Below are 186328 nucleotides of genomic sequence, written 5' to 3' on the forward strand. Positions count from 1 at the left end.
CACCGGCTTTTGTGCGCGAACACGGCCCCTTTGAGGCGGCTGAAGATCTCGAAGGCGAAAGCCTGTTGCGCTCGCCGCTGGAGCCATGGCGCACGTGGTTTGCCGCCCACAAACTTGATTGGCCCGAACCCACCGACGGCTCCCAGTTCAACGACATCGGCCTGATGTGCGATGCCGCCGCAGCCGGCATGGGCATCGCGTTGATACGTCTCAAGCTGGGCGCGCCCTGGCTGGAAAACGGCTCGCTGGTGCGGCTGGGCAGCAACGAAGTGTTCGCCGGTAATATTCCCAGCCCGCACGCACATTACCTGTGCTGGCGCACCGGCACCATGGACCGCTGGGAATGCGCGGCTTTTGCCGACTGGCTGCGCAAAAGCCTGGGTTAGGGCCCCAAGGCCTGTTAATGAGAAGGCCGCCGCTCGGCGTTGCAAAGCCTTGACGGGGCCCCTGAGTTTTGTGCCTTGCTCAAGGCCTTTGACATGCAGCGCATCCTGCGTAAACAAATAGCACTAACAGGTCCTGACGCCGTCCGATAAGTGGTTTTGCGTCCGTACCGGCTCATGCTTATGATGGGCTGGCCGTGACACCGGGGGAGGGCCCGGCCGGCTGCACATAGCCAAAAAAACCAACCCGTTCAACGAGGGAAAATCTTATGAGGAAAAATCAATTGGCCGTCGGCGTGGCCGGCGTCCTGCTCTCCATGCTCGCCCTGTCGCCTGCGGTTCATGCCGAGGGTAAGGCGGCCGCGGCCAAGGCCGTCAAGCCCGGCACCTTCTGTCCCATCCAGGACGCCAAGGAGTGCCAGGCCGCTGTGACGCCCGTGCAAATCCTGTCGCGCTTCAAGGCCGGCAATACGCGTTTCGTTTCCGGCAAGCCGCGCCACCAAAACTACCTCAAGGAAGTGAAGGCCACCGCGGACGGCCAGTTCCCACTGGCCAGCATAGTGTCGTGCATTGATTCGCGCGCACCGGCCGAGATTGTGTTTGACCAGGGCATAGGTGACCTTTTCAACGCACGCGTGGCAGGCAACATCGTCAACGAAGACATCCTGGGTAGCCTGGAATTCGCACACAAAGTCATGGGCGCCAAACTGCTGGTGGTGATGGGTCACACCAGCTGCGGTGCCATCAAGGGTGCTTGCGACGACGCCCAATTGGGCAACCTGACGGGACTCATCGGCAAGATCAAGCCAGCCGCGAACCTGGTGTCCGCCGACATCAAGGATCGCACGTCCAAGAACTATGCCTTTGTCGAGATGGTGGCGGAGAGCAATGTGCATCTCACAGTGGAAACGATTCGCGAGAAGAGCCCCATCCTGCGCGAGATGGAGCAAAAGGGAGAAATCCTGATCGTGGGGGCCATGTACGACGTGAAGACCGGCAAGGTCAAGTTTTACGACACGCCCGGCGCCGGCAAGGCTCCGGGAACGAAGTCTTGAAGCTCTTCCCGTTTTGAGCGGATTCTGGCGGCCGGCATTTCACACCCGGCATTAAATTTCTTCAACCCGGCCGCCGCCGCTTGCCCTACAGTCTGGTTTCAACCCCGGAGCCAGACAGACCATGAACGCCCCCGCCTCGCTCAAACAGCAAAGCCAGCTTGAACGCTCGGAACGGCAGTCGCAGGTCGTGCGAGCGCTGCGGGCGGTGTTGCCGGCTCATGCCCTGCTGTGGAACAACGAAGACACCACACCTTACGAGTGCGACGGCCTGACCGCCTACCGCCAGCGGCCGCTGGTTGTGGCTTTGCCCGAGACCTATGACCAGGTGCAGGCCGTGCTCAAGAGCTGCCATGCGCTGGAAGTGCCGGTGGTCGCGCGCGGCGCCGGCACCGGGCTTTCCGGCGGCGCCATGCCGCACAAGCTGGGCGTCACGCTATCGCTGGCCAAGTTCAACAAGATTCTCAAACTCGACGCCATCAGCCGCACGGCCGTGGTGCAGGGCGGCGTGCGCAACCTCGCCATTTCCGAAGCGGCCGCGCCGCTGGGCCTTTATTACGCGCCCGACCCTTCCAGCCAAATAGCCTGCACCATAGGCGGCAACGTGGCCGAGAACTCGGGTGGCGTGCATTGCCTCAAGTACGGGCTGACGGTACACAACGTGCTCAAGGTCAGAGGCTTCACCATTGAAGGAGAGGAAGTTGAATTCGGCAGTGATGCACTCGATGGAGCAGGCTATGACCTGCTGAGCGTCATCATCGGAAGCGAAGGCATGCTGGCCGTGACCACAGAGGTGACGGTGAAACTGATACCCAGGCCTCAGCTGGCGCGTTGCATCATGGCCAGCTTTGACGACCTGCGCAAAGCCGGCGATGCCGTAGCCGCCGTAATTGCGGCGGGCATCATTCCCGCCGGCCTTGAGATGATGGACAAGCCGATGACGGCCGCAGTGGAAGACTTTGTGCACGCCGGCTACGACCTCACCGCCGAAGCCATCTTGCTGTGCGAAAGCGACGGCACGCCGGAGGAAGTTGAAGAAGAAATCGGCCGCATGACCGACGTGCTGCGCCGCTGTGGCGCCACGGCCATTGCGGTGAGCCAGGACGAGGCTGAACGCCTGCGCTTCTGGAGTGGCCGCAAAAACGCCTTCCCCGCATCGGGACGCATCAGCCCCGACTACATGTGCATGGACTCCACCATCCCGCGTAAGCGCCTGGCCGACATCCTGCTGGCTATCGCCGAGATGGAAAAGAAATACCAGCTGCGCTGCGCCAATGTGTTCCACGCGGGCGACGGGAATCTGCACCCGCTGATTTTGTTTGATGCCAATGATCCCGACCAATTGCACCGCTGTGAACTCTTCGGCGCAGACATCCTGGAAACCAGTGTCGCGATGGGCGGTACCGTGACGGGCGAACACGGCGTGGGCGTGGAAAAGCTCAACTCCATGTGCGTGCAGTTCTCCGCCGAGGAAAACGAGCAGATGTTCGGTGTCAAACGCGCGTTCGACAGCAAAGGCCTGCTCAACCCGGGCAAGGTGATCCCGACGCTGAACCGCTGCGCCGAATACGGAAAAATGCTGGTACGGGGCGGGCAGATCAAGCACCCCGATTTACCGCACTTTTAGGCGAAAGACGCAGCCGCATGAAAACCTCATAGACTGCGCGGGCAACCCACGGCCCAAAAAATGCATACGACGCTGTCCATCGGTTTTTCCACCATGCGCCGCCAGGTCTCCCGTGGCCTGGCAGGCGCCTTGCTGGCGTTCGTTTCGCCGTGGGGCTGGTGCCTCGAGGTGGGGCAGTCACTGCCCCACCTCGAGCCCTTCGACAAGGCCATGCTGGAAGTCATGAAGAAATACGATGTCCCGGGCGCCAGCCTGGTCGTGGCCAAGGACGGCAAGCTGCTCCTTGCCAAAGGTTACGGCTATGCCGACAGGGACAAGCAGGACGCCATGACGCCGCAAACCCTGTTCCGCATGGGAAGCATCAACAAGACCTTGACAGCAGTCATGGTGCTCAAGCTGGCGGAGGACGGAAAGCTGAAGCTGGACGACCCGGTGCGGCCCCTTTTCGAAAAAGCCGGAATAGCACCCTCCTCCCCCGCCGACCCGCGCGTCAAGGACATCAGCATCCGGCACCTGCTTCAGCATTCAGGCGGATTCGATCGGGAGCGCTCTGGTGATCCGTTTTTTCAGCCCCGGCTCGGAGCCGTTGCCCGCCGGCAAGGCGTGGCACCCGTCAGCTGCGATGCGATCATCCGGGATTCCCTTCAGGACAAGCTGGATTTCGCGCCCGGCGAGCGCTTCGCCTATTCCAATACCGGCTACTGCATGCTCGGAAGGGTTGTGGAAGTCGTCACCGGCGAGTCCTACCGTACCTTCAGCAGCCGGGAGTTTCTGATGCCGTCCACCGGCAAAGGCTTTCAGGCCGCAAGCAGCACCGAGAGCCGGCAGGGCGAGACGAAGTACTACGCGTATCCCGGAGAGCCGCTGCAGCGCGGCGCACCGGGTGTTACGAACGCGAATGTGCCCAGCCCTTACGGCTCCTACTCCGTCGAAAACATGGACGCGCTGGGCGCCTGGATTGCAACGCCAACAGATGTGCTGAAGTTTTTCCTGGCGATCGACGGCGCACGGGGGAAACGGCTTCTGAATGAGGAATCGTTGCAAACCATGCGCAGCGAGCCGATGCTGGAAAAAGATGGCAATCCGCGCAGCTTTTATGCGGCAGGCATCCACGTCGTCAGGAGTGACAAAGGTGATAACTGGTGGCACACGGGCAGCCAGCCGGGCCTGCAGACCCTGGCACTTCGGACCCGGCAAGGCTATGCATGGGTGGTAGCCTTCAATTCCAGGCCGGACCCATCCGGGCGCCGCGCATTCTTCAAAGACATCGACCAGGCACTGTGGGGCGCGGCGAATGCGGTGCGGGAGTGGCCGCAAGGAGATCTTTTTTCCAGCCCTTAAACTTTCCAGATGGGTATTGCCATGACCATCCCAGCAATTCCCGGCGATGCCCTCGCATCGAGAGTGCACCCACCTGCCGTGGAAATCATGTCATGACAGCATCGCGGAATTTGGCCTGGTTACTCGTTTTTCAGTCCGCAGGGGAACTTCTTTCCCGCGGTTTTCCCTGCCGTTTTCGGGCCCTGCGATTGGCGTGGTTTTGCTTCTGCCGGGCCTCCAGTCAGACACGGTGCGCAGCCCTGTGGCAGTGTGCGCAGACTTCTTGCTCTCGCACCTTTCGTTACTCTTTGTACCCGTCGACGTCGGGATGATGACCCGTCCGTCACTGGTCAGCCAGTACGGCGCACGCATGCTGCTGGTCGTGGTGGCGTCCACTTCGGCGGGTTTGCTCGTGACCGTGCTGATGCTGCACCTGGACGGTCGTCTGCCTGGCCGGTGCCCTGCTGGCCACCGGCGTGCCTTACCCCACCTATTTTGCGGGCGCCCAGTTCATCCATTTCCTGCTCGGCCCTGCGGTGGTGGCACTGGCATGGCCACTATGGTTGCGGCGCGAAGAACTGCGCCGGGGTCGGCTGCTGCTTGCGGCCGTAGCCGGTGGTGCTGCGGCCAGCGGATCGGCATTGTTGCAGGGATGGGCCGCAGGCTTGCTCGTCGAAGTTACCCTGTCGCTTGCGCCCAAATCTGTCATCGCACCGGTCGCCATGGGTATTGCGGAAAAGATCGGCGGAATCCCTGCGCTGGCGGCTGTGTTTGCCGTGGTTACTGGCCTCGTGGGTGCGCTCAGCGGCAAATACCTGTTTGACGCCTTGCGAATTCCCGTTGACGCTGCAGGCTGGGCCGCGTGGTTTTGCGCTGGGCACGGCATCTCACGGGCTGGGCGCCGCGCGGGCCTTGCAGGTCAATGCCGACGCGGGCGCTCCGCCGGGTTGGCGCTGGGCCTGCAGGTGGTTCTGGCGTCCGCGCTGGTACCGCTGGCGTTCCGGTGGCAGTAGCCAGAACGGCGAACACGAAAACCCCGCATCACTTTCCTGCCGCGAGCAGCAGGAAAGTGATGTGGAGGTTTCGGTGGCGCGTTAGAAACGCGCCCTGTTGTTGCTTTAAGTCTCCTACACCGCCTGTAAACCTGGTTTGACCGCACTCGCCGGCTTGGCCGCAGCCAGCGCACCGAACAGGATCTCGCCTGAGAGCTGGCCGCCTTCTTCAATCACCAGCTTGCCGTAGCGGATGATGCCCGTGACTTTCCCGGTCGAGTAAATCACCAGTTTCTGCCGCACTGTAAGGTTGCCGTTGAATTCCCCACGGATTTCCGCCACGTCGATTTCTGCGGAGCCCTTGAACGCACCCTGCTCGGCAATCTGGATCACTCGCGAATCCATGGTGGCTTCCACCAGGCCTTCGACCACCAGCGTATCGCAGTCCGTGATCTCCACGCCCTTCAGTTTGATGTTGGGGCCGACCGTCAACTTGCTGCCGCCTTCTTTTCCCGTGCTCGCAGGCGCTTCATTGACCGCCTTGGCGGTGTTTTGCTGGTTCACATTTGAGGACGATGCACCCGACTGCAGCGCGCCGGAAGCACTGGACGTGCCCGTGGTCCCATAACCATTTCCCGGGCCATGACGCAAGCCCGTTGGTGTCTCGTTTTCTCGCTTGCCAAAGAACGGTGTTGCCATTGTGAGTTCCTTCAAAAAGAACGCATGGTACGTCTGCAGAAAATTAAAAGCTTCAGTGGTGTGCAAGATAGGTAACGAAATTAATTCTTACATTCACCAGTTTGCATTGACGATGCGGCAAGAACAACAGACCTTACGTGCGCCTACGTCCGGCCAGCAACACATGAGGAAAACTCCATCCAATTGGTGCTGGAGATTCGCTCACTTCGTTTCGGTACATGCGATGGATTTTTTTGACGCAGTGGCAGCGCCGATCTTCCAATGTCGAAATGCCTCAAACCTCAGATACCGGTCGCGTGTAGCATGTCGGGCACCATGGCCGCTGACAATGAACTCCACACATTCGCGCTTTTTGACACTGCTGTTGGGCAGTGCGCGCTGGTATGGAACGCACACGGCATTGCAGCCGTGCGCTTGCCCGAAACATCGGAGCGCCGCATGTTGTCCCGTCTGCGGGGAGAGTTTGCGCCGCTCGCGCCCGCCACGCCACCACAGGACATGCAGCTGGCCATAGACGCCATGACAGCCCTGCTGGCAGGTGACGCCCGCGATTTGCGGTTCTGCATACTGGATCTGCGCCGCATTCCCCCGTTTCACCGCCGGGTTTATGCGATTGCACAGGAAGTCCTTCCGGGCAAAACATGCACATACGGCGATATCGCCACCGAGCTTGGCGAACCCGGCTCGGCGCGTGCCGTGGGTCAGGCGTTGGGGCATAACCCGTTTCCCATCATCGTGCCTTGCCACCGCGTGCTGGCCGCAGGCGCGCAGTCGGGCGGCTTCTCAGCGCCGGGTGGCGTCTCGACCAAGTTGCGCATGCTGCTGATTGAAGGCGCGGAAATCGGCGGCGCGCCCGGCTTGTTTGACCGTGAGCCGCCGCCCTCCACGTCATAGTCATTGAACAAACGCCCATCACCACGAAACTCACCCACCCATGCCGCACACCTTTACAGACAAAACGCCCGCAATTCGTCTCTATTCAGCCCGCCTCAGCATGTTCGGCGCCAAGGTGCAGATCGCCGCGTTTGAAAAAGGCATACCGCTCAATATCGTCATGGTGCCCTTCTCGCAGACCGAGGGCTACTCACCCAAGCATCCGGAGGTCGTGCGAATCAACCCGAAAAAACAGGTGCCCGTACTGATCAACGGCGACCTGGAGCTGTTTGACTCGACGCAGATCCTGGAATACCTTGAAGACCTGCAGCCCCAGCCCGCGCTGTGGCCGGCCGGCATCGCCGCCCGCGCCCGCGCCCGCCAGATGGAGCACATGTCGGACGAGGTTTACTTTCCTCACATCATCCGGCTCATGGGCCTGCAGCACAGCCTGGACGATCCGCAAGCGGTAGCCGCAATTGATGGTGCGCGGGCCTTCTACACGCGGCTTGAAAATCTCCTGCAAGGGCGGGAGTTCGTGATGGAGAGCTTCTCGTTTGCCGATATCGCGCTGTACATGGCGATGCTGTTTGGCGAACGCCTGGGCGCGCCCCTTACACCGGCTACGCCGTTGCTGCTGGCATGGCGCGACAGGATGAGTGCGCGGCCTTCGGTGCAGAGCGCGGTGATCCCCATGGCGAAATACCTGTTGTCGGACGGCAGGCCTCTGCCTGCCTTCATGGCCGAAATGCTGCAAGCGGCCTGACGCCAGGGCCCACACCCGACGTGGGTGCTCGGGGAAAACCGAGCAAAGACCGGCGCTTTGGCGCAAACTGGTGAACTGGCCGTGCAAACAAATCCAACAAGCGCGGACCGGCAAAAAAGGAGTTCGCCATGCCCCGCCACACCCCTATCGAGCGTTATCGCAACATTGGCATCAGCGCGCACATCGATGCCGGCAAGACCACCACGACCGAACGCATCCTGTTCTACACAGGTGTGAACTACAAGATCGGCGAAGTCCATGAAGGTACGGCCACCATGGACTGGATGGAGCAGGAGCAGGAGCGCGGCATCACCATCACCTCGGCAGCGACCACCGCCTTCTGGAAAGGCATGGCCGGCAACTACCCCGAGCACCGCATCAACATCATCGACACGCCCGGCCACGTGGACTTCACCATCGAGGTGGAGCGCTCCATGCGTGTGCTCGACGGCGCGGTGATGGTATATGACGCCGTGGGCGGCGTGCAGCCGCAGTCAGAAACCGTCTGGCGCCAGGCCAACAAATACAAGGTGCCGCGCCTGGCATTCGTCAACAAGATGGACCGGGTCGGTGCCGATTTTTTTCGCGTGCAACGCCAGATCAGCGAGCGTCTCAAAGGCGTGGCTGTGCCGGTGCAGATTCCGGTGGGCGCGGAAGACCATTTTCAAGGCGTGGTAGACCTCGTCAAGATGAAGGCCATCATCTGGGACGACACCAGCCAGGGCCTGCATTTCGAGTATGGCGACATTCCGGCAGACCTGGTGGAGACCGCCAACGAGTGGCGCACCAAGATGATTGAGGCGGCCGCTGAAGCCAATGACGAGTTGCTCAACAAGTACCTCGCGGGCGAGCCGTTGAGCGAAGACGAGATCAAACAGGGGCTGCGCCAGCGCACAGTGGCCAACGAGATCGTGCCCATGCTCTGCGGTAGCGCCTTCAAGAACAAGGGCGTGCAGGCGATGCTGGACGCGGTGATCGACTACCTGCCTTCGCCGGTGGACGTGCCCGCCATCCTGGGTCACACCGAAGACGACGGGGAAGCGGAACGCCACCCGAAAGACGATGAACCCTTCTCGGCGCTGGCTTTCAAAATCATGACCGACCCCTATGTCGGGCAGCTGATTTTCTTTCGTGTGTACTCCGGTGTGGTCAAAGCCGGAGACACGGTCTACAACCCCGTCAAGGGCAAGCGCGAGCGCCTGGGCCGCATTTTGCAGATGCATGCCAATGAGCGCAACGAGGTCAAGGAGGTGTACGCCGGCGACATCGCCGCCGCCGTGGGCCTGAAAGAAGCAACCACCGGCGACACGCTGTGCGACCCGGCCCACGTCATCATCCTGGAAAAGATGGTCTTCCCCGAGCCTGTGATTTCACAGGCCGTTGAACCCAAGACCCAGGCGGACCAGGAAAAAATGGGTATTGCGCTGCACCGCTTGGCGCAGGAGGACCCTTCGTTTCGTGTACACACCGACGAAGAGTCGGGCCAGACCATCATCTCGGGCATGGGGGAATTGCACCTGGAGATATTGGTCGACCGCATGAAGCGCGAGTTCAGCGTAGAGGCCAATGTGGGCAAACCGCAGGTGGCCTACCGTGAAACGATCCGGCAGGCGGTGAACGATGTTGAAGGCAAGTTCATCAAGCAGTCGGGCGGTCGCGGGCAGTACGGACACGCGGTACTCAACCTGGAGCCGCAGCCTTCTGGCAAGGGCTTTGAGTTCGTCGATGCCATCAAGGGCGGCGTAATTCCACGTGAATACATTCCGGCGGTCAACAAGGGCATTGTGGAAACACTCAAGGCCGGCGTGCTTGCGGGCTACCCGGTGGTCGATGTGAAGGCCACGCTGGTGTTTGGCTCCTACCATGATGTCGATTCGAACGAGAACGCGTTTCGCATGGCCGGTTCGCTCGCCTTCAAGGAAGCCATGCGCCGTGCCAAGCCGGTGCTGCTGGAGCCCGTGATGGCGGTCGAGGTTGAAATGCCCGAAGACTTCATGGGCAATGTGATGGGCGACCTCTCATCGCGGCGCGGCATGGTGCAGGGCATGGAAGACATTGCGGGCGGCGGCGGCAAGCTGGTGCGCGCCGAGGTGCCGCTGTCGGAAATGTTCGGCTACTCGACCACCTTGCGCTCACTCACGCAGGGCCGGGCTACCTACACCATGGAGTTCAGGCGCTATGCCGAAACAACCCCGGATGTATCCGCTGCCATCATGCGCGGCAAGGGCACGTAGCTCCGCGCATGAAGCTCTAACAATTTCACCAGCATGCTTTATGCGGCTTGCCCATACGGCCAGGCGCGAGCAGCTATGGATTGGCATCAACAATTCAACGCAGGCAGGAATACGCGTGCCAGATATTTAAAACGAGTCCTCTGGCAAAGCCGGAGCGGCCAGAAACCCTCAGATCTCGATCTTGCTGCCCAGTTCCACCACCGAGTTGTTTGGCAGGTTCAGGAAGTCTGCCGCACCGCTGGCGTTGTGGTGCATCTGAGCAAACAGTTTCTCGCGCCAGGGTGCCATGCCGCTGCCGATGGTCGGGATCACCGTGTCGCGCGAGAGGAAATAGCTGGTCGTCATCGACTCCAGCTCGCAGCCCCGGCCCTTGATCTGCTGCAGGGCCTTGGGCAGGTCCAGGTCGTTCTTGAAGCCGTAGTGCACGTTGACCTGCCAGCAGTCGTGACCCAGTGATTCGATCTCCAGGCGCTTGTTCATGCCGATCCAGGGGATCTCATGGTTGCGCACCGTCACGAACAGATTCTGCTCATGCAGCACCTTGTTGTGCTTGAGGTTGTGCAGCAGCGCGTTGGGCACACTGCCAGGCTCGGCTGTCAGGAATACGGCGGTGCCTTCGACACGGGCCGGCGGGCTGACGAAGACGGCGTCCAGGAAGCTCGGTAAATCGATCGCATCGGCTCGCAGCTTTTCATTGAGCAGGTGGCGGCCTTCCTTCCAGGTAATCATCAGCGTGAAGACCGCACCCCCAATCACCAGCGGGAACCAGCCGCCGGCGAACAGTTTCATGAGGTTGGAGGCGAAGAACGCGAAGTCGACGACAAAGAAGACACCGGTCGCCGCAATGCACAAACTCAGTGGGTACTTCCAGCCGTAGCGGATCACGTAAAAAGTCAGGATGGTGGTGATCAGCATGTCGGTGCATACCGCAATGCCGTACGCGGCCGCCAGGTTGCTGGACGAGCGAAACATCACCACCGCGAGCACGATGGTGATGAAGAGGCCCCAGTTGACGAAGGGCATGTAGATCTGGCCGGTGTCGCGCACGCTGGTGTGCTGGATATTGAGGCGCGGCAGGTAGCCCATCTGGATGGCCTGCTTGGTCACGCTGAAGGCGCCGGTGATCAGCGCCTGCGAGGCAATGACGGTGGCCATGGTGGCCAGGCCCACCAGCGGCAGCAGCGCCCACTCGGGCGCCATCAGGAAAAACGGGTTCTTCACTGCGGCAGGGTTGCCGATGAGCAGCGCGCCCTGGCCGAAGTAATTGAGCACCAGCGAAGGCATGACCACGGAAAACCACGCCAGGCGAATCGGTTTTTTGCCGAAGTGGCCAAGGTCGGCGTAAAGCGCCTCGGCGCCGGTTACGCACAGCACGACGGCGCCCAGAATGATGAAGGTGGTACCGGGGTTGGCCCACATGAACATCACCGCGTAGTGCGGGCTGACTGCCACCAGGATTTCGGGATGGGTCACGATCTGCGAAATGCCCAGCAACGCCAGCACGGCAAACCAGATCAGCGTGATGGGGCCGAAAAATTTGCCTATGCCCGCCGTGCCGTGCTTTTGCACCGCAAAAAGGGCAAACAAAATGACCAGGGTGATAGGGATCACGCCCTGCTTGAAGGCAGGCGAGACGACTTCCAGGCCTTCGACGGCCGACAGCACCGAAATCGCCGGCGTGATGACGCCATCGCCATAAAACAGGGAAGTGCCGAAGATGCCAACGATCAGCAAGGTCTTGCGCAGCTGGGGCTTGTCTTTCACCGCGGTGGAGGCCAGCGCCAGCATGGCGATCAGGCCGCCTTCGCCGTTGTTGTCGGCGCGCAGCACCAGCGCCACATACTTGATCGAGACAATGACGGTCAGCGTCCAGAAGAAGATGGACAGGATGCCGTAGACGTTGTCTGGGGTAAAGGGAACATGCCCGGAACCGAAAACTTCCTTGACGGCATACAGGACGCTGGTTCCGATGTCGCCGTAGACGACACCAATGGCGCCCAGGGTGAGCGCCGCGAGTGATGATTTTTTACTGGACACAAAAACTTCCCGTCTTTGCACTCGGCCCGTTCAAGCGGGTCCAAAGCGGCGGGAATGGTTACCTTTGGGAACGCTATTTTGCGCCCGGGTGCCCTGCTTGCAAGTCGGCGAACACCCCTAAATCCAACTAATCCCGATTTTGTTGCACCGCAACAACTTGTAACAAACCGGCCCCGCCGATGCCGGGGAAGCCAGCGCAGGCAGGTGAATTCTGGGCGCTACTTTTTTAATAGCTGCTTGCGCACGGCCTGCTTGGGCCAGACGCCTAAAAGACTCCTAATTCGAGCCGCCGCGGACACATAAGCTCCCTGACTTTCGAAAGCGGCCGCGGGCAGGCCGGCTTTGCCGGATGCCTTGCGGCGTCCCCTGCAAGGGGAAACGGCACTACACAAAGCGTAGCGAAGTGAGAACGATAGGGGTGTTAGTCGTAAACCTCGGCGTCCGGGTCGGTGGCTTCGAGTTCATAACTCGCAGCAAGCATCGCCAGTCGGGCGATCACGCCATACATATAGAAGCGGTTGGGGCTGCTGGAGCCGGGCTTCTCGCCGGGCTGCGGCAGGCGGCCGCTGTCGGCAAAGGCCAGCGGCACAAAGCTGGCGCCGGGCGCATTGAGGTTTTCGTCCACACCGCGCTCCGCATGCACGCGGTAAAAGCCGCCCACCACGTAGCGGTCCATCATGTAGACCACGGGCTCGGCCACGGCGTCGTTGACGCGCTCGTTGGTCAGCACGCCTTCCTGGATGATCACTTCGGACAGCGGCTGGCCGTCTTTTGTCGTGCTCATCTTGTTTTTCGTCTTGCGGTTCAGCGCGTCCAGGTCTTTCACGTCGCGCACCGTCATGATGCCCATGCCGTAGGTGCCGTTGTCCGCCTTGACGACGACAAAAGGCTTTTCGTTGATGCCGTATTCCTTGTACTTGCGCTTGATTTTGGTGAGCAGCGCATCGACGTTGGTGGTCAGGCAGTCCATGCCGGTTTCTTCGGCAAAGTTGACTTCACCGCACTGGGCGTACATGGGGTTGATAAGCCAGGGGTCTATGCCCAGCAGCTTGCCGAAACGCTTGGAAACTTCTTCGTAGGCCTTGAAGTGCCGCGACTTGCGGCGCACCGACCAGCCGGCATGCAGCGGCGGCAACAGGTACTGCTCGTTGAGGTCTTCCAGGATGCCGGGGATGCCGGCCGACAGGTCATTGTTCAGCAAAATGGTGCAGGGGTCGAAGTCTTTCAGGCCCAAGCGGCGGTCGGTCCGGATCAGCGGCTCGATCGTGATGGTCTCTCCGGTCGGCAGGTTCAGCGTGGTGGGCTCCTTGATGTCGGAGCTCAGCGAGCCGAAACGCACATTGAGGCCGGCCTGGTGAAAAATGCGCTTGAGCTGCAGCACGTTGGACAGGTAAAAGCTGTTGCGCGTGTGGTTCTCGGGCACGACCAGCAGGTTGCGCGCCTCGGGGCAGATTTTTTCGATCGCGGCCATGGCGGCCTGCACCGCCAGCGGCAGCATTTCGGGCGTCAGGTTGTTCCAGCCGCCGGGGTAGAGGTTGGTGTCAACCGGGGCGAGCTTGAAGCCGGCGTTGCGGATGTCGACCGAGCTGTAAAACGGCGGCGTGTGCTCCATCCACTCCAGCCGGAACCAGCGCTCAATCGCCGGCGTGGAGTCCAGGACCCGTTGTTCGAGTTCGTTGATAGGGCCGTTCAGGGCGGTGATGAGGTGCGGAACCATGCGGCCACTTTCTGCTGCGGGATGTTGTTGTCAATAGTCTGCCGGGGCTCAAAAGTCGTCGTCTGCAAATCAGCTGCAGCGGTATTTTTTTCGCCGCTTTCTTGACCCATGTGCAGAGATGGGCCTGCAAAATCGTCAAAAATTGTCCTCGCCAAGGGTCGATTTTCGCTTTTAAGACCTGAACCCGGCAGGCCCGTGTTCGGTTATATCTGACCGGATTCTAGGGATATTGGGACGGGCCGGCGGGTTACAAGGCGTGACTGGAACCTTCAAAACAGAAAAATCCACCCAGGTCAGGAGGTCGAATCCAGACGGGCCAAGGCGGGATCTGTCAAATGGAGCGCGATGATGTTGACGCCCATAGGGCGGGTCGTGTAGCCATAACGCTCCAGAAGTTGCGTCAAGTCCGAGCGATTGGTCTTGATGACTTCGATCACCATCATGGGTTTGTGCTTTTGCAAGGCCTGCAGTGCCCCCGTCAACGCTTCGATCTCCATGCCTTCAATGTCAAGCTTGATGAAGTCAAGGCGTGGCAAATCAAGGCCGTCAATAGTCATCATCCGTACTTTTTTGCCAGCAGCTTCGGAATAATCTATGTCCTGGCCGATGAACTCGTTCTGGCTCTTCTTGCGAAGTTCAAGTGACCCAAAACTGGAAGGCTGGCTGTAATCCAGCATAGGCACAGTGATGCTGCCTTCCTGCGATCCTAAAGCCGCGTAATGGGCGTTGGCGTTAAAGCAGTTGTTCAGGGCGATATTTCCGGCGAGTGCATAAAACACCCGCTCCTGCGCTTCGAATGCAACTACTTTGCCCCATCCCTGCATGTGCCGGGCCCATTCGAGGGTGTGCACGCCAATATTGGCTCCCCCATCGATCGCTACGAGACCATCCCCGAAGAATTCGTGTCGCATGTCCAGCAACTGAAGCACGTCATCAACTTCAGCAGGATCAAAGGAGGCATATTCAAGCACCTGGTGGCCGACACCGTACCTGCCTTCAGGGGTATCCTGGTAATCATTGCGATTGACGATCATCATCCCGTGGTGAGACGCTGCCAGTACAAACGGCAATGGGCGGCGCGTAAGTATCATGAATACAGATTCCTATTTGTCAGGTTAACGAATCAGATCCTGACTTCGCCCTGCCCCAGTACCACGTACTTAAGGGAAGTGAGCCCCTCAATCCCGACCGGCCCGCGCGCATGGAATTTGTCGGTGCTGATGCCAATTTCGGCACCCAGCCCAAACTCGAATCCATCGGCGAAGCGGGTGCTCGCATTCACCATGACGCTGGCCGAATCCACCTCGCGCAAAAAGCGCTGGGCATTGATGTGGTCGCGCGTGAGAATAGCGTCGGTGTGGTGGCTGGAGTACTGGTTGATGTGGGCGATTGCTTCATCAATGCCCGCCACCACCTTGATGCTGATGATGGGCGCGAGGTACTCCTCGTACCAGTCCTGCTCAGTGGCAGCTTTGAGGTTGGCGCCTTTAATGCTAGCCAGAATGGCCTGCGATTCGGCATCGCAGCGCATTTCAACGCCCTTGGCGGCGTAGATGGCGCCGATTTTGGGCAGAAACTGCGCCGCCACGCCGCGCGCGACCAGCAAACCTTCGCTGGCATTGCAGGGGCTGTATTTTTGGGTTTTGGCGTTGTCGGCCACTTTCACCGCCATCTCGATGTCGCAAGGGTCGTCGACATACACATGGCAGTTGCCGTCCAGATGCTTGATGACCGGCACCTTGGCATCGCGGCTGATGCGCTCGATCAAACCTTTGCCGCCGCGCGGGATGATCACGTCCACATACTGCGGCATGGCGATCAAATGGCCCACGGCTTCGCGGTCAGTGGTGGGCACCAGCTGCACGGCATCGGCGGGCAGGCCGGCGGCCACCAGCGCCTGCTGCACCAGCGCAGCCAGCGCCTTGTTCGATTCAATCGCTTCGGAGCCGCCGCGCAAAATACAGGCGTTGCCGCTCTTGATCGCCAGTGACGCGGCTTCAATCGTCACATTGGGACGGCTCTCGTAAATCATGCCGAACACGCCAATCGGTACGCGCATCTGCCCCACGCGAATCCCGCTGGGCTGCTCCTTCATGCCGACGATGTCGCCAATCACGTCGGGCATCACAGCCAATTGCTCGCAGCCAACCGCCACGGTCTCGATGATTTTGGGGGTGAGCTTGAGGCGGTCCAGCATGGGCCCGGCCAGGCCAGAGGCCGTGGCGCGCTCGATATCGCGCTGGTTGGCGGCTTCCAGCGCCGCCAGGTTCTGACGCAGCAGGGCGGCCAGATTCAGGAGTGCTCTGTTTTTTATAGCTGCTTGCGCGCGTGCTACCTGGGCTGAAGCCACTTTTGCCTTGGATCCGAGCGCTTCCATCAGACCAGGGACATCGCCGGCGAGGTCGCTGGAAGAAGAAAGGGCTTTGTGGGAGTCAGGCGCGTTCATCGCACCATTTTAGGCTTCTCAACGCGCGCCTGGGTGCGCGGGGACTATGCCTGCCTGGGGCGGCCCTGCCCCTGCATGGCGCATTGCTCACACACCATACCGGCCAGCCGGTGCAGCGCCTGCCAGCCATCGGCTGGCCAGTCGGGCTGCTTCAGACCTTTGACAATGCCGTCAACCTTGTGTGCAGCGTGCAGCAGATTTGACAACGTGGTGTCGCCGATCTGCGGCAGCACGCGTTCAAACAACTTTTCCTTGACGCCCCAGACGCGGTTTTCGCGCAGCGCCATCGGCATGGGGCGCCCTGCTTGAATAGCGTCTTTCACGCGCTTCATGCTGCGAATGTCTTCGCTGAGCGCCCAGTGCACCAGCACTTCGGACTCCCCCTCGGACTGCAGGCCGTCGAGCATGCGCGCCACACGTACGGACTGGCCGCCCAGCACGGCCTCGGAGAGCTTGAACACGTCGTAGCGCGCCACATTGAGCACGGCGTTTTCCACCTGCTCAAAGCTCAGGGCGCTGTCGGGTTGGGCCGGGTACAGCAGTCCCAGCTTCTGGATTTCCTGGTGCGCGGCCAGCAGGTTGCCTTCCACCCGATCGGCAAAGAACTGCAGCGTGCGCTGGCCTTCTTCGCCGGCGGCCACGCGCTGGCCCTGCTGTTGCAGGCGCTGGGCAATCCACTGCGGCAGGCTGCGCCGGTCTATCGGGTCGAATTTGACGGTGACGCCGAAGCTTTCGAGCGCGCCGAACCACGCGCCCTTGGCCGTCATGCTGTCCAGCCGCGGCAGCATGACGAGGGTGAGGGTGGAGTCGTCGCCCTGTGCGCGTTCGGCGATTTGCTGCAACGCGACGGAGCCGTCTTTTCCAGGCTTGCCGCTGGGGATGCGGATCTCGACGACCTGCTTGTCGGCGAAAAGGCTGAGCGAACCGCCGCTGGCCAGCACCTCGCTCCAGTCGAAATGCGCGCCGGCCACGGTGTGCACCGTGCGCTCGGTGTAGCCCTGTTCGCGCGCCGCACCGCGCAGCGCGTCGGCAAACTCCTGCACCAGCAGCGGCTCGTCGCCGTGCAGGGTATACAGGCTTTTCAAACCGCGCTTGAGGTGTTCCTGGAGTTGGGCGGGGGCCAGATTCATGAGGGGAGTTTAAAGCTTGGTGGTCGACAGTAGCAGGCTGGTCTCGGTGTTGGCAATGCCTTCGAGCAGGCGGATACGGCTCAGCACTCGGTCAAAGGCCTCCAGGGTGTCGGCCTGCAACTCGGCCACCATGTCCCAGCGGCCGTTGGTGGTGTGCAGGGCGCTCACGGCCGGATCGCCGCGCAGGGCGGCCAGCACCGCGTCCGTGCGGTTGCCTTCGACGGCCACGGTCATGAAGGCGCGGATGCGGTGGCCCTCGGCCTGGGGTTTGAGGCGGACGGTGTAGCCGGTGATGGTGCCGTCGGCCTCCAATTTGGCCAGCCGGTTTTGCACCGTGCCGCGCGAGACGCGCAAAACCTTGGCGATGGAGGCGACCGAGGCTCGGGCGTCGTCCCGCAACAGGGAAAGGAGTTGGCGGTCGGTGTCGTCCATGGCGTCATTTTATTGTCGAATCGCCAATTTAGTCTGTTGATTTGCTCAACTAAGCCATTAATTTGATCAACTTACTGACTTTTATTTGGCACAGCCCCTGCGGACAATGGAAAACAACACAAGACCGGGAGCCCCATGATGGTTGACTACATTGGCATTGAAAGCATTCAGAAAATCGTGCGCCAGCGCGGCGCCGCCGCCTTTATTGAAGGCCTGGCCGGCGAAATAGAGCACGACTACCGGCGCTGGAACGACTTTGACAAGTCGGCGCGCCACGCCATCCACTCCCCCGACGGTGTGATTGAGCTCATGCCCACCAGCGACGGGCACCAGTACTCCTTCAAATACGTCAACGGCCATCCCAAAAACACCGAACTGGGTTTGCTGACTGTGACCGCCTTCGGCGTACTGGCTGATGTGGACACCGGCTACCCCTTGCTGCTGTCAGAGCTCACCATCACCACCGCATTGCGCACGGCAGCCATGTCGGCACTGGCCGCCAAGTGGATGGCCCGGCCCGGGAGCCGCGTGATGGCGATCATCGGCAACGGCGCGCAAAGCGACTTCCAGGCGATCGCCTTTCACCACATGCTGGGTATACGCGAGATGCGCCTGTTTGACATTGACGCGGCCGCCAGCGATAAACTGGCCCGTAACCTGCATGCGATGGGGCTGCAGGGCCTGAGCGTGACGATTTGCCAGTCCGCCGACCAAGCCGTGCAAGGAGCCGACATCGTGACCACCATCACTGCCGACAAACGCAACGCCGTCATCCTGACGCCGGAGATGATCCGGCCCGGCATGCACCTGAACGCCGTGGGCGGTGACTGCCCGGGCAAGACCGAGCTGCACGCCGACATCCTGCTGCGCAAAGATGCGCGTGTGGTGGTCGAGTTTGAACCTCAGTCGCGCATTGAGGGTGAGATCCAGCAAATGCCGGAAGACTTCAAGGTGGCGGAATTTGCCGATGTGCTCAAGGGCACTGCCCAAGGCCGCGCGTCGCCGGAAGAAGTCACCATTTTTGATTCGGTCGGTTTTGCGCTGGAGGACTATTCCGCCCTGCGCTATCTGCACAAGCTGCAACTGGCCGACGCCGCCAACCGCCGCCAGATCGACCTGGTGCCTCATCTTGACGACCCCAAAAACCTGTTCGGCCTGCTGGCATCTGCCACAGCGCCGACCGTCAAGGCGCCCCGCATTTCCCCCATCCCTGAAATGGCACGTTGATGACCAAGTCTGTTGACCTGATTGGCGCTCCCACCGACATCGGCGCGGGCAGCCGCGGCGCCTCCATGGGCCCCGAAGCCTTGCGCGTGGCGGGCATCCGCGAAGCGCTGCACGGGCGCGGGCTCGAAGTGTTCGACACCGGCAACCTGGCCGGCCCCACCAACCCATGGCTGCCGCCCGAGGAGGGCTACCGGCACCTGGACGAGGTGGTCGCCTGGAACAAGGCGGTGCACGAAGCGATGTACCAAAGCCTGGCGGACGGCCACCTGCCCATCCTGCTGGGCGGCGACCACTGCCTGGGGATTGGCTCGATCAGCGCGGTGGCGCGCCACTGCCGCGATACCGGCAAGACCTTGCGCGTGCTCTGGCTGGACGCACACACCGACTTCAACACCAACGCGCTCACGCCCACCGGCAATGTGCACGGCATGCCGGTGGCGGTGCTGTGCGGCCACGGCCCGGCAGCGCTCACCAGCATCGGCGGCTCGGTGCCTGCCATGAGCGCCAAGGCGATACGGCAAATCGGCATCCGCAGTGTGGACGAGGGCGAAAAGCGCTTTGTGCGGCAAGAGGGCCTGGAGGTGTTCGACATGCGCTACATCGACGAGATGGGCATGCGCCACACCATGGAAAAAGCGCTCTCGGGCATGGACGCCCATACCCACCTGCATGTGAGCTTTGACGTGGACTTCCTCGACCCGTCGATCGCACCAGGTGTGGACACCGCCATCAAAGGCGGCCCCACCTACCGGGAGGCGCAGCTCTGCATGGAAATGATTGCCGACACAGGCCTGCTCGGCTCACTCGACGTGATGGAGCTCAACCCGGCGCTGGATGTGCGCAACGGCACGGCCGAAGTGGCTGTGGATCTCATCGAGAGTTTATTTGGCAAAAGTACGCTGATGCGGGCCTGATGGGTTAGGGGCTTTAGAGTTCCGTCACCGCCGCCAGGCGGCGCATGATCTGCTGGACGACATCGCTTTGCATATCGCGGTACAGCAGGGCTTCTTCGGCCTCCTTTGCCAATACCGCGGACTCATTGAAGCTGATGTCGCGCTGCTGCATGATTTCAGTGTCGGGGATGAGTTCCTTGCCGGCCAGGGTACGCAGCTTGAAGCGAAAACGCAGGCGCAGCTGAAACTCGCGTACCTGGCCCGAAGCATTGCGGCTCAGGATAACTTTTTCGCGCTGATCGCCCAGTGCATCGAGGACGACTTGTGCCTCATTGATCCTGCGGCCATCCGTGATCACCTCCACTTTGCGGGTCGCCTGCAGCGAACGCCTGAGTTCCACGCCCAGCGGTGAGGTTTCAGCCAGGCCCGAATAGAGTGTGGTGAAGGCAAAGGTGGGGGCCTTGCGCAGCGCGAAGCCGCATCCGCTCAGGCTCAGGGCGGCAACAGAAGCCGACAGGAAAAAGAATGTGCGACGCTGCATGGGCTGCCTTCTTTGGGTTGATGCGGTCTCAAATGACTCAGATGACGATGTTGACCAGCCGGCCTGGCACCACGATCACCTTCTTGGCGGGCGCACCTGCGGCCTGTTTGACGAATGCCTCGGATGCCAGCGCAGCCGCTTCAATCGCAGCCTTGTCGGCACCGGCGGGAACGGTGACGGAACCGCGCAGCTTGCCGTTGATCTGCAACACCAGCTCGATCTCGTCCTGCTGAAGAGCGGCTGCGTCAACTTCGGGCCAGGGGGCGTCGAGCAGTTCACCGTGCCGCGCCGCGTAGCCGAGCTGTGACCAGAGCGCATGCGCCAGATGCGGCGTGGCCGGGTAGAGGCAGCGCAGCAGGATGCTGAAGCCTTCGCGCAGCGCAGCGTTTGCACCTGCAGACGAGGCACCTTTAAAGTCCTCCATCGCGTTCAGCAACTTCATGTTGCCCGACACCACCGTGTTGTACTGCATGCGCTGGTAGTCGTAGTCAATCTGTTTGAGCACTGTGTGAATTTCCAGGCGCAGCGCTTTGGTTTCCTTGTCAAAAGAGGCTGTAGCACCCGATGGCTCTGCGCCCTCAGCTCCTGAATTCATAGCATGGAGCTTGACGCCGAAGTTCCAGACACGGCGCAGGAAGCGGTAGGAGCCTTCGAGCGCCGCATCGTTCCACTCCAGCGTGGTGTCGGGCGGCGCGGTGAACATGGTGTAGAGCCGGGCGGTGTCCGCGCCGTACTTTTCGATCAGGTCCTGCGGGTCGACGCCGTTGTTCTTGGACTTGGACATCGTGGTCCAGCCCTCGTAAGGCACCGGCAAGCCGTCGGCCCTGGAAGTGGCGGAGATCACCTTGGCGTGCTCGTCGCGCACGATATCGAGCTCGTGCGCCCAGAAATACTGCTTGCCGGTGGTCACGCGCGAGAAGGCCTCGTTGAGCACCATGCCCTGCGTGAGCAGCTTGGTGAAAGGCTCGTCGACCTTCACCAGGCCCAGGTCACGCATCACCTTGGTCCAGAAACGGGCGTAAAGCAAATGCAGGATGGCGTGCTCGATACCGCCGATGTACTGGTCCATCGGCATCCAGTAGTTGGCGCCTTCGGCCACCATCTTGTCGCCGTTCTTCGGGTCGCAGTAGCGCATGAAGTACCAGGACGAGTCGACAAAGGTGTCCATGGTGTCGGTCTCGCGGCGGCCGGGCTTGCCGCAGACGGGGCAGACCACGCCGGCATGAAAGCCCGCGTGCTTGTGCAGTGGGTTGCCCGAGCCGTCGGGCACGCAGTCTTGCGGCAAGACCACGGGCAGGTCTTTTTCAGGCACCGGCACGGCGCCGTGCTCTTCGCAGTGGATGATGGGAATGGGCGTGCCCCAATAGCGCTGGCGGCTCACGCCCCAGTCGCGCAGGCGCCAGGTGGTTTTCTTCTCGCCCAGGCCTTTGGCCGCCAGGTCGGCGGCCACGGCGTCTACCGCAGCTTTGAAATGGAGTCCGTCGTATTTGCCGGAATTGATGGTCACGCCCAGCTGCTTGTCGCCATACCAGTCGGCCCAGGCGTCCAGGCTGTAGGCCTGGCCCTTGACGTCGACCACCTGCTTGATCGGCAGTTTGTATTTTTTGGCGAACTCGAAATCGCGCTCGTCATGTGCGGGCACGCCCATCACGGCGCCGTCGCCGTAGCTCATGAGCACGTAGTTGCCGACCCAGACTTCCACCTTGTCGCCAGTGAGCGGATGCGTGACGAAGAGGCCGGTGGGCGCGCCTTTTTTCTCTTGCGTGGCCAGCTCGGCTTCGGTCGTGCCGCCGGCCTTGCATTCTTCAATGAAGGCGGCGATTTTTGGATTGGACACGGCGGCGTGCTGCGCCAGCGGGTGCTCCGGCGCCACGGCGCAGAAGGTCACGCCCATGATGGTGTCGGCGCGCGTGGTGAAGACATACATCTTCCCCTCGCCGATCAGCTTGCCGAAGGCGTCCTGGATGTCGTGCGTGAACGCAAAGCGCACGCCTTCGCTCTTGCCGATCCAGTTTTCCTGCATCAGCTTGACGCGCTCGGGCCAGCCGGGCAATTTGTTGCTGACGCTGTCGAGCAGTTCGTCGGCGTACTGGGTGATCTTGAGGTAGTAGCCCGGGATCTCGCGCTTTTCCACCACGGCGCCGGTGCGCCAGCCCTTGCCGTCGATCACCTGCTCATTGGCCAGCACAGTCTGGTCGACCGGGTCCCAGTTCACGACCTGGGTCTTGCGGTAGGCAATGCCTTTTTCGAGCATCTTCAGAAAGAGCCACTGGTTCCACTTGTAGTAGCTCGCGTCGCAGGTGGCAACTTCGCGGCTCCAGTCGATGGCCAGCCCCATCGCCTGCATCTGCTTTTTCATGTAGGCGATGTTGTCGTAGGTCCACTGCGCCGGCGGCACGCCGTTCTTCATGGCGGCGTTTTCGGCCGGCAGGCCGAAGGCGTCCCAGCCCATGGGCATCAAGACGTTGTAGCCCTTCATGCGCAGGTGGCGCGTGAGCATGTCGTTGATGGTGTAGTTGCGCACGTGGCCCATGTGCAGCTTGCCGCTGGGGTAGGGCAGCATGGAGCAGGCGTAGTACTTCTTGCGGCTGGCGTCTTCCGTCACGCGGTAGGCGTCGGCTGCGGTCCAGTGGGCTTGAGCGTCGCGCTCAACGTCGAGGTGGTTGTATTTGTCTTGCATGGAGAACCGGAAAGGCGAAAACGGGATAACAAAATGGAGGCCGTGAAAGGCTCCGGCCCCGCCATACGGGGCCACGCGGCCAAAGGGCGATCCCCGATTTTAGATGCTGGGCGGCTCTGCGCAGGTTACCGGGCCGCCGCAGGGCCGGCAGCCGCGGACGGAACAGGATCTGCCACAAAGCCGATGCGGTTGAGCCCGGCTTTTTGCGCCACGCCCATGACTTCCACGACTTTCCCGTAAGGCACGGCTTCGTCCGCGCGCAACTGCACTTCGGTGTCGGGATTCTGGCCGGCAGTTTCCGCCAACCGGCGGGCAAGTTCATCCAGGCCCAAGGGCTTGTCATTCAGGAAAGCCTGGCCGGCCCTGTCGACCACCAGCGTGACGAATTTCGGCGCATCTGCCGGCTTGGCCGCCTCGGTTTTTGGCAGGTCGAGCCGGATGGTGCTGGCCAGCAGCGGAGCTGTAATGATGAAAATGACCACCAGCACCAGCATCACGTCGACCAGCGGCGTGACGTTGATGTCACTCATGGGCTGCGGGCCCTGGGTACGTTCGAGGCGGCCGAAACTCATGAGCCCCCACGCTTTTCACTTCGTGGGCCTGCGGCGGTACGCTGCCCCTTTCCCCAAATTTTGGGGCCATTTTTTCCAGGGGCGGCCCGTCGAAAAAATGTGCTTTTCATTTTGATGACGCTGTTGATAAAAACAGTTCGCGCAAATCGCGTGCAAAGCCTTCGAGGTCGGCCTCGATACGGCCGACGCGACGGCCGAAAATGTTGTACGCCAGCACGGCTGGAATCGCTACCGCCAGGCCTGCCGCCGTCATGATGAGCGCTTCGCCGACGGGGCCGGAGACTTTGTCGATGGTGATCTGGCCGGCTGAAGCGATGCCGACAAGTGCGTGGTAGATGCCCCAGACCGTACCCAGCAGCCCCACAAAGGGAGCCGTAGAACCGACGGTAGCCAGCAGCACCTGACCGAACTGCAGCTTGTCCAGGATGTCATGAAGGGCGTCGCGCAACACGCGGGTGAGTTGCTGGGACTTGTCGCCCGCCGACGCCAGCGTACCGCCGGCCTGGATGTCCGTGGCAACAATGAGAGGCAACACCAGCGCCTCGCGGTCGAAGGCGGCAACTTTCTCCCGGGCTTGTTCTACAGAGGTCGACTGCCAGAAAGCAGCGGTACTGCGTGCCACGTCTTTGGCGGCACGCTGAAGCAGCCAGGCCTTCCACAGGATCACGACCCAACTCGCGACCGACATGGCCAGCAACAAGGCCGCCACCAGCTGGCTGACGATGCCGCCCTGGGTCATCAGGCTGAAGAAGTCCATCAGGTTAAAACCTCCGAAACTGCCGTGGCCGGCACCGCATTCATTTTTTCAGGCCCAGTACGTCAAACATGTCAAAAAGGCCGGTGGCGTGCGAATCGAGGAAGCGCGCGGCACGCAAGCTGCCCTGGGCATAGTTGGCCCTGCTGGATGACTTGTGGGAAATTTCGATACGCTCGCCGGTGCCCAAAAACATCACGGTGTGGTCACCCACCACGTCGCCGCCGCGCACGGCCGCAAAACCGATGGTCGACGGGTCGCGCTCGCCCGTCACGCCTTCGCGGGCATAGACGGCGCAATCCTTGAGGTCGCGACCCAGCGCACCGGCAATCACTTCACCCATCTTGAGTGCGGTGCCGGATGGGGCATCCACCTTGTGGCGGTGGTGCGCCTCGACGATTTCGATGTCATAGCCGGTAGACAGGGCCTGAGCCGCCATCTCGAGCAGCTTGAGCGTGACGTTGACGCCTACGCTCATGTTCGGAGCCATGACGATGGCGATGTCTTTGGCCGCCGCGGCTATTTCGGTTTTCTGCGCATCGGAAAAACCGGTGGTGCCGATCACCAGCTTGACACCCAGCTCGCGGCAAGCCGCCAGATGGGCCAGCGTGCCTTCGGGACGCGTGAAATCAATCAGCACGCCGGAATCTTTCAGGCCCTGCCGAAAATCGGCATTGATCAGGACGCCGCTCATGCGTCCCGAAAAGGCGGCGGCATCGCTGCCGATGGCGGGACTGGAAGCCACATCAAGCGCACCGGTCAGCTGGCAGTCGGCACTGGCGCCGACGGCCTCAATCAGCATCTGGCCCATGCGGCCGCTGGCGCCCGCCACCGCGACCCGGTGCCGTCTGGCCTGGGTCGCCTGGATTGAGCCGGCCCCGCTCACTGTTTCGGGCTTTCGAGCGGCGGATAGGAGGCAGACGGAGAGCCCGCCGGCGTACTGGTGGGCGCCGAAGTGGCTGCCGCCGGATTGGCTTTGACCTTTGTGGAAGCCTTGGTGAGCTGCTCTTCGGTGGCTTCCAGCACGGGCACATCGCCCAGTTTGCGTCGGTTGCCCAGTTTGGCAATGAATTCAGTTTCGCTCGGCATGGCGTCGCCTTCAAAGCGCTCCAGCTGGTCACCCTTGAAAAACACGGTGTATTTGTACGACTGGGGCTCCACGCCCTGGCGCTTCAGCGTAAAGACGTAGTCCCAGCGGTCGCCATGAAACAGGCTGGCCATCAAGGGCGTTCCCATGATGGCCTTGACCTGTTCACGCGTCATGCCGGGGCGAAGCAGCTCAACCTGCTCCCTGGAGACAAAATTGCCCTGAATGACGTCCACCTTGTAGGGCGTGACCCAGTTGACCGGGTTGATCGAACTGCTGCTCATGTTGCTCAGGCTGCTGCAGGACGCCAGCACCGTGCAGGCCAGGAGCAGGAAAGCGGTTTTGGCGCTGTAACGATGATTTGCAGGCATGGCTGACATAGTGAGGGGGTGTAGCGATATGATCGTTCATTGTAGCGGCTGGGGGCCCCCGGCCGGCACCTGCCCAGAAGGGTCGCACCACCGCTTTACACAGCGGTTTCACCCAGAGAGTTTTCCCATGAGCAACATCGACGAACTGAAAAACACCGGCCTCAAGGCAACCCTGCCACGCCTGAAAATCCTGGAGATCTTCCAGGCGGGCAAACAGCGCCACATGACAGCCGAAGATGTGTTCCGGGTGCTGCTGGAAGACCGCTCGGACATCGGCCTGGCCACGGTCTACCGGGTACTGACCCAGTTCGAGCAGGCCGGACTGCTGAACCGCAGCAATTTCGAATCAGGCAAAGCGGTCTATGAGATCAACGAAGGCCAGCACCATGACCACCTGGTCTGCCTCGATTGCGGCAAAGTCGAGGAGTTTTACGACGCCGAGATTGAAAAACGCCAGAATGCCGTCGCCAAAGCCAAGGGCTTCACCATTGCCGATCATTCACTGTCGATCTATGCCAACTGCACCAAGGACAAGTGCCCCAACCGCAACGGCGCACCGGTACGGCATCATCACGCCTGAGTTTTGAGAAAAAAGGGCCTGAAACCCATTGCTCACTTGCGCAAGCAGCTACTAATTTGATAGCAATCTAGAAATCCACCGCGTAGAAGGTGTGAAGAAACCGTAGCGAGCGGTCCGAGGTCGCGAGGATTCTGTTCCAGCAGGGGCCGCGGAACCGGCTTTGCCGGGCCGCAGGCGCAGCGGCCCCCTCGGGGGCAGGGAGCTACACGCAGTGAGCGACCGTGGGGGCCCTAGTCATCCTGTTCCATGGCGCGGCGGTGCCGCTCCACGAAATCCTGGTAGGTATTGATGCCGCGCAGCTGCAGGATCGCATTGCGCACGGCGGCCTCGACCAGCACGGCGATATTACGGCCGGCTTCCACCTGGATGATGACCTTGCGCACCGGGATGCCCAGCACGTCCTGCGTCAGCGGCTCATACGGAATGCGTTCGTAATCGCGCTCCAGCGTCTCGCGGCGCACCAGGTGCACGATCATTTTCAGGCGCATCTTGCGGCGCACCGCCGTCTCGCCAAAAATGGCCTTGATGTCGAGCAGGCCGATGCCGCGTACTTCCAGCAGGTTTTGCAGCAGTTCCGGGCAGCGTCCTTCAATCGTGGTCTGGTTGATCCGGTACAGGTCTACCGCATCGTCGGCCACCAGGCCGTGTCCGCGCGAAATCAGTTCCAGCCCCAGTTCGCTTTTACCCAGTCCGGATTCACCGGTGATCATGACGCCCAGGCCCAGGATGTCCATGAACACGCCATGCATGGAAGTGCGGTCGGCAAAATGCTTGGACAGGTAGGCCCTGAGCACGTCAATCACGAAAGCAGCCGACTCGGGCGTAGCGAACATCGGCAACTGGGCGCGTTCGCACATGGACAGCAGCGTGTCCGGCGCAGTCTGGCCGTCGGCGACGATCAGCACCGGCGGCTCCAGCGTGATAATGCGGGAAATGCGCCGGGCGCAGTCTTCGGGGCTGGCATTCGTGAGGTAAGCAACCTCGCGTTCGCCCAGGATCTGCACGCGGTAGGGATGAATGTAGTTGAGGTAACCGACCAGGTCAGCACCGGAGCGTGCAGCCCGCACGGCAACTTCGTCAAAACGCCGCTCGGAGGCCCCGAGGCCGGCAACCCATTCCCATTTCAGGGCGGCGCGGTGGTCTTCAAATAAAACGTCAGCGCTGACAACGGTGGGCTTCATGCGGCCTTGTACTTTTCCTGTTCAAGACCCTGCCGGGCCGGACAGCGTGCAACCGTGCAACACCACATCTAAGAACTGACTTCGTGGACGGAGTGCCAGGAAGCAATCAGGTTGTGCAGCGCAGCGGCATCGGTGCTGGTCTTGAGTTGCTCGCGCAAGGAGCTGTCGCTGAGCAATTCGGCAATTTCCGAAAGAATTTCGAGGTGCTTTTGAGTGGCTGCCTCGGGAACCAGCAGAAAAATCAGCAGTGCCACGGCCTGTTCGTCCGGCGCATCGAAGCCAATAGGCGCCTGCAACAGGAAAACGGCCGCCATGGGGGCCTTGAGGCCCTTGATCCGGCCGTGCGGAATCGCCACGCCATGGCCGAGCCCGGTGGAGCCCAGGCGTTCGCGGGCGAACAGGCTGTCCGTGATCAATGCGCGGTTCAGGCCATGTTGGTTTTCAAACAGCAGACCGGCTTCCTCGAAAGCGCGTTTCTTGCTGGTTGCTTCAACGCTGACCAGAACCTGGGAGGGGGGCAAAATTTGCGAAAGACGGTTCATAACAATCTTTTAGTCGCCGAATTATGCACTTTGCAGCGGGTTGACCGCAAAAAAGGCATTAAAAAGCCGCTTGGCGCCACAAGCGGCTTCGGCGTCTGGTTTGGCGCGCCTGCAGATGCCCTGCAGATTCGCCGCGACAGAAAACGTGCGATGCAGGTTTTCCGCCTGCACGCCATCGGTGACATGCGGCCCTTCGGGAGAAGCCGCACACCCTGAAAAAGGGACAGCCCGAAAAGACCTTCAGGCCTGGCGCTTGGCAGCAACGTGGTGGTGATCCTGGGTTCTGGTTTTGTAACGCCCAACCTGACGGTCCAGCTTGTCTGTCAATTCATCAACTGCGGCGTAAAGATCAGCGTGGGAGCTCTCGGCAAACAGGTCGCGGCCCTTGACATGCACATTGCATTCGGCCCGCTGGCGTCTTTCCTTTTCTTTCATGTTGTCCACTGTCAACAGGACTTTTACGTCTACTACCTGGTCGAAATGCCGGGTAATCCGATCCAGCTTGCTTGTCACATAACCGCGTAGCGCGGGGGTAACTTCAAGATGGTGGCCGCTGATCGTCAAGTTCATAAAGAGACTCCTTTTTCCAAGGTTGGAGCTGGGTTGAAAACACTGCCGGGCCCATGAAGGCGAGGCAGCGGACGGGGACACTCTCTTGGATTCACTATGCGCCCGATGCCCCGCAATTGCAACCTTGCGCCGCAATAAATAATGAAACCTTATGAAAAACTCCTTGACCCCATTTCACTGCATGCGCTGCGTGCTGGCGTGCCGCCCTGACAGCGCCTGAAGGCCTTTGATTCTTCTGGATTTTTACCAAGTCAAACCGTGTAGCGGTCAAGCCAGCGGACTTGCAGGAAGTCTTTCGCGGCGGCATCATGCTGACACAATTGCCCGCAGCCGGCCCGGCCCCATCAATGAGGCAATGGCAAAGACTGAAACAGCGCCCCATGGCGAAAAAACCATAACACCAGCCGATCAAGCTCATGCCCCGCCTGCTTTCACCACGTCCGCCGCATACCCGGCCCGGCCATGTCGCTTGAGACCATCATTTCTTCTGCGTTAACCCGCCCTGACGAGGCGCAAAATGCCCTTGTCCTCATGGGCGGCGGCGCACGCACGGCCTACCAGGCGGGAGTGCTTCACGCCCTGTCAACCATGCTCAGCGTGCAGGGCGGTGCGGCTGACCCGAAATTCCCGTTCAAAATCCTGGTGGGCACGTCAGCCGGTGCGTTGAACGCGGCCTTCCTGGCAAGCCATGCGGGTGAAGGCTTGCAGGCGTTCGGCCGATTGGCCAATTTCTGGACCACATTGCGCTCATCGCAGGTTTACCAGCTCAAGGTTCCCGCGTGGATCCGCTCAAGCCGCATTGCGGCGGCGCTGTTTTTGTCGCAGCAGGTGCGGGCGCAACAATCCCTGCTGGACAACACGCCGCTGGTCGACACCTTGCACCATGCCATTTCGCTGGGCCATATCGAGCAGGCGCTGCAGGATAAAACCCTTCACGCGCTGGCCATCACGGCCTCCAGCTACAGCAGCGGCGTGCACTGGACGTTCTGCCAGATGGCTGCCGGCCGCCACGCCGATCTCTGGAGCCGGCCAGGGCGGCGCGCAGAGTTCCAGCCCGTCACCATCGAACATCTGATGGCTTCCAGCGCCATTCCCTTCCTGTTCCCCTCCACACCGCTCTGGGTGGACGGCCACCGCGAGTTCTTTGGCGATGGTTCCATGCGCCAGAGCTCCCCGCTCTCACCCGCCTTGCACCTTGGGGCCAGCAAGGTGCTGGTGATCGGCGTGGGGCAACCCGAGCGCGCCGGTTTCGTCGGCAGCAACGGGCCGAACGTGAGCGGCCGGCCCACGCTGGGCGCCATTGCCGGCCATGCCATGGCCAGTGTGTTTCAGGACACGCTGCAGGCCGACGTGGAGCAGGCTCAGCGCGTGAGCAAAACCGTGCGGCAGATGCCGCGCGAAATCGCGGCTGTCATGCCCTACCGGCCCGTCGACGTGTTGGCGATTGCACCGTCACAGTCGCTCGACGCACTGGCACAAGCCCACGCCGGCGAATTACCGCGGGGAACCTACAACGCGCTGGCTGGCCTGGGTGCGCTGGGCGCCAAAGGCAGTCCGGGAGGCGCCGCACTGGCCAGCTACCTGCTTTTCGAACCGGGGTTTGTCAAGGCGCTGATGGCGCTGGGCGAACAGGACGCTTACGCGCGAAAGAGCGAGCTCATCGAGTTTTTTATGTAGCGCAAGCGGTGGATAAACCAGGTGTGAAATGCCATAATCGCCGCTTATTCATTACGGAGAAATCCTTGGAAAGCAGTCCTAGTTGCTAGCTTTCAACACCGCAGACTGACGCCAGGCTTGCAAAGGCTCACGTTGAAAAGGGGGGTTGAAAGCGATGCCATATCCCACCGCCCTTTTACCGCGCTTTCGCGCAAGGCCTGAGCGTTCGCCTTGTGCCGGCCCCTGAACCGATAGGCAGTCAGTCATGCTCAATATTTTCACGCTGGCCAACGGCCGGCTTTTCCAGGAAGAAATCGAATCCCTGGAAGAACTCTCCAAATTCCAGCCCATCTGGGTGGATCTGGAGTCTCCCACCCTCGAAGAAAAACGCTGGATCAAGCAGTACTACGGGTTGTCCATTCCGGAAGACGCGATGGACGAGGACATTGAAGAGTCCGCGCGCTTCTACGAGGAAGACAACGGCGAGCTGCACATCCGCTCCGACTTCCTGATTGCCGACGACGAAGAACCGCGCACCGTGCGGGTGGCTTTCATCCTGAACCTGGTCAACGACGACCTCAAGAGCAAGGGTGTGCTGTTTTCCATCCACGACGAAGACGTGCCGGTGTTTCGCCTGCTGCGGATGCGCGCGCGCCGCGCCCCGGGGCTGATCGAGGATGCCAAGGAGGTGCTGCTCAAGCTGTTTGACGCCGACGCCGAGTATTCCGCCGACACGCTGGAAGGCGTTTATGTCGAGCTCGAAAAAGTTAGCGCGCAGGTGTTGTCGGGCGACGTGACCGACGCCCTGGCCGGCGAAGTGCTGGGCGCCATTGCCCGCCACGAAGACCTGAACGGCCGCATTCGCCGCAACATGATGGACACGCGCCGCGCTGTCAGTTTCATGATGCGCAGCAAGATGCTCAACGCCGAGCAGTTCGAGGAAGCGCGGCAGATTTTGCGCGACATCGACTCGCTCGATTCACACACCGCTTTCCTCTTCGACAAGATCAACTTCCTGATGGATGCCACGGTCGGCTTCATCAACATCAACCAGAACAAGATCATCAAGATCTTCTCGGTGGCCAGCGTCGCCCTGCTGCCGCCCACGCTGATCGCCAGCGTGTACGGCATGAACTTCAAGGGCTACTTCCCCGAACTGGAATGGGCATATGGCTACCCATATGCACTGGGACTGATGATTGCCAGCGCGGTGGTGCCCATGTGGTACTTCAGGAAGCGTGGTTGGCTGCAATAAGGTCGTCTGCCGCGTTCTGGATCGTTTTGGGCGCTGAATTTTGCATCAAATCGGCCTGTAACCCAATAAATACGAGCGCGAGCAGCTATTAAATAGATAGCAATCGCTCAGGCAGAAATCGTCGGCAGCAACTTTTCAACAATGGCGCGCGCGTAGACGCTGGCCACTTCCGCCACAAATGCCGGAAAGTCCACGTGCGCGGTGTCGTCGGCGCGGTCGGAAATCGTTCTCACCGACGCAAACGCCACGCCGTAGTCATGGCAGACCTGTGCCACGGCCGCACCCTCCATCTCGACCGCCAGCGGCGTGTGGCCTGCTGCAATCAGCGCCGCACGGATACCGGCAGCTTCCTGCGCGCTGCAGACAAAACGGTCGCCGCTGATCATCAGCCCGCGGTGGACGCGCGCAGACGGATACGCCGGCACCGTACCGGCAGCCAGCGCCGCCGCGTGCAATAACGACGTCAAAGCCGCGTTGCTTTCAAAAACCGTCTTGCCGTACAGCGGCACCTCATAGCGGGGAAACAGCGGTGAGGCGTCCATGTCATGCTGCACAAAACTGTCGGCCACCACCACATCGCCCACATTCACGCTTTCGCCCAGCCCACCGGCTACACCGGTGAAAACAATGCGGCCGGCCTTGAAGTGCTCGATCAGCGCCACCGCCGTGGTGGTAGCCGCCACTTTGCCGATACGCGCGAGCACCAGCACGACCGGGTGGCCGTGCAGGGCACCAAGCCAGAACTCACGGCCAGCGCGCTTCACCTGCCGCGCGTTTTCCAGCAGGTCAATCAGGCCGGACTGCTCTTCAGCAAGGGCGCTGAGGATGGCGGTGGGTGCGCGGGGGAAGGTGTCAGCGGAAGTCATGGCCTGATTTTGCCCGCGCTTTCAACACCGGGGACGCAGAAAAAAGGGCAGCTTGCGCCGCCCTCTAGAAAACCTGCCGCGCAAGCGCGGCGAGCTCTGAAACTTGCCGTTTATTTCTTGTCGCGCAGTTCGCGGCGCAGTATCTTGCCGACCGGCGTCTTGGGCAGGTCGGTGCGGAACTCCACCACCTTGGGCTGTTTATAGCCGGTCAGGTTGGTTTTGCAATATTCGCGCACTTGCGCTTCTGTCAGGTCGGGGTTCTTTTTGACAATGACCAGCTTCACAGCTTCGCCGGATTTTTCGTCGGCAACGCCCACACAGGCGCATTCCATCACACCGTCGAGCTTGGAGACCACGTCTTCAATCTCGTTCGGGTAGACGTTGAAGCCGCTCACCAGAATCATGTCTTTCTTGCGGTCGACAATCTTGAAGAAGCCGTTTTCATCAAGGACTCCAATGTCGCCGGACTTGAAGTAGCCGTCGGGCGTCATGACCTTGGCGGTTTCATCGGGGCGTTGCCAGTAGCCGGCCATGACCTGCGGCCCCTTGATAGCGATTTCACCGGGCTGGCCGGGTGGCACTTCGTTGCCGTCGTCATCAAGGAGTTTGAAATAAGTACCGGGAATCGGCACGCCGATGGTGCCGGTGAAGGCTTTGCTGTTGGTCGGATTGCAGCTAGCCGAGGGTGATGTCTCGGACAGGCCGTAACCTTCGCAGACCGGGCAGCCGGTTTTTTCAAGCCACAGTTTGGCGACCGCACCCGTGACCGCCATGCCGCCGCCCAGCGAAATCTTCAGGTGCGACCAGTCAACCGTGTTGAAGTCCGGGTGGTTGGCCAGGCCGTTGAAGAGCGTGTTGACCGCTGGGAAGCTGTTGATCTTGTGCCTGGAGAGCTCTTTAAGCACAGCCGTCAGGTCACGCGGATTGGGGATCAGGATGTTTTTGCTTCCGGTACGCATGCCCAGCATCATGTTCACGGTGAATGCGAAGATGTGGTACAGCGGTAGCGCGCAGACATACGTGAGCTGCTCGCCGGCCGGCAGGGCCGCCATGGCCGGGCTGTTCCAGGCTTCGGACTGCAGCACATTGGCGATCACGTTGCGGTGCAGCAGCACGGCGCCTTTGGAAACACCGGTGGTGCCGCCGGTGTATTGCAGTACGGCCACGTCGTCGGGTTTGATGTCGGGCCGCTTGAGCGTCAGGCGCGTGCCCCGCGCCACAGCGTCGTTAAAACGCACGGCGCCGGGCAGGTTGAAGGCCGGCACCATCTTCTTGACGTTGCGCACCACATAGTTGACGAGTGCGCCCTTGAGCATGCCCAGCTGGTCGCCCATGGCGCACAACACCACGTGCTTGACGGGCGTGGCGGCAATGCACTGCTCGAGCGTGTTGGCGAAGTTTTCGATGATGACAATCGCCTTCGAACCGGAGTCCTTGAGCTGATGCTCCAGTTCGCGCGGCGTGTACAGCGGGTTCACATTGACCACCACATAGCCGGCGCGCAGGATGGCCGCCACGGCTACCGGATACTGCGGCACGTTGGGCATCATGATGGCAATGCGGTCGCCTTTGGCCAGGCCCAGGCTTTGCAGGTAGGCACCGAAGGCGAGCGACAGGCTGTCGGTCTGGCCGAAGGTCACGTCCTTGCCCATGAAGCTGTAGGCGACGCGGCTGCCGTGTTTCTTGAAGCTTTCCTCCATCAATGCGACCAGCGACGGGTACTGGGACGCGTCGATATCGGTAGGAACGCCCGGCGGATAGGCTTTGAGCCATGGGCGGTCAAGGGTCGCTGCATTCATGTTTGTCTTCTCCATTACGTATTGCTTACTGCCATGGATTCTCATGGCGTGCCCTCTTCGTGGCTATTGCGTTTTCCCTAGGAAGCCCGGGAAATAAGGAGGGAAGCCTCTCTAAATCGGGGTGCGCCCGCGGCTCGCCGCCGCGGGAAAACCCGGCAGCCCGCGATCACTCGATGGCCTTGCCCATATCTTCGATCACCTTTTTGGCGTCTCCGAACACCATCATGGTCTTGTCCATGTAGAAGAGTTCGTTGTCCAGGCCCGCGTAGCCAGCCGCCATGGAGCGCTTGTTGACAATGACCGTCTTGGCCTTGTAGGCCTCCAGGATGGGCATGCCGTAGATGGCGCTGCCCTTGACGTGCGCTGCAGGGTTCACCACGTCGTTGGCGCCCAGGATGATGGCGACGTCGGCCTGGCCGAACTCGGCGTTGATGTCTTCCATTTCATGTACCTGGTCATAAGGCACTTCGGCCTCGGCCAGCAAGACGTTCATGTGGCCGGGCATGCGGCCCGCCACGGGGTGAATCGCGTACTTGACGTTGACGCCCCTGTCGATGAGCTTTTGCGCCAGCTCTTTGACCGAGTGCTGAGCGCGCGCCACGGCCAGGCCGTAGCCCGGCACGATGATCACGGTCTCTGCATTGCCCAGGATGAAGGCAGCGTCGTCGGCAGAGCCCGACTTGACGGGGCGCTGCTCTTTGGCGCCGGTGGCGGCCGTGCCGGCCTCACCGCCGAAGCCGCCCAAAATCACGTTGAAGAAGGAGCGGTTCATCGCCTTGCACATGATGTACGAAAGGATGGCGCCCGACGAGCCGACCAGCGAGCCGGCAATGATCAGCATGGAGTTGTTGAGCGAAAAACCGATACCGGCCGCCGCCCAGCCCGAGTAGCTATTGAGCATGGACACCACGACCGGCATGTCGGCGCCGCCGATAGGGATGATGATCAGCACGCCCATAACGAAGCTCAGCGCCAGCATCGCGAAAAACGCTGGCCAGCTGCCCGTGAACATGAATACCAGCCCCAGGCCGATGGTAATGAGGCCCAGCAGCAGGTTCAGCTTGTGCTGGCCGGCAAACTGCACCGGTGCGCCCTGGAACAGGCGGAACTTGTAGGTGCCCGACAACTTGCCGAAGGCGATCACCGAGCCGCTGAAGGTGATGGCGCCAATGGCCGCACCGAGGAACAGCTCCAGCCGGTTGCCGGTGGGGATGGGGCTGCCTTTGGGCGCGATGCCGAAAGCGTAGGGCTCGGCCACGGCGGCCACGGCGATAAAGACCGCAGCCAAACCGATCATGCTGTGGAAGAAGGCCACCAGCTCGGGCATCTTGGTCATTTCGACCGTCTTGGCGCGCCAGGCACCATAGCCCCCGCCGACCACCAGACCCAACAGAACGTAACCCATGCCCAGGGCTTTGCCGCCTGAAATTTCAACGATGAGCGCAGCTGTCGTCAGCATGGCAATGGCCATGCCGACCATGCCGAACAGATTGCCGCGGATCGAGCTGGTGGGGTGTGACAGGCCCTTGAGCGCCTGAATAAAGCAGACGGAGGCCACCAGGTACAGCAGCGTGACGAGATTCATGCTCATTTGGCGGCTCCTTCAGCGGGCGCGGCTACTTTCTTTTCTTTCTTGCGGAACATCTCCAGCATCCGGCGCGTCACCAGAAAGCCGCCGAAGATGTTGACGGCCGCCAGCGCCACGGCCAGCACGCCCATGGTTTTGCCCAGCGGCGTTTCGGTCAGCGCGGCCGCGAGCATGGCGCCCACGATCACGATGGCCGAAATCGCATTGGTCACCGCCATCAGCGGCGTGTGCAGGGCCGGCGTGACAGTCCACACCACGTGGTAACCCACGTAGATGGCCAGTACAAAAATAATCAGGTTGATGATGGTGGGTGACACTGCATCCATGGTCTTCTCCGTGAGGGCCGCGCCGGCTTGAACCCGGCTGGCCGATTAAATCCAATTGATCCGATGGGTCCCGAATGGGTTACTTCTTCTTGACCTCGCCGCCCTGCGTCATCAGGCAGGCGGCGACGATGTCATCTTCCAGGTCGACATTGAGCGTGCCTTCCTTGGTGATGATGAGCTTGAGGAAGTCGAGCAGGTTGCGTGCGTAGAGTGCGCTGGCGTCGGCGGCGACGAGGGCCGGCACATTGGTCTGGCCGATCAGCGTCACGCCGTGCTTGACGACCGTTTTGCCGGGCTCGGTCAGCGGGCAGTTGCCGCCTTGTGGTGCAGCCAGGTCGACGATCACGCTGCCGGGTTTCATGGCCTTGACCATGTCTTCGGTGACCAGCACGGGCGCAGGGCGGCCCGGGATCAAGGCTGTGGTGATGACCACGTCGGCCTGCGCCACGCGCTTGGCGACTTCGGCTTTTTGCCGCTCGAGCCAGCTCGGCGGCATGGGCTTGGCATAGCCGCCCACACCGACTGCGGCTTCGCGCTCTTCGTCAGTCTCGTAGGGCACATCGATGAATTTACCGCCCAACGATTCGACCTGCTCTTTGACACTCGGGCGCACGTCGCTGGCTTCGATCACCGCGCCCAGGCGCTTGGCGGTGGCAATGGCCTGAAGGCCGGCTACGCCGACACCCAGAATCACCACGCGGGCGGCCTTGACCGTGCCGGCCGCCGTCATCAGCATGGGAAAGAAGCGCTGGTATTCGGCAGCGGCCATCATCACGGCCTTGTAGCCGGCGATGTTGGCTTGCGACGAGAGCACGTCCATGCTTTGCGCGCGGCTGGTGCGCGGCGCGGCCTCCAGCGCGAAGGACGTCAGCTTGGCCGCAGCCAGGCGCTGCAGCCCAGTGGCATCAAAAGGATTGAGCATGCCGACCAGCACACCGCCGGCTTTGGCCAGCGGCATTTCGCTGTCCAGCGGGCAGCGGACCTTGAGCACGATATCAGCGCCGTAAGCGCCCGCCGCGTCGGTGATCTCCGCGCCGACCGCCGTGTAGGCCTCATCGGGAACGCTGGCGGCCACCCCGGCGCCGGACTGCACACGGACGGTGTGCCCTTGTGCCTTGAGCTTTTTGGCCGTTTCGGGCGTGATGGCGACGCGTGTTTCTCCGGCCGTGATTTCGGCGGGTACCCCAATGAGCATGGGTCTCTCCTCAGTACGTTGGTGTTGGTTTGATTGACGTCAGCCCGCAGGCGAGCTTGCGCGCGATCTGTCTCGGTGTCTTTGTCTGCGTATCCGCTTTTGTACCTGTCATGAAGCTTACATGAGATTTCTGCAATTTTTTGTCAGGGCAGTCTACAGTTTTTGACCCGAGTCAAGCCACGCAATAAAAAAAGCCCCGCCTGCCAATACATGGCGGTTGGGGCCGGTTTGCCTTGATGGCTGGCGTGCTATTTCTATTTGGCTGTCGGCATCACGAATTCGGCGCCCTTGCCGATGCTCTCTGGCCAGCGCTGCATGATGGACTTTTGTTTGGTATAGAAACGTACGCCCTCTTCGCCATAGGCGTGCATGTCGCCGAAGAGGCTTTTTTTCCAGCCGCCAAAGCCATGCCAGGCCATGGGCACCGGGATCGGCACGTTGATGCCGACCATGCCGACCTGGATGCGGCGGCTGAATTCGCGGGCCACGTGGCCGTCCCGGGTGAAGCAGCTCACGCCGTTGCCGAATTCATGGGCATTGATCAGGTTCACCGCTTCGGCGAAGTCCTTCACGCGCACGCAGCCCAGCACGGGGCCGAAAATCTCTTCTTTATAGATGCGCATGTCGGGCGTGACATGGTCAAACAGCGTGCCACCCATCCAGAAGCCCTTGCCGCAGCCCGGGCCGGCCTTGGCGCCCGTGAAGGTGCGGCCGTCCACCAGCAGCTTGGCGCCTTCTTTCACGCCCGTCTCGATGTAGCCGGTAATGCGCTGGTGCGCGGCCGATGTGACGATGGGGCCCATTTCAGCGTCAAGCTCCACACCGTTTTTGATCACCAGTGTTTTGGCGCGCGCTTCCAGCATGGGAATGAGTTTTTCGGCCACATTGCCCACCAGCACAGCCACAGAGATCGCCATGCAGCGTTCGCCGGCCGAGCCGTAGCCCGCGCCGATCAATGCGTCCACCGCCTGCTCCAGGTCGGCGTCGGGCATGACCACCATGTGGTTCTTCGCGCCGCCCAGTGCCTGCACGCGCTTGCCGTGGCGTGCGCCGGTTTCGTAGATGTAGTTCGCGATCGGTGTGGAGCCAACAAAGGACACGGCCTTCACGTCCGGGTGCACCAGCAGGGCGTCGACCGCCTCTTTATCGCCCTGCACCACGTTGAAGACGCCGTCGGGCAAGCCGGCTTGCTTGAGCAGGTCGGCCATGAAAAGGCTGGGGCTGGGGTCGATGGGACTGGGCTTGAGCACAAAGCAGTTGCCGGCGGCAATCGCCACCGGGAACATCCACATCGGCACCATCACCGGAAAATTGAAGGGCGTGATGCCGGCCACCACACCCAGCGGCTGGCGCAGCGTCCAGTTGTCGATGCCGGTGGAAACCTGGTCGGTGAAGTCGCCCTTGAGCAGCTGCGGAATGCCGCAGGCGAATTCAACAATGTCGATGCCGCGCGAGACCTCGCCTTGGGCGTCGGTGAACACCTTGCCGTGCTCGGCGGTGATCATGTGGGCCAGCTTGTCCTTGTTCAGGTTGAGCAGTTCCAGGAACTTGAACAGCACGCGCGCGCGGCGCAGTGGCGGCGTGTCGGCCCAGGCGGGAAAGGCGGCCTGGGCTGACGCCACGGCCGCATCGACCTCCGTTCCGCTGGCAAGCGCGACATAACCCGACACCGCGCCCGTTGCAGGGTTGAAGACTTCCTGGCTACGCCCGGAAGACGGCGCGGCCACACGGCCATTCAGGTAGTGGCCGATAGTGGCTTGTGAAGCGGAGGCAGCAGGGGATAAAGACATTTTGCAATCCTTGAAAGGTGGCGGCACCGGACTGGCCGTTGGGGGTTCACCGCAGTCTAGGGCTGCGCAGCCGAATTGATAATGCCCCGTTTTGTGATTACATTGTTCATATTTTTGAACAATAGGCCTCTCGACCTCCATGTCTTCCGACCAGCTATCGCCCCTTGTCGCCGATCTTCACCTGCTGACCATCCTGGCGGCTACACGCAGCTTTACCGAAGCGGCGCGCCGCCTCGGGATGTCCAAGGCCTCGGCCAGCATGCGCATCAGTGAGCTGGAGCGCGCCGCCGGCGTGACGCTGGTGCGGCGCACCACGCGCTCCGTAGGCCTGACGGAGGCCGGCCAGCAATTGGTGAACGACATGCAGCCGGCGTTTAACCGCATCAGCGAAAGCTATTCCGCCGTCAAGGACCTGGTCGAAACCCCGCGCGGGCTGATCCGTGTGACAGCACCGGTCGCTCTGGGGCGTCAGCACCTGGCGCCCTGCGTTGCGGCCTTCCTCAAGCGCTATCCCGAGATCCATATCGAACTGGAACTCACCGACCGCTTTGTCAACCTTGCCAATGAAGGCTTCGACCTGGCGATACGACACACGAATGCGCCGCCCGACACCCATGTGGCCTGGGTGTTGTGCGAAACGCGCTCCATCCTGCTGGCCAGCCCCGACTACCTGGCGCGCCGCGGCGTGCCTGCGCAGCCGTCAGACCTGGCCGCGCACGATTGCCTGCTTTACCTGGGCAACCACAACACCGCCAGCTGGACCTTCGTGCGCAGCGGCAAGCGCAAATCCCGCGAGCAGGTTGGCGTGAACATCACGGGCACACTGAAGGCCAACAACAGCGAAGTGCTGCGCGAAGCGCTGGTGGCGGGCCTGGGCATCGGCCTGCTGCCGGATTTCAGCGCACCTGCGGGTGGCAGCGCGGTGCCATCGCCGTCGCCGCTTGTGCAGGTGCTGCCCGAGTGGCAGGTGCAGGGATTTTTCGGCGAGCGCATTTACGCCCTCAGGCCCTGGTCGCAGCAAGTGCCCAAGGCGGTGCAATGCCTTGTGGCACATTTGCGCGAGAGTTTCGCTGCCGGATTTTCGGCTAGCAAACACACCTGGCCGGCCGGTCAGGACCCCGGTCATCAAGGCCACGGATAATCCGGCGCATGATTAAACGATGGAAACCCAGCGTCACGGTCGCTGCGGTGATTGAAAAAAAGATCGACGGTGTCTCCAGGTTCCTGCTGGTCGAAGAGGAAACGCGGGACGGCCTGAAGCTCAACAACCCCGCCGGCCACCTGGATCCCGGTGAAAGTCCCTTTGAGGGTTGTGTGCGCGAAACACTGGAAGAAACCGCCTTCCATTTCACGCCCACCGCCATTGTGGGGGTCTATCTCTCCCGCTTTGAGCGGGCCCTCATCGGGCAGGAAGAATCCGAAGACATCACCTACCTGCGCTTTGCGTTCTGCGGCGAACTGGGCGAGCACGTGGCAGGCCAGGCGCTGGATGAAGGCATTGTGCGCACGGTCTGGCTGACGGCCGACGAAATAAGAGCAAGCGCTCACATGCACCGAAGCCCCCTCTTGTTGACCTGCATGGAAGATTACCTGGCAGGCAGGCGCTTCCCGCTTGATCTGGTGACCACGGATGCCAGCGTGCATGCACCGCTGAGCCAGAAGTAGGAAGCGCCGCTGAGCCATGCACGATTTGGCGGCGCCAACGGGAACGCTTCCCCGCTGACGGCCAGAGCAGGCCTCAATAAAGAATTCGTTGCGCCACCGGCGGCGGCGTCCACTGGTACAACCAGGTCTCCGTCAATGACTGACCATCGACCTGCAAATGCATGCGCAGGTTGATGGGTGCCGTGCTGTCGCCATCGGGGCGCAGGTCGAACATGGCACGCCACCCCTTGATGGCGTCCAGCGGCCGGGCCGACGTCAATTCAATCGTGCCGCGCGAAGCGGTGATCACGGCTTTGACCTGGGCCCCGCGGTTCAGCAAGGCAAAGTCACCGCCCGCAAAATCGACGGCAAAACGCCGCGTGTAGGCCGTGCGCTTTTGCCCGACCACGCCGCCGAGGCCGGTACGTGTGGCCACACAGCGCGCCAGCGGCCCTTGCGCGGCGGGCGGTTCGCCCCCCCAGTGCAGCCGGTAGGAAAACAGCAACTCCTGCCCTGCCTGCGGCTTGTCCCTGGGGTTCCAGAAGGCCACGATGTTGTCAAAGGTTTCGTCCGCGGTCGGAATTTCCACCAGCTGTATCGCGCCCGCACCCCAGCCCGCCTTGGGCTCAACCCACAGGCTCGGGCGTTTTTCATAGAACACGCCGTCGTCCTGGTAGTGGTCAAAGTTGCGATCGCGCTGCATCAGGCCAAAACCGCGCGGGTTGTCGTCCTGAAAGGCGTTGAACTGCAATTGCGCCGGATTGGTCAGTGGACGCCACAGCCATTCGCCCGTGCCGCTGTGCATGGCCAGGCCGTCGGTGTCGTGGATTTCGCCGCGCCAGTCCCAGCCCATGCGTTTGTCGTTTTCGCCGGTCTGGAACATGCTGGTGCACGGCGCGATGCCCATGCGGTCAATGGTTTTGCGCGGATACAGCGCCACGTCCAGGTCCATGACCTGCGTGTCGCCCGGCGTGATCACAAAGCGGTAGGCGCCGCTGACGCTCGGCGAGTCCAGCAGGGCGTAGACGGTCAGCGAGGCCGCTTTCGGGTCCGGCTTTTCGAGCCAGTAACCGATGAAATCCGGAAACTCTTCCGGGAAAGTTTGCGCCGTGTCGATGGCCAGGCCCCGCGCCGACTGGCCGTACTGCCATTCGCCGCCCACCGCGCGAAAGTAGCTTGCGCCAAGGAAGGCCGCCACGTCACGCACCGGATCGGTGTGGAAATTCAGCCGGAAGCCGGCAAAACCGAGATCGGCGGGAAGCTTGTCGCCCCGCACGCCGCTTTTCCCATAATCAAACATGGCCGGGTCATAGGCCAGCTCCTGCGCCTGGCCATTGCTCACTTCGTGCATGCGCACCGGCGTCTTGAAGTACAGGCCGAGGTGGAAAAACTTCGCCACGAAGCGCAGCTTGTCATCGCCCCACAAGGCATGGTCGTCCCGAAAGCGTATGGCCTGGTGCTGGTCCCAGGTCAAGTCCGAAATACCGGCCGGCAAGGCCACAGGCCGGGGCCGGTAGGGTTTTGCCGACAAGTCGCGCGCCTGGCCCTTGAGCATCGCGTAGTCGAAGGCTTGGGCCTTGCCCACGGGTTTGAGGCCCGCGGCCTGGGCCAGTGACGAAAGCCATGGCAGCCCGGTGGCGATGCCGGCGGCCGTGACGGCCTGCCCGGTGCGGGAAAGAAATTGACGTCGTTGCAAAGTGGCAGCTCCTGCAAGAAAGGGCATTCCATTGTGCCGCCGGCCGCACGGCCAACAGGGCCGAAAAGCCCAGACAGGCGCAAACGCTTTCATCTTTTTACAATAGAGCCATGGGCAACCCGCAAATCAACACATACAGCCACGACGGCAAGCGGAAACGGATCGTCGTCGGCCTGAGCGGAGGCGTGGACTCCGCGGTGACGGCGCACCTGCTCAAACAGCAGGGCCACGAGGTTATCGGCATCTTCATGAAGAACTGGGAAGATGACGACGACAGCGAGTTCTGCTCGTCCAACATTGATTTTGTCGACGCCGCCGCCGTGGCCGACGTGATCGGCATCGAGATCGAGCACGTCAACTTCGCAGCCGACTACAAGGACCGCGTCTTCGCCGAGTTCCTGCGCGAATACCAGGCTGGCCGTACGCCCAACCCCGACATCCTGTGCAACGCCGAAATCAAGTTCAAGGCATTTCTGGACCATGCCATGCGCCTGGGCGCCGAAAAAATCGCGACCGGGCATTACGCCAGGGTTCGCCACAACGAAGCCACCGGCCTGCACGAACTGCTCAAGGGCCTTGATCCAGCCAAAGACCAAAGCTATTTTTTGCACCGGCTCAACCAGGCACAGCTCTCCAAAACGCTGTTCCCGGTGGGTGAGTTGCGCAAGACCGAAGTCCGGCGCATTGCCGACGAGATCGGCCTGCCCAACGCGAAGAAAAAAGACTCCACTGGCATCTGTTTTATCGGCGAGAGGCCTTTCCGCGAATTCTTGAATCGCTACATCGCCAAAGAGCCAGGCCCCATCAAGAACGACAAGGGCCGCGTGCTCGGCGAGCATGTGGGCCTGTCCTTCTATACATTGGGACAGCGCCAGGGCCTGGGCATAGGCGGCGTGAAGGCCAAAGGGGCCGAGCTCAAGGCCGTGCAGGCGCGGGGGTTGCGCGGCGTGGGCGAGCACGAACCCTGGTTTGTGGCACGCAAGGACCTTGAAACGAACACGCTGTGGGTGGTTCAGGGCCATGATCACCACTGGCTGCAATCCACGGTGATCCAGGCACAGGACTGCAGCTGGGTGGCGGGACATGCACCGACGCCCGGTGTCATGGCGGCCAAGACACGCTACCGGCAGGCCGACGCACCCTGCGAACTGCGCAGCGCTACCGGCGCGGCCTGCGAACTGGTGTTTGCCGATGCCCAGTGGGCGGTGACGCCGGGCCAGTCGGCTGTGCTCTACCAGGGCGATGTCTGCCTGGGTGGCGGCGTGATTGCTGCCAGCAATGTGCAGAACCAGCCGGCTGTGCCGGTCCGGGCAGCCTACGCCTGATTTTCATTCAAATCAGGCCGCAAGCCTTTATGGACTTGCGCAAGCAGCTATTAAATCAATAGCAAATACGACTCAAAGCGCGGTTTCAACGTAGGTGTAGATGTAGTTGGAGCCGCCGTTGACATTGCCCAGCAGGCGCGACGAGCCAAAAATGCCGGAGCGGTGCGACACACCAAAGCCTATAAAGGTGTCCTTGAGCGGCCGGTAGCCGATCAGGTCGCCCAGGCTCACGTCGATGGTCGGATCCAGATAATTGAGCATGCGGGAAGCCGACTTGCCGTTGGCCGCCAGGCTGGAGGACTCAATGTAGGGAGCCCGCTGTGCCATGGACACGCCCACGCCCAGACCGAGCCGCGTCTTGACCCGGTCGCTCCACGGGAAGCCCGAGTAGACGGCCTTCATGAACAGGTCCAGTTGCACGCCATTGGCCTGCAGGCCCCGCTCGTTGTGGTGCGTGAGGCCCACATAGCCGATGAAGTCGAGCGGCCAGCCGTTCACGTTGTTCAGGAAGGGCTTGCCGACCTGGATGCCGGTAATGCTGGTCGAATTGACCTTCGCCGTCGACAGGCACTGCGCCGTGATGATCTTGGCCAGATGGCAGCCATCTTCGGTTGACTTGCCGTACAGCAGCTTGAAGTAGGTGGGCGAGCCGTCTTCTGCCCACTCACGCTTGTGGCCGCCAAAGTCATAGGCCGCGCCGATATACACGGCGGGCAGCACGCTCTTTTGCACAATGGGGCTGTTCTTTGTCTTGTTGTCCAGCAAGGTGGCCGACACACCGGCCAGCAGGCGCCAGCGCTCGGTGAGGTCATAAGAGCCGTAAAGGCCAATCGAGGTCTGCACGCCCGAGCCCGGCACATAAGCAGGCCGCCCGGCCGTTGCCTCACTGGCCTGCACGCCGTAGTAATAGTTGTTGAGCCTGGCGTCGCGCACCCCCACGGTCACACTGGGGCGCAACATCCAGGGGCCCGAGCGCCAGTCGTAGGTGTAGCCCAGACGGAACTCGTTGCCCTTGTAGGTGTTGCTGATGTCATGCACCAGCTCCGCCTGCAACGTGCCCCAGGGCTGGCGCCAGCGGTAGGCCAGGCCCAGGTCCAGGCCCGAGTCGCGCGGCGACATGCCGGCCAGGCTGGCGGGCAGGCGCTCGGTCGGAAAGCCCTCCAGGCGCTGCTCCACAAAAAGGTCCAGCCGCCGCTCGGTGCCGTTGAGCAGCTTGATGCCGCCCCGGTTGGCATGCAGGAAAAGCCGCTCGCCCTCATACAGGTAAAGCGGCAGCAGGTCGTAACGTGTGCCTGCATCCTTGTAGGGCGAACGTTCAATGCGCGTCACCAGGCCCAGGCCCGCGCTGCCGGGCGAAGAAAGAATGTCGGTCAGTGGTTCGGTGTTGCCACCGGCAAAGGCCGGCGACATGGCGCAGAGGCCGCTGAAGAGAAGGGTGGAGCCCAAAAGCAGGCGGCGCGATGAGAATGACAGGTTCATCATTGGTTTTTTATGTGAAAGCTACTTGAGCGGGCGACCGCGACCGGACAAGGGCTAAAGGCGCGGCGGACACTCCGATGCTATCCACGAATGGCACCGCCTGAGCCGCCCAACTTGTAAGCAAACAGGCACATATGGACTAGGCCGACATCCTTTCCCGGCGATTTCCTCACACGCTGGCTCACACGTACACTGCCTATCTTCGGGTCTCCACCAACTTAACGGAGCCTGTTATGCCCAAATTCGTGATCGAACGTGTCATCCCCGGACTCGGGGCCCTGAAGCCCGCCGAGCTGCAATCCATCTCCCAGAAATCCTGCGGTGTGCTGCAGGAACTGGGGCCTGATGTGCAGTGGGTGCAAAGCTATGTGACAGGCGGCAAGATGTACTGCATCTACCGCGCCGCCAATGAGGAGCTCGTGAGGGAACATGCGCGCCGCGGCGGTTTCCCGGCGAACTCCGTCGCGCAGATCACCACGGTCATCGACCCCACCACCGCTGAAGCCTGAGGTCTGCCGGTGAATCCGCAAGCCCCCGACAATCCGCCGTCTCCGGGGCTTGCCATCTACCTGCTTGGTCCGCCGCGCATAGAGCGAGGCGGCAGCCCTGTGCCGGCGCCGCGCGGGCACAAGGTCTGGGGCCTGCTTGCCTACCTGGTCCGCAGTGATGCACCGGTCAGCCGCAAACATCTGGCGGGCTTGCTGTTCGAAGACGCAGAAGACCCGCTGGCCGCCCTGCGCTGGAACCTCAGTGAGCTGCGGCGCCTGCTCGGCACCGCAGAGTTGCGCGGCGATCTGCTGGCACTTTTGCTGGAGCCTGCCACCTACGTCGACCTCAGCGTCGTGCTGTCGGGCAGCTGGGCGCAAGCCCTGTGCGTGCCCGGCCTGGATCACGAGTTGCTGGAAGGCATGAATTTTTCAGGCAGCCCGGCCTTCGAGGTCTGGCTCGCCACGGAGCGGCGCCATCTGCAGGCCGCCGCCGAAGCCGTGCTGCGCGAAGCCGCCCTGGCTCGCATGGCCGCGGGCGCCATGACAGAAGCAGCCACACTGGCCGGCCGGTTGGTGCGGCACAACCCGCTCGACGAGAACTACCAGGCTTTGCTGGTGCGCAGCCTCGCGGCCTCGGGCGACGGCGTGGGTGCGGCGCGCCAGGCCGCAGCCTGCCGCGAATTGTTCCAGCGCGAACTCGGCGTGCAACCCGGCGCCACGCTGGACGCGGCCCTGCGCACGCTCACCGCAGCGCCCACGGCGCGGCCCGCCACCGGGCGCGCCGCGGCGCTGGCCCAGCTGGAAGCCGGGGAGGCGGCGATCAGCGCCGGCGCGCTCGATGCCGGCCTGCAATGCCTGCGCCGCGCGATCGTGGAAGCCGATGCCACCGGCGACGCGGCACTGCGTGCGCGCGCCCGCGTGGCGCTGGGCGGTGCGCTGGTGCATGCCGCCCGCGGACGCGACGAAGAAGGCGCCACTGCGCTTCACGAAGCACTGGAGGTCGGCCACGAGGCTTCGCCGGCACTCGCCGCCGCCGCGTGCCGCGAACTCGGCTATGTCGAATTCCTGCGCGGCCGCTATGAACGCACGCTGGCCTGGCTGCAACGCGCGACGCCGCTGGCAGCCGGCGACCACGCGGAGCAGGCGCGCATCGCCACCGTGTACGGCGCTGCGCTCAGCGACACTGCGCATTACACGGCCGCCATCAGCCAGCTGCGCGAAGCTGAGGCGCTGGCTGCGGCCGTCGGCGACAGCCGGCAACTTGCCTACGCGCTGTCCATGCTGGGCCGCGCGCTACTGCTGCACGGCGAACCCGAGGCGGCCGCCGACGCCCTGGACCGCTCGGTGGCACTGGCCCGGCAAGGCTGGACCGCCTTTGTGCCGTGGCCGCAATCGCTGCGGGCCGAGATCGACCTGCTGCGCGGCGACGTGGATGCCGCAGCGAACCGCTTCGAGCATGCCTTCGCGCTCGGCTGCCAGATCAGCGACCCGTGCTGGGAAGGCATTGCCGGCCGGGGCCTGGGGCGTGTGGCGATGGCGCGCGGGGAACCGCAGCGCGCCGTTGAAATACTTGCTGACGCACTGACGCGCTGCGTACGCCTTCCTGACGCCTACCTGTGGGCCAAGGCATATGCCCTCGACGCGCTGTGTGATGTCGCTGTGGCACAAGCCATGCCCCAGGCCTCGGCCTGGATCAACGAAATGCAGGACCTCGCTGCGCGCAGCGGCATGCGCGAACTGACGGTACGCGCCCGCCTTCACCGCGCAGCGCTGGGCGACAACGCGAGCGCGGCCGCGGCGAAACTGCTTGCCGGCCAGATCGACAACCCCGCGCTGCACACCCTTGCCGGGCTCTGAACCCGGCGACGGCGCGGCAACACCTCAATAGGTCGATGATGAATGCGACATCCAACGGCGCCGTATTTCACGGTGGAACCCGGCGCCTGGCGCCGGGACAAGCGCTGCGCCTGCCCCGGCGCGGCGGTGAATTGACAGTGCTGCGGGGCCGGCTCTGGCTGACGCGCCACAATGATTCCGGCGATCATTTCATTGAGGCCGGCCAGCGCGTGCGCCTAGGCGCCGATGAGAACGCGGTGATTGAGCCCGCAGGAACCGCGCAGGGCGTGACGCTGCACTGGGAGCCCTGCCGCCCGGGCCTCATCAGCGCCTTGCTCGCCCGGCCTCTTGGCGGCACGGCCTTCCTGGCCTTTGTGGCCGCCCGCGGCTTCGCGGCGCTGGCGCTCAGCGCCGCGGCGAGCGCAAGACGCGCGCGCGGCCAGGGCGAGACCTGCGACCGCCGTGCTGTATTCGTCACACTCGAAGGCAGCGGGGCGCAGGAGTCAGGCCGTTCCTTCTGGAAGAAAAACAGCCTCAAATCATTACTGGATGAGCGCAAGCAGCTATTAAATCCATAGCAAATGAGTTCGCATCAGCCGGCATCGACCCGGGTTTCCCGATGCATTGCAGCGTGCAGGCTATTGCGCTACATCAAACACCCGCACACCATTTTTATCTAAGCTGCTGGCATGAAGATTCAATTCCTCGGTGCCACAGATACCGTGACAGGTTCCAAATACCTGATCCGGTACGGGGAGTCCACGGTGCTGGTCGACTGCGGGCTGTTCCAGGGCTACAAGCAATTGCGCCTGCGCAACTGGTCCGCGCTACCTGTGGCCCCGGCCTCCATTGACGCCGTGATCCTGACGCACGCCCACATTGACCATAGCGGCTACCTGCCACTGCTGGCGCGCCAGGGCTTCAAGGGCAAGGTGTTCTGCACCCCGGCCACGGCCGACCTGTGCCGCATCCTGCTGCCCGACGCTGGCCACCTGCAGGAAGAAGAAGCCGAATACGCCAATCGCCACGGCTTTTCGAAGCACGCACCGGCGCTGCCGCTGTACACACGCGAGGATGCGCTACGCTGCATCAAGCTGCTGCACCCGGTACCCAGCGGAAAAAACTGGCACCCGGCACCGAGCCTGAACGCCAGCCTGACTCCTTCCGGCCACATGGTGGGCTCGTCGTTCGTGCAACTGGACAACGGCTCGCGCTCCATCCTGTTTTCCGGGGACATAGGCCGCCCCAACGACCTGGTGCTCAAGCCGCCTACACGGATGGACGGCGCCGATTATCTGGTGGTGGAGTCCACCTACGGCGACCGCCTGCACAAGGACTCTGACCCCCTATTGGCGCTGGGCCAGGTAATCAACCGCACAGCCGCGCGCGGCGGGGTGGTAGTGATCCCGGCTTTTGCGGTGGGGCGCGCGCAAAGCCTGCTGCACTGCGTTCAGGTGCTCAAGGCGCAAGGTGTCATACAACGCAACCTGCCGATCTACCTCAACAGTCCCATGGCGGCCAATGCCACGCAGGTGTACCTGAAACACAAGGCCGAGCTGCGGCTAACACCCGCGGAGTGCGAGGCCATGGCGCATACCGCCCACATCGTCGAGTCGCCGGAGGAGTCGCGCCTGCTCAATGCCAGGCACGGCCCCATGGTCATCATTGCCGCCAGCGGCATGGCTACCGGCGGACGTGTGGTCCACCATCTCAAAGCCTTCGCGCCCGACAAGCGCAACACCATCGTGTTTGCCGGCTTCCAGCCCGGCGGCACGCGCGGCGCACTCATCTCCGGCGGCGCGCCTACCGTGCGTATCCACGGCCAGGACGTGCCGGTGCGCGCCGAAGTGGCGATGCTGGACGACCTGTCGGCCCATTCGGATGCCGCCGAAATCATGGGTTGGCTGCGCGGCTTCAAGTCGGTACCGAAGCAGACTTTCATCACCCACGGCGAGCCGGCCGCAGCCGATGCCATGCGCCAGCGCATCGAACGCGAACTGCACTGGCCATGCCACCTGCCCTGTTACCTGGAGTCGGTCTCTCTCACCTGATGCAATTCACAAGCCAGCGGCAAGGACAGCCTCAGGCCAGCCCGCACCACTGCGCGATGCGATGCGTCATGTCGCTCCACAAGCCGAACACCGCGGCCAGCATCAGCACCCCCCCGGCCAGACGCACACCCAGTTGACCGCCCAGGCCGTTGCCGGCGCGCCGCAGCCCGGCCAGTAGTTGCGGCGCCAGCAGCAGGGAGACGCCACTGCCCACGGCAAAAGCCGCCATGGCCAGCGCGCCTTGCAACGGCCCGCCACTCAGGGACGCCACCAGCAGCGCCGAATAAAGCAGGCTGCAGGGCATAAAGGCCCATAACGCGCCCACCGAGAACATCCCGCCCCGCGATGCGGCCACGGCACCCACCCTGGACCACGCGGAGCGGCCCGCGCGGTCGGCCCAGGCCGGCTGGCTGGCCTTCACCATCAGCATCATTCCCCAACCCAGCACGGCCAGATGGAACAGCACCCAGAGCGGCTTGACCACGGCGGCCTGTTCTGTCATCCACGCAAAACTTTGCACTGCCATCGCTGCCGCCGCGCCCGCACTTGAATAGCCGACAAGCCGCCCGGCCTGAAAGACCAGCGGTGAATGCGCCTGCCGCTGCGGGCCCACGCGCCGCAGGCCGCCACAGGCCGCGCCGCACATCACAGCGCAATGAGGTCCTCCGGCAAGGCCCATCAGCAGGGCCGTCGTGGCGAGGGCGTAAGACATGGGCAGCGCTGCGATCAAATAATGCGCGAGAAACGACTGCGGTTGAGGTCGGACTGCAGGTAGCGGTCAAACACCATGGCGACCGCGCGCAACACGAACCGGCCTTCGGGCGTCACCTCGATGCCGGTGCTGGAAAGCAGCACAAGCCCGGCATCCTCCAGTTCGCGCAAGCGCTCCAGTTCCGCCGCAAAGTAGGTCTTGAAATCCAGCATCCAGGCGAGCTCTATCGATTCGAACCACACCTGGCCCTGGCACATGATGGCCATGATCACCGCGCGGCGCGCCAGGTCGTCCCGGCTCAGTGCCAGGCCGCGCGTGACCGGGAAGCGCCCCTGGTCAAGCAGGTCGCAGTATTCCTCCAGGGTTTTGGCATTCTGGCTGTAGGTGGCGCCGACCGCGCCAATGGCCGATACGCCCAGGCCCACCAGGTCGCGGTCGGGCTGGGTGCTGTAGCCCTGGAAGTTGCGGTGCAGCCGGCCCTCGCGGCTGGCCACGGCCAGCGCATCGTTCTCAAGCGCGAAGTGGTCCATGCCGATGTAGCGGTAACCCGCGCCCTGCAAACGCTGCATCGCTTCGGCCAGCATGGCGGCCTTGTCCTCGGCCGCGGGCAGCAGCGCCGGCGGGATGTGCCGCTGCGGCTTGAAGCGCTCCGGCAAATGGGCATAGGCATAGAGGGCAATGCGGTCCGGCCTGAGTTCCTCGACCTGGCGGATGGTTCGCGCGAAGGACGTCTGCGTCTGCCGCGGCAGGCCGTAGATCAGGTCCACATTGATGGATTCAAACCCGAGCACGCGCGCCTGCGCAACCAGCGCGAACACCTGTTCGGCGGGCTGGACGCGGTGCACGGCTTTTTGCACGTCGGCATCGAAATCCTGCACGCCGAAACTCAGGCGGTTAAAGCCCAGGGCCGCCAGCGCGGCCAGGCGCGTGTTGTCCACGGTGCGTGGGTCTACCTCGATGGCCATTTCCGCACCGGCCGCGATGTCGAAGTTGCGTCTGAGCATGTCCATGAGCTGTGCGAGTTCCGCGTCGGACAAAAAAGTCGGCGTGCCCCCACCCAGGTGCAGCTGGCTGACAGGCTGTCCCTGCCCCAGGCGCGCCGTGTACAGGGCCACTTCGCGCTCAAGATAGCCCAGGTAGGCGGTGGCACGGCTGTGCTGCTTGGTGATGATCTTGTTGCAGGCGCAGTAGTAGCACAGCGATTCGCAAAAGGGGATGTGCACATACAGCGATAGCGGTGCCGCCGAGGTCTCGGCCCGCGCGCGCCTGTCGTCCAGCGCGCGGCCGTGATCGACGGCGGTAAAGGCCTCGACAAAACGGTCCGCCGTCGGAAAGGACGTGTAGCGCGGGCCGGAGATGTCGAACTGGCGAAGGGCCTGGGGTAGAACTGCGGGCATGGGATGGTTCAGGAATGTGAGGCCTCCACTGTGCCGCCTCTCCGCCCCGGCTGCGTTGATGTGGATCAACGAGGGCGCAAGGTGCGGCCGCCGGACGCGTTTGCCCCGTCCTTGACCTGCGTCAAATCGCCGCGCAGGGCGCGCCGTAAGCTGGCGGCTTCCCCATTGCCTTGGGTCAACGGCCCCGGCTGCCAACCCTTCATCTCATGTCCCTCTCACAAGCAATCCAAGAAAACCAAGCCACCGTCCTTCCGCACCGAAAAGTCCTGCGTTCCTGGCTTCTTCCTGTCTCGACCAAAAACACCGGCCTCGCGTTGGCGCTGGCCCTGATGGACTTTGCCCTGTTCGCTGCATGCATGACCGGGGCAGTGCTCGCGGGCCACCCTGCCCTCCAGGTGCTCATGGCCCTCTTGGCCGGCTTCATGATCGCGAGGCTGTTTATCCTCGGCCACGACGCGTGTCACCAGAGCTTCACCCCACACCGCAAACTCAACCGCTGGCTGGGCCGCCTGCTTTTTTTGCCCTCGCTCACGCCCTACAGCCTGTGGGATGTCGGGCACAACATCGTGCACCACGGCTACACCAACCTCAGCGGCTTTGATTTCGTATGGCAGCCCGCGACCCTTGAGGCCTATGAAAGCATGCCTGTCTGGAAACAGTGGCTGGAGCGCGCCTACCGCAGCGGCTGGGCGCCCTGGCTCTACTACCTCGTGGAAATCTGGTGGAAGCGGCTTTACTTCCCGTCCAAAGCCGTGATGCCTACGCGGCGCGGCATTTTTGTCGCGGACAGCTTGCTGGTCACTGCCGCTGCCGCAGCCTGGATCGCAGGCCTTGTGATCGCGGCAGGGTCTACCGGTCAGTCGGCGCTCTGGCTTTTGGCCGTTGGCTTTTTCCTGCCGCTGTTAGTGTGGAACGGCCTGATAGGTTTTGTGGTCTACGTGCACCACACGCACACCCAGATCGCCTGGTATGACAACAAAAAAAGCTGGTCGGACGCCAACCCCTTTGTCTCCACCACCGTGCACCTGACCTTCAACTCGTTTTTCGGCGCGGCGCTGCACCACATCATGGAGCACACGGCCCATCACGTAGACATGGGCGTGCCGCTGTACCGCCTGAAACAGGCGCAGGCCATGCTGGAGGCCAGGCTGCCTGGCCACATCGTCGTACAGCCTTTTTCCTGGCACTGGTACTTCGATACGGCGCGCCGCTGCAAGCTTTATGACTTCGAGCGGCGGCAATGGACGGATTTTTCCGGTACCCCGGCCACCCAGTCGATGGTCGTTCAGTGAACCCGGGTATCGAAGACCTGTTTGAGGGCCGCGTGGTCGAGGATGCGGATGTGGCGTTTGTCGACTTCCAGGATGCCCTGCTGCAGGAAGGCGGAAAAGGTGCGGCTCACGGTCTCCAGCTTCATGCCCAGGTAGCTGCCGATTTCGGCGCGCGACATGCGCAAGTGGAATTCGCTGGCTGAGTAGCCACGCAACTTGAGCCGCTGTGACAGGTTGAGCAGGAAGGCAGCCAGCCGCTCTTCGGCGTTCATGCTGCCCAACAGCATCATCAGGCTGTGCTCCTTGACGATTTCCCGGCTCATCAGCCGGCTGACGGCCTGCTGCATGTCGGCACTGGTCGCAGCCAGGCCGCTGATCTGGTCGTAGGGAATGGTGCAGACTTCAGTGTCTTCGAGTGCAGTGGAGTTGCTGGCATACGCGCCGTTGGCAATACCGTCCAGGCCCATCAGTTCACCGGCCATCTGGAAGCCGCTGACCTGCTCACGGCCATCTGCCAGCGTCAGGCTGGATTTGAAGGTGCCGATACGCACCGCATAAATGTTGCGGAAAGCTTGGCCCTCGTGGTAGAGCGTCTGCCCCGCCTTGACCTTCGTCCGGCTGAAGTGGAGATCGTCCAGTCCATCCACATCGGCGGGCTTCATGCCGCAGGGCAGGCAGAGGTCGCGCAGGTTGCAGTTCGAGCAGTGAGTCTTCAGTGGCAGGATAGCGGCGGATGAAATGCCGCTGACGGATGAAGTGCCGCTGGCGGATGAACAGGCTAAGGGCATGATGACTCCTTGGATTGGGAGGAAGAAACGGACTGATCCACACGCCGCGGCTGCGCAAGCATTGCCACGGTGTCCCCGAGTTGGTAAAACTCGGCGTGTTTATCGAGAAAACAGGCAGCGCCCGCAGCCAGGTAGCGCGCACGGTAGGCGGCCTCGGCATGGTTGCTGAGGATGATGAAAGGAATGTCTTGCGTGGTTTTGAGGACGGACTGCAGCACCTGCATGCCCGTGCCCTTCTCGAATTGCACGTCAAGCACCACCACATCGGGCTGCGTCGCCAGGATGCCCGAGACCGCAGACTCCGGCGTATCGGCCTGGCCCGCGACCACCACGCCCCGGGCGGTAAGCATTTCGGCAACGCTGCGGCGGCTCAGCGCGGAGTCGTCGGCCAGAAAGACCCGGGTGGGTGAAGCGGTGTGTTGCATGCCCTTACTGTCGCGCAGGCGGCGCGGCAGGGACATCGTCTTTTGCTGAAAGGCCGGCTCGGATAAGGCTGGTTCGCCGGCACCGGCGCTCCGATCCAGACTCGGAAATTTCCGAGCCTGTACCGACCAGCGCGCCCGCTTAATGCGCCATCAACACGGGTAGCGTCATGCTTTTAAGCACGGTCCGGGATGCGCCGCCCAATACCCATTCATAGGCGCGGGCGCGGCCATAGCAGCCCATCACCAGCAAGTCCGCCTGCAGATCGAATGCGCGCGACAGCAGCAGGTCGCCCAGGTTCCCGGGTTCCGCGCCTTCCACATTTTCCCGGTGCCAGCTGGCCTGGACACCGTGGGCCTTCAGGTAAGAGACGATATTCGGACCTGCGCCCGTAGCCGCCACGGCATCAACGCCCCAGCTCAGGATATGCACCGAGTTTGCGTTGCGCAGGATGGGGAGGGCCGCGGTCACCGCGCGTGCGGCTCCGCGGGTGGGCTTCCAGGCGATCACCACATTGCCCGGCAAACCCGGTTTTGCCGACGTGTAGGGCAGCACCAGTGCCGGCCGCCCGCTCAGGGCAATCACAGCCTCCGGAAAATCCGCCGGCATCAGCGTGGACCAACCCTCGCCCGGGCCGTGCTGGCCCAGCACCAGCAGGTCGGCATAGAGCGCCTGTCCGGCAAAGGCCGATAGCAGCGGAAATTCATGGACTTCAGCCCAGGCGGCCGGGAACCCCGCGGGCCTGAGCTGCTCGAACACCGAACGCGCCCGCGCCAGTTCGGTGTCCTGCTCGTTCTCCCGCCTCACGGCCAGGCCGGAGCCCATGCCGGAGGCGACGGGAAGCGCCTCCGAGGCCGAAGGCGAGGCATACAGTGCCGTGATACCGGTACCGTACTGCGCGGCAAGCCGGCAGGAAAATTCAAGGCGTTGCGCGAATTGCGGCGAGGCGTCGGCGTGGACCAGCAGTTGTTTGAGTTCATTGCTCATGGAACATCTCCGGTGCAGAGTTTGGATACCCTGACTGTAGGAAGATGCGCCCGCGGCCGTGTTGACCCTTGTCAACACCAGGCGCTTTCTGCGGCGGCCCGGCGGGCCTCAGGGGTCCAGCGGCTCGGTCAGTCCGTGCTTGAGCGCATAGCGGATCAGCTCGCTCTGGTTTTGCAAGCCCATTTTCTGCATGAGGTTGGTCTTGTGGGTGCTGACGGTCTTGACCGACAGGTTCAGCTTCGTCCCGATGTCCGTCAGGGAAACGCCGGCCACCAGCAATTGCAGCACTTCAAACTCGCGATTCGAAAGGCTTTCATGCGGCACTGCCTGGCTGCCGGGCATCGCACCCAGCGCGAGTTGCTCGGCCACTTCGGCGCTGATGAAGGCGCCGCCTGAAGCCACCTTGCGTATGGCCTGCTCCAGCTGGTCCGGCGCGCTCTCTTTGGTCAGGTAGCCGCTGGCGCCGTTCTTGATGGCGCGCACGGCGTACTGCAGCTCTTGGTGCATGCTCAGGACCAGGATGCGCAGCTGCGGCTTTTCGCCGCGAATCAGCTTGATGAGCTCCATGCCGCTGCGCCCCGGCATGGAGAGGTCCAGCACCAGCACGTCGAAGGCCAGCTCGCGCACGCGCTGCATGACTTCTGTCCCGTTGCCGGCCTCGCCGGCGACCTCCATGTCATCGATGGAGGACACGATGCGCTTGAGCCCCTCCCGCACGATGGAATGGTCGTCGGCAATCACAATTTTGATCACGTGATGTCTCCTGTTTCGGGCACCGGAATGCTGACCCGTATGCGGGTTCCCTGGCCCGGCGCGGTGTCTATGTCCACCGTCCCCTGCAGCAGGCGGGCCCGTTCGCGCAGGCCCATCAGACCCAGCGAATTGGGCTTGCGCGGGGCGTCCGGCGCGAACCCGGCACCGTCATCGCTCACGTCGAGGATCACGGCCGCATCAGTCCTCGCTATGCGTACATCGACTTGCGACGCACTCGCGTGCTTTGCCACGTTCACGAGCGACTCCTGCACAATGCGGAACACCGCCGTGGCATACGGTTCGGCCAGCTCAACCTCCTCGTCCAGCGACAGCTTGCACACCACGCCGTGACGCTGGGTGAAATTATGGGTGAGCCACTGGATGGCCGGCACCAGGCCCAGGTCGTCCAGCAGCAACGGCCGCAAATCTGACGCGATGCGGCGCGTGGCGGCCACCGTGGTGTCCAGCAAGCCGAGCATGTCGTCCAGTTTGGCCCGCACGGCACCTGCATCCGGGGGCAAGGCTTCCCGAATCCAGGTGGCGTCCATCTTGATCGCCGTCAATGACTGCGCGAGTTCGTCGTGCAGCTCGCGCGCGATCCGTGTTTTTTCGCTTTCACGGATGGCGTGGGCCGCCGAGGCGAAGGCGCTCAGTTCCTCGCTCGCACGGACCCGCTCAGTCACGTCGCGCAGGATCACGGTGTAAAGCTTGCCGTGCGCGGTATCGAGCTGCGAGATGGAAGCTTCCAGCGGAAACTCCTCGCCGCTGGACCTCCGCCCATACAGCACCGTGCCGTCTCCCATGCGCCTGGAGGTTGTGCCGGTCTGACCGAAACGCCGAACCTGCTCGCCGTGTGCTCCCTGGTGCCGCTGTGGAATCAACCGTGTGAGCGGCTGGCCCAGCATCTCGCGCGTGGGCCAGCCGAATATCTTCTCGGCCGCCTTGTTGTACAAGAGCACGTTCTGCTTGCTGTCCACAGTGATGATGGCGTCCATGGCCGAATCCAGCAGACCGGCCAGCCTCGCGTCCGCGCCCTCCAGCGCTTGCTTGCCGATACGGTCTCGCGCCGCGTCACGCCCGGCCAGCAGCCAGGCAATGCCGCATGTGGCGGCGGCCAGCGCTGCAACCAGCGGCAGGCCCGGCAGCGATTGTGGGCTGGACGCCAGATGGACGGCGGCCAGCAGCGTCAGGGTTGCCATCACGGCCAGTGCGATGGCCATGGAGCGCCGGCGCTTGGGCACCGCGTCACCGACGTGGGGGAACAGGGACATGGGGCAGCTTCGGGAGTGGAACCCGATCTTACCGCCCGGCCCTTTCTGCGGAAGCCGGCACAGGCCCCATCAGCAGCACCGTCAAGGCGCTGGAGGCCGCGCAGGCAAGCCAGAACACAAAAAAGGCGGCGGTCTGCAGTGCCAGCCGGGACAGCCCCGCGGGTTGCCCGTAACGCAGCATTTCCTCAGGGTCGAACAGTCCGAAGAGCAGCAGTTCCAGCAGGCAGGCCGACAGAAAGGCCGGCCAGGCGATGCCCAGTATCTTGTTGGCTGAAATCATGGGGTCTCCTCTTTGCGTTGCAGGCGATCAGGGACGAGCCGTTTTGTCGGGTGTGGCCGCGTGATTGCGCCCCTCCAGGGCCGGCGCCAGTGCCCTGGGTTGATGCAGCGCATTGATGCGCGAGGCCCGCGCCGGCTCCTGTCCGCCTATCACGGCATCCGGGTACTTGACGGCCAGGAAGGCTGTCACCACGCCTGCCACGACCACTGCGGCGGGCCCGGAAATCACCAGCCAGACATGACCGTGCTTCCACCATGGAGTGGCTTGGGTGGGAATGGAATTCATGAGGGGCCTTTCATCGCGATTCATCGCGGAACAAGGAACACGGATTTTTCTTCGACGTGGGCACGCCCGCTTTCATCGACGATGCGGAACACGATGGGGTGCGAGCCGGCCTGCGTCGAGCCGTAGGGAATTTGCAGCCGCACTGCGACCCAGCGGGATTCGGTGGGGCCCACGCTGACTTCGGCCTCAGAGGCGACCGTCAGGCCCTCCAGTCCGGCGGCCGCAATCGTGTAGCGTTGCGGCTGCTCGGTGGCGTTCATGATCTGCAGCCGGTAAACATTTTCCAGCCGCCCGCCCGACACGATGCGCGAAAGCGCGGCGCGGTCCCGCACGACGTCGACCTTCAACGGCATGCGCGCCACCAGGCTCCAGAGGAGTGTCAGGCACAGCACGCCGAGCAGCGCCGTATAGACCAGCACGCGCGGGCGCAGCACCTGCCGCAGCATGCGTGAAGCACCCCATTTTCCGGCGAGCGCGTTCTGGGTGGTGAAGCGGATCAGACCCCGCGCATAACCCATTTTGTCCATCACACCATCACACACATCCACGCATGCCGCGCAGCCTATGCACTCATACTGCAGGCCCTCGCGGATGTCTATGCCTGTCGGGCAAACCTGCACGCACAGGGTGCAATCGACGCAAGCCCCCAGGGACAGCGCCGCGGCGTCGGCATGGCGCGACCTGGCGCCGCGCGGTTCACCCCGCGCGGGGTCGTAACTCACGATCAGCGTGTCCTTGTCGAACATCGCACTCTGGAAGCGCGCGTAAGGGCACATGTATTTGCACACCTGCTCACGCAGGAAGCCGGCATTGCCGTAAGTGGCGAAACCGTAGAACAAGACCCAGAAGATTTCCCAGCCGCCCATTTTGGTCTGCAAGAATTGCAGGATCAGCTCGCGGGCCGGCACGAAATAAGCGACAAAGGTAAAGCCGGTCCACATCGCCACGCCTATCCAGAGGATGTGCTTGAACCACTTCTTGACCAGTTTTTCCAGCGAGAACGGCGCGCCGTCCAGCCGTAGCCTGGCCGTGCGGTCGCCCTCCACCTTGCGCTCTATCCAGAGGAAAATTTCGGTGTACACCGTCTGCGGGCAGGCAAAGCCGCACCAAAGCCGGCCCGCAACCGCCGTGAACAGGAACAGCGACAAAGCGCTGGCGACCAGCAGGCCGGTCAGGTAGATGAAGTCCTGCGGGTACAGCACATAACCGAAGAGATAAAAGCGCCGCGCCTCCAGGTCGAACAGCACCGCCTGGCGCTGCCCCCACTGCAGCCACGGCAAGCCGTAGAAAAACAGCTGCGTCAAGATGACGAATGCCCAGCGCCAGCGCGCAAACAGCCCGCTCACGGAACGCGGGTAGATTTTCTTTTGCGCCTCGTACAGCGACTCCCCTGCCGGCTCTGCCGCCGGCACGATGGGAATGATTTTTCGCAAAGGCAGCTGGGTCACTGTCGCCTCAAAGTTTTGCCGCAGCGGCTTTGTTGGAGAGCCCCCAGATGTAAGCTGTCAACACATGGATCTGCGCTTCCGTGAGCTTGCCGGCCTGCGCAGGCATTTCGTTGGTTTTGCCTTTGTTCACAATGTCGACGATGGCCTGCTCTCCCCAGCCGTGCAGCCAGATGTCGTCGGCCAGGTTGGGCGCGCCTATCGCGGTATTGCCCTTGCCGTCCATGCCGTGGCAGGCCGCGCAGGCGGTGAATTTGGATTTGCCGAGCTGCGCGCGCAGTGAATCGTGGGGACCACCGGACAGGCTCAGGACGTAATTCGCCACGTTCTTGACATCATCCGCTGTGCCTACAGCGGCCGCCATGGGCGGCATCTGGCCCTTGCGGCCCACGGTCAGGGTCTCCCTGATTTTTTCGGTTGAGCCGCCGTGCAGCCAGTCGGTGTCGGCGAGGTTGGGAAAGCCCTTGCTGCCGCGCGCGTCCGAGCCGTGGCACTGGGCGCAGTTGTTCATGAAGAGGCGCTCGCCCACCGCCATGGCATTGGCGTCGCCGGCGAGCTCGTCCGCGCTTTTGGCGGTGAAGCCGGCGTACAGCGGTGCAAGCTCCTTGTCTGCGTTGTCCATCGCGGTGTTGTATTCGCCACGCGTGCTCCAGCCCATTTCGCCCGGGTAAGCACCAAGGCCCGGGTAAGCGACCAGGTAGAGCAAGGAATAGATCACGCTGATCACGAACAGCCACATCCACCAGCGCGGCATCGGGTTGTTGGACTCGCGCAGGTCTTCATCCCAGACGTGGCCCGTCGTGTTGTCGCTGTTCTGGGGTATTTTTTTGCGGGCCGTCGCCCACAGCAGGACCAGGGCACCGAGGATGCCGATCAAGGTCAGCGCGGCCACGTACCAGGACCAGAAGTTGTCTGTGAAATCGCTCATGGCTCACACCCGATGTGTTGTGCAGTGAATAAAAAACCGGTGAAGAGGTCTTGCATGGCGCTACCCCCTAGTCCTGCAGGAAGGGGATCTTTGCGTCCTCTTCAAACCGCGTGCGGTTACGGCTGGAATAGGCCCACACCAGCAGACCGACGAAGGTGGCAAAACACAGCAGGGTAGCGATGATGCGCAGCGTGTTGACGTCCATGTCGCTCTCCTTTACTTCAGGGCCTTGCCCATAACTTGCAGATAGGCCACCAGGGCATCCATTTCCGTCTTGCCCTTCACCACACCAGCGGCCTCGGCGATTTCGGCGTCGGTGTAAGGCACCCCCACCCTGCGCAGTGCTGTCATGCGGGGCGCCATGTCGGCGGGGTCGACGGGCTTCTTCTCCAGCCAGCTATAGGCCGGCATGTTGGATTCAGGGACCAGGTCGCGCGGATTGTTCAGGTGGATACGGTGCCATTCGTCGGTGTATTTGCCACCTACGCGGTGCAGGTCGGGACCCGTGCGCTTGCTGCCCCACTGGAAGGGATGGTCGTAGACAAATTCGCCGGCCACCGAGTAGTGCCCGTAGCGCAACGTCTCCGCGCGAAACGGGCGGATCATCTGCGAGTGGCAGTTGTAGCAACCCTCGCGCAGGTAGATGTCGCGGCCGGCCAGCTGCAACGCACCATAAGGCTTCACGCCTTCAAGCGGTGCGGTGGTCGACTTCTGGAAGAACAGCGGCACGATTTCCACCAGGCCGCCCACGGCGATCACCAGCAGGATCAGGATGATCATCAGGAAGTTGTTGGTTTCGATCTTCTCGTGCGAGAAGCCGGCCGCAGAGGGGGTTTCGTCTTTCATGGGATGTGCTTTCTTCTCTTGTTATGCGTGAGCCAGCGCCGGCACCGGCACCCGGACGGGGCGGCCCTTGGCCACCGTCATGCAGACGTTCCAGGCCATCAGTACCATGCCGCCAAGGTACAAAAGCCCGCCAAAGAAACGCACCACGTAGAAGGGATAGGTGGCCTTCACCGATTCGACGAAGGTGTAGGTCAGGGTTCCGTCGGCGTTGATGGCGCGCCACATCAGACCCTGCATCACGCCGGCGATCCACATGGCGGCGATGTAGAGCACGATGCCCACGGTGGCCGTCCAGAAATGCACCTCGATGGCGCGCACCGAATACATCTGCTTTTGCCCGAACAGGCGGGGAATCATGTAGTACAGCGTGCCCATCGATATCAGGCCCACCCAGCCCAGTGCGCCCGAATGCACGTGGCCAACCGTCCAGTCCGTGTAGTGCGAGAGCGCATTGACGGTCTTGATGGACATCAGCGGGCCCTCGAAGGTGCTCATGCCATAGAACGACAACGACACGATCAAAAAGCGCAGGATGGGGTCTTCGCGCAGCTTGTGCCAGGCGCCCGACAGGGTCATCACGCCGTTGATCATCCCGCCCCAACTGGGCGCCAGCAGGATCAGCGAGAACACCATGCCCACCGATTGCGTCCAGTCAGGCAAGGCCGTGTAATGCAGGTGGTGCGGGCCCGCCCACATATACGTAAAGATGAGCGCCCAGAAGTGGACGATGGACAGGCGGTAGCTGTAGACCGGCCGCTCCGCCTGCTTGGGGATGAAGTAATACATCATGCCCAGGAAGCCCGCGGTGAGGAAGAATCCCACGGCGTTGTGGCCGTACCACCACTGCACCATCGCGTCCTGCACACCCGCATAAGCGGAATAGGATTTCATCCAGCCGGCCGGGATCTCCGCGCTGTTGACCACGTGCAGCACCGCCACCGCAAGAATGAAGGCGCCGTAAAACCAGTTGGCCACGTAGATGTGCCGAACCTTGCGGATTCCCAGCGTGCCGAAAAAGACGATGGCATAGGACACCCAGACCAGGGTGATCAGGATGTCGATGGGCCATTCGAGTTCGGCGTACTCCTTGCCGGTGGTGTAGCCCAGCGGCAGGCTGATCGCGGCGCCCAGGATGACCAGCTGCCAGCCCCAGAAGGTAAAGGCTGCCAGCCGCGGTGCAAACAAGGGAACGCTGCTGGTGCGCTGGACCACGTAGTAGCTGCTGCCGATCAATGCACAGCCGCCGAAGGCGAAGATGACAGCATTGGTATGCAGCGGCCTGAGCCGGCCGTAGCTGAGCCAGGGAATGCCGAAGTTCAGTTCAGGCCATGCCAGCTGCGCGGCGATGAAAAGGCCCACAGCCATGCCGACCACACCCCAGAGCACAGCTGCCAGTGAAAACTGGCGAACCACCTTGTCGTGATAGGCGATCCCTCGTGTCGTTTCTTCGTTCATGAAGCACCTTTTGTCTTGATGCTTCAAAGTGTCGATGCGGCACGGGTCGCGCCATTTGATGCAGGTCAATCAGTGTGCAGAATGCGCTCGGCTTCCTGCTCAAGCGCCTCGAACTGACCTCGCCATACCGCCCAGCCCAGTGCGCCGATGATCAGCAAGGCCAGCACGACTGAGAGTGGGATCAAGAGGAACAGGATATCCATCTAGTTCTCCGGCGGGGTGCGCGCCAGCCTGGCCGAGTTGGCCACCACCAGCAGCGAGCTGGCCGCCATGCCGAAGCCGGCCAGCCATGTGGGCATATAGCCAAAAACCGCCAGCGGTACGCAGGTCGCGTTGTAAACCGCTGCCCACAACAGGTTCTGGCGCACGACCGCCCGGGTGCGCCGCGCCTGCGCGACAAGGGCTGGCACCGTGAGCAGCCGGTTGCCGGTCATGATGAAATCCGACCTTGCCTGAGCCACCGGCACGGCCTGACCCATGGCCATGGACGCATCAGCCACGGCCAGTACCGGCCCGTCGTTCATGCCGTCACCCACCATCATGACGCGATGGCCCTCGCGCTGAAGGCGGCGCACATGTTCCAGTTTGACCTCAGGCGTACATTCGCCAAAGCACCACTCAATGCCTGCCCGGCGCGCCAGGTGGGCGACAGCCTGGCCCGTATCGCCCGAAAGCAGCTGCACGCGGACACCGAGCTTGAGCAACGCGTCCACGGCCTGGGCCGCGTCTGGCCGCATCGCTTCGTCAAGCTCGAAACCCGCGAGGTAGTGCTCGCCATCGGACAGATGGGCCTGCAACACCGGCACATCGCGGCCCGGCACAGGCACGCCGCAAAAAAAGGCCGCCCCCAGGTTGAGGTAATGCGGCTCACTGCCGTCCAACCGGGCCACCTTGCCGCGCAGGCCCCGTCCGGTAACCTCCTCCACTTCGCTGGCCACCCAATCCGTCGCGGGAAAGCGGGCGGCGATGGCGCGTGAGACCGGATGCAACGAGTGCCTGGCCAGCGCCCCCGCCCAGTCACACGCCTCGTCGCGGTTCACACCGGCAGGCGTATGGGCCATCACGACTTGCATGCGGTCTTCTGTCAACGTGCCGGTCTTGTCGAAGATCACGGTGTCGATGGCAGCGCAGCTTTCCAGCGCTTGCAATTTGCGCACCAGCACGCCGCGCCGGGCCAGTGCGCCCGCGCCGGCCAGCATGGCCGCCGGCGTGGCCAGCGACAAGGCGCAAGGGCAGGTCACGATGAGCACCGCGACCGCGACCGCCATCGCATGCGCCTGACCAAAAGGCCACCACCACACGGCTGCGGCGGCGCTCGCCAGCAGCACGGCCACCAGGAAGGGACTGGCGACGCGGTCCACCAGTTGCACCAGGCCTGGCTTTTCGACTGAGGCCTGCTCCATCAGGGCCACGATTTCGGCGTACCGGGTTTCCGGCCCGACGCGCAGCACGCGCACCTGCAGCACACCCGTGAGGTTGTGGCTGCCGGCAATGACACCATCGCCCACCCGCCGCAGCAGGGGTTTGGATTCGCCGGTGAGCAGCGACTGGTCGACCCGGCTCTCACCGCCCTCAACGGCCCCATCAGCGGGGAAAGCCTGACCAGGCAGCACCCGAATCAAGTCGCCGGCGACAAGGCGGCGCACGGCCACCGCGCGGAAACTGCCATCGGCTTCCCGCCGCTCCACGCTGTCCGGAAGGCGCCGCATCAGCGCCTCCAGCGCACCGGCGGTGCGGTCGCGCAGGCGCTGCTCCAGCAGTCGGCCCGACAGCAGAAAAAAAACGAACATGGGCACCGAGTCGTACGAGGCATGGTCACCCCAGGGGCCCGCCGGGTCAAAGGTCGCGGCCGTGCTGGCACCGAAGGCGATCAGCACGCCCAGCGCCACCGGCACGTCCATGCCGATGCGCAGGTTGCGCACATCGCGCAGCGCCGCCGCAAAAAACGGCCAGCAGGAAAACAGCAGCACCGGCAGGGTCAGCACCCAGGAGGCCCAGCCCAGCAGCGCCTGGATGTCGGGCGTGATCTCGCCCGCCGGCGCCAGATAGGCCGGTGCCGCGTACATCATGACCTGCATCATGCAAAAACCCGCCACCAGCCAGCGCCACAACATCACCCGCTGAGCCTGCACCCTGCGGCCGGCCAGCAGCAGGTCGCCTGCCGGCAAGGCGCCGTAACCGGCCTGGTGCAATGCCGCAATCCAATAAGAAGGCTGCGTGGTCTGCGGATGCCACTGAAGCCGCGCCGTGGCAGTCACGCCGTTGACCTGGACCGTATCCACGCCGGGCAGCTTGCGCAAAACCTCCTCGACCGTGAGCGCACAGGCCGCGCAGTGCATGCCCTCCAGCGCCAGGTACGACTCCCACCAGCCCTCGCGCCCCGCGACCGGCCGGCTAAAGCCCTCCCATTCGGCCGACTCGTCGAGCACGGCCCATGCGGCAGCGGGCGGCAAGAGGCCGGCGGAAGCCGGGGCGATGGCGGTTTGCATGACGCAAGGGTAGCCAGCACGGCATGCCGCGCCCTTGATATGGATCAAGCCTGGGCGGGTGCGGCGCCTCTCTGTACGTTATCGAACAGTCCGATAGGCGGATGTTTGCGATAACAGCAATGCAGGGTTTGCCGAAGTGGCATCGCCTTGATCCAGGACAAGCGGCGGACCTTCCGCAGCCGCCAGACTGGCACCTGCCGAGTGCAGCCTCCAGGCTGGCTTGCCGTTTGCCGCCGCCTGGGCAAAACCGGATAAAAAAAGACAACGATGAAAATTCCCCGCGCCGCTGAAGAAAGCCCGCAGCCCGAAACACCCTGCGACCCGTCGGTGCGCGAGATCGAGGACGTCGCCGCGAGCACGGGCGCGGACCTGCTGCGCGGCCTTTCTTCCGGCGAGGCGTCACGGCGGCTTGGCGCGCAAGGGCCCAATACCCTCAACGCCGCGCCGCCCGTGAGTGCGTGGCGGCGCATTCTCTCGCAGTTCCAGGACCCCCTGATCTATTTGCTGCTAGCGGCCATTGCCATTTCGCTGCTCGCATGGGCCATGGACGGGCGGCAAGGCTGGCCGATTGACGCGCTGGTGATTGCCGTCGTCGTCCTGCTCAATGCCGCGCTGGGCTACGTTCAGCAGGCCAAGGCGCGCGGCGCGGTGGTGGCCCTGGCCAAACTCACGCAGGCGAGTTCTTCGCTGATGAGGGACGGCCGCGTGCAAAAAGTGGCGCTGGCGTCGCTGGTGCGGGGCGACCTGCTGGTCCTGAATGAGGGGGACGTGGTGGGCGCCGACGCGCGGCTGGCGGCCGCCACCGCCCTGCGTGTCCACGAGGCCTCGCTGACCGGGGAAAGCTTCGCCGTGCTGAAAAGCACCGCTTCGCTGCGGGCCCCGGCCGCGCTGGGCGACCGCGTGAACATGGTCTTCAGGGGCACGGCCATCACCCAGGGCACGGGCCGCGCGGTAGTCACGGCTACCGGCATGAACACTGAAATGGGCGCGATTGCCGCCATGCTCGAGGCGACGTCGCAAGCGCCTACCCCTTTGACGCGGGAAGTAAGCCGGCTGGGCCGGATGCTCGGCATCGCGGTGCTCATTATTGCCACCGTGGTGGTGGCCACCATCCTGATGCTGTCAGAACTGCGCACGGCCGGCGACGTCATCGCTGTGCTGCTTCTCGGCGTGGCGCTGGCGGTGGCGGCGGTTCCGGAAGGCCTGCCCGCCATCCTGTCGGTGGTGCTGGCCATGGGGGTGCAGCGCATGGCCAGGCACAAGGCGATCATTAAAAACCTGTCGTCCGTGGAAACACTGGGCTGCGCCTCCGTCATTTGCACGGACAAGACAGGCACACTGACGCGCGCGGAAATGACCCTGACGCGCATTGCAACGGCATCCGGCATGGTGGAGGTGACGGGCGTGGGCTATGTACCTGAGGGCCGCGTCGAGCAGGCCGGCGGCGAACTCGCCGCCGGGCCGCTGCGGGAAGAGGTGGCGTTTGCGCTGCTGGGCGGCAGCCTGGCGGGCAATGCCGACCTGCGGCAGGACTCCGCCGGCATCTGGCGGATTCAGGGCGATGCCACGGAGGCGGCTTTCCTGGTCGCCGCGCGCAAGCTCGACCCTTCACTCCAGGCACGCGCCGGCCGCTATGACCGCATCAGGGAGATTCCGTTCACGTCGGACCGGAAAATGATGTCGGTGATTGAGCGTGACCATGACCAAGGTGGCGCCGCCATGCTCATCAGCAAAGGCGCGCCGGACGTGCTGATCGAGCGCTGCACCCATGTGAAGGTGGGCGCGGCAACCGTGATGATGGATGCCGCCCGCAAGGCCGCCCTGCTCCGCAACGTCGACACCCTCTCGGACGCGGCCTTGCGCACACTGGCCGTTGCCTTCCGTCCACTGCACGCCGGTGAAGACCCGGCATCCACATCACTGGAAGAAGACTTGGTCTACGTCGGCACGGCCGGCCTGATGGATCCGCCGCGCGAGGAAGCGGCCGTGGCGATACGCCAGGCCCAGCGTGCCGGCATCCGCGTCATCATGATCACGGGCGACCACCCGCGCACGGCGCTGCGCATTGCCGCGGACCTCGGAATCCGCGGCGCGCAATCGCCCGCGCTGACCGGCATTGAGATGGACAGTCTGGAGGATGCGGAATTTGCCGCCGCGGTTCGCCAGACGTCGGTGTATGCGCGTGTCGCGCCGGCGCACAAGCAGCGCATCGTGGATGCGCTGCAGGCCGACGGCCAGGTGGTGGCCATGACAGGCGACGGCGTGAACGATGCCCCCGCATTGAAGTCCGCGGACATCGGCATCGCGATGGGCCTGACCGGCACCGAAGTGACACGGCAGGCCGCCCGGATGATCCTGGCCGACGACAACTTCGCCACCATCGTGGAGGCGGTGCGCGAAGGGCGCGGCATTTTTGACAACATCCGGAAATTCCTGCGCTACCTGCTGTCCTCCAACATGGGGGAGGTGTTGACGGTGTTCCTGGGTGTGGTGGGTGCCGGCGTCATCGGGCTTCAAGCCCCCGGCGTTGCGGTGGTACTGCCCCTGCTGGCCACACAGATCCTCTGGCTCAACCTCATCACCGACTCCTGGCCGGCGCTGGCCATGGGCATAGACCCCGCGGTCGGCGACGTCATGGCGCGAAAGCCCCGCACCCGCGATGAGCGCGTGATCGATGGCCGCATGTGGTCGGGGATATTGCAGACCGGCGCCGTCATCGCGGTGGTGACGCTCCTGACCATGGACATGTTGTTGCCTGGCGGGCTGATCGAGGGCAACCAGGACCTGGCCGTCGCCCGCACCGCCGGCTTCACCGTGCTGGTGCTGGCGCACCTGTTCAATGCCTTCAACGCGCGCTCGGAATCCGCCTCCGCGTTTCGCGGCCTTTTCTCCAACCCATGGCTATGGGCCGCGCTGGGCTTGTCGTTGGGCCTGCAGATCGCGGTGGTCAACCTGGAGTTTCTGAACTACGCTTTCGGCACGGTGCCCCTTACGTTTGAACAATGGCTGCTGTGCGCCGCCATGGCCAGCACGGTCCTGTGGCACGCCGAATTGCGCAAACTGGCCAGCCGGGCATGGCGCAGACATGCGCAAACGCGAACCGCCGCGGCCGGCGGCCCGCAGTGAAGACTTCACCCTGACGACGCCGGAGAAACACCATGATGTCAAAACCCCACCCGGAAAACCGCTACGGTGCGCTCTCCATCGGCTTGCACTGGTTCATGCTTGTCTTGCTGGCGGCGGTCTACCTCTGCATGGAGCTCAGTGACGCCTTTCCCAAGGGCAGCGACATGCGCAACGGGCTGAGGGCCTGGCACTACATGCTGGGCCTGTCCGTCTTTGTGCTGGCCTGGCTTCGCCTGGCGGTCAATCTCCGGCATCGCGCCCCACCCGTAGCCCCGGCACCGCCGCTGTGGCAAAGCCGCCTGGCCTGGCTGGTGCAGGCGGGGCTTTATCTGCTCATGATAGGGATGCCCCTGGCGGGATGGCTGATACTCAGCGCCCGTGGTCAGCCCATTCCTTTTTTTGGGCTGCAACTGCCCGCGCTGATGGCCGAGAGCAAAGATGCGGCGGGCTGGATCAAGGAAGTCCACGAAGCGGGAGCGACAGCGGGGTATTTCCTGGTGGGCTTGCATGCATTGGCGGCCTTGTATCACCACTACCGGCTGCGTGACAACACGCTGGCTCGCATGCTTCCCGGCCGCCGCTGATTCAAACTACCCCCTAAACGAAGGATGAGTGCATGAGACATATTGAATGGCACAGGACTTCACGCATCGGATGGCTTCGCGCTGCCGTTCTGGGTGCCAATGACGGCATCGTATCGACCGCCAGCCTGATAGTGGGAGTGGCCGCCGCCAGCGCCACACACGGCAATGTGCTGATGACGGGCGTGGCAGCCCTGGTGGCCGGCGCGATGTCGATGGCCGCGGGCGAATACGTGTCGGTGCACTCGCAGTCCGATACCGAGAAGGCCGACCTGGCCCGGGAGCGGGCCGAACTTGAAAAAGACCCCGTGGCCGAACACCGCGAACTGACCGCCATCTACGTCGCGCGCGGGCTGGACGATGCGCTTGCGCGGCAGGTTGCGGAGCAGCTCATGGCTCATGACGCCCTGGGTTCACACGCGCGCGACGAGTTGGGAATTCACGACAGCATGGCCGCCCGGCCCATACAGGCCGCGCTCGCGTCGGCGGCCAGCTTTGCATGTGGCGCCCTTTTGCCGTTGGTCGTTACCGCGATGGCGCCCGGCGCCACACTGATCTGGTGGGTGTCGGGAACCTCCCTGGCATTTTTGGCCTTTCTGGGCGCGATGGCCGCCCACGCGGGCGGCGCGGGGATCCTGCCCGGCGCATGGCGCGTGACTTTCTGGGGTGCGCTGGCCATGGGCATCACCGCGGGTGTGGGCGCGCTGTTTGGGGCCGTGGTCTAAGTCTGCTGGCGAACAGACGGCACCCGATACTGCGCGCACAGTCACCCCATGCCATCACCCTCCACCAAAGCATTTCCCGGCCGGTATCTTGTGCTGGCCGCCATCGGGTTCGCCGGCCTGTCGGCGCATGGCCAGACGATGCCCGTACAAACCCGCGGGGAGTTGTTGTACACGACGCACTGCATTGCTTGCCACACCTCGGAGATGCACTGGCGCAACAACCGGCGCGCCCATGACTGGGAGAGCCTGAAAGTGCAGGTTCGCCTCTGGCAAGGCAACACCGGGCTGCAATGGGACGAGGCGGATATCGTGGAAGTGGCAGGCTACCTGAATGACACGATTTACCGGTATCCGCGCACCGCTCCCGTCGGACTCGTCTTGCCCGGGCCGCCGCAGAGGATTTCCGCCGCGCCCTGAAGCTGCTTCGGATAGCTTCCCGGCCGATGCGGTTTTGCGCACATCGAAAGATCTCACCGGAAGCGCCACAGTGGAGGGCCGACGTCATCTGCCGCGCCCTTGACATGAATCAAGACCGGGCCGCCGCGGCGCTCCTAGACTGCAAACGAATCAACACAGGAGAACCCACCATGTACAAGCGCATTCTTGTTGCCACCGACGGCTCCACGCTTTCCAAAAAAGCGGTCAAAGACGCCATCGCCCTTGCCGTGTCTCTGGATGCCGGCCTCGTGGTGGTTAACGTTGTTCCGCGTTATCCCATGAGCTACTTCGAAGGTGGCGCCTCCATCTCGCCGCAGGAAGTCGGGCGCATTGAAAAGGAATGGACCGGTAAGGGTCAGGCCATTGCCGACGCGGCGCAAAAGACCGCCGAGGCTGCGGGCGTCCAGGCCAAATCCGTGATCGCCAAGTCCGACCTCGTAGCCACCGCCATCCTGGCCGCAGCCAAAAAGAACAAGTGCGACCTCATCGTCATGGCCTCGCACGGCCGCAAGGGCCTCTCTCGCATCCTGCTCGGAAGCGAGACCCAGCAGGTGCTCACGCACAGCAGCATCCCCGTCCTTGTCCTGCGCTGAGCGCGCGCCGTCTCATTTTTTTCCATTTTCCGGAGACAACCATGAAAGTCCTTCTGGCCGTTGACGGCAGCAAGTTCACAAAAAAAGCCCTCGCCTTTCTGGTCACGCACGAAACCCTGATGGGGCCCGACGCGGAGTTGATCGTGCTCAATGTACAGATCGCTGTTCCTCCACGCGTCAAGTCCATGGTGGGCGCCGCCACGGTACATGCCTACCACCGCGACGAAGCCCAGAAAGTGCTGGAGCCTATAGAACGCTTTCTCAAACGCCATGACATCACTTTCCGGGCCTCCTGGGTCGCCGGCACACCGGCCACACAAATCGCGCAGGCGGTGAAGCGTGAAAAGGTACACATGCTGGTCATGGGCACCCATGGCCATGGTTTGCTGGGCCGCGCCCTGCTCGGCAGCGTTGCCCAGCGGGTAGTGGCGGACGTTGACGTGCCGGTGCTGCTGGTCAAGTAGCCGATCATCTTTTACGGAAGGCCTGCCATGAACACACTGTCAAATACCCGCTCCCCCGTGTCGCCGCCGCGGGCTATTCCTACCACACGCCAGGCGCAGGGCGGTTTGGGCCTGGGGCTGCTGGTCGCGCTGGTGACGGGCTCCATCATCGGCAGCGGCATTTTCGGCCTGCCGCAAAACATGGCGGCGGGCGCCGGCGCGGGTGCCATCCTGATCGGCTGGCTGGTCACGGGCGTGGGCATGCTGGTGCTGGCGCGCGTCTACCAGATGCTGGCCCTGCGCAAGCCCGAACTGGACAACGGCGTCTATGCCTATGCCCGCGCGCTGTCAGGCGAGTACATCGGCTTTAACTCCGCCTGGGGGTACTGGATCAGCGCCTGGATCGGCAACGTCGGCTACCTGGTGGCCGCCTTCGGTGCGCTCGGTTATTTCTTTCCAGCTTTCGGCGAAGGCAACACGCCCGCGGCCGTGGCCGGAGCGTCGATAGTCCTGTGGATCGTGCACGCGCTGGTGCTGCGCGGCATCAACACCGCTGCCTGGGTCAATGCGATTGTCACAGTCGCCAAAGTCATTCCGTTGCTGCTGTTCATTGTGCTGGCCGCCGCCGCTTTCCAGGCGCCCACCTTCAGCCTGGACTTCTGGGGCAGCGCCAAACTCGGCTCCGTACTTGACCAGGTCAAGAGCACCATGCTGGTGACGGTGTGGGTGTTCATCGGCATCGAAGGCGCCAGTGTCTATTCGGCGCGCGCGCGGCAGCGCAAGGACGTCGGCAAGGCCACGGTGATTGGTTTTCTGATCTGCCTGGCACTGTTGATGGCCGTCTCGTTGCTGTCCCTGGGCATCTTCACGCAGCCCGAACTTGCCGGATTGAAGAATCCCTCCATGGCCAGCGTGCTTGAGAAAGCCGTGGGCACCTGGGGCGCTGTGCTGATTTATGTCGGCCTCATCGTTTCCGTCGGCGGTGGCTTCCTGGCCTGGACATTGCTCGCTGCGGAGTCGCTTTTCACACCGGCCAACAGCGGCGTGATGCCCGAATGGCTGGGCCGCCAAAGCAGCAAGGGCGTGCCGGCCAATGCCCTGTGGCTGAGCAGCGCCATGGTTCAGATCTTCCTCATCGTCACGCTGGTCTCCAAGGCTTCCTACCTGGCCCTGATCTCGCTGTCGACTGCGATGATTTTGCTGCCCTACCTGTTCAGCGCGCTTTACGGCCTGAAGGTGCTGCTGCGCGGTGAGGGCCCAACGAGGGAAGGCACCGCCGGCGGGTCGCTGGACCTGCCGGTGGCCGCGCTCGCGTCGGTGTACTGCCTGTGGCTGCTGTATGCCGCCGGCGCCAAATACCTCCTGCTGAGCGCTCTGCTCTACGCCCCCGGCGCGGCCCTGTATTTCATCGCCAAACGGCAGGGCAACAAACAGCCCTTTACCGCTAGCGAGAAAGCCATGCTCGCAGCCGTGCTCGCGCTCGCAGCGGTGGCCGGCGGGATGCTCGCCACCGGTCAGTTGAGCCTGTGATGGCCGGCGTTCATTCAGAGACGGGCCGGCTGCGCAAGGTACTGGTCTGCAGGCCGGGCCTGGCGCATATGCGCCTGACGCCCGCGAACTGCCAAAGCATGCTGTTCGACGATGTGATGTGGGTCGCGCAGGCAAAAAACGACCATTACGCGTTCACCAGCGCCATGACGGAGCAAGGCGTGGAAGTGCTGGAATTGCACGACCTTCTCGCAGTCACAGTCAGCGACCCAGCGGTGCGCGACTGGCTGCTGGACCGCAAACTGACCGGCATCGACCTGGAAGCCGCCGCCGTGCTGCGACCCTGGCTGCAAGAACTGCCGCCGGCCCGCCTGGCCGAGTTCCTGATTGGCGGGCTGACGCCGGTGGACCTGCCCTTCAAGTTGCCGGGTCTTACGGCCGCGTGCGCGAGCGCCTCCGACCTGTTATTGCCCGCCCTTCCCAATACCCTCTTCACGCGCGACAGCAGTTGCTGGATAGGCGACGGTGTGGTGCTGGGCGCCATGTACTGGCCCGCACGCCGGCAGGAAACCCTGCTCATGGCGGCCGTCTACCGTTTTCACCCTGCGTTTGCCGGCAAGGTCGCCGAATGGTGGGGTGATCCGGGCCAGCCGCACGCGCAGGCCTCGCTCGAAGGCGGCGATATCATGTCTCTGGGCCAGGGCCTGGTGCTGATCGGCATGGGCGAGCGGACCTCGCCGCAGGCCGTGAGCCAGCTGGCGCGCAGCCTGTTCGCCCGCGGCGCCGCGACCCGGGTGCTGGCCGCCCAGCTGCCCAAGTCGCGCGGGGCCATGCACCTGGACACGGTGCTGACTTTTTGCGACCGCGACCTGGTGACGGTGTTTCCCGAGATCGTGCAGGCCATACGCGTGTTCAGCCTCAGACCCGGCAACGAAGCCGGCGCGCTGGATGTCAGGGCAGAAACCGGCCCCTTTCTTGACGTGCTCGCCCAGGCGCTGGGTATTGCAAAGCTGCGCGTTGTCGCCACCGGCGGCAATGCCTATGAAGCCGAGCGCGAACAGTGGGACGACGGCAACAACGTGCTGGCACTGTCGCCCGGCGTTGTCATGGCCTACAACCGCAACACCCACACCAACACCCTTCTGCGCAAGGCCGGTGTCGAGGTCATCACAATCCCCAGCGGGGAGCTGGGCCGGGGCCGCGGCGGCAGCCACTGCATGTCCTGTCCGATTGAGCGTGACGCTGCCTGACCCGCCATTGAGGCATCCACGAAAGACGGCTATCCATGAGCTTCAACCTTCACAACCGCAGTCTTCTGGACCTCAAGGATTTTTCCCCGCGGGACATCCGCTTCCTGCTGGACCTGGCCGCCGAGCTCAAGCGCTCGAAATATGCAGGCAATGAGCTCGCGCGCCTCAAGGGCAAAAACATCGCGCTGATTTTCGAGAAAGCCTCCACCCGAACGCGTTGCGCCTTCGAAGTCGCGGTGCACGACCAGGGCGGCCACGTGACCTACATCGACCCGGTCAGCTCACAGCTGGGGCACAAGGAGTCTCTCAAGGACACGGCGCGGGTGCTGGGGCGGCTGTACGACGGCATCGAGTACCGCGGCTTTCATCAGACGGTGGTGGAAGAAATCGCGCGCTTCTCGCACGTCCCGGTCTGGAACGGGCTCACAGATGAGTCGCACCCGACCCAGGTGCTGGCCGACCTGCTGACCATGCAGGAGTTCGGCGAAAAGCCGCTGCATGAACTGTCTTTTTGCTACCTGGGCGACGCCCGCTTCAACATGGGCTGCTCGCTGCTGGTGGGCGGCACGCAGATGGGCATGGACGTGCGCATCGCCGCACCCGCCGCGCTGATGCCACCGCCCGGGCTGGTGAGCGAAATGCGCGAACTGGCAAAGACAACAGGCGCGCGCATCACCCTCAGCAACGATCCGGCCGAGGCTGTCAAGGACGCTGACTTTCTCTACACCGACGTCTGGGTGTCCATGGGTGAGCCCGACGACACCTGGAAGCTCAGGATTGAGCAGTTGCTGCCCTTCCAGGTCAACAGCGCCTTGATGAAGGCTACCGGCAAGCCGCGAACCCGCTTCATGCATTGCCTGCCGGCTTTCCACAACCTGGACACCGAGGTAGGGCGCCAGATCCACGAACGCTACGGCCTCAGCGAAATCGAAGTGACCGACGAGGTCTTCGAGTCCGATGCATCCATCGTGTTCACGCAGGCGGAAAACCGCATGCACACCATCAAGGCCGTGCTTGTGGCCACGCTCGCATGAAGCTGGTCGTGGCACTGGGCGGCAATGCCTTGCTGCGCCGGGGCCAGTCGCTCAGCGCTCAGAACCTGCTGGAAAACATCCGGAGCGTGGCGACCCAACTGGCCCGCGTCGCGCTTCGTCATGAGTTGGTGGTGACTCACGGCAACGGGCCCCAGATAGGCCTGCTGGCGCTGCAAAACTCGGCCTACGCGGCAGTGGCTCCCTATCCGCTTGACGTGCTGGGCGCGCAAACCGAAGGCATGATCGGCTACCTGCTGGAGCAGGAACTTGCCAACCACCTTCCACCCAGCCGCCCTGTCGTTACCCTGCTCACGCGCGTGGAAGTCGATCCGGCCGACCCGGCTTTCGGCAAGCCCACCAAACCTATCGGGCCTGTCTATGCCAGGGAAGAAGCCGAACGGCTTGCGCAAACAATGCACTGGCATGTCGCGCCGGACGGAGCAGGCTTCAGGCGCGTCGTGGCTTCACCTCTTCCAACATGTGTGCTGGGCATGGACCCAATCCGCTGGCTGCTGCTGCATGAGGCGGTGGTGATCGCCGCGGGGGGTGGCGGCATCCCGGTGGTGCGCACCGCCGGCGGGCATTCTCTTCAAGGCATCGATGCCGTGATCGATAAGGACCTGACGGGCGCCCTGCTCGCGCGGGAACTGGGGGCCGACTGCCTGGTGATCGCCACCGACGTGGATGCCGTCTACCTGGGCTGGGGAACGCCCGCACAGCACGCCATCGGCAAGATCAGGCCACAGGAATTGCTGGGCCATAGCTTCCCTGCAGGCTCCATGGGCCCCAAGGTACAGGCTGCCACCGGCTTTGTGCTCAAGACCGGCAAGAAGGCTTTGATAGGCTCGCTGGCCCAGATCGAGGAAATGCTGGCGGGCCGTGCCGGTACAGAGGTGAGCCCCCACGGGGACACCACGGGCCAAGACCCGGTTATTACGGCCAATGCGTGAAACGCAGCAAATCGATTGACCTGCGCCCGGAAGCCCTTCCGTCCGTCGCGAATCTGTCCACATTTGATCCGCATCAACATGCTGCTCCCCAAAATCGCCACCATGGATAACGTTTCAACTCACATGAGGCATTCACCATGTTCAAGCGAATCCTGATTCCCGTGGACGGCAGCGACACCTCCAACAAGGCCCTTGTCGCCGGCCTGGCGATGGCGCGGGAAACCAGCGCCAGCGTACGGCTGCTGCACGCCTTCAATGAGGCGGCTTACCTGGGTGGAGTCGACCCCTATGGCACCTGGTCGGCCGATCTGGTCGGCATGATGCGCGAAAGCGGCGCCAAAGTCCTGACGGATGCGACGGCCATCGCCGGGTCGGCCGGAGTCACTGCAAGCCAGTTGCTTTGCGATGAACCGGGCAAACGCCTGGGAGAGTCGGTGGCCGAGGCGGCCAAGCTCTGGAATGCCGATCTCATCGTGGTCGGCTCCCACGGCCGGCGCGGCCTGGGACGGGTGCTGCTGGGCAGTGGCGCCGAGCAGATCCTGAGGCTGGCGCCGGTGCCCGTCCTGGTCGTCCGCGACGCGCCTTCAGCGCAGGCTTAAACGAAAAATAGCTGCAGTGCACAATAAGCGTGCGCGAGCAGCTATCAAAATGATAGCAATCCTCGGAGCGGAATATCGTCGCCATGTCGACCACGCGCCAGGCTGGGCGTCAGCTTTCATTTGACGCGCTGACGGCCTGCCGTTGCTGTTCTCTGTCTGCCAGCAAGTCGACAAAGGCACGGACCTTCGCGGGACGAAAGCGCGCGGCCGGAAACACCGCATGGATACCGCCCGAAGGCAGATGCCACTGCGGCAGGACATGGATGAGACGGCCGGCCGACAGATCACCCGCTACCGCATAGTCCGGCAGCACCGAAAGCCCCGCGCCCTGGAACACGGCTTCGCGCACGGCAAGCGTGGCGTCGAGAAAAATCGAGGCCTGCACGCTAACGGCCTGGCGCTCACGCTCGTTGAGCGAGAAATTCCATGTCAGGTGGTCGCGAAGCGCGGTGTTGGCGATGAAGGGCAAGCTGGCGATGTCTTGCGGGCCGGTCAGCCGCGCCACTTGCGGCTTCATGGCCGGCGACGCCACGAGCAGTTGCCGGAAAGAACCGATTTTTCGCGCCTGCAGGCTGGTTTCAGCGAGCCAGCCGACACGTATTGCGAGTTCGATGTTGCCCGACATGAGGTCCAGCGTCTGGTCGGTGAGGACGGCATCGACCTTGCACGCGGGGTAGCGCCGGGTAAAGGCGGCGATAGCCGGCACCACCACGCCGACACCATAGTCGAAGGGGGCGGTCAGCCGCAGCATGCCGGACGGCTCCGCTGAGGTTTCCGCCAGGTCGTCGAAGGCATCCCCGGCCTCGCGCAGGATCAGCGCGCAACGCAGGTAGAAGGCTTGCCCCAGTTCGGTGGGCTGCACCTTGCGTGTGGTGCGCACAAGGAGCGACGTGCGGAATTCGCGCTCCAGCCGCGCAACCTGCTGGCTGACCACCGCCTTGGTGATCCCCAGGCGATCCGCAGCCGCGGTGAAGGAGCCGGTTTCCACCACAGCCGCGAAGTAGGCCAGGCGCCTCAGGCTTCCCAGCCCGCCGAGGCCACCTTCATCTTGATTGTTTGCTTTAAACATACATTGTGTTTATCAGAGATGTCTTTAACAGTCAATGGATCGTGCCTACGATCACAACCAGTGAGCAAAGAACTCCAAAGAAACCATGACCAAAACCCTTTATTACTTGTTCGACCCGCTATGTGGCTGGTGCTACGGCGCCATGCCGGCGCTCTCGGCATTGGCTGAAACTCCCGCTGTCGGCATCGAACTGCTGCCGACCGGGCTGTTCGCCGGCGAGGGCGCACGGCCCATGAACAGTGACTTCGCCGCCTATGCCTGGTCCAACGACCAGCGCATCGAGCGCCTGACGGGGCAGCGCTTCACCGGGCAGTACCGCGAGCAGGTTCTCGGTGATCGCCAGCGCTTGTTTGACAGCGGCCCCGCCACGGTGGCACTGACCGCCGTGTCATTGACGGCGCCGAGCCGGGAACTGGAAGCCCTCAAGGCGATCCAGAATGCGCGCTACGTGGATGGCAAGGACACGACCTCACTGGAAACGCTGGCCGGCGTTCTGCGCGGGCTCGGCCTCGAGCAGGCCGCCGCAATGGTGGAGCAACCCGAAGAGGATCTTCTCGTCGCCAACCGGGCCCGCATGGACCGCGCACAGGCCTTGATGCGGGAGTTCGGCGCGCAGGGCGTGCCCACCCTGGTTGCTGAATCCGGCGCGCAGCGCTGGGTCTTGAATAACGCCGATTTTTATTCCAACCCGCGCGCGCTGGCAGGCGAGCTCGAGGCTGCTTGAGCCCGGCACCGCCTCCACCCCCGCAACCCATTTCAGTTAACTGTTCAAGAAGAAGGAAAAACCATGACAACACGAAGAGAAGCAATCAAAACTGTAGCCGGCGCGGCTGTCGCGACGGCCATCTTAGGAGTGAAAAGCGCTATGGCTGCAAATACCAACCTGACCTGGAAACATTTCCCCGCCGGCGAACACGGATTCTTCCGCGCCCCGGTGCTGATCTCCGGCGAACGCGAGGCTGTCCTCATCGACGGGGGCTTTACGCTTCCCGACGGCAAGGCATTGGCCGAGGCCATCAAGGCCACCGGCAAAAAGCTCACGACCATCTACATCAGCCAGAGCGATCCCGACTACTACTTCAGCCTGGCGCCTATCAAGGCGGCGTTTCCCGACGCCAAGGTGATCGCGGCACCGGCCACGATCGCGGCCATCAAGGGCAACGTGGAAAAGAAACTGGCAACCTGGGGCCCCCAACTCAAGGAAAACGGCCCACAGGCGCTGGCGGACATCGTGATGCCCCAGGCCTTCGACGGCCGCAGCCTCACCCTGGAAGGCCATGCCATTGAAATCGTCGATGCGGATGGCTTGGCCAACCGCCGCTACATCTGGGTGCCTTCGCTGAACGCCATCTTCGGCGGCGTGCTGCTGTTCTCCGGCGTCCATGTATGGACCGCCGACACGCAGGGCGCCGAGGCCCGTGCGGCTTGGGTGAAGACGCTTGATGCCATGGCTGCGCGCAAACCCGCCGTGGTGGTCCCCGGCCACATGGCGGTCACGGCGGCGGTGGACGCAAGCGCGATCCAATACACCCGCGACTACCTCGTGGCTTTCGAGGAAGTGCTGGCCAAGGCCGCCGACAGCGGTGCCCTCATCGCGGCCATGACCCGGCGCTACCCGAACGCCGGCATGGGCGTGGCGTTGCAAATTGGCGCCAAAGTCGCCAAGGGCGAGATGAAGTGGGGTTGAAACCATGATGTCGAATATCGACATCGTCCGTGCCCATTACGCGGCGTCGGCCCAGGGAAACGTCCAGGAGATGATGGCCCATGTCTCGCCCCAGGTACGCTGGACCGAGATGGCGGGCTTTCCTTGCGCGGGCACCTGGGTCGGGCCGCAAGCGGTTGTCGACAACGTCTTTGCCGTGCTGGGCAGGGATTGGATCGGTTATCGCTTCGAACTGCAAAGCCTCGTCGACGGTGGTGACCACATCCTCGGGGTGGGAAGCTACCACGGCACTTACCGCGCCACGGGAAAGGACATGCAGGCCCGTGTGGCCCATGTCTGGCACCTGCGGGGCGGGAAGGTCGTGGCCTTTGAGCAATTCACAGACACGCTGCTTGTCCGTCAGGCGATGAGCTGATCATCCGGGCACCTGCAAACAAAAAGCCCACTCTCCTCTCGAACAGTGGGCCTCCATCGACAAAGACTGTTTGTATTTAGAACGGGATATCGTCGTCCATGTCGTCAAAGCCGCTGGCGGCCTTGGCTGCCGGAGCTGGCCGCGGTGCGGCGGCCGGCGGGCGTGCAGCAGGTGCGGACTGGCGCGGCGCTTCATAACCGCCACCGTCATCACCGCCGGGGCCGCCCATGCCCTGACGGCTGCCGAGCATCTGCATCTGGTCGGCACGGATTTCGGTGGTGTACTTTTCCTGGCCGTCCTTGTCGGTCCACTTGCGCGTGCGCAGGCTGCCTTCGACATAGACCTGCGAGCCTTTGCGCAGGTACTGGCCGACGATTTCAGCAAGACGGCCGTTGAACACCACGCGGTGCCATTCGGTGGCCTCCTTCATTTCACCCGTCTGCTTGTCCTTCCACTTGTCAGTGGTGGCAATGGTGACGTTGGCGACCTGGTCACCGCTGGGGAAGCTGCGCATTTCGGGGTCCCGGCCCAGATTGCCGACGACGATAACTTTATTGACGGATGCCATGGGGTGTTCTCCTGATCTAACTTAGAGTTTAACTGGCTGGCCCGATGCGGTGCCATGGCCGTCTGTAACAGCCGCGGCCCCGTGCCGGCCGGGCGCCCGCATGGGCCAGGCCACCAGCAGCCAGGCCAGCATCAGGCCGCCGCACAACAGAAAAAGCCCCTGGGCACCGTGCACCTTGGTGATCCAGCCGCCCACCGCGCCGCCGGCAAAAAAACCGAGCGACTGCAAGGTGTTGTACACCCCCAGCGCCGCGCCGCGGGCATGGGCTGGCGCCACCCGGGAGGCCAGGCTGGGCTGGGTGGCTTCCAGGACGTTGAAGCCGCAAAAAAACAGGAACAGCAGCACGGCCAGAATGCCCAGGCTGGCCGGCGCCGAGGTAGACGACGCCACCCAGAGCAAGCCCAGCTGAACCAGCAGGACCAGGCCGACAGCCCCCAGGAACACGGCGCGCAGGTAGCCCCGTTTTTCCAGCGGAAACAGCGTAGCCCCCATCACCCCAAAAGAGGCCAGCACCGCCGGCAGGTAGACCTGCCAATGCGCGGCCTTGTCGAGCCCGGCATTCACCAGCAAAGCCGGAATCGCCACCCACATGGCCAGCTGCACGGCATGCAGCACGAACACGCCGAAATTCAGCCGCAGCAGCGCGGTGTCCTTTAGCACCTCCACCACGCTGCCGCGCGGCCGATTGACGTGCTCCACCGGTTCGGGTGGCACCCACCAGACGACCACGGCAATGCCGCCCAGTGCCAGTGCGCCAGTCAGGGCAAACAGCCCGTGCAGGCCGATAGCGCCGGCGAGCAGAGGCGCGGCCAACAGCGAAAGCGCAAACATCAGGGCAATGCTGCCGCCCACCAGCGCCATGGCCTTGGTACGCACTTCGTCGCGGGTGGAATCGGCCAGCAGCGCCGTAACGGCAGCCGAAATGGCACCCGCCCCCTGCAACGACCGGCCGGCGATCAGCCAGTTCAGGTCGGGCGCCCAGGCGGCGATCAGGCTGCCCAGCGCAAAAATGACCAGGCCGGAAACGATGACACGCTTGCGCCCCCACCAGTCCGAAGCGATCCCAAAAGGAATTTGCAGCATGCCCTGCGTCAGGCCGTAAATACCCATGGCCAGGCCAATCCGGGCCGGGTCATCGCCCCCCGGGTATTTGGCCGCCTCCAGCGCAAACACCGGCAGCACCAAAAAGAGGCCGAGCATGCGAAGCGCAAAGATCGAAGCCAGCGAAACGCTGGCGCGCCGCTCGGTGGCGGTCATGGGAAACGACATGGGGGCTGTAAGCGCAGTCAAGGGGATTAAAAGGGCAAAAGCGGCCAAAAAATAGCTAGAAAAGCTCCAAAACGGGGCAATAACCCGGGATTGACCGACTGGGAGCGGCAAGCCCACGGCAGCCCGTGGCTTGCCCAACCGGCTATTGTGCTTGAAACGGTGCTTCGGTCTATGATGGAGAGTTTTGCGGCTGCCACATCTTGAACTCTCCTGACGACAGCAAATACCTTGCCAAAGTGCTCGCGGCCCAGCGGATCAGCATCCGCGGCGCGCGCACGCACAACCTTAAAAATATCGATCTCGACATTCCGCGCAACCAGCTGGTGGTGATTACCGGCTTGAGCGGTTCGGGCAAGTCGTCTCTCGCCTTTGACACGCTGTACGCCGAAGGCCAGCGCCGCTACGTTGAGAGCCTCTCCACCTATGCGCGGCAGTTCCTGCAGCTCATGGACAAGCCCGACGTGGACATGATCGAAGGCCTGTCGCCCGCGATCTCCATCGAGCAGAAAGCCACCTCGCACAACCCGCGCTCCACCGTGGGTACGGTGACTGAAATTCACGATTACCTGCGCCTGCTGTTTGCGCGGGCCGGCACGCCCTATTGCCCAAACCACGACCTGCCGCTGCAGGCCCAAAGCGTCAGCGAAATGGTCGACACGGTGCTGGCGCTGCCCGAAGACACCAAGCTGATGATCCTGGCGCCGGTGGCGCGCGACCGCAAGGGCGAATTTGTGGACGTATTTGCCGAGATGCAGTCGCAAGGCTATGTGCGCTTTCGCGTCGACGGCACGGCCTATGAGTTTGACGACCTGCCCAAGCTCAAGAAAACCGAAAAACACAACATCGATGTGGTGATTGACCGCATCAAGGTGCGCGCAGACCTGCAGCAACGCCTGGCCGAAAGCTTTGAGGCCGCACTGCGCCTGGCCGACGGCAAAGCGATCGCGATGGAAATGGACACCGGCAAAGAGCACCTCTTCAGCGCGAAGTTTTCCTGCCCTGTCTGCGACTACTCGCTGAGCGAAATGGAGCCGCGGCTCTTCTCTTTCAACTCGCCCGTCGGCGCCTGCCCCACCTGTGACGGCCTGGGTCATATGGAATTTTTCGACCCGGCACGCGTGGTGGCCTTCCCGTCGCTGAGCCTGGCCAGCGGCGCCGTCAAGGGCTGGGATCGCCGCAACGGCTACTACTTCTCGATGCTGGAAAGCCTGGCAAAGCACTACAAATTCGACATCGACGCTGCCTTTGAAAACCTGCCCGACAACGTGCGGCAGGTTGTCCTGTACGGCTCGGGCGAGGAAGAAATCAAGTTCAGCTACGTGATGGATTCGGGCAACTTTGCCGGCAAGAAGATCGCCAAGAAGCATCCCTTCGAAGGCGTCATCACCAACTTCGAGCGTCGTTACCGCGAAACCGATTCCGCCGCCGTGCGCGAAGAACTGTCCCGCTATCGCAGCGTGCAGCCCTGCCCTGACTGCGAAGGCACGCGCCTGCGTACCGAGGCGCGCCACGTGTACCTGGTGAGCGCGCCTGAAGACGGCGTTGACGCATCGGTGCCCGATGGCAGCAAGCCTGGGCGCAAGGCGATCTATGAAATCAGCCACTCAACGTTGCGCGAGAGTTTCGAGTATTTCAACGCGCTGAAGATGCAGGGTGCCAAGGCCGAAATTGCGGCCAAGGTAGTGCGCGAGATCGGCCTGCGCCTGAAGTTCCTCAACGACGTGGGGCTCAATTACCTCAGCCTGGACCGCAGCGCCGAGACACTGTCGGGTGGCGAGTCCCAGCGCATACGCCTGGCCTCGCAGATCGGTTCGGGCCTGACCGGCGTGATGTATGTGCTCGACGAGCCCAGCATCGGCCTGCACCAGCGCGACAACGACCGCCTGATCGGTACGCTCAAGCATTTGCGCGACATCGGCAACAGCGTGCTGGTGGTCGAGCACGACGAAGACATGATCCGCGCGGCCGACCATGTGATCGACATGGGACCGGGCGCCGGCATCCACGGCGGGCGCGTGATGGCGCAAGGCACATTTGACGAAGTCAAGAATAACCCCGACTCGCTCACGGGCCAGTACCTGGCGCAAACGCTGAAGATCGCGGTGCCCAAACGCCGCACACCCTGGCTGCCGACGGTCAAGGCCGTGGAAGCGGCGGAGAAAAAGAAAGTCTCGCGCTTTCCGCAAAGCCCGGCCGCCGAGCGCCGCGCCGCGCGCGAAGCCGTGCACCAGGCCACGCTGGGCGACATGCAGGCCCTGCGCGTCATCAACGCCACCGGCCACAATTTGAAGGGCGTGAGCGTCGAATTCCCGGTGGGCCTCTTGACCTGCGTGACCGGCGTATCGGGCTCGGGCAAATCAACGCTCGTGAACGACACGCTGTATGCCGCTGTGGCGCGCACGCTGTACCGCGCCCACGAAGAGCCCGCGCCGCACGAAGCCATTGAAGGCATCGAGCATTTCGACAAGGTCATCAACGTCGACCAGTCGCCCATCGGCCGAACGCCGCGCAGCAACCCGGCCACCTACACCGGCCTCTTCACGCCGATCCGCGAGCTGATGGCCGAGATGAACACGGCGCGCGAACGCGGCTACGGCGCCGGAAGGTTCAGCTTCAATGTGGCCGGCGGCCGCTGCGAAGCCTGCCAGGGCGATGGCGTGGTCAAGGTCGAAATGCACTTTCTGCCCGATGTGTATGTGCCTTGCGATGTCTGCAAAGGCATGCGCTACAACCGCGAAACGCTGGAAGTGCAGTACAAGGGCAAGAACATCGCGCAGATCCTCGACCTGACCGTCGAGGTGGCAGCCGAGTTCTTCAAGGCCGTGCCCACCATTGCGCGCAAACTGCACACGCTGCTCGACGTGGGCCTGTCCTACATCAAGCTGGGCCAAGCCGCGACCACGCTCTCAGGCGGCGAGGCGCAGCGCGTGAAGCTCGCGCTGGAATTGAGCAAACGCGACACCGGCCGCACGCTATACATCCTTGATGAGCCGACAACCGGCCTGCACTTTGCCGACATCGACCTGCTGCTCAAGGTATTGCACCAGCTGCGCGACGCAGGCAACACGATTGTGGTGATCGAGCACAACCTGGACGTCATCAAGACTGCCGACTGGTTGATCGACATGGGGCCCGAGGGCGGCGCCGGCGGCGGCACGGTGGTGGGTGTTGGCACACCGGAAGACATCGCCGCTAACCCGGTCAGCCATACCGGACGGTACCTGGCGCGCCTGCTCTGAGTTTCCCTGCCAAGTCCTGGCGTCTGCCGCGTCCGGACGCGGCCTTCTTTTCACGGAATCCCGGTTTGAACAGTTCCACTTTTTTCACCCGGCGCAAAGTGGTTTTTCTGCTGGCCTCCTTGTGCTGCCTGCTCTGGGGCAGCGCCTACCCGGCCATCAAGAACGGCTATGCGCTGTTTCATATTGCGGCCAACGACATTCCCTCCAAGCTGGTGTTTGCGGGCTGGCGCTTTATTTTTGCCGGCCTGGTGCTGCTGGTGTTTGCGGCCATCAGTAAAAAACCGGTGTTCCAGCTGGACCGCCGCACCTTCGGCCAGGTGGCGCTGGTGGGACTCACGCAGACGAGCCTGCAATACGTGTTCTTCTACATCGGCCTGGCGTACGCCACCGGCGTGAAGAGCTCGATCATGAATGCAACGGGCACCTTCTTCAGCGTGCTGCTGGCGCATTACATCTACAAGAATGACCGGCTCAGTTTCAACAAGGTGCTGGGTTGCGTGGTGGGCTTTGCCGGCGTCATGGTGGTGAACTTCAGCGAAGGCCTGCCGGCTTTCGATTTCACGCTGCTCGGCGAAGGCTTTGTGGTGATTGCCGCTTTTGTGCTGTCGGCCGCCAGCATTTACGGCAAGAAGGTGTCGCAGCGCGTGGACTCGGTGGTGCTGACGGGCTGGCAACTGGCCATAGGCGGCCTTGCCCTGCTGCTGATCGGTGTTGCCACCGGCGGCACGCTGTCGGGCTTCACGCTCAAGTCCACTTTGCTGATGGTGTATCTGGTGGTGCTGTCGTCGGCCGCGTTTTCGCTGTGGACGATTTTGCTGAAGTACAACCGCGTGAGCATGATCACCGTGTTCAATTTCATGATACCGATTTTTGGGACACTGCTGTCGGCGGTGTTTCTGGATGAGCGCTTCCTGGAGTGGAAAAACGGCCTGGCCTTGTTGCTGGTTTGTTATGGGATCTGGCTGGTGACGAAGGAAGAGAAAGTTACCGGCTGAGCCTGGGTTTTACGCGCGAGCGGCCCCCGACAGCGATGGCGATTGCGATGACAACCAGCACCGTTGCAACCGCGAACGTGACCTGCATTCCGGTGGCAACAGCCCCGGCACCCGCGGTGGTGATGTCCGCCGCCGAGGCAAACGCGAACACGGTCCCCATCGCGGAGGCACCGGTCATGAGGCCCAGATTGCGCGACAGGTTGAGCATGCCGGAAATGACACCCCGCTGGTCCGCAGGAATGTCCGTCATGACCGCTGTGTTGTTGGCGGCCTGGAACAGCTGATATCCCGGGGTCAGGATGAAGATGGCGGCCACGTAGCCCGCGACACCGAACATCGCCGGAAGCGCGGCCAGCGCCGCTGCGCCGGTAGCCACGGCGATGAGTCCGATGATGGCCATGAACGGCGCCCCCAGGCGGTCCACCATGCGGCCAGCCGGAACGCCGCTCAATGCGGAAATGACGGGGCCTATCGACATGACGATGCCGACCAGCGCGGCGTTGAGGCCGAGGGCACGGGACAGGTAAAACGGGCCAATGACAAGCGTCGCCATCATCACGGTCGCAACGAGCGCGTTCATGCCGAGGCTTGCACTCAAGCCTGGAGCGCGGAACGTCGTGAGCCGGACCAGAGGGGATTTCGCTTCCGACTCGACGAGCACGAAAAAGCCGACGCCGATAACAGCCGCCAGCAGCAGCGCCATGTTGAGCGGACCGAAATGACCGCGCCCCGTTGTCATGGCCAAGGCGTAGGCTGCGAGCGTCAGGGCCAGCAGCAGTGTGCCCAGGTGATCAAAATGGGGGCGCTCCTTCTTCCCTTCCTTGCGGTCAGCAGGCAAGTAGCGACGCGCCAGGAAAAAAGTCAGGATGCCCAACGGTACGTTGATGAAGAATAGGGCCTGCCAGCCCGATACAGCAATCAGGACACCGCCCAGCGATGGACCCAGCGCGGTGCCGACCGCGGACATGGTGCCGAGCAACCCCATGGCACTGCCGGTTCTGGCCTTCGGAACCGCCTCGCCGACAAACGCCATGGTGAGCGCCATCATCACTGCCGCCCCCAGGCCTTGCACCGCCCGGGCGGCAACCAGCAGCCAGAGCGTGGGCGCGACACCGCACAGGACCGAGGCCAGCGAGAACAGGAAGATGCCGGCCAGCAGCAAGCGCCTTCGGCCCATCAGGTCCCCCAGCCGTCCGGCACTGACGATCAGGGCGGTGATGGACAGCAGGTAAGCCAGGACCACCCATTGCACTTCCTGAAAAGAGGCGTTGAACGCCTGAGCCAGCGCCGGCAAACCCACGTTGGCGATGCTGGTGCCGAGCGAGGACAGCAGCATGGACAGCGAAAGACTGGCCAGTACCCATCGGACAGACGGCGCCGGTTCCGCGTTGGCGTTTGTTGATGGGCGGGTGGGTGCAAGGGGAGTGGTCAAGGTAGTCCAGTGGGCAAGCGGTAAAGGGGTTGTGGCTCCCCGAAATGGAGCTCTCCGGGAGCGTAGTTTTTTACCTGGCATGGCGGAAGACGCACCATTTGCACTTTATGAGTGCGTTTAACGCCATGTCATGGCCAAATTGCGCTATGGTCGATGCATGGCTGCGCCCGATTTCAACCTTCTTGTCACCCTGGATGTGCTGCTCGCGGAAGGCAGCGTGGCGGGCGCAGCCCGGCGCCTGCGGCTGAGCCCGTCAGCGATGAGCCGGGCGCTGGCCCGATTGCGCGAAACGACCGGCGACCCGCTGCTGGTCAGGGCTGGGCGCGGTCTTGTTCCCACGCCGCGGGCCGTCGAACTCCGTGAGCGCGTCAGCCAGCTTGTGCAAGACGCAGAAGCGGTGCTGCGCCCCGCCAAAAAACTCAAGCTCAAACAGCTGGTCCGCACGTTCACGCTGCGCACTCGCGAAGGTTTTGTGGAGAACTTCGGGCCGGAGCTTATTGCACGCGTTGCGGATGAAGCACCCGGCGTGCGGCTGTGCTTCGTACAGAAGCTCGACAAGGACAGCACGCCGCTTCGCGACGGGACCGTCGACCTGGAAACAGGCGTTGTGGGAAAGACGGCGGCACCGGAGCTGCGCGTGCAGGCCTTGTTCCGGGACCGGTTCATCGGCGTCGTACGAATGGGACACCCGCTGGGCGAGGGCGAGGTCACGCCCGCCCGCTACGCCGCCGGCAGGCATATCGACGTCTCGCGGCGGGGCCAGGGCAAGGGGCCGGTGGATGAAGCCTTGCACCCGTTCGGGCTCGAAAGGGAAATCGCTACCATCGTCGGTGGTTTTGCGGCGGCACTGGCACTGGCCCGGGCTTCCGACCTGATCGCCACGGTTCCTGAACGGCACACCGGAAACCTGCGCGCCGGAATGCACAGTTTTGCGCTGCCGGTCTCCACGCCGGAGATCACGGTGTCGTTGCTCTGGCATCCGCGGCTGGATGCGGATCCGGGGCATCGGTGGCTGCGGGGTTGTGTTCGGGAGGTTTGTGCGGGGCGGCCCCTCGCCTGATCGAGCGTTGGTGATGTTGTGGCCGAGCCCTTTGCTGAGTGTTGCTGGCCGGGGGTTGCCCGGCATGCAAGTAACTTTCTTTTGCTTCGCCAAAAGAAAGTCACCAAAGAAAAGGCGACCCTGCTGTCTGCGTCCCCTGCGCTGCGCTCCGGGGCAACCTGCGGTGCTCGGTTCAGGCGGGGTCTCGCTCGAACTCGCTACGTTGCACTTCGCTCAGACAATCGCGATCCCTGATCCGCCTGACCCTGCGCTCCTCGGCGCAGACAGAAGGGGCAATCGGGAGCGGGGACTGAAGACAAATACCAACTCCAATACCAACAAGGACACGCCATGGCGTGTCCTTGTTTCTTCAGGTGTTCGGTATTCCTCTCCCACCCCCTTGTGTATGCGCCGAGGAGCGGAGGTCCAGACGGATCAGGGCAAAAACTTGTTTGAGCGAAGCGAGTTGTTTTTGACCCCGGCTGGACCGAGCACCGCAGGTTGCCCGCAGCGAAGCGAAGGGACGCAGGAACCAGGGTCGCCTTTCTTTTGCTTACTTTTCTTTGGCGAAGCAAAGAAAAGTGAGTCGCCTGCCGGGCGACCCCGGCCAACCACCCTCAGCAAAGAACCTCCCCCGTCGGAACAAACAGCGACCCGCCGTCAAGCCCCTCCAGCCAGGAGCGCCGCATTCCCTCCCGCCGCCGTCGTATTCACCGTCACAGCCTGCTCAGCACAAAAGCGATACAGGTAATGCGGTCCACCCGCTTTGGGACCCGTGCCGGACAGACCTTCACCACCAAAGGGTTGCACCCCGACCACCGCACCGATCATGTTGCGGTTCACATAAATATTGCCGACGTGGGCGCTGGCCGCGAGTGCCTGTGCGCGCGAGTCGATGCGGGTCTGGATACCGAGTGTGAGACCGTAGCCCAGCGCGTTGATCTGCTCGATCACGGCCTCCGGCGTGGCCAGCTCGCCACTGCCCCAGCGCACGATCTGCAGTACGGGGCCGAAGATTTCGTCTTTCACTTCGGCCAGGCTGCGCACCTCAAAGGCTGCGGGGGGAATGACATTTGCTATCGAATCAGGAGCTGCTTGCGCCCGTCTCTTATGGCTTACAAGCACTTTTGACGTTGAACCCAGGCGCTGAAGATGCTTCTGGATGTTGTCAAAGGCTTCGCGGTCAATCACCGGACCGACGTCCGTTGCCAGGTCAGCCGTCTCGCCCACGACAAGCTCCTGCGCGGCGCCCTTGATCATCTCGATCACGTGGTCGGCGATGCCTTCATGCACGCACAGCAGGCGCAGCGCCGAGCAACGCTGGCCGGCAGAGCGGAACGCGCTCTGCACCACCGCGTCGGCCACCTGCTCGGGCAGGGCCGTGCTGTCCACCAGCATGGCGTTGATGCCGCCGGTCTCGGCGATCAGCGGGACGATGGGGCCGTCTTTGGCAGCCAGCGCACGGTTGATGATCTTGGCAACCTGGGTGGAGCCGGTGAACACCACGCCGGCCACCTGCGGTGCCGCCACCAGCGCTGCGCCCACGGTTTCGCCGGCGCCGTGCGCCAGTTGCAGCGCCCCTTCGGGCACGCCGGCCTGGTGCAGCAACTTCACCGCCTCCCAGGCCACGCCGGGCGTTTGCTCGGCGGGTTTGGCCATCACGGCGTTGCCGGTGGCCAGCGCTGCCGCGACCTGGCCGGTGAAGATGGCCAGGGGGAAATTCCAGGGGCTGATGCAGACCCAGACGCCTCGTGCCGACAGGCGCAGCTCGTTGGTTTCACCGGTGGGGCCAGGCAGCGCGACTGGCTGCATGATGCGCTCGGCCTCATTGGCGTAGTAGCGCAGGAAGTCCACCGCCTCGCGCACTTCAGACACCGCATCGCCCCAGGTCTTGAAAGCCTCTTTCACCAGCAATGCGCAGAACTTCGGCATCTGCTGCTCCATCGCGGCGGCGGCACGGCGCAGGATGGCGGCACGCTCGGCAACGGGCACTTTGCTCCATTTTTGATAGCTGCTTGCGCCCGTCACTATTGCCCTGGTGGCCGATTTGACATCAAACTCTGGCACGACGGGCACCGGCGTGGTGGCCAACGCGGCCAGCAGCGGTGCGCGCATGCTCTCGACCGTGAGGTCCAGCCCCAGGCTGTTGGGTCGGCCCCGGCCGTACAGCGCGGGTGGCAGCGACAGCGACGATTCGGGCTCCAGCCGCATCGGTGAGGTCAGCAGCTCGCCCATGCCGACCGACTCGTCGGCCAGCTGGTGCACAAAGGACGAGTTGGCGCCGTTCTCCAGCAGGCGGCGCACCAGGTAAGCCAGCAGGTCGCGGTGGGCGCCCACGGGCGCGTACACGCGGCAGCTGATCAGCGGGTTCTTCAGCACCTCGCGGAACACGCCCTCACCCATGCCGTGCAGACGCTGCAGCTCGAAGGGAACTGCGTTGCGGGATGCCATCTGCAAAATCGCCGCGATAGTCGCCGCGTTGTGGCCGGCAAACTGCGGGTAGATCGCATCCGGCGCGGCCAGCAGGGCCTGCGCGCAGGCGAGGTACGACACATCGGTGTGGTGCTTGTGCGTGAACACCGGGTAGTGCGGCAGGCCCATCTCCTGTGCGCGCTTGATTTCCGAATCCCAGTAGGCTCCTTTAACCAGCCGGCACATCAGGCGCAGCCGGTATTTGCGGGCAATGGCAGCGATGTGCTCGATCAGCTCCAGAGCGCGGGTCTGGTAGGCCTGCATGGCCAGGCCAAAGCCCTGCCACTGAGGGTGGTGCTGGGCCACCAGCGCGGCCAAAGCCTCAAACACATCCAGCGACAGCTCCAGCCTGTCGACCTCTTCGGCGTCGATGGTGAGGTTGATATTGGCCCGGGCTGACAGCTCGCACAGCCCCCAGACGCGCGGCACCAGCTCGGCCATCACGCGTTCGCGCTGGGCATCTTCGTAGCGCGGGTGCAGCGCGCTGAGCTTGATGGATATACCGTCGTTTTGCTCGGTAGCGCCCACCGGACGAGCGCCAGCAGCTATTGATTTGATAGCGCCCGTGTAACTGGCGAGATAGCGCAACGCGTCGGCATCGGTACGCGCACCCTCGCCCAGCATGTCGTAGCTGAAACGCAGGTTGGGAATTTTTTTGCGGCTGTCATCGGCCTCGGCCATCGCATCGGCAATGGTTTGCCCGAGCACAAACTGCCGGCCGAGCAGTTGCACGGCACGCAAGGTCGCCGCCACCACCGTGCGCGCGCCCAGCTTGCTCATGATGTGGGGTTGGCCGCCTTCCGGCAGGAATTTCTTGGACATGGCGATGGCCGAGGCCGACAGCCGTGCCATCACTCCATCGCCAGCGCTGTCGAAATCAGCGCGGCCGAGCTGGTCAGCCGTCAGGGCAATCGCGGTTTCGGCGTCCGGCACACGCAGCAAAGCTTCGGCCAGCCGCATCAGGGCCAAGCCCTCCGCGCTGGAGATCGGGTATTCCTTGAGCAGGCTTTCCATGGCCCAGAACGGCGGCGGGTTGTCACGCACGGCTTGCACCCAGGGCTGGGCGGAGTGCGCCGCCGCCGCCCAGTCGAGCGCCCCGGCCAGGCGCTGCAGGTGCGCGGCCACGATGTCGGCTTCGGGGCGGTACGGGAAGGGCAGGCGCGGAGATGCAGGTTTCAAGTGATTCATGGAGGTTTTCACGGTAAATGGCGGTTATTCAGTCAATACGATGATGTTCTGTTGAATGTTGCTGAATTTCCCGCTAAATTTACGAATTTCACCGAATAATTCACTACGCATGTTTGAAGCCTCACCCGAAATTGACCGCATTGACCTGAAAATCCTGAATGTCCTGCAGCAGGACGGCCGGATTTCCAACCTCAAGCTCGCCGAGAGCGTGGCTCTGTCGCCCACGGCCGTGCTGGCCCGCGTGCAGCGTTTGAGCCGGGACGGCTACATCCTGGGTTACGAAGCCCTGCTCAACCCCCTCAAGCTGGGCGCCGGCATGATGGTGTTTGTCGAAGTGCTGCTGGACCGCACCACGCCCAATGTGTTTGAAGCCTTCAAGGCGGCGGTGCAGGTTCACCCTGAAATTTCCGAATGCCACATGGTGGCCGGCGGCTTTGACTACCTGCTCAAAACCCGCATGGCCGACATGGTGGCCTACCGCTCTTTTGCCGGCACCGTGCTGTGGCAGCTGCCGGGTGTGCGCGAAACCCGCACTTACGCGGTGATGGAAGAGGTGAAAAATACCACCCGGCTGGCGCTGGGGGTCTAGGCCGGGCATCTGCTGCCCGCCTGAAAAGGCCGCGTTAGCGGCACTTTTCTCACGGATTCCCGCTCAAATCCAGCCGCACCCGGACTAACCGCGTTGCCAAGCCGTGCGCATTGGACTACCTTGCAGTGCACATATGCAAGAAGTTGCATATGCAGATGGTGAAAAAACCATCACCACGAAAAAAACGGAGGACCCTGATGAAAAACAAGCCATGGTGGCGTTTGGGCGTGTTGGTGGGGGTGCTTGTCGCCGCAGCGGCGCAGTCGGCGGAAATCGGCGTGACGGATACCGAAATACGCGTCGGGCAATTCGCCGCCCAGACCGGCCCCGCCGCCGAGCTGGGCAAGCGCATGCAACTGGGCATATTGGCGCACTTCAATGCCGTCAACGCCGCCGGCGGCATCAACGGCCGCACCCTCAAACTGGTTTCGCGGGACGACGGTTATGAACCTGAAAAGGCCGCTGCCGCGGTCAAGGCCCTGATCGAAGAAGACAAGGTGTTCGCGCTGATCGGTTCGGTCGGCACACCCACCACCCTGGCTGCGGTGCCGGCCATCAATGCGGCAGGCATCCCGCTGGTGGGGCCGTTCACCGGCGCGCAGGGCCTGCGCGAGCCTTTCAACCGGAACCTGTTCCACGTGCGCGCCAGTTACTTTGACGAGACCGAGCGCATCGTGCAGCACCTGAGCACCGTCGGCATCACCAAAATCGCGGTCTTCTACCAGAACGACTCTTACGGCAAGGCCGGGCTGGAAGGCGTGATGCGGGCGCTGACCCGGCGCAACCTCAAGCCGGCTGCCAGCGTCACGGTTGAGCGCAACAGCGTGGATGTTGCCGCACCGCTGGCAGAAATACTCAAGGTCACGCCCGAGGCCGTGATCCAGATCAGCGCCTATAGGTCCTGCGCCGCGCTGATCCGGCAGGCACGGGCCAAGGCCTACGGCGGCCAGTTTTTCAACGTGAGTTTTGTCGGCTCGAAGGCGCTCGCTGAAGAGTTGGGCGACACCGGGGCGGGCGTGACGATTTCGCAGGTGATGCCCTTCCCTTACACACCCTCATCGGCCATCGTGCGTGAATACCAGCAACGCATGGCAGAGGGTGGCCACAAGGACTTTGACTTCTCCAGCATGGAAGGCTTTCTGGTGGCCAAGGTTTTTACCGAGGGCTTGCGCCGGGCCGCCGGCAAGAACCTGACCCGTGAGAGCCTGGTGACGGCGCTGGAGTCCATGCGGGACTACAACATGGGTGGCTTCACCGTGAATTACGGCCCCCAAAATCACGAGGGCTCCCGCTTCACCGACCTCACCATCATCGGGCGCGGCGGAAAATTCATGCGCTGACGGCACCCGAGCTTGCAAAACGGCCCATGCTGGCAATAATGCGGGCTCATCCCCTGTTTGCCATTCACCAGGAACACCCATGAAGCTTTCTACCCCCTTTCCAGCCGCCCTTGCTGTTGTCACGCTGGCCCTGTCCGCCGGGGTTTCTGCGCAGACCACCAAACCAGGCCTGTGGGAAATGACGAGCAAGATGCAATCAAGCTCCGGCGAGATGGAAAAAGCCATGGCCAACATGGAAAAGCAGCTGGCCAGCATGTCGCCCGAGCAGCGCAAGCAGATGCAGGACATGATGGGCAAACAGGGCATGTCCATGGGGCCCGGCGCCGGCGGTGGCATGAGCATGAAGATGTGCATCACCAAGGAAATGGCCGAGCGCAACGAAATGCCCCAGCAGCAGCAAGGCGACTGCAAAACCACCCAGTCGCCGCGCAGCGGCAACACCATCAAGATTTCTTATGTGTGCACCCAACCGCCCTCCAGCGGCGAAGGTGTGATGACCTTCAACGGCGACACCGCCTACACCATGAAGATGAACACCACGACCACCGTCAAAGGCAAGCCCGAGAAGATGACCATGGATGCTGCAGGCAAATGGCTGTCGGCTGATTGCGGCACGATCAAGCCGATCACTCCACCGAAGAAATAACCGAGGGAGATCTCTTCACCAGCAGGGGCCGAGGAACCGGCTTTGCCGGGCCTCAGGCGCAGCGGCCCCCTCGGGGGGCAGGGAGCTACACGAAGTGAGCGACCGTGGGGGCCTATCTCTTGCCGAAGATCGCAGTGCCTACGCGCACCATGGTGCTGCCCGAATGGATCGCCGCCTCCAGGTCGGCGGTCATGCCCATTGACAGCGTATCCATGGGTGCAGGCAACGCACCTGAAGCATTGATTTCGTCAAAAATGGCTTTTGTCCGCGCGTGGACAGCGCAAGCAGCTACAAAATCGATAGCAGGCTCCGGTATTGCCATCAAGCCGCGCAAGGTGAGGTTCGGCAGCTGCACAACCGCCTGCGCCAGCGCCAGGACATCCTCAGGCGCCACGCCCGACTTGTTGGCGCCGTCATCCACGTTGACCTGCAGGCAGATCTGGAGCGGCGGCAAACCGGGCGGCCGCTGCTCGCTCAGCCGCTGGGCGATTTTTAGGCGATCGACCGACTGCACCCAGTCAAAATGCTCAGCCACGAGACGGGTCTTGTTGCTCTGAACCGGGCCGATGCAATGCCACTCCAGCGCAATCGGAGTGCCCTGTGCCTGAGCGCCTTGCCAGGCGCGGAGGGCGACAATTTTCTCCACGCCCTCGGTGATGTAGTTCTCGCCGAAGGCGCGCTGCCCGTCCGACGCTGCGTCGATCACGGCGTCCGCACCGAAGGTTTTGGAGACCGCCAGCAGCCGTACGCTCGCCGGATTGCGCCCGGCAGCTACGCAGGCCGTGGTTATCCGGTCACGGACAAGCTGGAGATTGCGCACAATCGTGGTCATAATCGAACTGTAAACTTAGTTTGAAAACCATTTTCAAAGGGTCCCGGGATGGATATCACGCAGTTGCTGGCTTTTAGCGTCAAGAACAAGGCGTCTGACTTGCATTTGTCGGCAGGCTTGCCGCCCATGATCCGGGTTCACGGCGACGTGCGGCGCATCAACATCGATCCGCTGGACCACAAGCAGGTGCATTCCATGGTGTATGACATCATGAACGACACCCAGCGCAAAACCTACGAAGAGTTCCTGGAGGTCGACTTCTCGTTCGAAATCGACGGACTGGCGCGCTTTCGCGTCAATGCCTTCAACCAGAATCGCGGCGCCGGTGCGGTGCTGCGGACCATTCCATCCAAAATCCTGACACTGGAACAGCTCAACGCCCCCAAGATTTTTGGCGACCTGGCCATGAAACCGCGGGGCATGGTGCTGGTCACCGGCCCCACCGGCTCGGGCAAATCGACCACACTGGCCGCCATGGTCAACTACCTGAACGAAAACGAGTACGGCCACATCCTGACGGTGGAAGACCCGATCGAATTCGTGCACGAATCCAAAAAATGCCTGATCAACCAGCGTGAGGTTGGCCCACACACCCTGAGCTTTAACGCCGCGCTGAAGTCGGCCCTGCGGGAAGATCCGGACGCCATCCTGGTGGGTGAAATGCGTGACCTGGAAACCATCCGGCTGGCTATGTCGGCCGCCGAAACGGGCCACCTGGTCTTCGGCACGCTGCATACTTCCAGCGCCGCGAAAACCATTGACCGGATCATCGACGTGTTTCCGGCCGAGGAAAAGGAAATGATCCGCTCCATGCTGTCCGAGTCATTGCAGGCCGTGATCTCGCAAACGTTGTGCAAAACCAAAGACGGTGCGGGCCGCGTGGCTGCACACGAAATCATGCTGGGCACCAGCGCCATCCGCAATTTGATCCGCGAGGCCAAGGTCGCCCAGATGTATTCATCCATCCAGACCGGCAACAGTGTGGGCATGCAGACGCTCGACCAGAACCTGACCGAACTGGTGAAGCGCAATGTGATTTCTGCTGCCGAAGCCCGCGGCAAGGCAAAAATCCCGGAAAACTTCCCCGGCTAGAAGCTATGGCCCCCACGCTTGTCACTTCGAGCCTACGGCGCGCTGCCCCTTTCCTTACGTATGGGGCCGCTGCGCCTGCGGCCCGGCAAAGCCGGTTCCGCGGCCCCTGCTTGATTGAAGAGAGAACCACCGTCACCGATCCTGCCGAGTTTCCGGCAACGACAGAGTTTGTTTGAAAGGAGTCGCAAATGGAACGCGACCAGGCCAGTAAATTCATCAATGATCTGCTGAAACTCATGGTCAGCCGTAATGGCAGTGACCTGTTCATCACAGGCGACTTCCCACCGGCCATGAAAGTCGACGGCAAGGTGACCAAGGTGTCGCCGCAGCCGCTGAACGCCGGCCACACGCTCGCCCTTGCCCGTTCCATCATGAACGACAAGCAGGCCGCCGAATTCGAACGCACCAAGGAATGCAATTTCGCCATCTCGCCGCCCGGCGTGGGGCGCTTTCGCGTCAATGCTTTCATCCAGCAGGGCAAGGTCGGCATGGTAATGCGGACGATTCCCGCCGTGCTGCCCACCATCGACGGGCTGGGTGTGCCCCAGGTGCTCAAGGAAGTGGTGATGAGCAAGCGCGGCCTGACCATTTTGGTGGGCTCTACCGGTTCGGGTAAATCCACCACGCTGGCGGCCATGGTCGACTGGCGCAACGAACAGTCGTTCGGCCACATCATCACGATTGAAGACCCGGTGGAATTTGTCCATGCGCACAAGAACTGCGTGATCACGCAACGTGAAGTGGGCCTGGACACCGACAGCTGGGAAGCGGCCCTGAAAAACACGCTGCGCCAGGCGCCCGACGTGATCCTGATGGGCGAGATCCGCGATCGCGAAACCATGGAACACGCCATCGCGTTCGCGGAAACCGGCCACCTGTGCCTGGCCACCCTGCATGCCAACAGCGCCAACCAGGCGCTGGACCGCGTGATCAACTTTTTCCCCGAAGAGCGCCGCACCCAGTTGCTGATGGACCTCTCACTCAACCTGAAGGCCATGATTTCACAGCGGCTGGTGCCCAAGCAGGACGGCAAGGGCCGTTTTGCGGCGGTGGAGGTCATGCTCAACTCGCCGCTGATCTCCGATCTGATCTTCAAGGGCGAAGTCTCCGAAATCAAGGAGATCATGAAAAAGAGCCGCAACCTGGGCATGCAGACTTTCGACCAGGCGCTGTACGACGCCTTCGAGAGCCACTTCATCACCTACGAAGACGCCTTGCGCAACGCCGACTCGGTGAACGACCTGCGCCTGCAGATCAAGCTCAACTCGCAGCGTGCCAAGTCCGTCGACCTGGCTGCAGGCACGGAAAACTTCGCTATCGTCTAAGCCGCTGAACTGCCGGCGTCGTTCCGGCCAAGGGCTGAGTTCGAAGGGCTAAAGGCCGCGAAGCAGACCTGAAGGTAATCGATAGTGGCCCGGATTTTGGGAGCCCGATGGCGTTCGGCCAGAATCACCGCATCAATAGAATAGACATCGCTCACCGTGTGCCGGGCCAGCACCGGCTTTAACCGGCCTTGCGCCACCAGCTCGCGGCCGATAACGTCGTTGATCCGGGCAATGCCGGCTCCCGCCAAGGCAAGTGAAACCACCGCAGCGCTGCTATTGACGCGCAACTGCCCCTGCACCGTGAGTGGGGTGACGACCGCGTTTTCTTCGAAGGTCCATTGATTGTGGGTAATCGAAGTGGTATTTGATATCAGGCTGTGCAATTGAAGATCTGCCGGCGCACGCGGAACGCCATGCTTCTTGAGATACACAGGTGAGGCGTACAAAGCACGCCCATGGCTTCCAAGATTACGGGCAATGGCAGTCTGCGCAGGTGCAACACCCGCCCTCACGACGATATCCATCGCCTCATCGGCCATGCTGACAAGGCGATCATCCAGATGCAGGTCCAGCTTCAATTCCGGGTGCAAGGCCCGCAGCTTGCCCAGCCGGGGAATCAGTACATATTCAGCAAGAATCTGGCTGATGCTCAAACGGACCGTTCCCACCACTGAGCGGCTTCGGCTGGCGAAGCTGTTTTGCAATTGCCTGTGTTCGGCAAGGATGCGCTGGGCGTATTCAAGGAAGACCTCACCTTCGTCAGTGAGAGAGAGGCTGTGAGTGGTCCGGTGCATCAGCCGCAGGCCGCATTGAGCCTCCATGCGCGCGAGCGACCGCGACATATGGCTGGCCGCAACGTTGCGTTCCCTCGCTACTGTCGAGAGCGACTGGGCAGATGCAAGCTGCGCAAACAGCGAGAAGTCGTCAAGGCTGAGGTTTTTCATGCTTGTGCAGATTTGACACAAGCATTATGCATTCGGGGGGATTTCCAGCGGGCGCCGTCATGGGCACAGTTCACTTCGCGCGGACATGTTGTGCCGTCGCTCTTCAAAGGATTTTTATGCCCATCTCCATCCAGCTATCGCAGGGACTTTTAACGCCGGCCGGCGAGCGCGAGGTTTTCTCCAGAGTTGCAGACGCCTTGCTGCAGGTACACGGCCTCAGCGGAAACACCTTCATGACTCCCGCAGTCATCGGGCATGTCGACATTTACCCTGAAGAGCACAGCTATGCCGGCGGCAAACCCCAGTCGCTTGCGGTCATAGAGGTTAAGGTCCCTTCTGTCACCTTCCCCGATCAGTCGGTGAAAGACAACTTCGTCAAGGCGGCAACAGACATCATTGACGAACTCAAGGCGGGAAAACACCCGAGAGAGCGCACCTTTGTCAACGTGACCTATGCGGTGGAGGGTGCCTGGGGAATTGCCGGCAAAGCCTATACCAACGCCGACCTGGGAATGGCCATTGGAGCTGCCGCAGGCTAGGCAAGCGCGGGAACTGACCACTGCCCACATTCACCTCCGTCGCCCGCACAGCGCACCAACCGATTAATCCAAAAGGAAACTTCATGCCTCTCGTACGAATTGACCTTCCTGACACCACGCCGGACGAAGAGCTTTCGGCCGTGTCGAGCCTTGTGCACCAAGCCCTGGTAGACACGTTCAATGTGCCGGAGCCGGATCGCTTCCAGACGCTCACGCGTCATACACCGCGCCAACTCATTTGCTCCGAAGAATTCCTTGGGGTCACGCACTCCGCCCACGTGGTTTTTATTCAAATATTTTGTGCCCCCGGTCGATCGCCGGACATGAAGAAGGCGCTCTTCTGGGAAATCGGAAAACAAATCTCGTCGAATTGCAGCTTTAGTGCGGCCGACGTCATCATCAATCTGGTTGAGACGTCGCGTGAGAACTGGTCTTTTGGAAACGGCATGATGCAATTCAGTTAATAAATGGGGCAGGACAGTCTGTTTTGCATACCCCCCAACGCGCTGAGATGCGTCATGAATGTGAAGCTGCTCCTTCATGGGAAAACAGGGAGGTTCACGGGGCAAAGCGCGCAATCAAGCCATAATCATTGCTACCCAAACCCCCTTGCCCGACGGGCCTCAAGAGATTTAACTGTGTCATCAATTCACCCCAAAACCTACGAAACTTCCGATTCACGTACTGTCGCCTTCCTGGGCCTCGGTGTCATGGGCTTCCCGATGGCCGGGCACCTGGCGCTGGCGGGCCATGACGTCACGGTCTACAACCGCAGCGCCGCCAAGGCTGCCTCCTGGACGAGCGAGTTCAAGGGCCGTGCAGCCGCCACGCCGCGCGAGGCGGCTGCAGGTGCAGACGTCATTTTCTGTTGCGTGGGCAACGATGCCGACCTGCGCAGCGTGGTACTGGGTAACGATGGAGCGCTGGCCGGCATGAAACCGGGCGCCATCTTCGTGGACCACACCACGGCCTCGGCCGATGTGGCGCGTGAACTCTCCGCGGCGGCCTCCAAGATCGGCTTGCACTTCATAGATGCGCCCGTCTCGGGTGGCCAGGCAGGTGCGCAAAATGGCGCGCTTACAGTGATGTGCGGCGGAGACACCGCAGCATTTGATGCCGCGAAACCAGTGGGCATGGCTTTTTCAAAAGCCTTCACGCTGATGGGCCCAAGCGGCGCGGGGCAACTTACCAAGATGGTCAACCAGATTTGCATTGCCGGCCTGGTACAGGGCCTGAGCGAAGCGGTGGCGTTTGGCCAGAAGGCCGGTCTGGATGTGAACCAGGTCCTGGACGTGATTGGCAAAGGCGCAGCGCAAAGCTGGCAGCTCGACAACCGCGGCAAAACCATGGTGGCCGACAAGTTTGACTTCGGGTTTGCCGTGGACTGGATGCGCAAGGATCTGGGCCTGGTACTGGACGAAGCCAAGCGCAATGGTGCGCGCCTGCCCGTGACGGCCCTGGTCGACCAGTTTTATGCCGACGTGCAGGCCATGGGCGGCCAGCGCTGGGACACATCGAGCCTGATCAAGCGCCTGAAATAAAGACTGGGCCGAACCCGACAAAAGCGGACGAAAAGCAGAACGACAGTGCTGGCGAGGCCAGCACTGCCAGCCCCTAACTTCAACTCCCGGCGGGTTTGGCGCCGGCGGGCGGCTCTACGGGTTTTGACGGCAGCATGCGTGCCAGCTCTTCCTCGCTGATGATTTCAAACATGCGGATGACTTTTTGCACACCCGGAGTGGAACGAACCACGTCTGTGGCACGATCCGCTTCTCGCTGTGTAACGCGCCCCATCAGGTAGGTCGTACCACGTTCGGTCACCACCTTGAAGGCGTTCAACGACAGGTCACGTGCGTCAATCAGCATCGCCTTGACACGGCCAGTGACGAGGGTGTCGGACGAGCGCTGCGTCAGAGTGGAACTGCCCATGATGGCAAGCTCATTGACCACCGAGTTCACATTCTCCACACGCGAAACGATCTGTTCGACGAGTTGCTTGTCCTGGGCATTGGGGACTTCCCCCGTCAGCAAGACCTGCCGGTTGTAGCTGGTCAGGTTGACGTGAACACGATCACCCACATTGCTGCGAATCCGGCTCAGCGCGCGCAATTCAATGCCTTCGTCTTCCAGCTGCGCACCCGACGTACGGCGATCGGTGGCAACAAGCGCACCGCCGGCCATGCCGCCCACCACCAAAGGAAAGCAGGCTGTCAGGGCGCTGCCAAGCAATACCGACGTACCAATGGCCAGAGCGAGTCGTTTCAACGGGGCATATGTCATACAGAGGTCTCCTGATCGCCAAGTAACTGGGTGTCCACACCATCGCAAATGCAATGGAGGACAAGAAGGTGCACTTCCTGGATACGCGCGGTCCGCTCATGCGGCACGCAGATATGCACATCGGTTTCGCGCAGGGCATGGGTCATCTTGCCGCCCCCGCGCCCCGTCAGCGCCACCACGGTCATCTCGCGCTCATGGGCGGCTTCGATGGCGGCCAGCACATTGGCCGAATTGCCGCTGGTGCTGATGGCCAGCAATACGTCGCCGGCGCCGCCCAGGGCACGCACCTGCTTCGAGAAGATGACCGTGAAGTCGTAGTCGTTGGCAATGGCGGTGAGGATGGAGCTGTCGGTCGTCAGCGCAATCGCACCCAACTCGGGCCGCTCACGCTCATAGCGCCCCACAAACTCCGCAGCGAAGTGCTGGGCATCCGCTGCCGAGCCACCATTGCCGCAGGCCAGGACTTTGCCGCCACTGGTGACGCTGGCCAGGATGGCCTGCACTGCGGCCGCAATCGGTTTGGACAGGACCTGTGCCGCCTGGTATTTCAGGTCGGCGCTGTCAATGAACTGCTGTTCGATACGTTGTTCAAGCATGGGGTCAATGATAGCGGGTCGGACTGCGCCGCCGGCCCCGGAGGGGTTTGCGCAGGCTGGCAATGGATGGTTACAAATTCCGCCATCCATTCCCGGCGCTCAGGACGCGTCGAAAGCTCCGGGCAGCCATTCAATGTCAGGAGCCGCCCCGTCATCCTGCGGCCCGTTGACCAGGACCACGTCGAATCGACAAGGCGGTGGGCTGCCGAAACGCATGAGATAGTGCCTCGCGGCAAAGATGATTCGCTGCTGCTTGGCGGGGCTGATGCTGGCGCCGGCGCCGCCGTGCGAGACGCCGGTGCGCTGGCGCACTTCCACAAACACCAAGGTACCGTCGGGTGCGCGCATGACCAGGTCGATCTCGCCGCCACCGCGGCCCGGCGTCCGATAATTGGTGTCGACCAATACCAGTCCGGCCTTGGCAAGGTAGGCGCGCGCGGCAGCTTCCGCAGCATCACCCCTCGACTTGGTGGTAACCTGCCCAGGCGAGGCTGGGGCCTGAAGGGCCGTCGCTTTTGACGCCGTCCCGGCAACCTGTTTTCTGGAAAACCACATTGAACGCTTCCTTCGACCTGGCACTGAATGCGGCACGCGCCGCAGCAGGCATGCAGCATTATCCGGAAAGCGCGCTCTATGTGGTGGCGACCCCGATCGGGAACCTGGCCGATATCAGCCTGCGCGCCCTGCAAGTACTGCAACTGGTAGACGCCATAGCCTGCGAAGACAAACGGCATTCGCAGCCCCTGCTACGGCAGTACGGCATCGACAAGCCCCTGCTGGCGGTGCACGAACACAATGAAGCAGAGGCCGCAGGCCTGGTGATCGAACGCCTGCAGCGGGGTGAGCGCGTGGCCTATATCAGCGACGCCGGCACGCCGGCCGTGAGCGATCCCGGCGCCCGCCTGGTCGCCGCCGTTCGTGCCGCTGGCCTGGCCATCATGCCCCTGCCGGGTGCCAGCAGCGTCACCGCGGTGCTCAGCGTGGCCGGGCTGAGCAGCCCGGGCGGTGACACCGGGTTCGTATTCGCCGGTTTTCTGCCGAGCAAGGCCGGTGAACGCGACCAGGCCATCCAGCAGCTGCAAACCGATACCCGGGCCATCGTGATTCTGGAAGCGCCGCACCGCATCGAGGCGCTTGCGAAAGCACTGGCGGTGCTGCAAGCCCGCCTGGTCACCGTTGGCCGTGAGCTGACCAAGCAATTCGAGGAAATTGCGACCGTGCCGGCGCAGGATTTTTCCGGCTGGCTGGCTGCTGGCGCCCAGCGTACGCGCGGTGAATTTGCACTGGTGCTGCATCCTTGCGCCGCTGCGGATAACCCTGAAGATGGCACACGGGTGTTGCAGTTGTTGCTGGCGGAGTTGCCGCTCAAGACTGCTGTAAAAGTCGCGGCAGAAATCACCGGCGTGGGGCGCAACGAGCTCTATGACACCGCACTCAAGCTGAAAAAAGAATGAACCCCAACGCCGACGAACTCTGGCGCGCCCCACGCTGGACGCTTGCCGCCTTGTTGGCTGTGCTCGGGATGCTCGGGCCGTTTTCCATCGACACCTACATTCCCGCCTTTTCCGGCATGGCGCAGTCGCTGGGAGCATCACCGGTAGAAATGCAGCAGACGCTGTCGGCCTACCTGTTCGGTTTTGCTTTCATGAACCTGTTTCACGGCGCGCTGGCCGACAGTTTTGGCCGCAGGCCGGTGGTGTTGTGGGGAATCGCGCTATTCACTCTGGCGTCGGCCGGTTGCGCGCTGTCGCAAAGCATCGGGCAACTGGTTTTTTTCCGGGCCATGCAGGGCTTGTCGACAGGTGCGGGCATTGTGGTGTCGCGCGCCGTCATACGCGACATGTACCCGCCGGCTCAGGCCCAACAGGTCATGAGCCAGGTCACCATCTATTTCGGAGTGGCCCCAGCCCTGGCGCCCATTGTCGGCGGCTGGCTTTTTGTGCATCTGGGCTGGCACAGCATCTTCTGGTTTCTGACGGGAGTGGGTGTGATCCTGTGGGCTACCAACTTCCGGTTCTTGCCCGAGACACTTCCGCCGCTGGAACGCCAGCCGTTTGAAGTCAGGCACCTGATGCGGGGCTACTGGCAGTTGGGTTCCAGTCCCCGCTTTTTATTGCTGGCGCTGGCCAGCGGCGTGCCATTCAACGGCATGTTTTTGTATGTACTGTCAGCGCCCGCTTTTTTGGGGGAACACCTGGCACTGCAGCCTACCGAATTTTTCTGGTTTTTCATCCTGACAATCTCCGGCATCATGTCCGGCGCGTGGCTGAGCGGCCGCCTGGCAGGAAAGATTGCCCCCAAGCAGCAAATACGGCACGGCTTTGTCATCATGCTGGTCACCTCGGTGCTTAACCTGATTGCCAACATGCTGTTCGCCCCGCATGCTTCGTGGTCCCTCTTTCCGATCGCAGTGTTTGCATTCGGCTGGGCGCTGATGGTGCCGGTCGTCACGCTGCTGGTGCTGGACCTTTATCCTGAACGGCGCGGCATGGCTTCTTCCCTTCAGGCCTTCGTGGGCTCAACCGCCAACGGCATTGTTGCCGGTGTCATCGCCCCGCTCGCAATGCACTCCACCCGGGCATTGGCGGCAGTCTCGCTCGGGATGATGTGCATCGGGTTGGTTGCCTGGGTGTATCTGCATCACCGGTGGCCGGATATCGGCCGCTCCGCAACACCCGACTAGCGTGCAATCCGCCCATCAGCGATCATTGACTCGCATGGGAAATTCCATGCCTTGCCCGATGCGCTGCACCACGTTGTTGCCGTCCAGGTAAGCCCAGAAAAACATGGGTTGATCGCTGTCTCGCCAGCGGTAAGTCATGATGTCGCCGGACCATGACGCTACACGGTCAATCTTTGCCGGCCGGCCAAATTCGCGTTCCATATCCGAGCGCGTCCACTTGCCCGGCTGGACTCTTGAGAACTCTGCTGGCGTCAGAACCTCGCGGACGCCGATGACCCTGCCGGCGGCATCCAGATCTACCATCGTGGCGAACTGACCAAGCGGCTGGCCCGAATACTGCAGCCGGGTTCCCGCATCCAGCGGCACCACCCGGGACGGCGTTCCGCGAAGCGCGATGACGTTCTCACGGGTCATGCCGGGCTTTATCGCTGTCAACGCGCAGCCGGCGGCACACAGCGCCGCGACAACAAGACCGGAAACAAATTTAAATACCCTCACGGTTACTCCTGCCTGAAATTGAATTGATCACAAGACTTGGGACTCCATCCCGGCCAGAATGTTCCCCGTGTGTGGCACCGTGGCCTCTGCTTTAAAGTTGTGCCCAACTGATCGTCACTACGCGGGCCGAATCACGGATTGTTGCATCATGCCGCACCCACTGAGGACGCCCGGACTGCCGCTGTCATTGTTTCTGGTACCCATGGTGCAGGGCAACGGCTCGAAGCCGGGATTCAACGGATTGGACTAGGCCCCAAGCAAACTCGCCGACTCATTTTGTACTGAGCCCGCCTGGGGGCCGAGATGTTTGGTGTCCATGTACCCGCACGCACTCAGGCTTTGTGCTGCCGCGCAAATATTTTGGCCAGATCCAGGAAATTCTTTTCGGCCGGCGAGTTGCTGTCTTCCCGGCTCACCAGCGTGATAGGCGCCACCAGCGCGGGCCTGGCATTGGTGATACGGCAGTACACCACGCTCTCACGGTGAAAATCCTTCATGGATGCGGGAACCACGGAAACGCCCGCGCCCGCCGCGACCAGGCTGATATTGGTCAGCATGCGCTCCACCTCCGAGGCGATCCTGAGCGTGAAGCCCGCCTGTTCACAGGCTTCGATCAGATCCGAATACATGCCTGGTGCGCCGTGTCTGCGCACCAGAATGAACTGCTCATCAGCCAGGGATTTCAGATCAATGACCGGCATCTTGCCCTTGGCGGCGCCCGCCACCAGCGCATGGCCCACCGGCAGAATCAGCAGCATCTCTTCTTCGAGCAAGGAAAAAAAACTCACACCGCGCGGATGGCTGACGGGCGTACGCAGAATCGCGATATTGACCTTGCCCCTGTCTATGCCCTCGGTTAATTCCGCCGCATTGGCTTCCCTGAGGTCCAGGTGCACATCGGGATAGGCGCCGCGATAGGCCCGGATGATCCCCGGAATCAAAGGATGAGCCGCGGCAGAGCTGGTAAAGCCTATGGCCAGCGTGCCTTCAAAGCCCTGTGCGGCGCGCGCGGCGCGTGCCGCGCCCTGCTCGACGCCGCGCAGGATGGCCTGGGCTTCCTGCAAAAACACCGCGCCACCGGCCGTCAGCGCCGCGCCTTTGGGGTGGCGGCGGAACAATTCGAAGCCCAGCTCCTCTTCCAGCAGCCGGATCTGGTGGCTCAAGGGCGGCTGCTGCATATTCAACCGCTCGGCGGCGCGCGTGAAATGCTGCTCCTCGGCAACCATCAGGAAGTAGCGCAGATGTCTCAGCTCCATGGTGTCAGCCCATCTTTTTTAGGTATCGGGGATCGTATTTTCGGATTTTATGTATATGCCCGCGACGATGCGTGACACCTTCGCGTCTTGATACTCGCCGTCCATCCGCAAAAAACAACCGTATGGCGCGGCCCCCGCGCCGTGGCGGCCAAGCCGCCCGTAGACTGGGTGATCGATGATCAAAATCAGAAGAACGCTTTGCCATCCCATTGCGCAAATGGCTCTCGCCTTTGCCGCCGGCATCCTGCTGGGGAATTTTTTTCCCTCAGTCGGCGCGATGATGAAACCCCTCAGCGACGGCTTTCTGCGCCTGATCAGCATGCTGATCGGCGTGCTGATCTTTTGCCTGGTGGTGTCCGGTATCGCCAGCATGCGCAACCGGCTGCAGGCCACAAAGGTGGGTGTCAAGGCCATCATCTACTTCGAGGCCATGACCTTGATCTCGCTGCTGGCGGGCATGTTGGGCGCCTTGTTGCTGACGCCCGGCAAGGGTTTCGCGCCAGATTTTGCGGCTGACGTCGCACAGCGCGCTGCGCCTGCAAAGGCCGCGGAAAGCACAACCGACTTTTTGCTCAACATCATCCCCCCGACATTTGCCAGCGCCTTCACCGGCAACAACAACCTGCAGATCCTGCTGCTGGCGCTGCTGTCGGGCATTGCACTGGCGCGCGCGGGTGAACGCGGGCACAAGCTGCTGGAGCTCATCGAAGCGGTGCAGCAAGTATGGCTCGGCATGGTCGGCATGGTCCTGAAGCTGGCCCCACTGGCTGCATTCGGTGCAGTCGCCTTCATGATTGGCCGTTACGGGATGTCCTCGGTGTTGCCACTGCTGCATTTTCTCGCCGCGATTTATCTCGTCAGCATCCTGTTTGTCTTCGTGGTGATGGGCCTTCTCGCGCGCGCCGCCGGTTGCAACATCTTCCGCCTGGTCGCCTATGTCAAAGAAGAGCTGCTGCTGGTCTTCTTCACCACTTCGTCAATAGCCGCCTTGCCGAGTCTGGTCGGAAAAATGGAAAAAATGGGCTGCGCCAAACCGGTGGCGCGCTTGATGCTGCCGACCGGTTTTAGTTTCAACCTGAACGGCAGCAACATCTATATCGCCATGGCGGCGATCTTCCTGGCGCAGGTGGCGCATGTCGAGCTGGGTTTCTGGTCACTGCTGTCACTGCTGGGCATCGCGATGCTGACATCCAAGAGCGCCGCCAGCGTCGCCGGTTCGGCCTTTGTGGCCCTGACCGCGACGTTGGCCAGCCAGAACCTCATACCGATCGCGGGCATTGTCCTGTTGCTGAGCATAGAGCGGTTGATGAAATGCCGCTCCCTCACCAACATGCTCGGCAACTGCGTGGCCTGCGTCGTCGTGTGCGCCTGGGAAAAAGCCCTGGACCGCCAAGCGATGCATCAGGCCCTGTCGGGCAAGGCCTCCTCCTCGTCCGCCGTCGCCGACCAGATCTGATACAGGCGTTCGCCCAGGCATTCCGCACGGCCTTCGAACAAGGTATTCAGGCACTCGGGCCGCTCCAGCTGCCGGTACAGTGCAGCCCGTTCCGGGTAGTTGTCAGCCATGCGAACGGCGGCGGCAATGTAGCCCTCCACGCTGTCGGCGATGGCCCAGTCCGGCAGGCCCAGCCGGCGGAACAGCCCTTCGTCGATGTGTTCAAACACTTCCGGCCCTGTCTTGCACACGCCGGGCAAACCGACCGTCACGGCATCGGTAATGCCATTGGTGTTGCCGAAGGGAAAGGGGCTCAGGAACATGTCGCAGCGGCTGAAGATAGCCAGGTAGTCCGGGTAGGGCTGGTGCGCGTAGATTTCCGCGTCCGGCAGATAGCGGCGTATCACCCTTCGCACTTGCGGATAGATCAGGCCGGTTGCCTGTCCAATCAGGAAATGAAACCGTATCTGCTTGCGTGAGCCCGCGCGTATTTTCTGGCAGGTCACCAGGAATTTCGGATTGATCTTCATGGTGGTCGCGGCCACGGCGATGTTGACGACCGCCGAGTCCTGCCGCTGCGGCCGTGCCAGCGAGACTTCGATGGCGGACGGGCGGTAGGGCTGCCCGTCTTTCGGCAGACGCAGCAGGGTTTCGCTGAAGCAGGCGGGATCGCCGACAAAATCGTCTTCCACGCTGATGTAATCGATACGGTCGGAATGCGTGGTGGCGGGATGGCCCAGCGCTGCCACCTGCACGGGTGCCAGGCGCTGATTGGCCGCGAACATGGTGATGGGAAACATGCCGACGCTGGGCATGTAAAACACGGCGGGCCTGAGGGAGCCGGCCAGCGCGTGCAGCTGGCGCAGGCAGGCGATCATGTCATTGGGCGCGGCGAAATCAATCACCTCATCAAACACCGCCCGGCCCAGTTCGTCGATGTTGCCGGGGTAAGCAATGGCCACCAGGCGAAAATGCCGGCGAGCGGCCTCCAAAGTCCTGGAATGCGTGCGGTAAATCGAATGCCCACCGGAGAACCACTCGAGCAGTACCAGCATGATGGGCTTGTCCGCACTTTGCGCGGCGAGCGCGGGCGCAACGCGCCCCAGGCCCAGCGCCTCGAGCTTCTTGCGAACCAGCCGGTTGATGGGGCGCTTGATCTCGTGGCGGTCGGGCAGGTCGGCGTAGCTGCAGTGCATGTACACGTCGTGCAGGATGCCTACCGGCAGGATGTCCAGGCTTTCGATTTCCTCGAGGTGGGCGGGGAGCCAGGCGAGCAGCGCCTCGCGCTTGGAATGCGCAGCTGGCGAGCCGAGAAAGCGCGGCGACAGCAGGGCCGTGAACAGCGCGGCGGCCAGCTTTTTGTTCTGCCGCCACAGCAATTCCACGTCCAGCGGGATTTCCGATTCGGGGGAATACAGGATGCAGAACTTCACGAGATCCCGTTCGCTCACGTGGAACTCCGGTGCGCCGGAGCCCAGGAAATTGAGCGACCTCAGGATATGGTCGCAATGGACAAAGGCGCTGGCGGCAAACAGCGCCGACAACCAGCGCTGGAAGTTGATGAGCTGGCCGAAGCCGCCGGGCGAGACATGGAAGGTCGGGTCGGAAAACAGGGCCGAGATGGCGCTGGTGAGGCGGGTCAGGCCGTGCGCGTCACGCTCCTGCGCACCTATGGCGGCCGACAGGCTGAGCGCGAAGTTGCCGTCCAGGTTGCCGTAGTTCCTGTCTATGAGCAGCAGCAGCTTGACCAGCTCTCGCGCAGCCGGCTCCTGCTGGCGGGAGTAGCACAGGTATTCGAAATTCTCCAGCGAAAAAATATCGTCAGCCATGGTGCCCTTGTCGATGGCCCCGTCAGGCCGACAGCGCCAGTATCGCCGCTACCGCCGTGAAACTCACTGGACCAGCCCGGAAAAGGTGCGGTCCAGGTTGTACTGGGCACGCGCGAGCTTGTCCTGCTGCGCCTTGAGCCAGGCGGAGTCCTGCTCTAACCGGCTCTTCTCGGCCGCCAGCATCCTGACGGTCTCCGTGCGCTGCGGACCGCCCAGGCCCTTGCTGGAGGCCAGCATGTTCTGCGCGGTCAGCGACGTACGGAAGCGCTCCTGCGTCAGCGGAAATTCCGCCCGTGGGAAATCAAAGGCCTTCACCGCCTCTGCATACAACTGCCTGGCGACGTCGAAGGGAATCTCGGCGGGCTTGAGCTTGTTGGCGCGGCCGTAGTTGACCAGGTCCGAGGCGAAATGGTGGCCGACCCGGAAGGGAACGTCGGCGTCGCGCTGCAGGATGTCGGCCAGCTCGGTGGTGGTGGAGTAATCGGCGTCAACTTCCTGCAGCGCGCGGTTGCGATCGATGACGAGGTGGTTCATCAGGTCAGCCAGCTTCACGAAGGCATTGGCCGTGAGGTCCAGGGTTTTGTCGACCTGGTCGCGCTTGTAGTCGGGCATGCCGGGCGTGACGTTGTGCGCCTCCAGTTGGTAGGTGAAGGCGCCGCCCACCACCTCGCTGGCCTGCAGCCGCAGCACGTTGAGGGCATAAGGATTGCGCTTTTGCGGCATGATGCTGCTCGTGCCGGTGAGCCGCCCCTCCTGGATGGTGATCCAGGGAGCGGTCTGGTGGTACTGGGTGTGCATATCCTGCGCCAGCAGGCCTATCATCAGCGCCGCGTTGCTGCACAGGCCCACCAATTCCACGCCCTGGTCGAGCGCGCCGAGCTGGGCCGCGTCGTAGGAGTTTTCCACCACGCCGTCAAAACCCAGCAGCTCCGCCAAGCGCTGGCGGTTGACCGGAAAACTCGAGGTACCGAGCGCGCCCGCGCCCAGCGGGCTCATATTGAGGCGCGCATAAGCCTCCTTCAGTCGCGCGCTGTCGCGCCCGAAGACCGAGGCGAAGGCCAGCAGGTAGTGCGCGTAAGTAGTGGGCTGGGCCTGCACGCCGTTGGTATAGGCCGGCACGATGGTGTCCAGGTTCTTCTCGGCCACAGCCAGTAGTTGCGCTTTCGATTGGATCATCGCGTCCATTAGAACTAGCGCACGCTCGCGCTGGATCAGGCGCCGCGTGGTGGACAGGATGTCCTGGCGGCTACGGCCTGAATGCATGCGCGAACCGTCGGGGCCGGCCAACGCCAGGATCAACGGCTCATACTGCAAATAGTCACCCGGGCGCTTGGCACCCGACTGGTTGCCTTCCCTGATCACCTGCTCAACAGCCCGCGCGATTTTTTTTCCCAGCTCAGGCGGGACGATTTTTGTCTCGACCACCATCACGGTTGAGGCCTTGTTCATCTCGCCGAGGAAATGGAAGTTGTCGTGCTCGGCTTGCCCGGTTTTCTTGTCTGCGGCGACAGCCACAGCGGACAGCGATACCAGCAACAGCAGAACCAGCCGCCCGGCGCGGCGCGGCATTATGGAGCCAGTGAACGCCGCGGCGGACGCAGGTTCAAGGCGTTGCATCTTCTTTGCCTGCGGCGGATGCATTGAGATTGGCATTGGACGACACCACGGAAATAGTGAGCCTGTCCGCTCCGCCGCTGGAGGATGGGGATGCAGTATCGCCGACAAGGGGCGCCATCCAGTCGCTACCGGCCATATCCGACTGCAGCGCGGCGGTCGCGGCGGCCGAATCGGCGCTGGTCAGGCTGTTGCTCATCTTGCCGCCGAGATTACGCAGCACGACACCGGATCCGGTGGCGGTGATCGTCGTGGCGTCCGAAGACTGGCTGAAGGGCTGCCCACTCGGCGCACTGGCGCTAATGAGCAAGACGCCGTTTTCCACCTGCAGCTTGTTGGTGCCGCCGTCTATGCGCACACCATAGCTGCCGCCGGAGCCCGATACGCGAAGATTTCCGTTACCACCCGTACTGACGGTATTGAAGGCATTGGCGCTGCTGCCGACGATAGAGAGGCCCTCGCCGGAGCCGGCGGTCGTCGCCTGGATGTCGATGTCGCCGCTGCCCGATGTGATGCTGATGCCGTTGGCGGCGCCCGAGGCCGCAGTGCGCAGGAGAACTGCCGGCGCCGCAGACGCCGCGCTGCTGTTGCCCGTGATCGAGAGTTTGCCCGACACCGTGGAAATGGCGGCGGAACTGGTCGCCGTCGACGGGTAAATGGCGACGCCGCTGCCATAAGTGGAACTGCCGGCCACGCTCACCGAACCGCTGCCAGTGGCGCGTATGACGTTGTTGCCGGTCAGCACGCCTACCCCGTCACCGTAAACGCTGCTCCCGGTGATTGCGAGCGCACCGTTCTCGACGCTGACCAGGGCCTTTCCTCCGCCGTAGATGCTGACCCCGTTGCCCTGGTCGGCGGCGTTGCCGACCAGCGTCACATTGCCCGCGCCCGTGGTCTGGATGCGGTTGGCGACGTTCTGGATGGCGATGCCGTGGTCGAGTTCGCCGACGTTGGGCGAGTGGAAGTTGCCGACCAGCGTGATGTTGCCGCCCTGCGAGGCGATGTTGTTGACCGAGTTGGTGCTGGTGGCGCTGCCGCCCAGGGCGATGGCGTCCGAGGTGCCTATGGAGTCGCCGCGCAGCGTGATGTTGCCGCTCACGGTGCTGACGTTGACGCCGTTCGAATTGCCGGTGGAGTTCAGGAAGATGCCGTAGCCGCCGAAGCTGCTGGTGCTGTTGCCGTTGACGGCAATGGCGCCGCTGCCGGTGCTGATGTTGATCGCCGCGTTGGCGCCGGAAGGCGCGATGTCTACGCCGCGCCCCGAATAACTGGTGCCGTCCAGCGTCAGCGCACCCGACTGCGTGCCCAGGTTGATGCTGGCGTAGGCGCCGCTGGCGTCCAGCGACACGGCCTTGAAAGAACCGGTGGTGGGGTTGACCACGCTGTTGTTGGCCAGCAGCTTGAGCGCGCCGGCCGTGCTGTTGATGTTGACCTGCGAGGCGGTGGCCGCGCTGGTGCCGCTGCCCGAGCTCAGCAGGCCCAGCGCCGGCGTGGTGCCGCCCGAGGTGTTGCCGGCCACCGTGATGTTGCCGTCGGAGAAGATGCTGATGGAAGAGCCGGAACCCGTCGAGTTGAGCACCGTGCCGTAGCTGCCGGTGCTGCTGCCGCCCAGCGTGATGGCGCCGCCCGCCGTGGCATTGAGCACCACGGCGCCGTTGCCGGAGGCCGCGAGGTAAACGCCGCGGCCGGCACCGGCAAAGCCGTTGGCATTGGCCTGGATGGTCAGGTTGCCGCTGCCCACGCTGAGTTTTTGCGTGGAGGTGCTGGCCGTCGAGCAGATCAGCACACCGAAGCCCGAGCTGGCATTGCCGCTGATCGTCAGATTGCCCGAGCCGCTGGCGGCCAGGGTGTTGTTGGTGCTGAAGATGCGCGTGCCATTGCCGCTGCCCAGGTTGATGCTTTCCACCGTGATGGAACCGGCGCCGCTGGTGAGCACGTTGCTGCCGCCGGTGAGCACAAAGGCGTCGCCGGTCGCACTGGCGCTGGCGACATTGGCCAGGATGGAGATGTTGCCGCCACCGGCATTGAGCGTGGAGGCGCCGGATATATTCACCGCACTGGTGGTGGCGCTTGTCGAGGTGGAGGCGCCGCGTATCGTGATGTTGCCGCCGCTGGTGCTCAGCGAAGCGCCATTCAGTGCCACGCCCGAGGCGCCGCTCTGGTTAGTGGCGGCATAGCCGGTCAGCGGATTGCTGCCGCCGCTGATGGTGATGGCCCCGCCGTTGGTGGTGATGGTGCTGCCGGTCAATGCCACCGAGCCGTTGCCGGTGTCGCCGTAGTTGGAGACCAGCGAGACATTGAGGCTTTTGCCGGTGCCGTTGGAAATGACGCGGCCGCTGCCGATGATGATGTTGCGGTGCGCCTGCAGGGTCAGCGAGGCATTGCCCACACCCTTGACGTTGTCCAGCACATTGATGTCGCCCGCGGTGCCGCCGGCGGCAGAGGTTTGGACTATCACGTTGGCGCCTTCGGACAGCGAAGCGTTGAGTACGCCCGAATTCAGGGTGGAATTGGCTGCACCGCTCGAGGTGAAGGGCGAGCTCCCGGTCGCGCCGGAGCTTGCCGCGCTCGTGATGTTGATGTTGTAGGGGTCGATCAGCCAGGTGCCGCCCTTGCCGGAGGCCGCACTGATATTCACCGAACCCGTTGCATCCAGGTGGTGGCCAGAGGTCTCGACCAGGCCGCCGCTGCCGGTCTGCCCGCCGCCCAGCACCGTGATGCCGCCGTGAAACTGCGTGCTGTCGGTGGACCACAGGATGACTTTGCCGCCGTCGCCGCTGTTGAGCGCGTCAGCGTGAATGCGGGCGCCCTCCCCCATATAGGTTCCGACGGCCTGGCGCTCGGTACCACTGCCCTGGTAGTTGCCGCCGACCAGTACCGTGCCGCCACCGGCATCGCCGGAAGCATCGATTCGGGCGCCGTCGAACACACCGACGTACTGGCCCAAAGCCTTGAAACTGCCGCCGGTTTCACCGGCATCGCGGCCGGAGACGTCGACACGGCCGCTCAAGGCGACAATGCCTGCCTCCCCGCCGTCAAGCAGGACCGTGCCGTTTCGGCGCTGCAGGCTGGTCGCCTCGATCACGCCTTCGTTGTTGACCACATTGGACATCAGCGCGTCGCCGGAGCGGGCCGACATGACGACCAGGCCACCGTTGGCCTTGAGCAGCCCCTGGTTCACCACACTGGCGCCCAGCGAAGGGTCACTCACCTGCATATTGATCAGGCCGTCACCGTTGAAGTCCAACGTGATATTCTTGCCGGCGCCCAGCATCACGCTGCCCAGACGGGCAGTGATGCTGCCCACATTGCGCACCTGCGCACCCAGCAGCGCCACGTACCCGCCGTCAGCCGCCACGATGCTGCCCTCATTGATCACGGCGCCGCCCGCGCTGCCGGCTTCAAACCGATTGTTGCCGGCCATGAAGTTGCCGTCCGAGATGTTCAGTGAGCTGGCCACCAGGCCGCCGACATTGACAGCTGAACCCTGGCCGAACAGGATGCCCGAGGGATTGATCAGGTAGACCTGCCCGTTGGCATTGAGCTGGCCCATGATCTGCGAGGCATCGCTGGATGTGACGCGGTTGAGGGCCACCGACGAGGCCGAGGGCTGCGCGAAATTGACTTTGGCCGCGCTACCGATGTTGAAAGTGTTCCAGGTAGCGACCATCCGGTCGCTGCCCTGTACCACGTTCATGACGTTGCCGCTCTGGCTGATGCTGCCGCTGCCAGCTGTGACCTGACCATTGGTAGGTAAGGCGCTGGCGTCCAGCGCATATCCCCGTACCGGGTAAATGGCGCAAAGCGCTGACAGCATGGCTGCACTCAGCGGTGTCAGCGTCGGGCGGCTTTTACGTGGGGAAACCGGGGAAGAGTGGTATGTCATGCGAGCCCCTCAGAACGTGTAGTTGATACCGAAACCGATCGCGCGGATCGTGGTGCCTGCGCCTGCACTGCCGAACACGCCGGCAACGGCGTAGTTGTAATTGGCCAGCGGTTGGTTGCGCAGCAGCACGTACTGCCCGAAAATCCTGAGCTGCTTGCTCCAGGCATAGGAGAAACCGATGGCCTGGGAGGTCGCACCCATACCTTCCGTCGAACAGTTCACGCCATTGCCGGAAATCATGGCGCAGTCGCCTGCGAAGGCTTTGGCATGGCTGGCGCGCAACTGCCAGGCACCTATCTTGTGTGAGACGCCGACCATGTAGGCGCGGCGGCGGTAGCTGGCGAGGTCGCTTGAAGTGACGCTGGTGTTGATGACACCGGACTCGGCATAGCTCAGTTCGTCGGCGATCAGCGAAACCTTGGTATCGCCAAAATCGTAGGCCACGCCGTAGCGCACGCTGTAGTCATTGGACGAAGTGCCTTGCGTGACGTGGGTATTGGTACCTACCCCGCGCGCGTTGCGGCCCAGGCTGGCTATGCCGAAATAATTCACATGCTGCTCAGCCGCAACCACAGCAGAGAATCTGCCGTTCTCATACGACAGGCTGCCGCCGTAGAGGTAGCCTGTATCAACGTCCGGCGCGGCCTTCATGCCGTTGTTCGAATAAGCCAGCTTGAGCTGGAAGCCGCCCATCTTGGGCGTCCAGTAGCCGAACACGCCGGCCTGGCGGCGGTTGAAAGCGGCATCGTCGTTGTTTTCCACCGCCGCCGTGCCCACCGGGCCGGAGTTTTTAGTGATGCTGGTGGCGAAGCCCGGTGACCCGATGATGTTGTAGTGCGCCGCACTGGTGGTCGCCCCGAAGGGGTCGAAGGAAGAGGTGCTTTCCTTGAGCGGCATGTCCCAGTTGCCGTACATCGCGGTGCCAGCGTCTGGATGGGCGACAGCCACGCCGGTATTACGCAGCTCTTGCCTGTGTGTCCAGTTCGGGGTCGCGTCGTCTCCGGCCGCGCCCGCGCTCAGCGACAGGCCCAGCTCCAGCTGCCACAGCGCCTTCCACTGTTCATAAATGGGGATGCCGCCACGCGCGCCCACATACGACACATTGTCGCGCGCACGCCAGAAGCCCGACATGTTGCGCCCATTGGGCGTGGCCAGCTTGCTCTGGTCGGCGGGCGCCGCAGGCGTCGCGCCTGAGCGGCTCACGTATTCGGGGATGATGCCCAGTGAGCCGTACAGCCGCATGCCGTCTTCCGCCTCCTCGAAATCCTCGCCCCGGCTGCCGCTGCTGGAGGCCAGGCCCGTGAAGGCCTGGGGTGAACCCGACACCGATAGCCACAGGCGACGCGCGCTTTTTGGTTCGCTGACTGGATTGACGCCGGGCGACACCGCGATGCTGGCATTGAACACCAGGTCCTTGTTGTAGACGTTCAGGCCCACGCCATAGCCGTAGCGGCTCGCGCGGTTTTCGCTGTTGTCCCACGGCTTCTTGTTAATGGTCACGCGCCCCGCATCGGCGAACAGCGCACCTTCCACGACGGAGTTGCCGACAACACCCAGGGTCTTGCGCAGTTCCAGACGCGCCAGCATGCCCTGGTCGCCCGCGGCTTCGCCGGCAGGGTACGCGCGCACGCCGCCGGATCCGCCCAGGCTCATTTTCTCTGACGCGTCCAGGTTCTTGTCGGCGTACTGCGCGGTGACCGAGCCCAGCAGAGAGTAGCCGCCGCCAAGCTGCTGCAGGCGGCTGAACGACAGGTTGAGCTTTTTGTAGTCGCCTGCCGCATTGGCCGTGAAACGGTCCAGTGCTGCGTCGTTGGGCGTTTCTTTTTTCAGATAACCCATACCCAAACGCGCGTTCCAGCTGTTGTTCGCCGACGCGCCTGTCCAGTCGTCACGCCAGTCGCCAGACAGGCCCGCACTCATCAGGTTGGCAGACTTTTCGACGGTCGTGCCGCCAGTCGTGTCCTGGAAATGCCGGTATTCCGTCGCCAGCGACAGATTCATGTTGGCGCGCCGGCTGCGCAGCAACGCCGCGTTGAGAAACAGCGTGCTCACGCGGGCTTCACCTCTGGCCTCTACTTCCTTGAGGTTTTTGCCAATGTTGTATTGCAGACCCGCAAAGTTCGCGCCTACCGACAGCCCTGTCGTGCCGAGGGGCTGCACATAACCAACGCCTGCAATGCGCAGGCCTTCAAAAGTTTGCTGCGTATTCAGGCTGAAGCTTTCGCCCATGCCCAGTGCGTCGTTGAGGCTCAGGTTGGCGGACAGGCGATTGGCACCGGTGTAATAGCTGCCACCGTTGTCGATGCTCACGCGCGAGGTGATCGCCCCCATCTCGCTGACCTTGACGATGATGTCGGTGGCGCCCGGTTCCGCCGAAGGCCGCAACACCGCCTTGACCGTCACACCGGCGATGTCAGAGAGCCGCAGCAGCGTGTTTTCGAGGTCGCTTTCCTGGATCACCTCGCCCGGCTGTAGTCCCGCGAGATGTCGGCCTATCAGGTCCGGGTCCAGGCGCACGTTGGCATCGGGCTCGGCCACCACCCGGCCGATGACGCCTTCACGGATGCCGAGGGCAACCACACCGCCTTGTATTTCCTGTGCGGGGAGGTAGGCGCGCGCTACCAGGTAGCCCCGGGTGCGATAGTAGGCCGTGATTTTGGCGGCGGCTTTGCCCAGTCCGGCGAAGTCCAGCTCGCGGCCGACAAACTCCTGCAGTTGGGCTTGCAGCTCGGATGCCGGCAGAGACCGGTTGCCGCTCAGTACAAAACCCGTGACCTGTATGCCCGTCCCACCGGCGGGGGGGCTCTGGCCCTCATCACTGCCTTCCACCTCTTTTTCGATGCGCGCAGGACGCTGCACTGCCGCCGGCGGGCCGGCATTTTCCGTCGGCGAGAGCTGTTGCCGGTTCGCGTCGAAAAGAGTACCGGCGCTGGGCGGCGTCTGTGCATGGACGGCAAAAGGTGCGGCGGCCAGCATTGCGCAGATCTGCGATGCGAGGATTTTTCGCCGTGGTGCGGCAAGGCGTGAGGGTTCCATCATGGTTTTCGTCTTCTGTCTTGGTGTTGTATCCGCGCGTCTCTGTGCTTCTTCTTTTTTCTTGTTGTGCTCGTTCGGCTTGTCTCTGTTTGTCCCGGCTATTCGCTAGTTGCCGGCGGCATGGAAAATTTTTGCAGCAACATCGCGGGACTCAAAAATTTCGGCCGCTTCGTGGCCCGCGTCCGGCACCACCATGACCGCACGCGTCACGGGTGTCTGCCATTTCTGGGCTAAAAACTGTTCGTAGCGCATGTAATTCCTGTGCCGATTCAGCCGGTCCGTGCCCTGCATGGCGGCCCCGCAGGATTTGTCGAGTGACTCGTAGGCTGGGTCGTTGTCCTGCGCGCCCACCAGGTAGAGGACCTCGCGCGCCGCATAGCGCTTGAACAACTGTTCGCCGTCCAAGCCCTGCCCATAGGGAACCATGTTGCCCAGGCCGTAGCGGAAGTTGTTGTAACCGGGGCAGAGGATGCTGTTCACAGGCTTGAAGCTCCCACCCTCCGGACGGCTGTCATCCAGGTACAAATAGGAAGACGGGCTGGAGACCACATACCGCACGCGGATGCCCGACTTGCGCAACCCCTCCTCGCTGTTGTTGAGCACGGCATAGCGCTGCATTAGCTGCCCACCGGCCGAGTGGCCGATGAAAACGATTTCCTTAAGTACGGGAAAACGCTTGCCCGCGCTCAGGTAGCGGGCGATATCGTCCAGCACGCCGCAGGAATTGATAGCCTCCTTGCCCCGGGAGGGCTGGCACTGCATCCAGTTGCCACCGCGCCAAAGCGGGATATTGCCGTCAGGCGAAGTGTCTGATGCCGTCAGGAAGTGGGGCACCAGCAGCAACGTGCTTGATGCGTCCAGCCGCGCGGCTTCCAGCAAGCCCAGGCCCACGCCAAAATAACGGTCGGCATCGCGCTGCACGCCATGTACAAAAATGACCGCACGCTTGATCCCGGCGTCCGGCTGGCGCAAGTCAATGTTGGAATAGACCGCAAAGGGATAAGCGGTGCCCGCGGCTTCCAGGTCAATTACCTGCTCCCTGGGCGGTTCGCCGGCGGCTTTATCAGCTGCAGCGAAAAGACGCGCGCCAAAGAAAGCCAAGCCCATTGCCACCACCAGTTGTAACCACCTGTTTCGAGCACGTGTCATACCTGTATCTCGCTTTGTCAAAAATGCAGACATCGAAAGGCTTGACGCGTTGTGCTCGAATGCCGGGCGCTCCCGGCGTACGCACTACAAATGGATCACAAATCCAGCGTTTCCCTTCACGGCCTTTTTTAGGAGATCCACCGGAAAGATCAGTTGTAATAACTTGCAACTTACGGTGTTGTTGGCGATTCTAGGAAGACAACCGCTACCTGTAAAATATCTTGATTCTGGTACATCGATACTTTAAAAGTATCTTATGAGCAAGAATCCAGCAGCGAGGATCAGCGCGACACGTAATGGACGTTGGCCACTGGATTGATACCGGGTAGGCATCGGTTCCACGCAAATTCGGCGTGGACGTATCTCGACTCCACTGCTGGAATGCGGTCTGGCGCTAACCCCGTGCGCTCTAAGGGGTTAGCCGCTGAGCGTGCGTTTTTGACGGAAGGTCCCAAGGCGCCATTGCCTCGCGGATCAGCGCGACGTGCGGATGATGACCTTGCCGCGCGCATGACCGCCGGCCACCTGCTCAAGCGCCGCGCGGGCGTCATCCAGCGGATGGATTGTGTCGAGGATCACCTGGAGCCGTTTGTCGTCGAAGCGCTTGAGAATCAGCGTCAATGCCGCAGCATCCCCGCTGAAGAATGCGAAGACGCCGTGGATATCTCCACGCGGCTGTATCGTGTGATCGACGATCGACACCACCGTCCCGCCCGGCCTTGTCGCTCGCCACGACCGCTCGAGGGTCTCCCCACCAATCGTGTCGATGACCAGGTCCAGGTCTCGCCAACGCTCTGCAAAGTCATCACGGCGGTAATCGATGACTTCGTCCGCACCCAATTCTTTGACCAGTGTGTGGTTCTTTGCAGAAGCCGTGGCTAAGACGTGCGCACCTGCCTGCCTTGCGAACTGGACGGCGAAGCTGCCCACGCCACCGGCTGCCGCGTGAATCAGCACGCGCTGCCCCGCCCTTAACTTTCCAGCCCCAAACAGTGCCAGCCAGGCCGTACCTGCTGCCGTCGGCAACGCTGCGGCCTGCTCGTAGCTCATCTCTGCAGGAACCAGGCACAACGCGCTTGCAGACAGCAGGGCAGACTGTGCGAAGGCACCCCCCGCCGTCGGCGCGAGCCTCCCCACGACGCGGTCACCAGGCTTGAACCGGCCAACCTTTGGACCCGCGGCTTCAATCACACCGGCGAGGTCAGTACCTAACGTATAGGGCAAAGTGACAGGAAAGACAGGCTGCATGGACCCGCCAAGGATTTTCAGATCCAGCGGGTTCACGCTCGCCGCCTCGACGCGAACCAGGGCCTGACCGTCACCCGGTGTGCCCAGGACGGCGTGTTCAATATCCGCCCGGCTGGCGCCGCCGAATGCGTGGATGCGAAGTGCTTTCATCAAATACTTTCCCCGTTAATCGCCGAGTGGAGGGAAGCTTCCAAGTTGCAGGAAAACGCCAAACCAGTCTTCCAGGTGCCAGGTTCGCTGGATACGCGTCTCATGGAATTCGTGGAACTCGTGGATGCGGATGCTGACCTTTTTTCCGGTTGCCGCAATGCCGAAGAGTGGCCCCAGATGGGTACCCGTTATCTCAGCCCGTACACCGATACGCCCGGGTACCTGAATCAAGTCGTGAGTGGCAATATGAACGTCCGGCAGGGCTCCGATGAAGCTGCGGATGATCGGTTTCAAACCCTCGGGTCCCGGGCCTTGCCCGGGCGCCAGCGGAATGTCATCCCAGTCGGCAGTCACAGCGCTGTCCAGCAGGTCAGGGTTCTTGTCGTTGAATGCGCGATACAAGGTTTCGACGGCGCGGCGCTCAGCCATCATTTGTGTGGTGTCGGTCATTTGTCCGGCTTTCGGTGGTTGAAGTGGAAGAAGGCCGATTCTGGTCGGCCGATGAAAATCCGTCCAACAAATGACTCATATACAGTTATATTTGATTCATGGATTTTCATGGCATTGATCTGAATCTGCTCGTGGCGTTTGACGCGCTGATGGACGAGTGCAATGTGACCCGCGCAGCCGCGCGGGTAGGCGTGAGCCAACCTGCCATGAGTGCCGCGCTGTCACGTCTGCGAACGTTGTTTGGCGACCCGCTGTTCCTGCGCAGCGCAGAAGGACTTCTGCCGACAGCGCGTGCCAGGGAAATCGTGGGGCCCGTGTCGCAAGCACTGCGGCAAATCAAGACAGCTCTCGTGCAAGAACCGGGCTTCGAGCCCGAGCAGGCATCTCTGGTATTCAACCTTGGGCTGTCCGACTATCCGGCTTTCGTACTGCTGCCCGCACTTGTCAGGGAGCTGGCGCGCGCGGCGCCGGGAATATCGCTGAGCGTGCACGCGATTAACAATCGGGATAGTGCGGTCGACATGCTGGACGCAGGAACGATTGATGCGGCAGTTGGCGTCCCGCCGACCCATGCAGAGAGCCGGATATTGACACGGCCTGTTCTGAGAGACGAGTTCGTGACCATCGTTCGCCGCGACAACCCGGCAGTGAAGCGAAGCATGGGTCTGAAGGCATTTCTTGCGCTGCCTCATGTACTCGTGTCACCGGAGGGTGATCGCCACGGCCTGGTTGACGAGGCGCTGGCCAGGCTGGGAAAACGCCGCACCCTCGCACTGACGCTTCCGCAGATGTTTGCCGCGCCCGCGGTGGTGGCCCAGACAGATACCACGGCGACGGTAATGAAGCGCGTGGCCCTCAATTCCCCGGCTCTGCGCAAGCTGGTCTTGTTTCCGCCGCCTGTTGCGCTGCCAGAAGTTGTCTTCGACCTCATCTGGCATCGACGGAACGATGCACATCAGGTGCAGCAATGGCTCAGGGAATTGATCGCATCACTTGCTTCGGCTGCCTAGAATAGTAAAACCCGCCAGTCGCTTCACCGTGACGAATTTCAGTGAAGTTGGGCTTTGAAACGCTGCGGCGTGCCTGCGCGACAACGGCAGACAAGAAAAACCATGATTGGTGCGGCTGGCGGGGATCGAACCCACGACCCTTGGCTTCGGAGGCCAATACTCTATCCACTGAGCTACAGCCGCAACGCTGGAAACGGTTTGCGCCGGATTGCGGCCGAGGGGCGCGAAATCAGGGCAATTTGCACTGTGCGGGCGATTCACGCCGCGCAACGCCTGCGATTCTACCAGCCGGCCACGGCGCTCCCCGGCCTCTGCAAGCCCCCAGTTATAATGTGAGGTTGCTGAGCAAGCGCTGCCCAAGAGCGCCATATCACCACGCGATAGCCCCCCGATTCTTAGTTTTTTGAGGACGCCATGAGCGCAAACGACCACACCACGGCCCACGAAGAAGCCCATACTGGCCCCATCAAGACCCCCCAGCAACTGCTGGCCGCGGTTTTTTTCTCTTTTGTCGTTCCTGTTTTCGCCATCATCGGCCTGGTGTATTACGTCGCTTCGGCCAACAAGCCAGCTGCGGGTGCGGACGAAGGCGCCAAGGCGGTTGCGCAGCGCATCCAGAAGATCGGTGCGGTTGAAATCCGTGATGCCAACCGCCCCCTCAAATCGGGCGAAGAAGTCTACAAAGCACAGTGCGTCGCTTGCCATGGCACTGGCGCAGCCGGTGCGCCGAAGTTTGGCGATACGGGTGCCTGGGCAGCCCGTATCAAGACCGGTTTTGACGCGCTCTGGCACTCCGCCCTGAAGGGCAAGGGTGCCATGGGCGCCCAAGGCGGCGGTGATTTTGAAGACGTCGAAATTGGCCGTGCAGTGGTTTACATGACGGCTGCCGCAGGCGGCAAGTTTGCAGAGCCAGCCGCCCCGGCTGCTGCTGCCGCTACGGCACCCGCAGCAGCCGCCGCACCGTCGGCAGATGTGGTCGCCGCACTCGCTGCAGCCAACAAGACGGCAGCGCCGGCCGCCGGTGCAACGCCGGCTGCTGCCGGTGGCGCCGCACCCGCGCTGTATGGCCAGGTCTGTGCGGCCTGCCACGTGGCCGGCGTTGCCAATGCACCCAAGCTGGGCGACAAGGCCGCATGGGCTCCCCGGATTTCCGCAGGTGTCGAGGCTCTGACGGCCAGCGTTGTCAAAGGCAAGGGTGCCATGCCACCCAAGGGCGGCTCGGCTGCCCCCGATGGCGAAATCAAGGCCGTGGTGCAGTACATGGTCAATGCGTCCAAGTAAACACAGCAAGGAAATCCAGCCCAAAAAAAGCCGGTCAATGACCGGCTTTTTTAATGGAATCTTGATGAGAAATTCAAAGGAAAATGGGTTGGAGCCCAAGCATGACGGGCGCAAGCAGCTACTTTTTTTGTAGCAACTGCGGGCTTCGCACATAGCCGAACCGGCGCGACAAATCGCTGGCCAGGACCTCCTCGGGCACCCACAGGCCCTGCTCTATCGCGTCAGCCGCATGCGTCATGTCCTGGGTATGAACGAGGCCAAAACCCAGGTTGGTTTCCAGGTAGACCCTGCCGGATCCGTCCACGATGCAGCGCTGCGGCCGCGCCGTTTGACCGGAATGGGCCGTGACCTCAAACATAGGCGCGGGGGCGACACGCCAGATCAGCGGCGTCGCTTCGAGCTCCACATACACGCGCTGCGGCCCATTCTGGAAGAACCACTGGCCAGCAGCATCGCTTTCATAATTCCGCTGAATGAAATCGATCAGCTTGTCATGCTTGAGCAGCGAGCCCTTGCTGGCCGCATGGCGCGCGGCATCCAGGCCAGGCGCGCCGCCAAAAGGCCCGGCAGCCTGGGCCCTCTCATCACGCATGTACCAGTTACCGCGTGCGTCCAGTCCCAGCCAGCCGTAGCAGTCGGGAACATTGGGCCATTTGGCAATGGCCTGCCTGACGATGTCATCCATGCCGCTATTTTGCGCTGCACACGGCAGGTGCGATGCGGGCAGGGTTATGGGTAAGCATTAGAGATGTGCAGCCAGGAAACCGGTGACCGCTTCCGGCATGGCACGCACATGGCCGGGAAATGGCGGAGAAGGAAATCCAACATGACCGCCCTGTGCCGGCTGCCAAAGCGTGACATGGCTGCCGGCCTCTGCGGCTTGCGGCAGGCTGCCGGCCGGCACAAAGGGATCGTTCAACGCGTTCAGGGCCAGCGCCGGCACGGCAATGCTGCGCAAATGCGGCTTGGCAGATGCACGCAGCCAGTAGTCATCCGCATCCTTGAACCCATGGACAGGCGCAGTGAATACATTGTCGAAAGCGTACAAGTCGCGCGCGGCCAGTAATCGGTCGCGGTCAAAAAGGCCTGGGTGCTGCTCCAGTTTTTTCAGCGCCTTCGGCACCATGGTTCTCAGGAACATGCGGGTGTAGACCTGCCGGTTGAACCCTCGGCCAATGGCCCAGCCACTGGCCGTCAGGTCCAGCGGCGAACAGACGGACGCAATGCCGCTAACCACCTGGCGGGCCTCTGCGCCGAGCTCGCCGGCCCAGCGCATCAACGCATTGCCGCCCAATGAAATGCCCACGGCAACGACCGGCCCGGGATGGGCCTGCGCAAAACGCCGCAGTATCCAGTCGATCTCTGCAAAATCTCCTGAGTGATAGGCCCGCGGCGCCAGGTTCAATTCACCGGAACACCCCCGGAAGTGTGGAATGGCGCAGCCCCAGCCGCGCTCGCGGGCCACATCGGCAAGCGCTTCGGCGTAGTGGCTGGCAGATGACCCCTCAAGCCCATGAAATACCACCAGGAGTGGCACTTCCTTGCGCGCGTCCTTGCGTCTCACCTCGATGGATTCGCTTCCCGCCGGAGAAATCTCCGGAAGCCCCGACGAAGGCTCATTTCCATCGAGCATCCAGTCAACGTCGACAAAATCGTTGTCAGGGGTATCCCAGCGCTCCCGGCGAAACACGGGCGGCGGGCCCAGGTAGCGGCGTGACCGCAGCGCAGCCCAGATGGTTTGCAAATTGCCGCCCGGCAGCCACCAGGGTGCTGCGTATTTCATCGCAGGCCCTTCAGTGCAGGACGGTCGGTGTTTCCGACACTTCCTGCATTTCTCGCGGCGTGCCGGGACTGGCATGGTGGGCCACCATGCGCCAGCCTTGCGCACCCTTGTGATACACATTGGTGGCAATCACGTAAGCATGCCGCGGCCCTTCATCGGTCAGCACTTCGATGCGTTCCAGCACGCTGTGCACGCAGGCGCTCATGGTCTCGACCTTTCGCACCTTGATGGCCTGGGCATTGATGGTGCCATTGGCAAACATGGCGTCGAAAGTGGCGCGTATGGCCGCCGGGCCCACCAGCCGGGCGCCACCCGGGTGCACACAGACGATGTCGTCGTCATCGCCCCAGCAGGCCATGAGCTTTTCGATGTCGCCGCTTTGCAGCGCCTCATAGAAAGCCGCCTCGATGTCATCGGCGTTGCCGCTGCTGGCGGGCGGGACTTTGGGTTTGGGCATGGGAAGGCGTCAGTCCGGCTTGGCGTTGGGTGGTGAATTCTGCTCGGGATTGAGCCTTGCAGCAAGCCACGAGCGTACGACACCTTGCATGCTGTTGTCTTGCGGCCCGGCGCGCCGGCCGTTTCCACCGCTCTGGTTAGCCTGCCAAAGCAGTTCAGGAGCGGCCACATGGGTGCCCGGCGGCAAAACCTGCAGCGCGGCGTCGATAAATTCTGCCAGCTTGGCAGGACGCACCGGCTGCTCGGCTGCGGGAATCATGAACTTGAGGGTTGACAGCATCCATGACGCCGTCTTCTCGAAAAAATTGGCGCCCGCAATACCTTCGGTCTTGCGCGCCGAGCGCACCAACAACACGCGTTCAAAACCCAGCGAAGCCACGGCTTGCTCATCGAGGTCGGCCAGTCCGCGCTTGAGGGCATCGGGTAAACGCCCCGAAGCGTGGGGCACCACCACAACCAGTGTCTGTGCGCCACAGCGTTTCAACCAGCGGGCCAGCACCGGTAGTTGTCCCGGCACGGGCGTCCACAGTGTGCGCTCACGCCCATAAAAAAGCCGTGGCGGCTCAAACATGACCAGGCCGGTATGAACAAGCTGAGGCCGCGCGGGCCACGCGTCGATCGCTGAAGCATCACCTGCCAGCACAATCCCCACGCCGGCCATCCCGGTGGTCATGGTTTCAGTAGCCAGCACCTCGGTGTGTGCATAACGGCCGCTGCCGACAAGGCGGCGCAACACTTCATTGCCCAGCACGCCGGTCGCGCCGGCAATCATCAGACGCGATTTCGGGGCTGCCGCCGCCAAGGGGCGCAGGTTGGCCTGCAGAGCTTGCAATGCCTGTACGGACACGGGGGAATGAGGCCTCATCGACATTCGACTATGTTAGTGTTGCAGCTTGCATTTTCGAAAGACATCGCCATGAAATCCCGCTTTTTAAACCTGTTCCTTGTCAGCATGCTGGGCCTGCTCCTCACGGGTTGCGGCTACAACGACTTTCAGCGCCTCGACGAACAAACCAAATCGGCTTGGTCTGAAGTGCTGAACCAGTACCAGCGCCGTGCCGACCTGGTGCCCAACATTGTGGCCACGGTCAAGGGCGAAGCCGCTTTTGAACAGGACACCCTGACCAAGGTGATTGAAGCACGCGCCAAGGCCACCTCCATCCAGGTGACACCGGAAACCCTGAACGATCCGGCAGCCTTCAAGAAATTCCAGGCGGCGCAGGGCGAACTCGGCAGTGCGCTGAGCCGCCTGATGGTGGTCAGTGAACGTTACCCCGACCTCAAGGCCAACCAGGGCTTTCGCGACCTGCGCGTGCAGCTGGAAGGCACCGAGAACCGCATCACCGTAGCGCGCAACCGTTATATCCAGGCGGTCCAGGAATACAACGTGCTGGCACGCAGCTTCCCGAGCAACCTGACGGCCATGGTCTTCAGCTACAACGTCAAGCCGAACTTCACCGTGACCAACGAGGCGCAGATTTCCGCGCCTCCTGTGGTGGACTTCACCAAGAAATAAGTCTTTGCGAAACTTGCCGTGCAGCAACTAGCGGGTTGGACATCGGGCCGCAACCTACGCTGGATGGCGGGCTTGTTGCTGGCCGTGTGGCTGCCCCTTGCGGCCTGGGCGCAAGGCGTGCAGCCGGTGCCGGCCCTCACGGCGCACGTCATGGATAGCACCGGTACGCTGGACGCTACGCAGCGCGCGGCACTGGAAGCCAAACTCGCTGCGTTCGAACAAAGCCGCGGGGCACAAGTGGTGGTGCTCATCGTGCCCAGCACCCAACCCGAGGACATCGCCGCTTATGCCCAGCGTGTGGGCGACACCTGGAAGATCGGGCGCAAGAGCGTAGGCGATGGGCTGTTGCTGGTTGTGGCCAAGAATGATCGCAAGGTCCGTATCGAGACCACCAAGGCGCTGGAAGGCGCCATTCCGGACCTCGCGGCGCGCCAGGTGATAGACACCGCCATCACCCCGCGCTTCAAACAGGGTGACTTTGCCGGTGGGCTGAATGCCGCGGCCGACCAGATCATGGCGCTGATCAGCGGCGAAAACCTCCCGGCGCCTGAGCAGAAAAGTGCTTCGGGCATGGCTGACAGCGGCTTCGAGTGGACCGACCTCGCGGTGTTCCTGTTCTTTGCCGTGCCGATTGGCGGGCGCCTGGCCGCCGGCGTCTTGGGGCGCAAGCTGGGCTCCATCGCCACCGGCGGTGCCGTCGGCGTACTGGCCTGGGTGTTCACCAGCAGCCTGATTGTGGCCGGCCTGGCGACTGTGGCGTGTATGGTGTTCGCGCTGGTGACCAGCCTGGGTGCCCTGGGCCGGGGCGGCCGCTCTTCGGGTGGATGGAACACCGGCGGCTTTGGCGGCGGCAGCAGCGGAGGGAGCTGGGGCGGAGGCAGCAGCAGTGGCGGCGGGTTCAGCAGCGGCGGTGGCGGTGATTTCGGCGGCGGCGGCGCATCAGGCGACTGGTAGGCACATGCCCAATAAACTCAAGACCATCCTCAAGCACCTCTGGCTGGACGCCTCCGATGCCCAGCGCGCGATTGCACCCGACATGCTCAACCAGCTGGCCAGCCGGGTGGCGGCCAGCGAGCGGCGGCACAGCGGCGAAATACGGATATGCGTGGAGGCTTCGTTGCCCATCAGCTATCTGTGGCGGATGAACAAGGAAAACACCATCGCACGGCTGACGCGCCAGCGCGCCCTCACGATGTTCGGCAAGCTGCGGGTATGGGACACCGAACACAACAACGGCGTGCTGATTTATTTGCTGCTGGCCGAGCACGCCATTGAAATCGTGGCGGACCGCGGCGTGGCGCGCCATGTGAATCAGGCGCAGTGGCAGGCCATGGTGGTGCGCATGGCCCAGGCATTCAGGGAGAACCGGTACGAGGACGGATTGACGCAGGCACTGGAAGAAACCTCGGCGCTGCTGATGGCGCACTTCGCCATCGATGGCACGCAGGGCGACGCACCCGACAATCCCAACGAACTGCCCGACGCACCCTGGCTGCAATAGCCGGTTGGCAGGTACCGCAGGCCTGTCGCCGATAGCGTCGCGTCAGGGCGCCAGAACCACGACCAACACAAAGAGGGCGACTGCCGCGAGCACAACCCGCGTCAGCCAGGCTTTGCGCGCGCGTCTGGCCCGACGCTCCGGCGACGCTTCTTCTCCCCATATCAGGCTGTCTAAAAGACTGTCCATTTCGCACCTCGTTGCTGGCTTGAACCCGTCACAACGATAAGGGAGCAGCCCGGGCCATGGCTGTCATTTAGCGTGTCCAGTTGTTACCTTGCTGGCTCAGCCCAAGCGTTTTTTCGGAAAACGCTCCCTATTTGATAGCTGCTTGCGCTCACCCTGTATGGGCTGGAGGCCTTTTTTCGCTCAAATAGCGGAAGCACGCCCGGTTTCCGCATGGTGCAATGGGAACGTCGCGCCGCAGCCACTCATGGCTGCGGGAAGCTACTTCATCGACGTCCGCTTCTGCTCGCTGCGCGCCGATTGCACTACCTTCTCGATAAAACAAACGCCGCGCCCTCCGTCCTCGACCCACGGATGGTCGGCGTCTAGCGGATCAGCCGTTCGCCCGGCGTACGCGTGCGGATATCGGCCGCCCCAAGGTAGACATTCGCAAAGGTTCCAATGAAGGACTCGGGTGGCCAGCCAGTTGGCCCGCTACGCAGAGGGAGCACAAAACAACCATCTTCGTCATTTTCAGGAATGACTGTGAGCGCTTCGCCAACTGCATGAGCGGGCAAATTGATTCGAATTTCTCCAGATCGAAGCGCCCATAAAAAACCGGCCCTTTGGCCGGTTTTTCCTGAAGCATGGAGGCTTATTACTTTTTCTGGCGGTATTTGCGCAAAGCGGCAATCTGGGCGGCCATGACGGCGAGCTCGGACTGGGCCATGGCAATATCGATATCGCTTTTTGCGTTTTTCAACGCTTCTTCAGCAGCTGCCTTGGCTTCCAGCGCCTTGGCTTCGTCCAGGTCCTTGCCGCGAATGGCGGTGTCGGACAGCACGGTGACACAGTTCGGTTGCACTTCAAGCAAGCCGCCGGCCACGAACACGAATTCTTCGCTGCCGTCAGCCTTTTCGATGCGCACGGCGCCCGGCTTGATGCGGGTGATCAGCGGGGTGTGGCGCGGGTAAATGCCCAGCTCGCCGGCCTCGCCGGGCAAAGCGACAAAGTGCGCTTCACCGGAGAAGATGGACTCTTCCGCGGAGACCACGTCGACGTGAATGGTGGTTGACATAAACGCTCCTTAATGGAAAAAAGTTGCAGGGCCTGAGCCCTTAAACCTTCTTGGCCTTTTCGAACGCTTCGTCAATCGTGCCGACCATGTAGAACGCTTGCTCGGGCAGGTGATCGCACTCGCCGGCCACAATCATCTTGAAGCCGCGAATGGTTTCAGCCAGGCTGACGTACTTGCCGGGGGAGCCGGTAAACACTTCAGCCACGTGGAAAGGCTGCGACAGGAAACGCTGGATCTTGCGGGCGCGGGCTACGGCCAGCTTGTCTTCGGGAGCCAGTTCGTCCATGCCCAAAATCGCAATAATGTCGCGCAGTTCCTTGTAGCGCTGCAGCGTGCCCTGCACGGCGCGGGCCGTGGCGTAGTGGTCTTCGCCCACGACGTTCGGATCCAGCTGACGGCTGGTCGAGTCGAGCGGGTCAACCGCAGGGTAGATACCCAGCGAAGCGATGTCACGCGAAAGCACCACGGTGGAGTCCAGGTGGGCAAAGGTCGTGGCAGGCGACGGGTCGGTCAAGTCATCGGCAGGAACGTAAACGGCCTGGATGGAAGTGATGGAGCCAACCTTGGTGGAGGTAATACGCTCTTGCAGGCGGCCCATTTCTTCGGCCAGCGTAGGCTGGTAACCCACGGCGGAAGGCATACGGCCCAGCAGTGCGGACACTTCGGTACCGGCCAGCGTGTAGCGGTAGATGTTGTCCACGAAGAACAGCACGTCGCGGCCTTCGTCACGGAAGGATTCGGCGATTGTCAGGCCGGTCAACGCCACGCGCAGACGGTTTCCTGGGGGCTCGTTCATCTGGCCGTAGACCATGGCCACTTTGGATTCGCCGAGGTTCTCGAGGTTCACGACGCCGGAGTCGGCCATCTCGTGGTAGAAGTCATTGCCTTCGCGGGTACGTTCACCCACACCGGCAAACACGGACAGACCCGAGTGCGCCTTGGCGATGTTGTTGATGAGTTCCATCATGTTCACGGTCTTGCCGACGCCGGCGCCGCCGAACAGGCCCACCTTGCCGCCCTTGGCGAACGGGCAAACCAGGTCGATCACCTTGATGCCGGTTTCCAGCAGTTCCTGCGATGGCGACAGTTCGTCGTAGGCAGGCGCCTTGCGATGGATGGGGGCGGTCAGCGTCTGGTCGACCGGGCCGCGCTCGTCGATGGGCGCGCCCAGCACGTCCATGATGCGGCCCAGCGTGGCTTTGCCCACGGGAACCGTGATGTTGGCGCCGGTGTTGTACACCATGTTGCCGCGGCGCAGGCCGTCGGACGTGCCCAGCGCGATGGTACGCACGATGCCGTCGCCCAGCTGCTGCTGGACTTCCAGCGTCAGCGCGGAGCCTTCCATTTTCAACGCGTCATAGATCTTGGGCATCTGGTCGCGCGCGAATTCCACGTCAACCACCGCACCAATACACTGAACAATCTTGCCTTGAGCTTGAGCCATGATTGAATCCTCTTTCGTTTCTTTAAATCTTTAAATCGGGTGTGGCGGCCTAAACCACTATCAGACCGCTGCAGCACCGGCAACGATTTCCGAAAGTTCTTTCGTGATCGCCGCTTGACGCGTTTTGTTGTACACCAGCTTGAGTTCGCCGATCACGCTGCCGGCGTTGTCCGTTGCGGCCTTCATGGCCACCATGCGGGCAGACTGCTCGGACGCCATGTTCTCGGCAACCGCCTGATAGACCAGCGCTTCCACATAACGGATCAGCAAATCGTCGATCACGGTCTGTGCGTCAGGCTCGTAGATGTAGTCCCAGCCATGCTGGTCCTTGTCGGCCTGCAAGTGTGCGGCCGTCAAAGGCAGCAGTTGCTCGACCACAGGCTCCTGGCGCATGGTGTTGATGAACTTGGTGTAGCACAGGTACACCGAATTGATCTTGCCTTCGCTGTACGCGTCGAGCAGCACCTTGACGGGGCCGATCAGCTTTTCCAGGTGAGGCTTGTCGCCGAGTTGCGTCGCATGCGACACCACCTTGGCGCCCACACGGTTCAGAAAACCGAGGCCCTTGTTGCCGATGGCCACAGCCTTCGCATCATGGCCGGCGGCCTGCACTTCCTTGAGCTTTGAGGTCACGGCGCGCAGCACGTTGGTGTTCATGCCGCCGCACAAGCCCTTGTCAGTCGTCACCACGATGAACCCGGTGGCCTTGGCGTCGTTGGACTCCATGAACGCATGGGTGTATTCGGGGTTGGCCTGACTCAGGTTGGCGGTAATGTTGCGGATCTTGTCGCTGTAAGGACGGGCAGCGCGCATCCGCTCCTGCGCCTTGCGCATCTTGGAGGCGGCCACCATCTCCATGGCCTTGGTGATCTTCTTGGTGTTTTCCACCGATTTGATCTTGCCGCGTATTTCCTTGCCTGCTGCCATATGGATTCCTAAGGGGTTCCTGAGGGTTGCTTAATTACTTGCTTGACGATGAGGTCAGGCGAGATCAGGCAAACGACTTCTTGAACTCGGCCACAGCCGCGTTCAGTTCAGCCTCAGCATCCTTGTCCATGGCCTTGTTGGCTTCGAGCTTGGCCATCAGGGCCGCGTTCTTGTCCTTCAGGAAGGCATGCAGGCCGTGTTCGAAAGCCAGGACCTTCTTGACTTCGATGTCGTCCATGAAGCCCTTGTTCACTGCGAACAGCGTAGCGGCCATGTTGGAAATGGACAAAGGCGAGTACTGGGCCTGCTTGAGCAGCTCGGTCACGCGGGCACCGCGGTCCAGCTGCTTGCGGGTGGCTTCGTCCAGATCGGAAGCAAACTGCGCGAAGGCAGCCAGTTCACGGTATTGGGCCAAGTCGGTACGGATACCGCCGGAGAGGTTCTTGATCAGCTTGGTCTGGGCGGCGCCGCCGACGCGGGACACCGAGATACCGGCGTTAATGGCGGGACGAATACCGGCATTGAACAGGCTGGTTTCCAGGAAGATCTGGCCGTCGGTGATCGAGATCACGTTGGTTGGCACGAAAGCGGACACGTCGCCGGCCTGCGTTTCGATGATCGGCAGCGCGGTCAGTGAACCGGTCTTGCCTTTGACGGCACCCTTGGTGAAGTCTTCAACGTACTTTTCGTTCACGCGTGCTGCGCGCTCGAGCAGACGGCTGTGCAGATAGAACACGTCGCCGGGATAGGCTTCGCGTCCTGGCGGACGGCGCAGCAGCAGTGAGACCTGGCGGTAAGCCACGGCCTGCTTGGACAAATCGTCATACACGATCAGCGCGTCTTCGCCCCGGTCGCGGAAGTATTCGCCCATGGTGCAGCCAGAGTAGGCGCTCACGTACTGCATGGCGGCTGATTCGGAAGCGGAAGCCGCCACGACGATGGTGTATTCCATCGCGCCGGCTTGCTCGAGCGAGCGCACCACGTTCTTGATCGAGGAAGCCTTCTGGCCAATCGCGACGTAAACGCAGGAAACGCCTTTACCCTTCTGGTTGATGATGGCGTCGATGGCCACGGCGGTCTTGCCGGTCTGGCGGTCGCCGATGATCAGTTCGCGCTGGCCGCGGCCGACGGGCACCATGGAGTCGATGGACTTCAGGCCGGTCTGCAGGGGCTGGTCAACGGATTTACGGGCGATCACGCCGGGCGCAACCTTTTCAATCACGTCGGTGAGTTTGGCATTGATCGGGCCTTTGCCGTCAATCGGCTGGCCCAGTGCGTTGACCACACGGCCAAGCAGCTCAGGACCCACAGGCACTTCCAGAATACGGCCCGTGCACTTCACGGTGTCGCCTTCGGCGATGTGCTCGTACTCGCCCAGAATCACGGAGCCGACAGAGTCGCGCTCCAGATTCAGCGCCAGGCCATAAGTAGGCGTGCCGTCGGCGGTTGCGGGGAATTCCAGCATTTCGCCTTGCATCACGTCGGACAGGCCGTGGATGCGGACGATACCGTCGGTCACCGACACCACGGTGCCCTGGTTGCGGACATCGGCACTGGCTGTCAGGCCTTCGATGCGGCTCTTGATCAGTTCAGAAATTTCTGCGGGATTGAGTTGCATGACTCTTTCCTTCTTTCTATGTTGTTGGCTAAAAACCGGGGCGCGCCTGAGCGCAAGCTCAGGAAATCAGCGCCACTTTCATTTGCTCTAAACGGGCTTTGACCGAGGTGTCCAACACCTCGTCACCCACCACGACACGTACGCCACCGATCAGCGCCGGCTCAAGCTCAACCGACAGGTTGAGCTTGCGGCCAAACCGCTTTTCCAGCGTTGTTGCCAAATCGGACAGCGCAGCGCCTTCCAGCGGAAATGCGCTGTAAACGGTGGCGTCCGAAGAACCACTTTGCGCATTTTTCAGTGCGCGAAACTGTGCGGCGATTTCCGGCAGGACGCTGATGCGGCCGTTCTCGATCACGGTCCGCAAGAAGTTCTTGGCGGCTTCCGGCAGCTTCGTTTTGGCCACCCCGGAAACTACGTCAAACGTCTGGTTCACCGTCACGCTGGGGTTGCCCGCAAATTGCTGCAACTGCACGTTGGCGGCAATGGCTGCAAGCTCATCGAGCCAGACGGCAGTACCGCCCAGGTCGGAACCAGAGGCCTTGAACAACGCTTCAGCGTAGGGACGGGCAATGGTGGCTAGTTCGGCCATGTTTTACGCTCGCTTAAAGTTCGGTCTTCAGGCGACCCAGCAAGTCAGCATGCACACCGGCATTGACTTCCTTGCGCAGAATCTGCTCTGCACCCTTGACGGCCAGTGCGGCGACCTGCTCACGCAGGGTCTCGCGGGCCTTGACGGTTTGCTGCTCGGCCTCAACCTTGGCGGCGGCAATGATCTTGCTGCCTTCTTCGGTTGCGCGGGCCTTAGCCTCTTCAATCAGGGCCTGGGCGCGGCGCTCGGCTTCCGCCAGGCGCACTGCCGATTCGTTGCGCGATTTGGCCAGTTCTTCTTCCACGCGCTTGTTGGCAACGGAAAGTTCAGACTTGGCTTTATCGGCAGCGGCAAGGCCGTCGGCGATCTTCCGGGCGCGTTCGTCGAGCGCAGCTGCAATCGGTGGCCACACGAATTTCATCGTGAACAGCACCAGAATCGCAAACACGACGAGCTGCGCAAAGAATGTGGAGTTAATACTCACAGCGGCACCTCTGTAGGTTGTCTAGAAAGGCGTGCGATTTACTTCAACACAAACGGGTTGGCAAATGCGAACAGCATGGCAATACCCACGCCGATCAGGAAAGCGGCATCGATCAGACCGGCCAGCAGGAACATCTTGGTCTGCAGTTCGTTCATCAGCTCTGGCTGGCGTGCAGCGGCTTCGAGGTATTTGCTACCCATGATGCCGATGCCGATACATGCGCCGACAGCGCCCAGGCCAATGATCAGGCCAGCGGCCAAAGCGACAAAACCGAGTACGTGTTCCATTTAATGCTCCTATGGATTTAACTAACTAACAAAAATAAAAAAAAGAAAGCGGAAACCAGAAAACCAGGGGAAACTGATTCGTGAGAATCAGTGATGGTCGTGGGCCTGCCCCACATAGACCAGCGTCAACATCATGAAAATAAACGCCTGCAGCGCAACGATCAGGATGTGGAAGATTGCCCAGCCCGTGCCCGCGAGCACATGGCCGATGAAGAGGAATACACCGGTCGCAGAGCCGAAGCCCACTGCACCCATCAGCGCGATCAGCATGAACAGCAGTTCGCCCGCGTACATGTTGCCGAAAAGCCGGAGGCCGTGAGATACGGTCTTGGCGGCAAATTCGATCATCTGCATCAGGAAGTTGACGGGATACAAAAACCATTTGTCGCCGAACGGGGCCGAGAACAGCTCATGCACCCAGCCGCCAAAACCCTTGATCTTGACGTTGTAGTACAGGCAAACCAGCAGCACGCCGCAGGACATGCCCAGCGTGGCCGAGAGGTCGGCCGTGGGAACCACGCGGAAGTTGTGAATGCTGTGATCGAGGCCGGTCACAGCAAAAATTGTGTGGAACAGGTCGACAGGCAGGAAGTCCATGGAGTTCATCAGGAAAATCCAGATGAATACGGTGAGCGCCAGTGGGCCGACGGCCTTGCGCGATTCGGCGTTTTTAACGATGCCCTTGGCTTGGCTGTCCACCATTTCGAGCAGGATTTCAACAGCCGCCTGCAGGCGGCCGGGAACGCCGGCGTGCACGCTTTTGGCCACACGCCACATCACGAACATACCGATCACACCCAGGGTGATGGCCCAGAAAATCGTGTCGAAATTGACAACGGAAAAGTCGACGATGCCAGTCTGTTTGTGGTTTTGCAGATGGACCAGGTGGTGACCAATGTACTCACCAGCGGTCAAAGCGTTTCCGGAAGATTCAGCCATTTACGAACTCTTTTCAACTCTTGAAAATGGATTACGCCAACTTTTTCGGCCGGGACTGGAACCAAAGCACCAGCCAGACCACCTTCATTGTCACTACAAGGCCAACCAGCATTGCCGGCCAGCTCAAATCCGAAACCATTCGGGGAGCAGCGAACAACATCGCTACCGTCAGGCCAATCTTGACCATTTCCCACAAAAAAAATCCAGCCACCGCAGCGCCCGGATTCATTGAAGACATCTTGCTGGTCAGGCCGCGCGCAAACAACGCACCCGGGATGACCACCGCCAGCGCACCATAAAGGGCGGACCAGCCTGCACTTTGCCTTCCGGTCAATCCCCAGGCGGCCAGCGCCACCACAAGACCCACCACACTTTGCCCTGCCAATACCACCCAAGGGGAAACCGAGGGGTCCGCTTCACGAAGCTTTTGGGCCTCTTCACGCGTCAAGGGCTTGAAACCCTCATCGCCAGTCTCCATCTCTTCCGTGACACTACGCCCTGTCGCACCCGGATTTCCCGGGTTTGTCGCTGACTTTGCCGAATTTGCCATTTTGGTCGTCACAAATTACGGAAAAGTTACAGGGCCGTTATCAGCAAAGCCCTTGATTATACGTAGAAACCCCTGCGTATCCGACAAAACCCCCGGCCTGAATATGAATTAGGGGCGATTCGCATCATTTGGGTGCGGCTCGCAGCGGGTGGTTCACAATTGTCCGGCGACTGCGGCGCGCCGACCCTCCTACGTAGTTGCACGTGATGCTCCACGATGGCCCAAGCCCCGCATCCATCACCTTCCACCCACCGAAAGAAGCCATGCCCGCCCTGATGAAATTCCTGCACATTGCCGCCGCCATTGCCTGGCTGGGCGGGGTGGTCTTCATGCTGTTCGCCTTGCGGCCTGCCGTCGCCGAACAGCTGGCGCCACCCCAACGCCTGCCGCTCATCGCAAAGGTCATGCAGCGATTTTTCGCTCTGGTCTGGGGCACCATCGGCGTCCTGCTGGTGACAGGCCTGGCCATGCTGCTGGCCGCGGGCATGAAAACCGCCCCCCTGGGCTGGCACCTGATGTTCTGCGTCGGCCTCTTGATGTTCGCGCTGTTCGGGCATCTGTATTTCGGCCCTTTCCGGCGCCTGAAGCTCGCTGTCAGCGCATCCGACTGGCCTGAAGGCGGACGCCGTGTCGGGCAAATCGCCACCCTGGCCATGGTCAACCTGGTGCTGGGCGCGCTGGCGATCGCCGCCGTTATCTTTGTTGCCTGATGCCGGAGCAAACCGGCCATCTTGAAAACCGCCTGCCATGAGCGCCCCTAAAAGGAAGGCGCCGCAACACCGGCACTGGACGGACCGGCTGAAAGCATCCGTGCCGACACGTGAAGTCCTGGCGCAAAACCGGTGGCTCAAACCGGTGGCCCACCGCCTGCTGGATCCCCAGCTGTGGCGGCTGCAGCACGAGGCCGTGGCGCGCGGTGTGGCCATCGGCATATTCTGGGCCTTTGCCCTGCCATTTGCACAAACCGTGGCGGCCGCCGCCCACAGCGTCTGGTGGCGCGCCAATATTCCGGTGGCCGCCGGCATCACCTTCATTACCAACCCTTTCACCGTGGGCTTCTGGCTCTGGCTGGCCTATCAGGTGGGCGATCTGCTGCTGGACGCGCCGCCGCCCATCCGCATCTCGGAAGGCGCAGGCATCGTGGCGTGGGCAGCCTCCTTCGGCGGGCCTGCCATCCTGGGCATGGGCATCTTTGCCGTGCTGGGCTCGATTACCGGCTATCTGCTGGTCAAGCTGGGCTGGCGCGTTCGCATCTGGTTCAAACGCCGCCGCCGGCAAACGGCCAGACGTTAGACAATCCGGTACAGGCCGTCCACCAGCAGCCATTCCGACGCACTTTCATTTCCTTTTCAAACAGACCCATGACCACGCTTCCCGCCAACGCCCTTCCCGACACCCCCTGCTACCTCAACGGCGAATTCACCCCGCTCAAAGACGCCAAGATCAGCGTGATGGACCGTGGCTTCATCTTCGGCGACGGTATTTATGAAGTGGTGCCGGCGTATGCAGGCAAGCCGTTTCGTTTTGAGCAGCACATGGCGCGGCTGGAACGCAGCCTCACCGAGCTGCGCATCACCAACCCGCTGACCCGTACCGGGTGGCTGGATATTGCTCTTAAATTGATAGCTGCTTGCGCACAATCCACGGGCGCCCCAGCCGAAAAAGGCAATCAACTGGTGTACATCCAGATCACCCGCGGCGTGGCCATGCGCGACCATCCCATGCTGCCGGGCCTGACACCCACCGTCTTTGTGATGTGCAACCCGATGAAGCTGCCCAGCGACCAGGCACGCGAAAAAGGTGTGGCCTGCGTCACCGCCGACGACTTCCGCTGGGAAAAGGCCCACATCAAAAGCACCAGCCTGCTGGGCGCGGTGTTTTCGCGCCAGATCAGCGTCGACGCCGGCGCGGTCGAAACCGTGATGTTCCGCGGCGACTACCTGAGCGAAGCCGCTTCCAGCAACGTCTGGATCGTCAAGGACGGCAAAGTCTCGGGGCCGCCCAGGGACAACCTGGTCCTTGAAGGCATCCGCTTTGGCCTGATCGAAGAGATGTGCCGCGCGGCGGGCATTCCTTTTGAGCTGCGCCGCATCACCCGCGCCGAAGTGCTGGCAGCGGACGAGCTGCTGCTTTCGTCGGCCACCAAGGAGGTTCTGCCCATCACCCTGCTGGACGGCCAGGCGGTCGGCCACGGAGTGGAAAAAGGCAAACCTGGCCCCATTTATGCAAAGCTGTACGCTCAATACCAGCGTGCCAAAGTGGCCTGAAAGGACCCATTGCCATGACGACTTCCCCCAGCATCCCCAAAATCATCGGAGTTCCCGGAACGGAGCCCTCGCGCCAGGAATCGCTGATCGAATATCCCTCGCAGTTCCCGATCAAGGTGATGGGTGAAAAGGTCGACGGCATGGTGGCGGCCATCACGTCCATCGCGCACCAGTTCGACCCGGCCTTCGACGCCTCCACCATCGAGCTGCGCGAAAGCAAGGGCGGCAAATACCTGGGCGTCACCATCACTGTCACCGCCACCAGCCGCGAGCAGCTCGACGAGCTTTACCGCACGCTGTCGACGCATCCGATGGTCAAGGTCGTGTTGTAGTCACGACCCAACGGGAAAGCCGCCGCACATGCAGGCCGAAACACGCACACTAGGTCGGGTTGATTACCTGTCCACCTACGAAGCCATGCAGGCCTTCACGGCGGCGCGCAGCGACGGGGTTTCAAGCGAAAACGGGCTGCAGCCCAATCAGGACGAGCGCGACCAGCTATGGATTTGTGAGCACCCTCCGGTCTACACCCAGGGGCTGGCGGGTAAAAGCGACCATGTGCTGAACCCCGGCAGCATCCCGGTAGTGCAAACCAACCGCGGCGGCCAGGTGACTTACCACGGCCCCGGCCAGGTGGTGGCCTACCCGCTCATCGACCTGAAGCGTGCCGGCTACTACGTCAAGGAATACGTTTACCGCATTGAGGAATCCGTCATCAAGACCCTGGCGCATTTCGGCGTGACCGGGCACCGCGTAACGGGTTCGCCCGGCATTTATGTGCGGCTGGACGACCCGGCTTCCCACGCGGCCCTGACCGGCCCGGTGAACCCGATGGACCCTTTTCGCGGCCTTGGGAAGATCGCCGCCCTGGGCATCAAAGTCAGCCGGAATTGCACCTACCACGGGGTCGCGCTCAATGTGGCGATGGACCTGGAACCCTTCTCCCGGATCAACCCCTGCGGGTATGTGGGGCTCAAAACCACAGACCTTTCTACAATCGGGGTATCGGCAAGCTGGCAGGAAGCCGCGGATGTGCTGGGCCGCAAGCTCGTCACCTACCTGGCGCCTTGAAGCTCCCTGAAGTGCAAAACCACCTGCCGCCAACACGAAACACCAATTCATGAGCACACCTGACCCCCTCCAAGCCACGGCCAACCCCGTGGTCCGCGACGTCCAGACCGTGGAAGGCTACAACCCGCTGGCCAAGCAAAAGGCCGCGGCCAAGCTGTCGCGCATCCCCGTCAAGGTGGTGCAGGGCGAAATGCTCAAGAAGCCCGACTGGATCCGCGTCAAGGCCGGCAGCCCGACCACGCGCTTTTACGAGATCAAGCAGATCCTGCGCGAGAACAAGCTCAACACGGTGTGCGAAGAAGCCAGTTGCCCCAACATCGGCGAATGCTTCGGCAAGGGCACGGCCACTTTCATGATCATGGGCGACAAGTGCACGCGCCGCTGCCCGTTTTGCGACGTCGGCCACGGCCGACCGGATCCACTGGACGTGAGCGAGCCGCTGAATCTGGCGAAAACCATCGCGGCGCTCAAGCTCAAATACGTGGTGATCACCAGCGTGGACCGCGACGACCTGCGCGACGGCGGTAGCGGCCACTTTGTGGAATGCATCCAGAAGATCCGCGAGCTCTCGCCCGCCACCACCATTGAAATTTTGGTGCCCGACTTCCGCGGCCGCGACGACCGCGCGCTCGAGATCCTGAAGGCCGCACCGCCCGACGTGATGAACCACAACCTCGAAACCGCGCCGCGCCTTTATAAAGAAGCGCGCCCCGGCAGCGACTACAACTTCAGCCTGAACCTGCTCAAGAAGTTCAAGGCCTTGCACCCCGATGTGCCGACCAAGAGCGGCATCATGGTGGGCCTGGGCGAGACCGACGAAGAAATTCTGCAGGTCATGCGCGACATGCGCGCGCACAACATCGACATGCTGACCATCGGCCAGTACCTGGCGCCCTCCACCAGCCATCTGCCGGTGCGCCGCTATGTGCACCCCGACACCTTCAAGATGTTTGAAGAAGAAGCCTACAAAATGGGCTTTACCCACGCCGCCGTGGGCGCCATGGTGCGCAGCAGCTACCATGCCGACCAGCAGGCCCACGCCGCAGGCGTGGCCGACAAGGCAGACGCGGCCATCGCTGCTCTTTAATTCCCGCAACATGACCCTGCCGCAAGGCTCCCTGTCGCTGCGCCACTACGGCGCGTCGCACGGCAGCCATGCGCATGACCACTTCCAGGTACTGCTGGGTCTGAGCGGTGTGCTGGAACTGGAGGTGCGCGGCCGCGGGCGGCGCATCGCGGCCGGCCAGGGCTGCGTGATCACACCCGGCGACCGGCATGACTTCGAATCACGTGACGGCAGCCGCTGCCTGGTGCTGGACACCGCACAACCTGATTGGGCCCGCTGCGCAGCGGACCCCGCCAAAACCGGGCAAGCGTTGGCGCTGGCCCATTACCTGGCCGAAGCACTGCAGCAACCCGGTGGCCTTGCCCAACACCATGGCCCGGCGCTGTTGCTGGAAGCCTGGCAACCCACAACACCCGCATCAACGCCCTTGCGCTATGCGCGGCCCATCCACTGGGAACAGCTGGCCACCTGGACACAGCAGCGCCTGCACGAACCATTGAGCGTCGCGGAGCTGGCCGCGCAGGTGTTTTTAAGCCCGACGCAGTTTGCCGCGCGCTGCCGGCGCGAGACCGGCCTCAGCGTGATGCAGTGGCTGCGCCAGCAACGCCTGGCACTGGCCGTGCAGCTGCGCGGCCGCGGCATGAGCGTGGCCGACACCGCGCTGCACTGCGGCTACCAGTCGCCCTCAGCCCTGACGGCCGCGATGCGGCGCGCCGGGCCGGGCAGCGCCTGACCTTTACGGATTTTCAATAGCGGCTCGGGTCGTTCGGCCGGCGGTCGTAGCGGTTGCGCACACCGTCGCCATCGCGGTCACCCCGGCCATAGCCAGGGCCATAACCTGGCGCGGGGGCGGGCACGACACGGTATTGCGGTCCGTTGTCATAGGCTACCGGGTAAGCCACGCAACCCGACAGGGCGGCCATGCCGGCCAGCGCCAGCAAGAGGATGGAAAGCTTTTTCATGGTGAGTCTCCTTGGGTTTCATGCGATTTCGGAGAAATCTGCCATGCCATTGCAACTGAAGTCCGTACGGGCAAGGTGTCTGCGGCGCCCCTCGCACGTGAAGCTCGTTACCGGATGTTGGTCTGCGCGTAGGACATACGCCTGAATCCCTGAAACCGTCGTTGCACGACAACAAAGCGTTGCCCTGCGACGACGCGCCCGGTGCGGCCCCCTATGCTTGCCGCCATGCCAGCCAATCTGTACGCACTGGGCGCCATCGCCCTCTGGACCCTGCTTGCCTCGCTCGGGGTCTCGCTCAAACACGTTCCGCCCTTTCTGCTCACCGGCGTTGCGCTGCTGACCGGCAGCCTGCTGGCCCTGCCTTTTGTGCTGCGTGACCGCACGCAATGGAAGATTCCCACCGCCACGCTGGCGCTCGGCGTGTATGGCCTCTTCGGCTATCACTTCCTGCTTTTCATCGCGCTGCGGTATGCGCCGGCGGTAGAGGCCAACCTGGTGAACTATCTCTGGCCACTCTTCATGGTGGTGCTGGCGCCGCTGTTTCTGCCTGGGGTGCAGTTACGCACCGTGCATGTGGTCGCAGGCCTGCTGGGCTTTTCTGGCGCGGCCATCGCCATTCTGGGCACAGGGGCCGACGGATCTTCCTCCGGCGGCTGGTCATGGGGCTATCTCCCGGCGCTCGCCTCGGCCTTTATCTGGGCCAGCTACTCGCTGCTGACAAAACGGGTGCCGGCCTTTCCTACCGCAGCCATCGGCCTCTTCGGCCTGGTCTCAGGCGTGCTCTCGCTGCTGTGCCATTGGGCGCTGGAGCCTGCCGCCACGCTGTCGGTGCAAGACTGGCTATTGCTGGCGGTGCTGGGCGCAGGGCCGCTGGGCGCGGCGTTCTTTCTCTGGGACAAGGCCCTGAAGCTGGGCGACGCGCAGCAGATCGGCATCCTCAGCTACCTCACGCCGCTGGGCTCGACTGCGCTGCTGATGGGGGTGAGCGGCCGCGCGCTGAGCTGGAGCATCGCCCTGGCGGCGGTGATGATCATCGGCGCTGCGCTGCTGGTAACAAGAGCCAAATAGGCCCGCAGCCCTTTAAGAACGGGCGCGAGCAGCTCCTGATTCAATAGCAGACCACAGCACGCACACGGCCAGGCCCGGCTCCGCATTGCGCACCTGCAGCTCGGCGCCATGTGCTTCGGCCACCAGCCGGCACAAGTACATGCCCAGTCCCACACCGCCCGTTGCGCGCTGGCGTGCGCCGTCGGTCCGGTAAAAGGGCTCGGTCAAATGTGCCAGTTGCGCGGCGTCCACGCCCGGGCCGAAGTCGCGCACTTCCAGCATCACGCCGCCGCCCGCCGGCTGCAGCGACACCTGCGGCGGCCTCCCGGCGCCGCTGCTGTAACGCAGTGCGTTGTCCATCAGGTTGCGCACCAGCAGGCGCACGCGCATGCGGTCCAGCGCCAGCGGTGCCAGGCCTGTCGCCAGGTCCAGCACCATCTCTGATGCCCCCGGCACCTCGGCGGCCGTCTCACGCACCAGCGCCGCCAGGTCCACCGGTTCGCGCTGCAGCGCGGCGTGCGGGCTGGCCAGGCGCTCGCTTTCGAGCAGGTCGCTGATCAGGTCGCGCATTTCGCCCAGGTCGCGCAGCAGCGCCTCGCGCTCGCGTTCGCCGGCTCCGGTGCCTTCCGGCGTGGTGGGTAGCAGTTCGGCGTTGAGCCTGGCGCGTGTCAGCGGGGAACGGAGCTCATGGCTCAGCGCCAGCAGCAAGGCACGTTTGGCGTTCAGCATGCCTTCAATATCGTGCGCCATGGTGTTGATGCGCCCGGCCAGGTCGCCGAGTTCGTCGCGGCGGCGCAGGGGAATTGGCGTTGCGAACTCGCCGCGGCCAAAGCGCTCGGCGCCTGCGCGGATGTCGTCCAGCGGGCGCAGCAGGCGCCGCACATAGGCATAGGCGCCCACGAGCAAGCCCAACAGCAGCGCAAGCGTGATCCAGCCAAACACCCCATGTGGCGCCGTCTGCCAGGGCGCGGTGCCCGGGCCAAAAATCACGCGGTGGCCGTCGGCCGTGGTCCGGCTCAGCCAGTCTTTGGCGCGGGCGTCAAACACCTTGCGATCGGGCCTGTCGGGATGGGATTGCCAGTTGACCTGCGGCCCTTCGATGCGGATGGAAATCGGCAGCCGCGCAGCCAGCGCCTGGGCGCGGCCCACATCGGGTGGCGAACCCAGGTCGGCCACCAGCCGGTCCATGTAGTCGCTGATCAGCGGCTTGGCTGCGTCGCGCCAACCCGTTGAAAACGCCCGCTGCATGCCGCTCATGAACACCGCGCCCATGGCCAGCGCCAGCAGCAGGAACACGGTAATCAGCCGCAGCCGCAGCGAATGCTTCCAGCGGTGGCGCCAGCGCTCGGGGCGTGAGCGCTCGCGGGCCCGGCAGTCCCGGCGCGTTTTCCAGCGCCTCATGGCACACCCACTTTGCCGGCGGCAAGGGCATAGCCCGCGTTGCGCAAGGTCTTGATGCAGTCCAGCGGCTCCAGTTTTTTGCGCAGCCGGCTCACCACGATGTCGACGGCGCGCGTGTACAGCTCGGCCTCATGGCCGCGCAGGCGGTTGAGGATGTCGTCGCGGTTGAACACCTTGCCGGGCTCGGCCGCCAGCAGGGCCAGCAATTCAAACTCGGTGCCCGTCAGCTCGACCTTTTCGCCCAGGCGCAGCACCTCGCGCGTTTCAACGTCGATCACCAGCCCCTGGAACACATGGCGCTGGGTGGCCGCAGCCGGTGCGCTGCGCTGGCGCCGCAAAATGGTCTGCAGGCGCGCCACCAGCTCGCGCGGCTCAAAAGGCTTGGGCAGGTAGTCGTCGGCGCCCAGCTCCAGCCCGACCACGCGGTCCATCACGTCGCCGCGGGCCGTCAGCATCACGATGGGGATGTCGCTTTCCTTGCGGATCTCGCGGCACAACGCAAAGCCGTCCATCTCGGGCAGCATGACGTCCAGGATAGCTGCGTCATACGCGCCGGCGCGCAGCATGGCCAGGCCTTCGCCGGGGCGCAGCGCGCTTTCCAGCACGAAGTCAAAACGGGCAAAGTAGGCGGCCAGCGGCGCAGCCAGGTGCTCGTCGTCGTCGATCAGCAGGATATGGGGCATAGGATTGGCTACATTCGCTTCAGAAAACTCGCATCGACCTGGAGTTGCTCCTGAAAAAACATCAAGGCATCGCGGTTCACATTGTCATGCACAGCAGCCCGATTGACGCCTTGTGGATCCGTACACAGAGCGGGTGCGACGCCGCGCATCTCCGACGTGCACGGCGCGAGAAACACGAAGTGGTCGGCAGCGGGGATCTCGGTGTATCGGGCCAATGAGGGGAGCAGTTCCTTCACTTTGATCGCGTTCTCCCTGGCCGGGAGCACGGAATCGGCGCCGGCCGCGTACAAATGCACCGGCCTCGAGACCTGCGACAGGCTTTCGCGGTCAAAGAAGGCTCCCGGCGGGCTCATGACGAACGCGGCGCGGATGCGGTCGTCAGTCTTCGCGATCAACGGGGGCGACGACAGGGAAACCTTTCCGCCACCGGCACATAGAACACTTGCCGGCAAGGCTTTGCAATAGGCACTGAGCAGCTCGAACTTCGGTTTGGCGCCCATCAGCAAGAGGGCCGAATAGCCGCCTGCCGAAAAACCCGCGACGCCCACCCGCCGGGAATCGATCAGGCCCGCAGAGGCCGGAGCCTGCAACAGGAAATCCAGCAGTGCGGACAGTTGCAGCGCCCTTCCAATCAGCACCCGATCGGTGCCGACCCCGCTGCTGTCGCGAAAATTGTCGCCCGGATGCTCGATTGCGGCCACCACGTAGCCATGACGCGCGAGGAATGTCGCTGTATCGTGGTGACTGAACCGGCCGGCACCATTGCCATGCGAGAGCAGCACCATAGGATGGCGCGCACCTATCGGCGCCGCATCCTTCACGGCAGACACAACGACAGCCCCCATCCTGGTTGTTTCAGACGTGGGCGCTGCCGGATAGAACACCGCCGCCTGCATCGGTTGCTGCGTGACAGGATCGGGAAGCTGAATCAGACGAAAGCCGGCTCCGCCGGAAGGTTCAGTGGCGTCCACCACGCCGGCGATCGACGCCAAAGCAACGAACACGCTGCAAGTTAGCGATTTCAACATCGGGCTCCTTTGAAGCGGAGAAAGGCGCTATTCACCACGGATCTTTGGGCCCGATGCGCCCCAGATGGGTGTGCCCGAACCCCGCACCGTACTTGAGCCCGTAACCCAGCAGGCGGTCAAAGCCGATATGCGCGCACCAGACCAACCCAGCCGCCACCAGCATGGGTGCAGCGCCCAAAACGCCAGCCGCCAGCAGGCCGACGGCGCCCAGGTAGGAATGCATGGCGTTATAGGCAGCAGCCCCCACACGCGGCCCGGCCAGGTAGGCCAGAAAAGAGAGGTCGGGCACCAGAAATAGCGCCGCAAACCAGCCCCACCCCGCGCCGAACTGGGCGTAGGCCGCCGCAGCGGCGGCCACCACCACCAGCCCTTCGGCACGCAGCAGCAGGCGTACGCCGCCGTTGGCGCTGCCCGGGGCAGCCACCTTGGCGATGCGGCGCACAGCGGTTGCCGCCGTTCGGCCTGCCGGGAAGAAAAGTGCCTCAGCCACGGTAACCCCAGCGGCGGCCGCGCTCCATGAAGTCGCGCACTTTTTGCTGTTGCTCAGGTTTGAGGTTGTCAAAGAAGTCCGCCGCTGCGGCGATCACTTCCGGGCTGCCGGACTGAATCGCGGCGGTTTTTTCCTCGATCAGCTTTTTGGCGCCGGCCTGGTCCAGCTTGTTGCCGGCAAAGAGGCCGCGAACGGCTTCCCGTGGCTCACTGCTGCCGCGCAGGGCCGCGCGCTGTGCCTGCAGCTTGTCGGCCAGCACGGCGAGTTTTTGCTTTTGCGCAGCGTCCAGGTCCAGGCGCGAGCCGATTTTTTCGACCATGCGGGCGCGCGCCTCAGGGGAGCCGGCGTCGCCGTGCCAGCCGTGGCCGCCGTGCGAGCACGCACCCAGGCTGCCGACGATGAGCGCCCCGCCGAAAAGGCCGAGCAGGATTTTTTTAACGCGATGTTTCATGAGGAGCCTCAAAGAAGAAGTGAAGGTTCCTCATGGTGCCCGCGGGGGGCCCTGGGCGGTTTGCAGCGCGGTTGCGGCGTGTTTCGCTTTGTTTCAGCCGCCCTGAATGGGCAGATGGGCAAGATTTAGCAACGTTTTCGGGCTCCAGCCCAATCAGGATGTGCGCGAGCAGCTATGTTTTTAATAGCAATGGCAGCCTGACAGCCGTCAGCCTTGCAGCATCGTCGCCGGCTCTTCGCAGGCCAGCACCTGTTCAGCCCAGGGCTGCAGCTTGGCGGCATCGGCGCGCAGGATTTGCTGCTTCACCGCCAGGATCTGCGACGGGTGCATGGAAAAGCTGCGCAGGCCCATGCCCAGCAACAACCGCGTCATGGTGACGTCACCGGCCATCTCGCCGCAAACGCTGACACCCTTGCCCTGCGCGTTGCATTCGTTGATGGTGTCGGCGATCAGCCGCAACACGGCCGGATGGCAGGGGTTGTACAGGTGAGACACCGCCTCGTCGGCGCGGTCGATGGCCAGCGTGTACTGGATCAGGTCGTTGGTACCGATGGACAGGAAATCGAAGTACTTCAGGAAGAGCTTGAGCGTCAGCGCCGCGGCCGGGATTTCGATCATCGCGCCCAGCCGCACCGGCCCGTACGGAACGCCCTTGTTGTCGAGCAACGCGCGCGCACGGTCGATCAGTGCCATGGTCTGGCGGATTTCACTGCCATGCGCCAGCATGGGCACCAGCAGGTTGACCTTGCCATGGGCGGCCGCACGCAAAATGGCGCGCAGCTGCGTCAAAAACATCGGCGGGTCGGCCAGGCTCCAGCGAATCGCGCGCAGGCCCAGCGCCGGGTTGAGGTGGGTGTCCTGCGCCTTGTGGCGATCCAGTTGCTTGTCGGAGCCGATGTCCACGGTGCGGATGGTGACGGGCAGGCCGTGCATGCCTTCAATCGCCTTGCGGTAGGCCTGGTATTGCTCTTCCTCGTCGGGCAGCTTGCCGCTGCGGCCCATAAAAAGGAATTCACTGCGAAACAGCCCGACGCCAACGGCGCCGGCAGCCACCGCGCCCACCGTGTCTTCGGGCATTTCAATATTGGCCAGCAGATCGACTTTCTGCCCGTCGATGGTCAGCGCCGCCGTGTGCTTGAGCCGGTTCAGGCGCTGGCGTTCCAGCTCGCCCTGGCGCTGCTTGAAGCCGTATTCGGCCAGGATGATGGGCGACGGGTCGACGATCAACACCCCGGCCTCGCCGTCGATGATGACCCAGTCGTCCTGCTTGATCAGCTGGCTGGCGCTGCGCGCCCCGACCACAGCCGGGATGTCCATGCTGCGCGCCACGATGGCGGTGTGCGAGGTCTTGCCGCCCACATCGGTGGCAAAGCCGGCAAAGAGGCTCTGCTTGAACTGCAGCATGTCGGCCGGGGAAATGTCATGCGCGATCAGCACCAGCGGCACGTCGGTGGTGTCGTCCAGCAACAGGTCCTGCTGCGACTGCTTGCGGCTGGCGCCGGCCTGGGCCGCGGGCTGCACCGGCGAGGCCACGCCCTTCATGTGGCGCAGGATGCGCTCGACCACCTGCTCGAGGTCGGCCTTGCGTTCGCGCAGGTACTCGTCCTCCATGTCGTCGAACTGGCGCGCAATGATTTCGTACTGCGTGGTCAACGCCCACTCGGCGTTGTAATGGCGGTCGACGATCCAGTGCTTCACGCCGCTGATCAGCTGCTCGTCCTGCAGCAGCATCAGGTGCACATCGAGCAGCGCGGCCAGCTCGTGCGGCGCGTCCTTGGGCAGGTCCTGCTGCAGGCGCGTGATTTCCTCCATCACCGCATTGCGCGACACCCTGACCCGCGTGATCTCGTCTGCCGTCTTGGCGTCGTCCACGAAATAGTGCGCCACGTCGGCGCGGCTGGAGGCCACCAGCACGGCACGGCCGATCGCGATCCCGCGAGAGACGGCGAGGCCGTGGACGGAAAAAGTCATGCAGCGCTCCCATGGTGTTGCGCAGTGCTTGCATCCAGGACGCATTCGAAGCCCGAGAGTTTCACACCCGGCTTCGCGACCAGCCACGCATCAAGCGCGCGCCGGGCCTGCCCGGCTTCCAGCGCCGCGATGCCTAGCCGCCATGAGCCGTCATCGCGGGCCGGCTCATCATGATTGTGACCACCCTCTGCAAATGGCCGGCCTTCAGAGCAGGCCTTGCACAGGGTGTGAAGCGTCTCCGTCCAGTTTTCCATGACGACACTGTCCGATTTAAAGCGCGCGTACAAGTCATCCAGATCAGCGCTTGTTGCATCTTCAACAACAACTTCGAATGTCGAATAGACAGAGGCCTTGAGCACCTGCAGTTCGTCAAAGACAGCCTTCTCCAGGTCGCCGATTTTTCGGTAACCGTTGGGCGCGCCGTCATGCAGCAGCAAATCGCCGTAACGCCGTCCCGAGGCCGCCAGGGGTACGCTTTCAATCACGGCCCGGGCCGGATCGATACGCCGGGTCCAGATCACTTCGGGCTCACCGTCGACGGCCACCCTAACAGGTGTCGCGCCTATGGGGTAATCGACCGGCCCATCGCCGTCGCCGATGTCGATGCCGTATTGCTTCCAGGCGCTGCGCGCACGGGCCCACTCGCCCAGGGCGGTAGCCGCAATGCCGGCATTCCAGATGGCCCCCTGGCTGGACGGGTCCAGGCGGATGGCCTCCAGGTTCGCTTCCAGGGATTCACGCCATTCGCACCGGTACTTGTGCAGCAGGCCGATGTTGTACCAGGGCGTGGCCCAGTCGGGCCTGAAGCTCAGGGCCTCGCGGTAGCAGGCCAGGGCACGGTCATCCTCGCCTTCGTCGTGAAGCTGGATTCCCCGTTCATTGGCGCGAAACGCCTGGCCCGCCTTTGAAATCCGCTTGGGCATCGGTCATTCCCCTTCGCCGAACTTGTCGGCGATCAAAGCGAGGATGGCGTCCATCGCGGCCTGCTCGTCGTTGCCGTTGGTCTCGACCTCCACGGTGCTGCCCATGCCGGCGGCCAGCATCATCACGCCCATGATGCTTTTGGCGTTGACGCGGCGCTCGCCCTTGCTCATCCAGACCTCGCAGCCAAAGCTGCCGGCGAGTTTGGTGAGCTTGGCGGAGGCGCGGGCATGCAGGCCCAGCTTATTGTTGATGCTCGTGCTGGTCTTTATCATGATTTCGGCGTACCTGATTTTGCGGTGCGGTGATGGCCACCTGCATCACGCCCTGCGTGGCGCCGATCAGCGCGCGCGCTACCAGCGCATCGAGCGACTCGTGACGGTAAGACACGGTGCGCAGCAGCATGGGCAGGTTGATGCCGGTGATGAGTTTGGAATGAACGCCGTCCACCAGCTTTTGCGCCACATTGCAGGGCGTGGCGCCGAACACGTCAACCAGCACCAGGGCATGCGAGGTGCCGAGCTGCGTCAGCATGATGCGCGCCTGGGCCAGGGTTTCTTCGGGCGGCATGTTGGGCTGCACGTCCAGCGCGGAAATACCCGCTGCGTTGTCCGGAAACACATGCAACACGCATTGGCGCAGGGCAGAGGCCAAAGGAGCGTGAGCAATGATGAAAATGCCGTTCATTGCGGTGAATTATCAGCTTTCACACTGAGGAAATACCCATATGAGGCGATACAACAACACAAAAACACGGACATCGCCGCCTGAAAGCTCGCCACCCGTGCCAGGCCCATGGCGGCAAACACGTCGATCAGCAAGCCGATTCCCCACTGCACAGTGAACACGCCGGCAAAAATCATGAGGTTGTAGGCCGAGAGCGCCCGGCCGGCCAGCGAGGCCTTGAACGCCATGCCCACCGCGGGCTGCGCCAGCCCCATGACGCTGCAACCCATGCAAAACAGCGCCCAGCCCAGCCATCCCGTCGAGCTGCCGGCCGCGATATTGACCGCCAGCACGGTGAGGCTGAAGGGCACGCCCCAGGTGATCAGACGGGTAGCGCCCCAGCCGTGCCGCGACAGCCAGGGATTCACCATGCCCCAGCTCCAGAAGGTCACCAGCATGGAGGCATTGATATAGAAGAGGCCGGTGGCGGCCTCCAGCGGCGTATAGCCTGCGACCCTGATCATCCAGGGGCCAGCCCACAAAGTCTGCACGGCCACCAGCCCGCCGTAATTGAAAAATGCCAATGGCGTCATCTTGCGGAAGTAGCGGCTGCGCCAGATCGGCGCGTAGCCGGCATCGGTGCTTGAGGGCACGGTGGTCTCTGTGCTTTCGTGCTTCTTGGTCTGTTGCCACGTAGGTACAACCCAGGCGAGCGCGGCCATCGACAGCAAGATCATCGCGGCCAGCATCCAGAAGAGGGGCCGCCAGCCCGTCAACGGCATCAGCCACTGCACCGGCAGGGTAGACGCCAGCATGCCGAGCGAGCCGGTCATCAGCATCCACGAATTGGCGCGCAGCACCGTGGCCGGCTCATACCAGCGGCGGTAACCCGTGAGCGGCGCCATCAGGCAAGCGCTGACGCCCATGCCCACCAGCACGCGCGAAGCCAACAGCCAGGCAAAGCTGGTGCTCAACGAAAAGGCCAGGCAGCCCAGCACCGACAGCGCCAGAAAGCACAGGATCACGCGCTTGGGGCCGTGGCGGTCCAGCCAGGTGCCCAGCGGCAGCTGCGTGGCGGCAAAGCCCAGGAAATAGCCGCCCGCCAGCAGGCCGAGGTCGCGCGCATGCAGCGAAAACTCCTGCGTGAGCACAGGCGCCAGCGTGGCGGTGATGGCCCGTACCAGCGCCGAGCAGAAATACGCGGCGGCAAACGCCAGGAAAACAATAGCGCCGGTTTTTGCATCCAGCCGGCCCGGGTGCGAACTGGCAGCCGGCGCAGCGGTATTCGGGGAGGTCGGCAAGGAAGCTTCTGCGCTGGTCATGAAAGGCAAGCCACTTTATTCAAACTTGAGGCTGGAGAAAAATGTCTCGGCCACCTCGGGCGCGATGCGCGGGGCATACAGCACCACCTGGAACACCTGCGGGCCTTGCACAAAGTAGGCGGCCTGCCCGCTTACCGGTTTGCCGTCGGGGCCCTGCCCCTCGGCCTTGACCAGCGAGGCCGGTGGCAAGGCGGCGGCGCCGGGCAACTTGAGTGGCGACACCTGCGGCGCAGGCCCGGCCTTCATGTTGGCCAGCGTGAGGCTTTGCCACTGTGCGAGCACGGGCGCCGCTTTTGACGCGTCACCGAGGTCGGCCACCGCCACAGCAAAAGTGGCGCCGCCGGCATCACAACCCAGCATGCGCAAGGTAGTTGCCGGGCCACCCAGTGGAACCACCTTTTCGGCTTTGTCGGGCTTGCAGGGCAAAAGCAGCGCCAGGCGCGTGCCCTCAGGCCGCACTTCGCGCCAGTTCAGCGTGGGGCTGCAGGCCGCGAGCAAGATCATCACTGACAGGGCAAAGGCGGCGACCGGCCGCGGCGAGAGGTGCGCTGCGCCTCCAGAAATCGTAAGCATGCCTTGGACTTTACAGGGAATCAAAAAAAGCAGCCCGTTTTGGGGCGAAGCTGGGGCAGGCTGCTCCGTCCAGCCCGCTTCAGTACCGATTTTGGGTTGATACAGTCCCGGCCACGCACCAAGCTGGGCACGATGTTTGCTCATGCCCGCATGTGCAGTATGGAAAGAACTCAGGCTTTGCCATGCCATGATGCGGTCCAACAATCACAACCGTTCAATGATGATGGATTTCAAAACACACCGATTACTGGCTGCGCTGCTGCTATGTGCTGCAAACCCTGTCTGGGCTTTGGAGCTGCAGAATCAAAACTTTAGCGACGACGAAATTTTCTCGGCTGTCGTCAACAGGTTTAAAAAACCGCTTCAACACCGGTTCAACCCTGCCTCTACGGATGAGCGAAAACCTTTGCTGGTGCTGGGCCCGGCGCTGAAGTTCGGCAAAAAAATGCAGTCCCAATCGTTTATCCACCTGACGCAGCAGGAGCTGGTTGAGCAGCAACAGGCGGTTTTTATATTGGTAGAGAAGGCGCGCCCGAATCCCGAGCGGACCGAACTCTATGTGGACTACGACATACCGAGCAATGCGTCTTTCGGCGTGCTGAAGGTTTATCCCAAAGATGGTGTGCTGGTCGTTGAAAGTCTTGACAGCTTCCGGTCATCCTCAGGCGCAAGGGCCACTTACGGCAAGCTGTACAAGGGCGTGGCTTGCCAGGACAACACGGAAATGGCTTACCGCTGGAACTACTACGAGCGCAGTGGCTCCGGCGGGCGTTGCCCTGACAAGATGTTTACCGAATTTACGGACTACGGCGGTTAACCGAACCACGCCATGCCCGCACCCGCCCACCTTCCCGGCGCCAACCAGCCTGTCTGGCGCGACAAGCTGTCGCAGCTGCTCGAGTCCACCGGTGAAGGCATTTTCGGCATCGACATGGACGGCTGCTGCACTTTCATCAACCGTGCCGGCGCCGAACAGCTGGGCTATGCCCCCGCCGACGTGCTGGGCCACAACATGCACGAGCTGGCGCATCATTCCCATGCCGGCGGCGCGCACTACCCCGAGCACCTGTGTCCCATCTTCAACGCCTTTCGCAAGGCGCTGCCCTGCCGCATCGACACCGAACTCTTCTGGCGCAAGGACGGCAGCGCGTTTGCGGTCGAATACTCATCGCATCCCATCGTCGAAGGCGGCGTGGTGCAGGGCGCGGTGGTCACCTTTGTCGACATCTCGGCGCGCCGCCAGGCCGAAGACGCGCTGCGCCAGGCGCATGCGGTGCTGGAGCAGCGCGTGAGCGAACGCACCCAGGCCTTGTCTGAAGCGCTGCAACACCTGCGCGAGCTCACCGCCTACACCCACACTGTGCGCGAGGAAGAACGCACGCGCATCGCGCGCGAGGTACATGACGAGCTGGGCAGCCTGCTGGTGGCGCTGAAGATGGATGTGGGCTGGCTCGACAAACGCCTGGGCGAACAGCAACAACGCGAACCCGGCGACGCGCAGGCCATGCGCGACACCATGCGCAGCAAATGCCAGAACATGGGCCGGCTGATTGAAAACGCGGTCGACAACGTGGGCCGCATCATCACCGACCTGCGCCCCAGCATCCTGGACCACCAGGGCCTGTGGGCCGCACTCGACTGGCAGGCGCATGAGTTTGTGCAGTCGGCCGAGCTGGCCCTGGACTGGCAGATGGACGTTGCAAACGCCGCGCCCCTGCCCGAGCCCTCGGCGATTGCCATCTTTCGCATCTTCCAGGAAATGCTCAGCAACGTGGGCCGCCATGCAGCCGCCAGTCGTGTAGCTATCACCATACGGGCCACGGCCAAAGACATCAGCATCGCCGTGCAGGACAACGGCCGCGGCGCCGAAGCCGCCGCCTTTGAGGCAGCCAATGCCTACGGCGTGATGGGCATGCGCGAGCGCGCGCGGCATCTGGGCGGCAGCCTCGACATTTCAAGCCAGATCGGCCTCGGGTCCAGTTTTCATCTGCGCATACAGCTATCAAATCAATAGCAATTACCAGATCACTCCACCTCACACCACTCGCCATGAACACCCTGAAAATCCTGATCGGCGACGACCACCGCATCGTGCGCGAAGGCCTGAAGCAGGTGCTGGCCGACGCGTCAGACATCGAGGTGGTGGCCGAAGCGGAAACCGGACCCGACATCCTGCAGCGCGTCGACACTTTGGGCGGTGACCAGGGCCTGAGCGCGGTGCTGCTGGACATCGCCCTGCCCGACCGCGACGGCCTGGATGTGCTGCAGGCCCTGAAAAAAAGCTGGCCGCGCCTGCCGGTGCTGATGCTCAGCACCTACCCCGAAAAGCAATACGCGGTGCGCTGCATCAAGCTGGGTGCGGCCGGTTACCTCAACAAAAGCGCGAATCCCGACGACATGATTGCCGCGGTGCGCAAGGTGGCGGCTGGTGGCATGTACGTTTCAGCCGCCACGGCCGAAGCGCTGGCCAGCGCAGTCGGTGGCAACGGCGGGCGCAGCGGCGCTGAAGCCCTGTCGCACCGCGAACACCAGGTCTTCCGCCTGCTCACGGCCGGCAAGTCCGTCGGCGAGATCGGCACGCAACTGGGCCTGGCGTCCAATACCGTCAGCACCTACCGGCTGCGCATCCTGGAAAAAACCGGCGCCAAAAATGACGTGGAACTGGCGCTGTACGCCGAACGCCACGCAAAAACATCTGCCAGCTCCTGACGGCGCAATTGGCGCGGCCTTGTCCTACGGCCGCTTGGGTGCCCGCTGATTAAAAAGCACCCACCAGCGCTGCATGCTGGTTGCAGACGGCGCCGCCGGCTCAACCCAAGGAGTATTTCAATGACAACCGTCACCGACGTGATGACCCGCAATGTGCGAACCCTGGCCTCCACTGACACGGTGGCTTCGGCCGCGAAAGCGATGGACGAACTCGACGTGGGCGTGATTCCCGTGTGCGAGGGCGACAAACTGCTGGGCGTCGTGACCGACCGCGACATCGTCGTGCGCGCCGTGGCGCAGGGCCTGGACGGTGACACGCCGCTGAGCAAGGTGATGAGCACCGACGTGCGCACCGCCCGCGAAAGCGACGACCTGGACACGGTGCTCGCCGAGATGGCTACCAGCCAGATACGCCGCCTGCCGGTGCTTGATGCCTCGGATGGCCTGGTCGGCATCATTTCGATTGGCGACATCGCGGTCAAGGGGCAGGACGAAGAAGACGTTGGCCAGTCGCTGGGCGAAATCTCCTCACCGGCGTGATCGCCCCCACCGCAGGGTGCCGGGCGGTGCCCTGCGCGGATTTGGTGCGGTGACGGCACCGCCGCGCCGCTGTGCGCAGGCGCGAAGCTGCTGAAGGTTCAAAAAAACCATTAAACGCCTGCGCCGGCGCACGAAAAGGCAGCATGCCGACTCCGCTGCGCCGGTTTTTGTAGTGAGTGCCCTACACCCTGTCATGGCATCCACAGCGAAATGCGGCACCTGCCGCGCTTTCGCCCCAATTGGCCAAAATTGGCCCGCTGCTTGCAAGACAGCCGCATCTTCCAAAGAAAGGTGCGCGCCATGTCTGACCTCTTTTCTCCCTACGACGCCGACCAGCCCCTGATGCTCAAATGCAGCTGCGGCAGGGACCACAGCGCGGCCGATCACCAGGCCGCCAATGCGTCTGCCGCCAGCCCGCAAGCGCTCTCGCACAGCTTCATGGAAGCCAGCCTGGTGAAGGCGCTGTTCCCGGTTGACAGCGTGCGCCGCCACTTCCTGCGCGCGGTGGGCGCCAACACGGCGCGCGCTGCGATTGCCTCGGTGCTACCGCTCGGTGCGCTGGAGGCCATGGCGCAAGACCGCGTGCCCCTGGAAAAGAAGGATCTGAAGATCGGCTTCATCGCCATCACCTGCGCCAGCCCGCTGATCATGGCCGACCCGCTGGGCTTTTACAAAAAAGAAGGCCTGAACGTCCAGCTCAACAAAACCGCCGGCTGGGCGCTGATACGCGACAAGATGATCAACAAGGAGCATGACGCCTCCCACTTCCTGTCACCCATGCCGCTGGCAATGACCATGGGCCTCGGTTCCAACCAGGTCAACATGAATGTGGCCAGCATCCAGAACACCAATGGCCAGGCCATCACGCTGCATGTGAAGCACAAGAACAACCGCGACCCGAAGAACTGGAAGGGCTTCAAGTTCGCGATTCCGTTTGAGTACAGCATGCACAACTTTTTGCTGCGCTACTACCTGGCCGAGAACGGCCTGAACCCCGACACCGATGTGCAACTGCGCGTAGTGCCGCCGCCCGAGATGGTGGCCAACCTGCGGGCCGGCAATATCGACGGCTTCCTGGGCCCCGACCCCTTCAACCAGCGCGCGGTGTATGACGAAGTCGGTTTCATCCATATCCTCTCCAAGGAAATCTGGGATGGCCACCCCTGCTGCGCCTTTGGCGTCAGCGACGAGTTCATCCAGAAGAACCCCAACACCTTTGCCGCGCTGTACCGCGCGGTGCTGGGTGCCTCCTTCATGGCCAGCCAGCCCAAAGACCGCGACTTGATCGCCAAGGTGATCGCGCCTACGCAATACCTCAACCAGCCCGAGGCCGTGCTGCAGCAGGTGCTGACCGGCAAGTTCGCTGATGGCCTGGGCAATATCCGCAACGTGCCGGACCGCGCCAACTTCGACCCGGTGCCGTGGCAGAGCATGGCGGTGTGGATGCTCACGCAGATGAAGCGCTGGGGTTATGTGAAGGGCGAGGTTAACTACAAACAGATCGCCGAAAAGGTCTTCATGCTGACCGACGCCAAGAAGCAGATGGCGCTGGCCGGCTTCAAGCCGCCCGAAGGCGCTTACAAGAAGTTCAAGGTGATGGGCAAGGAGTTTGATCCGGCCAAACCTGACGATTACGTGAAGAGCTTCGCCATCAACAAATTATGAGCCCCCACGGTCACTCACTTCGTGTTGCCTGCGGCCTTTCCCTGCCCCTTTCATCACAAAAGGGGCCGCTGCGCCTGCGGCCCGGCAAAGCCGGTTCCGCGGCCCCGGCTTGGTTTTCCTTGGCGACCCAAGCCCGCTCACCTCTTGTCTCGCCATGAAATCTTTAAATTTGAAGGCGGGACTCGTCTCGCTGCTTATCTTTTTCGCCTTTCTGGGCATCTGGTACGTGGCCACGCTGCCCGCATCCGGTACGCCGGCAGCCAGCACGGCGGGCCTGAGCGCCGAACAGATCGAGTACCAGAAGATGATGGGCAAGGACCCGGGCAACACCAAGACCACCGGCTTCCCCACGCTGGGCCAGATGGGCACAGCCATCTGGAAGCAGGTGTCCGACCCGCTGTATGACAACGGCCCCAACGACAAGGGCATCCTGATCCAGCTCGGCCATTCGCTGGCGCGTGTAGGCCTGGGCTTCTTGCTGGCGTGCGCAGTCGCCGTGCCGCTGGGTTTTGTGATCGGCATGTCGCCGCTGCTGCGCCGGGCATTTGACCCTTTCATCCAGGTGCTTAAACCGATTTCGCCGCTGGCGTGGATGCCGCTGGCGCTCTACACCATCAAGGACTCATCGATCTCGGGCATTTTTGTGATCTTCATCTGCTCGGTCTGGCCCATGCTGATCAACACCGCCTTCGGCGTGGCTTCAGTCAAACGTGAATGGATCAACGTGGCCAGCACGCTGGAAGTGAGTCCCCTGCGCAAGGCCTTCCAGGTGATCCTGCCGGCGGCGGCACCCACCATCCTGACCGGCATGCGCATCTCCATGGGCATCGCCTGGCTGGTCATCGTCGCCGCCGAAATGCTGGTGGGCGGCACCGGCATCGGCTACTTCGTCTGGAACGAGTGGAACAACCTCTCACTCACCAACGTGATCTTCGCCATTTTGGTCATCGGCATCGTCGGCATGCTGCTGGACCTGGCCTTCGCTCAACTACAGAAGGTCGTCACTTATGTGGAGTGAGCCTATTGCGCGCGCGCCTGTCGCCACGCCAATGAAAGAACACAACATGCAGCAGGGATTCCTCAAGATCGAAGGCCTGAGCAAAGCCTTTACGCCCGCCCGGCCGGTATTTGCCGATGTGTCTTTTAGCATCAGCAAGGGCGAGTTCGTCTGCATCATCGGCCACTCAGGCTGCGGCAAGACCACCATCCTCAATGTGCTGGCCGGACTCGACAGCGCCACCGCCGGCCACATCTTCATGGAAAACCGCGAGATCGGCGGCCCCAGCCTGGAGCGCGGCGTGGTGTTCCAGAGCCACGCCCTCATGCCCTGGCTCACCGTGCGCAAGAACATCGCGTTTGCGGTGGTGTCACGCTGGGCCGATTGGACTTCGGCACAAGTCAATGCGCATGTGGAAAGGTTCGTCGCCATGGTGGGCCTGACACCCGCCATCGACAAAAAACCGTCGCAGCTCTCAGGCGGCATGAAGCAACGCGTAGGCATTGCCCGCGCCTTTGCCATCCAGCCCAAGATGCTGCTCCTCGACGAACCCTTCGGCGCACTCGATGCCCTGACGCGCGGCACCATCCAGGACGAACTGATGGCCATCGTGCGCGAGACGCAGCAAACCGTTTTCATGATCACGCATGACGTGGATGAAGCCATTTTGCTGGCCGACCGCATCCTCTTGATGAGCAACGGCGCCGACAACGAAGGCGTCTACGCCCCAGGCCGCATCGCCGAAGAAGTCATCAACCCGTTGCCACGAGAACGCACGCGCGCCGGCCTCCACCACCTGCCCGGCTACTACGAGCTACGCAACCACATCGTCGATTTCCTGGTTACCCGCGCCAAGGCGCATTGACCGCATCACCTCACGTTTTACTTTTCACCTTCACCCAAACCATTTCAAGCACAGGAGCAAAGAGACCATGAACCGCAACGACATCACCGAAAAAATCATTACTGTCAAAGTCAGCAAAGGCATCACCTGGGAATCCGTCGCCAAAAAGGTCGGCCTCAGCAAAGAGTGGGTCACCGCCGGCTGCCTGGGCCAAATGACGTTTGACGCCAAGCAGGCCAAAGTCATAGGCAAAATTTTTGGCCTCACGGCCGAGGAGCAAAAGTGGCTGCAGGTCGTTCCCTACAAAGGCTCACTGCCCACACCCATACCGACTGACCCACTCATCTACCGCTGGTACGAAATCGTCAGCGTCTATGGCACCACGATAAAGGAGCTGATCCACGAAGAATTTGGCGACGGCATCATGAGCGCGATTGACTTCAGCATGGACATCGTGCGGCAGCCGGATCCCAAGGGGGATCGGGTGAATGTGGTGCTGTCGGGGAAGTTTTTGCCGTACAAGACTTATTGATGAAGCTGGCGAGACCTAGGGGCAACTGACTGCATTTCTTGACCGATGGCGCGCCCAGAAGTAGGCGCCTATCTCAAGGAGCCAAATGACCAGGATCACAGGAGCGACCAAGCTCAACAAGAAAGGGCCGGACATAGAGCCCAGGCAAAAAATAGCGAGGAAAAAAAGGCCCACTTGAAAGGCAATAGGGCCAGCGAGCGAAACGCGGCGCACCAGCTTCAAACGTTGGCGGAAGATGGACGTTGTTCGATACAACACGTACAAACCACCAATAAGAAGGACAAGTTCGAAGGTCCAGTATGCGAACAGCTGCAACAGCGACCGCCGGGCTTGTCCTGTCCAATCGTCACGGAGCTGGTCCGGACTTGACCCGGCAGAAAGTCGGCTGATATGAACACGAGGCGCTTTGAGTTCATGCGCCGCAAGTGCTCGGGTGAGCTCTTCGGCGTTTACGGGGGGGGTCTGCGTAATAGCGATGGACAAGGGTGACCTTGTAATCCCCAGAACCCAGTTCACTCGAGACCCGACGCATGAGAACTTCGGCTACGTCCACGGGAACGGCCTCGACCACGGTACGTCTTTCACAAGCTCCAGGTGCAGGAATATCTCTCGCCCGAAATTTCACCGCGCAGCTTCCGTTAGAACATTGAACAAAGAATCGGTCGTCGACACCCACGCAAGAAAGTGCATGGGCTGGAGCCGACAAGCTCCAAAGACCCGTCGCAAAGAGCAAGCCGGCAGTTGTTCGAACTCTCAAGAGCTGGTTCATGTTGTCATGCAATCCGCATGTCAGAGCTTCGTGGGGTCGCCAAGTGTCTTGTTAAGCTGCACCGCCTCTTTGGCGAGGCGGTGCGACAAGGCGGCGTTGACCTCATCACCCTCGTGGAACTCTCTCGTCGCCATTTCGTACTTGCCGCCGGGTTTTAGCAGCGGATCCACCTCGCGAAGGCGCTGTCCTCGCCAGAAACCGAACAGCACGCGGGTTTCTTCAGCGCGGATTAACAGCACAGGGCCATTCGACAAATAGACCAGGTGGCCCCACTTGATGACTTCGTCCAGCGCGGCACTGCCCAGGACGGCGGCCCGCAGTTGCTCGACCGCAGCGCGCTGCCAGCCGGACAGGCCGGTGACATACGCGTCAGGGCTGGTGGCGGGAATGGTTTTTTTCATCATGGCAAGTGGTTGTTGAATTGCGCTGAGCGCCTTGCAATTTCGCGGATAGACATCTGATCTCGCAGCGCCCAACACCTGATGACATTCAATGTCGCCACGTCTGCGCTCCTCAGCTTCCCTGCTTTTGAACCAAGCAGGGAGCGCCTACGTGGGTCAGATTACGACGGAATTCAACAGGGCCGGATTTTGACGGAATTCAACAACCAGTTTTCCTGACCGTGAAGACCCAAAGCAGTCAACAGCGAGAGCCTCGACTGTCACCTCAAGCAGCGAGGTCAGTTCCTGGAACAACTCAGGTGGAATCCGAATGTGGCTTACGAAGATCGTTATGTCGCAACTACCATCAGGCATATTTACGGATATCTTGGCGCGATCACCACCTCCGCCGCACTCCAGGTGGACTTTGGTTTCCTTGTAGACAAGGTCATACATCTCGGGGATTTCAAACGAGCCGCCTCCCATAGCCCTCAATATCACGCTCTTGTCTTCGTTAACCACCCATTGGCCGTATTTGGTCAAGCGCTCCTTATTGGACTCCGTATCGTCCCAGTAACGATCTATCAGCGGTCGGTCAGTCTCCACGATCTTCTCCTGCCGCAATTTCGAGTTGCAAAGGAAGCTTGCATCGAAGCTGAGTGTCCTCATTGGGTGTCGCCTAACGTTGAGATTCAGCGGCTACCTCAGGCAGTCCGTTGTGATGACGGGTTGAAACGCATTTCATGAAGGCCTATTCTGCGTTCTAACTTTGATATGTCCAACAAAACCGCGGAATAGCATGGCCTTGGGTTTCTGAAATTCTTCGAGAGAAACAGCAGATTACATCAACCCCACTAGAAAAAGCACGCAGGGAGATTGAATTCGACAAAGTCGCCGACGATCTGGGTGCGCCTACATCGCCCATCGCTCCGATGTAAAGGCAAAATGCCACCATGAACTCCCTATCCGGCATCCGCATCCTCGACCTCTCCCGCGTACTCGCAGGCCCCTGGTGTACCCAGACGCTGGCTGATTTGGGCGCGGATGTCATCAAGATTGAACGCCCCGGCACGGGTGATGACACGCGGACCTGGGGGCCGCCGTTTCTGAAGGATGCGCAGGGGGCGGATACCGAAGCGGCTTATTACCTGGGCACGAACCGCAACAAGAGATCCGTCACCTGCGACATTGCCCAACCCGCGGGCCAGGCGCTGGTGCGGGAACTCGCGGCGCATTGCGATGTGTTTGTGGAGAACTTCAAGGTGGGCGATATGGCGCGCTATGGGCTGGACTATGCGTCGCTGAGGGCCATTAACCCGCGCCTCGTGTATTGCTCGGTCACGGGCTTTGGGCAGAACGGGCCTTATGCCGACCGTGCGGGGTATGACTATGCGATCCAGGGCATGGGCGGGTTGATGAGTGTGACCGGCGAGCGCGACGATCTGGGGGGTGGGCCTCAAAAAGTGGGTGTGGCGGTGGCGGATTTGATGACGGGGATGTATGCGACGGTGGCGATACTGGCCGCACTACGCCATGCCGAGAAAACCGGCGAGGGCCAGCAGGTGGATATGGCGCTGCTGGATACGCAAGTGGCGATGCTGGCCAACCTGGGCGCAAACTATCTGGTCAGCGGCAAGGCGCCGGGCCGGGCGGGCAATGCGCACCAGAACATCGTGCCTTACCAGGTGTTTGAAGTGGCCCCGGCCGCGGATGGCAGCAAAGATCACTTGATCCTCGCGGTGGGCAATGACTCGCAGTATGCGAAGTTCTGCGCGGTGGCCAACATTCCGGAGCTGGCGACCAACCCGCTTTTTGCCACCAACCGCAACCGCGTGCTCAACCGTGGCCAGTTGGTGCCGATCCTGGAAGCGGTGATGAAAACGCGCAGCAAAGCCGACTGGCTGGGTGCGCTGGAGGCGGCAAAAGTGCCGTGCGGTGCCATCAACAGCCTGGCAGAGGTGTTTGCTGACCCGCAGATCGAGGCGCGCAAGATGGTGACGGAGTGGAAGCACCCGGTGAAGGATGATTTGAAGCTGGTCTCCAGCCCCATCCGCATGAGCGCCACGCCGGTGCGCACCGATCTGCCGCCGCCGTTGCTGGGCCAGCATACGGATGAAGTGCTGCGCGAGGTACTGAACTATTCAGACGCCCAGCTATCTGAACTGAAGAGTGGCAAGACCATTTGATGCAGCAACCTTCCACAAAGAGGTGACTCGATGAAACACAATTTTGTTCTGGTGCACGGCGCGTGGCATGGCGGCTGGTGCTGGCGGCGCGTGGCGCAGGCACTGCAGCTGGACCACCACAAGGTCTTCACGCCGACACTGACCGGCCTGGGCGAGCGGGCCCATTTGCTCTCACCCACGATCAACCTGGACACGCACATCAACGACGTGATCAACCTGATTGAGGCGGAAGAGCTGCATGAAGTGATTCTGGCGGTGCATTCCTATGCCGGCATGATTGGCACGGCGGTGGTCGACCGCATGCCCGACCGCATCAAGCACCTGGTGTATGTGGATGCGGTGGTGCCCAAACCCGGCGAGAGCTGGAGCAGCACACAGGCCAGCGCCACGCAGCAGCAGCGCATGGCGGCGGCGCAGGCTTCACCCAGCTTCAGCTTTCCGGCGCCCGACCCGGAGGTGTTCGGCCTGCACGATGCCGACCGCGAATGGGTCAAGCGCCGGCAGACGCCGCACCCCGGCAACACCTACCAGGCACCGCTGCACTTTGATATGCAGCGCGTAGCCGCCGTGCCGCGCACTTTTGTGAATTGCACCGAGCCCGCATTGGCCACGATTGAACCCAGCCGGCTGCGCGTGAAGGACGCAAAGTTCTGGGACGGTGCATGGCTGCCGAATTCGCGCGTGGTCGAAATCAAAACCGGCCATGACCCCATGATCAGCGAACCGGCTGCGCTGACGAAGATTTTGCTGGAAAGCGCTGAATGAGCCAGGTGGCCCGCCGCCAGTTCACAGCCGCGCTGGCAGCCGGGCTGGCCGTGCCCCAGCTTGCGCTGGCCAAAGACACGGCCTTGCCTGTGCCGGCCTCTTTGCCGGCTGCCGCTGGAATCGCCGCCCTTAAAAATGAGCCGCTGGTGCTGCTGGTCAGCCTGCCCGGCTGCCCATTCTGCGAGCTGGTACGGCGCAACTACCTGCTGCCAGGGCAACGAGACGGCAGCCTGCACGCCTGGCAACTCAACATCAGCGACCGCACGACACCGCTGACCGGCTTTGACGGCCAGGTGACAACGGCTGCGGCGCAAGTGGCCGCATGGAAAGCCGGTTTCACACCCACCGTGCTGTTTCTGGGCCCGGCCGGGCAAGACCTGGCGGAACGGCTGGTCGGCCTGGCATCTACCGACTTTTATGGCGCCTACCTGGAAGAGCGACTGACGCAGGCGCGCAAAGCTGTGCTGGCGCTCAGGTAAATGAAATGCAGACCGCCCCATTCGCAGCCGTGGGGATTTCTGGTTGCTATTGTTTTGATAGCTGCTCGCGCAATCACTGATTGGGCAAATGGCCTTTTTCATGCTTAAAGCCGCCTTAAAAATGACCCCGCAAAGGATTCTGGCGTGTCGCACAGCGTTTTTTGCCCCTGCACAACAACCTGCCAGCCGTCACGCGCATGACTGACCAGGAATCGCTGCTTGCCGCTATCCACGAGGAAGTGGTCTTGCAGGCCTACAACCCAGCCTGGCCCCAGCAGTTTGTGGCTGAGCGGGACCGCCTGCTTGCGCTCTCCCCTCAGCTGCCGGCCCGCCTGATCGACATCCAGCACATCGGCAGCACAGCCGTGCCCGGCCTGGCGGCCAAACCGGTGATCGATATGCTGGCCGGTGTGGAATCCATGGCGGCGGCCGAGGCGCTTCTGGCGCCGCTGTGCGCCAACGGTTACACGACCTCCGCTGAATTCAACGCCTCGCTGACCGACCGTAAATGGCTGATGCGCTGGACAGAAGGGCGGCGCACGCATCATCTGCACCTGGTGGTTCGCGGCGGCGAGGTGTGGGCGCAGCGCCTGCGTTTTCGCGACGCCCTGCGTTCGGACCCGGCGCTGGCGGCGCGCTATGCCGCGCTCAAGGCGGAACTGGCGGCCAGGCACCCGGGTGACCGCGAGGCCTATACCCATGCCAAAGCCGCGTTTGTGAGCGCAGCGAGCGAAGGCTGAGCCTCTCGCGTGCTCGCCCAGGGGTTTTGGCAATCCAGGCCCGCCACCTACTATTAAGAGCCTGAATCAACCCGCTAGACCTGTACTGAACGCCGCATTCACGCTTGGCAAAACAGGCTTCGGTGGTAAATTCAAACCCGTTCAAGCAGGAGAGCGCTGCCCCACAAGGCAGCCACCGAAGGCGCAAACTTCCATAATCGCTCAGGTCCCGTACTGCCCGGAACACACAGCCGTCTGGAGAGACGCCGCACGCAAGGTGCAGCGCACCGAAGGAGCAAAGCCGAAGCCCCAAGCAACGGCTGAATCTCTCAGGTAACAAGGACAGTGGAAGCGGCCGCAAGCATGTGATGGCTTGGCGGTTGCCACGATTCTTCCGATTCAACAGCAACCCCTGGCACGGCGCTTGCGCTACTGCAATGTTCTGCTTGAATGAAAAGGAATCGCCATGAAAGTCATGGTTTTGGGTGCGGGTGTCACGGGGATCACCACGGCCTGGTATTTGGCGCAACGCGGCCATGAAGTCACGGTGGTGGAGCGCCGCAACGCGGCCGCGATGGAAACCAGCTTTGCCAACGGCGGGCAAATATCCGTGAGCCACGCGGAGCCCTGGGCCAACCCGGGCGCGCCGCTGAAAGTGCTGCAATGGCTGGCGCGTGAAGATGCGCCGCTGCTTTTCAGGCTGCGCGCCGATGTGAACCAGTGGCTGTGGGGGCTGGAGTTTTTGCGCAACTGCACGCCCGCGCGCACGGCACAAAACATCAAGCAGATCGTGAACCTGGGCATGTACAGCCGCGGCGCGCTGCAAAAGCTGCGCGCCGAGCTGGGCCTGCTGTACAACGCGCAGACCAAAGGCATCCTGCACTTCTACACCAGCCAGGCCGAGTACGACGCGGCACAGGAGCCCGCGCGCATCATGCGCGAGCACGGCTGCGAACTCGACATGAAGACGGCCGACGAGTGTGTGGCGATTGAGCCCGCGCTGGCGCAATGCCGTGGCAGCATCGTGGGCGGCAGCATGACGCCCAGCGATGAATCGGGTGACGCCCGCGCGTTTACCGCCGCGCTGGCGGCGCGCTGCGAACAAGCCGGTGTGAAATTTCTGTACAACACCACCGTGCTGGGCCTGGACGCTGCAGAGGGGCAGCTGAACGGCGTGCAGGTGGCGATGGGCAGCGGCGAGGCCGGCGGCAAGGTCGAGATGCTGAAAGCCGACGCGTATGTGATGTGCCTGGGCGCCTTCAGCGCGCAGTGGGCCAAGGTGCTGGGGCAAAGCCTGCGCATCTACCCGGCCAAGGGTTATTCGGTCACGCTGCCCGTGATCAACGAGGCGGCGTCGTACCAGGTCAGCCTGACGGATGACGAGTACAAGCTGGTGTTCTCGCGTTTTGGCAACCGCTTGCGCATTGCCGGCACGGCCGAGCTCAACGGCTACAACACCGAGCTGAACCTGGTGCGCTGCAACGCCATCGTGCGCCGTGTGAAGCAGCTTTTTCCCGACATGACGGACGGCGAGGGCGCGCAGTTCTGGACGGGTCTGCGGCCGGCCACGCCGAGCAATGTGCCTTACATCGGCAAAAGCAAGGCCTCCAATGTCTTCCTCAACACGGGCCACGGCACGCTGGGCTGGACGCATGCCTGCGGCTCGGGCGCGGCGATTGCGGACATCGTGAGCGGGCGCGTGCCGGAAGTCGACTTTGCGTTTACCGGGATGCCGGCGCCGGGGCGTGTGATGGCATTGCCGGGGATGGCAAAGGCCTGAGCAAGGCCTGAAAAGGGGGTCTGAAGCACGGCGTCCTGCAGCAGGTGGGCGGAAACGGTAATATCGCCCTCCGTTCATCAGCCGCTTGCCGCCATGACATCACCCGCCACCACGCCCCCCGACGGTCTTCCCACCTACAGGCTCCTTACCGGCCCTGATGACGCGAGCTTTTGCCGCCGCGTGAGCGAGGCGCTGGCGCTGGGTTACGAGCTTTACGGCTCGCCGGCGGCGACCTTCAATGGCGAGAACGTGATCGTGGCGCAGGCGGTGCTCTGGCCTTCGCTGCGCAAGGCCGGCTGATGAGCCCTGCCCAGCCCCTGAACCCCGCAACGCTCCAGGCCATGGCGGATTTTCCGCGCCATCTGGAACAGTTTTACGATGCGATTCCTGAAAGCCACAAGGGTTGGACGCCGCCGTCGTGGGAAGGCATTCCGAGCGAAAACTTCACGGCCCTCGCGCAGATCTGCCACGTCAGGGACATCGAGATCGACGGGTATCACGTGCGGTTTCAGCGCACCTTGTCGGAAACCAATCCCGTGCTGGAATCACTGGACGGCTATGTACTGGAAAAGGAACGCGACTACGCGGCTGCTGATGCGCAGGAAGTCTTCGCGGCGTTTCGGGCAGCGCGCACCCGGACGATGGCCATGCTGTCGGGCATCACGCCCGAGCAACTTGGCCGCACGGCGGAATTCGAAGGTTACGGCGCGCTCACGCTGCGCAGCCTGGTGCATTACCTGTGCAGCCACGACCAGCAGCACCTGGCCGGGCTGCAATGGCTGCTCGGGAAAATCGACGCCTCCCTCGCCGCTTGAGGCCTTCACCCCCCTGTCGCACAGCACGGGCATCCTGAGGCGCAGTATTGGCCGCCTCCCAGGCGCTTACAGGTTGCCAGGGCCGTCTTTTCAATGAAAAAACAACAGCCTCTGAAGCAGATACGCTGATTTATGTCACGAAGGTATTCATTCGAATGTAACAAAAAGTTCGTTTCGACACGCCGTCATGCACACTGACTGGGTTGGGAGCGCGGTTTGTGTATAGCCAGCGGCATACAAACCTGCATTCCTGCGTATCGGTTTTTTCATAGACAACTGGAGTGATCAACATGAAGTTTTATCTGCGCCATGCAGCAATATTAGCCAGCGCCGCCTGCGCCCTGGGTTCGGCAACAGCCCAGACCGACGAAGTAAAGCCTGCACGCAAGGCAAAAGCAGCGGCCGCCACCCCCGCGCCCGCGCCCGAAAAATATTCCGGCCCACGCGAAAAAATGGTCGTGGCCATGCCCAAGACCTATGGCAAGAGCGAAACCATGGCCTTGTGGGGCGACTACTTCAGCCACCTGTCACGCTGCGGAAACATCGACCTGCAAAACGCGCAAGGCGAATCGATGGACAAGACCAGCAACATCGACATCCTCGGTGAAAAAGAGCTGATTGAAGGTATCTCGGCCGGCAAGGTCCAGCTGGCACAGGTCAACCCCGGCCTGGCTGCGCAGTTGGTCACCGCCGGCCAGCCGGCGCCGTTTGGCGTTCCGGGCAACAAGGCCACGGGCCTGCGCAACTCCTACAAACTGATTCTGATCACCCGCATCGACAGCCCGTACAGGGAACCGAAGGACCTGATCGGCAAGAAAATCGCGCACACCACGCCAACCTCGAACTCGGGCAACCTCGCGCCGCGCGCGCTGTTCCCGGCGCTGGGCCTGACGCCGGACAAGGACTACGAAGTCGTGTTCTCCAACGGCCACGAGCGCTCCGTCACGGGCGTGATGCATGGTTTTTATCCGGCCGCAGCCGTGGCCAGCGATTTGTACCAGCGCATGGTCGTCAAGGGCGACGTCAAGGGCTCGAGCATCCGCACGCTCTGGGAAAGCCCGCCTTTCATGACGGAAACCTGGACCATGAGCAAGGACGTTTCGCCCGAACTGCAGGCACGCGTGAAGAAATGCTCGTTCAGCTACAGCTTCTCACCCACACTGAAAAAGCAGCTGCCCGGCAACGACACCTTCCTGCCCATCAACTTTGATCGCGACTTCGCGACGGTGATGCAGGTCTACCGCGCCAGTCAAAAGAAGTAGAGCCCCCACGGTCGCTCACTTCGTGTAGCTCCCTGCCCCCCGAGGGGGCCGCCCGCCTGTGGCCCGGCAAAGCCGGTTCCACGGCTCGAGCTGGCCTGAAGATTCTGTGAGTACGCCAGTGATGGAGGTATTTCACCAGCAGGGGCCGCGGGACTGGCTTTGCCAGACCGCAGGCGCCGCCCCCTGGAAGGGGGGAACGGGCTACACGCCAGTGAGCCTGGACGGGGGTGGGTCTATTTCAGGCACTCAGAGGTGGGTGAACCGTTCCCCAGAGGCTTTCATCGAGCACCCGCTGCAGGGTCCGAATCAGCTGCTCGTTGGAAGTGTGTGCTTTCACCAGCACCGCCTCCGCACGCTGGCTTTGCTTCGGCTCCACATCGTGCGCAGAAAACACGACCACTGGCGGCACGATGTCGAGCGCTTCAATGGTGTCCAGCAGTCCCCAGCCCGAGCCGTCTTTCAGCGTCAGGTCGAGCAGCACCAGGTCGTAACGGCGGCGCGCCAGCTGGTCGCGTGCCTCGCGCAGCGTGGCGGCAAATTCAAAGGTGGCAAAGTCCTGGGCAATGGCCGCGGCAATGCGCTGGATATCGAGGTCGTCCTCGACGTGCAAAATGCGCGGCCGGCCTTCGGCCATGTTACCGATGGCACGGTGCAAACTGAGGATCAGGAGGTTCTCATCGATGGGTTTTTCCAGCCATGTTGAAACCGCCAGGGGCTGGGTATTGAACTCGAGCTCGCCTTCTTCAGCATTGGCCGAGACCACCACGATCGGCAGGTCTTTCGTCGCCTCTTCGCGGCGCAGTGCACGAATCAGGCTGATGCCGTCCTGGTCGGGCAGGTTCAGGTCGACCGTCATGGCAGCGTAGGGCATCAGCATGACTTGCTCCAGCGCCTGCCCTGCGCTGTGCACCATGTCCGAGTCAAAGCCGCCTTTATCAAGCATCAGGTTGATCAGGCGGGCAATGTCGGGATCGTCTTCGCAGACCAGGATGAGCGGCCTGGTCGCTGCCCCGGACCTGATGCTGGTTTGAATCGGCGCCGGCACCGCCTCGGGCAGCTCAAAGAAGAAAACAGTTCCGACGCCGGTTTCCGTCGTGAACCCGATTTGGCCGCCCATCCGCTCCACGATGGCGCGCGAGATGTTCAGGCCCAGGCCCGTACCACCCATTTTTCGGGTGTCCGATGTGTCGGCTTGCGAGAATTTCTGAAAGATGCGCTTTCGGAACTCTTCGGGAATGCCGGGGCCGCTGTCGGCGACTTCCACCCGGACCCTGCCGTTCTTGCACAGCAGCCGGACTTCCACGCAGGACTGGGCCGGCGCGAATTTCACGGCGTTGGACAACAGGTTGGTAATGACCTGGGTCAGCCTGTCGCTGTCGACGCTGACCCTTACCGCTTCTGCCGGTGCGTCCAGAACCAGCTTGACGTTGTGCTGGCCTGCGAAGCCTTCGTTGGCCGTCAGGGCTTGCGTCAGCAGAGGCTGCAGTTCCATCTGCTGGAAGTCAAAACGCATTTTTCCGGATTCAATTTTTTCGCTGTCAAGAATGTCGTTGATCAACCTGATGAGCCGTTCGCAATTGTTGGTGGCGATGCCGACCAGGTTTTTGGCCATGGCCGGCAGCTCCCCGGCCACGCCGCCGGCGATCAAGCCCAGGGAGCCGCGAATGGAGGTCAGCGGGGTGCGCAACTCATGACTGACGGTAGAGACGAACTCACTCTTCATGCGGTCAATGCGCTTGAGTTCGGTCACGTCGGTGCCCAGCGAGAAAAAGCCGACCACCTTGCCTTCGTCCTCGTTTTCGCCGTAGCGTGGAAAGTACTGCATGACGTAGTCGCGCAGTTGGCCATCTGACGTGACCTGCGTGCGGTCGTATTGCGCCGCATAACCGGCGAGCGCTTCTTCAATCTTGCCCCGCTCTTTTTCGTGGAGCTCGTCGCCCATCAGTTCGCGCATGGTCTTGCCGTGGATCTGGCCGTGCTTCAGGCCAAGAACTTCTTCGTAGGCAAGGTTATGGAACTGAAAGCGCTGTTCGGCGTCGATATAGGCAATCAAGGCGGGCACACTGTCCGTGATCTGGCGCAGTTGTGATTCGCTGTCATGCAAGGCGCGGGTGCGCTCCTGCACGGCTTCCTCCAGGCCGCTCACCTGCGCTGCCGCCTGCTGCGCCAGCTCCCATTTTGTGGTCAGCATTCTTGCCAGCTGGCTGACTTCAACCGGATCAAACGGTTTTTTCAGAATCAGGAGGCGATCCCGGGCTTCCAGCCGCGCGAACACATCTTCCCAGGCATGGTCGGAGTAGGCGGTGCAGATGACGATCTGTACCTTTGGATCAACGCGCCAAAGCCGTTCGATGGTCTCCACACCATCCCAGCCCGGCGGCATGCGCATGTCCACAAAGGCCATGGCATAGGGCCGCCCGGCCCGAACGGAGACCTCGACCTTGTCCAGACCCTCACGTCCCTGGTAGGCCGAGTCCAGCTCAAAGCCATCATCGGATACCGGTGCGGCGTCGCCAAACAACAGGGCTTCGGCATCGTCCAGGTCATGCGCAACCGGCCTGGACGCAAGAATTTTCCGGAAGTCTTCGTGGATGGACGGCATGTCGTCGATCAGCAAAATGCGCCGGTTCTGCAGTTGAGTCATGGCTGGCTCCTGTGTTTTTTCGCATCAGCCGGGGTTTCATCGGGCGAGTGTTGCCGCACAGGCGATGGAATGGTGAAGAAAAATGTGGCACCTTGCCCCACCGCCCCTTCGGCCCAGATACGACCGCCGTGACGGGAAATGATCCGGTGAGCGCTTGCCAGCCCGATTCCCATCCCTGCAAACTCACCCGGTGAATGCAGGCGCTGGAAGGTACCGAACAATTTGTCCGCGTACGTCATGTCAAACCCGACGCCGTTATCACGGACAAAATAGACCGTACTTTCGTTGTCGGGGTGCTGCGCCCCAACCCAGATCTCGGGGGCAGTGGCATGGACGGTGAACTTCCATGCGTTGGAAATAAGGTTTTCCATTACCTGGCACAGCAACGCGGAGTCACCCACAGCGGTAAGGTTGGGCGTTATGTGGACTTTCACATCTCGCGCGGTATTGCGTTTCTGGCAGTCACCGCGCACGCGCTCGGCTATTGCCGTGAGGTCGACTGTCTCGATCTTCAGGTTGGTACGGGACACCTGGGCCAGCAGCAGAAGGCCATCCGTGAGCTCACCCATTTGCCTGACTCCCTCGCGTATCCGGCTCAGGTAATGCCTCGCGCGTTCCGCCGCATCACCGCTGACCGCCTTTTGCAGCAAGTGGCTGAAGCCGTCAATCGAGTTCAGGGGAGAGCGCAAGTCATGCGCGAGCGAATACGAGAAGGCTTCGAGTTCCTTGTTGGACTGGCGCAAAGCCGCTTCGGTTGCCCTGAGATCCTGCACGGTATCTTCCAGGCTGCTCACCTGTGCTGCCGCGCGCCGCGCCAGCTCCCATTTGGCGGTCAGTGTTCTCGCGAGCTGGCTGACTTCGATCATGTCGAATGGCTTTTTGAGCACCAGCAGGCGGTCCTGCACGTCCAGCCGCGCCAGCACATTTTCCCAGGGATGGTCGGAGTAGGCTGTGCAGATCACGATCTGCACATGCGGATCAACACCCCAAAGCCGCTCGATGGTCTCCACCCCGTCCCAGCCCGGCGGCATGCGCATGTCCACAAAAGCCATGGCATAGGGCCGCCCGGCCCGGATGGATTCCTCCACCTTGGCCACACCTTCGGCGCCCTGATAAGCGGAGTCCAGTTCAAAATCACCGTAGGAAATCTGCGTGACCTCACCAAACAACTCGGTTTCGGCAACGTCCAGATCACGCGCCACCGGTTTCGCAGCGAGGATTTTGCGAAAGTCCTCATGGATCGACAGCATGTCGTCGATCAGCAGGATGCGCTGGTTCTGTAGCTGCGTCATGATTTGGTCTGCGCGATATCCATTGGCAGCTCCAGTGTGAAGGTGGCCCCCAGACCCGGCCCGTCGCTGTGAGCGGAAAGTGTCCCGCCCATCTGGCTGACTGCCAGCGCGCAACTGTGCAAACCAAAGCCGTGGCCTGTTTTGCGCGTCGTAAATCCGTGCGAGAAAATCAGCGTGAGGTTTTCCGCCGGTATCCCCTCTCCCTTATCCATGACAGAGACCCGCAAGGTCGACTCGCCAACAGGCTCCACCCGCAATGTGATCTGGTGCGATGCGGCCGGCATACCCGCCATGGCATTTTTGGCGTTGCTGATCAGGTTCACGAGAATCTGCAGGACCCGTGAGCGGTCCAGCAGTGCTTCTGGCACCTGCGCGAACTCCTTCACCACAGTGACTCCGTGGCGCGCCAGTGAGACACCGTTCATCCGCAGCGCGTCCTCCACCAGGTCGCTGATCTGCACCGGCTCAACGATGCTGCCGCCGCCTGCGTACGATTGCTGCGTGGCGACGACGTCCTTGATGTGGTCGATGCTTCTGGTGAGGAGTTCCAGCTCCTTGAGCATGCCCTGCTGCTCCTGCACCAGGGTCTGGGAGATCCCATTCAAATAGCCGGGCAGTATCTTGCCCTTCTCGTCGTGAACCAGAAAATGGGCCAGGTCTGCGGCGTGCTCGTTCATCAGCTGCATGCCCCGGGAAAGCCCCTGCACCCTGGATTTGTGCAAGGTGCTGCCGATGAGGTCGGCCGAGACGTTGACGCTGTTGAGGATGTTGCCCACGTTGTGCAGCACATTGGTGGCAATCTCGGCCATGCCCGCCTGGCGCGCAGTGGTCATCAGCTCGCTTTGCGCCTGGCGCAGCTCCTTCGTCCGTTCCTGCACGCGCTGTTCAAGGTGCTCATTGGCCGCCTGGAGTTCCGTGTTGACGCGCCGGATCACGGCATGGCTGCGAAACACGTGAAGGGCTGCATACAGCAGCAGAGCCACCAGCACGGCCGAGAAAATTAGCAGGTAGCGGCCGTAGCGCTCGCCCTCCACCCCCGCGCGCTGCTGCTCGATCGTTGATGCATCGTTGGCCGCATCGAGCAACTTGGCGGTCGGTGCCGAGGAAATACCCGCGAGAAGTTCATTGACTGTTTTTTGTTCGCGCAAGATGGTCTGGACATGCGCGCGGAAGATCCCCAGCCTGTCGGCAATGCCCGGCGGAGTATGGCGCAGCTTGCCGTCAAGCCGGCCCAGTTCCTCTTCTATCTCGGCACCCTTTTCGTCGGTCGGGCTCTGGCTGTACAGCATGCTCGCGAGCAGCAGCCTGCTAACGCCAGACGAAATCTGCCGGAGCGCCGGCTCTGTGGCGCCGCGGCCGGGCCCGAGCGACTGCTGGACATCTTCCGCCGCGGTGGGAAGAAAGGCCAGCGAGTTTCGCAGCACAGAGTTGTGCGACTTGAATTGCTCGATCAGGGCGGCTTTGTCCTGCACGGCGCGTTCCAGCGCCGCGAGCTTGTCCACCTGCCCCGATGCATCGTGCTTGTGGGCGTGGGTGCCCGACTCGAGTTGTTCCATGAGCCGGGCCATCCCGCCCTGGTTATCGGCCAGCGCATCGTAGTGCGTGTTGATCCCGATCCTGGACTTCAGCACATCCAGCTCCCATTGCGCGTCCAGCTGCTTCAGGTGGCGCAGCACAGCCATATCCTCAAAGTAGTGCGACTCGTCGAAGCTTTGGGTTTTGCTATACAGGAACACCAGGATGGACAGCAGCACGGCGGTGATTACCGCCATAGGCGCCAGGGCAAGTTGATTCTTTTTTTTCACGGTTTGAAGTCCCGTTCGCCGGTGAGCGTATTGAGGAATTTGACGATGGATTCCTTGTCTTCCCTGGAGGCAACGCGTCCGAGCTGGTACCTGAACATGACATCGACGGCATCTTCCAGTGTCTTGGCCGAGGCATCGTGAAAATAAGGCGCCGTCAGCGCGATGTTGCGCAGGCTCGGTACCTTGAAGACGTGCTTGTCGCTTTCCACCTTCGTGACGAGGTACCGGCCAAGATCGGCCTCCGTCGGGCTGCCGCGCTTTGCGAAGTAGTCGCCCATGACGCCGAATTTCTGGAACATGTTGCCGCCCACGTTGACGCCCTGGTGGCAGGCGACGCACCCGTACTGCTTGAACTTGGCGTAGCCGACCTTCTCCGCGTCGGTAATGGCGTTGGTGTCACCACGCAAATATTTGTCGAAGCGTGAGTTGGGTGTGATCAGCGTCCGTTCGAATGTCGCGATGGCGTTCTGGATATTGGCTTTGGTCACGCCGTCTTTGTAGGCCGCACCAAACGCGCTTTTGTATTTCGCGTCGTCCGCTATCTTGCGAACCACATCTTCCCACTTCGCCCCCATCTCGATCGGGTTCAGCATGACATGGTCTACCTGGGACTCCAGCGATTCGGCGCGGCCGTTCCAGAATTGCCTGAAATTGAGCGCCGCATTGAACACCGTCGGGGCATTGACACCGGTCAGCCCACCGTTAAGCCCGACGGAGCGGTCACGGCCGTCACCGCCGCCCTTGCTCAAATCATGGCAGCTGAAACAGGACACGCGCCCGTTTCCGGACAGGCGTGGATCGTGAAACAGCTGCCGCCCGATTTCGACACGGGCCGGGTCCTGCTTCAGTGTGAGGGGGATTGGCTGGATGGGCTCATTGAGCAAGGGGGCCGCGATGGCGGCATGGGAGGCGAACGTCAGCACAGCCAGCAGCAGCTTCAGCCGCTCACCCAATCCCGTGACCGCCGAAACCGTGGCGGCAGAAGGGTCTGGGCTGGCGCCCCTGGAGCATGGATCGGGGTGCTCGTTCATGGCTCACCTCGTGGGTTTCGTGCGGGAGTGCGAAGCGCGAATCCGAACCGGACGCAACCCCGAAGCGTGAACCGCAAGGTTGCCACCCACTGAGAAGCGATGGCTGTCCTTCTTGATGATAAATCCATGTTTCGGCAATTGTCCGGATTTGCTGACGTGGCGGCGCTTCATGCCGGCGTCCATCCGTTGCCCCCCAGCCACGGGACGAAGCCTGCATAACCCAGCTTGGCGGCTTGAGCGGCATTCTTTACATACCGTCGGTGATCCGCGGTATCCGCAGCCGCTCCAGACCGTTCGCTGCAACCTGATCAGAGCACGTTTATCGGCGGGGCTGTTAAGGCATTTCCCGCGTGGTCATATTTACCAACCGCATGTAAGCAAATGCGTTTTTTTCGGAGCCGCCCGGCGCATGAGAACGCCGTCTCTGTTCCTCAACCAGATCCCGCCGCCCTGCCCTCTATGTCGCTCACTTTTTGATAGCTGCTTGCGCCCGCGCTATATGGGCTGAAAACCGATTTCCGGTGCGACATTTCAGCAAAACCGTTATTTCATGGATCCGAAGACCTTCTTGAGGATGGCGCTGCCGGTGCCTACCGGGTCTTGCCGGATCTTCTTTTCTTCCTCACCGATGATCAGGTACAGGCCGTCCAGCGATTTGCCGGTCACGTACTGCTGGATGTTGGCGTCTTCTTTCTTGACCAGGCCAAAGCCGGCGGCCCGGCCGGCGAATTCGTTGTACTTGTTGGCCAGGCCGACTTTTTCGGTCGCCTTGGTCACCACGGGCAGAAACTTCACGCCCAGCGGAGCGCGGGTTTTTTCAGCGAAGAAAGTGGTCACCGAGGTTTCGCCGCCGGTCAGGATGTTTTTCGCGTCATTCACGTTCATGGTGCGTACCGCATTGACCAGCAGGTCCTTTCCCATGGGCACGGCAGCTTCGGCGGCCCGGTTGATGGACGTCACCAGTTCATCGATCCGCTTGCCCTGGCCGAAGTTTTTTAGCAATTTCGAAGCATCTTCGAGATATCCGGGCAAGGGAATGCGAACTTTTGGGTTGCCGAGGAATCCATCTGTCTTGCCCAGCAGGGCGACGGCGGCGACAGCACCTTTTTCGAGGGCTGTTTTCAGGCCGGCGCTGGCGTCGGCATTGCTGATGCCCGACAAGTCCCCGAGCGAGAGTGCGTGGGCCTGGTGGTAGGTGGCCAATATCAGTGCGCCCAACGCGCTGACGCCGGCCTGGTTAAAATTGCGACGTTGCATGATGAGGTCCTTCCAATGAAATTGACATCCCGCCTGACAGTATGCCGCACGGCACTGGCCGGTATTTTGGCTGTGGCGGCCCTTGCTTGCCTGCCGGGATGTGGCGGCGCCGAGGCCGCGCCGGAGTCGACCTTTGTGTTGCTGGACGGCAGCAAAAAAACCACCGCAGACCTCAAAGGCAAGGTCACCCTGGTCAATTTCTGGGCCACCAGCTGCGTGACCTGTGTGGCAGAAATGCCGAAGGTCATTTCGACCTACAACAAATACCAATCCCAAGGCTACGACACGCTGGCCGTGGCCATGAGCTACGACCCACCCAGCTATGTCGTCAATTACACGCAGACGCGCCAACTACCTTTCAAGGTGGCCATCGACAACACCGGCGCAGTGGCCAAAGCATGGGGCGATGTGCAGCTCACGCCGACAACCTATCTGGTCAACAAGCGCGGCGAGATCGTCAAACAGTACGTGGGCGAGCCCGACTTTGCGGCGCTGCACCAGCTGATTGAAAAGCTTCTCAAAGAGACCTGAAGCGTTTCGCTCCCCCAAAAGAAAAGCCGGTTCAAACGAACCGGCTTTTTTGTTGCCCAACCCCGGGACGGAGATGTCTCCATTCAAGCGGGGGCCGAGGGTCCGGCTTCGCCGGCCCCAGGCGCCGCCCCCTCGAGGGGGGAACAGGCTACACGCAGTGAGCCTGGACGGGGGTGTTACTGATTTCTGAAGGCGTCGTGGCAAGCCTTGCAACTGCCAGCCGTCGCCGTGAAAGCGGTCTTCAGGTTATCAAGGTTGCCGGTCTTGGCCGCGGCGGCCAGCTTGGCGGTCTCTGCGACCAGCTTTTCATGGCCTTCCTTGAACTTGGCTTGTTCGGCCCAGATTTCAGGCTTGGCCTTGGTGTTGCCGCCCTTGTCGGTGCCGGGGCCAAAGGCGGCCCACGGGAGCTTGGCCATCTCGGCCACAATTTCTGCGTTGTCCGCTGCAACCTTGGCGTCGAAGGGAACACGGCCGTTGGCCATGGCACCGACACGCCCGAAGTGCTGGCCCATGACAAACAACGCGCTCTGGCGGTATTTGATGGCATCTTCGGGTTTGGCAAACTGCGCGGAGGCCGGAGCAGCCATGGCCATCAATGTGGCGGCTGCGGCGATACAGGCAAAAGCTTTCATGGGTTTCCTCGTAGGTTTTTTCTTAAGATGGGGCAATGGCAACACACTTTGCCTGTTGCCATAGGGCTGAGTTTAGCCAGACCAGATAAGTTCCGCAGGAACTTATGCGCTACGGGAAAGCACCAAGTGGCAGCGAGGCCGTATAAAGGGCACCGTTGCATAGAACAACCACAAAAACGAGGAGTGAGCATGTACACCAATAAAAACCTTCACAAGGTGCGCGTCTGGGATTTCCCCACGCGGTTTTTTCACTGGGCGCTGGTGGCTTGTGTGCTTGGGCTGGCCATTACCGGCACCATCGGTGGCAACGCCATGGTCTGGCATTTCCGGTTTGGCTATACCGTGCTCGCCCTGCTGCTGTTTCGCGTTGTCTGGGGCCTGGTGGGTGGGCGCTGGTCTCGTTTTGGGGCGTTCATCTATGCGCCCCAAAGCGTCATCAACTACCTCAAAGGCCAGGGCAAGCCCGAACACGGTGTCGGCCACAGCCCGATAGGTGCGGGTTCGGTGTTCGCCATGCTGGGATTTCTGGTGGCCCAGGTCGGCACGGGCCTGCTGAGCGACGACGAAATTGCCTTTGCCGGCCCCCTGACACGTTTCGTCTCCAACGCCACCGTCAGCCTGACAACCAACTACCACAAGAACATTGGCAAATGGGTGCTTTTGGCCCTGGTGGTATTGCACATCGCGGCCATCGTTTATTACCTGACCCGCAAGCACAACCTGGTCGGCGCCATGCTGCACGGTGACAAGGAGCTGGTGGTGCCGGCTCCGCCATCGCGGGACGACACGGTCTCGCGCCTGGCTGCAGCGCTGATCCTGGCGATCTGCGGTGGCGTGGCTTACTGGGTGTCTACACTGGCCGCGCCTGCTGCATTTTGATGCCTCCGGCCGGGGCGTCCCGGGCCTGCTCTCCAGTTGCAAATCACGGTAAACTGGTTGTCGACTTCTTCCTGCCGATCCGTGCAACGCCCCTCCATCCAGTTCATCACGCCCGACACGCCGGCGCAGCTGGCTGCCACGCGGCTGATTTTTCGCGAATATGCGGAGCAGCTCGGCATTGACCTGTGCTTCCAGAACTTTGAGGCCGAACTGGCCGAGCTGCCCGGTGAGTACGATGACCCTGAGGGTGCGCTGCTGCTGGCCCTGGTCGACGGCGAAATCGCCGGCTGTTGCGCGCTGCGTGCACTGGACTCGGTCGACTACCCGAATGCCGGGGAAATGAAGCGGCTGTATGTACGCCTGCCGTTTCGCCGTCTCGGTCTGGGCCGGCAGCTGGCGGAGGCGACTTTGGATGCTGCGCGCGTGGCGGGCTATTCCTCGGTGCTGCTGGACACGCTGGACGACATGGAATCGGCGCGCGCCCTGTATGCCGAGCTGGGATTCTCCGAGATACCGCCCTACTATCACAACCCGATCCCGGGCGCGCACTATCTCAAGGTCGATTTGTAGGAAAAACATGCTGCAGGCCAATGGGGCTTTGCGCAAGCAGCTATGTTATTGATAGCAATTAACTAGCCGACGTCAATCCGCCATCACCAGCAGAGCACAATAAAAAAGCCGCTGACAAAGAGGCAGCGGCTTTGACAGACCCGTAAGGGCCGGGGGGGCAGCGTGATCAGCCTTTGGCTTGCGCCAGCAACGTGGCGGCATCACTGACTTCAAACTTGCCTGGGCCTTCAACATTCAGGCTGGCGACCTTTCCATCCTTGACCAGCATGGAGTAGCGGTTGCTGCGCAGGCCCATGCCGCGCGCCGTCAGGTCCAGCGTCAGGCCCGTGGCCTTGGCGAACTCTGCACTGCCATCGGCCAGCATGCGCACCTTGTCGCCGGTCTTCTGGTCGCGTGCCCAGGCGCCCATGACAAACGCATCGTTCACGCTCAGGCACCAGATCTCGTCAACACCTGCGGCCTTCAGTTCAGCGAACTTCTCTACGTAGCCGGGCACATGCTTGGCCGAACAGGTGGGCGTGAACGCACCGGGAAGCGCGAACAAGGCGATGGTCTTGCCGGCGGTGGCCTTGGCCACGTCGACCGGATTGGGGCCAATGCTGCAGCCGTTGCCTTCAACTTCAGAAAATTCCATCAGCGTGGTGGCCGGAAGGGTGTCGCCTACTTTGATCATGGTGTGCTCCTCAAGAATGGATGGGTTGTGAATGAAGTGGGGAAATCAACCCCGAAGTGTAGTGCGGCGGCAGCAAGCGTGTGCTCACTGTGCAAAAGGCGGCGCGCACGTGAAGGTCATACTTCGAAAGCCCGGAGGGACGGCGGCACACCAGCGGCATCGCAGAAAGCACAAACAAAAACGGCCCACCGAAGTGAGCCGTTTTTTTGAGCGTGACCGGAGTCAGCCTTAAGTTGAACTCAAGACTTAAACGACCGCAGCCTTTTCAACCAGACGGGTCACAACCCAGTTCTTGGTCTTGGAGATCGGGCGGCTTTCGGTGATCTCGATCACGTCACCCGTGTGGTACTCGCCTTTTTCGTCATGGGCGTGGTACTTGCTGGACAGCGATACGATCTTGCCGTACAGCTCATGTTTCACACGACGCTCAACCAGAACCGTGACAGTCTTGGCGCGCTTGTCGCTGACCACCTTGCCGATCAAGGTGCGCTTGAGGGATTTTTTAGCTTCCGTCATTTTTTGGCTCCTTGCTTGACGATGGTTTCGGCCAGGATAGTCTTGGCGCGAGCGATGCTGCGACGCGTGGAACGCAGCGTGGAAAGGTTGGTCAGTTGCTGCGTGGCTTTTTGCATGCGCAGGCCAAAGTGGGCTTTTTGCAGCTCTTTGACTTCGGTTTTCAGGCCGGCAACGTCTTTTTGGCGCAGTTCAGTAGATTTGGTCATTGTCATTTCCCCTTACTGGCCGATCATGCGGCTGACGAAGGTGGTGCGCAGCGGCAGCTTGGCGGATGCCAGGCGGAACGCTTCGCGGGCCAGCTCTTCAGGCACACCAACGATTTCAAAGACGATCTTGCCGGGCTGGATTTCAGCCACGTAGTACTCTGGGTTACCTTTACCGTTACCCATACGCACTTCAGCAGGCTTTTGGGAAATCGGCTTGTCCGGGAAGACACGGATCCAGATACGGCCGCCACGTTTGACGTGACGGGAAATCGCACGGCGTGCGGCTTCAATTTGACGGGCCGTCAGACGGCCACGGTCAGTGCATTTAAGACCGAAGTCACCGAACGCAACCGAGGAACCCCGGGTTGCGATGCCGGTGTTACGGCCTTTTTGCTCTTTGCGGTATTTTCTGCGAGCGGGTTGCAGCATTTTGATTCTCCGTTAATAGACCGATTACTCGGTCTTGGCACCGTCAGCTGCTGCAGCTGGCGCGGCTTTACGGACGCGCTTAACGGTGGTTTTCGGGGCTTCGCTACCAGGAGTAGCTTCAGCCGGCTTGTCGCTTCCATCTACCGGAGCGGTGTTGGTCGCACCGCGTGGTGCACGGGCACCGCGTGGAGCAGGACGGTCGGAACCAGGGCGATCGCCAGGACGGGCATCACGGCGTGGGCCGCGCGGCTTGCGTTCTTCGTCGGCCGGTGTTTCCACCATCTTGGCGCCTGGCGCATCGTTGCGGCCCAGCGTGTCGCCCTTGTAGACCCAGACCTTGACGCCGATCACACCATAGGTGGTCTTGGCTTCGGAGGTGCCGTAGTCGATGTCGGCGCGCAGGGTGTGAAGGGGCACGCGACCTTCGCGGTACCACTCGCAACGAGCGATTTCAATGCCGTTGAGGCGGCCGGACGACATGATCTTGATGCCCAGGGCACCCAGACGCATGGCATTTTGCATGGCGCGCTTCATCGCACGGCGGAACATGATGCGTTTTTCAAGCTGCTGGGTGATGCTGTCAGCGATGAGCTTGGCATCAATTTCAGGCTTGCGAACTTCTTCGATGTTCACGGCGACCGGCACGCCCAGCTGGCGGCTCAGTTCTTTCTTGAGGTTCTCGATGTCCTCACCTTTTTTGCCGATCACGACGCCCGGACGTGCCGAGAAAATCGTGATGCGGGCATTCTTGGCGGGGCGCTCGATCAGAACGCGCGAAACCGCAGCGTTCTTGAGCTTGGCCTTCAGATACTCGCGAACCTTGATGTCTTCAGCCAGCATGCCGGCGAAATCACGGTTGCTTGCGTACCAGCGGCTAGACCAGTTGCGGCTAACTGCAAGGCGAAACCCGGTTGGGTTGATTTTTTGTCCCATATCCTGCTGCCTTTAGTTGCCAACGACCACGTACACATGGCACGTGGGCTTGCTGATGCTGTTGCCGCGGCCTTTTGCGCGCGCGGAGAAACGCTTGAGCGTGGCACCTTGTTCGACGTAGATGGTTTTCACCTTCAGCTCGTCGATGTCGGCGCCATCGTTGTGTTCAGCGTTGGCGATGGCGGACTCCACAACCTTCTTGATGATTCCAGCAGCTTTTTTCTGCGTGAAATTCAGGATGTTGAGGGCTTGATCCACTTTCTTGCCGCGGATCAGGTCAGCGACCAGACGGCCCTTGTCGACCGACAGACGAACGCCCCGGAGGGTTGCACGTGTTTCCATGGTCTTTTCCTTACTTTCTCACAACTTTTTTATCAGCCGGATGACCTTTGAAAGTCCGGGTGAGTGCGAACTCGCCCAGCTTGTGGCCAACCATTTGATCGGTGATGTAGACAGGTACGTGCTGCTTGCCGTTGTGAACGGCGATGGTCAGGCCGATGAACTCGGGCAGGATCATGGAGCGACGCGACCAGGTCTTGATCGGCTTTTTGTCCTTGTTGGTAACGGCCTTGTCGGCTTTGGCTACCAAATGATGGTCGACAAACGGACCTTTTTTGAGTGAACGTGTCATGGGTTAGCCTTACTTCTTGCGACGCGAAACAATCATCACTTGCGTGCGCTTGTTGTTGCGGGTGCGGTAGCCCTTGGTCAGGTTACCCCATGGATCGACAGGATGACGGCCTTCGCCGGTCTTGCCTTCGCCACCGCCGTGCGGGTGGTCAACGGGGTTCATCACCACACCGCGAACGGTCGGGCGAATACCCATCCAGCGCTTCACACCGGCCTTGCCGAGACGGCGCAGGCTGTGTTCTTCGTTGGCGACTTCACCAATGGTGGCGCGGCATTCGATGTGGATCTTGCGAACTTCACCGGAGCGCATACGCACCTGGGCGTAGGTACCTTCGCGGGCCAACAAGGTTGCAGAGGTGCCGGCAGAGCGGGCGATTTGCGCGCCCTTGCCGATTTGCATCTCGATGCAGTGGATCGTCGAACCGACAGGAATATTGCGGATCGGCAGGGTGTTGCCGACGCGAATCGGCGCTTCCGAACCGCTGATCAGCGTGGCGCCGACTTCAAGGCCGCGGGGGGCGATGATGTAGGTGCGCTCGCCGTCGGCGTAGCAGAGCAGAGCAATGTGGGCCGTGCGGTTGGGGTCGTACTCGATACGTTCGACCTTGGCCGGAATGGCGTCCTTGTTGCGCTTGAAGTCGACCACGCGGTAGTGGTGCTTGTGACCACCGCCTTTGTGGCGAACCGTGATGTGCCCGTTGTTGTTACGGCCGGACTTCTGGAATTGTGGCTCCAGCAGCGGCGCGTAAGGCTCACCCTTGTGCAGGTGATCCCGGGAGATCTTCACCATCCCGCGCATGCCGGGAGAGGTGGGTTTCATTTTAATGACAGCCATTACGCAGACTCCCCACCGAGGTTGAGCTCTTGACCTGGCTTGAGCGTCACGTAGGCCTTGCGAATGTTGTCGCGGCGGCCCACGGATTTGCCAAAGCGCTTGGTCTTGCCTTTGATGTTGAGGACGGCAACCGACTGAACGTCCACCTTGAACATCAGCTGCACAGCAGCCTTGATCTCAAATTTGGTAGCGTCCTGCAGCACCTTGAAGGTCACGGCATTGGTCTTGTCCGCAATCATCGTCGCCTTTTCAGACACGATGGGAGCGACCAGAACCTGCATCAGGCGGCCTTCGTCGAATTTCAGTTTTGGAGAAGATGGGTTACGGGCGCTCATGCGAACATCTCCTTGAGTTGGTCCATGGCGGCCTTGGTGACCAGAACCTTCTTGTAGTGAACCAGCGACACCGGATCGGCGTAACGGGGCTCAACCACGAGGATGTTCACCAGATTGCGGGAAGCCAGGTACAGGTTTTCATCAACCACATCAGCGATGACCAGCACCGAGTTGAGGTTCATGGCCTTGAACTTGTCAGCCAGGACTTTCGTCTTGGGTGAATCCACAGCCAGCGAATCAACCACAGCCAGGCGGCCTTCGCGCGCCAGTTGCGAGAAGATGGACGCCATGCCGGCGCGATACATCTTCTTGTTGATCTTCTGCGTGAAGTTTTCATCAGGCATGTTCGGGAAGATACGACCGCCGCCGCGCCACAGTGGCGAAGACGTCATACCAGCACGTGCACGACCGGTGCCCTTTTGTTTAAACGGCTTCTTGGTCGAGTGACGAACCTGCTCACGGTCCTTCTGGGCCCGGGTACCCTGGCGGGCGTTGGCCTGGAAGGCCACGACCACCTGGTGAATCAGGCTTTCGTTGTATTCGCGACCAAATACGGTATCAGGCACGTCCACTTTGGACGAAGCCAGACCTTGGTCATTCAGGAGTTCGACCTGCATCAGTTCGCTCCTTTAGCAGCGGTGGTGGGCTTGGCCTTGATCGCGGCGCGAACCGTGACAAAACCGCCTTTGGAACCAGGCACAGCGCCGCGAATCATCAGCAGCTGACGGGCTTCGTCAATGCGCACAATGTTCAGGTTTTGCGTGGTCACGGTGACGTCACCCAGGTGGCCCGTCATGCGTTTACCAGGAAACACACGGCCGGGGTCCTGCGCCATACCGATGGAGCCGGGAACGTTGTGCGAACGGCTGTTACCGTGCGACGCGCGCTGCGAGCTCATGTTGTGGCGCTTGATGGTGCCGGCGTAGCCTTTACCAATGGAGGTGCCCTGCACGTCCACCAGCTGGCCCACGGCAAACACGTCGGCTGCGGGCACAACAGTACCGGCAGCGTATTTGCCTGCGACGTCAGCCGTCACGCGGAATTCTTTCAGGATTTCACCAGCCTCAACGCCTGCTTTCGCAAGGTGGCCAGCGGCCGGCTTGGTCACGCGCGATGCTTTGCGTGCGCCAAATGCCACTTGAAGGGCATCGTAGCCGTCATTTGCTTCGGTTTTAACCTGGGTCACGCGGTTGTTCGATACATCCACCACGGTAACAGGAACTGTGTCCCCATCATCCGTGAACAGACGCATCATGCCAACTTTGCGGCCCAGCAACCCGAGGGAGTTGCTCAGACTCATGATGTGTTCTTTCGTAACTTTCACCGCTGCGACTTCAATTGGCCACAGACGTTTTGATGTGAAAGACTGTTAATAAAACCGCCCAATCCATAGAAGCAAGGAGCCAATATGCAAAGGACAGCCCAAGAGTATAGCCCAGGCGGCCAAAAATGGCAAACCTGGGCTAAAACCTGTCGATTTGGGGGCCAGCTTGTGGCCGAAACCCCGATTTTTTGCTTACTGCAGCTTGATTTCGACGTCCACGCCAGCCGGCAAGTCGAGCTTCATCAGGGCATCCACGGTTTTGTCCGTAGGGTCCACGATGTCCATCAGACGCTGGTGCGTGCGGATTTCCAGCTGGTCGCGGCTCGTCTTGTTGACGTGGGGCGAACGCAGGATGTCAAAACGCTTCATGCGCGTTGGCAGGGGCACGGGGCCCTTGACAATCGCACCGGTGCGCTTGGCAGTGTCAACGATTTCAGCTGCCGACTGGTCGATCAGCTTGTAATCAAACGCCTTCAGGCGAATGCGGATTTTTTGCTTGGTGGCCATGGTAATTCCTTATGGTTTGCGGAAATTACGCAATGATTTTGGCAACGACACCGGCGCCGACGGTCTTGCCGCCTTCGCGGATGGCAAAGCGCAGGCCTTCTTCCATGGCGATCGGGTTGATCAGCTTGACGGTGATCGACACGTTATCGCCTGGCATGACCATTTCCTTGCCTTCTGGCAACTCGATCGCACCGGTCACGTCCGTCGTGCGGAAGTAGAACTGGGGGCGATAGTTGTTGAAGAATGGCGTGTGGCGGCCGCCTTCGTCCTTGCTCAGAACGTAGATC

188 protein-coding genes, 1 tRNA gene, 1 pseudogene and 1 riboswitch (1 of these 191 only partly in view) are annotated in these 186328 nt (G+C 62.2%); of the genes and pseudogenes, 83 read left to right on the forward strand and 107 right to left on the reverse strand.

Annotation, left to right across the window (positions count from 1 at the left end; translation table 11 throughout):
* The 6 genes and pseudogenes from ACXJKE_RS15475 to ACXJKE_RS15500 form a co-directional block, all read left to right on the forward strand.
* Positions 1-386, forward strand: partial view of a LysR substrate-binding domain-containing protein gene (locus ACXJKE_RS15475; protein WP_457281472.1) — the 3' portion only. 514 nt of this gene lie to the left of the window's left edge; the window shows 386 of its 900 coding nt (coding positions 515-900); its start codon lies off the left edge, out of view; the stop codon is at positions 384-386.
* Between the two features lie 266 nt (positions 387-652).
* On the forward strand, positions 653-1438 hold the full coding sequence (locus ACXJKE_RS15480) for a carbonic anhydrase family protein (RefSeq protein ID WP_457281473.1): 786 nt from the start codon (positions 653-655) through the stop codon (positions 1436-1438).
* Between the two features lie 121 nt (positions 1439-1559).
* Positions 1560-3062, forward strand: coding sequence for an FAD-linked oxidase C-terminal domain-containing protein (locus ACXJKE_RS15485; RefSeq protein ID WP_457281474.1), 1503 nt, complete (start codon positions 1560-1562; stop codon positions 3060-3062).
* A 60-nt stretch (positions 3063-3122) separates the two neighbouring features.
* Positions 3123-4403 (forward strand): serine hydrolase domain-containing protein, encoded by a 1281-nt coding sequence (locus ACXJKE_RS15490; RefSeq protein WP_457281475.1) that lies wholly within the window; start codon positions 3123-3125, stop codon positions 4401-4403.
* Between the two features lie 46 nt (positions 4404-4449).
* Positions 4450-4749: pseudogene (locus ACXJKE_RS15495) on the forward strand (CidA/LrgA family protein); the annotation flags it as partial.
* 109 nt (positions 4750-4858) lie between these two features.
* Positions 4859-5395, forward strand: a complete 537-nt coding sequence (locus ACXJKE_RS15500; protein ID WP_457281476.1) for an LrgB family protein — start codon at positions 4859-4861, stop codon at positions 5393-5395.
* Between the two features lie 114 nt (positions 5396-5509).
* Here ACXJKE_RS15500 and ACXJKE_RS15505 read toward each other — a convergent pair whose 3' ends face one another.
* On the reverse strand, positions 5510-6073 hold the full coding sequence (locus tag ACXJKE_RS15505) for a bactofilin family protein (protein WP_457281477.1): 564 nt from the start codon (positions 6071-6073) through the stop codon (positions 5510-5512).
* A 315-nt stretch (positions 6074-6388) separates the two neighbouring features.
* Here ACXJKE_RS15505 and ACXJKE_RS15510 point away from each other — a divergent pair, with 315 nt between their 5' ends.
* From ACXJKE_RS15510 to fusA, 3 genes are all read left to right on the forward strand, one after another.
* On the forward strand, positions 6389-6967 hold the full coding sequence (locus tag ACXJKE_RS15510; protein ID WP_457281478.1) for a methylated-DNA--[protein]-cysteine S-methyltransferase: 579 nt from the start codon (positions 6389-6391) through the stop codon (positions 6965-6967).
* Between the two features lie 40 nt (positions 6968-7007).
* Positions 7008-7712 (forward strand): glutathione S-transferase family protein, encoded by a 705-nt coding sequence (locus ACXJKE_RS15515; protein WP_457281479.1) that lies wholly within the window; start codon positions 7008-7010, stop codon positions 7710-7712.
* A gap of 128 nt (positions 7713-7840) precedes the next feature.
* On the forward strand, positions 7841-9946 hold the full coding sequence (fusA, locus tag ACXJKE_RS15520) for an elongation factor G (RefSeq protein WP_457281480.1): 2106 nt from the start codon (positions 7841-7843) through the stop codon (positions 9944-9946).
* 168 nt (positions 9947-10114) lie between these two features.
* Here fusA and ACXJKE_RS15525 read toward each other — a convergent pair whose 3' ends face one another.
* The 6 genes from ACXJKE_RS15525 to ACXJKE_RS15550 form a co-directional block, all read right to left on the reverse strand.
* Positions 10115-11983 carry a potassium transporter Kup gene (locus ACXJKE_RS15525; protein ID WP_457281481.1) on the reverse strand — a complete coding sequence of 623 codons (1869 nt, stop codon included), beginning with the start codon at positions 11981-11983 and terminating at the stop codon, positions 10115-10117.
* A gap of 421 nt (positions 11984-12404) precedes the next feature.
* Complete coding sequence (gshA, locus tag ACXJKE_RS15530) at positions 12405-13700, reverse strand: glutamate--cysteine ligase (RefSeq protein ID WP_457281482.1); 1296 nt, start codon at positions 13698-13700, stop codon at positions 12405-12407.
* A 293-nt stretch (positions 13701-13993) separates the two neighbouring features.
* A complete protein-coding gene (locus ACXJKE_RS15535; protein WP_457281483.1) occupies positions 13994-14737 on the reverse strand; it encodes an FkbM family methyltransferase in 744 nt (247 codons plus the stop codon).
* 86 nt (positions 14738-14823) lie between these two features.
* Positions 14824-16146, reverse strand: coding sequence for a glutamate-5-semialdehyde dehydrogenase (locus tag ACXJKE_RS15540; RefSeq protein WP_457281484.1), 1323 nt, complete (start codon positions 16144-16146; stop codon positions 14824-14826).
* Between the two features lie 44 nt (positions 16147-16190).
* Complete coding sequence (gene holA, locus ACXJKE_RS15545; protein ID WP_457281485.1) at positions 16191-17276, reverse strand: DNA polymerase III subunit delta; 1086 nt, start codon at positions 17274-17276, stop codon at positions 16191-16193.
* 9 nt (positions 17277-17285) lie between these two features.
* Complete coding sequence (locus ACXJKE_RS15550) at positions 17286-17708, reverse strand: Lrp/AsnC family transcriptional regulator (protein WP_457281486.1); 423 nt, start codon at positions 17706-17708, stop codon at positions 17286-17288.
* Between the two features lie 138 nt (positions 17709-17846).
* On the opposite strand from ACXJKE_RS15550, the gene ACXJKE_RS15555 reads away from it, so the two are divergent.
* On the forward strand, positions 17847-18935 hold the full coding sequence (locus ACXJKE_RS15555; protein WP_457281658.1) for an ornithine cyclodeaminase: 1089 nt from the start codon (positions 17847-17849) through the stop codon (positions 18933-18935).
* The gene (gene rocF, locus ACXJKE_RS15560; RefSeq protein WP_457281487.1) at positions 18935-19849 is read left to right on the forward strand and encodes an arginase; all 915 of its coding nucleotides are present in this window, start codon (positions 18935-18937) and stop codon (positions 19847-19849) included. The genes ACXJKE_RS15555 and rocF overlap by 1 nt, the downstream gene beginning before the upstream one ends.
* 13 nt (positions 19850-19862) lie before the next feature.
* On the opposite strand, the gene ACXJKE_RS15565 is transcribed toward rocF, so the two are convergent.
* The 6 genes from ACXJKE_RS15565 to ACXJKE_RS15590 form a co-directional block, all read right to left on the reverse strand.
* Complete coding sequence (locus ACXJKE_RS15565; protein ID WP_457281488.1) at positions 19863-20369, reverse strand: LPS-assembly lipoprotein LptE; 507 nt, start codon at positions 20367-20369, stop codon at positions 19863-19865.
* 37 nt (positions 20370-20406) lie between these two features.
* A complete protein-coding gene (gene leuS / locus ACXJKE_RS15570; protein ID WP_457281489.1) occupies positions 20407-23049 on the reverse strand; it encodes a leucine--tRNA ligase in 2643 nt (880 codons plus the stop codon).
* A 125-nt stretch (positions 23050-23174) separates the two neighbouring features.
* Positions 23175-23621, reverse strand: a complete 447-nt coding sequence (locus ACXJKE_RS15575) for an ExbD/TolR family protein (protein ID WP_457281490.1) — start codon at positions 23619-23621, stop codon at positions 23175-23177.
* A 106-nt stretch (positions 23622-23727) separates the two neighbouring features.
* Positions 23728-24378 carry a MotA/TolQ/ExbB proton channel family protein gene (locus tag ACXJKE_RS15580; RefSeq protein ID WP_457281491.1) on the reverse strand — a complete coding sequence of 217 codons (651 nt, stop codon included), beginning with the start codon at positions 24376-24378 and terminating at the stop codon, positions 23728-23730.
* Between the two features lie 40 nt (positions 24379-24418).
* Entirely contained in the window at positions 24419-25261 is an 843-nt protein-coding gene (gene dapB / locus ACXJKE_RS15585) for a 4-hydroxy-tetrahydrodipicolinate reductase (protein WP_457281492.1), read from the reverse strand.
* On the reverse strand, positions 25258-25833 hold the full coding sequence (locus ACXJKE_RS15590; RefSeq protein WP_457281493.1) for an outer membrane protein assembly factor BamE: 576 nt from the start codon (positions 25831-25833) through the stop codon (positions 25258-25260). The genes dapB and ACXJKE_RS15590 overlap by 4 nt, the downstream gene beginning before the upstream one ends.
* Positions 25834-25960: 127 nt before the next feature.
* Between ACXJKE_RS15590 and fur the strand changes: the two genes are divergently transcribed.
* Positions 25961-26413, forward strand: a complete 453-nt coding sequence (gene fur, locus ACXJKE_RS15595; RefSeq protein WP_457281494.1) for a ferric iron uptake transcriptional regulator — start codon at positions 25961-25963, stop codon at positions 26411-26413.
* A 230-nt stretch (positions 26414-26643) separates the two neighbouring features.
* Here the strand turns inward: fur and hprK are convergent, their stop codons facing one another.
* Complete coding sequence (hprK, locus tag ACXJKE_RS15600; protein ID WP_457281495.1) at positions 26644-27594, reverse strand: HPr(Ser) kinase/phosphatase; 951 nt, start codon at positions 27592-27594, stop codon at positions 26644-26646.
* 68 nt (positions 27595-27662) lie between these two features.
* Positions 27663-28136, reverse strand: a complete 474-nt coding sequence (locus ACXJKE_RS15605) for a PTS sugar transporter subunit IIA (protein ID WP_457281496.1) — start codon at positions 28134-28136, stop codon at positions 27663-27665.
* Between ACXJKE_RS15605 and ACXJKE_RS15610 the strand changes: the two genes are divergently transcribed.
* The gene (locus ACXJKE_RS15610; RefSeq protein WP_457281665.1) at positions 28026-28352 is read left to right on the forward strand and encodes a hypothetical protein; all 327 of its coding nucleotides are present in this window, start codon (positions 28026-28028) and stop codon (positions 28350-28352) included. The genes ACXJKE_RS15605 and ACXJKE_RS15610 overlap by 111 nt on opposite strands.
* A 24-nt stretch (positions 28353-28376) precedes the next feature.
* On the opposite strand, the gene hpf is transcribed toward ACXJKE_RS15610, so the two are convergent.
* Positions 28377-28706: a ribosome hibernation-promoting factor, HPF/YfiA family gene (hpf, locus tag ACXJKE_RS15615; RefSeq protein ID WP_007872838.1), complete on the reverse strand. Its 330-nt coding sequence runs from the start codon at positions 28704-28706 to the stop codon at positions 28377-28379.
* Between the two features lie 462 nt (positions 28707-29168).
* Between hpf and ACXJKE_RS15620 the strand changes: the two genes are divergently transcribed.
* Together ACXJKE_RS15620 and corA are read left to right on the forward strand one after the other, a co-directional pair.
* Positions 29169-30383 carry a patatin-like phospholipase family protein gene (locus ACXJKE_RS15620; RefSeq protein ID WP_457281497.1) on the forward strand — a complete coding sequence of 405 codons (1215 nt, stop codon included), beginning with the start codon at positions 29169-29171 and terminating at the stop codon, positions 30381-30383.
* Positions 30384-30627: 244 nt separating this feature from the next.
* Positions 30628-31617 (forward strand): magnesium/cobalt transporter CorA, encoded by a 990-nt coding sequence (gene corA / locus ACXJKE_RS15625; RefSeq protein ID WP_457281498.1) that lies wholly within the window; start codon positions 30628-30630, stop codon positions 31615-31617.
* Between the two features lie 107 nt (positions 31618-31724).
* On the opposite strand, the gene ACXJKE_RS15630 is transcribed toward corA, so the two are convergent.
* The 6 genes from ACXJKE_RS15630 to ACXJKE_RS15655 all read right to left on the reverse strand — a co-directional run bounded on the left by ACXJKE_RS15630 (position 31725) and on the right by ACXJKE_RS15655 (position 39181).
* Positions 31725-32483, reverse strand: coding sequence for a 5'-methylthioadenosine/adenosylhomocysteine nucleosidase (locus ACXJKE_RS15630; protein ID WP_457281499.1), 759 nt, complete (start codon positions 32481-32483; stop codon positions 31725-31727).
* 110 nt (positions 32484-32593) lie between these two features.
* On the reverse strand, positions 32594-34282 hold the full coding sequence (locus ACXJKE_RS15635) for a long-chain-fatty-acid--CoA ligase (RefSeq protein ID WP_457281500.1): 1689 nt from the start codon (positions 34280-34282) through the stop codon (positions 32594-32596).
* Positions 34283-34448: 166 nt separating this feature from the next.
* Positions 34449-35873 carry an NAD(P)(+) transhydrogenase (Re/Si-specific) subunit beta gene (locus tag ACXJKE_RS15640; protein WP_457281501.1) on the reverse strand — a complete coding sequence of 475 codons (1425 nt, stop codon included), beginning with the start codon at positions 35871-35873 and terminating at the stop codon, positions 34449-34451.
* Positions 35870-36196 (reverse strand): NAD(P) transhydrogenase subunit alpha, encoded by a 327-nt coding sequence (locus ACXJKE_RS15645; protein ID WP_011485418.1) that lies wholly within the window; start codon positions 36194-36196, stop codon positions 35870-35872. Before ACXJKE_RS15645 ends, ACXJKE_RS15640 begins: the two co-directional genes overlap by 4 nt.
* A gap of 79 nt (positions 36197-36275) precedes the next feature.
* The gene (locus ACXJKE_RS15650; protein WP_457281502.1) at positions 36276-37391 is read right to left on the reverse strand and encodes a Re/Si-specific NAD(P)(+) transhydrogenase subunit alpha; all 1116 of its coding nucleotides are present in this window, start codon (positions 37389-37391) and stop codon (positions 36276-36278) included.
* Positions 37392-37645: 254 nt separating this feature from the next.
* Positions 37646-39181, reverse strand: a complete 1536-nt coding sequence (locus tag ACXJKE_RS15655; protein WP_457281503.1) for a CoA-acylating methylmalonate-semialdehyde dehydrogenase — start codon at positions 39179-39181, stop codon at positions 37646-37648.
* Positions 39182-39320: 139 nt separating this feature from the next.
* On the opposite strand from ACXJKE_RS15655, the gene ACXJKE_RS15660 reads away from it, so the two are divergent.
* Positions 39321-40322 carry a LysR family transcriptional regulator gene (locus tag ACXJKE_RS15660; protein ID WP_457281504.1) on the forward strand — a complete coding sequence of 334 codons (1002 nt, stop codon included), beginning with the start codon at positions 39321-39323 and terminating at the stop codon, positions 40320-40322.
* A gap of 8 nt (positions 40323-40330) precedes the next feature.
* Positions 40331-40846: an NUDIX hydrolase gene (locus tag ACXJKE_RS15665; RefSeq protein WP_457281505.1), complete on the forward strand. Its 516-nt coding sequence runs from the start codon at positions 40331-40333 to the stop codon at positions 40844-40846.
* Between the two features lie 73 nt (positions 40847-40919).
* On the opposite strand, the gene ACXJKE_RS15670 is transcribed toward ACXJKE_RS15665, so the two are convergent.
* Complete coding sequence (locus tag ACXJKE_RS15670) at positions 40920-42521, reverse strand: glucan biosynthesis protein (RefSeq protein ID WP_457281506.1); 1602 nt, start codon at positions 42519-42521, stop codon at positions 40920-40922.
* A 110-nt stretch (positions 42522-42631) separates the two neighbouring features.
* Here ACXJKE_RS15670 and mnmA point away from each other — a divergent pair, with 110 nt between their 5' ends.
* Positions 42632-43846, forward strand: a complete 1215-nt coding sequence (gene mnmA, locus ACXJKE_RS15675) for a tRNA 2-thiouridine(34) synthase MnmA (RefSeq protein ID WP_457281507.1) — start codon at positions 42632-42634, stop codon at positions 43844-43846.
* Between the two features lie 72 nt (positions 43847-43918).
* Here the strand turns inward: mnmA and ACXJKE_RS15680 are convergent, their stop codons facing one another.
* Positions 43919-45328 carry a MipA/OmpV family protein gene (locus tag ACXJKE_RS15680; protein WP_457281508.1) on the reverse strand — a complete coding sequence of 470 codons (1410 nt, stop codon included), beginning with the start codon at positions 45326-45328 and terminating at the stop codon, positions 43919-43921.
* A gap of 230 nt (positions 45329-45558) precedes the next feature.
* Here ACXJKE_RS15680 and ACXJKE_RS15685 point away from each other — a divergent pair, with 230 nt between their 5' ends.
* The 4 genes from ACXJKE_RS15685 (at position 45559) to ACXJKE_RS15700 (ending at position 49700) form a co-directional block, all read left to right on the forward strand.
* Positions 45559-45834, forward strand: a complete 276-nt coding sequence (locus ACXJKE_RS15685) for a DUF4242 domain-containing protein (protein ID WP_457281509.1) — start codon at positions 45559-45561, stop codon at positions 45832-45834.
* A 9-nt stretch (positions 45835-45843) separates the two neighbouring features.
* A complete protein-coding gene (locus ACXJKE_RS15690; protein ID WP_457281510.1) occupies positions 45844-47670 on the forward strand; it encodes a BTAD domain-containing putative transcriptional regulator in 1827 nt (608 codons plus the stop codon).
* A gap of 35 nt (positions 47671-47705) precedes the next feature.
* A complete protein-coding gene (locus ACXJKE_RS15695) occupies positions 47706-48227 on the forward strand; it encodes a DUF2917 domain-containing protein (protein WP_457281511.1) in 522 nt (173 codons plus the stop codon).
* Between the two features lie 111 nt (positions 48228-48338).
* Positions 48339-49700, forward strand: coding sequence for an MBL fold metallo-hydrolase RNA specificity domain-containing protein (locus tag ACXJKE_RS15700; protein ID WP_457281512.1), 1362 nt, complete (start codon positions 48339-48341; stop codon positions 49698-49700).
* A gap of 31 nt (positions 49701-49731) precedes the next feature.
* Here ACXJKE_RS15700 and ACXJKE_RS15705 read toward each other — a convergent pair whose 3' ends face one another.
* Together ACXJKE_RS15705 and hemN are read right to left on the reverse strand one after the other, a co-directional pair.
* A complete protein-coding gene (locus ACXJKE_RS15705) occupies positions 49732-50412 on the reverse strand; it encodes a sulfite exporter TauE/SafE family protein (protein ID WP_457281513.1) in 681 nt (226 codons plus the stop codon).
* Between the two features lie 14 nt (positions 50413-50426).
* Positions 50427-51809, reverse strand: coding sequence for an oxygen-independent coproporphyrinogen III oxidase (hemN, locus tag ACXJKE_RS15710; RefSeq protein WP_457281514.1), 1383 nt, complete (start codon positions 51807-51809; stop codon positions 50427-50429).
* Positions 51810-52015: 206 nt separating this feature from the next.
* On the opposite strand from hemN, the gene ACXJKE_RS15715 reads away from it, so the two are divergent.
* Positions 52016-53101 (forward strand): fatty acid desaturase, encoded by a 1086-nt coding sequence (locus ACXJKE_RS15715; protein ID WP_457281515.1) that lies wholly within the window; start codon positions 52016-52018, stop codon positions 53099-53101.
* Here ACXJKE_RS15715 and ACXJKE_RS15720 read toward each other — a convergent pair.
* The 14 genes from ACXJKE_RS15720 to ACXJKE_RS15785 all read right to left on the reverse strand — a co-directional run bounded on the left by ACXJKE_RS15720 (position 53095) and on the right by ACXJKE_RS15785 (position 65030).
* Complete coding sequence (locus ACXJKE_RS15720; RefSeq protein WP_457281516.1) at positions 53095-53868, reverse strand: helix-turn-helix domain-containing protein; 774 nt, start codon at positions 53866-53868, stop codon at positions 53095-53097. The genes ACXJKE_RS15715 and ACXJKE_RS15720 overlap by 7 nt on opposite strands.
* A complete protein-coding gene (locus ACXJKE_RS15725; protein WP_457281517.1) occupies positions 53859-54329 on the reverse strand; it encodes a response regulator in 471 nt (156 codons plus the stop codon). Before ACXJKE_RS15725 ends, ACXJKE_RS15720 begins: the two co-directional genes overlap by 10 nt.
* Before the next feature lie 103 nt (positions 54330-54432).
* Entirely contained in the window at positions 54433-55278 is an 846-nt protein-coding gene (locus tag ACXJKE_RS15730) for a universal stress protein (RefSeq protein ID WP_457281518.1), read from the reverse strand.
* Between the two features lie 108 nt (positions 55279-55386).
* Positions 55387-56031: a response regulator gene (locus ACXJKE_RS15735; RefSeq protein ID WP_457281519.1), complete on the reverse strand. Its 645-nt coding sequence runs from the start codon at positions 56029-56031 to the stop codon at positions 55387-55389.
* A complete protein-coding gene (locus ACXJKE_RS15740; protein ID WP_457281520.1) occupies positions 56028-57302 on the reverse strand; it encodes a PAS domain-containing sensor histidine kinase in 1275 nt (424 codons plus the stop codon). The genes ACXJKE_RS15735 and ACXJKE_RS15740 overlap by 4 nt, the downstream gene beginning before the upstream one ends.
* Positions 57303-57330: 28 nt before the next feature.
* Positions 57331-57582: a hypothetical protein gene (locus tag ACXJKE_RS15745; RefSeq protein WP_457281521.1), complete on the reverse strand. Its 252-nt coding sequence runs from the start codon at positions 57580-57582 to the stop codon at positions 57331-57333.
* Positions 57583-57609: 27 nt separating this feature from the next.
* Positions 57610-57867: a nitrogen fixation protein FixH gene (locus ACXJKE_RS15750; RefSeq protein WP_457281522.1), complete on the reverse strand. Its 258-nt coding sequence runs from the start codon at positions 57865-57867 to the stop codon at positions 57610-57612.
* 20 nt (positions 57868-57887) lie between these two features.
* Positions 57888-59315: a cytochrome c oxidase accessory protein CcoG gene (ccoG, locus tag ACXJKE_RS15755; RefSeq protein WP_457281523.1), complete on the reverse strand. Its 1428-nt coding sequence runs from the start codon at positions 59313-59315 to the stop codon at positions 57888-57890.
* Positions 59316-59322: 7 nt separating this feature from the next.
* A complete protein-coding gene (gene ccoP, locus ACXJKE_RS15760) occupies positions 59323-60240 on the reverse strand; it encodes a cytochrome-c oxidase, cbb3-type subunit III (protein ID WP_457281524.1) in 918 nt (305 codons plus the stop codon).
* Positions 60241-60307: 67 nt separating this feature from the next.
* Entirely contained in the window at positions 60308-60445 is a 138-nt protein-coding gene (locus ACXJKE_RS15765) for a cbb3-type cytochrome oxidase subunit 3 (RefSeq protein WP_457281525.1), read from the reverse strand.
* 11 nt (positions 60446-60456) lie between these two features.
* Positions 60457-61086 (reverse strand): cytochrome-c oxidase, cbb3-type subunit II, encoded by a 630-nt coding sequence (ccoO, locus tag ACXJKE_RS15770; RefSeq protein WP_457281526.1) that lies wholly within the window; start codon positions 61084-61086, stop codon positions 60457-60459.
* Between the two features lie 21 nt (positions 61087-61107).
* Complete coding sequence (gene ccoN, locus ACXJKE_RS15775) at positions 61108-62541, reverse strand: cytochrome-c oxidase, cbb3-type subunit I (RefSeq protein WP_457281527.1); 1434 nt, start codon at positions 62539-62541, stop codon at positions 61108-61110.
* A 65-nt stretch (positions 62542-62606) separates the two neighbouring features.
* Complete coding sequence (ccoS, locus tag ACXJKE_RS15780; protein ID WP_431095040.1) at positions 62607-62744, reverse strand: cbb3-type cytochrome oxidase assembly protein CcoS; 138 nt, start codon at positions 62742-62744, stop codon at positions 62607-62609.
* Entirely contained in the window at positions 62745-65030 is a 2286-nt protein-coding gene (locus ACXJKE_RS15785) for a heavy metal translocating P-type ATPase (protein ID WP_457281528.1), read from the reverse strand.
* Positions 65031-65297: 267 nt separating this feature from the next.
* On the opposite strand from ACXJKE_RS15785, the gene ACXJKE_RS15790 reads away from it, so the two are divergent.
* From ACXJKE_RS15790 to ACXJKE_RS15840, 11 genes are all read left to right on the forward strand, one after another.
* Positions 65298-68156 (forward strand): cation-translocating P-type ATPase, encoded by a 2859-nt coding sequence (locus tag ACXJKE_RS15790; RefSeq protein ID WP_457281529.1) that lies wholly within the window; start codon positions 65298-65300, stop codon positions 68154-68156.
* A 35-nt stretch (positions 68157-68191) separates the two neighbouring features.
* Entirely contained in the window at positions 68192-68740 is a 549-nt protein-coding gene (locus ACXJKE_RS15795) for a cytochrome b (protein ID WP_457281659.1), read from the forward strand.
* Positions 68741-68772: 32 nt separating this feature from the next.
* Positions 68773-69462, forward strand: coding sequence for a VIT1/CCC1 transporter family protein (locus ACXJKE_RS15800; RefSeq protein WP_457281530.1), 690 nt, complete (start codon positions 68773-68775; stop codon positions 69460-69462).
* Between the two features lie 48 nt (positions 69463-69510).
* Entirely contained in the window at positions 69511-69879 is a 369-nt protein-coding gene (locus ACXJKE_RS15805) for a cytochrome C (protein WP_457281531.1), read from the forward strand.
* Positions 69880-70049: 170 nt separating this feature from the next.
* Positions 70050-70493 carry a universal stress protein gene (locus ACXJKE_RS15810; RefSeq protein ID WP_457281532.1) on the forward strand — a complete coding sequence of 148 codons (444 nt, stop codon included), beginning with the start codon at positions 70050-70052 and terminating at the stop codon, positions 70491-70493.
* 41 nt (positions 70494-70534) lie between these two features.
* Positions 70535-70957, forward strand: coding sequence for a universal stress protein (locus ACXJKE_RS15815; protein WP_457281533.1), 423 nt, complete (start codon positions 70535-70537; stop codon positions 70955-70957).
* 27 nt (positions 70958-70984) lie between these two features.
* On the forward strand, positions 70985-72466 hold the full coding sequence (arcD, locus tag ACXJKE_RS15820; protein WP_457281534.1) for an arginine-ornithine antiporter: 1482 nt from the start codon (positions 70985-70987) through the stop codon (positions 72464-72466).
* Positions 72466-73674, forward strand: a complete 1209-nt coding sequence (locus tag ACXJKE_RS15825) for an arginine deiminase (RefSeq protein WP_457281535.1) — start codon at positions 72466-72468, stop codon at positions 73672-73674. Before arcD ends, ACXJKE_RS15825 begins: the two co-directional genes overlap by 1 nt.
* Before the next feature lie 35 nt (positions 73675-73709).
* On the forward strand, positions 73710-74708 hold the full coding sequence (gene argF, locus ACXJKE_RS15830) for an ornithine carbamoyltransferase (RefSeq protein ID WP_457281536.1): 999 nt from the start codon (positions 73710-73712) through the stop codon (positions 74706-74708).
* Positions 74705-75658: a carbamate kinase gene (gene arcC / locus ACXJKE_RS15835; RefSeq protein WP_457281537.1), complete on the forward strand. Its 954-nt coding sequence runs from the start codon at positions 74705-74707 to the stop codon at positions 75656-75658. The genes argF and arcC overlap by 4 nt, the downstream gene beginning before the upstream one ends.
* A 137-nt stretch (positions 75659-75795) precedes the next feature.
* Positions 75796-76257, forward strand: a complete 462-nt coding sequence (locus ACXJKE_RS15840) for a universal stress protein (protein WP_457281538.1) — start codon at positions 75796-75798, stop codon at positions 76255-76257.
* 109 nt (positions 76258-76366) lie between these two features.
* On the opposite strand, the gene ACXJKE_RS15845 is transcribed toward ACXJKE_RS15840, so the two are convergent.
* Positions 76367-77326, reverse strand: a complete 960-nt coding sequence (locus ACXJKE_RS15845; protein ID WP_457281539.1) for a LysR family transcriptional regulator — start codon at positions 77324-77326, stop codon at positions 76367-76369.
* 85 nt (positions 77327-77411) lie between these two features.
* On the opposite strand from ACXJKE_RS15845, the gene ACXJKE_RS15850 reads away from it, so the two are divergent.
* From ACXJKE_RS15850 to ACXJKE_RS15860, 3 genes are all read left to right on the forward strand, one after another.
* Positions 77412-78050, forward strand: coding sequence for a DsbA family protein (locus ACXJKE_RS15850; RefSeq protein WP_457281540.1), 639 nt, complete (start codon positions 77412-77414; stop codon positions 78048-78050).
* A 63-nt stretch (positions 78051-78113) separates the two neighbouring features.
* Positions 78114-79013, forward strand: coding sequence for an MBL fold metallo-hydrolase (locus ACXJKE_RS15855; RefSeq protein WP_457281541.1), 900 nt, complete (start codon positions 78114-78116; stop codon positions 79011-79013).
* 4 nt (positions 79014-79017) lie between these two features.
* A complete protein-coding gene (locus ACXJKE_RS15860; protein WP_457281542.1) occupies positions 79018-79407 on the forward strand; it encodes a nuclear transport factor 2 family protein in 390 nt (129 codons plus the stop codon).
* Positions 79408-79483: 76 nt separating this feature from the next.
* Here ACXJKE_RS15860 and ssb read toward each other — a convergent pair whose 3' ends face one another.
* Both ssb and ACXJKE_RS15870 read right to left on the reverse strand, forming a co-directional pair.
* Entirely contained in the window at positions 79484-79975 is a 492-nt protein-coding gene (gene ssb, locus ACXJKE_RS15865) for a single-stranded DNA-binding protein (protein WP_457281543.1), read from the reverse strand.
* Positions 79976-79996: 21 nt separating this feature from the next.
* Positions 79997-81232, reverse strand: coding sequence for an MFS transporter (locus ACXJKE_RS15870; protein WP_457281544.1), 1236 nt, complete (start codon positions 81230-81232; stop codon positions 79997-79999).
* Positions 81233-81444: 212 nt separating this feature from the next.
* Between ACXJKE_RS15870 and uvrA the strand changes: the two genes are divergently transcribed.
* Both uvrA and ACXJKE_RS15880 read left to right on the forward strand, forming a co-directional pair.
* Positions 81445-84483 carry an excinuclease ABC subunit UvrA gene (gene uvrA / locus ACXJKE_RS15875; protein ID WP_457281545.1) on the forward strand — a complete coding sequence of 1013 codons (3039 nt, stop codon included), beginning with the start codon at positions 81445-81447 and terminating at the stop codon, positions 84481-84483.
* Between the two features lie 65 nt (positions 84484-84548).
* Positions 84549-85478 carry a DMT family transporter gene (locus ACXJKE_RS15880; RefSeq protein WP_457281546.1) on the forward strand — a complete coding sequence of 310 codons (930 nt, stop codon included), beginning with the start codon at positions 84549-84551 and terminating at the stop codon, positions 85476-85478.
* On the opposite strand, the gene ACXJKE_RS15885 is transcribed toward ACXJKE_RS15880, so the two are convergent.
* Positions 85468-86910, reverse strand: a complete 1443-nt coding sequence (locus tag ACXJKE_RS15885; RefSeq protein ID WP_457281547.1) for an MFS transporter — start codon at positions 86908-86910, stop codon at positions 85468-85470. The genes ACXJKE_RS15880 and ACXJKE_RS15885 overlap by 11 nt on opposite strands.
* A 157-nt stretch (positions 86911-87067) precedes the next feature.
* Here ACXJKE_RS15885 and ACXJKE_RS15890 point away from each other — a divergent pair, with 157 nt between their 5' ends.
* On the forward strand, positions 87068-87970 hold the full coding sequence (locus ACXJKE_RS15890; protein ID WP_457281660.1) for a LysR family transcriptional regulator: 903 nt from the start codon (positions 87068-87070) through the stop codon (positions 87968-87970).
* Positions 87971-88609: 639 nt separating this feature from the next.
* Here ACXJKE_RS15890 and ACXJKE_RS15895 read toward each other — a convergent pair.
* Positions 88610-91609 (reverse strand): L-glutamate gamma-semialdehyde dehydrogenase, encoded by a 3000-nt coding sequence (locus ACXJKE_RS15895; RefSeq protein ID WP_457281548.1) that lies wholly within the window; start codon positions 91607-91609, stop codon positions 88610-88612.
* 109 nt (positions 91610-91718) lie between these two features.
* Here ACXJKE_RS15895 and ACXJKE_RS15900 point away from each other — a divergent pair, with 109 nt between their 5' ends.
* The 3 genes from ACXJKE_RS15900 to ACXJKE_RS15910 all read left to right on the forward strand — a co-directional run bounded on the left by ACXJKE_RS15900 (position 91719) and on the right by ACXJKE_RS15910 (position 94184).
* Positions 91719-92198: an Lrp/AsnC ligand binding domain-containing protein gene (locus tag ACXJKE_RS15900; RefSeq protein WP_457281549.1), complete on the forward strand. Its 480-nt coding sequence runs from the start codon at positions 91719-91721 to the stop codon at positions 92196-92198.
* Positions 92199-92395: 197 nt separating this feature from the next.
* Positions 92396-93538 carry an ABC transporter substrate-binding protein gene (locus ACXJKE_RS15905; protein WP_457281550.1) on the forward strand — a complete coding sequence of 381 codons (1143 nt, stop codon included), beginning with the start codon at positions 92396-92398 and terminating at the stop codon, positions 93536-93538.
* Positions 93539-93617: 79 nt separating this feature from the next.
* Positions 93618-94184, forward strand: a complete 567-nt coding sequence (locus ACXJKE_RS15910) for a DUF3617 domain-containing protein (RefSeq protein WP_457281551.1) — start codon at positions 93618-93620, stop codon at positions 94182-94184.
* 112 nt (positions 94185-94296) lie between these two features.
* Here ACXJKE_RS15910 and ACXJKE_RS15915 read toward each other — a convergent pair whose 3' ends face one another.
* A complete protein-coding gene (locus ACXJKE_RS15915; protein ID WP_457281552.1) occupies positions 94297-95016 on the reverse strand; it encodes a YggS family pyridoxal phosphate-dependent enzyme in 720 nt (239 codons plus the stop codon).
* Between the two features lie 48 nt (positions 95017-95064).
* On the opposite strand from ACXJKE_RS15915, the gene ACXJKE_RS15920 reads away from it, so the two are divergent.
* Both ACXJKE_RS15920 and ACXJKE_RS15925 read left to right on the forward strand, forming a co-directional pair.
* Complete coding sequence (locus tag ACXJKE_RS15920) at positions 95065-96108, forward strand: type IV pilus twitching motility protein PilT (RefSeq protein WP_457281553.1); 1044 nt, start codon at positions 95065-95067, stop codon at positions 96106-96108.
* A 188-nt stretch (positions 96109-96296) separates the two neighbouring features.
* Positions 96297-97433, forward strand: a complete 1137-nt coding sequence (locus tag ACXJKE_RS15925) for a PilT/PilU family type 4a pilus ATPase (RefSeq protein WP_457281554.1) — start codon at positions 96297-96299, stop codon at positions 97431-97433.
* On the opposite strand, the gene ACXJKE_RS15930 is transcribed toward ACXJKE_RS15925, so the two are convergent.
* The gene (locus ACXJKE_RS15930) at positions 97430-98377 is read right to left on the reverse strand and encodes a LysR substrate-binding domain-containing protein (RefSeq protein WP_457281555.1); all 948 of its coding nucleotides are present in this window, start codon (positions 98375-98377) and stop codon (positions 97430-97432) included. The two genes, ACXJKE_RS15925 and ACXJKE_RS15930, sit on opposite strands and share 4 nt — an antisense overlap.
* A gap of 116 nt (positions 98378-98493) precedes the next feature.
* Here ACXJKE_RS15930 and ACXJKE_RS15935 point away from each other — a divergent pair, with 116 nt between their 5' ends.
* From ACXJKE_RS15935 to ACXJKE_RS15945, 3 genes are all read left to right on the forward strand, one after another.
* Entirely contained in the window at positions 98494-98916 is a 423-nt protein-coding gene (locus tag ACXJKE_RS15935; RefSeq protein ID WP_457281556.1) for a 4-oxalocrotonate tautomerase, read from the forward strand.
* An 83-nt stretch (positions 98917-98999) separates the two neighbouring features.
* A complete protein-coding gene (locus ACXJKE_RS15940) occupies positions 99000-99380 on the forward strand; it encodes a tautomerase family protein (protein ID WP_457281557.1) in 381 nt (126 codons plus the stop codon).
* Positions 99381-99554: 174 nt separating this feature from the next.
* Complete coding sequence (locus ACXJKE_RS15945; protein WP_457281558.1) at positions 99555-100457, forward strand: NAD(P)-dependent oxidoreductase; 903 nt, start codon at positions 99555-99557, stop codon at positions 100455-100457.
* A gap of 79 nt (positions 100458-100536) precedes the next feature.
* Here ACXJKE_RS15945 and ACXJKE_RS15950 read toward each other — a convergent pair whose 3' ends face one another.
* The 3 genes from ACXJKE_RS15950 to ACXJKE_RS15960 all read right to left on the reverse strand — a co-directional run bounded on the left by ACXJKE_RS15950 (position 100537) and on the right by ACXJKE_RS15960 (position 102347).
* Positions 100537-101196 carry a BON domain-containing protein gene (locus ACXJKE_RS15950; RefSeq protein WP_457281559.1) on the reverse strand — a complete coding sequence of 220 codons (660 nt, stop codon included), beginning with the start codon at positions 101194-101196 and terminating at the stop codon, positions 100537-100539.
* The gene (locus ACXJKE_RS15955) at positions 101193-101792 is read right to left on the reverse strand and encodes a phosphoheptose isomerase (RefSeq protein WP_431098788.1); all 600 of its coding nucleotides are present in this window, start codon (positions 101790-101792) and stop codon (positions 101193-101195) included. The genes ACXJKE_RS15950 and ACXJKE_RS15955 overlap by 4 nt, the downstream gene beginning before the upstream one ends.
* A 99-nt stretch (positions 101793-101891) precedes the next feature.
* Positions 101892-102347, reverse strand: coding sequence for a YraN family protein (locus tag ACXJKE_RS15960; protein ID WP_457281560.1), 456 nt, complete (start codon positions 102345-102347; stop codon positions 101892-101894).
* Between the two features lie 50 nt (positions 102348-102397).
* Between ACXJKE_RS15960 and rsmI the strand changes: the two genes are divergently transcribed.
* Together rsmI and ACXJKE_RS15970 are read left to right on the forward strand one after the other, a co-directional pair.
* Positions 102398-103246: a 16S rRNA (cytidine(1402)-2'-O)-methyltransferase gene (gene rsmI, locus ACXJKE_RS15965; protein WP_457281661.1), complete on the forward strand. Its 849-nt coding sequence runs from the start codon at positions 102398-102400 to the stop codon at positions 103244-103246.
* The gene (locus ACXJKE_RS15970) at positions 103243-104475 is read left to right on the forward strand and encodes a multidrug effflux MFS transporter (protein WP_457281561.1); all 1233 of its coding nucleotides are present in this window, start codon (positions 103243-103245) and stop codon (positions 104473-104475) included. The genes rsmI and ACXJKE_RS15970 overlap by 4 nt, the downstream gene beginning before the upstream one ends.
* Positions 104476-104490: 15 nt before the next feature.
* Here the strand turns inward: ACXJKE_RS15970 and ACXJKE_RS15975 are convergent, their stop codons facing one another.
* Positions 104491-104973, reverse strand: a complete 483-nt coding sequence (locus tag ACXJKE_RS15975; protein ID WP_457281562.1) for a hypothetical protein — start codon at positions 104971-104973, stop codon at positions 104491-104493.
* Positions 104974-105305: 332 nt separating this feature from the next.
* Positions 105306-106229: a LysR substrate-binding domain-containing protein gene (locus tag ACXJKE_RS15980; RefSeq protein WP_457281563.1), complete on the reverse strand. Its 924-nt coding sequence runs from the start codon at positions 106227-106229 to the stop codon at positions 105306-105308.
* 217 nt (positions 106230-106446) lie between these two features.
* Here ACXJKE_RS15980 and ACXJKE_RS15985 point away from each other — a divergent pair, with 217 nt between their 5' ends.
* A complete protein-coding gene (locus ACXJKE_RS15985) occupies positions 106447-107685 on the forward strand; it encodes a cation:dicarboxylate symporter family transporter (RefSeq protein ID WP_457281564.1) in 1239 nt (412 codons plus the stop codon).
* Here ACXJKE_RS15985 and ACXJKE_RS15990 read toward each other — a convergent pair.
* The 7 genes from ACXJKE_RS15990 to ACXJKE_RS16020 all read right to left on the reverse strand — a co-directional run bounded on the left by ACXJKE_RS15990 (position 107631) and on the right by ACXJKE_RS16020 (position 121026).
* The gene (locus ACXJKE_RS15990; RefSeq protein WP_457281565.1) at positions 107631-109493 is read right to left on the reverse strand and encodes a peptide transporter; all 1863 of its coding nucleotides are present in this window, start codon (positions 109491-109493) and stop codon (positions 107631-107633) included. The two genes, ACXJKE_RS15985 and ACXJKE_RS15990, sit on opposite strands and share 55 nt — an antisense overlap.
* Before the next feature lie 63 nt (positions 109494-109556).
* Positions 109557-111110: an argininosuccinate lyase gene (locus tag ACXJKE_RS15995; protein WP_457281566.1), complete on the reverse strand. Its 1554-nt coding sequence runs from the start codon at positions 111108-111110 to the stop codon at positions 109557-109559.
* Positions 111097-114993 (reverse strand): beta strand repeat-containing protein, encoded by a 3897-nt coding sequence (locus ACXJKE_RS16000; RefSeq protein ID WP_457281567.1) that lies wholly within the window; start codon positions 114991-114993, stop codon positions 111097-111099. The genes ACXJKE_RS15995 and ACXJKE_RS16000 overlap by 14 nt, the downstream gene beginning before the upstream one ends.
* Before the next feature lie 9 nt (positions 114994-115002).
* Positions 115003-118032 (reverse strand): ShlB/FhaC/HecB family hemolysin secretion/activation protein, encoded by a 3030-nt coding sequence (locus ACXJKE_RS16005; RefSeq protein WP_457281568.1) that lies wholly within the window; start codon positions 118030-118032, stop codon positions 115003-115005.
* A 102-nt stretch (positions 118033-118134) separates the two neighbouring features.
* A complete protein-coding gene (locus tag ACXJKE_RS16010; RefSeq protein ID WP_457281569.1) occupies positions 118135-119178 on the reverse strand; it encodes an alpha/beta fold hydrolase in 1044 nt (347 codons plus the stop codon).
* Between the two features lie 474 nt (positions 119179-119652).
* Positions 119653-120576, reverse strand: a complete 924-nt coding sequence (locus ACXJKE_RS16015) for an NADP-dependent oxidoreductase (RefSeq protein ID WP_457281570.1) — start codon at positions 120574-120576, stop codon at positions 119653-119655.
* A 15-nt stretch (positions 120577-120591) separates the two neighbouring features.
* On the reverse strand, positions 120592-121026 hold the full coding sequence (locus ACXJKE_RS16020) for an ester cyclase (RefSeq protein WP_457281571.1): 435 nt from the start codon (positions 121024-121026) through the stop codon (positions 120592-120594).
* A gap of 98 nt (positions 121027-121124) precedes the next feature.
* Between ACXJKE_RS16020 and ACXJKE_RS16025 the strand changes: the two genes are divergently transcribed.
* The gene (locus tag ACXJKE_RS16025) at positions 121125-122036 is read left to right on the forward strand and encodes a LysR family transcriptional regulator (RefSeq protein WP_457281572.1); all 912 of its coding nucleotides are present in this window, start codon (positions 121125-121127) and stop codon (positions 122034-122036) included.
* A 107-nt stretch (positions 122037-122143) separates the two neighbouring features.
* On the opposite strand, the gene ACXJKE_RS16030 is transcribed toward ACXJKE_RS16025, so the two are convergent.
* Positions 122144-122219 (reverse strand) — tRNA-Arg (locus ACXJKE_RS16030).
* Between the two features lie 231 nt (positions 122220-122450).
* Between ACXJKE_RS16030 and ACXJKE_RS16035 the strand changes: the two genes are divergently transcribed.
* A complete protein-coding gene (locus tag ACXJKE_RS16035) occupies positions 122451-123317 on the forward strand; it encodes a c-type cytochrome (protein WP_457281573.1) in 867 nt (288 codons plus the stop codon).
* A 118-nt stretch (positions 123318-123435) separates the two neighbouring features.
* Here the strand turns inward: ACXJKE_RS16035 and ACXJKE_RS16040 are convergent, their stop codons facing one another.
* Genes ACXJKE_RS16040 through ACXJKE_RS16055 form a run of 4 tightly spaced genes read right to left on the reverse strand, consistent with a single transcriptional unit; the run spans position 123436 to position 126421 of the window.
* The gene (locus ACXJKE_RS16040) at positions 123436-124002 is read right to left on the reverse strand and encodes a DUF2946 family protein (protein WP_457281574.1); all 567 of its coding nucleotides are present in this window, start codon (positions 124000-124002) and stop codon (positions 123436-123438) included.
* Between the two features lie 57 nt (positions 124003-124059).
* The gene (locus ACXJKE_RS16045; RefSeq protein WP_457281575.1) at positions 124060-125100 is read right to left on the reverse strand and encodes a YheT family hydrolase; all 1041 of its coding nucleotides are present in this window, start codon (positions 125098-125100) and stop codon (positions 124060-124062) included.
* Positions 125101-125110: 10 nt separating this feature from the next.
* Positions 125111-125557 carry a YybH family protein gene (locus ACXJKE_RS16050; protein WP_457281576.1) on the reverse strand — a complete coding sequence of 149 codons (447 nt, stop codon included), beginning with the start codon at positions 125555-125557 and terminating at the stop codon, positions 125111-125113.
* 9 nt (positions 125558-125566) lie between these two features.
* Positions 125567-126421 carry a hypothetical protein gene (locus ACXJKE_RS16055; RefSeq protein ID WP_457281577.1) on the reverse strand — a complete coding sequence of 285 codons (855 nt, stop codon included), beginning with the start codon at positions 126419-126421 and terminating at the stop codon, positions 125567-125569.
* A gap of 51 nt (positions 126422-126472) precedes the next feature.
* On the opposite strand from ACXJKE_RS16055, the gene ACXJKE_RS16060 reads away from it, so the two are divergent.
* From ACXJKE_RS16060 to ACXJKE_RS16070, 3 genes are all read left to right on the forward strand, one after another.
* Complete coding sequence (locus tag ACXJKE_RS16060) at positions 126473-127072, forward strand: LemA family protein (protein WP_457281578.1); 600 nt, start codon at positions 126473-126475, stop codon at positions 127070-127072.
* Between the two features lie 63 nt (positions 127073-127135).
* Positions 127136-128026, forward strand: a complete 891-nt coding sequence (locus ACXJKE_RS16065) for a TPM domain-containing protein (RefSeq protein WP_457281662.1) — start codon at positions 127136-127138, stop codon at positions 128024-128026.
* 4 nt (positions 128027-128030) lie between these two features.
* Positions 128031-128573 carry a TPM domain-containing protein gene (locus ACXJKE_RS16070; protein ID WP_457281579.1) on the forward strand — a complete coding sequence of 181 codons (543 nt, stop codon included), beginning with the start codon at positions 128031-128033 and terminating at the stop codon, positions 128571-128573.
* Positions 128574-128615: 42 nt separating this feature from the next.
* Here ACXJKE_RS16070 and ACXJKE_RS16075 read toward each other — a convergent pair whose 3' ends face one another.
* From ACXJKE_RS16075 to ACXJKE_RS16120, 10 genes are all read right to left on the reverse strand, one after another.
* The gene (locus tag ACXJKE_RS16075; RefSeq protein ID WP_457281580.1) at positions 128616-128759 is read right to left on the reverse strand and encodes a hypothetical protein; all 144 of its coding nucleotides are present in this window, start codon (positions 128757-128759) and stop codon (positions 128616-128618) included.
* Between the two features lie 634 nt (positions 128760-129393).
* Positions 129394-129813, reverse strand: coding sequence for a F0F1 ATP synthase subunit epsilon (locus tag ACXJKE_RS16080; protein ID WP_457281581.1), 420 nt, complete (start codon positions 129811-129813; stop codon positions 129394-129396).
* Positions 129814-129853: 40 nt separating this feature from the next.
* A complete protein-coding gene (gene atpD / locus ACXJKE_RS16085; protein WP_293400292.1) occupies positions 129854-131257 on the reverse strand; it encodes a F0F1 ATP synthase subunit beta in 1404 nt (467 codons plus the stop codon).
* 60 nt (positions 131258-131317) lie between these two features.
* The gene (gene atpG, locus ACXJKE_RS16090) at positions 131318-132184 is read right to left on the reverse strand and encodes a F0F1 ATP synthase subunit gamma (RefSeq protein ID WP_457281582.1); all 867 of its coding nucleotides are present in this window, start codon (positions 132182-132184) and stop codon (positions 131318-131320) included.
* Positions 132185-132248: 64 nt separating this feature from the next.
* Positions 132249-133802, reverse strand: coding sequence for a F0F1 ATP synthase subunit alpha (atpA, locus tag ACXJKE_RS16095; RefSeq protein ID WP_457281583.1), 1554 nt, complete (start codon positions 133800-133802; stop codon positions 132249-132251).
* Between the two features lie 58 nt (positions 133803-133860).
* Positions 133861-134391: a F0F1 ATP synthase subunit delta gene (locus ACXJKE_RS16100; protein ID WP_457281584.1), complete on the reverse strand. Its 531-nt coding sequence runs from the start codon at positions 134389-134391 to the stop codon at positions 133861-133863.
* A 13-nt stretch (positions 134392-134404) separates the two neighbouring features.
* Positions 134405-134875 (reverse strand): F0F1 ATP synthase subunit B, encoded by a 471-nt coding sequence (locus tag ACXJKE_RS16105; RefSeq protein ID WP_457281585.1) that lies wholly within the window; start codon positions 134873-134875, stop codon positions 134405-134407.
* Between the two features lie 38 nt (positions 134876-134913).
* Positions 134914-135162, reverse strand: coding sequence for a F0F1 ATP synthase subunit C (gene atpE, locus ACXJKE_RS16110; protein WP_293400282.1), 249 nt, complete (start codon positions 135160-135162; stop codon positions 134914-134916).
* Positions 135163-135249: 87 nt separating this feature from the next.
* Positions 135250-136101 (reverse strand): F0F1 ATP synthase subunit A, encoded by an 852-nt coding sequence (atpB, locus tag ACXJKE_RS16115; RefSeq protein WP_457281586.1) that lies wholly within the window; start codon positions 136099-136101, stop codon positions 135250-135252.
* Between the two features lie 31 nt (positions 136102-136132).
* A complete protein-coding gene (locus tag ACXJKE_RS16120; RefSeq protein WP_457281663.1) occupies positions 136133-136651 on the reverse strand; it encodes an ATP synthase subunit I in 519 nt (172 codons plus the stop codon).
* A gap of 263 nt (positions 136652-136914) precedes the next feature.
* Between ACXJKE_RS16120 and ACXJKE_RS16125 the strand changes: the two genes are divergently transcribed.
* From ACXJKE_RS16125 to ACXJKE_RS16155, 7 genes are all read left to right on the forward strand, one after another.
* A complete protein-coding gene (locus ACXJKE_RS16125) occupies positions 136915-137361 on the forward strand; it encodes a DUF4149 domain-containing protein (RefSeq protein ID WP_457281587.1) in 447 nt (148 codons plus the stop codon).
* 37 nt (positions 137362-137398) lie between these two features.
* The gene (locus tag ACXJKE_RS16130; protein ID WP_457281588.1) at positions 137399-137944 is read left to right on the forward strand and encodes a DUF2062 domain-containing protein; all 546 of its coding nucleotides are present in this window, start codon (positions 137399-137401) and stop codon (positions 137942-137944) included.
* Positions 137945-138012: 68 nt separating this feature from the next.
* Positions 138013-138918 carry a D-amino acid aminotransferase gene (locus ACXJKE_RS16135; protein ID WP_457281589.1) on the forward strand — a complete coding sequence of 302 codons (906 nt, stop codon included), beginning with the start codon at positions 138013-138015 and terminating at the stop codon, positions 138916-138918.
* Between the two features lie 14 nt (positions 138919-138932).
* Entirely contained in the window at positions 138933-139250 is a 318-nt protein-coding gene (locus ACXJKE_RS16140) for an HP0495 family protein (protein ID WP_457281590.1), read from the forward strand.
* 28 nt (positions 139251-139278) lie between these two features.
* Positions 139279-139989 (forward strand): lipoyl(octanoyl) transferase LipB, encoded by a 711-nt coding sequence (gene lipB / locus ACXJKE_RS16145; RefSeq protein WP_457281591.1) that lies wholly within the window; start codon positions 139279-139281, stop codon positions 139987-139989.
* Between the two features lie 49 nt (positions 139990-140038).
* Entirely contained in the window at positions 140039-141076 is a 1038-nt protein-coding gene (lipA, locus tag ACXJKE_RS16150; protein WP_457281592.1) for a lipoyl synthase, read from the forward strand.
* Between the two features lie 10 nt (positions 141077-141086).
* Positions 141087-141788, forward strand: coding sequence for a helix-turn-helix domain-containing protein (locus ACXJKE_RS16155; RefSeq protein WP_457281593.1), 702 nt, complete (start codon positions 141087-141089; stop codon positions 141786-141788).
* 13 nt (positions 141789-141801) lie between these two features.
* Here the strand turns inward: ACXJKE_RS16155 and ACXJKE_RS16160 are convergent, their stop codons facing one another.
* On the reverse strand, positions 141802-142017 hold the full coding sequence (locus ACXJKE_RS16160; RefSeq protein WP_457281594.1) for a hypothetical protein: 216 nt from the start codon (positions 142015-142017) through the stop codon (positions 141802-141804).
* Positions 142018-142242: 225 nt separating this feature from the next.
* On the opposite strand from ACXJKE_RS16160, the gene ACXJKE_RS16165 reads away from it, so the two are divergent.
* Positions 142243-143085, forward strand: coding sequence for a DMT family transporter (locus tag ACXJKE_RS16165; RefSeq protein WP_457281595.1), 843 nt, complete (start codon positions 142243-142245; stop codon positions 143083-143085).
* 12 nt (positions 143086-143097) lie between these two features.
* Here ACXJKE_RS16165 and ACXJKE_RS16170 read toward each other — a convergent pair whose 3' ends face one another.
* From ACXJKE_RS16170 to ACXJKE_RS16220, 11 genes are all read right to left on the reverse strand, one after another.
* A complete protein-coding gene (locus ACXJKE_RS16170) occupies positions 143098-144465 on the reverse strand; it encodes an ATP-binding protein (RefSeq protein WP_457281596.1) in 1368 nt (455 codons plus the stop codon).
* Positions 144462-145148, reverse strand: coding sequence for a response regulator transcription factor (locus ACXJKE_RS16175; protein ID WP_457281597.1), 687 nt, complete (start codon positions 145146-145148; stop codon positions 144462-144464). The genes ACXJKE_RS16170 and ACXJKE_RS16175 overlap by 4 nt, the downstream gene beginning before the upstream one ends.
* 8 nt (positions 145149-145156) lie before the next feature.
* Entirely contained in the window at positions 145157-146176 is a 1020-nt protein-coding gene (locus tag ACXJKE_RS16180) for an alpha/beta hydrolase family protein (RefSeq protein WP_457281598.1), read from the reverse strand.
* A 31-nt stretch (positions 146177-146207) separates the two neighbouring features.
* Positions 146208-146666 carry a DUF4260 domain-containing protein gene (locus ACXJKE_RS16185; RefSeq protein WP_457281599.1) on the reverse strand — a complete coding sequence of 153 codons (459 nt, stop codon included), beginning with the start codon at positions 146664-146666 and terminating at the stop codon, positions 146208-146210.
* Positions 146659-147117 (reverse strand): Spy/CpxP family protein refolding chaperone, encoded by a 459-nt coding sequence (locus ACXJKE_RS16190; protein WP_457281600.1) that lies wholly within the window; start codon positions 147115-147117, stop codon positions 146659-146661. The genes ACXJKE_RS16185 and ACXJKE_RS16190 overlap by 8 nt, the downstream gene beginning before the upstream one ends.
* A gap of 207 nt (positions 147118-147324) precedes the next feature.
* Positions 147325-149088: a phosphoenolpyruvate--protein phosphotransferase gene (gene ptsP / locus ACXJKE_RS16195; RefSeq protein WP_457281601.1), complete on the reverse strand. Its 1764-nt coding sequence runs from the start codon at positions 149086-149088 to the stop codon at positions 147325-147327.
* Entirely contained in the window at positions 149085-150011 is a 927-nt protein-coding gene (locus tag ACXJKE_RS16200) for a tetratricopeptide repeat protein (protein WP_457281602.1), read from the reverse strand. The genes ptsP and ACXJKE_RS16200 overlap by 4 nt, the downstream gene beginning before the upstream one ends.
* A 3-nt stretch (positions 150012-150014) precedes the next feature.
* A complete protein-coding gene (locus tag ACXJKE_RS16205; protein WP_457281603.1) occupies positions 150015-150284 on the reverse strand; it encodes an HPr family phosphocarrier protein in 270 nt (89 codons plus the stop codon).
* Positions 150253-150696, reverse strand: coding sequence for a PTS sugar transporter subunit IIA (locus tag ACXJKE_RS16210; RefSeq protein WP_457281604.1), 444 nt, complete (start codon positions 150694-150696; stop codon positions 150253-150255). Before ACXJKE_RS16210 ends, ACXJKE_RS16205 begins: the two co-directional genes overlap by 32 nt.
* Positions 150693-151997 carry an MFS transporter gene (locus tag ACXJKE_RS16215; RefSeq protein WP_457281605.1) on the reverse strand — a complete coding sequence of 435 codons (1305 nt, stop codon included), beginning with the start codon at positions 151995-151997 and terminating at the stop codon, positions 150693-150695. Before ACXJKE_RS16215 ends, ACXJKE_RS16210 begins: the two co-directional genes overlap by 4 nt.
* 15 nt (positions 151998-152012) lie before the next feature.
* The gene (locus ACXJKE_RS16220) at positions 152013-152570 is read right to left on the reverse strand and encodes a hypothetical protein (RefSeq protein ID WP_457281606.1); all 558 of its coding nucleotides are present in this window, start codon (positions 152568-152570) and stop codon (positions 152013-152015) included.
* A 217-nt stretch (positions 152571-152787) separates the two neighbouring features.
* Between ACXJKE_RS16220 and ACXJKE_RS16225 the strand changes: the two genes are divergently transcribed.
* The 8 genes from ACXJKE_RS16225 to cynS all read left to right on the forward strand — a co-directional run bounded on the left by ACXJKE_RS16225 (position 152788) and on the right by cynS (position 159857).
* Entirely contained in the window at positions 152788-153387 is a 600-nt protein-coding gene (locus ACXJKE_RS16225; RefSeq protein WP_457281607.1) for a hypothetical protein, read from the forward strand.
* Between the two features lie 12 nt (positions 153388-153399).
* A complete protein-coding gene (locus ACXJKE_RS16230) occupies positions 153400-154584 on the forward strand; it encodes a PAS domain-containing sensor histidine kinase (protein ID WP_457281608.1) in 1185 nt (394 codons plus the stop codon).
* Between the two features lie 35 nt (positions 154585-154619).
* Entirely contained in the window at positions 154620-155279 is a 660-nt protein-coding gene (locus tag ACXJKE_RS16235) for a response regulator transcription factor (protein ID WP_457281609.1), read from the forward strand.
* A 120-nt stretch (positions 155280-155399) separates the two neighbouring features.
* Positions 155400-155819: a CBS domain-containing protein gene (locus ACXJKE_RS16240; protein WP_457281610.1), complete on the forward strand. Its 420-nt coding sequence runs from the start codon at positions 155400-155402 to the stop codon at positions 155817-155819.
* A 300-nt stretch (positions 155820-156119) separates the two neighbouring features.
* Positions 156120-157484: a CmpA/NrtA family ABC transporter substrate-binding protein gene (locus ACXJKE_RS16245; RefSeq protein WP_457281611.1), complete on the forward strand. Its 1365-nt coding sequence runs from the start codon at positions 156120-156122 to the stop codon at positions 157482-157484.
* A gap of 154 nt (positions 157485-157638) precedes the next feature.
* Positions 157639-158502 (forward strand): nitrate ABC transporter permease, encoded by an 864-nt coding sequence (gene ntrB / locus ACXJKE_RS16250; RefSeq protein WP_457281612.1) that lies wholly within the window; start codon positions 157639-157641, stop codon positions 158500-158502.
* 46 nt (positions 158503-158548) lie between these two features.
* Complete coding sequence (locus ACXJKE_RS16255) at positions 158549-159346, forward strand: ABC transporter ATP-binding protein (RefSeq protein WP_457281613.1); 798 nt, start codon at positions 158549-158551, stop codon at positions 159344-159346.
* Between the two features lie 67 nt (positions 159347-159413).
* Positions 159414-159857 carry a cyanase gene (gene cynS, locus ACXJKE_RS16260; RefSeq protein WP_457281614.1) on the forward strand — a complete coding sequence of 148 codons (444 nt, stop codon included), beginning with the start codon at positions 159414-159416 and terminating at the stop codon, positions 159855-159857.
* Positions 159858-160646: 789 nt separating this feature from the next.
* On the opposite strand, the gene ACXJKE_RS16265 is transcribed toward cynS, so the two are convergent.
* Positions 160647-161027: a DUF1801 domain-containing protein gene (locus tag ACXJKE_RS16265; RefSeq protein WP_457281615.1), complete on the reverse strand. Its 381-nt coding sequence runs from the start codon at positions 161025-161027 to the stop codon at positions 160647-160649.
* 156 nt (positions 161028-161183) lie between these two features.
* Positions 161184-161612 carry a hypothetical protein gene (locus ACXJKE_RS16270; RefSeq protein WP_457281616.1) on the reverse strand — a complete coding sequence of 143 codons (429 nt, stop codon included), beginning with the start codon at positions 161610-161612 and terminating at the stop codon, positions 161184-161186.
* Positions 161613-161959: 347 nt separating this feature from the next.
* On the opposite strand from ACXJKE_RS16270, the gene ACXJKE_RS16275 reads away from it, so the two are divergent.
* From ACXJKE_RS16275 to phnD, 8 genes are all read left to right on the forward strand, one after another.
* Complete coding sequence (locus ACXJKE_RS16275) at positions 161960-163192, forward strand: CaiB/BaiF CoA transferase family protein (RefSeq protein ID WP_457281617.1); 1233 nt, start codon at positions 161960-161962, stop codon at positions 163190-163192.
* Between the two features lie 30 nt (positions 163193-163222).
* Positions 163223-163957 (forward strand): alpha/beta fold hydrolase, encoded by a 735-nt coding sequence (locus ACXJKE_RS16280; RefSeq protein ID WP_457281618.1) that lies wholly within the window; start codon positions 163223-163225, stop codon positions 163955-163957.
* Positions 163954-164436 carry a hypothetical protein gene (locus tag ACXJKE_RS16285; protein ID WP_457281619.1) on the forward strand — a complete coding sequence of 161 codons (483 nt, stop codon included), beginning with the start codon at positions 163954-163956 and terminating at the stop codon, positions 164434-164436. The genes ACXJKE_RS16280 and ACXJKE_RS16285 overlap by 4 nt, the downstream gene beginning before the upstream one ends.
* A 197-nt stretch (positions 164437-164633) precedes the next feature.
* Positions 164634-165176 (forward strand): GrpB family protein, encoded by a 543-nt coding sequence (locus ACXJKE_RS16290; RefSeq protein WP_457281620.1) that lies wholly within the window; start codon positions 164634-164636, stop codon positions 165174-165176.
* Between the two features lie 224 nt (positions 165177-165400).
* Positions 165401-165510: riboswitch (glycine riboswitch) on the forward strand.
* A gap of 111 nt (positions 165511-165621) precedes the next feature.
* On the forward strand, positions 165622-166935 hold the full coding sequence (locus tag ACXJKE_RS16295) for a D-amino acid dehydrogenase (RefSeq protein WP_457281621.1): 1314 nt from the start codon (positions 165622-165624) through the stop codon (positions 166933-166935).
* Positions 166936-167028: 93 nt separating this feature from the next.
* Positions 167029-167235 carry a DUF1737 domain-containing protein gene (locus tag ACXJKE_RS16300; protein ID WP_457281622.1) on the forward strand — a complete coding sequence of 69 codons (207 nt, stop codon included), beginning with the start codon at positions 167029-167031 and terminating at the stop codon, positions 167233-167235.
* On the forward strand, positions 167235-167750 hold the full coding sequence (locus tag ACXJKE_RS16305) for a DinB family protein (RefSeq protein ID WP_457281623.1): 516 nt from the start codon (positions 167235-167237) through the stop codon (positions 167748-167750). The genes ACXJKE_RS16300 and ACXJKE_RS16305 overlap by 1 nt, the downstream gene beginning before the upstream one ends.
* 290 nt (positions 167751-168040) lie before the next feature.
* The gene (gene phnD, locus ACXJKE_RS16310) at positions 168041-169012 is read left to right on the forward strand and encodes a phosphate/phosphite/phosphonate ABC transporter substrate-binding protein (protein WP_457281624.1); all 972 of its coding nucleotides are present in this window, start codon (positions 168041-168043) and stop codon (positions 169010-169012) included.
* Between the two features lie 238 nt (positions 169013-169250).
* On the opposite strand, the gene ACXJKE_RS16315 is transcribed toward phnD, so the two are convergent.
* The 5 genes from ACXJKE_RS16315 to ACXJKE_RS16335 all read right to left on the reverse strand — a co-directional run bounded on the left by ACXJKE_RS16315 (position 169251) and on the right by ACXJKE_RS16335 (position 177041).
* A complete protein-coding gene (locus ACXJKE_RS16315) occupies positions 169251-171656 on the reverse strand; it encodes a response regulator (protein WP_457281625.1) in 2406 nt (801 codons plus the stop codon).
* Positions 171653-172948, reverse strand: a complete 1296-nt coding sequence (locus ACXJKE_RS16320) for a sensor histidine kinase (RefSeq protein ID WP_457281626.1) — start codon at positions 172946-172948, stop codon at positions 171653-171655. The genes ACXJKE_RS16315 and ACXJKE_RS16320 overlap by 4 nt, the downstream gene beginning before the upstream one ends.
* On the reverse strand, positions 172945-174753 hold the full coding sequence (locus ACXJKE_RS16325) for a DAHL domain-containing protein (protein WP_457281627.1): 1809 nt from the start codon (positions 174751-174753) through the stop codon (positions 172945-172947). Before ACXJKE_RS16325 ends, ACXJKE_RS16320 begins: the two co-directional genes overlap by 4 nt.
* Positions 174750-175784 (reverse strand): cytochrome-c peroxidase, encoded by a 1035-nt coding sequence (locus ACXJKE_RS16330; protein ID WP_457281628.1) that lies wholly within the window; start codon positions 175782-175784, stop codon positions 174750-174752. Before ACXJKE_RS16330 ends, ACXJKE_RS16325 begins: the two co-directional genes overlap by 4 nt.
* A 543-nt stretch (positions 175785-176327) precedes the next feature.
* Positions 176328-177041, reverse strand: coding sequence for a DUF4197 domain-containing protein (locus ACXJKE_RS16335; RefSeq protein WP_457281629.1), 714 nt, complete (start codon positions 177039-177041; stop codon positions 176328-176330).
* Positions 177042-177056: 15 nt separating this feature from the next.
* On the opposite strand from ACXJKE_RS16335, the gene ACXJKE_RS16340 reads away from it, so the two are divergent.
* Positions 177057-177572 (forward strand): TlpA disulfide reductase family protein, encoded by a 516-nt coding sequence (locus ACXJKE_RS16340; RefSeq protein WP_457281630.1) that lies wholly within the window; start codon positions 177057-177059, stop codon positions 177570-177572.
* Positions 177573-177748: 176 nt separating this feature from the next.
* On the opposite strand, the gene ACXJKE_RS16345 is transcribed toward ACXJKE_RS16340, so the two are convergent.
* The gene (locus ACXJKE_RS16345) at positions 177749-178204 is read right to left on the reverse strand and encodes a c-type cytochrome (protein ID WP_457281631.1); all 456 of its coding nucleotides are present in this window, start codon (positions 178202-178204) and stop codon (positions 177749-177751) included.
* A gap of 189 nt (positions 178205-178393) precedes the next feature.
* On the opposite strand from ACXJKE_RS16345, the gene ACXJKE_RS16350 reads away from it, so the two are divergent.
* Both ACXJKE_RS16350 and ACXJKE_RS16355 read left to right on the forward strand, forming a co-directional pair.
* On the forward strand, positions 178394-179083 hold the full coding sequence (locus ACXJKE_RS16350) for a cytochrome b/b6 domain-containing protein (RefSeq protein WP_457281632.1): 690 nt from the start codon (positions 178394-178396) through the stop codon (positions 179081-179083).
* A gap of 81 nt (positions 179084-179164) precedes the next feature.
* Positions 179165-179653, forward strand: a complete 489-nt coding sequence (locus ACXJKE_RS16355; protein WP_457281633.1) for a GNAT family N-acetyltransferase — start codon at positions 179165-179167, stop codon at positions 179651-179653.
* Between the two features lie 166 nt (positions 179654-179819).
* Here the strand turns inward: ACXJKE_RS16355 and ACXJKE_RS16360 are convergent, their stop codons facing one another.
* From ACXJKE_RS16360 to ACXJKE_RS16420, 13 genes are all read right to left on the reverse strand, one after another.
* The gene (locus ACXJKE_RS16360; protein ID WP_457281634.1) at positions 179820-180326 is read right to left on the reverse strand and encodes a redoxin family protein; all 507 of its coding nucleotides are present in this window, start codon (positions 180324-180326) and stop codon (positions 179820-179822) included.
* Positions 180327-180572: 246 nt separating this feature from the next.
* A complete protein-coding gene (gene rpsQ / locus ACXJKE_RS16365; protein WP_457281635.1) occupies positions 180573-180842 on the reverse strand; it encodes a 30S ribosomal protein S17 in 270 nt (89 codons plus the stop codon).
* On the reverse strand, positions 180839-181048 hold the full coding sequence (gene rpmC / locus ACXJKE_RS16370) for a 50S ribosomal protein L29 (protein WP_431098894.1): 210 nt from the start codon (positions 181046-181048) through the stop codon (positions 180839-180841). The genes rpsQ and rpmC overlap by 4 nt, the downstream gene beginning before the upstream one ends.
* A gap of 12 nt (positions 181049-181060) precedes the next feature.
* The gene (gene rplP / locus ACXJKE_RS16375) at positions 181061-181477 is read right to left on the reverse strand and encodes a 50S ribosomal protein L16 (protein WP_122954483.1); all 417 of its coding nucleotides are present in this window, start codon (positions 181475-181477) and stop codon (positions 181061-181063) included.
* Between the two features lie 24 nt (positions 181478-181501).
* Positions 181502-182410 carry a 30S ribosomal protein S3 gene (gene rpsC, locus ACXJKE_RS16380; RefSeq protein WP_457281636.1) on the reverse strand — a complete coding sequence of 303 codons (909 nt, stop codon included), beginning with the start codon at positions 182408-182410 and terminating at the stop codon, positions 181502-181504.
* 12 nt (positions 182411-182422) lie between these two features.
* A complete protein-coding gene (gene rplV, locus ACXJKE_RS16385; RefSeq protein ID WP_007866508.1) occupies positions 182423-182752 on the reverse strand; it encodes a 50S ribosomal protein L22 in 330 nt (109 codons plus the stop codon).
* 10 nt (positions 182753-182762) lie between these two features.
* The gene (gene rpsS, locus ACXJKE_RS16390) at positions 182763-183041 is read right to left on the reverse strand and encodes a 30S ribosomal protein S19 (protein WP_007866503.1); all 279 of its coding nucleotides are present in this window, start codon (positions 183039-183041) and stop codon (positions 182763-182765) included.
* A gap of 9 nt (positions 183042-183050) precedes the next feature.
* Entirely contained in the window at positions 183051-183875 is an 825-nt protein-coding gene (gene rplB, locus ACXJKE_RS16395; protein ID WP_011481232.1) for a 50S ribosomal protein L2, read from the reverse strand.
* A complete protein-coding gene (gene rplW, locus ACXJKE_RS16400; protein ID WP_457281637.1) occupies positions 183875-184210 on the reverse strand; it encodes a 50S ribosomal protein L23 in 336 nt (111 codons plus the stop codon). Before rplW ends, rplB begins: the two co-directional genes overlap by 1 nt.
* The gene (gene rplD / locus ACXJKE_RS16405; RefSeq protein WP_011481230.1) at positions 184207-184827 is read right to left on the reverse strand and encodes a 50S ribosomal protein L4; all 621 of its coding nucleotides are present in this window, start codon (positions 184825-184827) and stop codon (positions 184207-184209) included. The genes rplW and rplD overlap by 4 nt, the downstream gene beginning before the upstream one ends.
* On the reverse strand, positions 184827-185510 hold the full coding sequence (rplC, locus tag ACXJKE_RS16410; RefSeq protein WP_011481229.1) for a 50S ribosomal protein L3: 684 nt from the start codon (positions 185508-185510) through the stop codon (positions 184827-184829). The genes rplD and rplC overlap by 1 nt, the downstream gene beginning before the upstream one ends.
* Positions 185511-185726: 216 nt before the next feature.
* A complete protein-coding gene (gene rpsJ / locus ACXJKE_RS16415) occupies positions 185727-186041 on the reverse strand; it encodes a 30S ribosomal protein S10 (RefSeq protein ID WP_007838118.1) in 315 nt (104 codons plus the stop codon).
* A 25-nt stretch (positions 186042-186066) separates the two neighbouring features.
* Positions 186067-186328: EF-Tu C-terminal domain-related protein (locus ACXJKE_RS16420; RefSeq protein WP_457281638.1), on the reverse strand; the 262-nt coding region annotated here is incomplete at its 5' end.

This window comes from Polaromonas sp. P5_D5 (assembly GCF_054049435.1).

Bases quoted from the DNA above. Each gene is read 5' to 3' on its own strand.
- ACXJKE_RS16075 (WP_457281580.1), bottom strand. From the start codon at position 128,759: ATGGACAGTCTTTTAGACAGCCTGATATGGGGAGAAGAAGCGTCGCCG.
- ACXJKE_RS16180 (WP_457281598.1), bottom strand. From the start codon at position 146,176: ATGTTGAAATCGCTAACTTGCAGCGTGTTCGTTGCTTTGGCGTCGATC.
- ACXJKE_RS15745 (WP_457281521.1), bottom strand. From the start codon at position 57,582: ATGATTTCAGCCAACAAGATACTGGGCATCGCCTGGCCGGCCTTTCTG.
- ACXJKE_RS16215 (WP_457281605.1), bottom strand. From the start codon at position 151,997: ATGACCAGCGCAGAAGCTTCCTTGCCGACCTCCCCGAATACCGCTGCG.
- ACXJKE_RS15815 (WP_457281533.1), top strand. From the start codon at position 70,535: ATGAAAGTCCTTCTGGCCGTTGACGGCAGCAAGTTCACAAAAAAAGCC.
- rsmI (WP_457281661.1), top strand. From the start codon at position 102,398: ATGCAGCATTATCCGGAAAGCGCGCTCTATGTGGTGGCGACCCCGATC.
- argF (WP_457281536.1), top strand. From the start codon at position 73,710: ATGAGCTTCAACCTTCACAACCGCAGTCTTCTGGACCTCAAGGATTTT.
- ACXJKE_RS16010 (WP_457281569.1), bottom strand. From the start codon at position 119,178: ATGACACGTGCTCGAAACAGGTGGTTACAACTGGTGGTGGCAATGGGC.
- arcC (WP_457281537.1), top strand. From the start codon at position 74,705: ATGAAGCTGGTCGTGGCACTGGGCGGCAATGCCTTGCTGCGCCGGGGC.
- ACXJKE_RS16280 (WP_457281618.1), top strand. From the start codon at position 163,223: ATGAAACACAATTTTGTTCTGGTGCACGGCGCGTGGCATGGCGGCTGG.
- ACXJKE_RS15610 (WP_457281665.1), top strand. From the start codon at position 28,026: ATGTTGGTTTTCAAACAGCAGACCGGCTTCCTCGAAAGCGCGTTTCTT.
- ptsP (WP_457281601.1), bottom strand. From the start codon at position 149,088: ATGACTTTTTCCGTCCACGGCCTCGCCGTCTCTCGCGGGATCGCGATC.
- ACXJKE_RS16060 (WP_457281578.1), top strand. From the start codon at position 126,473: ATGAAATCCCGCTTTTTAAACCTGTTCCTTGTCAGCATGCTGGGCCTG.
- ACXJKE_RS15590 (WP_457281493.1), bottom strand. From the start codon at position 25,833: ATGCCTGCAAATCATCGTTACAGCGCCAAAACCGCTTTCCTGCTCCTG.
- ACXJKE_RS16320 (WP_457281626.1), bottom strand. From the start codon at position 172,948: ATGACGCAGCTACAGAACCAGCGCATCCTGCTGATCGACGACATGCTG.
- ACXJKE_RS15535 (WP_457281483.1), bottom strand. From the start codon at position 14,737: ATGATGATCGTCAATCGCAATGATTACCAGGATACCCCTGAAGGCAGG.
- fusA (WP_457281480.1), top strand. From the start codon at position 7,841: ATGCCCCGCCACACCCCTATCGAGCGTTATCGCAACATTGGCATCAGC.
- ACXJKE_RS15805 (WP_457281531.1), top strand. From the start codon at position 69,511: ATGCCATCACCCTCCACCAAAGCATTTCCCGGCCGGTATCTTGTGCTG.
- holA (WP_457281485.1), bottom strand. From the start codon at position 17,276: ATGAATCTGGCCCCCGCCCAACTCCAGGAACACCTCAAGCGCGGTTTG.
- ACXJKE_RS16100 (WP_457281584.1), bottom strand. From the start codon at position 134,391: ATGGCCGAACTAGCCACCATTGCCCGTCCCTACGCTGAAGCGTTGTTC.
- ACXJKE_RS15900 (WP_457281549.1), top strand. From the start codon at position 91,719: ATGTTTGAAGCCTCACCCGAAATTGACCGCATTGACCTGAAAATCCTG.
- rplP (WP_122954483.1), bottom strand. From the start codon at position 181,477: ATGCTGCAACCCGCTCGCAGAAAATACCGCAAAGAGCAAAAAGGCCGT.
- ACXJKE_RS16305 (WP_457281623.1), top strand. From the start codon at position 167,235: ATGAGCCCTGCCCAGCCCCTGAACCCCGCAACGCTCCAGGCCATGGCG.
- ACXJKE_RS15980 (WP_457281563.1), bottom strand. From the start codon at position 106,229: ATGGAGCTGAGACATCTGCGCTACTTCCTGATGGTTGCCGAGGAGCAG.
- ACXJKE_RS15890 (WP_457281660.1), top strand. From the start codon at position 87,068: ATGGCTGCGCCCGATTTCAACCTTCTTGTCACCCTGGATGTGCTGCTC.
- ACXJKE_RS16220 (WP_457281606.1), bottom strand. From the start codon at position 152,570: ATGCTTACGATTTCTGGAGGCGCAGCGCACCTCTCGCCGCGGCCGGTC.
- ACXJKE_RS15550 (WP_457281486.1), bottom strand. From the start codon at position 17,708: ATGGACGACACCGACCGCCAACTCCTTTCCCTGTTGCGGGACGACGCC.
- ACXJKE_RS15480 (WP_457281473.1), top strand. From the start codon at position 653: ATGAGGAAAAATCAATTGGCCGTCGGCGTGGCCGGCGTCCTGCTCTCC.
- ACXJKE_RS16205 (WP_457281603.1), bottom strand. From the start codon at position 150,284: ATGATAAAGACCAGCACGAGCATCAACAATAAGCTGGGCCTGCATGCC.
- ACXJKE_RS15810 (WP_457281532.1), top strand. From the start codon at position 70,050: ATGTACAAGCGCATTCTTGTTGCCACCGACGGCTCCACGCTTTCCAAA.
- rplD (WP_011481230.1), bottom strand. From the start codon at position 184,827: ATGCAGGTCGAACTCCTGAATGACCAAGGTCTGGCTTCGTCCAAAGTG.
- lipA (WP_457281592.1), top strand. From the start codon at position 140,039: ATGAGCACACCTGACCCCCTCCAAGCCACGGCCAACCCCGTGGTCCGC.
- mnmA (WP_457281507.1), top strand. From the start codon at position 42,632: ATGGGCAACCCGCAAATCAACACATACAGCCACGACGGCAAGCGGAAA.
- ACXJKE_RS15765 (WP_457281525.1), bottom strand. From the start codon at position 60,445: ATGGACGTCAACACGCTGCGCATCATCGCTACCCTGCTGTGTTTTGCC.
- ccoS (WP_431095040.1), bottom strand. From the start codon at position 62,744: ATGGATATCCTGTTCCTCTTGATCCCACTCTCAGTCGTGCTGGCCTTG.
- ACXJKE_RS15730 (WP_457281518.1), bottom strand. From the start codon at position 55,278: ATGAGCAATGAACTCAAACAACTGCTGGTCCACGCCGACGCCTCGCCG.
- ACXJKE_RS16055 (WP_457281577.1), bottom strand. From the start codon at position 126,421: ATGAGGCCTCATTCCCCCGTGTCCGTACAGGCATTGCAAGCTCTGCAG.
- arcD (WP_457281534.1), top strand. From the start codon at position 70,985: ATGAACACACTGTCAAATACCCGCTCCCCCGTGTCGCCGCCGCGGGCT.
- ACXJKE_RS16330 (WP_457281628.1), bottom strand. From the start codon at position 175,784: ATGAACGAGCACCCCGATCCATGCTCCAGGGGCGCCAGCCCAGACCCT.
- ACXJKE_RS16000 (WP_457281567.1), bottom strand. From the start codon at position 114,993: ATGACATACCACTCTTCCCCGGTTTCCCCACGTAAAAGCCGCCCGACG.
- ACXJKE_RS15895 (WP_457281548.1), bottom strand. From the start codon at position 91,609: ATGAATCACTTGAAACCTGCATCTCCGCGCCTGCCCTTCCCGTACCGC.
- ACXJKE_RS15925 (WP_457281554.1), top strand. From the start codon at position 96,297: ATGGAACGCGACCAGGCCAGTAAATTCATCAATGATCTGCTGAAACTC.
- ACXJKE_RS15700 (WP_457281512.1), top strand. From the start codon at position 48,339: ATGAAGATTCAATTCCTCGGTGCCACAGATACCGTGACAGGTTCCAAA.
- ACXJKE_RS15935 (WP_457281556.1), top strand. From the start codon at position 98,494: ATGCCCATCTCCATCCAGCTATCGCAGGGACTTTTAACGCCGGCCGGC.
- ACXJKE_RS15605 (WP_457281496.1), bottom strand. From the start codon at position 28,136: ATGAACCGTCTTTCGCAAATTTTGCCCCCCTCCCAGGTTCTGGTCAGC.
- ACXJKE_RS15650 (WP_457281502.1), bottom strand. From the start codon at position 37,391: ATGCTCATTGGGGTACCCGCCGAAATCACGGCCGGAGAAACACGCGTC.
- phnD (WP_457281624.1), top strand. From the start codon at position 168,041: ATGAAGTTTTATCTGCGCCATGCAGCAATATTAGCCAGCGCCGCCTGC.
- ACXJKE_RS16020 (WP_457281571.1), bottom strand. From the start codon at position 121,026: ATGACCGACACCACACAAATGATGGCTGAGCGCCGCGCCGTCGAAACC.
- ACXJKE_RS16245 (WP_457281611.1), top strand. From the start codon at position 156,120: ATGTCTGACCTCTTTTCTCCCTACGACGCCGACCAGCCCCTGATGCTC.
- ACXJKE_RS16065 (WP_457281662.1), top strand. From the start codon at position 127,136: ATGGCGGGCTTGTTGCTGGCCGTGTGGCTGCCCCTTGCGGCCTGGGCG.
- ACXJKE_RS16315 (WP_457281625.1), bottom strand. From the start codon at position 171,656: ATGACTCAACTGCAGAACCGGCGCATTTTGCTGATCGACGACATGCCG.
- ACXJKE_RS15630 (WP_457281499.1), bottom strand. From the start codon at position 32,483: ATGACTTCCGCTGACACCTTCCCCCGCGCACCCACCGCCATCCTCAGC.
- hprK (WP_457281495.1), bottom strand. From the start codon at position 27,594: ATGAAGCCCACCGTTGTCAGCGCTGACGTTTTATTTGAAGACCACCGC.
- ACXJKE_RS16200 (WP_457281602.1), bottom strand. From the start codon at position 150,011: ATGCCCAAGCGGATTTCAAAGGCGGGCCAGGCGTTTCGCGCCAATGAA.
- ACXJKE_RS15850 (WP_457281540.1), top strand. From the start codon at position 77,412: ATGACCAAAACCCTTTATTACTTGTTCGACCCGCTATGTGGCTGGTGC.
- rpsQ (WP_457281635.1), bottom strand. From the start codon at position 180,842: ATGACGGAAGCTAAAAAATCCCTCAAGCGCACCTTGATCGGCAAGGTG.
- ACXJKE_RS16160 (WP_457281594.1), bottom strand. From the start codon at position 142,017: ATGAAAAAGCTTTCCATCCTCTTGCTGGCGCTGGCCGGCATGGCCGCC.
- ACXJKE_RS15990 (WP_457281565.1), bottom strand. From the start codon at position 109,493: ATGGCTGACGATATTTTTTCGCTGGAGAATTTCGAATACCTGTGCTAC.
- ACXJKE_RS16120 (WP_457281663.1), bottom strand. From the start codon at position 136,651: ATGGCAAATTCGGCAAAGTCAGCGACAAACCCGGGAAATCCGGGTGCG.
- ACXJKE_RS16340 (WP_457281630.1), top strand. From the start codon at position 177,057: ATGAAATTGACATCCCGCCTGACAGTATGCCGCACGGCACTGGCCGGT.
- ACXJKE_RS15840 (WP_457281538.1), top strand. From the start codon at position 75,796: ATGTTCAAGCGAATCCTGATTCCCGTGGACGGCAGCGACACCTCCAAC.
- rplW (WP_457281637.1), bottom strand. From the start codon at position 184,210: ATGAGCGCCCGTAACCCATCTTCTCCAAAACTGAAATTCGACGAAGGC.
- ACXJKE_RS16015 (WP_457281570.1), bottom strand. From the start codon at position 120,576: ATGAAAGCACTTCGCATCCACGCATTCGGCGGCGCCAGCCGGGCGGAT.
- ACXJKE_RS15920 (WP_457281553.1), top strand. From the start codon at position 95,065: ATGGATATCACGCAGTTGCTGGCTTTTAGCGTCAAGAACAAGGCGTCT.
- rpsC (WP_457281636.1), bottom strand. From the start codon at position 182,410: ATGGGACAAAAAATCAACCCAACCGGGTTTCGCCTTGCAGTTAGCCGC.
- ACXJKE_RS15970 (WP_457281561.1), top strand. From the start codon at position 103,243: ATGAACCCCAACGCCGACGAACTCTGGCGCGCCCCACGCTGGACGCTT.
- ACXJKE_RS15960 (WP_457281560.1), bottom strand. From the start codon at position 102,347: ATGTGGTTTTCCAGAAAACAGGTTGCCGGGACGGCGTCAAAAGCGACG.
- ACXJKE_RS15940 (WP_457281557.1), top strand. From the start codon at position 99,000: ATGCCTCTCGTACGAATTGACCTTCCTGACACCACGCCGGACGAAGAG.
- ACXJKE_RS15720 (WP_457281516.1), bottom strand. From the start codon at position 53,868: ATGCCCTTAGCCTGTTCATCCGCCAGCGGCACTTCATCCGTCAGCGGC.
- ACXJKE_RS16230 (WP_457281608.1), top strand. From the start codon at position 153,400: ATGCCCGCACCCGCCCACCTTCCCGGCGCCAACCAGCCTGTCTGGCGC.
- ACXJKE_RS16165 (WP_457281595.1), top strand. From the start codon at position 142,243: ATGCCAGCCAATCTGTACGCACTGGGCGCCATCGCCCTCTGGACCCTG.
- ACXJKE_RS16285 (WP_457281619.1), top strand. From the start codon at position 163,954: ATGAGCCAGGTGGCCCGCCGCCAGTTCACAGCCGCGCTGGCAGCCGGG.
- ACXJKE_RS16035 (WP_457281573.1), top strand. From the start codon at position 122,451: ATGAGCGCAAACGACCACACCACGGCCCACGAAGAAGCCCATACTGGC.
- ACXJKE_RS15715 (WP_457281515.1), top strand. From the start codon at position 52,016: ATGTCCCTCTCACAAGCAATCCAAGAAAACCAAGCCACCGTCCTTCCG.
- ACXJKE_RS16155 (WP_457281593.1), top strand. From the start codon at position 141,087: ATGACCCTGCCGCAAGGCTCCCTGTCGCTGCGCCACTACGGCGCGTCG.
- ACXJKE_RS15930 (WP_457281555.1), bottom strand. From the start codon at position 98,377: ATGAAAAACCTCAGCCTTGACGACTTCTCGCTGTTTGCGCAGCTTGCA.
- ACXJKE_RS16210 (WP_457281604.1), bottom strand. From the start codon at position 150,696: ATGAACGGCATTTTCATCATTGCTCACGCTCCTTTGGCCTCTGCCCTG.
- ACXJKE_RS15655 (WP_457281503.1), bottom strand. From the start codon at position 39,181: ATGTCTTTATCCCCTGCTGCCTCCGCTTCACAAGCCACTATCGGCCAC.
- ACXJKE_RS15750 (WP_457281522.1), bottom strand. From the start codon at position 57,867: ATGAATTCCATTCCCACCCAAGCCACTCCATGGTGGAAGCACGGTCAT.
- ACXJKE_RS16080 (WP_457281581.1), bottom strand. From the start codon at position 129,813: ATGTCAACCACCATTCACGTCGACGTGGTCTCCGCGGAAGAGTCCATC.
- ACXJKE_RS15490 (WP_457281475.1), top strand. From the start codon at position 3,123: ATGCATACGACGCTGTCCATCGGTTTTTCCACCATGCGCCGCCAGGTC.
- ccoO (WP_457281526.1), bottom strand. From the start codon at position 61,086: ATGAAAGACGAAACCCCCTCTGCGGCCGGCTTCTCGCACGAGAAGATC.
- rpmC (WP_431098894.1), bottom strand. From the start codon at position 181,048: ATGACCAAATCTACTGAACTGCGCCAAAAAGACGTTGCCGGCCTGAAA.
- rplB (WP_011481232.1), bottom strand. From the start codon at position 183,875: ATGGCTGTCATTAAAATGAAACCCACCTCTCCCGGCATGCGCGGGATG.
- ACXJKE_RS15635 (WP_457281500.1), bottom strand. From the start codon at position 34,282: ATGAATGCAGCGACCCTTGACCGCCCATGGCTCAAAGCCTATCCGCCG.
- ACXJKE_RS15685 (WP_457281509.1), top strand. From the start codon at position 45,559: ATGCCCAAATTCGTGATCGAACGTGTCATCCCCGGACTCGGGGCCCTG.
- ACXJKE_RS16295 (WP_457281621.1), top strand. From the start codon at position 165,622: ATGAAAGTCATGGTTTTGGGTGCGGGTGTCACGGGGATCACCACGGCC.
- hpf (WP_007872838.1), bottom strand. From the start codon at position 28,706: ATGAACTTGACGATCAGCGGCCACCATCTTGAAGTTACCCCCGCGCTA.
- ACXJKE_RS15620 (WP_457281497.1), top strand. From the start codon at position 29,169: ATGTCGCTTGAGACCATCATTTCTTCTGCGTTAACCCGCCCTGACGAG.
- ACXJKE_RS15510 (WP_457281478.1), top strand. From the start codon at position 6,389: ATGGCCGCTGACAATGAACTCCACACATTCGCGCTTTTTGACACTGCT.
- ACXJKE_RS16190 (WP_457281600.1), bottom strand. From the start codon at position 147,117: ATGAAACATCGCGTTAAAAAAATCCTGCTCGGCCTTTTCGGCGGGGCG.
- ACXJKE_RS16005 (WP_457281568.1), bottom strand. From the start codon at position 118,032: ATGATGGAACCCTCACGCCTTGCCGCACCACGGCGAAAAATCCTCGCA.
- ACXJKE_RS16265 (WP_457281615.1), bottom strand. From the start codon at position 161,027: ATGAAAAAAACCATTCCCGCCACCAGCCCTGACGCGTATGTCACCGGC.
- ACXJKE_RS15575 (WP_457281490.1), bottom strand. From the start codon at position 23,621: ATGAGTTTCGGCCGCCTCGAACGTACCCAGGGCCCGCAGCCCATGAGT.
- ACXJKE_RS16350 (WP_457281632.1), top strand. From the start codon at position 178,394: ATGTACACCAATAAAAACCTTCACAAGGTGCGCGTCTGGGATTTCCCC.
- ACXJKE_RS15505 (WP_457281477.1), bottom strand. From the start codon at position 6,073: ATGGCAACACCGTTCTTTGGCAAGCGAGAAAACGAGACACCAACGGGC.
- ccoN (WP_457281527.1), bottom strand. From the start codon at position 62,541: ATGAACGAAGAAACGACACGAGGGATCGCCTATCACGACAAGGTGGTT.
- ACXJKE_RS15515 (WP_457281479.1), top strand. From the start codon at position 7,008: ATGCCGCACACCTTTACAGACAAAACGCCCGCAATTCGTCTCTATTCA.
- ACXJKE_RS15950 (WP_457281559.1), bottom strand. From the start codon at position 101,196: ATGACATATGCCCCGTTGAAACGACTCGCTCTGGCCATTGGTACGTCG.
- rplC (WP_011481229.1), bottom strand. From the start codon at position 185,510: ATGAGTCTGAGCAACTCCCTCGGGTTGCTGGGCCGCAAAGTTGGCATG.
- ACXJKE_RS15860 (WP_457281542.1), top strand. From the start codon at position 79,018: ATGATGTCGAATATCGACATCGTCCGTGCCCATTACGCGGCGTCGGCC.
- ACXJKE_RS15955 (WP_431098788.1), bottom strand. From the start codon at position 101,792: ATGCTTGAACAACGTATCGAACAGCAGTTCATTGACAGCGCCGACCTG.
- ACXJKE_RS15695 (WP_457281511.1), top strand. From the start codon at position 47,706: ATGATGAATGCGACATCCAACGGCGCCGTATTTCACGGTGGAACCCGG.
- ssb (WP_457281543.1), bottom strand. From the start codon at position 79,975: ATGGCATCCGTCAATAAAGTTATCGTCGTCGGCAATCTGGGCCGGGAC.
- ACXJKE_RS16225 (WP_457281607.1), top strand. From the start codon at position 152,788: ATGATGATGGATTTCAAAACACACCGATTACTGGCTGCGCTGCTGCTA.
- ACXJKE_RS15680 (WP_457281508.1), bottom strand. From the start codon at position 45,328: ATGATGAACCTGTCATTCTCATCGCGCCGCCTGCTTTTGGGCTCCACC.
- rplV (WP_007866508.1), bottom strand. From the start codon at position 182,752: ATGGAAACACGTGCAACCCTCCGGGGCGTTCGTCTGTCGGTCGACAAG.
- ACXJKE_RS15485 (WP_457281474.1), top strand. From the start codon at position 1,560: ATGAACGCCCCCGCCTCGCTCAAACAGCAAAGCCAGCTTGAACGCTCG.
- rpsJ (WP_007838118.1), bottom strand. From the start codon at position 186,041: ATGGCCACCAAGCAAAAAATCCGCATTCGCCTGAAGGCGTTTGATTAC.
- ACXJKE_RS15795 (WP_457281659.1), top strand. From the start codon at position 68,192: ATGTCAAAACCCCACCCGGAAAACCGCTACGGTGCGCTCTCCATCGGC.
- gshA (WP_457281482.1), bottom strand. From the start codon at position 13,700: ATGGTTCCGCACCTCATCACCGCCCTGAACGGCCCTATCAACGAACTC.
- ACXJKE_RS16170 (WP_457281596.1), bottom strand. From the start codon at position 144,465: ATGAGGCGCTGGAAAACGCGCCGGGACTGCCGGGCCCGCGAGCGCTCA.
- ACXJKE_RS16025 (WP_457281572.1), top strand. From the start codon at position 121,125: ATGGATTTTCATGGCATTGATCTGAATCTGCTCGTGGCGTTTGACGCG.
- ACXJKE_RS15565 (WP_457281488.1), bottom strand. From the start codon at position 20,369: ATGCAGCGTCGCACATTCTTTTTCCTGTCGGCTTCTGTTGCCGCCCTG.
- ACXJKE_RS15910 (WP_457281551.1), top strand. From the start codon at position 93,618: ATGAAGCTTTCTACCCCCTTTCCAGCCGCCCTTGCTGTTGTCACGCTG.
- ACXJKE_RS15785 (WP_457281528.1), bottom strand. From the start codon at position 65,030: ATGCAAACCGCCATCGCCCCGGCTTCCGCCGGCCTCTTGCCGCCCGCT.
- ACXJKE_RS15740 (WP_457281520.1), bottom strand. From the start codon at position 57,302: ATGTCCCTGTTCCCCCACGTCGGTGACGCGGTGCCCAAGCGCCGGCGC.
- atpG (WP_457281582.1), bottom strand. From the start codon at position 132,184: ATGGCAGCAGGCAAGGAAATACGCGGCAAGATCAAATCGGTGGAAAAC.
- atpB (WP_457281586.1), bottom strand. From the start codon at position 136,101: ATGGCTGAATCTTCCGGAAACGCTTTGACCGCTGGTGAGTACATTGGT.
- ACXJKE_RS16040 (WP_457281574.1), bottom strand. From the start codon at position 124,002: ATGGATGACATCGTCAGGCAGGCCATTGCCAAATGGCCCAATGTTCCC.
- ACXJKE_RS15905 (WP_457281550.1), top strand. From the start codon at position 92,396: ATGAAAAACAAGCCATGGTGGCGTTTGGGCGTGTTGGTGGGGGTGCTT.
- ACXJKE_RS15555 (WP_457281658.1), top strand. From the start codon at position 17,847: ATGGTTGACTACATTGGCATTGAAAGCATTCAGAAAATCGTGCGCCAG.
- ACXJKE_RS15580 (WP_457281491.1), bottom strand. From the start codon at position 24,378: ATGGACTTCTTCAGCCTGATGACCCAGGGCGGCATCGTCAGCCAGCTG.
- ACXJKE_RS15790 (WP_457281529.1), top strand. From the start codon at position 65,298: ATGAAAATTCCCCGCGCCGCTGAAGAAAGCCCGCAGCCCGAAACACCC.
- ACXJKE_RS15985 (WP_457281564.1), top strand. From the start codon at position 106,447: ATGGCTCTCGCCTTTGCCGCCGGCATCCTGCTGGGGAATTTTTTTCCC.
- ACXJKE_RS16275 (WP_457281617.1), top strand. From the start codon at position 161,960: ATGAACTCCCTATCCGGCATCCGCATCCTCGACCTCTCCCGCGTACTC.
- ACXJKE_RS16125 (WP_457281587.1), top strand. From the start codon at position 136,915: ATGCCCGCCCTGATGAAATTCCTGCACATTGCCGCCGCCATTGCCTGG.
- ACXJKE_RS16135 (WP_457281589.1), top strand. From the start codon at position 138,013: ATGACCACGCTTCCCGCCAACGCCCTTCCCGACACCCCCTGCTACCTC.
- rpsS (WP_007866503.1), bottom strand. From the start codon at position 183,041: ATGACACGTTCACTCAAAAAAGGTCCGTTTGTCGACCATCATTTGGTA.
- ACXJKE_RS16175 (WP_457281597.1), bottom strand. From the start codon at position 145,148: ATGCCCCATATCCTGCTGATCGACGACGACGAGCACCTGGCTGCGCCG.
- hemN (WP_457281514.1), bottom strand. From the start codon at position 51,809: ATGCCCGCAGTTCTACCCCAGGCCCTTCGCCAGTTCGACATCTCCGGC.
- ACXJKE_RS15995 (WP_457281566.1), bottom strand. From the start codon at position 111,110: ATGCAACGCCTTGAACCTGCGTCCGCCGCGGCGTTCACTGGCTCCATA.
- ACXJKE_RS16360 (WP_457281634.1), bottom strand. From the start codon at position 180,326: ATGATCAAAGTAGGCGACACCCTTCCGGCCACCACGCTGATGGAATTT.
- ACXJKE_RS15540 (WP_457281484.1), bottom strand. From the start codon at position 16,146: ATGAACGCGCCTGACTCCCACAAAGCCCTTTCTTCTTCCAGCGACCTC.
- cynS (WP_457281614.1), top strand. From the start codon at position 159,414: ATGAACCGCAACGACATCACCGAAAAAATCATTACTGTCAAAGTCAGC.
- ACXJKE_RS15855 (WP_457281541.1), top strand. From the start codon at position 78,114: ATGACAACACGAAGAGAAGCAATCAAAACTGTAGCCGGCGCGGCTGTC.
- ACXJKE_RS15915 (WP_457281552.1), bottom strand. From the start codon at position 95,016: ATGACCACGATTGTGCGCAATCTCCAGCTTGTCCGTGACCGGATAACC.
- ACXJKE_RS15665 (WP_457281505.1), top strand. From the start codon at position 40,331: ATGATTAAACGATGGAAACCCAGCGTCACGGTCGCTGCGGTGATTGAA.
- atpE (WP_293400282.1), bottom strand. From the start codon at position 135,162: ATGGAACACGTACTCGGTTTTGTCGCTTTGGCCGCTGGCCTGATCATT.
- ACXJKE_RS15845 (WP_457281539.1), bottom strand. From the start codon at position 77,326: ATGTTTAAAGCAAACAATCAAGATGAAGGTGGCCTCGGCGGGCTGGGA.
- atpD (WP_293400292.1), bottom strand. From the start codon at position 131,257: ATGGCTCAAGCTCAAGGCAAGATTGTTCAGTGTATTGGTGCGGTGGTT.
- ACXJKE_RS16045 (WP_457281575.1), bottom strand. From the start codon at position 125,100: ATGAAATACGCAGCACCCTGGTGGCTGCCGGGCGGCAATTTGCAAACC.
- ccoP (WP_457281524.1), bottom strand. From the start codon at position 60,240: ATGAGCGATTTCACAGACAACTTCTGGTCCTGGTACGTGGCCGCGCTG.
- leuS (WP_457281489.1), bottom strand. From the start codon at position 23,049: ATGCAAGACAAATACAACCACCTCGACGTTGAGCGCGACGCTCAAGCC.
- ACXJKE_RS16070 (WP_457281579.1), top strand. From the start codon at position 128,031: ATGCCCAATAAACTCAAGACCATCCTCAAGCACCTCTGGCTGGACGCC.
- ACXJKE_RS15640 (WP_457281501.1), bottom strand. From the start codon at position 35,873: ATGAGCATGAATCTCGTCACGCTGCTGTACCTGGTGGCCTCCGTCTGC.
- fur (WP_457281494.1), top strand. From the start codon at position 25,961: ATGAGCAACATCGACGAACTGAAAAACACCGGCCTCAAGGCAACCCTG.
- ACXJKE_RS15800 (WP_457281530.1), top strand. From the start codon at position 68,773: ATGAGACATATTGAATGGCACAGGACTTCACGCATCGGATGGCTTCGC.
- ACXJKE_RS16240 (WP_457281610.1), top strand. From the start codon at position 155,400: ATGACAACCGTCACCGACGTGATGACCCGCAATGTGCGAACCCTGGCC.
- rocF (WP_457281487.1), top strand. From the start codon at position 18,935: ATGACCAAGTCTGTTGACCTGATTGGCGCTCCCACCGACATCGGCGCG.
- ACXJKE_RS15725 (WP_457281517.1), bottom strand. From the start codon at position 54,329: ATGTCCCTGCCGCGCCGCCTGCGCGACAGTAAGGGCATGCAACACACC.
- corA (WP_457281498.1), top strand. From the start codon at position 30,628: ATGCTCAATATTTTCACGCTGGCCAACGGCCGGCTTTTCCAGGAAGAA.
- ntrB (WP_457281612.1), top strand. From the start codon at position 157,639: ATGAAATCTTTAAATTTGAAGGCGGGACTCGTCTCGCTGCTTATCTTT.
- ACXJKE_RS15660 (WP_457281504.1), top strand. From the start codon at position 39,321: ATGTCTTCCGACCAGCTATCGCCCCTTGTCGCCGATCTTCACCTGCTG.
- ACXJKE_RS16335 (WP_457281629.1), bottom strand. From the start codon at position 177,041: ATGCAACGTCGCAATTTTAACCAGGCCGGCGTCAGCGCGTTGGGCGCA.
- ACXJKE_RS16300 (WP_457281622.1), top strand. From the start codon at position 167,029: ATGACATCACCCGCCACCACGCCCCCCGACGGTCTTCCCACCTACAGG.
- ACXJKE_RS16140 (WP_457281590.1), top strand. From the start codon at position 138,933: ATGACGACTTCCCCCAGCATCCCCAAAATCATCGGAGTTCCCGGAACG.
- ACXJKE_RS16235 (WP_457281609.1), top strand. From the start codon at position 154,620: ATGAACACCCTGAAAATCCTGATCGGCGACGACCACCGCATCGTGCGC.
- ACXJKE_RS16130 (WP_457281588.1), top strand. From the start codon at position 137,399: ATGAGCGCCCCTAAAAGGAAGGCGCCGCAACACCGGCACTGGACGGAC.
- atpA (WP_457281583.1), bottom strand. From the start codon at position 133,802: ATGCAACTCAATCCCGCAGAAATTTCTGAACTGATCAAGAGCCGCATC.
- ACXJKE_RS16290 (WP_457281620.1), top strand. From the start codon at position 164,634: ATGACTGACCAGGAATCGCTGCTTGCCGCTATCCACGAGGAAGTGGTC.
- ACXJKE_RS16050 (WP_457281576.1), bottom strand. From the start codon at position 125,557: ATGCCCAAACCCAAAGTCCCGCCCGCCAGCAGCGGCAACGCCGATGAC.
- ACXJKE_RS15705 (WP_457281513.1), bottom strand. From the start codon at position 50,412: ATGTCTTACGCCCTCGCCACGACGGCCCTGCTGATGGGCCTTGCCGGA.
- ACXJKE_RS15870 (WP_457281544.1), bottom strand. From the start codon at position 81,232: ATGACCGCCACCGAGCGGCGCGCCAGCGTTTCGCTGGCTTCGATCTTT.
- ACXJKE_RS16255 (WP_457281613.1), top strand. From the start codon at position 158,549: ATGCAGCAGGGATTCCTCAAGATCGAAGGCCTGAGCAAAGCCTTTACG.
- ACXJKE_RS15825 (WP_457281535.1), top strand. From the start codon at position 72,466: ATGGCCGGCGTTCATTCAGAGACGGGCCGGCTGCGCAAGGTACTGGTC.
- lipB (WP_457281591.1), top strand. From the start codon at position 139,279: ATGCAGGCCGAAACACGCACACTAGGTCGGGTTGATTACCTGTCCACC.
- ACXJKE_RS15645 (WP_011485418.1), bottom strand. From the start codon at position 36,196: ATGGATGCAGTGTCACCCACCATCATCAACCTGATTATTTTTGTACTG.
- ACXJKE_RS16345 (WP_457281631.1), bottom strand. From the start codon at position 178,204: ATGAAAGCTTTTGCCTGTATCGCCGCAGCCGCCACATTGATGGCCATG.